214 protein-coding genes, 1 tRNA gene and 1 riboswitch (2 of these 216 cut by a window edge) are annotated in these 221995 nt (G+C 67.9%); of the genes, 90 read left to right on the forward strand and 125 right to left on the reverse strand.

Going from position 1 to position 221995, the window contains the following annotated elements; all coding sequences use genetic code 11:
- From IWH25_RS16225 to IWH25_RS16235, 3 genes are all read right to left on the reverse strand, one after another.
- On the reverse strand, positions 1 to 1063 hold the 5' end (the start) of the coding sequence (locus IWH25_RS16225; RefSeq protein WP_203386801.1) for a CoA-binding protein. 1643 nt of this gene lie to the left of the window's left edge; only the first 1063 of its 2706 coding nucleotides appear in the window; the start codon lies at positions 1061 to 1063; the stop codon falls past the left edge of the window.
- Between the two features lie 19 nt (positions 1064 to 1082).
- A complete protein-coding gene (locus IWH25_RS16230; protein ID WP_203386802.1) occupies positions 1083 to 2363 on the reverse strand; it encodes an ATP citrate lyase citrate-binding domain-containing protein in 1281 nt (426 codons plus the stop codon).
- Positions 2364 to 2445: 82 nt separating this feature from the next.
- The gene (locus IWH25_RS16235) at positions 2446 to 4104 is read right to left on the reverse strand and encodes a methyl-accepting chemotaxis protein (protein ID WP_203386803.1); all 1659 of its coding nucleotides are present in this window, start codon (positions 4102 to 4104) and stop codon (positions 2446 to 2448) included.
- A gap of 344 nt (positions 4105 to 4448) precedes the next feature.
- Between IWH25_RS16235 and IWH25_RS16240 the strand changes: the two genes are divergently transcribed.
- The 4 genes from IWH25_RS16240 (at position 4449) to IWH25_RS16255 (ending at position 8296) form a co-directional block, all read left to right on the forward strand.
- On the forward strand, positions 4449 to 5420 hold the full coding sequence (locus IWH25_RS16240; RefSeq protein ID WP_203386804.1) for a Bug family tripartite tricarboxylate transporter substrate binding protein: 972 nt from the start codon (positions 4449 to 4451) through the stop codon (positions 5418 to 5420).
- An 80-nt stretch (positions 5421 to 5500) separates the two neighbouring features.
- Complete coding sequence (locus IWH25_RS16245; protein WP_238999087.1) at positions 5501 to 5947, forward strand: tripartite tricarboxylate transporter TctB family protein; 447 nt, start codon at positions 5501 to 5503, stop codon at positions 5945 to 5947.
- 3 nt (positions 5948 to 5950) lie between these two features.
- Entirely contained in the window at positions 5951 to 7492 is a 1542-nt protein-coding gene (locus IWH25_RS16250) for a tripartite tricarboxylate transporter permease (RefSeq protein WP_203386806.1), read from the forward strand.
- Between the two features lie 72 nt (positions 7493 to 7564).
- A complete protein-coding gene (locus IWH25_RS16255; RefSeq protein ID WP_238998933.1) occupies positions 7565 to 8296 on the forward strand; it encodes a TerC family protein in 732 nt (243 codons plus the stop codon).
- Positions 8297 to 8365: 69 nt separating this feature from the next.
- Here the strand turns inward: IWH25_RS16255 and IWH25_RS16260 are convergent, their stop codons facing one another.
- Together IWH25_RS16260 and IWH25_RS16265 are read right to left on the reverse strand one after the other, a co-directional pair.
- Positions 8366 to 9796, reverse strand: coding sequence for a sensor histidine kinase (locus IWH25_RS16260; RefSeq protein WP_238998934.1), 1431 nt, complete (start codon positions 9794 to 9796; stop codon positions 8366 to 8368).
- On the reverse strand, positions 9786 to 10466 hold the full coding sequence (locus tag IWH25_RS16265) for a response regulator (RefSeq protein WP_203386807.1): 681 nt from the start codon (positions 10464 to 10466) through the stop codon (positions 9786 to 9788). Before IWH25_RS16265 ends, IWH25_RS16260 begins: the two co-directional genes overlap by 11 nt.
- A gap of 98 nt (positions 10467 to 10564) precedes the next feature.
- Between IWH25_RS16265 and IWH25_RS16270 the strand changes: the two genes are divergently transcribed.
- Genes IWH25_RS16270 through IWH25_RS16280 form a run of 3 tightly spaced genes read left to right on the forward strand, consistent with a single transcriptional unit; the run spans position 10565 to position 12996 of the window.
- Complete coding sequence (locus IWH25_RS16270; protein WP_203386808.1) at positions 10565 to 11638, forward strand: ABC transporter substrate-binding protein; 1074 nt, start codon at positions 10565 to 10567, stop codon at positions 11636 to 11638.
- Between the two features lie 48 nt (positions 11639 to 11686).
- Positions 11687 to 12775 carry an AbrB family transcriptional regulator gene (locus IWH25_RS16275; protein ID WP_203386809.1) on the forward strand — a complete coding sequence of 363 codons (1089 nt, stop codon included), beginning with the start codon at positions 11687 to 11689 and terminating at the stop codon, positions 12773 to 12775.
- A gap of 38 nt (positions 12776 to 12813) precedes the next feature.
- Positions 12814 to 12996, forward strand: a complete 183-nt coding sequence (locus IWH25_RS16280) for a hypothetical protein (protein WP_203386810.1) — start codon at positions 12814 to 12816, stop codon at positions 12994 to 12996.
- 1 nt (position 12997) lies between these two features.
- Here IWH25_RS16280 and IWH25_RS16285 read toward each other — a convergent pair whose 3' ends face one another.
- Entirely contained in the window at positions 12998 to 14227 is a 1230-nt protein-coding gene (locus tag IWH25_RS16285) for a glycerate kinase type-2 family protein (RefSeq protein ID WP_203389288.1), read from the reverse strand.
- A 52-nt stretch (positions 14228 to 14279) separates the two neighbouring features.
- Entirely contained in the window at positions 14280 to 15800 is a 1521-nt protein-coding gene (locus IWH25_RS16290; protein ID WP_203386811.1) for a CoA-acylating methylmalonate-semialdehyde dehydrogenase, read from the reverse strand.
- 164 nt (positions 15801 to 15964) lie between these two features.
- Here IWH25_RS16290 and IWH25_RS16295 point away from each other — a divergent pair, with 164 nt between their 5' ends.
- From IWH25_RS16295 to IWH25_RS16330, 8 genes are all read left to right on the forward strand, one after another.
- A complete protein-coding gene (locus IWH25_RS16295) occupies positions 15965 to 16750 on the forward strand; it encodes an IclR family transcriptional regulator (protein ID WP_203386812.1) in 786 nt (261 codons plus the stop codon).
- Between the two features lie 162 nt (positions 16751 to 16912).
- Complete coding sequence (locus IWH25_RS16300; RefSeq protein ID WP_203386813.1) at positions 16913 to 18028, forward strand: TRAP transporter substrate-binding protein; 1116 nt, start codon at positions 16913 to 16915, stop codon at positions 18026 to 18028.
- 103 nt (positions 18029 to 18131) lie between these two features.
- Complete coding sequence (locus IWH25_RS16305; RefSeq protein ID WP_203386814.1) at positions 18132 to 18758, forward strand: TRAP transporter small permease subunit; 627 nt, start codon at positions 18132 to 18134, stop codon at positions 18756 to 18758.
- Positions 18755 to 20722 carry a TRAP transporter large permease gene (locus IWH25_RS16310; RefSeq protein ID WP_203386815.1) on the forward strand — a complete coding sequence of 656 codons (1968 nt, stop codon included), beginning with the start codon at positions 18755 to 18757 and terminating at the stop codon, positions 20720 to 20722. The genes IWH25_RS16305 and IWH25_RS16310 overlap by 4 nt, the downstream gene beginning before the upstream one ends.
- A gap of 16 nt (positions 20723 to 20738) precedes the next feature.
- Positions 20739 to 21917: a YjbE family putative metal transport protein gene (locus tag IWH25_RS16315; protein WP_203386816.1), complete on the forward strand. Its 1179-nt coding sequence runs from the start codon at positions 20739 to 20741 to the stop codon at positions 21915 to 21917.
- Positions 21918 to 21935: 18 nt separating this feature from the next.
- The gene (locus IWH25_RS16320) at positions 21936 to 22916 is read left to right on the forward strand and encodes a 2-hydroxyacid dehydrogenase (RefSeq protein ID WP_203386817.1); all 981 of its coding nucleotides are present in this window, start codon (positions 21936 to 21938) and stop codon (positions 22914 to 22916) included.
- Positions 22917 to 22943: 27 nt separating this feature from the next.
- Positions 22944 to 23819 carry an NAD(P)-dependent oxidoreductase gene (locus tag IWH25_RS16325; RefSeq protein ID WP_203386818.1) on the forward strand — a complete coding sequence of 292 codons (876 nt, stop codon included), beginning with the start codon at positions 22944 to 22946 and terminating at the stop codon, positions 23817 to 23819.
- Positions 23820 to 23842: 23 nt separating this feature from the next.
- Positions 23843 to 24244, forward strand: coding sequence for a GlcG/HbpS family heme-binding protein (locus tag IWH25_RS16330; RefSeq protein ID WP_203386819.1), 402 nt, complete (start codon positions 23843 to 23845; stop codon positions 24242 to 24244).
- A 67-nt stretch (positions 24245 to 24311) separates the two neighbouring features.
- Here IWH25_RS16330 and IWH25_RS16335 read toward each other — a convergent pair whose 3' ends face one another.
- From IWH25_RS16335 to IWH25_RS16410, 16 genes are all read right to left on the reverse strand, one after another.
- Positions 24312 to 24614 (reverse strand): helix-turn-helix domain-containing protein, encoded by a 303-nt coding sequence (locus IWH25_RS16335; protein WP_203386820.1) that lies wholly within the window; start codon positions 24612 to 24614, stop codon positions 24312 to 24314.
- Between the two features lie 114 nt (positions 24615 to 24728).
- Positions 24729 to 26093, reverse strand: a complete 1365-nt coding sequence (locus IWH25_RS16340; RefSeq protein ID WP_203386821.1) for an OprD family outer membrane porin — start codon at positions 26091 to 26093, stop codon at positions 24729 to 24731.
- 136 nt (positions 26094 to 26229) lie between these two features.
- Entirely contained in the window at positions 26230 to 27357 is a 1128-nt protein-coding gene (locus IWH25_RS16345) for a 4-oxalomesaconate tautomerase (protein ID WP_203386822.1), read from the reverse strand.
- A gap of 108 nt (positions 27358 to 27465) precedes the next feature.
- Entirely contained in the window at positions 27466 to 28443 is a 978-nt protein-coding gene (locus IWH25_RS16350; RefSeq protein ID WP_203386823.1) for a D-2-hydroxyacid dehydrogenase family protein, read from the reverse strand.
- Complete coding sequence (locus tag IWH25_RS16355; protein WP_203386824.1) at positions 28440 to 29765, reverse strand: MFS transporter; 1326 nt, start codon at positions 29763 to 29765, stop codon at positions 28440 to 28442. The genes IWH25_RS16350 and IWH25_RS16355 overlap by 4 nt, the downstream gene beginning before the upstream one ends.
- A 20-nt stretch (positions 29766 to 29785) precedes the next feature.
- Entirely contained in the window at positions 29786 to 30946 is a 1161-nt protein-coding gene (gene tcuB, locus IWH25_RS16360; RefSeq protein WP_203386825.1) for a tricarballylate utilization 4Fe-4S protein TcuB, read from the reverse strand.
- A complete protein-coding gene (tcuA, locus tag IWH25_RS16365) occupies positions 30933 to 32360 on the reverse strand; it encodes an FAD-dependent tricarballylate dehydrogenase TcuA (RefSeq protein ID WP_203386826.1) in 1428 nt (475 codons plus the stop codon). The genes tcuB and tcuA overlap by 14 nt, the downstream gene beginning before the upstream one ends.
- An 88-nt stretch (positions 32361 to 32448) precedes the next feature.
- Positions 32449 to 33384 carry a LysR family transcriptional regulator gene (locus tag IWH25_RS16370; protein ID WP_203386827.1) on the reverse strand — a complete coding sequence of 312 codons (936 nt, stop codon included), beginning with the start codon at positions 33382 to 33384 and terminating at the stop codon, positions 32449 to 32451.
- A 9-nt stretch (positions 33385 to 33393) separates the two neighbouring features.
- Positions 33394 to 34749, reverse strand: a complete 1356-nt coding sequence (locus IWH25_RS16375; RefSeq protein WP_203386828.1) for a class-II fumarase/aspartase family protein — start codon at positions 34747 to 34749, stop codon at positions 33394 to 33396.
- Positions 34750 to 34799: 50 nt separating this feature from the next.
- Positions 34800 to 35621 carry an HpcH/HpaI aldolase/citrate lyase family protein gene (locus IWH25_RS16380; RefSeq protein ID WP_238998935.1) on the reverse strand — a complete coding sequence of 274 codons (822 nt, stop codon included), beginning with the start codon at positions 35619 to 35621 and terminating at the stop codon, positions 34800 to 34802.
- Positions 35621 to 36802 (reverse strand): CaiB/BaiF CoA transferase family protein, encoded by a 1182-nt coding sequence (locus tag IWH25_RS16385; protein WP_203386829.1) that lies wholly within the window; start codon positions 36800 to 36802, stop codon positions 35621 to 35623. The genes IWH25_RS16380 and IWH25_RS16385 overlap by 1 nt, the downstream gene beginning before the upstream one ends.
- Positions 36803 to 36812: 10 nt before the next feature.
- On the reverse strand, positions 36813 to 37658 hold the full coding sequence (locus tag IWH25_RS16390) for an HTD2 family dehydratase (RefSeq protein ID WP_203386830.1): 846 nt from the start codon (positions 37656 to 37658) through the stop codon (positions 36813 to 36815).
- 86 nt (positions 37659 to 37744) lie between these two features.
- Complete coding sequence (locus IWH25_RS16395) at positions 37745 to 39028, reverse strand: TRAP transporter large permease (protein ID WP_203386831.1); 1284 nt, start codon at positions 39026 to 39028, stop codon at positions 37745 to 37747.
- Positions 39025 to 39732 (reverse strand): TRAP transporter small permease, encoded by a 708-nt coding sequence (locus IWH25_RS16400; protein ID WP_203386832.1) that lies wholly within the window; start codon positions 39730 to 39732, stop codon positions 39025 to 39027. The genes IWH25_RS16395 and IWH25_RS16400 overlap by 4 nt, the downstream gene beginning before the upstream one ends.
- 64 nt (positions 39733 to 39796) lie before the next feature.
- A complete protein-coding gene (locus IWH25_RS16405; protein ID WP_203386833.1) occupies positions 39797 to 40792 on the reverse strand; it encodes a DctP family TRAP transporter solute-binding subunit in 996 nt (331 codons plus the stop codon).
- An 87-nt stretch (positions 40793 to 40879) separates the two neighbouring features.
- Positions 40880 to 41974 carry a 4-oxalomesaconate tautomerase gene (locus IWH25_RS16410; RefSeq protein WP_238998936.1) on the reverse strand — a complete coding sequence of 365 codons (1095 nt, stop codon included), beginning with the start codon at positions 41972 to 41974 and terminating at the stop codon, positions 40880 to 40882.
- A 193-nt stretch (positions 41975 to 42167) separates the two neighbouring features.
- On the opposite strand from IWH25_RS16410, the gene IWH25_RS16415 reads away from it, so the two are divergent.
- The gene (locus tag IWH25_RS16415; protein ID WP_203386834.1) at positions 42168 to 43067 is read left to right on the forward strand and encodes a LysR family transcriptional regulator; all 900 of its coding nucleotides are present in this window, start codon (positions 42168 to 42170) and stop codon (positions 43065 to 43067) included.
- Positions 43068 to 43186: 119 nt separating this feature from the next.
- Here IWH25_RS16415 and IWH25_RS16420 read toward each other — a convergent pair whose 3' ends face one another.
- The 3 genes from IWH25_RS16420 to IWH25_RS16430 form a co-directional block, all read right to left on the reverse strand.
- Positions 43187 to 43777, reverse strand: a complete 591-nt coding sequence (locus IWH25_RS16420; RefSeq protein WP_203386835.1) for an O-methyltransferase — start codon at positions 43775 to 43777, stop codon at positions 43187 to 43189.
- Positions 43778 to 43790: 13 nt separating this feature from the next.
- Positions 43791 to 46487: an ATP-binding protein gene (locus IWH25_RS16425; protein ID WP_203386836.1), complete on the reverse strand. Its 2697-nt coding sequence runs from the start codon at positions 46485 to 46487 to the stop codon at positions 43791 to 43793.
- A gap of 99 nt (positions 46488 to 46586) precedes the next feature.
- A complete protein-coding gene (locus IWH25_RS16430) occupies positions 46587 to 46895 on the reverse strand; it encodes a hypothetical protein (protein ID WP_203386837.1) in 309 nt (102 codons plus the stop codon).
- Positions 46896 to 47195: 300 nt separating this feature from the next.
- On the opposite strand from IWH25_RS16430, the gene IWH25_RS16435 reads away from it, so the two are divergent.
- A complete protein-coding gene (locus IWH25_RS16435) occupies positions 47196 to 48017 on the forward strand; it encodes a 2-keto-4-pentenoate hydratase (protein WP_203386838.1) in 822 nt (273 codons plus the stop codon).
- Between the two features lie 60 nt (positions 48018 to 48077).
- On the opposite strand, the gene IWH25_RS16440 is transcribed toward IWH25_RS16435, so the two are convergent.
- The 6 genes from IWH25_RS16440 to IWH25_RS16465 all read right to left on the reverse strand — a co-directional run bounded on the left by IWH25_RS16440 (position 48078) and on the right by IWH25_RS16465 (position 54247).
- Positions 48078 to 49265 (reverse strand): phospholipase A, encoded by a 1188-nt coding sequence (locus IWH25_RS16440; protein WP_203386839.1) that lies wholly within the window; start codon positions 49263 to 49265, stop codon positions 48078 to 48080.
- A 133-nt stretch (positions 49266 to 49398) separates the two neighbouring features.
- On the reverse strand, positions 49399 to 49629 hold the full coding sequence (locus IWH25_RS16445; protein ID WP_203386840.1) for a DUF2789 domain-containing protein: 231 nt from the start codon (positions 49627 to 49629) through the stop codon (positions 49399 to 49401).
- An 80-nt stretch (positions 49630 to 49709) separates the two neighbouring features.
- The gene (locus IWH25_RS16450; RefSeq protein ID WP_203386841.1) at positions 49710 to 50267 is read right to left on the reverse strand and encodes a nucleotidyltransferase family protein; all 558 of its coding nucleotides are present in this window, start codon (positions 50265 to 50267) and stop codon (positions 49710 to 49712) included.
- Between the two features lie 177 nt (positions 50268 to 50444).
- A complete protein-coding gene (locus tag IWH25_RS16455) occupies positions 50445 to 51428 on the reverse strand; it encodes an XdhC family protein (protein WP_203386842.1) in 984 nt (327 codons plus the stop codon).
- A 114-nt stretch (positions 51429 to 51542) separates the two neighbouring features.
- Positions 51543 to 53777 carry a xanthine dehydrogenase family protein molybdopterin-binding subunit gene (locus tag IWH25_RS16460; RefSeq protein ID WP_203386843.1) on the reverse strand — a complete coding sequence of 745 codons (2235 nt, stop codon included), beginning with the start codon at positions 53775 to 53777 and terminating at the stop codon, positions 51543 to 51545.
- An 11-nt stretch (positions 53778 to 53788) separates the two neighbouring features.
- Positions 53789 to 54247 (reverse strand): (2Fe-2S)-binding protein, encoded by a 459-nt coding sequence (locus IWH25_RS16465; protein WP_203386844.1) that lies wholly within the window; start codon positions 54245 to 54247, stop codon positions 53789 to 53791.
- Between the two features lie 227 nt (positions 54248 to 54474).
- Here IWH25_RS16465 and IWH25_RS16470 point away from each other — a divergent pair, with 227 nt between their 5' ends.
- The 5 genes from IWH25_RS16470 (at position 54475) to IWH25_RS16490 (ending at position 60134) form a co-directional block, all read left to right on the forward strand.
- Complete coding sequence (locus IWH25_RS16470; protein WP_238998937.1) at positions 54475 to 55386, forward strand: AraC family transcriptional regulator; 912 nt, start codon at positions 54475 to 54477, stop codon at positions 55384 to 55386.
- Positions 55387 to 55534: 148 nt separating this feature from the next.
- On the forward strand, positions 55535 to 56164 hold the full coding sequence (locus IWH25_RS16475) for an acyl carrier protein phosphodiesterase (RefSeq protein ID WP_203386846.1): 630 nt from the start codon (positions 55535 to 55537) through the stop codon (positions 56162 to 56164).
- Positions 56165 to 56488: 324 nt separating this feature from the next.
- The gene (locus IWH25_RS16480) at positions 56489 to 57688 is read left to right on the forward strand and encodes an ABC-three component system protein (RefSeq protein WP_203386847.1); all 1200 of its coding nucleotides are present in this window, start codon (positions 56489 to 56491) and stop codon (positions 57686 to 57688) included.
- Entirely contained in the window at positions 57685 to 58182 is a 498-nt protein-coding gene (locus tag IWH25_RS16485; protein ID WP_203386848.1) for a three component ABC system middle component, read from the forward strand. Before IWH25_RS16480 ends, IWH25_RS16485 begins: the two co-directional genes overlap by 4 nt.
- The gene (locus tag IWH25_RS16490) at positions 58179 to 60134 is read left to right on the forward strand and encodes a DUF3732 domain-containing protein (RefSeq protein ID WP_203386849.1); all 1956 of its coding nucleotides are present in this window, start codon (positions 58179 to 58181) and stop codon (positions 60132 to 60134) included. Before IWH25_RS16485 ends, IWH25_RS16490 begins: the two co-directional genes overlap by 4 nt.
- A gap of 280 nt (positions 60135 to 60414) precedes the next feature.
- Here IWH25_RS16490 and IWH25_RS16495 read toward each other — a convergent pair whose 3' ends face one another.
- Positions 60415 to 60852, reverse strand: coding sequence for a CBS domain-containing protein (locus tag IWH25_RS16495; protein WP_203386850.1), 438 nt, complete (start codon positions 60850 to 60852; stop codon positions 60415 to 60417).
- Between the two features lie 504 nt (positions 60853 to 61356).
- Between IWH25_RS16495 and IWH25_RS16500 the strand changes: the two genes are divergently transcribed.
- Positions 61357 to 61803 carry a hypothetical protein gene (locus IWH25_RS16500; RefSeq protein WP_203386851.1) on the forward strand — a complete coding sequence of 149 codons (447 nt, stop codon included), beginning with the start codon at positions 61357 to 61359 and terminating at the stop codon, positions 61801 to 61803.
- Positions 61804 to 61878: 75 nt separating this feature from the next.
- Here IWH25_RS16500 and IWH25_RS16505 read toward each other — a convergent pair whose 3' ends face one another.
- Positions 61879 to 62310 (reverse strand): helix-turn-helix domain-containing protein, encoded by a 432-nt coding sequence (locus tag IWH25_RS16505; protein ID WP_203386852.1) that lies wholly within the window; start codon positions 62308 to 62310, stop codon positions 61879 to 61881.
- An 82-nt stretch (positions 62311 to 62392) separates the two neighbouring features.
- On the opposite strand from IWH25_RS16505, the gene IWH25_RS16510 reads away from it, so the two are divergent.
- The 6 genes from IWH25_RS16510 to IWH25_RS19245 all read left to right on the forward strand — a co-directional run bounded on the left by IWH25_RS16510 (position 62393) and on the right by IWH25_RS19245 (position 65792).
- Positions 62393 to 62887, forward strand: a complete 495-nt coding sequence (locus IWH25_RS16510) for a DUF2938 domain-containing protein (protein ID WP_203386853.1) — start codon at positions 62393 to 62395, stop codon at positions 62885 to 62887.
- Between the two features lie 49 nt (positions 62888 to 62936).
- On the forward strand, positions 62937 to 63164 hold the full coding sequence (locus IWH25_RS16515; RefSeq protein WP_203386854.1) for a DUF2798 domain-containing protein: 228 nt from the start codon (positions 62937 to 62939) through the stop codon (positions 63162 to 63164).
- 130 nt (positions 63165 to 63294) lie between these two features.
- On the forward strand, positions 63295 to 63708 hold the full coding sequence (locus IWH25_RS16520; RefSeq protein ID WP_203386855.1) for an OsmC family protein: 414 nt from the start codon (positions 63295 to 63297) through the stop codon (positions 63706 to 63708).
- A 91-nt stretch (positions 63709 to 63799) separates the two neighbouring features.
- A complete protein-coding gene (locus IWH25_RS16525; RefSeq protein WP_203386856.1) occupies positions 63800 to 64291 on the forward strand; it encodes an SRPBCC family protein in 492 nt (163 codons plus the stop codon).
- 155 nt (positions 64292 to 64446) lie between these two features.
- On the forward strand, positions 64447 to 65673 hold the full coding sequence (locus IWH25_RS16530) for an MFS transporter (RefSeq protein WP_238998938.1): 1227 nt from the start codon (positions 64447 to 64449) through the stop codon (positions 65671 to 65673).
- A complete protein-coding gene (locus IWH25_RS19245) occupies positions 65670 to 65792 on the forward strand; it encodes a hypothetical protein (RefSeq protein WP_275403822.1) in 123 nt (40 codons plus the stop codon). The genes IWH25_RS16530 and IWH25_RS19245 overlap by 4 nt, the downstream gene beginning before the upstream one ends.
- Positions 65793 to 65876: 84 nt before the next feature.
- Here the strand turns inward: IWH25_RS19245 and IWH25_RS16535 are convergent, their stop codons facing one another.
- Complete coding sequence (locus IWH25_RS16535; RefSeq protein ID WP_203386857.1) at positions 65877 to 66059, reverse strand: Lar family restriction alleviation protein; 183 nt, start codon at positions 66057 to 66059, stop codon at positions 65877 to 65879.
- A 9-nt stretch (positions 66060 to 66068) separates the two neighbouring features.
- Complete coding sequence (locus IWH25_RS16540) at positions 66069 to 67385, reverse strand: dicarboxylate/amino acid:cation symporter (RefSeq protein ID WP_376990318.1); 1317 nt, start codon at positions 67383 to 67385, stop codon at positions 66069 to 66071.
- 218 nt (positions 67386 to 67603) lie between these two features.
- On the opposite strand from IWH25_RS16540, the gene IWH25_RS16545 reads away from it, so the two are divergent.
- From IWH25_RS16545 to IWH25_RS16560, 4 genes are all read left to right on the forward strand, one after another.
- Positions 67604 to 67900, forward strand: a complete 297-nt coding sequence (locus IWH25_RS16545) for a nucleotidyltransferase family protein (RefSeq protein WP_203386859.1) — start codon at positions 67604 to 67606, stop codon at positions 67898 to 67900.
- Positions 67897 to 68244, forward strand: a complete 348-nt coding sequence (locus IWH25_RS16550; RefSeq protein WP_203386860.1) for a HepT-like ribonuclease domain-containing protein — start codon at positions 67897 to 67899, stop codon at positions 68242 to 68244. Before IWH25_RS16545 ends, IWH25_RS16550 begins: the two co-directional genes overlap by 4 nt.
- Before the next feature lie 84 nt (positions 68245 to 68328).
- A complete protein-coding gene (locus IWH25_RS16555) occupies positions 68329 to 71736 on the forward strand; it encodes a hybrid sensor histidine kinase/response regulator (protein ID WP_203386861.1) in 3408 nt (1135 codons plus the stop codon).
- Positions 71723 to 72676 (forward strand): response regulator transcription factor, encoded by a 954-nt coding sequence (locus tag IWH25_RS16560; RefSeq protein WP_203386862.1) that lies wholly within the window; start codon positions 71723 to 71725, stop codon positions 72674 to 72676. Before IWH25_RS16555 ends, IWH25_RS16560 begins: the two co-directional genes overlap by 14 nt.
- A 166-nt stretch (positions 72677 to 72842) precedes the next feature.
- Here IWH25_RS16560 and IWH25_RS16565 read toward each other — a convergent pair whose 3' ends face one another.
- Positions 72843 to 73073: a hypothetical protein gene (locus IWH25_RS16565; protein WP_203386863.1), complete on the reverse strand. Its 231-nt coding sequence runs from the start codon at positions 73071 to 73073 to the stop codon at positions 72843 to 72845.
- A gap of 274 nt (positions 73074 to 73347) precedes the next feature.
- On the opposite strand from IWH25_RS16565, the gene IWH25_RS16570 reads away from it, so the two are divergent.
- Positions 73348 to 74459 (forward strand): IS3 family transposase gene (locus IWH25_RS16570; protein WP_203386070.1). Its coding sequence is split into 2 segments (ribosomal slippage): positions 73348 to 73606 and positions 73606 to 74459, totalling 1113 coding nucleotides; the frame shifts between segments, so codons are not numbered across the junction.
- Here the strand turns inward: IWH25_RS16570 and IWH25_RS16575 are convergent.
- The 12 genes from IWH25_RS16575 to IWH25_RS16630 all read right to left on the reverse strand — a co-directional run bounded on the left by IWH25_RS16575 (position 74407) and on the right by IWH25_RS16630 (position 84718).
- The gene (locus IWH25_RS16575; protein WP_203386864.1) at positions 74407 to 74964 is read right to left on the reverse strand and encodes a hypothetical protein; all 558 of its coding nucleotides are present in this window, start codon (positions 74962 to 74964) and stop codon (positions 74407 to 74409) included. The two genes, IWH25_RS16570 and IWH25_RS16575, sit on opposite strands and share 53 nt — an antisense overlap.
- 71 nt (positions 74965 to 75035) lie before the next feature.
- Positions 75036 to 75749 carry a hypothetical protein gene (locus IWH25_RS16580; RefSeq protein WP_203386865.1) on the reverse strand — a complete coding sequence of 238 codons (714 nt, stop codon included), beginning with the start codon at positions 75747 to 75749 and terminating at the stop codon, positions 75036 to 75038.
- 108 nt (positions 75750 to 75857) lie between these two features.
- Complete coding sequence (locus IWH25_RS16585) at positions 75858 to 76679, reverse strand: MORN repeat-containing protein (protein ID WP_203386866.1); 822 nt, start codon at positions 76677 to 76679, stop codon at positions 75858 to 75860.
- A gap of 105 nt (positions 76680 to 76784) precedes the next feature.
- Positions 76785 to 77210, reverse strand: coding sequence for a hypothetical protein (locus IWH25_RS16590; RefSeq protein ID WP_203386867.1), 426 nt, complete (start codon positions 77208 to 77210; stop codon positions 76785 to 76787).
- Positions 77211 to 77386: 176 nt separating this feature from the next.
- The gene (locus tag IWH25_RS16595; protein WP_203386868.1) at positions 77387 to 77989 is read right to left on the reverse strand and encodes an integrase core domain-containing protein; all 603 of its coding nucleotides are present in this window, start codon (positions 77987 to 77989) and stop codon (positions 77387 to 77389) included.
- A 326-nt stretch (positions 77990 to 78315) separates the two neighbouring features.
- Positions 78316 to 78759, reverse strand: coding sequence for a cyanase (cynS, locus tag IWH25_RS16600; protein ID WP_203386869.1), 444 nt, complete (start codon positions 78757 to 78759; stop codon positions 78316 to 78318).
- 18 nt (positions 78760 to 78777) lie between these two features.
- A complete protein-coding gene (locus tag IWH25_RS16605) occupies positions 78778 to 79626 on the reverse strand; it encodes an ABC transporter ATP-binding protein (protein ID WP_203386870.1) in 849 nt (282 codons plus the stop codon).
- Between the two features lie 5 nt (positions 79627 to 79631).
- Positions 79632 to 80471 (reverse strand): nitrate ABC transporter permease, encoded by an 840-nt coding sequence (gene ntrB / locus IWH25_RS16610; protein ID WP_203386871.1) that lies wholly within the window; start codon positions 80469 to 80471, stop codon positions 79632 to 79634.
- A 3-nt stretch (positions 80472 to 80474) separates the two neighbouring features.
- Positions 80475 to 81854, reverse strand: coding sequence for a CmpA/NrtA family ABC transporter substrate-binding protein (locus IWH25_RS16615; protein ID WP_203386872.1), 1380 nt, complete (start codon positions 81852 to 81854; stop codon positions 80475 to 80477).
- Positions 81855 to 81890: 36 nt separating this feature from the next.
- Complete coding sequence (locus IWH25_RS16620) at positions 81891 to 82556, reverse strand: DJ-1/PfpI family protein (RefSeq protein WP_203386873.1); 666 nt, start codon at positions 82554 to 82556, stop codon at positions 81891 to 81893.
- 351 nt (positions 82557 to 82907) lie between these two features.
- On the reverse strand, positions 82908 to 83546 hold the full coding sequence (locus tag IWH25_RS16625; protein WP_203386874.1) for a response regulator: 639 nt from the start codon (positions 83544 to 83546) through the stop codon (positions 82908 to 82910).
- Positions 83543 to 84718 (reverse strand): PAS domain-containing sensor histidine kinase, encoded by a 1176-nt coding sequence (locus IWH25_RS16630; protein ID WP_203386875.1) that lies wholly within the window; start codon positions 84716 to 84718, stop codon positions 83543 to 83545. The genes IWH25_RS16625 and IWH25_RS16630 overlap by 4 nt, the downstream gene beginning before the upstream one ends.
- A gap of 389 nt (positions 84719 to 85107) precedes the next feature.
- On the opposite strand from IWH25_RS16630, the gene urtA reads away from it, so the two are divergent.
- The 19 genes from urtA (at position 85108) to ureG (ending at position 101467) form a co-directional block, all read left to right on the forward strand.
- Entirely contained in the window at positions 85108 to 86370 is a 1263-nt protein-coding gene (urtA, locus tag IWH25_RS16635; protein WP_203386876.1) for an urea ABC transporter substrate-binding protein, read from the forward strand.
- Between the two features lie 271 nt (positions 86371 to 86641).
- Positions 86642 to 88234 (forward strand): urea ABC transporter permease subunit UrtB, encoded by a 1593-nt coding sequence (gene urtB, locus IWH25_RS16640; RefSeq protein WP_203386877.1) that lies wholly within the window; start codon positions 86642 to 86644, stop codon positions 88232 to 88234.
- 10 nt (positions 88235 to 88244) lie between these two features.
- Positions 88245 to 89381, forward strand: coding sequence for an urea ABC transporter permease subunit UrtC (gene urtC, locus IWH25_RS16645; RefSeq protein WP_203386878.1), 1137 nt, complete (start codon positions 88245 to 88247; stop codon positions 89379 to 89381).
- Positions 89381 to 90217, forward strand: a complete 837-nt coding sequence (gene urtD, locus IWH25_RS16650; protein WP_203386879.1) for an urea ABC transporter ATP-binding protein UrtD — start codon at positions 89381 to 89383, stop codon at positions 90215 to 90217. Before urtC ends, urtD begins: the two co-directional genes overlap by 1 nt.
- A 3-nt stretch (positions 90218 to 90220) precedes the next feature.
- Positions 90221 to 90913 carry an urea ABC transporter ATP-binding subunit UrtE gene (urtE, locus tag IWH25_RS16655; protein ID WP_203386880.1) on the forward strand — a complete coding sequence of 231 codons (693 nt, stop codon included), beginning with the start codon at positions 90221 to 90223 and terminating at the stop codon, positions 90911 to 90913.
- A gap of 293 nt (positions 90914 to 91206) precedes the next feature.
- A complete protein-coding gene (locus IWH25_RS16660; RefSeq protein WP_203386881.1) occupies positions 91207 to 91884 on the forward strand; it encodes a FadR/GntR family transcriptional regulator in 678 nt (225 codons plus the stop codon).
- A gap of 27 nt (positions 91885 to 91911) precedes the next feature.
- On the forward strand, positions 91912 to 92697 hold the full coding sequence (locus tag IWH25_RS16665; RefSeq protein WP_203386882.1) for a transporter substrate-binding domain-containing protein: 786 nt from the start codon (positions 91912 to 91914) through the stop codon (positions 92695 to 92697).
- A gap of 43 nt (positions 92698 to 92740) precedes the next feature.
- The gene (locus IWH25_RS16670; protein WP_203386883.1) at positions 92741 to 93409 is read left to right on the forward strand and encodes an amino acid ABC transporter permease; all 669 of its coding nucleotides are present in this window, start codon (positions 92741 to 92743) and stop codon (positions 93407 to 93409) included.
- Positions 93406 to 94062 (forward strand): amino acid ABC transporter permease, encoded by a 657-nt coding sequence (locus IWH25_RS16675; RefSeq protein ID WP_203386884.1) that lies wholly within the window; start codon positions 93406 to 93408, stop codon positions 94060 to 94062. Before IWH25_RS16670 ends, IWH25_RS16675 begins: the two co-directional genes overlap by 4 nt.
- Positions 94043 to 94771, forward strand: a complete 729-nt coding sequence (locus IWH25_RS16680; protein ID WP_203386885.1) for an amino acid ABC transporter ATP-binding protein — start codon at positions 94043 to 94045, stop codon at positions 94769 to 94771. The genes IWH25_RS16675 and IWH25_RS16680 overlap by 20 nt, the downstream gene beginning before the upstream one ends.
- An 11-nt stretch (positions 94772 to 94782) precedes the next feature.
- Positions 94783 to 95802: an allantoicase gene (gene alc, locus IWH25_RS16685; protein WP_203386886.1), complete on the forward strand. Its 1020-nt coding sequence runs from the start codon at positions 94783 to 94785 to the stop codon at positions 95800 to 95802.
- The gene (locus IWH25_RS16690) at positions 95799 to 96290 is read left to right on the forward strand and encodes an ureidoglycolate lyase (protein ID WP_203386887.1); all 492 of its coding nucleotides are present in this window, start codon (positions 95799 to 95801) and stop codon (positions 96288 to 96290) included. Before alc ends, IWH25_RS16690 begins: the two co-directional genes overlap by 4 nt.
- A 100-nt stretch (positions 96291 to 96390) precedes the next feature.
- Positions 96391 to 97263 carry an urease accessory protein UreD gene (locus tag IWH25_RS16695; RefSeq protein WP_203386888.1) on the forward strand — a complete coding sequence of 291 codons (873 nt, stop codon included), beginning with the start codon at positions 96391 to 96393 and terminating at the stop codon, positions 97261 to 97263.
- Between the two features lie 9 nt (positions 97264 to 97272).
- Entirely contained in the window at positions 97273 to 97575 is a 303-nt protein-coding gene (ureA, locus tag IWH25_RS16700; protein ID WP_203386889.1) for an urease subunit gamma, read from the forward strand.
- 9 nt (positions 97576 to 97584) lie between these two features.
- On the forward strand, positions 97585 to 97890 hold the full coding sequence (locus IWH25_RS16705) for an urease subunit beta (RefSeq protein ID WP_203386890.1): 306 nt from the start codon (positions 97585 to 97587) through the stop codon (positions 97888 to 97890).
- Positions 97887 to 99593 (forward strand): urease subunit alpha, encoded by a 1707-nt coding sequence (gene ureC, locus IWH25_RS16710; RefSeq protein WP_203386891.1) that lies wholly within the window; start codon positions 97887 to 97889, stop codon positions 99591 to 99593. Before IWH25_RS16705 ends, ureC begins: the two co-directional genes overlap by 4 nt.
- A 2-nt stretch (positions 99594 to 99595) precedes the next feature.
- Positions 99596 to 100138 carry an urease accessory protein UreE gene (ureE, locus tag IWH25_RS16715; RefSeq protein WP_203386892.1) on the forward strand — a complete coding sequence of 181 codons (543 nt, stop codon included), beginning with the start codon at positions 99596 to 99598 and terminating at the stop codon, positions 100136 to 100138.
- Complete coding sequence (locus IWH25_RS16720; RefSeq protein ID WP_376990310.1) at positions 100135 to 100833, forward strand: urease accessory protein UreF; 699 nt, start codon at positions 100135 to 100137, stop codon at positions 100831 to 100833. Before ureE ends, IWH25_RS16720 begins: the two co-directional genes overlap by 4 nt.
- Before the next feature lie 4 nt (positions 100834 to 100837).
- On the forward strand, positions 100838 to 101467 hold the full coding sequence (gene ureG / locus IWH25_RS16725) for an urease accessory protein UreG (RefSeq protein ID WP_203386894.1): 630 nt from the start codon (positions 100838 to 100840) through the stop codon (positions 101465 to 101467).
- Positions 101468 to 101662: 195 nt separating this feature from the next.
- On the opposite strand, the gene IWH25_RS16730 is transcribed toward ureG, so the two are convergent.
- The gene (locus tag IWH25_RS16730) at positions 101663 to 103015 is read right to left on the reverse strand and encodes a DEAD/DEAH box helicase (RefSeq protein ID WP_203386895.1); all 1353 of its coding nucleotides are present in this window, start codon (positions 103013 to 103015) and stop codon (positions 101663 to 101665) included.
- Positions 103016 to 103281: 266 nt separating this feature from the next.
- Here IWH25_RS16730 and IWH25_RS19120 point away from each other — a divergent pair, with 266 nt between their 5' ends.
- Complete coding sequence (locus tag IWH25_RS19120; RefSeq protein WP_238998939.1) at positions 103282 to 103590, forward strand: hypothetical protein; 309 nt, start codon at positions 103282 to 103284, stop codon at positions 103588 to 103590.
- A gap of 39 nt (positions 103591 to 103629) precedes the next feature.
- Here the strand turns inward: IWH25_RS19120 and IWH25_RS16740 are convergent, their stop codons facing one another.
- The 22 genes from IWH25_RS16740 to aroC all read right to left on the reverse strand — a co-directional run bounded on the left by IWH25_RS16740 (position 103630) and on the right by aroC (position 127649).
- Positions 103630 to 105615 carry a methyl-accepting chemotaxis protein gene (locus IWH25_RS16740; protein ID WP_203386896.1) on the reverse strand — a complete coding sequence of 662 codons (1986 nt, stop codon included), beginning with the start codon at positions 105613 to 105615 and terminating at the stop codon, positions 103630 to 103632.
- Positions 105616 to 105889: 274 nt separating this feature from the next.
- Positions 105890 to 107086, reverse strand: a complete 1197-nt coding sequence (locus IWH25_RS16745; protein ID WP_203386897.1) for an O-succinylhomoserine sulfhydrylase — start codon at positions 107084 to 107086, stop codon at positions 105890 to 105892.
- On the reverse strand, positions 107086 to 108615 hold the full coding sequence (gene purF, locus IWH25_RS16750; RefSeq protein WP_203386898.1) for an amidophosphoribosyltransferase: 1530 nt from the start codon (positions 108613 to 108615) through the stop codon (positions 107086 to 107088). The genes IWH25_RS16745 and purF overlap by 1 nt, the downstream gene beginning before the upstream one ends.
- A gap of 12 nt (positions 108616 to 108627) precedes the next feature.
- Positions 108628 to 109116, reverse strand: coding sequence for a CvpA family protein (locus IWH25_RS16755; RefSeq protein WP_203386899.1), 489 nt, complete (start codon positions 109114 to 109116; stop codon positions 108628 to 108630).
- A gap of 13 nt (positions 109117 to 109129) precedes the next feature.
- The gene (locus IWH25_RS16760; RefSeq protein ID WP_203386900.1) at positions 109130 to 109894 is read right to left on the reverse strand and encodes an SPOR domain-containing protein; all 765 of its coding nucleotides are present in this window, start codon (positions 109892 to 109894) and stop codon (positions 109130 to 109132) included.
- Positions 109894 to 111177, reverse strand: a complete 1284-nt coding sequence (folC, locus tag IWH25_RS16765; protein WP_203386901.1) for a bifunctional tetrahydrofolate synthase/dihydrofolate synthase — start codon at positions 111175 to 111177, stop codon at positions 109894 to 109896. The genes IWH25_RS16760 and folC overlap by 1 nt, the downstream gene beginning before the upstream one ends.
- Positions 111178 to 111191: 14 nt before the next feature.
- Positions 111192 to 112064, reverse strand: coding sequence for an acetyl-CoA carboxylase, carboxyltransferase subunit beta (gene accD, locus IWH25_RS16770; RefSeq protein ID WP_203386902.1), 873 nt, complete (start codon positions 112062 to 112064; stop codon positions 111192 to 111194).
- A gap of 29 nt (positions 112065 to 112093) precedes the next feature.
- Positions 112094 to 112894 (reverse strand): tryptophan synthase subunit alpha, encoded by an 801-nt coding sequence (trpA, locus tag IWH25_RS16775; RefSeq protein WP_203386903.1) that lies wholly within the window; start codon positions 112892 to 112894, stop codon positions 112094 to 112096.
- Positions 112895 to 112907: 13 nt separating this feature from the next.
- Positions 112908 to 114107 carry a tryptophan synthase subunit beta gene (gene trpB / locus IWH25_RS16780; protein WP_203386904.1) on the reverse strand — a complete coding sequence of 400 codons (1200 nt, stop codon included), beginning with the start codon at positions 114105 to 114107 and terminating at the stop codon, positions 112908 to 112910.
- Positions 114094 to 114714: a phosphoribosylanthranilate isomerase gene (locus tag IWH25_RS16785; protein WP_203386905.1), complete on the reverse strand. Its 621-nt coding sequence runs from the start codon at positions 114712 to 114714 to the stop codon at positions 114094 to 114096. Before IWH25_RS16785 ends, trpB begins: the two co-directional genes overlap by 14 nt.
- Position 114715: 1 nt before the next feature.
- Positions 114716 to 115498 (reverse strand): tRNA pseudouridine(38-40) synthase TruA, encoded by a 783-nt coding sequence (gene truA, locus IWH25_RS16790; protein WP_203386906.1) that lies wholly within the window; start codon positions 115496 to 115498, stop codon positions 114716 to 114718.
- Positions 115495 to 116097 carry a CbiQ family ECF transporter T component gene (locus IWH25_RS16795; RefSeq protein ID WP_203386907.1) on the reverse strand — a complete coding sequence of 201 codons (603 nt, stop codon included), beginning with the start codon at positions 116095 to 116097 and terminating at the stop codon, positions 115495 to 115497. The genes truA and IWH25_RS16795 overlap by 4 nt, the downstream gene beginning before the upstream one ends.
- Before the next feature lie 156 nt (positions 116098 to 116253).
- Positions 116254 to 119178 (reverse strand): motility hub landmark protein FimV, encoded by a 2925-nt coding sequence (locus IWH25_RS16800; RefSeq protein ID WP_203386908.1) that lies wholly within the window; start codon positions 119176 to 119178, stop codon positions 116254 to 116256.
- 217 nt (positions 119179 to 119395) lie between these two features.
- Positions 119396 to 120529: an aspartate-semialdehyde dehydrogenase gene (asd, locus tag IWH25_RS16805; protein ID WP_203386909.1), complete on the reverse strand. Its 1134-nt coding sequence runs from the start codon at positions 120527 to 120529 to the stop codon at positions 119396 to 119398.
- 73 nt (positions 120530 to 120602) lie between these two features.
- Positions 120603 to 121667 carry a 3-isopropylmalate dehydrogenase gene (gene leuB, locus IWH25_RS16810; RefSeq protein ID WP_203386910.1) on the reverse strand — a complete coding sequence of 355 codons (1065 nt, stop codon included), beginning with the start codon at positions 121665 to 121667 and terminating at the stop codon, positions 120603 to 120605.
- A 22-nt stretch (positions 121668 to 121689) separates the two neighbouring features.
- Complete coding sequence (gene leuD, locus IWH25_RS16815; protein WP_203386911.1) at positions 121690 to 122331, reverse strand: 3-isopropylmalate dehydratase small subunit; 642 nt, start codon at positions 122329 to 122331, stop codon at positions 121690 to 121692.
- Positions 122331 to 122564, reverse strand: a complete 234-nt coding sequence (locus tag IWH25_RS16820) for an entericidin EcnAB (RefSeq protein WP_238998940.1) — start codon at positions 122562 to 122564, stop codon at positions 122331 to 122333. The genes leuD and IWH25_RS16820 overlap by 1 nt, the downstream gene beginning before the upstream one ends.
- Before the next feature lie 8 nt (positions 122565 to 122572).
- Entirely contained in the window at positions 122573 to 123994 is a 1422-nt protein-coding gene (gene leuC, locus IWH25_RS16825; RefSeq protein ID WP_203386912.1) for a 3-isopropylmalate dehydratase large subunit, read from the reverse strand.
- An 82-nt stretch (positions 123995 to 124076) separates the two neighbouring features.
- Positions 124077 to 124901, reverse strand: a complete 825-nt coding sequence (locus IWH25_RS16830; protein WP_238998941.1) for a M48 family metallopeptidase — start codon at positions 124899 to 124901, stop codon at positions 124077 to 124079.
- A gap of 14 nt (positions 124902 to 124915) precedes the next feature.
- Positions 124916 to 126109 carry an MFS transporter gene (locus IWH25_RS16835; RefSeq protein ID WP_203386913.1) on the reverse strand — a complete coding sequence of 398 codons (1194 nt, stop codon included), beginning with the start codon at positions 126107 to 126109 and terminating at the stop codon, positions 124916 to 124918.
- 58 nt (positions 126110 to 126167) lie between these two features.
- Entirely contained in the window at positions 126168 to 126428 is a 261-nt protein-coding gene (locus IWH25_RS16840) for an HP1242/YdcH family protein (RefSeq protein ID WP_203386914.1), read from the reverse strand.
- Between the two features lie 102 nt (positions 126429 to 126530).
- Complete coding sequence (gene aroC, locus IWH25_RS16845) at positions 126531 to 127649, reverse strand: chorismate synthase (RefSeq protein WP_203386915.1); 1119 nt, start codon at positions 127647 to 127649, stop codon at positions 126531 to 126533.
- Positions 127650 to 127823: 174 nt separating this feature from the next.
- On the opposite strand from aroC, the gene IWH25_RS19125 reads away from it, so the two are divergent.
- The 3 genes from IWH25_RS19125 to IWH25_RS16860 all read left to right on the forward strand — a co-directional run bounded on the left by IWH25_RS19125 (position 127824) and on the right by IWH25_RS16860 (position 130250).
- Positions 127824 to 129302 (forward strand): methyl-accepting chemotaxis protein, encoded by a 1479-nt coding sequence (locus tag IWH25_RS19125; protein WP_238998942.1) that lies wholly within the window; start codon positions 127824 to 127826, stop codon positions 129300 to 129302.
- 157 nt (positions 129303 to 129459) lie between these two features.
- Positions 129460 to 129612 (forward strand): hypothetical protein, encoded by a 153-nt coding sequence (locus tag IWH25_RS16855; RefSeq protein ID WP_203386916.1) that lies wholly within the window; start codon positions 129460 to 129462, stop codon positions 129610 to 129612.
- A complete protein-coding gene (locus tag IWH25_RS16860) occupies positions 129609 to 130250 on the forward strand; it encodes a DsbA family oxidoreductase (RefSeq protein WP_203386917.1) in 642 nt (213 codons plus the stop codon). The genes IWH25_RS16855 and IWH25_RS16860 overlap by 4 nt, the downstream gene beginning before the upstream one ends.
- Here IWH25_RS16860 and ilvN (IWH25_RS16865) read toward each other — a convergent pair.
- The 8 genes from ilvN (IWH25_RS16865) to IWH25_RS16900 all read right to left on the reverse strand — a co-directional run bounded on the left by ilvN (IWH25_RS16865) (position 130241) and on the right by IWH25_RS16900 (position 142168).
- Positions 130241 to 130552 (reverse strand): acetolactate synthase small subunit, encoded by a 312-nt coding sequence (gene ilvN, locus IWH25_RS16865; RefSeq protein WP_203386918.1) that lies wholly within the window; start codon positions 130550 to 130552, stop codon positions 130241 to 130243. The genes IWH25_RS16860 and ilvN (IWH25_RS16865) overlap by 10 nt on opposite strands.
- Positions 130553 to 130555: 3 nt before the next feature.
- Positions 130556 to 132295 carry an acetolactate synthase large subunit gene (ilvB, locus tag IWH25_RS16870; protein WP_203386919.1) on the reverse strand — a complete coding sequence of 580 codons (1740 nt, stop codon included), beginning with the start codon at positions 132293 to 132295 and terminating at the stop codon, positions 130556 to 130558.
- A gap of 393 nt (positions 132296 to 132688) precedes the next feature.
- A complete protein-coding gene (gene fadD, locus IWH25_RS16875; protein ID WP_203386920.1) occupies positions 132689 to 134362 on the reverse strand; it encodes a long-chain-fatty-acid--CoA ligase FadD in 1674 nt (557 codons plus the stop codon).
- Positions 134363 to 134445: 83 nt separating this feature from the next.
- Positions 134446 to 134898, reverse strand: coding sequence for a CBS domain-containing protein (locus tag IWH25_RS16880; RefSeq protein WP_203386921.1), 453 nt, complete (start codon positions 134896 to 134898; stop codon positions 134446 to 134448).
- Between the two features lie 110 nt (positions 134899 to 135008).
- Entirely contained in the window at positions 135009 to 138302 is a 3294-nt protein-coding gene (locus IWH25_RS16885; protein WP_203386922.1) for a UvrD-helicase domain-containing protein, read from the reverse strand.
- Positions 138286 to 141033, reverse strand: coding sequence for a PD-(D/E)XK nuclease family protein (locus tag IWH25_RS16890; protein WP_203386923.1), 2748 nt, complete (start codon positions 141031 to 141033; stop codon positions 138286 to 138288). Before IWH25_RS16890 ends, IWH25_RS16885 begins: the two co-directional genes overlap by 17 nt.
- Before the next feature lie 7 nt (positions 141034 to 141040).
- The gene (gene fdxA / locus IWH25_RS16895) at positions 141041 to 141364 is read right to left on the reverse strand and encodes a ferredoxin FdxA (protein WP_203386924.1); all 324 of its coding nucleotides are present in this window, start codon (positions 141362 to 141364) and stop codon (positions 141041 to 141043) included.
- A 96-nt stretch (positions 141365 to 141460) separates the two neighbouring features.
- On the reverse strand, positions 141461 to 142168 hold the full coding sequence (locus tag IWH25_RS16900) for a lytic transglycosylase domain-containing protein (RefSeq protein ID WP_203386925.1): 708 nt from the start codon (positions 142166 to 142168) through the stop codon (positions 141461 to 141463).
- A 444-nt stretch (positions 142169 to 142612) separates the two neighbouring features.
- Between IWH25_RS16900 and trxA the strand changes: the two genes are divergently transcribed.
- The 4 genes from trxA (at position 142613) to IWH25_RS16920 (ending at position 146382) form a co-directional block, all read left to right on the forward strand.
- Positions 142613 to 142939: a thioredoxin TrxA gene (gene trxA, locus IWH25_RS16905; protein WP_203386926.1), complete on the forward strand. Its 327-nt coding sequence runs from the start codon at positions 142613 to 142615 to the stop codon at positions 142937 to 142939.
- Between the two features lie 171 nt (positions 142940 to 143110).
- Complete coding sequence (gene rho / locus IWH25_RS16910) at positions 143111 to 144373, forward strand: transcription termination factor Rho (protein WP_203386927.1); 1263 nt, start codon at positions 143111 to 143113, stop codon at positions 144371 to 144373.
- A 90-nt stretch (positions 144374 to 144463) separates the two neighbouring features.
- Complete coding sequence (rpmE, locus tag IWH25_RS16915; RefSeq protein WP_203386928.1) at positions 144464 to 144679, forward strand: 50S ribosomal protein L31; 216 nt, start codon at positions 144464 to 144466, stop codon at positions 144677 to 144679.
- Positions 144680 to 144738: 59 nt separating this feature from the next.
- Positions 144739 to 146382, forward strand: a complete 1644-nt coding sequence (locus IWH25_RS16920; RefSeq protein WP_203386929.1) for an ArnT family glycosyltransferase — start codon at positions 144739 to 144741, stop codon at positions 146380 to 146382.
- Here IWH25_RS16920 and bfr read toward each other — a convergent pair whose 3' ends face one another.
- A complete protein-coding gene (bfr, locus tag IWH25_RS16925) occupies positions 146383 to 146871 on the reverse strand; it encodes a bacterioferritin (RefSeq protein ID WP_203386930.1) in 489 nt (162 codons plus the stop codon).
- 9 nt (positions 146872 to 146880) lie between these two features.
- The gene (gene orn, locus IWH25_RS16930) at positions 146881 to 147426 is read right to left on the reverse strand and encodes an oligoribonuclease (protein WP_203386931.1); all 546 of its coding nucleotides are present in this window, start codon (positions 147424 to 147426) and stop codon (positions 146881 to 146883) included.
- Positions 147427 to 147470: 44 nt separating this feature from the next.
- On the opposite strand from orn, the gene IWH25_RS16935 reads away from it, so the two are divergent.
- Together IWH25_RS16935 and rsgA are read left to right on the forward strand one after the other, a co-directional pair.
- On the forward strand, positions 147471 to 148727 hold the full coding sequence (locus IWH25_RS16935) for a M48 family metallopeptidase (protein ID WP_203386932.1): 1257 nt from the start codon (positions 147471 to 147473) through the stop codon (positions 148725 to 148727).
- Positions 148724 to 149587 carry a ribosome small subunit-dependent GTPase A gene (gene rsgA, locus IWH25_RS16940; RefSeq protein WP_203386933.1) on the forward strand — a complete coding sequence of 288 codons (864 nt, stop codon included), beginning with the start codon at positions 148724 to 148726 and terminating at the stop codon, positions 149585 to 149587. The genes IWH25_RS16935 and rsgA overlap by 4 nt, the downstream gene beginning before the upstream one ends.
- A gap of 73 nt (positions 149588 to 149660) precedes the next feature.
- On the opposite strand, the gene IWH25_RS16945 is transcribed toward rsgA, so the two are convergent.
- The 10 genes from IWH25_RS16945 to IWH25_RS16990 form a co-directional block, all read right to left on the reverse strand.
- The gene (locus IWH25_RS16945) at positions 149661 to 149795 is read right to left on the reverse strand and encodes a DUF3149 domain-containing protein (RefSeq protein ID WP_203386934.1); all 135 of its coding nucleotides are present in this window, start codon (positions 149793 to 149795) and stop codon (positions 149661 to 149663) included.
- A 16-nt stretch (positions 149796 to 149811) separates the two neighbouring features.
- Positions 149812 to 150336 (reverse strand): FixH family protein, encoded by a 525-nt coding sequence (locus tag IWH25_RS16950; RefSeq protein WP_203386935.1) that lies wholly within the window; start codon positions 150334 to 150336, stop codon positions 149812 to 149814.
- Complete coding sequence (gene ccoG / locus IWH25_RS16955) at positions 150333 to 151748, reverse strand: cytochrome c oxidase accessory protein CcoG (protein ID WP_203386936.1); 1416 nt, start codon at positions 151746 to 151748, stop codon at positions 150333 to 150335. The genes IWH25_RS16950 and ccoG overlap by 4 nt, the downstream gene beginning before the upstream one ends.
- A 139-nt stretch (positions 151749 to 151887) precedes the next feature.
- Positions 151888 to 152805: a cytochrome-c oxidase, cbb3-type subunit III gene (ccoP, locus tag IWH25_RS16960; RefSeq protein WP_203386937.1), complete on the reverse strand. Its 918-nt coding sequence runs from the start codon at positions 152803 to 152805 to the stop codon at positions 151888 to 151890.
- Entirely contained in the window at positions 152802 to 152993 is a 192-nt protein-coding gene (locus tag IWH25_RS16965; RefSeq protein WP_203386938.1) for a cbb3-type cytochrome oxidase subunit 3, read from the reverse strand. Before IWH25_RS16965 ends, ccoP begins: the two co-directional genes overlap by 4 nt.
- A 3-nt stretch (positions 152994 to 152996) precedes the next feature.
- Positions 152997 to 153617 (reverse strand): cytochrome-c oxidase, cbb3-type subunit II, encoded by a 621-nt coding sequence (ccoO, locus tag IWH25_RS16970; protein WP_203386939.1) that lies wholly within the window; start codon positions 153615 to 153617, stop codon positions 152997 to 152999.
- A 19-nt stretch (positions 153618 to 153636) separates the two neighbouring features.
- Positions 153637 to 155067 (reverse strand): cytochrome-c oxidase, cbb3-type subunit I, encoded by a 1431-nt coding sequence (gene ccoN, locus IWH25_RS16975; protein ID WP_203386940.1) that lies wholly within the window; start codon positions 155065 to 155067, stop codon positions 153637 to 153639.
- Between the two features lie 293 nt (positions 155068 to 155360).
- The gene (ccoS, locus tag IWH25_RS16980; protein WP_203386941.1) at positions 155361 to 155564 is read right to left on the reverse strand and encodes a cbb3-type cytochrome oxidase assembly protein CcoS; all 204 of its coding nucleotides are present in this window, start codon (positions 155562 to 155564) and stop codon (positions 155361 to 155363) included.
- Positions 155543 to 158002, reverse strand: coding sequence for a heavy metal translocating P-type ATPase (locus IWH25_RS16985; RefSeq protein ID WP_203386942.1), 2460 nt, complete (start codon positions 158000 to 158002; stop codon positions 155543 to 155545). Before IWH25_RS16985 ends, ccoS begins: the two co-directional genes overlap by 22 nt.
- 78 nt (positions 158003 to 158080) lie before the next feature.
- Positions 158081 to 158848, reverse strand: a complete 768-nt coding sequence (locus tag IWH25_RS16990; RefSeq protein WP_203386943.1) for a 3-hydroxyacyl-CoA dehydrogenase — start codon at positions 158846 to 158848, stop codon at positions 158081 to 158083.
- 244 nt (positions 158849 to 159092) lie between these two features.
- Here IWH25_RS16990 and IWH25_RS16995 point away from each other — a divergent pair, with 244 nt between their 5' ends.
- From IWH25_RS16995 to IWH25_RS17020, 6 genes are read left to right on the forward strand one after another with little or no spacing between them, the layout of a single operon-like run.
- A complete protein-coding gene (locus tag IWH25_RS16995) occupies positions 159093 to 159515 on the forward strand; it encodes a type IV pilin protein (protein ID WP_203386944.1) in 423 nt (140 codons plus the stop codon).
- Positions 159509 to 160030, forward strand: a complete 522-nt coding sequence (locus IWH25_RS17000) for a GspH/FimT family pseudopilin (protein WP_203386945.1) — start codon at positions 159509 to 159511, stop codon at positions 160028 to 160030. The genes IWH25_RS16995 and IWH25_RS17000 overlap by 7 nt, the downstream gene beginning before the upstream one ends.
- Entirely contained in the window at positions 160021 to 160548 is a 528-nt protein-coding gene (locus IWH25_RS17005) for a prepilin-type N-terminal cleavage/methylation domain-containing protein (RefSeq protein WP_203386946.1), read from the forward strand. Before IWH25_RS17000 ends, IWH25_RS17005 begins: the two co-directional genes overlap by 10 nt.
- A gap of 3 nt (positions 160549 to 160551) precedes the next feature.
- Positions 160552 to 161625, forward strand: a complete 1074-nt coding sequence (locus tag IWH25_RS17010) for a PilW family protein (protein ID WP_203386947.1) — start codon at positions 160552 to 160554, stop codon at positions 161623 to 161625.
- Between the two features lie 4 nt (positions 161626 to 161629).
- Positions 161630 to 162304 carry a pilus assembly PilX family protein gene (locus tag IWH25_RS17015; RefSeq protein WP_203386948.1) on the forward strand — a complete coding sequence of 225 codons (675 nt, stop codon included), beginning with the start codon at positions 161630 to 161632 and terminating at the stop codon, positions 162302 to 162304.
- A gap of 34 nt (positions 162305 to 162338) precedes the next feature.
- Positions 162339 to 166826, forward strand: coding sequence for a PilC/PilY family type IV pilus protein (locus tag IWH25_RS17020; RefSeq protein ID WP_203386949.1), 4488 nt, complete (start codon positions 162339 to 162341; stop codon positions 166824 to 166826).
- 162 nt (positions 166827 to 166988) lie between these two features.
- Here IWH25_RS17020 and IWH25_RS17025 read toward each other — a convergent pair.
- The 15 genes from IWH25_RS17025 to tsaE form a co-directional block, all read right to left on the reverse strand.
- A tRNA-Thr gene (locus IWH25_RS17025) sits at positions 166989 to 167064 on the reverse strand.
- 46 nt (positions 167065 to 167110) lie between these two features.
- Positions 167111 to 167737: an energy transducer TonB gene (locus IWH25_RS17030; RefSeq protein WP_203386950.1), complete on the reverse strand. Its 627-nt coding sequence runs from the start codon at positions 167735 to 167737 to the stop codon at positions 167111 to 167113.
- A gap of 67 nt (positions 167738 to 167804) precedes the next feature.
- Positions 167805 to 171743 (reverse strand): pilus assembly protein, encoded by a 3939-nt coding sequence (locus IWH25_RS17035; RefSeq protein ID WP_203386951.1) that lies wholly within the window; start codon positions 171741 to 171743, stop codon positions 167805 to 167807.
- A 14-nt stretch (positions 171744 to 171757) separates the two neighbouring features.
- A complete protein-coding gene (locus IWH25_RS17040; protein ID WP_203386952.1) occupies positions 171758 to 172483 on the reverse strand; it encodes a pilus assembly PilX family protein in 726 nt (241 codons plus the stop codon).
- Positions 172471 to 173649, reverse strand: a complete 1179-nt coding sequence (locus tag IWH25_RS17045; RefSeq protein ID WP_203389294.1) for a PilW family protein — start codon at positions 173647 to 173649, stop codon at positions 172471 to 172473. Before IWH25_RS17045 ends, IWH25_RS17040 begins: the two co-directional genes overlap by 13 nt.
- 9 nt (positions 173650 to 173658) lie before the next feature.
- On the reverse strand, positions 173659 to 174087 hold the full coding sequence (locus tag IWH25_RS17050; protein WP_203386953.1) for a type IV pilus modification PilV family protein: 429 nt from the start codon (positions 174085 to 174087) through the stop codon (positions 173659 to 173661).
- A 10-nt stretch (positions 174088 to 174097) separates the two neighbouring features.
- Positions 174098 to 174715: a GspH/FimT family pseudopilin gene (locus IWH25_RS17055; protein ID WP_203389295.1), complete on the reverse strand. Its 618-nt coding sequence runs from the start codon at positions 174713 to 174715 to the stop codon at positions 174098 to 174100.
- Between the two features lie 12 nt (positions 174716 to 174727).
- Positions 174728 to 175189, reverse strand: a complete 462-nt coding sequence (locus tag IWH25_RS17060) for a type IV pilin protein (protein ID WP_203386954.1) — start codon at positions 175187 to 175189, stop codon at positions 174728 to 174730.
- 285 nt (positions 175190 to 175474) lie between these two features.
- On the reverse strand, positions 175475 to 176392 hold the full coding sequence (gene ispH / locus IWH25_RS17065) for a 4-hydroxy-3-methylbut-2-enyl diphosphate reductase (RefSeq protein ID WP_203386955.1): 918 nt from the start codon (positions 176390 to 176392) through the stop codon (positions 175475 to 175477).
- Between the two features lie 8 nt (positions 176393 to 176400).
- Positions 176401 to 176856: an FKBP-type peptidyl-prolyl cis-trans isomerase gene (locus IWH25_RS17070; protein WP_203386956.1), complete on the reverse strand. Its 456-nt coding sequence runs from the start codon at positions 176854 to 176856 to the stop codon at positions 176401 to 176403.
- A 19-nt stretch (positions 176857 to 176875) separates the two neighbouring features.
- Positions 176876 to 177379, reverse strand: a complete 504-nt coding sequence (lspA, locus tag IWH25_RS17075; protein WP_238998943.1) for a signal peptidase II — start codon at positions 177377 to 177379, stop codon at positions 176876 to 176878.
- Positions 177366 to 180164 (reverse strand): isoleucine--tRNA ligase, encoded by a 2799-nt coding sequence (ileS, locus tag IWH25_RS17080; protein WP_203386958.1) that lies wholly within the window; start codon positions 180162 to 180164, stop codon positions 177366 to 177368. The genes lspA and ileS overlap by 14 nt, the downstream gene beginning before the upstream one ends.
- Before the next feature lie 14 nt (positions 180165 to 180178).
- On the reverse strand, positions 180179 to 181102 hold the full coding sequence (locus tag IWH25_RS17085; protein ID WP_203386959.1) for a bifunctional riboflavin kinase/FAD synthetase: 924 nt from the start codon (positions 181100 to 181102) through the stop codon (positions 180179 to 180181).
- A 172-nt stretch (positions 181103 to 181274) separates the two neighbouring features.
- Positions 181275 to 182561: an N-acetylmuramoyl-L-alanine amidase gene (locus tag IWH25_RS17090; protein WP_203386960.1), complete on the reverse strand. Its 1287-nt coding sequence runs from the start codon at positions 182559 to 182561 to the stop codon at positions 181275 to 181277.
- Positions 182483 to 183022, reverse strand: coding sequence for a tRNA (adenosine(37)-N6)-threonylcarbamoyltransferase complex ATPase subunit type 1 TsaE (tsaE, locus tag IWH25_RS17095; protein ID WP_238998944.1), 540 nt, complete (start codon positions 183020 to 183022; stop codon positions 182483 to 182485). The genes IWH25_RS17090 and tsaE overlap by 79 nt, the downstream gene beginning before the upstream one ends.
- Between tsaE and queG the strand changes: the two genes are divergently transcribed.
- The 6 genes from queG (at position 183017) to IWH25_RS17125 (ending at position 191661) form a co-directional block, all read left to right on the forward strand.
- Positions 183017 to 184087 (forward strand): tRNA epoxyqueuosine(34) reductase QueG, encoded by a 1071-nt coding sequence (gene queG, locus IWH25_RS17100; RefSeq protein ID WP_238998945.1) that lies wholly within the window; start codon positions 183017 to 183019, stop codon positions 184085 to 184087. The genes tsaE and queG overlap by 6 nt on opposite strands.
- Before the next feature lie 113 nt (positions 184088 to 184200).
- A riboswitch (cyclic di-GMP riboswitch) is annotated at positions 184201 to 184292 on the forward strand.
- 205 nt (positions 184293 to 184497) lie between these two features.
- Positions 184498 to 185832 carry a DUF1631 family protein gene (locus tag IWH25_RS17105; protein WP_203386963.1) on the forward strand — a complete coding sequence of 445 codons (1335 nt, stop codon included), beginning with the start codon at positions 184498 to 184500 and terminating at the stop codon, positions 185830 to 185832.
- 8 nt (positions 185833 to 185840) lie between these two features.
- Positions 185841 to 188015 carry a DUF1631 family protein gene (locus IWH25_RS17110; protein ID WP_203386964.1) on the forward strand — a complete coding sequence of 725 codons (2175 nt, stop codon included), beginning with the start codon at positions 185841 to 185843 and terminating at the stop codon, positions 188013 to 188015.
- Positions 188016 to 188153: 138 nt separating this feature from the next.
- The gene (locus tag IWH25_RS17115) at positions 188154 to 190199 is read left to right on the forward strand and encodes an NADPH-dependent 2,4-dienoyl-CoA reductase (RefSeq protein ID WP_203386965.1); all 2046 of its coding nucleotides are present in this window, start codon (positions 188154 to 188156) and stop codon (positions 190197 to 190199) included.
- A gap of 2 nt (positions 190200 to 190201) precedes the next feature.
- Complete coding sequence (locus IWH25_RS17120; protein ID WP_203386966.1) at positions 190202 to 190807, forward strand: TetR/AcrR family transcriptional regulator; 606 nt, start codon at positions 190202 to 190204, stop codon at positions 190805 to 190807.
- Positions 190804 to 191661: an alpha/beta hydrolase family protein gene (locus tag IWH25_RS17125; RefSeq protein ID WP_203386967.1), complete on the forward strand. Its 858-nt coding sequence runs from the start codon at positions 190804 to 190806 to the stop codon at positions 191659 to 191661. The genes IWH25_RS17120 and IWH25_RS17125 overlap by 4 nt, the downstream gene beginning before the upstream one ends.
- Before the next feature lie 46 nt (positions 191662 to 191707).
- On the opposite strand, the gene IWH25_RS17130 is transcribed toward IWH25_RS17125, so the two are convergent.
- From IWH25_RS17130 to IWH25_RS17150, 5 genes are all read right to left on the reverse strand, one after another.
- On the reverse strand, positions 191708 to 192154 hold the full coding sequence (locus IWH25_RS17130) for an anti-virulence regulator CigR family protein (RefSeq protein ID WP_203386968.1): 447 nt from the start codon (positions 192152 to 192154) through the stop codon (positions 191708 to 191710).
- A 91-nt stretch (positions 192155 to 192245) separates the two neighbouring features.
- Entirely contained in the window at positions 192246 to 193082 is an 837-nt protein-coding gene (locus tag IWH25_RS17135) for a sulfurtransferase (protein WP_203386969.1), read from the reverse strand.
- Between the two features lie 51 nt (positions 193083 to 193133).
- The gene (locus tag IWH25_RS17140; protein ID WP_203386970.1) at positions 193134 to 193484 is read right to left on the reverse strand and encodes a SpoIIAA family protein; all 351 of its coding nucleotides are present in this window, start codon (positions 193482 to 193484) and stop codon (positions 193134 to 193136) included.
- 42 nt (positions 193485 to 193526) lie between these two features.
- Positions 193527 to 194381, reverse strand: coding sequence for a DMT family transporter (locus IWH25_RS17145; protein ID WP_203389296.1), 855 nt, complete (start codon positions 194379 to 194381; stop codon positions 193527 to 193529).
- 49 nt (positions 194382 to 194430) lie between these two features.
- On the reverse strand, positions 194431 to 195537 hold the full coding sequence (locus IWH25_RS17150; protein WP_203386971.1) for an aromatic ring-hydroxylating oxygenase subunit alpha: 1107 nt from the start codon (positions 195535 to 195537) through the stop codon (positions 194431 to 194433).
- Positions 195538 to 195683: 146 nt separating this feature from the next.
- Here IWH25_RS17150 and IWH25_RS17155 point away from each other — a divergent pair, with 146 nt between their 5' ends.
- The 4 genes from IWH25_RS17155 to folE2 are packed head-to-tail and all read left to right on the forward strand — an operon-like array spanning position 195684 to position 199589.
- Complete coding sequence (locus tag IWH25_RS17155; RefSeq protein ID WP_203386972.1) at positions 195684 to 195938, forward strand: exodeoxyribonuclease VII small subunit; 255 nt, start codon at positions 195684 to 195686, stop codon at positions 195936 to 195938.
- Positions 195935 to 196837, forward strand: coding sequence for a polyprenyl synthetase family protein (locus IWH25_RS17160; RefSeq protein ID WP_203386973.1), 903 nt, complete (start codon positions 195935 to 195937; stop codon positions 196835 to 196837). The genes IWH25_RS17155 and IWH25_RS17160 overlap by 4 nt, the downstream gene beginning before the upstream one ends.
- A 51-nt stretch (positions 196838 to 196888) precedes the next feature.
- Complete coding sequence (dxs, locus tag IWH25_RS17165; protein ID WP_203389297.1) at positions 196889 to 198745, forward strand: 1-deoxy-D-xylulose-5-phosphate synthase; 1857 nt, start codon at positions 196889 to 196891, stop codon at positions 198743 to 198745.
- Between the two features lie 37 nt (positions 198746 to 198782).
- Positions 198783 to 199589 carry a GTP cyclohydrolase FolE2 gene (folE2, locus tag IWH25_RS17170; RefSeq protein ID WP_203386974.1) on the forward strand — a complete coding sequence of 269 codons (807 nt, stop codon included), beginning with the start codon at positions 198783 to 198785 and terminating at the stop codon, positions 199587 to 199589.
- 95 nt (positions 199590 to 199684) lie between these two features.
- Here folE2 and rplS read toward each other — a convergent pair whose 3' ends face one another.
- The 4 genes from rplS to rpsP all read right to left on the reverse strand — a co-directional run bounded on the left by rplS (position 199685) and on the right by rpsP (position 201646).
- On the reverse strand, positions 199685 to 200065 hold the full coding sequence (rplS, locus tag IWH25_RS17175; protein WP_203386975.1) for a 50S ribosomal protein L19: 381 nt from the start codon (positions 200063 to 200065) through the stop codon (positions 199685 to 199687).
- Between the two features lies 1 nt (position 200066).
- A complete protein-coding gene (gene trmD / locus IWH25_RS17180; protein WP_275403824.1) occupies positions 200067 to 200855 on the reverse strand; it encodes a tRNA (guanosine(37)-N1)-methyltransferase TrmD in 789 nt (262 codons plus the stop codon).
- Positions 200852 to 201310 (reverse strand): ribosome maturation factor RimM, encoded by a 459-nt coding sequence (rimM, locus tag IWH25_RS17185; RefSeq protein WP_238998946.1) that lies wholly within the window; start codon positions 201308 to 201310, stop codon positions 200852 to 200854. Before rimM ends, trmD begins: the two co-directional genes overlap by 4 nt.
- A gap of 84 nt (positions 201311 to 201394) precedes the next feature.
- Complete coding sequence (gene rpsP / locus IWH25_RS17190; RefSeq protein ID WP_203386976.1) at positions 201395 to 201646, reverse strand: 30S ribosomal protein S16; 252 nt, start codon at positions 201644 to 201646, stop codon at positions 201395 to 201397.
- 188 nt (positions 201647 to 201834) lie between these two features.
- Here rpsP and IWH25_RS17195 point away from each other — a divergent pair, with 188 nt between their 5' ends.
- Positions 201835 to 203337, forward strand: a complete 1503-nt coding sequence (locus tag IWH25_RS17195; protein ID WP_203386977.1) for a hypothetical protein — start codon at positions 201835 to 201837, stop codon at positions 203335 to 203337.
- Between the two features lie 6 nt (positions 203338 to 203343).
- On the opposite strand, the gene IWH25_RS17200 is transcribed toward IWH25_RS17195, so the two are convergent.
- A complete protein-coding gene (locus IWH25_RS17200; RefSeq protein ID WP_203386978.1) occupies positions 203344 to 204195 on the reverse strand; it encodes a YihY family inner membrane protein in 852 nt (283 codons plus the stop codon).
- 97 nt (positions 204196 to 204292) lie between these two features.
- Between IWH25_RS17200 and IWH25_RS17205 the strand changes: the two genes are divergently transcribed.
- Complete coding sequence (locus tag IWH25_RS17205) at positions 204293 to 204631, forward strand: DUF2069 domain-containing protein (protein ID WP_203386979.1); 339 nt, start codon at positions 204293 to 204295, stop codon at positions 204629 to 204631.
- A 49-nt stretch (positions 204632 to 204680) separates the two neighbouring features.
- Here IWH25_RS17205 and IWH25_RS17210 read toward each other — a convergent pair whose 3' ends face one another.
- The 5 genes from IWH25_RS17210 to ilvB (IWH25_RS17230) form a co-directional block, all read right to left on the reverse strand.
- A complete protein-coding gene (locus tag IWH25_RS17210) occupies positions 204681 to 206222 on the reverse strand; it encodes a 2-isopropylmalate synthase (RefSeq protein WP_203386980.1) in 1542 nt (513 codons plus the stop codon).
- Positions 206223 to 206427: 205 nt separating this feature from the next.
- Positions 206428 to 207192 carry a CDP-diacylglycerol--serine O-phosphatidyltransferase gene (pssA, locus tag IWH25_RS17215; RefSeq protein WP_203386981.1) on the reverse strand — a complete coding sequence of 255 codons (765 nt, stop codon included), beginning with the start codon at positions 207190 to 207192 and terminating at the stop codon, positions 206428 to 206430.
- 133 nt (positions 207193 to 207325) lie between these two features.
- Complete coding sequence (ilvC, locus tag IWH25_RS17220; protein WP_203386982.1) at positions 207326 to 208342, reverse strand: ketol-acid reductoisomerase; 1017 nt, start codon at positions 208340 to 208342, stop codon at positions 207326 to 207328.
- Between the two features lie 18 nt (positions 208343 to 208360).
- Positions 208361 to 208852 (reverse strand): acetolactate synthase small subunit, encoded by a 492-nt coding sequence (gene ilvN, locus IWH25_RS17225; RefSeq protein WP_203386983.1) that lies wholly within the window; start codon positions 208850 to 208852, stop codon positions 208361 to 208363.
- Positions 208853 to 208868: 16 nt separating this feature from the next.
- Positions 208869 to 210572, reverse strand: a complete 1704-nt coding sequence (gene ilvB, locus IWH25_RS17230; RefSeq protein ID WP_203386984.1) for a biosynthetic-type acetolactate synthase large subunit — start codon at positions 210570 to 210572, stop codon at positions 208869 to 208871.
- Positions 210573 to 210714: 142 nt separating this feature from the next.
- Between ilvB (IWH25_RS17230) and IWH25_RS17235 the strand changes: the two genes are divergently transcribed.
- From IWH25_RS17235 to IWH25_RS17250, 4 genes are read left to right on the forward strand one after another with little or no spacing between them, the layout of a single operon-like run.
- Entirely contained in the window at positions 210715 to 211260 is a 546-nt protein-coding gene (locus IWH25_RS17235) for an RNA polymerase sigma factor (RefSeq protein WP_238999089.1), read from the forward strand.
- Complete coding sequence (locus IWH25_RS17240; RefSeq protein WP_203386985.1) at positions 211257 to 211634, forward strand: DUF3619 family protein; 378 nt, start codon at positions 211257 to 211259, stop codon at positions 211632 to 211634. Before IWH25_RS17235 ends, IWH25_RS17240 begins: the two co-directional genes overlap by 4 nt.
- Positions 211607 to 212104, forward strand: a complete 498-nt coding sequence (locus IWH25_RS17245) for a DUF3106 domain-containing protein (protein ID WP_203386986.1) — start codon at positions 211607 to 211609, stop codon at positions 212102 to 212104. Before IWH25_RS17240 ends, IWH25_RS17245 begins: the two co-directional genes overlap by 28 nt.
- A complete protein-coding gene (locus IWH25_RS17250; RefSeq protein ID WP_203386987.1) occupies positions 212104 to 212529 on the forward strand; it encodes an RDD family protein in 426 nt (141 codons plus the stop codon). The genes IWH25_RS17245 and IWH25_RS17250 overlap by 1 nt, the downstream gene beginning before the upstream one ends.
- An 84-nt stretch (positions 212530 to 212613) precedes the next feature.
- Here IWH25_RS17250 and lptG read toward each other — a convergent pair whose 3' ends face one another.
- Both lptG and lptF read right to left on the reverse strand, forming a co-directional pair.
- The gene (gene lptG, locus IWH25_RS17255; RefSeq protein WP_203386988.1) at positions 212614 to 213687 is read right to left on the reverse strand and encodes an LPS export ABC transporter permease LptG; all 1074 of its coding nucleotides are present in this window, start codon (positions 213685 to 213687) and stop codon (positions 212614 to 212616) included.
- The gene (gene lptF, locus IWH25_RS17260; RefSeq protein WP_203386989.1) at positions 213684 to 214763 is read right to left on the reverse strand and encodes an LPS export ABC transporter permease LptF; all 1080 of its coding nucleotides are present in this window, start codon (positions 214761 to 214763) and stop codon (positions 213684 to 213686) included. The genes lptG and lptF overlap by 4 nt, the downstream gene beginning before the upstream one ends.
- 70 nt (positions 214764 to 214833) lie before the next feature.
- Here lptF and IWH25_RS17265 point away from each other — a divergent pair, with 70 nt between their 5' ends.
- The 5 genes from IWH25_RS17265 to IWH25_RS17285 all read left to right on the forward strand — a co-directional run bounded on the left by IWH25_RS17265 (position 214834) and on the right by IWH25_RS17285 (position 220593).
- Complete coding sequence (locus IWH25_RS17265; protein ID WP_203386990.1) at positions 214834 to 216330, forward strand: leucyl aminopeptidase; 1497 nt, start codon at positions 214834 to 214836, stop codon at positions 216328 to 216330.
- The gene (locus IWH25_RS17270) at positions 216327 to 216752 is read left to right on the forward strand and encodes a DNA polymerase III subunit chi (protein WP_203386991.1); all 426 of its coding nucleotides are present in this window, start codon (positions 216327 to 216329) and stop codon (positions 216750 to 216752) included. Before IWH25_RS17265 ends, IWH25_RS17270 begins: the two co-directional genes overlap by 4 nt.
- Positions 216752 to 217186, forward strand: a complete 435-nt coding sequence (locus IWH25_RS17275; RefSeq protein ID WP_203386992.1) for a hypothetical protein — start codon at positions 216752 to 216754, stop codon at positions 217184 to 217186. The genes IWH25_RS17270 and IWH25_RS17275 overlap by 1 nt, the downstream gene beginning before the upstream one ends.
- 68 nt (positions 217187 to 217254) lie before the next feature.
- Positions 217255 to 220098, forward strand: coding sequence for a valine--tRNA ligase (locus IWH25_RS17280; protein ID WP_203386993.1), 2844 nt, complete (start codon positions 217255 to 217257; stop codon positions 220096 to 220098).
- Positions 220099 to 220107: 9 nt separating this feature from the next.
- On the forward strand, positions 220108 to 220593 hold the full coding sequence (locus IWH25_RS17285) for a hypothetical protein (protein WP_203386994.1): 486 nt from the start codon (positions 220108 to 220110) through the stop codon (positions 220591 to 220593).
- A 20-nt stretch (positions 220594 to 220613) separates the two neighbouring features.
- Here the strand turns inward: IWH25_RS17285 and pabB are convergent, their stop codons facing one another.
- Positions 220614 to 221995 carry the 3' portion of an aminodeoxychorismate synthase component I gene (gene pabB, locus IWH25_RS17290; RefSeq protein WP_203386995.1) on the reverse strand. 376 nt of this gene lie beyond the right edge of the window, so 1382 of the gene's 1758 nt are visible here — the last part of the coding sequence; its start codon lies off the right edge, out of view; the stop codon is at positions 220614 to 220616.

Consider the following 221995-nt stretch of genomic DNA (forward strand, 5'->3'; position numbering starts at 1 on the left):
CGGCGTTGGCGCCGAACCACGGCTTCAACTCCATCGAGCCCTCCGGCGCGAAGTCCGGCAGCGTGGCGTTGGCGCGCATGACGGCGGTGAGCGCGGCCGGGATGTGGGCGATGTTGGTGACGACGGCGCCCTTCGCCGAGAACACCGGAGTGTCCGGCGTGAAGATGCCGTCGACGCCGAACTTGTCCATGAACCAGGCCTCCTTGGCGGCGGCGTCGTCGTGGCCGCCGGCCATCGCCCCGGCATGGCCCACCGCCCGCGTCAGGCGGGCCTTCCAGCGGCCGACGACGCAGGCGACGACGGGCTTGGTGAAATGCGCCTCGCGCTCGTAGAAGCCGCCCGGCTCGCAGTACAGCACCGCCGCCCGGCTGCGCGCGTCGTTGGCCAGCGCGAAGGCGAACTCGGGCGCGGCGTAGTGGATATAGACGTCCTTGCCGCTGGAGACCAGCGTCGTCGTGCCCCAGCCGGCCATGCGCAGGTACTGGGCGATGGTGGTGGTGAAGCCGCCGGAGTTCGACAGGATGGCGATCGATCCCGGCTTCAGCGTGTCGCCGGGGCTGTCGCCGCCGAGCGCGCCGCCGATGCGCACGCGGTTCCACGAGTCGGCGACGCCGAGGCAGTTGGCGCCGAAGATGTCGATGCCGTTGGCCTGGCCCATGGCGCGGATCTCGCGCGCGTCGTGCACGGCGATCTTCTCGGTGATGATGAACACCTTGCGCAGGCCGGGATTGACCCGGATCAGCTCGGCGACGCCGTCGCGGGCGGCCGCGGGCGGCAGGTAGACGACGCCGCAGTTGAACGCATGGCCGTCGTCGAGGCCCTCGCGCACGCTGTTGTAGACCGGGATGTTGCCGGCCGGCGTGGCCAGCACCTGGCCGCGGCGCCCGGGCGAAGTGCCGAAGACGACGTTGCCGCCCGACCAGGCGTGGCCGACCGGCGTCACCTCGCTCGATTCGCCGCCGAGGATGTTGAGGACGCAGACGCGGTCCTCGCGCGTCGCCACCTGCGCCAGCGAGCTGATGCCGACGAAATACTTGAATTCACCGATGCCTTGCTTGTACATGCCGTTCTCCTCGGGTTGATCAGGCGGCCGCGGCGACGCCGAGGCGTTCGGCGAGCAGCCGCCGGCCTTCGCCCTGCATCCACCGGTTGGCCTCGCGCGCGTAGTCGACCACTTCGCTCATCGCCGAGTCGAAGCCGAACAGGCGGTAGGGCAGGCCGAGCGCCTCGCAGGTGTCGCGCAGCACGCCCATGCCACGCACCAGGTTCGGCCCGCCGCGGCCGGCGACGACGTAGAGCGGCGTCGGGCCGTGCTGGCTGAAGTGCTCGCGCAGCGCGTCGGCCATCGCGCGGAAGGTCTCGAAGATGTCGGTGTTGTTCGACTTGCCGCCGATGATGAAGAGCACGTTCGACTGCCGGAGCCAGTGCTTGAAGCAGATCGCGGCGACCGCCTTCATCTTCTCGTAGGGCGGGTTGCCGCCGAAGTCGGAGGAGATGATCGCGTCGTCGCCGAGCATCTCGGTCACCAGCGAATTGGCGCCGCCGCCGAAGGTCGGCGCGAGGATGCTGCCGCGCTCGTTGATCACATAGACGTCGCTCTGCCCCTGGTGGGTGCGCAGCTGGTTGATCTCCTGCTCGAAATCCGAGTAGTCGGCGGCGAACAGGTGGGCCGGCAGCTTCAGGCGGTGCCAGCGCGGATCGTCGCGGTCGAAGCCGCACTTGAAGTCGCAGGCCACCGGCGTCAGCCGCCCGCGGCGGTCGGCGCGCATGCGGATCGGGTTGAGTTCGAGCGTGGTCATGCCGAAGTCGTGGAACAGCTCCCACAGCCGCGGCAGGTGCTGCACCAGCGGCGAGATGATCTGCTTCGGGGCGCCGATGTCGGCAAGCGCGTTGGCGACGACGAAGGCCTTGAGGCCGGTCAGCGAGTCGAAGGGCACCTGCGCCACCTGTGCCTTGTCCAGCTCCTCGATGTCCATGCCGCCGCGATGGGTCAGCGTCATCGTCGGCGCGCGGAAATGCGTGGAGTCGGAAATCGAGAAGTAGATCTCGTGCTCGGCCGGGACGGCGCCCTCGAAGGTGACGCCGTTGGCCTTGGCCACCTGGTGGCCGTGGCGGTGCTCGACGAAGTAGAGGCGCTCCTTCTCGGCCAGCGCCGTCTTCAGGTCGGCGGCGCGGCCGACCAGCCCGGCCTTGCCCTTCTTGCCGACGCCGCCCTTGAACACCGGCTTGACGAAGACCGAGCCGTGGCGCTCGATCAGGCCCTTGATCTCTTCTTCGGAGGCATCGGGACCGAGTACCTCGGCGCAGGGAAAATCGGCGAACTGCAGCAGGCGCGCGCCGTACAACATGCCGGTGATCTGCATGGCATTGCTCTCCTAGTCGGGACGTGGGGAAGGCGGATGGTAGGGCGGGCGGGCTTTCGAACGCCTTTCGAGCGCCGCCGCGCTACACCCGGAACTGGCCGACGGTGTCGCGCAGCGAACGGGCGAGCGCATCGAGCTCGCGCGAGGTGGCGGCGGCCTGGCCGGCGGCGGTGGCGCTGTCGGCGGCCATGCGCGTGACGCGGTGCGCCTCGGCGGCGATGCTGCCGGCGCGTTCCTCCTGCGCCTGCAAGCCCTGGCTGACGTCGCGCACCGCCTGGGCGGCGGCCTCGGCGCCATGGCGGATGTCGTCCATGCAGGCGCCAGTCTGCTCGGCCAGGCCGCGCCCGCTGTCCACCTCGTGCACCACTTCGGCCATGCTGCCGGTGGCGGCGCCCGAGCCGGCCTGGATCTCGGCGATGGTGGCCTGGATTTCGGCGGTCGAGCGCGTGGTGCGCTCGGCCAGCTTCCTGACCTCGTCGGCGACCACCGCGAAGCCGCGGCCCTGCTCGCCGGCGCGCGCCGCCTCGATGGCGGCGTTCAGCGCCAGCAGGTTGGTCTGGTCGGCGATCTCGCGGATCGCGGCGACCACCGACGACACCCGCTCCGACTGGCCGTCCAGGCCGACCACGGCGGTGCTGGCGCGGCCGACGGCGGCGGCGATGCGGCGCACGCCGGCGGTGCTCTCGCCGATCATCCGGCAGCCCTCGCCGGCGCGCTCGCCGGAGCCTTCGGCCCGGGCCAGCGCCTGCCGCGAATGGCCGGCCAGTTCCTCGATGCTGGCGCTCATGCCGGCGATGGCCTCGACCATGCGGCCGCTGGCCGTGCTCTGCTCGCGGCTGGCGTCGGCGACGCGGGCGGCGGCGCCGGACACCGCCGCCGAGGCCTGGCCGAGGCGGTCGGCATCGTCGAGCACGGTGCGCAGCGAGGCCTGGATGGCGGCGATCAGGCCGTTCAGCGCGGCCAGCGTGTCGCCGATCTCGTCCTCGCGGGTAGGCATCGCCCGCACCGTGAAGTCCCGCTCGCGGGCGATGCGCCCGATCAGGTCGCGCATGCCGCGCAGCGGCCGCAGGATCGAGCGGCCGAGCGCCACGGTCATCGCCGCCAGCACGGCGCTCAGCGCCAGCAGGACGCCGACGGTGAGGCCGCGGGCGCTGTCGAAGGAAGCCATGGTCTCGCTTTCGGCCTGCGCGATGCGGCGCTGCCTTTCCTCGACCGCGGCGTCGAGGGCGCCCATCAGCGCCTGCTGCGGCTCGGCCTGGGCCGCCAGCGGCGCCTTGAATTCGAGGCTCAGCATGGCGCGGCTGCCCTCGTCGGCCCCGGCCGCGGCGGCAACCAGCTCGAGCAGCTGCTGCTCGGCGCGTTCCCAGGCGCCCCATTGCTCGGACAGGCGCTGCCACAGCGCCTGCTCGCGCTCCGACTTGGCCAGCGCGGCGTAGACGCCGAGCGAACGCCGCGCCTCGGCGAGCAGCGCCTCCTTGTCGGCGGCGGCGCGGGCGAAGCGTGCCGCGGCGTCGTTGGCGAAGGCCCAGCTCTCCATTTCGAGGCTCAGCGCGCGCGTGCGCAGGCTGGCGTGGCGCCACGACTCCAGCGCGCGCAGCGCCGGCACGTGCTGGCCGCTGAGGTCGCTGACCACCTGCCGGATATGGGCGATGCCGAACAGGCCGACGCCGCCCTCGGCGAGCAGGCCGCCGATGCAGAGCAGGGTCATCAGGACGAGCTTGGTGTGGATGCTGGCTTTCATGCCGCAAGGTCTCCGGTAAAAAAAGCCCGGCCGTGGCGGCCGGGCGGGAAAGGCTGGCGGCGCGGGAGGAAATGACCGCCAGCCGGGCAGGTCGCCCGCAGCGGAGGCGGCGACGGGCAGGTCGTCCGCGTTCCGGGGGACGGGAACGAACCGGCACGCTACGGGGGAAAGCTTTCGATTTGCCTTCAGCCGCAAACCGGCCCGCCACGGCCGTCCACGGGGCTTTCGCCGGCGGCGGCGGTGAAAGCAATTCGAAAGCCCCCCTGCGTATCGTCCGGGCCAAGCGCCATGGAACGGACCAGTGCCCGGCGCCCACCACCCATCACGACACGCGAGGAGACTTCATGAAAAGCAAACAGATTCTGGCGACCCTGGTCGCCACCCTGGTCATCGGCAGCGCCCAGGCCGCGCCCGACAAGCCGGAATGCATCGCCCCCGCCAAGCCCGGCGGCGGCTTCGACCTCACCTGCAAGCTGGTGCAGAGCGCACTGGCCAACGGCGGCCAGCTGTCGGCGCCGATGCGCATCACCTACATGCCGGGCGGCATCGGCGCCGTCGCCTACAACACCGTCGTCGCCCAGCGCCCGGACGAGCCCGGCACCATCGTCGCCTTCTCCGGCGGCTCGGTGCTCAACCTGGCGATCGGCAAGTTCGGCAAGTACAGCGAGGCCGACGTCAAGTGGCTGGCCGCGGTCGGCGCCGACTACGGCGCGATCATCGTGCGCGCGGATTCGCCCTACAAGACCCTGAAGGATCTCGTCGACGCCACCCGCGCCGACCCGGCCAAGGTGGTGTATGGCGCCGGCGGCACGGTCGGCAGCCAGGACTGGATGAAGTCGGCGCTGATCGCCAAGCAGGCCGGCGTCAATTACAAGAACATGCGCTACGTCGCCTTCGAGGGCGGCGGCGAGGCGCTGACCGCGCTGATGGGTGGCCACGTCCAGGCCTATTCGGGCGACGCCTCCGAAATCGCCGCCCACCTGAAGGGCGGCAAGGTGCGCGTGCTCGCCGTCCTCGCCGAGCAGCGCCTGCCCGGCGAACTGGCCAACATCCCGACCGCCAAGGAACAGGGCTACCCGGTCGACTGGACCATCGTGCGCGGCTACTACATGGGGCCCAAGGTGTCGGACGCCGACTACAAGTGGTGGGTCGGCGCCTTCGACAAGCTGCTGGCCTCGGGCGAGTTCGCCAAGCTGCGCGAAGAGCGCGGTCTCTTTCCGTTCAACCTGACCGGCGACAAGCTGACCGAGTTCATCAAGAAAGACGTCAAGCGCTACGCCGAGCTGGCCAGGGAATTCGGCCTCGGCACCCAGTAAGAAGCTTCGCCGCGCCTTCCGGTGCGGCGTTTTCGCGGCCGGGCCGGCGCGGCCCGGCCGCCAACTCGCGAATGGAGAACATGGTGAGCGAGAGAATTTTTGGCTTTGCCCTGCTGCTGCTGTCGGTGGCGGGCATCTTGATCGGCTGGGACCTGCGCGCCCCGGTCGAATACGAACCGGTGGGACCGCGGGCCTTTCCGCTGCTGCTGCTGACGCTGCTGGGGGTGACCGCCGTCGTCATGATCGTCAGCCGTCCGGCGCCGACCAAGTGGGCGCCGCCGCCGGTGCTGCGGCACGTCGCCGCCCTCTTCGTCGTCATGCTGGTCTATGCCTGGCTGTTCGACAAGCTCGGCTTCATCGTGGCCACCGCGCTGATGACCGTGCCGGTCGCCCGCTACTTCGGCGGCACCTGGCGCCAGTGCGTGCTCGGCGGCATCGGCCTCGGGGTCGGGCAGTTCTTCCTGTTCGACAAGATTCTCGACGTCGCCCTGCCCACCGGGCTATGGCTCAAACCGTTCCTGGGGTAAAGCATGGAAACCTTCAACCATCTCTTCCAGGGCTTCGCCGTCGCCGGCACGCCCACCAACCTGATGATCGCGCTCGCCGGCTGCTTCCTCGGCACCGTCATCGGCCTCTTGCCCGGCCTCGGGCCGATCAACGGCGTCGCCATCCTGCTGCCGATCGCCTTCGCCATGAACCTGCCGCCGGAGTCGGCGCTGATCCTGCTCTGCGCCGTCTATGCCGGCTGCGAGTACGGCGGCCGCATCTCGGCCATCCTCATCAACGTGCCCGGCGACGCCGGCGCGGTGATGACCACCATGGACGGTTTCCCGATGGCCAGGAAGGGCCTGGCCGGCCCGGCGCTGTCGATTTCCGCCTGGTCGTCCTTCGTCGGTTCGATGCTGGCCACCATCGGCATCGTCTTCTTCGCGCCGATCCTGTCCGAGTGGGCGATCGCCTTCGGGCCGGCGGAATATTTCGCGCTGATGGTGCTGGCGCTGTCCTGCCTCGGCGGCCTGGTCGGCGATTCGCTGCCCAAGGCCGCGGTCGCCTGCCTGCTCGGCCTGCTGATGTCCTGCGTCGGCATCGATTCGAACAGCGGCGTCTATCGCTTCACCTTCGATATCCTGCACCTGTCCGACGGCATCCCCTTCGTCGTCATCGTCATCGGCCTGTTCGCGGTCAGCGAGCTGATGCTGATGCTGGAGAGCCACCAGGCCGGCGCCAAGCCGATCGCGCTGACCGGCCGCATGATGTTCAACTTCCGCGAGTGGCGGCTGCAGAACTGGGCGACCTTCCGTTCCTCGGTCGTCGGCTTCTTCATCGGCGTGCTGCCGGGGGCCGGCGCCACCGTCGCCTCGGCGATGACCTACTCGATGGAAAGGCGCATGGCCGGCAAGGACCACTGCTTCGGCGACGGCGACGTGCGCGGCGTGGCGGCCCCGGAAGCGGCCAACAACGCCTCCGCCTACGGCTCGCTGATCCCGATGCTGACCCTCGGCGTTCCCGGTTCCGGCACCACCGCCGTCATGATCGGCGCGCTGACGCTGTACAACATCAACCCCGGGCCGACCCTGTTCCAGGACCAGCCGCTGATCGTCTGGGGTCTGATCGCCTCGCTGTTCATCGCCAACATCATGCTGCTGGTGATGAACATCCCGATGATCCGGCTCTTCGTGAAGTTCCTCGACATGCCCAACTGGCTGCTGGTGCCGCTGGTCGCCGCCGTTTCGCTGGTCGGCGTGTACTCGGTCCACAGCACCTCCTTCGACCTCGTCTTCGGCGTGCTGCTGGGCGGCATCGGCTACCTGCTGCGGGTGATGAACTTCCCGATCTCGCCGCTGATCCTCGGCTTCGTGCTCGGCGACATGATGGAGCAGAACCTGCGCCGCGCCCTGTCGATCAGCAACGGCGAACTGTCGGTGCTGTTCGCCAGCCCGATCTCGATCGTGCTGTGGGTAGGGGCGGCGGCGATGCTGATCGGCCCCCGCGTCTTCCGCGCCCTCGAGGAGCGCAAGCTGCGCAACCTGGGCCTGCTCGCCGCCGAGGACGCCCACGTCGAGGCCGGCTGACGGCGCACCCGGGGCCGCTGCCGGCAAGGTCGGCGGCCCCGCATCGATCGAAACGAACAAGGGAGCAGCAGCGTGCTGGAAACTCTGATGCAGGCCGGCTTCTGGCTGGCGGTACTGCAAATCATCGCCATCGACATCCTGCTCGGCGGCGACAACGCCGTGGTCATCGCCCTGGCCTGCCGGCGCCTGCCGGAGAAGCAGCGCCGCCAGGGCATTTTCTGGGGCGTCGCCGGCGCCATCGCCGTGCGCGTGGTGCTGATCTTCTTCGCCCTGCAACTGCTGGCGCTGCCGTTCCTGAAGCTGCTCGGGGCGCTGTTGCTGGTGTGGATCGGCATCGGCCTGCTGCGCGCCGAAGACGACGACGCGCACGGCGACATCGAGGCCCGCCCCAGCCTGCTCGGCGCCATCCGCACGGTGGTCGTCGCCGATGTGGTGATGAGCCTGGACAACGTCGTCGCCGTCGCCGGCGCCGCCAAGGGCGACATCGTGCTGGTGGCGTTCGGCATCCTGATCAGCATCCCGATCATCGTCTGGGGCAGCCGCTTCGTGCTCGCGCTGATGGATCGCTTCCCCGCCGTCATCACGCTGGGCGCCGCGCTGCTGGGCTGGATCGCCGGCGAGATGGCGCTCTCGGACGTCGTGGTGGCGCCGCTGCTCGCCGGCGCCCCGGGCTGGATTCAGCATCTCGCCGGCGCCACCGGCGCCTTGCTGGTGCTCGCGCTGAGCCGCATCCTCGGGCGCCGCGGCGGCGACGCGGCGACGGCACTCCCGGACGACGCGGCGGCGGTCGGCGAGGAGCCCTGACAATTTCTCCTCTGTAGTCCTTGGGGGCCCTGCGGGGCCCTGTTTTTTTGCCGGCGACGGCCGGCGAAGTCACGCCGCCGGCGGCGCGTCCTCGCGCGGGAACTCGATCTCGACGCAGAGCCCGCGCCCGTCCTCGCCGTCCTGCAGCGCGACGGTCCCGCCGTGGGCCCAGACGATCTCGCGCACGATGGCGAGCCCGAGGCCGCTGCCTTCGCTGTCGCCCTGGCCGAGGATGCGGTAGAAGCGGTGGAAGACCCTCTCGCGCTCCGCCACCGGGATGCCCGGCCCGTCGTCGCAGACGCGCAGCGCCACCCACTGGCGCCAGGCGCCGACCGCCGCGGTGACGTGGCCGCCGGCCGGGGTGTAGCGGATCGCGTTGTCGATCAGGTTGGCCAGCATCTCGCGCAGCATCGCCGCGTTGCCGTCGATTTCCAGCGGCGCGTCGGGACCTTCGAAGGCCAGCTCGATGCGCTTGGCCAGCGCCAGCGGGGCGAGCTCGAGCGCCACCTCGCGGGCCAGGGCGCAGAGATCGACGCGGCTCTTTTCCTGGATCAGGCCGTTGGCCGCCTCGGCGTGCGACAGCGCCAGCATCTGGTTGGTCATGCGGCGCGCGCCGCGGATGCTGCCGAGCAGGCTGGCGAAGGTGCGCCGCATCTCCTCCGGGTCGTTCTGGCGCAGGCCGTATTCGGCCTGCGTGGTGAGCACGGCGAGCGGCGTGCGCAGCTGGTGCGCGGCGTCGGCGAGGAAGCGGCGGCGCGCCTGCAGCATCGCCGACAGCCGCTCCATGTGATGGTTGATGGCGTCGATCAGCGGCGAGATTTCGCTCGGCACGTCGTCGTCCGGCACCGGCGTCAGATCCTCCTCGTCGCGCCGGCGCACCCGTTCGCGCAGCGCCAGCAGCGGACGGAAGGCGGTGCCCAGCGCGAGGATCACCAGCAGCGCCCCGACGCCGACCAGCAACAGCTGGCGCCGCATGCTGTCGAGGAAGAGTTCGCGCGCCAGCCCCAGGCGCCCCTCGGTGGTCTCGGCGAAGAGGATGGTGACGCGGTCGCCGCCGGGCAGCGCCGGGTCGTACAGGCGCTTGCTCATGATTCCCAGGCGCACCGGCTCGCCCCGATAGACGGTATCGACGATGCTCACCGTACCGTCGTCGCCCGGCGGCGGCGGCGACGGCAGGTCCGGATAGCCGGTGATCAGCCCGCCGTCCGGCCCGATGACGGCGTAGGAGATGCGCTCCTGCACGCCGCTCTCGACCACGTCGAAGGCCGAATACGGGATATCCACCGAGACGACGCCTTCCAGCGAATGGGTGCTTTCGGCAATGGACTTGAGCGAGGCGGTCAGCGAGCGGTCGTAGGCGCGGTTCACCGCCAGCAGCGCGCCCTGGTAGGCGAGGCCGGCATTGACCGCGAGCAGGATGACGAGCGGCGGCAGCAGCCACCACATCACCCGCCGGCGCAGGCTGGGATGCCGGCGGCGGGAGTCGGAGCTAATGCTCAACGGGGGCTTCGCCGAGCAGGTAGCCGAGGCCGCGCAGGGTGCTCACCGTCGCCCCGGAGCCCTCGATCTTCTTGCGCAGGCGATGGACGTAGATCTCGATGGCCTCGACCCGCGCCTCCTCGTCGAAGCGGAAGACCTTCTCGAACAGCAGCTCGCGCGCCACCGGCCGGCCGAGGCGGGAGATCAGCACCTCGAGCACCGCGAGCTCGCGCGGCGTCAGCGACAGCGGCTTGCCGTCGAGGCTGGCGAGGCGGGTGGTGGTGTCGAATTCGAGGCGGCCGATGCGCACCGTCGGCAGCAGGTTGCCGCTGCGCCGCAGCAGCGCCTTGATGCGGGCTTCCAGCTCGGACAGCTCGAAGGGCTTGGGCAGGTAGTCGTCGGCGCCGAGGTTCAGGCCCTTGACCCGGTCCTCGGTGGCACCGCGGGCGGTCAGCACCAGCACCGGCGTCGGGCTGCCGCGCTCGCGGCTGCGCAGGCGGTGCAGCACCTCCAGGCCGTCCAGTCCGGGCAGCGAGAGGTCGAGGATGACCAGGTCGTAGGGCTGGGTCAGCAGCGCGTGGTCGGCGTGGTCGCCGCGGGCCAGCACATCGACCGCGTAGCCGGCCTGGGAGAGGGCCCGCGACACCCATTCGGCGAGTTCGGAATGGTCTTCGACCAGGAGCAGACGCATGCGATTGAAAGTGGAATGAAAGCTGGCAGGGGGATTATGCTGCCGCAAAAGGAGGGTCGGGTAAAGCCGGCCCCGCGGACGAAAACAGGAGACATGCAGTGAGCAAGATCATCGCGTTGGCGCTGGCCTGGGTGTGCGGACTGGCGGCGGCGCAGGAACTGCCGGGCGACGCGGGAACCCCGGACGCGGTCGCCGCGCACGAGGGCCGGCTGGTGATCTACGCCGCCACCGACGAGCGCCTGGTGGCGCCGCTGATCCGCGACTTCCAGACGCTCTACCCGGACCTGCAGGTGGACTACCTCGACATGAATTCGGCCGAGCTCTACCGGCGCTTCCTGGCCGAGACGGCGACCGGCGGCAACGCCGACGTGACCTGGAGCTCGGCCATGGACCTGCAGGTCAAGCTGGTCAACGACGGCCACGCGCAGCCCCACCGCTCGGCCGAGACCGCCGCGCTGCCGGCCTGGGCGTCGTGGAAGGACGAGGCCTTCGGCACCACCTACGAACCGATCGCCATCGCCTACAACAAGCGCCTGCTGCGCAAGGACGAGGTTCCCGCCACCCATGCCGAGCTCATCCGGCTGCTGAAGGAGCAGCCCGAGCGCTTCCGCGGCCGCCTGACCACCTACGACCCGGTCCGCTCCGGCCTCGGCTTCATGCTGCACACGCAGGACCAGCAGGCCAACCCGGTGGTCTTCTGGAACCTGGTCGGAGCGATGGGGACGGCGGGCCTGCACGGCCGCGCCAGCACCTCGGCGATGCTCGACCGCATCGCCGCCGGCGACGCCCTGCTCGGCTACAACGTCCTCGGCTCCTACGCCCTCGAACGCGCGCGCAACGACCCGGCGCTGGGCGTCGTGCTGCCGCAGGACTACACGCTGGTGATGAGCCGGGTCATGTTCATCGCCCGCCAGGCCAGGCACCCCCACGCCGCCCGGCTGTGGGTCGACTACGTCCTGTCGCAACGGGGGCAGGCGGTGCTGGCCAACCGCGCCGGACTGTTCTCGATCCGCGACGACGTCGCCGGGGAAACCACCGCCGCCCGCCTCAAGGGGCAGCTCGGCGGCGCGCTGCGGCCGATCCCGATCGGCACCGGCCTGCTCACCTACCTGGACCAGATGAAGCGCCGCGATTTCCTGCGCAAGTGGGATGCCGCCGTGCAGCCCCGCTGAGCGTCCGCCTCCTGCCTCCGGCCGGAACCTCCCGGCCGCCCCACGACCATGATCGTCAAAGCCCTGGCCGCGCTGTCGGCCGCCCTGCGCATCGCCGCCACCCTCCTCCTGGCGGGGCTGGCCGGCTGGCTGGCGAGCGCCGCCGGCAGCCCGCTGCCATGGATGCTCGGCCCCCTCTTCGCCGTCGCCGCGGCCAGCCTCGCCGGCGCCCGGCCGCGGGTGCTGCCCGGCGGACGCGCACTCGGCCAGTGGGCGATCGGCTGCGCCCTCGGCCTGCACTTCTCGCCGGCGGTCGTCGCGCTGCTGGCGCAGCAGGCGCTGCCGATCGCGCTGCTGGCGCTGCTGTCGGTGGCGATCGGCGTGGTCGGCGCGCTGCTGCTGCTGCGCTGGACCGACGCCACGCCGGCGACCGCCTTCTTCGCCGCGCTGCCCGGCGGCGCCTCGGAGATGGTGGTGCTCGCCGAGCACCGCGGCGGCGCCGTCGAACGCGTCGCCGCGGCGCAGGCGCTGCGCGTGGTGGTGGTCGTGCTGGTCGTTCCCTTCGCGCTGCTGCACTGGACGGGCAACGGCGTCGACCTGCCGCCGCCGGCGCGCCCGGCGGGAACGCCGGCGCTCTTCGCGGCGCTCGTCGCCGCCTCGCTCGGCGCACTCGCGCTGCTGCACCGGCTGCGCATCGCCAACGCCTGGCTGCTCGGCCCGCTCGCCGGCGTCGGCCTGCTCGCCGCGCTCGGCGCGCCGCTGCCGGCGCTCCCCGCGTGGCTGGTCGACGGCGGACAGCTGCTGCTCGGCAGCGCGCTCGGCAGCCGCTTCGGGCCGTCGTTCTTCCGCGCCGCGCCGCGCTTCCTCGGCGTCGCCGCGCTCGCCATCGGCCTGGCGCTGCTGCTCAGCGCCGCCGGCGCGCTGCTGCTGGCGCGCGGCGTCGCGCTGCCGGCGCCGGCGCTGCTGCTCGCCGCCGCCCCCGGCGGCATCGCCGAGATGAGCGTCACCGCGGCGGTAATGCACTGGAGCGTGCCGCTGGTGATCGCCGCCCACCTCGCGCGGCTGGTGCTGCTGACCGCCTGCGGCGCGGCGATCTACCGGCTCTTCCTGGCGCTGCCGGTCGTTCGCGCAATCGGCGAGCGACGGCGCCGGGACTGACGCCGATCCCGCTTCCCGCCAACCCAAGGAGACCCCCGATGAATGCACCCGAAGCAGCGAGCGCACGGCTGATCGCAGACTTGATCGTGCAGTCGAGAACGGCCGCCGACGCGGCCGGCAAGCGCCGCCCGGAAGAGCCGATCGTGGCCGCCGGGCCGGCGCCGACGCAAGCGGCCGCTGCCGGCGACATCGCCGGCGTCGCCGTGCTCGGCTACAACTGAGCTACAGCACGAGGATCGCGCGGAAGTCGTTCACGTTGGTGCGCGTCGGGCCGGTCACCACCGCGTCGCCGAGCGCGCCGAAGAAGCCGTGGCCGTCGTTGTCGGCGAGCGCGTCGGCCGCACGCCGGCCCTGCGCATACGCGCGCGCCAGCGAGTCCGGCGCGAGCACGGCGCCGGCGATCTCCTCCAGCCCGTCGACGCCGTCGGTGTCGCCGGCCAGCGCGTGGATGCGCGGGTGGCCCTGCAAGGCCACCGCCAGCGCCAGCAGGAACTCGACGTTGCGCCCGCCGCGGCCGTGGCCGCGCACGGTCACCGTCGTCTCGCCGCCGGACAGCAGCACGCAGGGCGGCGCGAACGGCTGGCCGCGCTCCGCCACCTGGCGGGCGATGCCGGCCATGACGCGGCCGACGTCGCGCGCCTCGCCCTCGATCGCGTCGCCGAGAATGTAGGCGGGCAGGCCGTGCGCGGCGGCGACCTGCGCCGCCGCCTCCAGCGCCTGTTGCGGCGCGGCGACGATGTGCGTGGACACGCCGGCGAGCCGCGGGTCGTCCGGCTTGACCGACTCGCCGCGACCGGAATGCAGCAGGTCGAGCACCGCCGGTGGCAGGTCCAGCCCGTAGCGGCGGACGATGGCGAGCGCGTCGGCACAAGTGGTCGGGTCGCCGACGGTCGGCCCGGAGGCGATGTCGATCGGGTTGTCGCCGGGGACGTCGGAGATCAGGAGGTTCACCACCCGCGCCGGATGGCAGGCGGCGGCCAGCCGGCCGCCCTTGATCGCCGACAGGTGGCGGCGCACGCAGTTCATCTCGGTGATGCTGGCGCCGGAGCGCAACAGCGCGCGGTTGACCTGCTGCTTGTCTTCCAGCGTCAGCCCGGGCAGCGGCAGCGGCAGCAGCGCCGAGCCGCCGCCCGAGATCAGGCACAGCACCAGGTCGTCGGCGGCGAGTCCCTGCACCCGTTCCAGCATCCGCCCGGCGGCGGCCAGCCCGGCCGCGTCCGGCACCGGGTGCGCGGCCTCGACGATCTCGATGCGCGAACACGGCGCGCCGTAGCCGTAGCGCGTCACCACCAGTCCGGAGAGTTCGCCCGGCCAGTGCTCCTCGACCGCCTTCGCCATCTCGGCCGAGGCCTTGCCGGCGCCGATCACGAGCAGCCGGCCGGCCGGCGGCGGCGGCAGGAAGGCGGGGATGCGCAGCGCCGGCTGGGCGCTGGCGATGGCGGCCTCGAACATGGCGCGCAAGAGCGCGGCGGGGGCGATGTCGGACACGGGCAGCCTCGCGGGATCAGTGGGTCGGCATCGTGAAGTGTGCCATGCCGGCGGCGTCCTGCGGCCAGCGGCCGGTGACCGTCTTCAGCCGGGTATAGAAGCGCACGCCCTCGGGACCGTGCATCGCGTGGTCGCCGAACAGCGAGCGCTTCCAGCCGCCGAAGCTGTGGAAGGCCATCGGCACCGGGATCGGCACGTTCACGCCGACCATGCCCACTTCGATGCGGCGCGCGAACTCGCGCGCGACGTTGCCGCTGCGCGTGAACACCGCGGTGCCGTTGGCGAATTCGTGCGCGTTGATCAGGCGTACGGCGGCCTCGAAATCCGGCACGCGGACGACGCACAGCACCGGCCCGAAGATCTCCTCGCGGTAGATGCGCATGTCGGCGGTAACGCCGTCGAACAGGCAGCCGCCGAGGAAGAAGCCGTCGGCGTGGCCGGCGAGCGCGAAGCCGCGACCATCGACCACCAGCCGCGCGCCCTCGGCGACGCCGAGGTCGACGTAGCCGCGCACCTTGTCGAGATGCTGGCGCGTCACCAGCGGCCCCATTTCGACGCCCGGCGACATGCCCGGGCCGATCTTCAGCGTGCGCACGCGCGCCGCCAGCCGCTCGACCAGTTCGTCGGCGACCTCGCCGACGGCGACGGCGACCGAGATCGCCATGCAGCGCTCGCCGGCGGAGCCGTAGGCGGCGCCGATCAGCGCATCCACCGCCTGGCCGAGATCGGCATCGGGCATCACCACCAGGTGGTTCTTGGCGCCGCCGAGCGCCTGCACGCGCTTGCCGTGCGCGCAACCCGCGGTGTAGATGTGCTCGGCGATCGGCGTCGAGCCGACGAAGCTGACCGCCGCCACGCGCGGGTCGGCGAGCAGCGCGTCGACCGCCTCGCGGTCGCCGTGCACGACGTTGAACACGCCCGGCGGCAGCCCGGCCTCGGCGAGCAGCCCGGCGACGAACAGGCTGGCCGACGGGTCGCGCTCGGAGGGCTTCAGCACGAAGGTATTGCCGCAGGCGATCGCCACCGGCCACATCCACATCGGCACCATCACCGGGAAGTTGAACGGGGTGATGCCGGCGCAGACGCCGACCGGCTGGCGCATCGACCAGCTGTCGACGCCGCCGCCGATCTGCTCCGAGTGCTCGCCCTTCAGCAACTGCGGAATGCCGCAGGCGAACTCCACCACCTCCATGCCGCGGATGATCTCGCCGCGCGCATCGTCGAACACCTTGCCGTGCTCGCCGGTGACGATCGCCGCCAGCTCGTCCAGGTGCCGCTCGAGCAGCTCGCGGAAGCGGAACAGGATGCGCGCACGGCGCAGCGGCGGCAGCTCCGACCATCCCGGCAGCGCGGCCCGGGCGGCGGCGACGGCTTCGCCGACCGTCGCCGCCGAAGCGAGCGGCACGCGGGCGCGGACGCTGCCGGTCGCCGGGTCGAAGACCTCGCCCCGGCGATCGCCGGCCACCGCGACCCGGCGGCCGTTGATGAAATGATCGAGATCGGCCACGGAGGTGGCGGACGTTGCGCTTGCAGACATGAATTTTCTCCAGACAAGGCGAACGACACCTGCCGGCGGGTGGCAGCCATCGTTCATGTATATGAATGTTGTGCTTTAATTTGAACTTGATCTAATATAGGTTCAGACTTTCGCCACTGTCAAACCAGCGCTGCGGCCACCACCGCGAGAAAGGACCCGAACCCGTGCGTTCAGAAGCAAAGGACCTGCCGAAGGCGGTCGTCCCCTCCGTGCTCAAGGCGGCGCGCCTGCTCGACGTGCTCGCCGCCTCGCGCGAACCGGTCACCCTCGCCGATCTGGCGTCCCGGCTCGAGCTGGCGAAGAGCTCGACGCTGAGCCTGTGCACCAGCCTGACGCTGTCCGGCCTGCTGCGCCGCTTCGACGACGGCACCTACCACCTCGGCAGCCATCTCGTCGACCTCGCCCACGCCTACCTCGCGCGCACCGACGTCACCAAGGAGTTCGACCAGGCGCTGAACGCGCTCAAGGTGCTCGACGAGGAAGGTGCGGTGCTCGCCATCCGCGACGGCACCGATGTCGTCTACATCGCCTGCCGCAACGGCACGCTGCCGATCGGCGTCAGCTACCGCATCGGCATGCGCCTGCCGGTGAGCTGTACCGCCACCGGCAAGGCGCTGATCAGCACGCTGGCCGACGGCGAGGTCCGCCAGCTCTTCCGCGGCCGGCGACTGCCGCGGCTGACAAAGAACAGTTGCGGCAGCGTCGGCGCCTTGCTAGAACAGTTGCATGGGGTACGGGAGCAGGGCTTCGCCCGCGACGACGAGGAAACGCACGAAGGCATGTACTGCGTCGGCGTGCCGATCCACGACCCGGACGGCGGGCCGGTGCTGGCGGCGGTCGCGGTAAGCATGTTCAAGGGACGGAACAGCAAACAAAAACAGGAACAGACGGTCCAAACCCTCAAGCAGCTGGCGCAGATGCTGCAGAACCCGTTGAAGCTGCTGCGCTAGCCGACAGCGCGAACACCAATAACAAGAACGGCAGGATCAAAAGGACGCCCCAGCCGGGGACGCCCGATTGAAGGCAAAGGTAGCAATACCTGGCATGACACCCACTGGAGGAGACACACCATGAAAGAGGAAGCGAAACCCGAAGTCAAAGCAGCGGAAGCAATGAGCGACACGAAGGCGGCACGGCGCAGGTTCCTGACCTCCGCGGCCGTCGGCGGCACGGCGATCGCCGGATTCCCGATGATCGCCGTCGCCCAGTCGCCGATCACCATGCGCTGGCAGTCGACCTGGCCGGCGAAGGACATCTTCCACGAGTACGCGCTCGACTTCGCGAAGAAGGTGAACGAGATGTCCGGCGGCAAGCTGAAGATCGAGGTGCTGCCCGCCGGCGCCGTGGTCAAGGCCTTCGACCTGCTCGACGCGGTCAGCAAGGGCACGCTGGACGGCGGTCACGGCGTGGTCGCCTACTGGTACGGCAAGAACACCGCGGTGGCGCTGTGGGGCTCGGGCCCGGCCTTCGGCATGGACCCGAACATGGTGCTGGCGTGGCACAACTACGGCGGCGGCAAGGAGTTGCTCGACGAGATCTACAAGAACCTCAACCTCGACGTGAAGTCCTTCCTCTACGGCCCGATGCCGACGCAACCCTTCGGCTGGTTCAAGAAGCCGGTGACCAAGGCGGCCGACATGCAGGGCGTCAAGTTCCGCACCGTCGGGCTGGCCGTCGACATCTACAAGGAGCTGGGCGCGGCGGTGAATCCGCTGCCCGGCGCCGAGATCGTGCCGGCGCTCGACCGCGGCCTGCTCGACGCGGCCGAGTTCAACAACGCCTCCAGCGACCGCCTGCTCGGCTTCCCCGACGTCGCCAAGAACTGCATGCTGCAGAGCTTCCACCAGAGCTCGGAGCAGTTCGAGATCCTCTTCAACAAGAAGCGCTACGACGCGCTGCCGGCCGAACTCAAGTCGATCATCGACTACGCCGTGCAGGCGGCGTCGGCCGACATGAGCTGGAAGGCGATCGACCGCTACTCGACCGACTACGTCGAGATGCAGAAGGCCGGCGTCAAGTTCTGGAAGACCCCGGACGCGATCCTCAAGGCGCAGCTCGACGCCTGGGACAAGGTGGTTGCCGCCAAGGAAGCGGAGAACCCGTCATTCAAGAAAGTGAACGACTCGATGCGCACCTTCGCGCAGCGGGCCGGCCGCTGGCAGAACGACACGCTGGTCGACTACAAGATGGCCTACAACCACTTCTTCGCGCCGAAGAAGAAGGGCTGAGCGGCGCAGCTGACTGGGCGCCGCCCGGGCGCCCCGCGCGCCCGGGCGGCTGTTTTCACCGTTGTCGTTCTGTGGGGCCGTACCGACAATGCAGAAGGGACTGTTGTTCATCGACAAGCTGTCGACCCTGGCCGGGCAGATCTGCGCCTGGACCATCGTGGCGCTCACCGCGCTGATTTCCTGGGAGGTGTTCTCCCGCTATGCGCTCAACACGCCGCACGCCTGGGTGCTCGACGCGCAGATCATGCTCTACGGCGTGCTGTTCATGATGGCCGGCGCCTACACGCTGTCCAAGCAGGGCCACGTCCGCGGCGACGTGCTCTACGGCTTCTTCGAGCCGCGCACGCAGGCGATCATCGACCTGATCCTCTACCTCTTCTTCTTCATCCCCGGCATCTTCGCGCTGTCCTGGGCCGGGCTCACCTTCGCCGAGGAATCCTACGTCATCAGCGAGAAGACCTTCTCGCCGGAACCGCTGCCGCTGTGGCCGTTCAAGTTCTTCATCCCCGCCGCCGGCTTCGGCCTGCTGCTGCAGGGCATCGTCGAGATCATCCGTTGCCTGATCTGCATCCGCGACGGCGAATGGCCCTCGCGCGAGCAGGACGTCGAGGAGGTCGACGTCGACAAGCTGAAGGCAATGGTGCAGGTCACCGACCAGGACATCGCCGCCCTCGACACCTACGTCGTCGGCGACAAGAACAGCGCTACCGAGGGAGAGCACAAGCAATGAAAATCAAGCGCGAACTCTGGTTCGGCCTGTCGCTGATGGTGGCGATTCTCACCGTGACCGCGATCTTCATGCCCTGGTCGAACATGAGCAACGGCCACCTCGGCCTGCTCATGCTGTCGCTGGTGGTGGTCGCGATCATGCTCGGCTTCCCCACCGCCTTCACGCTGATGGGCATGGGCGTGCTCTTCGCCTGGCTCGCCTACCGCAGCGGCAACCCGGACATCGCCGTGCGCCAGACGCTGGACCTGATGGTGCAGCGCGCCTACTCGGTGATGACCAACGACGTGCTGATCTCGATCCCGCTGTTCGTCTTCATGGGCTACCTGGTCGAACGCGCCAACCTGATCTCGAAGCTGTTCCGCTCGCTCGAGCTGGCGCTCGCGCGCCTGCCCGGCGCGCTGGCGGTGGCGACGCTGGTCACCTGCGCGATCTTCGCCACCGCCACCGGCATCGTCGGCGCCGTGGTGACGCTGATGGGCCTGCTCGCCTTCCCGGCGATGCTGCGCTCCGGCTACGACATCCGCCTGTCGGCGGGCGCCATCACCGCCGGCGGCTGCCTCGGCATCCTGATCCCGCCGTCGGTGATGCTGATCGTCTATGGCGCCACCGCCGGCGTCTCGGTCGTCCAGCTCTACGCCGGCGCCTTCTTCCCCGGGATCATGCTGGCCGGCCTCTACATCGTCTACGTGATCGTGCTCGCCAAGCTGAAGCCGCACCTGGCGCCGCCGCTGCCGATGGAGGAGCGGCACATCGACCTGCCGCCGACGGCCGCGATCCTGCGCGACAAGGTCAGCCACCGCGTGCTGCCCGGCCTGATCGGCGGCCTCAAGGGCCGGCGCAACCTCGGCATTCCGGCCGGCGAGATCGTCCGCCAGGGCACCGTCGCACTGCTGCCGGCGATCGCGCTGGCGCTGTTCCTCGGCCTGACCTGGCACCTCGCGACCAAGCCGGTGCCGATCGACGAGACCACCGGCCTGGTCGAGATGGGCCAGGGCGGCGGCGCGACGGAAAGCGCCGACGCGGGCGGGCTGGCCGAGCCGCCGGCCGACGAGGAGTCCGCCGGCGGCGTGCAGGAGCCGAAAAGCAATGGCGTGCAGGAGCCGCCCGCCGGCGACGTCAAGGAACCGCCGGGCGCGGCGAAGGCCGCGCCGCCGGCGGCGGCCGACGCCCCCGCACAGCCGCCGGCGACGGATGCCGATGGCGAGCGGCGGCCGACGCCGACCTGGTACTGGATCATCCTCGGGGTTTCGGCCGTGACCGCGGTCGGCTTCTACGCGATCTTCACCTTCGTCCGCCTCGAAGTGTTCAAGATGCTGCTCGCCTCGTTCTTCCCGCTGGCGATCATGATCCTCGCGGTGCTCGGCAGCATCGTCTTCGGCCTGGCGACGCCGACCGAGGCGGCCGCGGTCGGCGCCCTCGGCGGCTTCGTGCTCGCCGCCGCCTACCGCCAGCTCAACTTCACCGTGGTCAAGGAATCGGTGTTCCTCACCGCCAAGACCTCGGCGATGGTGTGCTGGCTGTTCGTCGGCTCGTCGATCTTCTCCGCCGCCTTCGCGCTGCTCGGCGGCCAGGAGCTGGTCGAGAAGTGGGTGCTGTCGATGGAGCTGACGCCGTTGCAGTTCATGCTGCTGTCGCAGTTCATCATCTTCATCCTCGGCTGGCCGCTGGAGTGGACCGAGATCATCGTCATCTTCATGCCGATCTTCATCCCGCTGCTCGCGCACTTCCACATCGACCCGCTGTTCTTCGGCCTGCTCGTCGCGCTCAACCTGCAGACCGCCTTCCTCTCGCCGCCGGTGGCGATGGCGGCGTTCTACCTGAAGGGCGTCTCGCCGCCGCACGTCACGCTCAACCAGATCTTCGCCGGCATGCTGCCGTTCATGGGCATCCAGGTGATCGCGCTGGCGCTGCTCTACATCTTCCCGCAGATCGGGCTGTGGCTGCCCGAAGTGCTGTACAAGTGAGGAAGGGCGAAGACGCATGATCGAATTCGGAACCCCGGCGTTCTGGGTCGCGCTGATCCAGATCATCGGTGCGGACATCGTCCTCTCCGGCGACAACGCCGTCGTCATCGCGCTCGCCACCCGCTCGCTGCCGCCGCAGCAGCAGCGGCTGGCGATCTTCTGGGGCACCTTCGCCGCGGTGGCGATGCGGGTGACGCTGACCGTGGTGGCCGTCGCACTGCTCAAGCTGCCGGTGCTGAAGCTGGTCGGCGCGCTGCTGCTGTTGTGGATCGCCGTGCAGCTGCTGCTGCCCGAGGAGGAAAGCGAGGGCGGCAGCGCGGTCGGCGGCAGCCTCGCCGCGGCGATCCGCACGATCCTGATGGCCGACCTGGTGATGAGCGTGGACAACGTGATCGCCATCGCCGCCGCCGCCAAGGGCAACTTCGTGCTGTTGATGATCGGCCTGGCGGTGAGCATCCCGCTGGTCATCTTCACCAGCACCTTCCTGCTCAAGCTGATGGAACGCTACCCGGTGATCATCACCGTCGGCGCCGCACTGCTCGGCTGGGTCGCCGGCGAGATGGCGGTCACCGACCCGCTGGTCGCCGATGCGGTCAAGGCCAACGCCTCCTGGCTGCACACCGCGGCGCCGGCTGCCGGCGCGCTGCTCGTCGTCGCCGTCGGCAAGTGGCTCGCCGCGCGTGCCGTGACGACCGAGGAAGCCCGTCCGCTCGCCGAGATCGGCGCCGCCGCGGACACCGCCCCCGCCCCGCCCAAGGAGTCCGCCATGCACAAGATCCTGCTACCGGTCGACGGTTCGCCGGCGTCGCTGCGCGCCGTCGATGCGGCGATCGCGATGCGCGACTGGTTCCGCACCCCGATCGAGGTGCACCTGCTCAACGTGCAGCACGTGCTGCACCAGGACGTCGGCCAGTTCGTCGCCGCCGAGGACGTGCACGGCTACCAGCAGGAACAGGGCGAGCGCGAGCTGGCCGAGGCGAAGGACCGCCTCGACGCGGCCGGCGTCAGCTACCGTCCGCACGTCGTCACCGGCGACCTGCCGGCCGAGGTCATCGCCCACTTCGCGCGCGAGCACGGCATCGCGCAGATACTGATGAGCACGCACGGCCGCTCGGCGCTCGCCGACGCGCTGCTCGGCTCGGTCGCGCACGGCGTGCTGCAGCGCGCGGCGGTGCCGCTGACGCTGATCCGCTAAGGGTACAAAGGAGCCGAGATGAAGCCGAAAATCCTGGTCAGCCGGGAAGTCTTCCCGGAAGTGATCGAGCACCTCGCCGGGCACTTCGAGATCGACTACCACGCCGAGGATGCGGCGCTGCCACCGGCCGAGCTGGCGGCACGACTGGCCGGCAAGGCCGGCGCCATCACCATGCTCACCGACCGCATCGACGACAGCGCGCTGGCCGGCGCCGGCGGACTGAAGGCGGTGTGCAACGTCGCCGTCGGCTACAACAACTTCGACCTCGCCGCGCTCTCCCGCGCCGGCGTGCTGGCGACCAACACCCCGGGCGTGCTCGACGACACCACCGCCGACACCGTCTGGGCGCTGCTGATGGCCTCGGCGCGCCGCGTCGTCGCCGCCGACCGCTGGGTGCGTGCCGGTCGCTGGCAGCGCTGGAAATTCAACGACGACTGGCTCGGCCAGGACGTGCACCACGCGACGCTGGGCATCCTCGGCATGGGCCGCATCGGCCAGGCGGTGGCGAAGCGCGCCGCCGGCTTCGCGATGCGCGTCATCTACCACAACCGGCAGACGCTGCCGGGCGAGGTCGAGCGCGCCTGCAACGCGCGCTGGGTGAGCAAGGAGGCGCTGCTGCACGAGGCCGATTTCGTCGTGCTGATGCTGCCCTACTCGCCGGCCGTGCACCACCTCGTCGGCGCCGTCGAGCTGGCGGCGATGAAGCCCACCGCGCACCTGATCAACGTCGCCCGCGGCGGCATCGTCGACGACGACGCGCTGATCGCCGCGCTGCGCGAGCGGCGCATCGCCGGCGCCGGCCTCGACGTGTTCGAGAACGAGCCGGCGCTCGATGCGCGCTTCTTCGAGCTCGACAACGTCACGCTGACGCCGCACATCGGCTCGTCGTCGCGCGCGACCCGGCTGGCGATGGCGATGTGCGCCGCCGACAACCTGATCGCCGCGCTGCACGGGCGGCGCCCGCCCAACCTGCTCAACCCGGAAGTCTTCGGCGGCTGACGCCGCCCATCCCCCAGGAGAACACACATGAACGTCGGATTCATCGGACTCGGCCTGATGGGCCGCCCGCTCGCGCTGCACCTCGCCGCCGCCGGCCACACGCTGCACCTGTGGGCGCGCCGGCCGGCGTCGCTGGAACCGTTCAAGGACGTCGCCGCGCACGCGCACACCTCGGCCGCCGAAGTCGCCCGCCACAGCGAGGTGGTGATCACGATGGTCGCCGACGCGCCCGACGTACGCGACGTCACGCTCGGCGACGACGGCATCGCCGCCGGCGCGAAGAAGGGGCTGATCGTCGTCGACATGAGCACGATCAACCCCAACGCCGCGCGCGAGATCGGCGCCGCGCTCGCCGCGAAGGGCATCGAGTTCCTCGATGCGCCGGTCTCCGGCGGCCAGGTCGGCGCGATCAACGCGACGCTGACGATCATGGTCGGCGGCAAGCCCGAGGTGTTCGAGAAAGTGAAGCCGCTGTTCGAGAAGATGGGCAAGTCGATCACGCTGATCGGCGGCAGCGGCGCCGGCCAGGTGGCCAAGGCCTGCAACCAGATCCTCACCGGCGTCGGCATCCTCGCCGTCGCCGAGGCCTTCGCGCTGGCCGAGAAGAGCGGCGTCGACCCGGCGCGCGTGCGCGAGGCGCTGCTCGGCGGCTTCGCCTATTCGCGCATCCTCGAGAACCACGGCCAGCGCATGCTCGACCGCAACTTCAAGCCCGGCTTCAAGGCCTGGATGCACCAGAAGGACCTGCGCATCGTGATGGAGGAAGCGCACCGCATGGGCCTGATGCTGCCCTCCTCGGCGGCCACCGCGCAGCTGTTCAACGCGCTGGTCGGCAGCGGCCTCGGCGAGGACGACTCGATCGCCTCGCTGAAGCTGCTGGAGAAGCTCGGCGGCATCGAATAAGCGCAACACGAAAGGAGCGCGCGATGAACCAGAAACCCTGCCTGACCCGCGACGACGCCGTGCGCATCATCGCCGCCGCGCGCGCCGAGGCCGAGGCCAACGGCTGGCCGGTGACCATCGCCGTCGCCGACGACGGCGGCCACCTGATCGCCCTCGAACGCCTCGACGGCTGCCCGGCGGCGAGCGCCTACATCGCCCCCGAGAAGGCGCGCGCCGCCGCGCTCGGCCGGCGCGAAACCAAGCTCTACGAGGAGATGATCAACGCCGGCCGCGTCTCCTTCCTGTCGGTACCGGTGCTGCAGGGCATGCTCGAGGGCGGCGTGCCGGTCTGGGTCGACGGCCAGCTCGCCGGCGCCGTCGGCGTCTCCGGCGTCAAGGCGCCGCAGGACGGGCAGATCGCCCAAGCCGGGATCGACGCGCTGTAGCGGGCGGATTCGTGCTGCTGCGGTCGTCGACGAAGATGGCGGCGACCGCCCCCGCCCTCGTTTCAGGTCAGGTCGAGCGACGTCGGTTTTCTTGAGCGGAAGGCGTCTCGAGCATCGCCAATTCCGCCTGCATTTTCGCCAACTGGTGAAATATCTTGCGCGCGTGGCAAACGACCTGGGCACCAGCCACCGTCGGTGACAAACCGCGGGCACGGCGGTCGAACAACCGCAAATTCAGTGCCGCTTCGAGACGAGCCAAGCGGGCGCTCGCCGACGATGGCGCCAAGCCGACACGGGCGGCCGCAGCAGTCAGGCTGCCGCTCTCGGCGATTTCGAGCACCAGCGCGAGATCGGCCAGGTCATAGCTCACGGAACGCTCCGCGCCCGCCACCGCCCAGAAAAATGCCTCCCCGGTTTCCCGGGAAGGCAAAGGTGCACGCTCGGCGGAGGACGAAGCGCTGCACAGGGGAGAGTTCTCGATGCATCAGAACTGGTAGGAGTAATCGACGTAGAAGCGGTGCTGTTCCCAATCCTGGCGGGGCATGCCCTTGATCGTCGCCGAGGTCGAACCGTTTTCGACGTGCGAATCGTAGTTCATGTAGACGTAGCGAGCACTCAGGTTCTTCACGAACGGGAGCGCATACGCGACGGTAAACTCTCGATAGTGTTCGCGGCCTTCCGCCGAATTGTTCAGGTTACTGCTCTTGGCGCCGCTTCCGCGCGAATACTTGAAGCCGGTCGTCAGTCCGGGAACGAAGTTTTTCCAGTCGTAGGCGAGACGAACCGAGCCGACGATCTCGTCCCGGTTGCTCAGGTCAGGACCGAGGCCGGCAGCGGTCGGGAAGGGGTTGGTGCCGTGATCCTGGGTCAGGCTGCCCGTCTTCGTGGCATCTACCGCAAAATTGTCTTCGATCCAGAAGCCGTCGAATTTCGCGACGGCGGCACCGACCGTGAAGTTGCTCACTTTCCACTCGGCGTCCAGATAAACGCCCTTGCCGTCATTGTCGAGACGGGACGTTCCGGTGCAGTCGAGCTCCTTCTCGGCGGAACAGACGAACAGCGAGCCAGCATCGCGCGACGTGAACAGGCCGGCGGAGAGCTTGAGCGAATTCTTGTCCAGCGGAATGGTATAGGCGCCGACCAGGCCGAATTTCGACAGGTAATCCTTGGAATTCAGGTACTCGGCGGTCACCGACACCGGCCCCTTGGCATAGCTAGCGCCAAGAATGCCGACATAGTCGATTTCCTTGCGCAGCTTGGCAGCAGTCGCCTCGGTCCTGAATTTCTCGAAGTGGCCAGTGCTGCGCGAGCGCCACTCGTCGTAGACCGCGCCATAGATCGTCAACCCGGCGAGCGGCTTGAGCGATGCACTGGCACCGGAATAGGTATCCGGTACGGCGCGGGTATTCGTACTCTTCAGCAGCAGGCTGTTCTGCAATTGGCGGCCGAACTTCGCCTGTGCGAAATCCTGGTACTTGAGCTTGACCAGCGCCTGGCCGGCCGTCAGGTAGGAATCGCGAAGCTGGCCATTGTTGCCGACGTCGACGAGATTGCTCGTCGGCGTGCCGCTGTCCCCCAGGCGGGCGACGCCGTAGGCGGAGATGTCGGTGCCGATGATGCCGCCCCAGTAGGGCGACTGGTAGTTGAGTTGAAGCCCCAGCGCACTCTGCTGGTAGTCAGTCGCTTTGGGATTCTTGTTGGTCTTGGTCGGGTAAACGAGGCTTTCGTCATCCCAATAAACCCCGCGTGCCTTCAGTTCGAAGTTGTGTTCTCCGTCAGCAGCCATAAGCGCCTGCGGCAGACCGCCAATCAGCGCCGCCAGCATTCCCGCCTTGATTCTCCTATCCATTCGATTCCTCCGTAAATTCACATTCCCTGCCCTGCTCGGGCCCCCGGTACGTCCATGCCTTGAAAACCGGACCGTGAATTACAGTCTAAGAAATCGATTAAATTGCGTGAAATGCATATTTGTATTTTATTAATGCCTACTCGGCATCAATAAAACGAGCGAGCCCGACATCTGCCGCAGCAGCGCTCTCGAGCGGCAGCAGGACATTCCCCTGGAACAGCTTGCGGGCGGTCCGGATCAGGCCAGCCGAGACGATGCTCGGTTCGTCGGCAGCGAGATCGCCAGCGATCTGCAGGCGAATGTCGAGGGTGCCGGCCGGCTGCTCGATGGTGACGAGACATGGGTCGTGCTCGTCAAGCCGAGCCAGATCGTTCACCACCGTTCCCGGAATGACGCTGGTTGCCGACAGGCAGAGCGCACCGGTGACGGCATAGGCCGAATGGCAGCTCCAAGGCGTGAAATAGCGCGAGGCGATCACCCCCGTGGCCGCGGGCCTTGCCACCAGCGCGATCTTCGGCAGCACCTTGTCGTGCACATCGCCGAGCCCGGCCTTTTCGGCGATCTGCAGGCGGATCGACTCGAGGCGGGCTTTCAGCGAGGCATCGGCATCCAGCGCCTGTTTGCTCTCATGCCCCGTCTTGCCCAGGGCGACCGCGGGAACAAACACCAGCGGCGTCGCAAAATCGATCAGCGACACGGTGACGCCGTCGACCACGTCGGTCCGGCTGCCGGTAGGAAACAGGCGTCCCGTTTTGGCGCCGGTGGCGTTCAGGAAATTCAGCTGGATCGGCGCGCCCGTGCCGGGAACCCCGTCAATTCGCGCGTCGCCCTCATAGCTCACCTTCCCCCCCGGGGTCTGAACGACCGCCTCGACCACCTTGTTGGTATTGACGTTGAAAATGCGCAGGGTGGTAACGGGGTCGGCCGCCACCACCAAGCCATTCTCGATCGCGAACGGACCGACCCCGGCCAGCATGTTGCCGCAGTTCGGGGTCGTATCCACGGTCGCCGTTTCGATCGAGACCTGGGCGAACAGGTAGTCAATATCGACCCCCGGGCGTTGGGACGGACTGACGATGACGACCTTGCTGGTCAGCGTGTCGCCGCCGCCGATGCCGTCGATCTGACGGACATGGGGCGAGCCCATAGCCAGCAGCAGAAGCCGGTCGCGCGCCTCGGCGTCCTGCGGCAGGTCACGCGCGTGGAAGTAAGGCCCTTTCGATGTCCCCCCGCGCATAAAGGTGCAGGGAATGCTGAACAGCATGGCGAACTCCTTTGGATAGGTTTACGGGGCACATTCTTGGCTCCCGACGAGCAAACGTAAAATGAATTAATGCGAATTTTTGTTGCTTAAACCGCAACAACAACCGGCTTAAATGGCGGAGCCGCCCCCGGCATCGCGAATGAAGTCGCGCACATGCGTGAACGCTTCGCGGAAATAGGCCTCGTAGGTGTCCTGCTCAACAAAGCCGAGATGCGGGGTGCACAGGATGCACGGATGGTCGAGATAGTCACCGACACCGTCCGGTTCGCACTCGAAGACATCGATGGCCGCGGCACCCGGGCGGCCATCGCCGAGGGCGTCAAGCAGGGCGCGGGGCGCAAGCAGCTCGGCGCGGCTGGTGTTGACCAGCAGCGCATCCGGCCGCATCGCGGCCAGGTCGTCGCGACGGATCAAGTGGCGCGTCTCGGCGCAGAGCCGCAAGTGCAGGCTAAGCACATCGACCTGTGCCAGGAAATCGCGCCGATCAGCGAGGTAGGCGACGCCATCGGCCTCTGCCGCCTGCTGCGACTGCTCACGGCCGTGCGCAACAACGCGCATGCCGAAAGCGTCCCCGACCGCCGCCACCCGTCGTCCGATCCTGCCGTACCCCCAAATACCCAGCGTGCGCCCGCAGAGCGCACGCCCGAGCTGTTCATCAGCGAGTTCCGGCGTGCTGCGTTGCCATCGCCCGCGTGCCAGTTGCCCGGCATAGCCCACCAGGCGACGGGAGGCAGCGAGGATCAGCGCCCAGGTCAACTCGGCCGGAGCGATCGGATTACCGCTGCCGTCGCGCACGGCAACACCATGTCGCGCGCAGGCCGCGAGGTCGATGCAGTCGCTCAGACGGCCGGTCTGCACGATCAAGCGCAGGCGCGGCAATGCCGCGATCAGCCGCGACGAAATACGGGTCCGCTCGCGGATCAGAACGAGGGTATCGGTATCCCGCAACACCCGGAGCAATTCGTTCTCGTCGCTGATCCGGCGGGTCAGCACATCGAGTTCGACGGCCAGCCCGTCGAGCACACGCACCGAGTCGAGGCGGGCGACGACGCCCTGGTAGTCATCCAGCACGGTGATCCGGTTCATGAACTCCCCCCCTCCTTCGACTCGGGCCGGGAAATGCCGAGCTGTGCATAGATCGGCCGCAGGTGCATGCGAAATTCCTCCAGGCGCAAGCGAAAGTAGAACGAAGTCATGATCAGCATGCCACCGAGGAAGACCAGGGTATTGCGAGGTCCGGCGAGATCGGCCAGCGCACCGCTGCACAGTCCGCCCAGGGCAGCGGCACCGAGGTTGGCCGCAGCATAGACGGCGAGCACACGTCCGCGCAGGCGCTCCGGCAAGATCGTCTGCAGGATGGTGTTGCTCGATGCGTTGCCGTTGATCAGACCAAAGCCAAGCAGGAACAGCATGGCGCAGGCCAGCCACGCGTCCGGCGCGATGGCGAAGGCCAGCAGCGCACATCCCGTGAGCAGATTGCCCGATGCGATCGAACCGCTCAGGCCGCGCACCGTCGGCCGCGCAACCAGCGCCAGCGCGGCCAGCAGCGCCCCAGCGCCGGCACTGCCGAGCAGGATGCCGAGCATTTCCGGACCGCCGCGAAAAACGTCACGTACGAAAGCCGGCATCAGCGGTACGTAGTTGGCCGCCAGGAAGTTGAGCAGCGCCACCTGCAGCAATAGCCGGCGCACTGCAAAGTTGCGCCGGATGTAACTGCCCCCCTCCGCCATCGCGGCCCGGAAGCCCGCCGAGCAGTGCGCCGGCGAGCGCGTTTTCAGACCGGCGAGAACACCGATGATGGCCAGGAAGGAGAGCCCGTTGAGCGCGAAGCAGACCGCCTCCGAAGCCAGCGTCAGCACCGCGCCGGCAAGCGGCGGGCCGACGAAGCGGGCGGTGTTGAAGAACAGCGAATTGAGGGCCACCGCATTCGGCAGATCACCGCGGTCGGCCACCAGCTGGCTGGTGTAGGCATGCCGCAGAGGGACGTCGAAACTGTTGAGGACGCCGAAGACCGCGGCCGCGAACAGGATGTGCCAGGTTTCCACCCCTCCCTGCCAGGTGACGAGTGCCAGCAGCAGCGCCTGTATGGCCATCCCGGACTGCACCGCCAGCATCAGGCGCCGGATGTCCGAGCGGTCAATGATGATGCCGGCCAGCGGCGCCACGAAGAGCTGCGGAATCTGCGAAAGGAAGGCGACGCTGCCGAGCAGCGTCGCCGAACCGGTCGTCCGATAGGCCAGCCAGCCGAGCGCCACCTGTTGCAGCCAGCTGCCGAGAATGGAAACCGACTGACCAGCGAAGTAGAGGCGGTAGCTCCGATGGCGCAAGGCGCGCCAGGAGCGGGCCCACTGCTGCGCGAAAGAAGACCGGATGGCAGGCCATCCGGTCAGCGCACGGGGAAAACGCATGCGGGAAATGTTCGCGGCCGTTAATCGGAAGCCAACTGCAGCCGGTTCGGCAGGCGCTTCTCGATCGACCATTTCAGCAGCGCCGCCGAACGGAACACGCCGTGCGCGAACTTGCCGTACGGAAGGGTCAGGAACAAGGCCATCACCACGCCCAGATGCAGGGCGAGCAGCAGCCCCATGGCGGCAGTGTCGCGCAGGCCGAGCAGCAGCAGACCGGTGCTGCTGGTCAGCAGCAGCAGCACGATGAAACCGATGTCCATCGGCTTCTGTGCGGCGTCGCCGTGCAAGGGATGCCGGCGCAGGTTGAGCCACAGCAACCCGGCCGGGCCGATCAGCAAGCCAATACCGCCGGCGACGCCGAGCAGGACCGGCACGCTGTTTAGCGCATACGGCGCATGCCAGCCGAACAGGTAGTGGTAGAGCGTAGCGACGGCGGTCGCGGCGAAGCAGAGCATGAAACCGTAGAAGGTGAAATGGTGGAAGCGGCGGCGCTGCAGCGAGAAGGTGTCATCTTCGTTGTTGCAGCCCTCGCCGTGGCCGCCATCCAGATATTTCAGCGCAAGGACATGGCCCGCCGCCTCGGCCGCCGCTCCGCTGCCGAGCGCACCGGGCGCAACGTCGCGCCAGAAGCGGCGTACGCCCAGGCCAAGGGCAAGGACGGCAAAGCCAAAGACCGTGCCGAACATCAACACCAGCGTGTTATGCGGAAAGACCGCGTAGAAATTTCCGGCCAGCGGCCGATGGAGAAGACCGCCGGCAGCCATCATCGCCAGCATCAGAAACAGCGCCAGCGCGCCTGCGAGCGCCAGCGCGACGGTCAGGCCGTTACGCTTGTAGAGACTGCCGAGCGCCGCCGGCCACGCGTAGCTGGAGTAGGTCTCGCCACGCACCCTGGCCATCGCCTGCGGCACATTCACCGCAAATTCGTGCGGCGGCGCGTACTGGCAGGCATGCAGACAAGCGCCGCAGTTGTGGCAGAGGTTCGCCAGGTAGTGAACGTCAGCCTTGTCGAATTCCAGGCGACGCGTCATCGCCGGGAAGACGGCGCAGAAGCCCTCGCAATAGCGGCAGGCGTTGCAAATCTTCATGATGCGGCCGACCTCGACCTCTTTGTCCGTCAGCGGAATCGCGCCGGCGGCGAGGTCCCGCGCCTCGGCGACGAGTCGTTCAAGCTGCTGCATGATCGGCTCCCTGCTTACAGGCCGCTGCGGCAGCCCGCGCCCCGGCGATACGGCCAAAAACCGTACCGATGGTCATGCCGACCCCGGCGGTATAGCCTTGGCCGAGGATGTTCCCTGCCATCATCTCGCCGGCAACGAAGAGGTTCGGGCTGGGCCGGCCGGCGAAGTGGGCGGCAGCGGCCTCGTCGACCTTGAGCCCGAGGTAGGTGAAGGTGATCCCGGGCTTCAGCGGATAGCCGTAGTAGGGCGGCGTATCCAGCGGCAACGCCCAGTGCGTCTTGGCCGGCGCCAGGCCCTCGGTGTGGCAGTCGTCGAGCACGGTGTGGTCGAAGCTGCCGACCCGGCAGGCGGCGTTGTATTCCCGTACGGTACGCACGAAGGATTGCGGTTCCAAAGCGAGCTGGCCGGCCAATTCCTCCAGCGTAGCGGCCTGCGCTCCCGGAAAGACGGGAGGCATGAAGCGGCCGACGGCCTTGGCGTCGATGATCGAGTAGCCCACCTGCCCCGGCTGCTGGGCAACGAGGCGGCCCCAGATGGCGTAGCGCTTGGGCCAGAAGTCCTCGCCCTCGTCGTAGAAGCGCTGGCCGAACTTGTTGACCACGATGCCGAGCGAGACACAGTCGATCCGCGTGCAAATTCCTCCATCGTAGAGCGGTGCCCGCGCATCGACAGCTACGCAGTGGGATTGCGAGGGGTCACCGATGAAGTCGGCGCCGGCATTCATCATGGCCTTGAGCAGCACGCCCTGATTGAAGCGGGTGCCGCGAATCGCGAAGTTGTCTGCCGGCCACTCGCCATCGGCATTCTGCCCCCAGGCCTCGCGCAGCCATTCGCGGTTGGACTCGAAGCCGCCGGCGGCCAGCACGCAGGCGCGGGCGGTGATTCGCTCGTCGCCGACCCAGGCCGCACGGAAACGGCCATCACTGATCTCCAGCCGGTCCACCGGCGCCGCGTAGCGGATCTGCACGCCCAAGCACTCGGCGCTCCGGTAGTAGGCATTGACCAGGGCCTTGCCGCCGCCCATGAAGAAGGCGTTGGTCCGCGACAACTGCAGCGTGCCCGACAGCGAAGGCTGGAAATGAACGCCGTGCCTGCGCATCCAGCCCCGACACCGGGACGATTCGCGGATGGCCAGGCGGGCCAGCTGTTCGTCGGTGTTGCCGCCGGTCACCTTGAGCAAATCCTGCCAGAACTCCTCTTCCGGATAGGCCCCGGTCAGCACGTCCTGAGGGGCGTCGTGCATGCAGCGCAGGTTGCGGGTGTGCCCGGAATTTCCGCCGCGGCAGTCGCGCGGCGCGGCCTCCAGCAGCAGCACCGAAGCGCCGGCCTCGCGGGCCATCAGCGCCGCGCACAGCGCCGCGTTGCCGCCGCCAATGACCAGAACATCGACGGTTGGGGGATTCTGATCGCTCATCATTTGCTCCGCTTGCGCCTTTGTAAATTTCGACGCTGTCACTATGGCGCATCGGCAAGGCCATGCCCTAAGCCGCCCCGATATGCCCCTATCTCGATTCGAGATACCCCTTGGTGACACCCTGCCAGCGCCCGTCCTCGACCAGTTGCCCAACCACTTGGCGGAGAACGCCCCGGGTAGCCCGCGCCGCGGGCGACAACTCGTCGTCGGACAGGCTGCACAGCAGGTTGCGCCTCGCGGTCCCGGCGTCGGCGATTTCCGACCAGCGCAGCCGGCCGCCGGCTGCCGGCAGGCGCGCCAGGGCCGACCAGGGTTGCAGGCTGGCGGCCATGCCGGCCGCGACCATGTCCATCAGCACGGTCAGCGAATCGACTTCGGCGACGATATTGGGCTGGCGGTTCAAGGCGGCAAAAGCTGTATCGATGACCCGGCGCAAGCCGTGGCGATGGGTCGGCAAGACCAGCGGCCGGTCGCCGATCGCGACCAGCGTCGTCGGCAGTTCGTCCTGCCCGGCTTCGGCACCGCAGACGAAGAACAGCTGCTCGTCGAGCAGATGCTGAACGCTCCAGCGCCGCGCCTGCTCGGCGCCGAACAGGATGGCGAGATCGAGTTCACGGGCATTGAGCATCTGCCCGAGATGCCCGGACATGCCTTCGACCAGATGGATGCGGATATCGGGATACTGCTTTTGCATCGCCTGCAGCAGCGGCACGCCGAGCACGCCGGCGGTCGTCGCCGCCAGCCCCAGGCTGACGACGCCGGACAGCCGCGACTGCCGGGCCGCCAGCATCGCCTCGTCGGCGTGGCGCAGGGCCAATTGCGCATGCGCCAAAAAGGCGAGGCCGGCATCGGTCGGCACCACCCCGCTTGGTGTACGTTGCAGCAGGCGGGTGGCCAGCTCCCCTTCCAGACGCTGGATCTGCAGGCTGACGGCGGACTGCGCGACGCCCAGATCGAGCGCCGCCTGGCTGATGCTGCCCAGTTCGATGGTCCGGACCAGGTAACGCAGTTGCCGCAGTTCCATGCTATCTCCTCATCGGGATTCGGCGGCCCGCTTGAGCACCTGGTCCACCATCACCCCGGCCTGGCCGAGGTAGTTGGCCGGATCGCACAGCTTGGCCAACGCCGCCCGGTCGAGGTGGGGCTTGATTTCCGGATGTTCGGCCAGCAGGTCGAGCAGCGGACGGTCGCTCTTGATCGCGGCCCGGCACAGGTCATAGACCAGGTCGTGGGCATATTCGCGGCCGATATAGGGCCCCAGGCCCATCATCACCGCTTCCGACATCACCAGGCCGTTGGTCAATTCGATGTTGGCGATCATCGCCGCCGGATCGACTTCCAGGCCTTCGAGCACAAAGCGCGTCTGCTTCAGGGCGCCGGCGATCAGGCAGAAGGCTTCCGGCAGGGCGATCCATTCGATTTCCCATGGCCCGGTCGAGCGCTCGTGGTCGGCGATCATCGCGTCCATCAGCGCCGCGGCGTGCTGACGCACAACCGAGACGGCGGCGTGGATGTAGCAACTGGAGATCGGGTTGCGCTTCTGCGGCATCGTGCTGCTGGAACCGCGACCCGGCGCAAAGGGTTCGAAAACCTCGGCGACTTCGTGCTGCATCATCAGCTTGACGTCCATCGCGATCTTGCCGAGCGAGCCGCCGACGAGGCCGAGGAAGGCCCCCACTTCGGCGATGGTGTCGCGCACGGTATGCCAGGCGATGTCCGGCTGGGCCAGGCCCAGCTCCTCCATCAGGCCGGACTGGGTTTCCATCGCCCCCTTCTCGATCGAAGCCAGCGTGCCGCAGGCACCGCCGAATTCGCCCATCAGCACGCGCGGGCGCAGTTGCCGCAGGCGTTCGCGGTGGCGCTCCATGCCGGCGAGGATGGCCGCCGTCTTGAAGCCGAAGGTCACCGGAATCGCCTGCTGCAGGTTGCTGCGGCCGATCACCGGTGTATCGCGGTAGCGGCGCGACAGCTCGGCCAGCGCGGCACAGATCGCGTTCAGCTCGGTTTCGACCAGATCGAGCGCCTCCCGGATCTGCAGCACCGTCGCGGTATCGGTGATGTCCTGCGTCGTCGCACCCCAGTGGCAATATTCGCCGAGGCGGTCGCGGCACAGCGCGTTGAGCTGCGAGACGACGCCGAGCACCGGATAGCCGATGCGTTCGGTCTGCGCGCGCAGCTTGTCCATGTCGATCTTGTCGATGTCGCAGTTCCTGACGATCTCGGCGGCCGCCTCCTGCGGGATGATGCCCAGCCGCCCCTGGACGACGGCCAGCGCCCGCTCGATATCGAGATATTTTTCCGTGCGGTTACGGTCGGACCAGACCCGGCGCATCGCGTCGGTGCTGAAGATGTTGCCGAAGATACTGGAGTCGATGATGCTCGCGCCCATGGTTGGGTCTCCTGATTCAGTGTTGGGGGTTCTGTCTGCGATATGTCGTTTCAATTGCGGTGCGATGCCTGGCTGCGCGCGAGGATGGACTCGGCCTTGAGCAGCACCGGCCGGTCGACCATCTTGCCGTCGACCTGCACCGCGCCGGCCGAATTGCCGGCGGCGGCGAGCACCTTCCGCGCCCACAGCACCTCGCTTTCGGTCGGCATGGCGAGGCGCTCGACGACCTCCACCTGCTTCGGATGGATGCACATCTTGGCGGCGAACCCGAAGCTTCGGGCAAAGGCGAAGTCGGCCTCGGTACGCGCCAGATCATCGATGCTCGGCGTGACGCCGGCGATCGGCGCCGCCAACTCCGCCGAGCGCGAGGCGATGGCGATCCGGCTGTAGGGATAAATGAGCCCACGCTCGTCGCCCGACAGGTTCAGGTCGACGGCGTAATCGAGGGTGCCGAAGGCGATCCGCTGCACACCGTCGGACAAGGCGATCTGCTCTACATTGCCGATGCCGCGGGCCGTCTCGACCAGCGGCAGGACGACTCCGTTGCCGCCGATCGCGGCCAGCGTCGCCGCCACCTGCCCGGCGAATTCCGCCTTCGGCAGCATCACCTGCGTAATGCCTGCATCGCGGACCAGGGCCAAGTCGTCGGCGTACCACGGCGACAGTGCGTCGTTGACGCGCACGACCAGGCGTTCCCGCGCAACGGCAGCGCCCGCCACCCAGGCCGCGATGGCACTGCGTGCCGCATCCTTGTCAGCCGGGGCCACCGCGTCTTCGAGGTCGAGGATGATGGCGCCCGCCCCGGCAGCGAGTGCCTTGTCAAAGCGCTCCGGGCGATTGCCGGGAACGAACAGGTAGCTGACGGGCAGCATCAGATCGCGCCCGCCGCGCGCAGCTCGGCGATGCTCGCCGGCGAGTAGCCGAGCCCGGCGAGGATGACATCGGTGTGCTGACCGAGGGCCGGCACGGCGTCCATGCGCGGCTCGCACTCTTCCCAGGAGCCGGGCGGCAGCAGCGCCGGCACTTTGCCGACAGCCGTATCCACCTCGCGCCAGCGCTTGCGCCCCTGCAGCTGCGGATGCGCCCAGACGTCGTGCATGGTGTTGAGGTGGGCATTGGCGATCTGCGCCGCATCCAGCCGCGCGATCACCTGCTCCGCGGTGAGCGGCGCGAAGGTGTCGACGATGACCTGGCGAAGCTCGTCGCGCGCAGCGCTGCGCCTGGAGTTCGACGAGAAGCGCTCCTCCTTCGCCAGCTCGGGGCGCAGCAGCACCTTTTCGCAGAAGGCCGTCCATTCACGCTCATTCTGCAGGCCGAGCATGACGTTCTTGCCGTCACCGGCCGGGAAGGGCCCGTAAGGATAGATCGTGGCGTGGCTGGCGCCGGTGCGGCGCGGCGGCGAAGCGCCGTCGATCGCGTAATAGAGCGGGTAGTTCATCCACTCGACCAGGCTCTCCAGCATCGAGATATCGAGATGCTGGCCACGCCCGGTGATCTGCCGCTGCAGCAGCGCGGCCAGGATGTTGCTGTAGGCATACATCCCGGCCGAGATATCGGCGATGGACGGGCCGGCCTTCGACGGCTCGTCCTCTGTGCCGGTCACCGAGACGAAGCCGGATTCGCTCTGGATCAGCAGGTCATAGGCCTTCTTGTCGCGATAGGGACCGTCGCTGCCATAGCCGGAGATGTCGCAGACGATGATCTCCGGCTTGATCTTCGACAGCTCCTCGTACGACAGGCCGAGTCGCGCGGCGGCCCCCGGCGCCAGGTTCTGCACCAGGATGTCGGCCTCCTCGGCAACCAGGCGCTTGAGGATCTGCTGCGCCTCGGGATGTTTCACGTCCAGCGTCAGGCTTTCCTTGGAACGGTTGGTCCACACGAAGTGCGAGGCCAGGCCATGCACGCGCTCGTCGTAGCCGCGGGCGAAGTCACCGACGCCGGGACGCTCGACCTTGATCACGCGCGCCCCCAGGTCGGCCAACTGGCGCGTCGCGAACGGGCCGGCGATGGCGTGTTCCAGGGTGATGACGGTAATGCCTTGCAGCGGTCTCATTCCTCGCTCCTCATTTCAGGACGGCGGTGGCGTCCATGGTCAGCCAGCCCTCGTGGTCTTCACCCCAGAGATGGATGGTCTTGCCGTCGGCTCCGGGTGTGCCGTTGACGAAGAAATGGTTGATGTCGAAGGTCGGCCGCAGCGCGCGGAACTCGAACTTCGCCACCTCGGCCTCCGGCATCCGGTGGCGGAGGAGGTCGAGCAGCAGCGTGGCGATCAGCGGCCCGTGCACGATCAGGCCGGGGTAGCCCTCGACCTCGGTGACGTAGCGGCGGTCGTAGTGGATGCGATGGCCGTTGAAGGTCAGCGCCGAGTAGCGGAACAGCAGCACATCGTCAGGCACCCACTTCGTGCGCCACACGGGGTCCGGATAGGCTGCCTTCGGCGGCGGCGGCACATCGTCGGGACGGGCCGCCTCGCGATAGACGATGTCGTGGAATTCGGTCAGCGCGACCTCGTTCTCGCCGCTCCGGCGCAGCTCGTGGCGAACCTTGACGAAGACCAGCGGGCCGCTGCGGCCGCTCTTCTCCGTCACGTCCTGGATGGTTGAGGTGCGGGTCACGGTGTCGCCGATCCGGAGCGGCTGGTGGAACTCGAACTGGCTGCCCGCCCACATGCGGCGCGGCAGCGGCACCGGCGGCAGGAAGCCGCCGCGTTTGGCGTGCCCGTCGGCACCGATTTCCGACTGCCGGTGCAGCGGCAGGAAATACAGCCAGTGCCACAGCGGCGGCAGCGGCGTGCCGTCAGCCGGCCGCAGCGCCGGGCGATCGAGGGTCGCCGACAGGGCGGCGTACGGTGTGGCCGTGAACCGATCGGTGACTTCTTCCGAGCGGCCAATCCAGTCGTTGAGGTTCATGGGGTTGCTACTCCTTGCAGCTGACGGTCGTTGCGATGTTCGGTGAATGCGGGGGCAGCTCCCGGGAGGCGGGAGCTGCCCGCGGATCAGATCATTCCCAGGGTTCTCGGCAGCCAGGTGGACATGGCTGGCCAGTAGGTGACGAGGACGAGGAAGCCGAGCATCGACAGCAGCCACGGCCAGACGGCGATCGTCAGCTCGGTGATGCCCATCTTGGTGATGCCGGAGGCGACGTAGAGGTTGAGGCCGACCGGCGGGTGGCACATGCCGACTTCCATGTTCACCACCATGATGATGCCGAAATGGATCGGGTCGATGCCCAGCTTGACCGCCACCGGGAACAGGATCGGCGCGAAGATCAGCACGATCGACGACGGCTCCATGAAGTTGCCGGCGAGCAGCAGGATGATGTTCACCGCCAGCAGGAAGGTGATCACCCCCAGGCCGTGGCCCAGCATCCAGTCGGCCAGTGCCTGCGGAATGCTCTCGTTGGTCATGATGAACGAGAAGAGCACGGCGTTGGTGATGATGTAGAGCAGCATCGCCGACATGTTGGCCGAGTTCAGCAGCACCTTCGGCACGTCCTTCAGGCCCATGTCCTTGTAGATGAACACGGCGACGACGAAGGCATAGACGGCGCTCATCGCGGCGGCCTCGGTCGGCGTGAAGATGCCGGTGTAGATGCCGCCCATCACCACGACGATCAGGAACAGGCCCCAGGCCGACTTGCGGAAGGCGTCCAGACGCTCCTTCCACGACGCCTTCGGCTGGCGCGGGTAGTTGAACTTCCTGGCGCGATACCAGGTGACGCCGCCCAGCGTCGCCGCCAGCAGCAGGCCGGGGATGACGCCGGCCATGAACAGCGCACCGACCGAGGTGTTGGTCGCCACCGAGTACATGACCATGCAGATGGAAGGCGGAATCAGGATACCCAGCGCGCCCGAGGTCGAGATGACGCCGGCGCCGAAGCGATTCGGGAAGCCGGCCTTGACCATCGCCGGCAGCAGGATCGAGCCGATCGCGACGACGGTCGCCGGCGACGAGCCGGAGACCGCGGCGAACAGCGCGCAGGCCAGCACGCCGGCGAGGCCGAGGCCGCCGTACCAGTGCCCCACCATCGAGGTGGCGAAATTGATCATCCGCTTCGCCACGCCGCCGTGGGTCAGGAAGTTGCCGGCGAGGATGAAGAACGGGATGGCCATGATCTCGAACTTCTCGATGCCGGTGAACAGCTTCAGCGCGACCGATTCGAGCGGCACCTGCGTCATCGTGAACAGGAAGGTGAGCACGGTCAGGCCGAGCGAAATCGAGATCGGCATGCCGGTCAGCATGAGCACGGCGAGCAATCCGAAGATAATCAGGGCGTTCATTGCTGGCCTCCTTGTTGGCGCTTGCCGGAATCGCTGCTGCCGATCATTTTGTTCTTCAGGTCGTGCGGATGAAGGTTGTCGTCGAGGTCGAACTCGTTCACCTCGACGACGCCAGTCTCCTCATCAATGCCGTCGACATGGCCGTGGTCGTGGTGCGGCAATTCGCCGGTGCGGACGAAGCTGAAGCAGACCTGCAGGAAGCGGAAACTCATCAGCGACGAGCCCAGCGGAATTGCGCTGTAGACGATCCAGGTCGGCCATTCGAGGTCAGGGGTCGTCGGGCCTTCGAGGACGTCGGACAGGTCGAGTCCGAACAGCTTGTAGAGCGCGTAATGGGCACCGTTCTCCCACACGAAGTGAGCGCCCATATAGGCGACGATGCCTGTAAACATCGCGCCGGCAAGCAGACCGAAGACGATGAACTTGCCGCGCATCTTGTCGTCGAGGCGATTGATCAGCACGTCGACGCCGACGTGGATGCCGGTGCGCACGCCGTAGGCGGCGCCGAACTTGGCCATCCAGACGAAGAGGATGATGGTGAGCTCCTGCGCCCAGCTCAGGTTGACCGACAGCAGCCAGTCCTGCAGAACCGGAATGGCGTAGCCGGACAGGTAGCGATGGACCACCGCGATGAAGGTAATGAGCGTCGCCACGCCGATCAGCAACGTAACGAGCCACTCTTCCAATCTATCGAGAAATTTCATGGTTTCCCCAGTGAGAAAATCGGGCCGGCGCCGCACGATCGCCTTGCCGGCCGACGATGCCGCGTTACTTGGCCTGGCCCGTTTCCTTGCGGATCGCGTCGACCAGCTCCTTGCCGATGCGGGGGGCAAGCTCATCCTGGACGGGCTGCAGGGCTTTTACCCAGCGCGCTTTCTCTTCCGGACTCGGCACATGGATCGTGCTCTTGCCGGAGGCTTTGATCGCCGCGATGGCCTTGGCTTCATCCTCCTCGGCAATCTTGTCGTTGTAGTCGGTTGACTCCTTGATCGCCGCGGCCACCTCGGTCCTGAGGTCGGCCGGAAGCTTTTCCCAGAACGCCTTGTTGACCACGACGACGTAGCCGCTGTAGGTGTGGCGGGTCAGCGTAATGTGCTTCTGCACCTCGTACTGTTTCTGGGTATAGAGGTTGGAGAGGTTGCCGTCGGCGCCATCGACGACGCCGGTCTGCAGTGCCTGGTACACCTCGGAGAAGGCCATGGTTTGCGGCAACCCGCCGATTGCTTTGACGATGGCCTGGTTCACCTTCGAGGAATTGATCCGGATCTTCTGGCCCCGGGCCTCATCCGGCGTGCGGATCGGTTTGTTCGAACTCAGCACCCGGAAACCGGCGTCCCAATAGGTAAGGCCGACCATGCCGCGGGCCTCCAGCTTCTTCAGCAGTGAGGCGCCGATCGGACCACGCGTCACGCGATGCAGGGCTTCCTCATCCGGGAAGATATAGGGAAGGTCGAATACTTCGAACTCCTTGGCGCCGGCCGGCCCGAACTTGCCGGCCACCGGCGCGAGCATCTGCACGCTGCCCATCTGCAGGGCTTCCAGCTCTTCCTTGTCCTTGTACAGAGTGGAGTTGGCGAACACTTCCACCTTGACGCGGCCCTTGGTCCGTTTTTCCACTTCCTTCTTGAAATGCTCGGCGGCCATGCCTTTCGGCGTGTCGGCGGCAGCCACGTGCGAGAACTTGATCAGGATGGGCTCCTGGGCATACGCGATGCCCGAGAAAGCCAGCCCGAGCACGTTGCCCAGCTTGATGATCGATTTCATGTGTTGTCTCCTCTATTGATGAATTTCGTACCTGAAAACGTACGGCGGATGTGCTTGCTAAAAAATCGAGTGGGGTAGCGGCCCTCGTTACTTCGGGTTGTTTTTCAGGCAGTGGTCCGCCACGAACACGTCGCCGGCCAGCAGGGGACGCGCGGAGGTCAGCAGCGCCGCGCCAACCAGCTTGGGAATCCCGGTCCACGGATCGGCGCTGGCTACGACATTGCAGCTCATCCTGCCGCTCGGATGCTCGATCAGGATTCGGTGCGGCTCGTTCTGGTCGAGCACGGCCAGTTCCTCGGCCACCGTGTCCGGCGTGTGGCACGCCGCAGCGAGCGCCATCGCCCCGGTGGCGGCAAAGACCGGATGGCAGTTCGAGGACACGAAATAGCGCGAAGCGATGGCGCCCCCCTCCCGCGGCGGGGCGATGATGGCGATCTTCGGAATGCCGAGGTCGGGGGCGTCGGAGAGCCCCATCATCTGCGCCGCCGCCGCGCGGACCTGCTCCAGGCGCTGCAGGAAGGCGGAATCGCCGTCGAGTTCCCGCTTGCTTTCGTAGCCGGTCTTCCCCAACGACGAGGCCTTGATGAACACGATCGGAATGGAGAAGTCGATGCAGGTGACCGGCATGCCGAATATCCGGTCCTGAGCAGAGCCGGTGGGCAGCAGACGCCCCGTCCGCGTGCCGGTCGGGTCGAAAAACTGCAGCGCGATCGGGGACGATTTTCCGGGCACGCCGTCGAGCGCGAAGTCGCCTTCGTAGGCGACCTTGCCGCCCGGCGTATGCACCGTGGCCTCGACCACCTTCTGGCTGTTGGTATTGAGGATGCGGACCTTGGTCACCGGGCTGGCGGCCTTCACCAGTCCGGATTCGATCGCGAACGGCGCCACCCCCGCCAACATGTTGCCGCTGTTGGGCAGGACATCGACGAGATCGCGCGCCACGGAGACCTGCGCGAACAGGTACTCGACGTCCGCATCCGGCTGCGAGGAAGGAGCGACGATCACCACCTTGCTGCAGTGGTCGTTGCCGCCGCCCATCCCGTCGATCTGCCGCGCATCGGGCGAGCCCATCGCCGCCAGCAGCATCCGGTCGCGCGCCGCCGGGTCGGCGGGCAGATCCTTCGCGAAGAAGAACAGGCCCTTCGACGAACCGCCTCGCATCAGAACGCAGGGAATGCGCAATTGTGTCTCCTCGATGAGTACCGCTTTGTTGGATTGAATAGTAGGGAAAGCATTGCCCAAATTGAAATGCAATAAATTTCTACTTTATTGCGATTCGTGCATATATTTGCGCAGTAGAATCGGCACCGAAGCAACCTCGCCAGACAGCGAAAACGGCTTCTGCCGATGGATGGCCGAGCAATGGAGACAAAACATGAAAATCGATTTCGACGGCGTCCAGGCATTCGTGGTGATCGCCGAGCTGGGCGGCTTCAACAAGGCGGCCGAGCATCTGCATGTAACGCAGACGGCGCTGACCCGCAGGGTCCAGAAACTGGAGTCCTACCTTGGCTTGAAGCTGCTCGACCGCACCACCCGTTACGTGGCGCTGACTGCCGTGGGGCGCGAGTTCCTGCCACAGGCGCGCGCCATCGTCAGTGAGATGACGACGGCAGTCGACCGTCTCAAGGACATGTCCAAGAATGCCCGCGGCAATTTCACGCTGGCCTGCGTGCCAACGATGGCCGCCCACATCCTGCCGAAGCTGATCCACGAGTACGCGACGGTCTGCCCCCGCAACCGCATCCGCCTGCTCGACGCGACCTCGTACGAAGTGCGCGATGCGGTGCTGAGCGGCCAGGCTGAGTTGGGCATCGGCATCCACGGCGAACGGCACCCGGATCTACTCGAAACGCCGCTCTTCGATGACCCGCTGATGTTCTTCTGTCGGGAGTCCAATCCGTTGAGCGACCGAAAATCGGTGAGCTGGTCCGACATGAGCGGAGCCGACCTGATCGTCGTCAGCAACCTCACCGCCACGCGCGTATTCATGGACTACCAGCTCGCCAAACGCGGTATCAGCCTGAGCGGCGCCTACGAGGTCCAGCACCATGCCACGGCTATCAGCCTGGTCGCCGCCGGGGTCGGCTGCGCAATCCTGCCGGCATCGACGTTCCACGAAGGAGACCGGCCGGGGATTCGCCGAATTCCCCTGGTCAGCCCGATCGTCAAGCGCAAGGTCATCCTCGTCAGGCGCAAGAACTGCAGCTTGTCACCGGCAGCCGAGGCATTCCACGAACTGGTGCGCAAGACCCACTGCGCGAACGGCGTCTAGCGCTCTGCTGCGTAACTGGCGAGGCGCACGACGAAAGCGCTGGAACGTGAATTGCGAAGCAGCTGGTTACGCCGGACGCAATCCAGCAGATCAAAAGGAAGTTCAGCGTCGCGGCAAAATCAGCCCCCCGCCCGCGTCGCCAGGAATTCGCCGTTGCCGACCGGCACCGTGCAGCAGGTGAACTCCGGGTCGGCGGCGACCAGTGCGATGAACGGCGCCATCTCCGCCGCGTGCGACAGCGCGTTGTCGACCACCAGCAGCCCGCCGCGGCGCAGCAGGCGACGGAGATTGGGCCACCAGCCCGGATACTCGGCCCGCTCGGAGTCGAGAAAGACCAGATCGAAGCTCGCCGCGGGCATGCTGTCGAGCAGCTGCCCGGCGTCGCCCGGCACCTGCGTGATGTAGTCGGCGATGCCGGCGCGCGCGAAGTTCTGCGCCGCCAGCGTCAGCTTGTAGTCGGACATCTCGACGGTGCTCACGTGCCCGTCGAGCGCGCGCGCGGCCGCCGCGAGCCACAGCGTCGAATAGCCGTTCGAGGTGCCGATCTCCAGGATGCGCCGGGCGCCGGTCGCCCGCACCAGCACCGCCAGCAGCTCGCCGGTATCGCGGGTGATGTTGAGCATGCGGCGCGCCCGCTCGGCGTTCGCCGCGTCGTTGGCGGCGCCGAATTGTTCGAGTTCCGCGAGCAGATCCTGAAGCGTTTTGTTCACATGGTTCTCCTGGTCAAGAAAGTCTGGCCGGCGGCGACTCCGAACCCGCCGCCGGGGGCTGCAGCGGCAGCGTCAGCGTGAAGCAGCTGCCTTCGCCGACGGTGCTGCTGACGTCGATCCGGCCGCCGAGGACGGCCGTCACCTGGTTGTACGCGATGTTCAGGCCGAGACCGCTGTCGCCGACACCGAGCTTGGTGGTGAAGAAGGGGTCGAAGATGCGCGGCAGGATTTCCGGCGCGATCCCCCGGCCGTCGTCGGTGACCGACAGCACGAGCGCCGGACGCGCGGCCTCGGCATCGACCTGGGCGCGGATCCAGATCCAGCCCTGGTCGCGGCCTTCGAAGCCGTGCGTGATCGCGTTGCCGATCAGGCTGATCAGCACCTGCTCCAGCTCGCCGGGATAGCTTTCCAGTTCGAGCTCGTCCGGGATGTCCTGGATGATCGTGATGCGGCCGTTGCCGCGACCGGAGACGGCGACGGCGACGACCCCGGCGACCAGTTCGGCGAGCCGAAAGCGGCGGCGCTCCGACTCGCTCTGGTGCACCGCCAGCCGCTTGAAGCTGCTGACCAGCTGCGCCGTTCGCGTCAGGCTGTCGATCAGCAGGCGGCCGCCGTCGACGCAGCTGGCGACGAAGCGTTCGAGCGCCGAACGGCGCACCCCGTCGCGCATCTCCGCCTGGAACTCCTGGCTGCTTTCGTAGAGCGTGCTGGCCAGCATCAGGCCGTTGCCGATCGGCGTGTTCAGCTCGTGCGCGACGCCGGCCACCATCTGCCCCAGCGCGGCGAGCTTCTCGTGCCGGATCAGCTCCTCCTGGGTGTCGGTCAATCGGCGCATCGCCGCGGCGAGATCCGCATACGCCGCCTGCAGGGCCTCGCTGCGGTCGGCCAGCAGGCGCTCGGCGGTCTTCTGCGCGCTGACGTCGATGACCGTTTCGATGGCGCCGACGATACGGCCGTCGCCGTCGCGCAGCGGCGCCGCCATGAAGTGCAGCCAGCGGCCGGCGGCGCCCATCTGCGGGAAAAAGCCCTCGGCGGCGACCGCCCCGGCAATCAGCGGCGAATGGATGAAGCCGTCGCCGTAGTAGCGCGAGATTTCCGCCTCCGACGCGCCATCGACGATCAGGTCGGCCATCATCGGCCGTGCCTCGCCATAGAAACCACGCCAGGCATCGCGGCTGCCGATCGCGTCGGCGGCGGCGACGCCGGTGAGATGCTCGCAGGCGGCGTTCCAGTGGCTGATGCGATGCTGCCCGTCGATCACGAAGATCGCGATCGGGCTGCCGCCGAGAATCTGCGCCAGCTTGCGCTCGCTCTCCAGGAGCAGGCGCTCGACGCGGCGCTGCTCGCTGACGTCCTCGGCGATCCAGATGGTCCCCGCCGCCGGCGCCGCCGGATCGACCGCCTTGGCCTTGACGCGGGCGAGGAAGGTGCTGCCGTCGCGGCGCCGCATCGGCCGCTCGTCCTCGTAGACGCCGCCGGCGGCGAGCGCCGGCCGCGCGCGGCGGCCGATTTCGTCGTAGTCCGCGTCGCTCGGCCAGAACGCCCGCCCGGGCAGGCCCAGCATCGCCGCCGGTGACGGCCAGTCGAACAGCTCGGCCGATTTCGGGTTGCAGTGCTGCACCCGGCGCTCGCTGGTGAACAGGATGCCGACCGAGGCGTTCTCGAGGATCGCGCGCTGGCGCTGCTCGCTGCCGCGCAGGGCGACGGTCATCCGCTCGGCGAGGCGCGTCGCGCGCCGCTGCATGACCAGCAGCGAATAGCTGAGCAGCGCCGCCAGCGCGCTGGCGAGCAGGCCGGCGGCGAGCGTCGCCGGCGGCGGGATCTGCCCCAGCCGTTCCCAGAACGCCGGCTGTGCGGCAACGACGAAGTGCCACGCGCGGCCGCCGAACTGCTGGTCGAATTCGCGCCGCAGCGGCGCCGCGGCTTGCGCCTCGCCGGCGGCGCGCGGCGCGCTGTCGAAGAGCAGGGACTCGCTGTCGTCGCTGTCGCGGTCGACCAGCTTCAGGTGCAGCGTCTCGTCGGCGATGCCGCGCATCAGGCGCTCGCCGGAGAGGTGGATGAACAGCCAGCCGACCGTCTCCTCGTGGCGCGCCATGCTGCTGCCGGGCGCGACGCCGTGGCGATAGACCGGCAGCAGGAAGAAGAAGCCCGGCGTCGCGCTCGCCGGCGTGTAGATCGGCGGCGACAGCACCGCCTCGTTGCGCCAGGTGGCGCGCATGCCCGCCTCGCGCACCAGCGCCAGCGAGGCGAGGTCGGTGCCGGGTTCCATCTCGCCCGAGGCCTCGGCGACGATGAAGCGGTCGCCGTTGTTCACATTGACCGTGCGCAGCGGCGTCGCGCGGCCGCGCTTGCGGCCGAGGCGGTCGAGGAAGGCCGCGGTCTGCGCCTGGCCGACGCGCTCGGCGTAGCCGACCGCCAGCGCCCCCGGGTGCTGCCGCATCAGATCGACGACGCGCTCGTAGGCACGGAAGCGTTCGGCGCGCACGCCCTCGCCCGCCAGCGCGCCGCGCAGCCCCTGCAGCGTATGGCTGAAGCTGTTGATGCGCAGGCGCAGATCCTCGGCCAGCGCACCGCCGGCCAGCGCCAGCTGCTGCCCGGCGATGGCCTCGTTCTGCCGGGCGTGCCAGGCAGCGAGCGCCAGCGACAGCAGCAGCCCGATGGCGAACACGCCGCCGGCGACCAGCGGCGGCACCCAGCGCTGCCGGATCACGGCAGCGCCCGCCGGCCGGGGAGGGAAACGGCCATTTCAGCAGCCCTGTCCGGCACCGCCGTTGCCGCACGCCCCGCCGCGATCGATTCGCCCCGCATGTCAGCGACCTTCCGGGCCGTCTCCACAACCGCCCGCCGCCGCGCCGAGGGCGGCGCCGACCGCGGCGTCCGCTTCCAGTTCGAGACGCCGGGACCAGTACTTGAGTTCGGCGATGCGCTCGCCGAGCAGGGCGTTCAGCTCGCCGAGCACGCGGCCGGGCGTCACCTGCACCGCGCGCAGGCTGTCGATCTCCGCCTGCAGCGCCGTCAGGTCGGCCCGCGGCCCGGCGTCCGCGCCCATCGTCTCGATCGCGGCACCGAGCAGCCGGGCGCGACGGCGGAGGAAGTCGCCGTAGTCGTCGTCACTCATCGCCCGACGGCACGCGTACGCGTGGCGGGCTTCACTTCCACTTGCATGCTGGCTCCGGTTACGTTTTGGTGTTGTCGTTATGAACTGGTGAATTTACCTCGGGCGGCACCGCTCGGCCATGTCGGATATCCACAATGCCGCGGCAGAATTCGATGCGCCCCGTGCGCTGCATGCGCTGGCGTCAGCTGGCGCACCGGATCGGCGGCACTGTGGATGTCCGCAATACATCTCCTCGCCCCCCACTTGCTAGATTACGCATTGCACGACGGATTCACCGCTTCATAACAAAAGGAAAGAACGATGCTCGCAGCGTCCGAACTTCAAGGTATCGCCTCGCAGATCCGGGCCGCGCAGGCCGAAGCGCGGCAGATCGCGCCGATCACGTCGCGTCTTCCGACCTTCGACCTGCCCTCGGCCTACGCCGTGGCCCAACTCATCCACGACGATCGCGTTGCGCGGGGAGCGATTGCCGTGGGCAGGAAAATCGGCTTCACGAACGCCGACATGTGGGAGGCCTACGGCGTGCGCGAGCCGATCTGGGCGCACATTTACGACCGCACGCTGGCACGCCTGCCGGCGACCGGCGGCACGTGCAGCCTCGGCGGGTTCGTCGAACCGATGATCGAACCCGAGATCGCCTTCCACTTCCACGCGGCACCGCCCGTCGGGGCCGACCTCCGCCGCCTGCTCGCATGCATCGACTGGGTCGCGCTTTCCTTCGAGATCGTCCACTGCCATTTCCCCGGCTGGAAATTCCAGGCGGCCGATGCCGTCGCCGATGGTTCGCTGCACGGCGCCCTTTTGCTCGGCGAACCGGTCGCCATCGGGCAACTTGCGCCCGATCCGATCGCCGCGCTCGAAGCGTTTTCCGTCGAGCTCTGCCGCGACGGCGAACGGGTGGCGGTCGGACGGGGCGGCAACGTGCTGGGCAATCCGCTGAGCGCGCTGGCGCACCTGATCGCGGTCCTGTCGAAGCAGCCGCAGGGCTTGCAGCTGCAGGCCAACGAGATCGTCACGACCGGCACGATCACACCGGCAAAATCCGTACAGCCCGGCGAGACGTGGCAGGCGAAACTGCGCGGCATCGGGCTGCCCGACCTCGCCGTCGCGTTTGTCGCCTGAACGACCCGCAACGGCGATCACCCTGCCCGTACGCACGCTGCCGGGCGACGATGCCGCCGCTCAGCGCACGATCGAGAAGCCGATGCGCAGCTGCGGATCGCGCTTCACGTTGTAGTCGAGCAGCGTCTCGCCGTAGCCGGAGAACAGCTGCACGTGGAAGAAGCCGCCGACGCGCGAGAAGAGCGGGTCGCGCAGCGGATGCGAGAGGTCGAGCTGGGCGCTGCCGTGGCCGCTGCTGCCGCGGCGCAGGCGCGCCGCCAGCACCCAGCCGGCCTCGTCGCCGTAGCGCAGCAGCCAGTCGGCGTAGCCGCGGTAGCGGCCGATGTCCGGGTTGTCGTCGCGCTCCACGTAGGCGTAGAACTTGGGCGCGAAGAGCAGCGTGCGGCCGTCGGCGAAGTCCTTGCGCCAGGCCGGCTGCAGGAAGAGCGTGTCGATGCTGCGCGAGCGCGCGCCGTCGCGGCCGTTCGACTCGTGCTCGTAGCCGCCGCGCAGGAAGGACGGCGCGATCCCGTTGCCGTCGCCGACCCGCCCCTGCCAGAACAGGCTGGGGCGGTAGCTGGTGTCGCGGAACGGCTTCGAATCGCCATGCAGGTCCCACAGCGAGGTCTGCGTGTAGCCGACGTGCAGGTGGCCGAGCGCCGGCGCCAGCCGCGCCGGCAGGCTGCGCGCGTCGAACAGACGGTACTTGAAGCTCAACTGGAAGCGCGCGTCGAGTCCGTCGCGGGCGCCGGCGACGATGTACATCGGCTCGTTCGCCGACAGCGCCGGCTCCTCCTCCGGCAGCGGGTCGAAGCGCGGCGGCGGCAGCGGCGCCGCCGTCGCGCCGGCGCTGTCGGCCGGCGCCGACATGCGCGCGATCGCGTCGGCGCTCGCCGGCGCGGCGACGATCAGCGCCAGCCGGTTCGACGGCAGCTCGGCGAGCTCGGCGCGCAGCACGCCGACCGCCAGCGCCGGCAGGCGCCCGCCGTAGCTGCGCCGCAGCGCCGCCGCCGGCGCCTCGGCGCCGTACAGCACGACCAGCTCCTCGCCGCCGTCGGCGCGCAGCAGGCGGACGCGCAGCGTCTCCGGCCACGGCGTCGCGGCGTCCGGGCGGACCGCTTCGAGTTCGAGCGCCTCGCCGCCGCGCACGGCCTCGCTCGGCGCCGCGATCAGCCAGGGCGGCGCCGCCGGCGCGGCCGCGGCAAGCGACAGGGAAAGGATGGCGAAGGCGGCGAGCGCGGTGCGCACGGCGCGGAGCGGGCGGTTCATCTCGGGAAACCTCCGGTAGCCGAGGCGCACGGCAGCCCCGCGCGCATCGGCGTCGATTGCAGGCCGGGGCCGCCGCGGACAACGCGGCACCCGGAACGGCGGGGCGCGGCCGGACACGTCCGCGCCCACCCGGCTACGATAACCGGGAATTCAATTCGTCGATCACCGACGCCCAGTCGGCGTCCTCGATGATCTCCTCCTTCAGGAAGGCGCGCTGCGCCGGCGACCAGAACGGCGCACGGTAGAGCGCGACGCCGTTGCCGAGCGGGCGATGGGCGGCGATGAAGCGCTCGATGTCGGCGTCGTCCGCCGGCAGCCCGAGCTGGGCGAACAGGTTGTTCATCGTGTGCAGGTGGGCGTCCATGGCAACTCCTCGTCGGAAGGACACGGCCGGTCGGCCATATCCGGTTCGATGGGCAGCGCCGGCAACAGTTCCGCGGCGCGTCAGCCCGGCCGGTCGATGTCGTGCAGCACGCCGGGGTCGTCCACGGCGATCAGCCGCAGCGCCGCCGGCTCGCCGACGATGATCGCCTTGCCCCCTTCGTCGCCGGACAGCGCCAGCAGGTCCGGCCGGTAAACGGCGGCGAAGCCGACCGGATGCCCGGGCCGGCCGTCGAACAGCGGCCGCGCGATGCGCGCGCCGCCGGCCAGCGCGGCGAGCACCGCCGCGTAGCTCGTGTCCTTGATGAACGGCATGTCAGCCAGCGCCACCAGCCAGCCGGACCCTTCCGCCGTCGCCGCGACGCCGGCGGCGAGGCTGTGGCCCATGCCCTCCTCGGCCTGTGCGGCGACCACGCAGCGCAAGCCTTCCGCCGTCAGCAGGGCGGCCAGTTCGGTGTCGTCGGCGCGGACGACGGCGACGCTGTCCGGGCAGGCGGCGAGCAGGCGCCGCGCCGACGCGAGCGCCATCGGCGTGCCGTCGTCGAGCGGGTGCCAGCGCTTGTCGGCGCCGAAGCGGCGGCTGGCGCCGGCGGCTAGGAGGAGGCCGGTGACGGGGGTCATTTAATGTTTGAGGCTGGCCCTTCGATACGCCTGTCCTGAGCACGCTCGAAGGGCCCACTGCGTGGGCTACTCAGGGCGAACGGAGAGGGGGAACGACCACCGTCCGCAGCTCCGTTCGTGGTGAGTAGCCTCGCACAGCAAGGCGTACCGAACCATGAGCGGCGCGCCACCCCCAACTCAAACCACACATCCCACCCCATAAACCCCGGCCCCGACCGCCACCCCATTCTTCACCGCCGTCATCTCCGCCAGGATCGCCACAGCGATCTCCGGCGGCGTGCGGCTGCCGATGGCGAGGCCGACCGGCCCGTGCAGGCGGTCGATCTCCTGCTGCGTCAGATCGAAATACTGCCGCAGCCGCTCGCGCCGCTTGGCGTTGTTCGCCCGCGAACCGAGCGCGCCGACGTAGAACGCCGGCGACTTCAGCGCTTCGAGCAGCGCCATGTCGTCGAGCTTGGGGTCGTGCGTCAGCGCGACGACGGCGCTGCGCGGGTCGAGCGCGAGTTCGGTGACCGCGTCGTCGGGCATCGCCAGCACGCGCTCGGTGCCCGGCACGTCCCAGCCGTCGGCGTATTCGCTGCGCGGGTCGCAGATGAAGACGCGGTAGCCAAGCGCCTGCGCCATCGTCGCCAGGTAGTGCGATATCTGCCCGGCGCCGATGATCAACAGCCGCCAGGCCGGGCCGTGCACGGTGACGAGCGTCTCGCCGTCCCACTGCTGCGCATCGCCCGCCGTGCCGTCCTCGACGGCGACCTCGCCGCTGGCCAGCGACACCCGCCGCCGCGCCAGCTGGCCACGGCCGATGCGGGCCGCCAGCGTCGCCAGCAGGGCGGCATCCGGCACCGGCTCAAGCACCAGTTCGAGCGTGCCGCCGCAGGGCAGGCCGAAGCGGTGCGCCTCGTCGGCGGTGACGCCGTAGCGCAGCACGCGCGGCTCGCCGCTCGAAAACTCGCCGTCGAGCGCGCGGCGGATCAGGTCGTCCTCGATGCAGCCGCCGGAGACCGAGCCGACCACCTGCCCGTCGTCGCGCAGCACCATCCACGCGCCGGGCGGGCGCGGCGCCGAGCCCCAGGTGCGGGCGACGGTGACCAGCGCGAAGCGGTGGCCCTCGGCCGCCCAGCGGCGGGCGGCGTCTAGGACTTGGGTGTCGAGACTATCCATTTCAGTTCACTCCAAATCAACCCCGTCATTCCGGCGAAAGCCGGAATCCAGAAATGGCCCACGAACTGGATTCCGGCTTTCGCCGGAATGACGGGTGTTTTGGCATCGTCTCCATTACGCCGCCAGTTCGCGCGTATCGAACGGCAGCCGGTGCAGCCGCTTGCCCGTCGCCGCGGCGATCGCATTCGCCACCGCCGGCGCCACCGGCGGCACGCCGGGTTCGCCGATGCCGGTCGGCGCCGCGCCGGAGGGCACGATGTGCACCTCGACCCTGGGCATCTCGTTGATGCGCAGGATAGTGAAGCCGTCGAAGTTACCCTGCTCGACGCGGCCGGCCTTGAGCGTGATCGCCTCGTTCAGCGAACTCAACGCGAAGCCGATGCCGCCCTCGACCTGCGAGCGCACGTTGTCCGGGTTGATCGCCGTGCCGCAGTCGACGCCGCTGACGACGCGGTCGACTGTGAACGAGCCGTCGGCCTTCACCGTGACTTCGGCGACGTGCGCGACGTAGGAGTTGAACGACTCGTGCACCGCGATGCCGCGGCCGCGCCGCTCGCCGGGGGCGGCCTTCAGCGGCGTGCCCCAGCCCGCCTTCTCCGCCGCCAATTTGAGGGCCGCGGCGTGGCGCGGGTGGGCGGCGAGCAGTTCGAGGCGCAGCGCCAGCGGGTCCTTGTTCATCGCCGCCGCCACCTCGTCGAGGAAGGCCTCGGTCGAGAAGGCGGTGTGCGAGGAGCCGACCGAGCGCCACCACAGCACCGGCACGCCGATGTCGCGCGGCGTGTGCAGGTCCACGGTCAGGTTCGGGATCGCGTACGGCAGGTTCGACGCGCCCTCGACCGAGACCGCGTCGATGCCATCCTTGACCATCATCGACTCGAACGGCGAGCCGATCAGGATCGACTGCCCGACCAGCCGGTGGCGCCAGCCGGCGAGCTTGCCGTCCTGGTCGATCGCCGCCTCCAGCGCGTGGTGGAAGAGCGGCCGGTAGTAGCCGCCGCGCATGTCGTCCTCGCGCAGCCAGACCAGCTTCACCGGGGCGTGGCCGTCGCGTTTGCCAGCCCTCGCCTTGACGATCTGCGCCGCCTCCAGCACGTAGTCCGAATCCTTGTTGGCGCGGCGGCCGAAGCTGCCGCCGGCGTAGAGCATGTTGATCTTCACCTGCTCCGGCGGCAGGCCGAAGAGCTGCGCCAGCGCGTGCTGGTCGCCGGTGTGCAGCTGCTCGCCGTTCCACACCTCGCAGCCGCCGGCCGACAGCTGGATCACGCAGTTCAGCGGCTCCATCGCCGCGTGCGCGAGGTACGGGAAGTCGTAGGCCGCGCGCACCACCTTCGCCGCGCCAGCGAAAGCCTTCGCGCTGTCACCGGTCTGCTTGGCCACCAGCCCCGGCGTCTTCGCCAGCTCCTTGTAGCGGGCGAGGATCTCGTCGCTGCCGAGCTTGAACGCGGCGCTCTCGTCCCACTCCACCGTGAGCGCGTCGCGGCCCTTCTTGGCGCTCCAGGTGTCCTTGGCCAGCACGGCGACGCCCTGCGGAATCTGCACGACGTCGACGACGCCCTTCACCGCCTTCGTCTTGCTCGCGTCGAACGACTTCACCTTGGCCCCGAACAGCGGCGGGTGCGCGACGACGGCGACCAGCATGCCGGGCAGGAACACGTCCTGCGTGAACTTCGCGGTGCCGTTGGTCTTCGCCGCCGAATCCTTGCGCTTGGCCTGCTTGCCGATCAGCCGGAAATCCTTCGGGTCCTTCAGCTTCACCTCGGCCGGCACCGGCGACTTCGCCGCCTCCGCCGCCAGTTGCCCGAAGCTCGCCTTGCGGCCGCTGGCCGGGTGACTGACCACGCCGTTGCTGACGACGATGTCGGCTTCACTCACCTGCCACTTGCGCGCCGCCGCCGCGACCAGCATCGCCCGCCCAGCGGCGCCGGCTTTGCGCAGCTGCTCCCACGAGTTGGCCATCGCCGTGCTGCCGCCGGTGCCCTGCGCCGGGCCCCAGAACAGGTTGTTGTAGCGCTTGGCGTCGGCCGGCGCGCCCTCGACGCGCACCTGGCTCCAGTCCGCATCCAGCTCCTCGGCGAGGATCGTGGCCAGGCCGGTGTAGGTGCCCTGCCCCATTTCGAGGTGCTTGGAGATCACCGTCACGCTGTTGTCGGTGCCGATGCGCAGGAAGGCGTTCGGCTCAAAGTTCACCGGCGCCGCCAGCCCGGCACCCGCCTTGCCTGGCCCGGCGGCGGGCAGCTTCTCGGCGGCGAAAGTAGGCAGGCAGAAGCCCAGCGTCAGGCCGGCGCCGCCCTGCAGGAAGCGGCGGCGGCTGAGGTTCAGGAATTCGGAATTTTCGGTATGCGTGTTCATCGCCGCCCTCCTCACGCCAATGCCTTGGCGGCTTCGTGGATCGCCGCGCGGATGCGCACGTAGGTCGCGCAGCGGCACAGGTTGCCGCCCATCGCGTTGTCGATGTCGGCGTCGGTCGGCTTGCGGTTCTCGGAGAGCAGCGCCACCGCGCTCATGATCTGGCCGGACTGGCAGTAGCCGCACTGCACGACGTCGAGCTTGCGCCAGGCCTCCTGCACCGCCTTGCCTACTTTTCCGGAATCGACCGCCTCGACCGTAGTGATTTTCTTCCCGGCCACCGCCGACACCGGCGTCACGCAGGAACGGATCGGCGCGCCGTCCAGATGCACCGTGCACGCGCCGCACAGCGCCTGGCCGCAGCCGTATTTGGTGCCGGTGAGCTGCAGCGTATCGCGCAAGGCCCACAGCAGCGGCGTATCCGGCGCCACGTCGAGCGCCACCGCCTTGCCGTTCACGTTCAATCGGATCATCTCTGCCTCCTTCGGGGGTTGGAGTGACGACGCCGGACGGCGCCGTGAAATGCCTGCAGTGTGCGCGCGGCGCGGCCGCCGCCGATAACCCAAAACTACGAACTTATTGCCTGATCCTCCGGAAATCGGCCGGAAATCATCACTACGCCTCGCCGCCGGCAAGCAAAAGGACTACGCTTGCCGCCATGGACAATCCCGTTCTGACCCACCCCCGCGAAAATGATTCCGTGGCCGCGCATCTGGCTGAAACGATGGCCCGCCAGCGCGCCGAGCTGGCGGCGATCATCGGCCGCCACTGCCGTGCCGACGGCCCCTGCGAAACGCCGATCCCGGGCCTTGCGCTGTTCCGCGGCTCGAATACCGCGACGCCGACCTGCACCGTCGTCCCCTCGGTGTTCGCGATCATGGCCCAGGGCGCCAAGCGCCTGCAGGTCGGCGACGATGTCTACGAGTACGACGCGCGGCACTACATGATCTCGTCGGTCGACCTGCCGATGTCCTCGCGCATCACCTGCGCCTCGGCCGCCGAGCCCTACCTCGGCTTCGCCCTCATGCTCGATTCGCGCACGCTCGCCGAACTCACCGCGTCGCTGCCGCCCGACCGCGGCACGCTGCCGGTCGACCGCGGCATCGCCATCGGCGAACTCAGCGCCGACATCCAGAACGCCGCGCTGCGCCTCGCGCGCCTGCTCGACGCGCCGCAGGACATCCCGGTGCTGGCCCCGATCATCACGAAGGAACTGCTCTACCGCCTGCTCACCGGCCCGCTCGGCGCCCGCCTGCGCCAGGCGGTGATCGCCGGCAGCCACAGCCAGCAGATCGCGCGCGCCATCGACTGGCTGCGCAGCAACCTCGACCAGAGCGCGAGCATCGACCAGCTGGCCGAGCTCGCCAACATGAGCCGCTCGTCGCTGCACCACCACTTCAAGGCGCTGACCGCGATGACCCCGGTGCAATACCAGAAGCAGCTGCGCCTGCAGGAAGCGCGCCGGCTGATGCTGGCCGAAGACCACGACGCCGCCACCGCCGCCCACCGCGTCGGCTACGAAAGCGCCTCCCAGTTCAGCCGCGAATACCGCCGCCAGTTCGGCCGCCCGCCGGCCAGCGACGTCGCCGAACTGCGGCGGAACGGCGGCTGAGCGGCGTTGTCTCTCCAGCGTAGTGCTTTACACAGCCCCTCCCCCTTCGCCCCGAAGGAAGTCCCCCTGGGGGACAAGGGGGAGGCCGGGAGGGGGATGGGGTCAAACCAGCATTCCCCCGCATAGAGCCGGCACCCACACGCCAACCATGAACTTCCTAGCCCACGCCTACCTCGCCGGCAACGACCCCGCCCTGATCGTCGGCGGCGTCGTCGGCGACTGGATCAAGGGCCCACTCCCCGGCACGCTGCCCGCCGACCTCGCCCGCGGCGTCGCGCTGCACCGCGCCATCGACAGCCACGCCGAAACCCACCCGGCCTTCTGCCGCAGCCGCAACCGCATGTCGCCCGCCCGGCGCCGCTACGCCGGCGTGCTCGTCGACATCTTCTACGACCACCTGCTCGCCCGCGACTGGGCGCAGCACCACGACGCCGCGCTCGCCGACTACTGCGCAGAGGTCTACCGCCTGATCGACGAACGCCTGATCGACCTGCCCGAACCCGCGCGCCACGTGCTGCGGCTGATGGCAAGCGAGGATTGGCTGCAGAGCTATGCGGAAATCGACAGCATCGCCGACGTGCTACGCCGCATGTCGCGGCGTGCGCGGCAGCCGAATCCACTGGTGGGGGGTGAGGAGGAATTCGTCGCGGACGCGGGGGGGTTCGAAGAGGATTTCAGGGTATGGCTGGAAGATGCACGGGGCTTGTGGCGGGGTGGCGAGAAGCACGCGCTTGTTGATAAAGATGGGCAGAATTTAAATTTAAAGCCCAACCAGTAGGCCATTTGTTGGCTCAAGCAGTCATTGGGTTTACGTACCACCAACGGCCACAATGAATAGGTCAATGGTCGCCGGTTAGGAAATTGGGGCGAACAACCATGTGGTTCTTAATGCCATTGTCCGGCTCTGACCCAGTGCTCCCATTCTCTTCATCCAAAACGGCACTACAGGTACCGAAGTGCAACCGACGCTTCCGGCGATCTGCCCCCTCATCAGGGACACCGCTGTTACTTTCATAGCCTTTTGCACTTTACATGCATCGTGATCTTGGTAGCATGCGCGTGGCATTACTGTTCGGCTGAGAAATACCGAGGAGAGGGAAGAATGACAACATTTTCGGCAGCGCCTCAAGCACTAGGTTACCTTTATCAGGCACGTGTTGCCCTTGCACTACTGCTCGAATCACCTGACGAAGCTTACCTGAGGGTTGAAGCACTCGATGACATCGATATATCCAATGCGGTAATAGCCGGTTCGCTTTCCCTGATACAGCTAAAGCATCACACTGGTGAGGCCACCCTGACCGATGCAAGCACAGACCTGTGGAAAAGCTTGCGTGTTTGGTCCGAGCAAGCAAAGGCTGCAAAATTTTCCCTTGATAATGCAAAAATAATTCTCTTTACTACCGCAAAAATAGGGGCCGGAAGCATAGCTTCGCTGTTAGGTGATTCGAAACGCGACCTTAACAAGGCCGAGACAAAGCTCTTAAACGTTGCTTCCACCTCCGGAAATAAATCTCTAAAAGAAGCTTTTGATGCGTTCAAAGAATTGACTGAGGCTCAAAGGAAAGCCCTCTTGGCGGCAATCCATATCGTTGGGGGGCATCCTGATATCGCAGGAGTAAAAAAGAAGATTGATCAACAACTTCGCCTTGCGGTTCGTGCCAAGTACTTGGCGCCATTCTCAGAGAGAGTAGAGGGTTGGTGGACCGATAAGGTCATCCTTCATCTGCTCGCAAAAACGCCTTCTTACGCAAATGGCATTTCTGGTTTCGAATTGCATGAGTACGTTGCGTCAGTGGCTGAAACCTTTCATGACGAAAGTCTGCCAATTGATTACGACAGTCTGGGGATGACGGATGATGAGGTCGATGCGAGCCGGAATCGACAATATGTTAAGCAGCTAGAAGCCATTCAAGCGGGTACTAGGACGATTAGAAAAGCCATCTTTGACTATCATCGGGCCTATAACCAGCGGCATAGATGGCTTAGAGACAGCCTTGTATTTCCCCGGGAATTAGAAAAATATGAAGAGCGGTTGAGCGACGAATGGGAGCGCTATTTTGACCATAACTTCTCTGATACCGATGCCTCGGATCCGCAGGCATTGATAGCGGCGGGGAAGGCAGTTCTTAAATGGGCGGAAATGGAGTGCACGCTCCGAATTAGGCCGCGAGTCGAGGCCGACTTCGTAAGACGAGGCAGTTTCCATATTCTTGCTGACAAAGAGCCTCCTGGCATCTATTGGCATCCTAAATTCCAAGAGCTAATGACCCAGACGATGTCGGCGGCGGCGACAGCATGATGATGGGCAAGATATGGGGCCGGCGACCTCCTGATGTTGCCAATCTGTTTAATCCAGCGTTTTGCGCCACGCTGCTGAACCGGGTGGCATCTGGCTACCATGGGGATATCGAACGGGGGCTGGCTTATCCTCTTTCTTTCGTGGCGTTGCCGCTGATCTTGCATCCCACCTCTGCTGATCTGTTACCCCCAACATCTCGCACCAAATTTCACAATTGGCTTCTAGAAAACCCAGAAGTGTTGTTCGGATTTTCGGAGCGTGCAAGGGAGATGGCCCCGATAGTTCGTGAGGCGATTTCATTTGGTCTGCGTTATGACATTCTACGTTTGGACGCGGAGAAGGCTCTTATTCCAATGACTTCGCGCGAATTGAAGCAGTGGGAAAAAATGCCCTACAACAAAAATTTTTCTAAAAACGCGCAGATTTTGGGCAAGTTGCTTACACAAGTTAAGGACGTGCCGACAACTTTCGCCCTCTTTGGAGTTCGTCCATGACGATGCAAATAAGATCAATCATCCTGTATCACAAAGACGGAAGAACGAGGGTGCTTCCATTTCGCCTTGGAAAGTTAAACGTAATAACAGGGCAATCTAGGACAGGAAAGTCGGCAATTATAGATATCGTCGACTATTGCCTAGGTAGGAGCACCTTTAATATTTTCGAGGGGGTTAACCGCGACATTATCGGCTGGTACGCGGTGATGCTTCGCGTGAACGAGAGCGATGTTTTCTGTGCCAAACCTGCCCCTCGAGGAAATGCGGCGACTCAGTCTGGCGCGTTTTTCAAGATTGGGTCCGTACTGGAGCCGCCGGGTTTCCAAGAGTTAGAGGTAAATACAAATGACGAAGGCCTGACGCGGCAGCTCTCGGCGATGTTGGGTGTTTCGCCAAATCTCAGCACCCCCGGCGAGAATCACACTCGTTCGCCCCTTGAAGCGACGATTGCCCATACGAAGTACTACCTGTTTCAGGAGCAAGGGGAAATTGCAAACAGGGCGTTCTTGTTCCACCGGCAGGGCGAGCAGTTCATGCCGCAAGCAATCAAGGACACGCTCCCTTACTTGCTCGGCGCGGTACCGGAGGATCGGTTGGCGCTTATGCAGGAAGAGCGAAATTTGCGGAGACAACTAAAGCTATTTGAAAGACGTGAACGCGAGGCGTCTTTTGTGGGCTCTAGCGAGCTCAGTCAAAGCCTCCAACTTATAGATGAAGCCAAGGTCGTTGGGCTCCTGCCTTCCGATCTTGATGCTTCATCTCCGTCAAAGGCAAGACAGCACCTGGAGTCTGCTCAACACTGGACCCCTTCCACACCAGATTTTCCGCCGGGGGAGAAATCTCAGCTTGAGCTCAATATGGAGCTTGATCGAGCAAGGCTTGAGTACAACGAGCTTTACGACGCGTTGGTGCAAGCACGCCACTTTCAACTCGAAGGAGAGGGATTTGCGGAAGCAGTAGGAGAACAAGCAGAGCGGCTAAAGGCGATCGGTATCATTCCCCACAGCGCCAACAGATCTTCCACGTGCCCTCTCTGCGGGAGTGACCAATTGAGTCCATCCGCAGAAGAGCTTCGGACAAGTCTCGATGGTTTGCAGCGAGACCTAGAGAATATTGAGGAGCAACGTCCCAGGCTTCTGGGGAAGCTAACGAATCTTGAAGAGCGAGTCGGCCAGGCCCGCCAGAAGGTGCAGACTCTTCAACGCCAGCTGAGGTTGGCTGTTGGTTCTGAGGACGATGCTCTCGCTCAACGAGATGTTCAAGCCCAGATTGCTCGCACTGTCGGCAGGATCAGTCTTTACCTGGAAAGCGTACAAGAGGTAGCACCAGATTCGAGCTTGCGGAACGAGATTGCTGCATTGAGAGCTCGAATCGAAGCGATTTCGGAGCAAGTCGACGAGGACTCAGTAGAGGCTGCAATGGCTTCACTCCTGAATCGCATTGGCCGTACGATGACAAAATTGGCTGATCGCCTAGAGTTGGAGTTTCGAGGCTGCCCTTACCGACTAGACGTTACCGGTCTTACCGTAATTGCGGATGCCGATAAACCAATCCCTATGCATAGAATGGGTAGCGGTGAGAACTGGCTTGGATGTCACCTCATCGCGCTGCTCGCTCTCCACAAGCATTTCGTCGAGAACAAGCGCCCTGTCCCAAGCTTCATGATCATCGACCAGCCATCGCAAGTCTACTTTCCCTCGACGGCTGCTTACAAGCAGCTGGATGGAACAAAGGAAGGGCTTGGAAACCTGCAACCGAACGATGCTGACATCAGTGCAGTCGGACGGATGTTCAAGACGCTGTACGATTTGGTCGATGAGCTTTCGCCCAGGTTCCAGATCATCGTCACTGAACACGCCAACCTTCCTGAAAGCTGGTATCAGGAGTCACTTGTCGAGCCGCCTTGGAGAGACGGTAGAGCGCTCATTCCTAAAGAGTGGTTGAAGCAGTGAATTGCCGCTACACCCACGACAGTATCGACGGACCGGCCATCCACTGAAAGACATCCGCTGGCAGCAAGCGAGCGCCGACGCCGGCGGAGGATGAAGCCGATCAATCGCCAGCGCCTTACGACTCTAACCACACACGAAAAAAGACCCGCTACGTAAGCGGGTCAAATCTCTCGCCTTCAGGAGGAGGGGAAAAGAAAAGGCGAGAAGGAGGTAGCAGTATCCTCACGCGCCAGCTGCCGCGCTGCGCGGCACCGGGCGGTCGACGACGCCAGCCCGATCGCTAGAGCAGCACCGTGATCTCTTCGCGACGCACCAGGTCTTTCTCGAGTTGCAGCCCGTCCATCGCCAGTGCATCGTGCGCGGCGAGGAGCCCGACGGGCTTACCGCTGTCGTCGACGACCGGCATGTGCCGGAAGCCGCCTTCGTACATCAGATGCAGGGCGTGGCCGAACGGCTTGTCGATGTGCATGACCCGCGGGTCACGGGTCATGACTGTCGACACCGCCATCGTGTCGAGCGGGGCGCTCAGGGCGACGCAACGGAAGACGATGTCGCGCTCGGTGAGGATGCCGAGGAGTCGGTCGCGCCCGTCAACGACGAGGACGGCGGACGATTTCCATTCCTTCATGATGAAGGCACATTCGCGGATGGTGTTGGAGGGCAAGGCAACGGGGAACGGACGATTGCCTATCACTTCGCGTATCGGTCGGTAAGGCATGGCATCTCCTTTCGCTAAAGCAAAGCAGATGAGTCCAGTTGGGCCTTGCGCACCATTGGCCGTAGGCCAAGGGCATCAGTACCGAAGGTCGTGGCGCAAGGTCTGCGAGAGACTGACTGCTTCACGCCGGAAATACTCGCAACATTCGCGCCAATCCGACCGAAAATCAAAAACCCAATGAATACAGGCGGGTATCTTTTTCACGCAAATTTCCTTGCGGGAAAAACGCACCCGACTGGGTTCAGGCAGCGATCGTTCCAACCAAAGTGGTGCGCACCGGCCTGGCCATGACTATCGATTCCGGGCCTGCGCCAGACCTGCGCATAGGCATGGGAAACCGGCAAGGTAGCGGTGCCCGTGCGGCTGGCAACAGCCCGCCGCATTGCACCCCGGCCAAGCGCCCGGACGCATTCACGGACGGCATGCGTGACATGCACGACTTTCGTTTGAGCGCCCTCCGCTTCCTACCATGCCTATCAGCGACACTCCCGACAGGCACCCGGCATGGACCAGCGCGTTTCCACCGCACAAGCGATCACCTTCCCCGCCGCCGACGGCTACCCGCTGAAGGGCTTCCGCTGGCAGCACGCGAACGTCGACGTCGCGCGACCGGTGGTCGTCATCAACGCGGCGACTTCGGTGCGCTGCCGCTATTACGCGCGCTTCGCGGCGATGCACGCGCCGACGCTGGCGATGAGCCTCTCCGACGACGAGTTCGGTACGGTCGCGGCGATCCGCCGCCTGCTCGGCTATTACCGCAACAGCGCGCGCACGCACCTGCACCTGCGCCCCGAGGCGATCGGCGAAAAGCAGGTCGGCCACTTCGCGTTCTTCAACAGCCGCTACGAGCAGACGCTGTGGCGGATTCCGCTGGAATGGCTGCGCCACGGCCGCCTGCCGGCGCAGCCGCAGGGCGAGGTGCAGACGCTGCGGGCGCAAGCGCGCGCCTGAAGCGGCAGGCGCCACGACGCAGCACGCGTCGCCCACGGCGCGAACGATTGCCCCGGCGAAGCGCTGCCGCCGGCGCTACCCGTGCGCAGGTTGAAGCCTCGTCTTGCCCCACCGCTTCTCCAGCGCGCCGGACGCGGCCGCCTTCAGGAGTTTCTGGAAGCTCGGGCATTCCGCATGGCTCGGCGCCGGGCAGGCGGCGGCGTGGCGCAGGCCGTTGCTCACGGCGCGCAGGCGCTTGATCAGCGCGTCGATTTCGACCGCCTTGGCCAGCAGCAGCTGCCGGTCGATGTTCGGCGGGCCGTACGGCGAGAGCATCGAGCGGATTTCGTCGAGCGACAGCCCCGCCGCCTGGCCGAGCGCGATCAGCGCCAGCTGGTCGAGCACGCCCGGCGCATAGCTGCGGCGGGCACCCTTCTCGCGCACCGAAGCGATCAGCCCCTTCTGCTCGTAGTAGCGCAGCGCCGACGACGGGATGCCGGTGCGCTTGCTGACTTCCGAAATATCCATCGCACAGCCCTTGACTTGAAGTTGACTTCAACTTCTACAGTGCATTCCACGAGCTTGGTCGTCAACCGCGAAGGAGTGCGTCATGGCATCGCTGCAGGAAATTTCGAGGGTCGTTCTCATCGGGTGCGGCGCCACGCTGCTCATGGACCTCTGGCTGATGGCGCTGAAGCGGGCCGGCGTGCCGACGCTGAACTTCGCCTTCATCGGCCGCTGGGTCGGGCACCTGTGCCGCGGCCGCGTGGCGCACGCCGCGATCGGCGCCGCGCCGCCGGTACGGCACGAGGTCGGGCTGGGCTGGCTGACGCACTACGCGGTCGGCGTCGCGTTCGCGCTGCTGCTGGTCGGCGTGTTCGGGCGCGACTGGATTTCGGCGCCGACGCTGGCGCCGGCCGTCGCGGTCGGCGTCGGCACGGTGGTCTTCCCGTTGTTCGTCATGCAGCCGGCGATGGGCCTGGGGATTGCGGCGTCGAGGACCGCCACCCCGTTCCGGAACGCCCTCCGGAGCCTGATCAACCACCTCGTCTTCGGCCTCGGCCTGTTCCTCTCCGCGCGCTTCATCGAATGGGTTTCGCGATGAAGGCGCCGTTCCCCGCAAAGAAACCCCTATCCCAGCAAGAGGTGTTTTCATGATTCCCAAAAAGTACGGTCCCATGCTGTTCAGCCTGATTCTCTCCGGGCTGATGTCGCTGCTGGTGTCGGGAATTGCCACGTTCCGCGCCACCGGCCCGGCCGACGGCGTCGTCGGCCTGTGGCTTTCCGCCTGGCTGACGGCCTGGCTGGTGGCGTTTCCGGCGGTGATGCTGGTAGCGCCGCTGGCGCAGCGGGTTGTGCGCGCGCTGGTCGTCGAGCGCTGACGGCGGCCGCCTGCGCCGGACGCACGCGGGCACGCACGCAACTTCATGGCCGGGTCGGCGGTCGAATCTGCCGACCCGGGCCGGGAGCGCCCGGGCGCCATCCGACGAACCCGCCCCGCAAGGAACCGCCATGTCCGCCGCCACCCCCACCGTCAAGGCCGTGCTCGAAGACACGCCGTATCTCGTTTCCTTCACCGACGACCTCGGCCACGCGTGGTGCGCCGACGAGCCGGCCGAACTCGGCGGCGGCAACGCCGGGCCGACGCCGGAGCGGCTGGTGCTGTCCAGCCTCGGCGCGTGCACGGCGATCACGCTGCAGATGGTCGCCGCGCGCCGGCAGCTGCCGCTGACCGGCATCGAGGTGGTGCTGCAGCTGACCCCGGGCGGCAAGCCGGAAGCGGGCAACGACATCGTGCGCCGGATCGCGCTGCACGGCGAACTGAACGAGGAGCAGCGGGCGCAGCTGCTGAAGGCGGCGAACGCCTGCCCGATGCACAAGCTGCTGACCGGCGAGATCCGCATCGATACCGCGCTGACGGGCTGACGGCGGCGACCGCCCCGCGCCTCCCGCGCGCGGGAACCCGCCGTCGATTCCGGCGTCACTCCCGATACCCCCCCACCGACGAGGCCCGCCGATGAACACCCCCGACCACAACCCCGCCCTCGACCTCGCCTTCGAACGCTACGTCGAGCTCCCCGCCGAGAAACTGTGGGCCGCGTGGACCACGCCCGAACTGCTGCTGCCGTGGTTCTGCCCGCGGCCGTGGACGACCATCGCCTGCGAGATCGACCTGCGTCCCGGCGGCATCTTCAGCACGGTGATGCGCTCGCCCGAGGGGCAGGAATTCCCGGGCATCGGCTGCTATCTCGAGCTGCTGCCGAACCGGCGGCTGGTATGGACCAACGCGCTCGGCCCGGGCTTCCGGCCGGTGCCGGCGAAGGAGGTCGAGGACTTCTTCTTTTTCACCGGCATCGTCAGCTTCACGCCGCAGGGCAGCGGCACGCGGTACGGCGCGCGCGTCGTGCACGGCACGGCGGAGGATTGCCGGAAGCACGCGGCGCTGGGCTTCGAGCAGGGCTGGGGGATCGCGCTCGACCAGCTGGTCGAGTTCATGAAGACGCGCTAGCGCGCCACGCGCCGACCGCCGGCGGCAGCCATTCCTTTTTTGCATGCATCGACCGCAAATATTTCGTTTGAGCGGCCGGCCCGCCGCGCGTTAAATCGAAGCCGCGGGCGGACACGCCGGCACCTTCATTCGCGCAGGAAACACGAGGTCGGATCATGGAAAGAGAAGAGGACAACAGCCGCGGCGGGCGCGGCGACTTCTGGCTGCTGGTGCTGGCCGGCGGCGCGATCATCGGCATGGCGATGGGCATCCGCCACGCGCAGGGCATCTTCCTGCTGCCGATCACGCTCGACCGCGACTGGTCGCGCGAGGCCTTCGGTTTCGCCATCGCCGTGCAGAACCTGGTCTGGGGCCTCGCCCAGCCGCTCACCGGGATGATCGCCGACCGCTTCGGCGCGCGCCGCGTGCTGGTCGGCGGGCTGCTGCTCTACGCCGGCGGGCTGCTGCTGATGTCGCAGGCGCAGACGCCGACGGCGTTCACGCTGACCGCCGGGCTGTGCCTCGGCGTCGCGCTGTCCGGTTCGGCCTTCGCCGTGGTCTATGGCGCGATCAGCCGGCTGGTGCCGGCGGCGCAGCGCAGCCGTGCGCTCGGCGCCACCGGCGCCATCGGCGGCCTCGGGCTGTTCTTCATGGTGCCGCTGTCGCAGGGGCTGATCGGCATGCTCGGCTGGGCCGGCGCGCTGGTCGCGCTGGGCATCGCCTGCGCGCTGCTGCTGCCGGCGACGCTGCCGCTGAACGACCGCCCGGCGGCCTCCGCCGCGCATCGGCAGAGCCTGTCGGCGGCGCTGCGCGAGGCCTTCGCGCACAAGGGTTTCTGGCTGCTCAATCTGGGCTTCCTCGCCTGCGGCTTCCAGCTCGCGTTCATCGCCACGCACCTGCCGGCCTACCTCGCCGACCGCGGGCTGTCGGCCAACCACGCGGCGGCCGGGCTGGCCATCATCGCGCTCGCCAACGTCGCCGGCACCTACGTCTGCGGCTGGCTCGGCGGACTGCACCGGCGCAAGCACCTGCTCGCCTACATCTACCTGCTGCGCGCGGCGGCGATGGCGGCCTTCGTGCTGCTGCCGCTGAGCCCGTGGAGCCTGTACGTCTTCTGCGCGGTGATGGGCTTCATCTGGCTGGGCACGGTGCCGCTGACCAGCGGCCTGCTGTCGCAGGTGTTCGGCGTGCAGTACATCACGACGCTGTTCGGCCTGGTGTTCTTCGGCCACCAGCTCGGCTCCTTCCTCGGCGTCTGGCTCGGCGGCTACCTGTTCGACGCGACCGCGTCCTACGACCTGGTGTGGCTGATCGGCATCGGCCTCGGCGTGATCGCCGCGCTGCTGCACTGGCCGATCGACGACCGCGAGATCGTGCGCGGCCCGGCGGCGGCGCCGGCATGAAGCCGCTGCGCGTGCTGGCGGCGGCGGCGCTGTGCGGCGCCGTGGCCCTCGCCTTCGCCGGCTGGCTGGCGCCGGACAACGCGTTCGCGCTGGCGTCGGCGCTGGCCTTCTGCCAGTAAAAAAGCCCGACCGGAGTCGGGCTTTCATCTGCCGTCGGGCGACGGGGGAGGCGTCCTGCGCGCCCCTGCGGCGCGGGTGCCGGCCTAAGCTGGCGGGCGGCGGTTCCACAGCTCCGCCGCGCGGCGCTCGTCGCCGGCGAGCGGGCCGATGGACTGGCAGTGGTTGCACACCACCGCCCACATCGCCAGGTCGACCTCGATGGCGCTCGCCGGCGCCGTGCCGCAGAACGGGCACGGCTGCAGGTAGTCGGCAGCGGCGGCAGTCATCGCGGCCGCTCAGTGGTGCTCGACCGCCGGGCGCGGCACGCTCGGCAGTTCCGGCGTCGGCGCGTCGTCGAGGACCAGCTCGGGGCGGTTCGCCTCGTCGGCGGTCTCGTTGTTGAGCACGGCGGCGAGCTTGTCGCTGTCGAGCGCGTTGCACCACTTGGCGACGACCAGCGTGGCGACGCTGTTGCCGACGAAGTTGGTCAGCGCGCGCGCTTCCGACATGAAGCGGTCGATGCCGAGGATCAGCGCGAGGCCGGCGACCGGCACGGAGCCGACCGCCGACAGCGTCGCGGCGAGCACGATGAAGCCGGAGCCGGTGACGCCGGCGGCGCCCTTCGAGGTGAGCAGCAGGATCAGCAGCAGCGTGATCTGCTGCGACAGGTCCATCGGCGTGTTGGTCGCCTGGGCGATGAAGACCGCGGCCATGGTCAGGTAGATCGAGGTGCCGTCGAGGTTGAACGAGTAGCCGGTGGGCACCACCAGGCCGACCACCGACTTCTCGGCGCCGGCGTTCTCCATCTTCGCCATCAGGCGCGGCAGCGCCGATTCCGACGACGAGGTGCCGAGCACCAGGAACAGCTCTTCCTTGATGTACTTGATCAGCTTCCACACCGAGAAGCCGTGCATCGCGGCGATCGAGCCGAGCACGCCGAAGACGAAGACGACGCAGGTGACGTAGAAGGCGCCCATCAGGCTGGCGAGCTGCGCCAGGCTGCCGACGCCGTGCTTGCCGATGGTGTAGGCCATCGCGCCGAAGGCGCCGATCGGGGCCACCTTCATGATCACGCCGACGATGCCGAAGAGCACGTGCGAGAGCTTCTCGATCAGGTCGAACACCGGGCGGCCGCGGTCGCCGAAGGCGTGCAGCGCGTAGCCGAAGAGGATCGAGAAGAACAGCACCTGCAGCATGTCGCCCTTGGCAAAGGCATCGACGACGCTGGTCGGGATGATGTTCATCAGGAAGTCGGTGGTCGACTGCATCTTGCCCGGCTCGGCGTACTTGGCGAGGCCCTTGGCGTCGATCGTCGACACGTCGACGTTCATGCCGGCGCCCGGCGCCCAGACGTTGACGACGACGAGGCCGATGATCAGCGCGACGGTGCTCACCACCTCGAAGTAGAGCACGGCGTAGCCGCCGGTCTTGCCGACCTTCTTCATGTCCTTCATGCCGGCGATGCCGACGACGATGGTGCAGAAGATGATCGGCGCGATGATCATCTTGATCAGCTTGATGAAGCCGTCGCCGAGCGGCTTCATCGCCGCGCCGGCATCCGGATAGAAATGGCCGAGCGCGACGCCGATGGCGATGGCGATCAGCACCTGCACGTAGAGACTCCTGAAAACCCCTTTTTTCACAGCGCAACCCCAAGTGTAGTTATCGAGTGGGGCGGAGTATGGCGACCGCGGTCGGCGGCATCCATTGTGGGTATCCGAATTGTGGATAGCCACAATAGGCTTCGCCGATGGTTCGCGAACGGGGCTCGGTTTCGTCGGCGCTCTTTGGTACCATCTGCCGCATGGGCATGGCGCACAAGGGAAAAGGCATGAGCCTCAGGCCGTCGCAGGCGTTGAGCGAGAATCGGGAACTGATCCGGCAGATCGTCAGCCGTCACCGCTCGAGCAATCCGCGCGTCTTCGGTTCGGTGTTGCAAGGCACCGATACCGAGGCGAGCGACCTGGACCTGCTGATCGACCCGCTGCCCGGCGCGACCCTGTTCGACCTCGGCGCCATCCAGATCGAGCTGGAAGCGTCGCTCGGTGTCCCGGTCGACGTGCTGACGCCGAAGGACCTGCCGCAACAATTCCGCGACCGCATCATCGGCGAGGCCGCGCCGGTATGACGCCGCCGGACCGGCAAGCCGACTATGTCCGGCTGATGCAAAACGCCGCCATCCAGATCATCGACTACACCGCCGGCATGGACCGAGAGGGGTTTCTCGCCGACGCCAAGACCCAGGACGCGGTGATCATGAAACTGCTGGTGATCGGCGAGCTCGCGGCAAAGCTGATCGACGGGCACTCGGCCCTGATCGCCGCGCATCCGGAAATCCCGTGGCACCAGATGAAAGGCATGCGCAATCGCATGGCGCACGGCTACTTCGAACTCGACCTCGACGTCGTCTGGGAAACCGTCCGGCAAGCGATTCCCGACCTGGCGAAGCATCTGCGGGCGCTGGCGCACTGAGCGCCGCACAGTCTTTCGCTCCCGCCCTCGGGGATGCCGCCGCCTCGCCGCGGCCGCCCGGCCGCCTCGTGGTTTAATCTCGCCATGGAACCCAGCCTGCCCCCCTCCCCGCCCCAGCAGCGCACGCAGCGCATCATCCCGATCCGCCGGCGCTACAACAAATGGGTCGCCGACGAGACGCTCGAGGATTACGCGCTGCGCTTCACGCCGCGCAGCTTCCGCAAGTGGTCGGAGATGCGCGTGGCGAACACCGCCTTCGGCGCGTCGTCGTTCCTGGTGCTGGAGGCGGTCGGCGCGACCATGCTGGTGCAGGCCGGTTTCCTCAACGCCTTCTGGGCGATCCTCGCCACCGGGCTGATCATCTTCCTGCTCGGCCTGCCGGTCAGCATCGTCGCCGCCCGCCACGGGCTGGACATGGACCTGCTGACGCGCGGCGCCGGCTTCGGCTACATCGGCTCGACCATCACCTCGCTGATCTACGCCTCCTTCACCTTCATCTTCTTCGCGCTGGAAGCGGCCATCATGGCCTACGCGCTGGAGCTCGCCTTCGGCATCCCGCCCGCGTGGGGCTACCTGATCTGCGCGCTGGTCGTCATTCCGCTGGTCACCTACGGGGTGACGGCGATCAGCCGCCTGCAGGCGTGGACGCAGCCGCTCTGGCTGGTGCTGCTGATCCTGCCCTATGCCTTCGTCCTCTCCGAGGACCCCGCCGCGTTCTCCGGCCTGTGGACCTGGGGCGGCCAGCGCGGCGGCGACGGCAGCTTCGACCCGCAGCTGTTCGGCGCCGCACTCACCGTCGGCATCGCCCTCGTCACGCAGATGGGCGAACAGGTCGACTACCTCCGCTTCATGCCCGAGAAGACCCCCGCCAACCGCTTCCGCTGGTGGGCGGGCGTCACCCTCGGCGGACCGGGCTGGATCGTCCCCGGCATCCTCAAGATGCTCGGCGGCACGCTGCTGGCGTGGCTCGCGCTGCGCAACGCGGTGCCGGTGGACAAGGCCGTCGATCCGAACCAGATGTACCTGATCGGCTTCTCGCACGTCTTCGACAGCACGACGCTGGCGATCGCCGCCACCGCGCTGTTCGTCGTCGTTTCGCAGCTGAAGATCAACGTCACCAACGCCTACGCCGGCTCGCTGGCGTGGTCCAACTTCTTCTCCCGCCTCGCGCACAGCCACCCCGGCCGCGTCGTCTGGGTCGTCTTCAACACGGCCATCGCGCTGATGCTGATGGAGCTGGACGTCTTCGCCGCGCTCGGCCAGGTGCTCGGCCTCTACTCCAACATCGCCATCTCGTGGATGGCGGCGGTGGTCGCCGACCTCGTCATCAACAAGCCGCTCGGCCTCTCGCCGCGCGGCATGGAGTTCAAGCGCGGCCACCTCTACGACATCAACCCGGTCGGCGTCGGCGCGATGGGCATCGCCTCGCTGCTCGCCGTCGCCACCTTCACCGGCACCTTCGGCGCCGCGCTGCAGCCCTACGCCCCCTTCGTCGCGCTCGGCGCCGCCTTCGTCCTCGCGCCGCTGATCGCCTTCCTCACCCGGGGCCGCTACTACCTGGCGCGGGACCCCCGCGCCAACGTCGTCGACGGCGGCCGCTGCGCGATCTGCGAGCGCGACTACGAGGCCGAGGACCTGACCCACTGCCCGGCCTACCAGGGCAACATCTGCTCGCTGTGCTGCTCGCTCGATGCCCGCTGCCACGACCAGTGCAAGCCCGAGGCGACCCTCTCGGCGCAGTGGCACGCGGTGCTGCGCCGCCTGCTGCCGCGCGCCGTGCAGCCCTACCTCGACACCGGCCTCGGCCACTACCTGCTGCTCATGCTCGGCATCACCAGCGTCCTCGCGCTGGTGCTCGCCATCCTGTACACGCACGAACTGCTCAGCCTCGCCGAGCCGAACGCCCAGGTCGTCGCCCGCCTGCAGGACAGCTTCATCAAGATCTTCGCCGCGCTGGTGCTGCTGGCCGGCGTGATCGCCTGGTGGATGGTGCTGACGCAGCAGAGCCGCCATGTCGCGCAGGAAGAATCGAACCGGCAGACCGAGCTGCTGCTGCAGGAAATCGAATCGCACCAGCGCACCGACGCCGCGCTGCAGCAGGCGAAGGCCGCGGCCGACCAGGCCAACCAGGCGAAGAGCCGCTACATCACCGCCATCAGCCACGAGCTGCGCACCCCGCTCAACAGCATCCTCGGCTACGCGCAGATCCTCGCCGCCGACGAGGACATCCCCGAGAACCGCCGGCAGGCCGTCAACGTCATCCGCAAGTCCGGCGACCACCTGCTCTCGGTGATCGAGGGCACGCTCGACATCGCCCGCATCGAGGGCGGCAAGCTCAAGCTCGACGTGCGCGCCCTCGACTTCCCCGAGCTGCTGCAGCAGATCGTCGGCATGTTCGAGCTGCAGGCGCGCAACAAGGGGCTCGCGTTCGACTACCGGCCGGCGGACACGATTCCCGCCGTGGTGCGCGCCGACGAGCGCCGGCTGCGCCAGATCCTGATCAACGTGCTCGGCAATGCGGTCAAGTTCACGGCGCGCGGCAGCGTCGCCCTCACCGTCGACTGGCGGCGCGACATGGCCACCTTCGAGATCCGCGACACCGGCCCCGGCATCGCCGCCGCGGACCTGGCGCGGATCTTCGAGCCCTTCGAGCGCGGCAGCTCGGTGCAGGCCGGCGGCAGCGGCGTCGGCCTGACCATCGCGCGCATGCTCACCGACCTGATGGGCGGCGAGCTGCAGGTCGCCAGCACGCCCGGCGAAGGCTCGCTCTTCCGCATCCGCCTCTTCCTGCCGCAGGTGCATTCCGCGCAGGCCGGCGCCGAGCTGCCGAAACGCAACCGCATCGGCTACGCCGGCCCGCGCCGGCGCATCCTCGTCGTCGACAACGAAAAGGACGACCGCGACCTGCTGCAGAACGTGCTGGAGCGGCTCGGCTTCATCGTCGAGCAGGCGGCCGACGGCTACGAATGCCTCGCCGCCGTGCCGCGCTTCATGCCGCACCTGGTCTTCATGGACCTCGGCATGCCCGGCATCGACGGCTACGAGACGATCCGCCGCCTGCACCGGATGGGCATTCCCGGCGTCGAAGTCGCCATCCTCTCGGCCAACGCCTTCGACAAGGGGCTCGACAACGACGCGGGCATCGCCGCCGACGACTTCATCGTCAAGCCGCTGCAGGTGAACGCGCTGCTCGACTGGCTGGGCCGGAAGCTCGACCTCGAATGGATCGCCGCCGGCGCGCCGCCGCCCACCGCGGCGCCGGAACCGGCCGTGCCGCCGCCGCTGGTGCCGCCGGACACCGGCCACCTCGCCGCGCTCGACGAACTGATCAACCTCGGCTACCTGCGCGGCATCCTCGCCAAGCTGGCCGAGATCGAGGCGCTCGACGCCCGCCACGCCGAGTTCGTGCGCGTGCTGCGCGAGCTTGCGCGACAATTCCAGTTCGACGCGATGACGGAAATCCTGAACCAGACGCGCCATGCAACCCGCTGAACGACGCCCCAACGAACTGCCGGCCGGCGACGGCGCCGCCGGCATCGTCCTGATCGTGGACGACGTGCCGGAAAACCTCGCGCTGCTGCACGACGCGCTCGACGACGCCGGCTACACCGTGCTCGTCGCCACCCGCGGCGAAGCCGCGCTGCAGCGCGCCCGCCAGGCCCTGCCCGACGTCATCCTGCTCGACGCGCTGATGCCCGGCATCGACGGCTTCGAGGTCGCCCGGCGGCTGAAGGCCGACTTCGCGACGCAGGGCATCCCCATCGTCTTCATGACCGGCCTGACCGAAACGGAGCACGTCGTCGCCGCCTTCGCCTCCGGCGGCGCCGACTACGTCACCAAGCCGATCCGCCCCGCCGAAGTGCTCGCCCGCATCGCCGCGCACATGACCAGCGCGCGCCAGATGCGCCAGGCGCGCAGCGCGCTCGACGCCTTCGGGCAGGCCACCGTCGCCGTGCGCGCCGCCGACGGCCGCATCGTCTGGCAGACGCCGCTGGCGCGCGGGCTGCTCAAGGCCGCCTTCGACAACCCGGAACACGTCGCCCCGCCGGAACTGCTCGACTGGATCGCCGCCGCGCTGCGCGCCCGCGGCGCCGCGCAGCCGATCCCGCCACTGCTGCACGGCAGCGGCAGCCGGCGCCTGCTCGCCTCCTTCCACGACCAGACCGCCGACGACGAATGGCTGGTCGTGCTGCGCGAGGAGAACGACGCCTCCGCCATCGACTCGCTGATCGCCGCCTTCCGCCTCACGCGCCGCGAGGCCGAGGTGCTCTACTGGGTCGTGCAGGGGAAGACCAGCAAGGACATCGGCGACATCCTCGGCAGCAGCCCGCGCACCGTGAACAAGCACCTGGAGCACGTCTTCGAGAAGCTCGGCGTCGAGACGCGGACGGCGGCGGCGAATCTGGCGATCGGCAGGATGCGGGGGGCGTAGCGGGCGGGATGCTTCGTGGCCTTTGCTGCTGTTGATTGGCAGCCAGTCTGACGATGGCAAACGACCCAACTCAGACGTTCGACTCGCCTGGGCCGGCTCTCAGATCACCGATGACAAGGGGGGGCTCAACGAGCAAAGTCATTGGACGGATTGTCAGAAGACAACGTCATTCATGCGCTTGTTTTTTGGTTGAGCTTGCTTTGGAATTCGCGCGATGGCTTAACCGGGCAAACATCCCGAGCGCCAACGCGCCAAGCACACCACCCAAGAGGAATTTGCCGAATGCCACGACAACTGCCGCCCCAGATAACAAGCCGTATCCAACTGCGCCATCGAGGAGATTTAAGCCCCCTTCTATGGTCTTGCCAGTACGAGATTTCGACCAGAACCAAGACATGACTCTAACGTCCTGATCGGCGGCGGCCGCGCCAAGAAGCAGCGCAGCCCCCCCTGCACCGCGGGGTTAGGGGCCACAAGGGCTCACGGTAAGCCACAACTGTCCTCGATTAGCGCAAACCCCAACGGCATGCCCTTAGACGGACTTGGGCCGAGAGTAAGCGAAAGGCGTTGAGCAAGAATGTCTCGACTTTTTGCGTCGATGACCTGACCTGCCCGGCGATTTTCGGACCAGCTGAAACTTGAGAAGATGGCTTCCTTGAAGAAAGGGAGTCATGAGAAAGAGCCGATTTACGGAAGCGCAGACCGTCGCGATCCTGCGTGAAGCGGACAAGAGTTCGGTTGCCGAAGTAGCGAAGAAACACGGCATCAGCGAACAAACGATCTACAGCTGGCGGCAGCGCTTCGGTTCGATGAATGCCGATGAAGTGAAACGGCTGCGGCAGCTTGAGCAGGAAAATGCCCGGCTGAAGAAGCTGCTGGCCGAACGTGATCTCGAAGTCGAGATCATGAAGGAGATCAACGCAAAAAAATGGTGAGCGCACCCGCCCGGCGCCGGCAGGCAGAGTACGCCAAGGGGCGTGGCCTGTCGGAGCGGAAAGCGTGTGCGCTGACCCGTACGGCGAGATCGGCGCTCCGTTACGAATCACGCATGCAGAAGAAGGACGCACCGGCACTGGCGGCCATGCGCATCCTATCGGCACAGTACCCACGATACGGCTACCGGCGCATTCAGGTCTTTCTCGAACGCCAGGGGCAGCGGATGAGTACTGACCGGGCTTGGCGCCTGTGGCGCAAGGCAGGGTTGCAGGTGCCGCGGAAGCGGCCAAGAAAGCGGATTGCGCTGTCTCGCCCCCGGCCGCAAGCGCCGCTTGCAGCCGGGCAGGTATGGGCTTACGACTTCGTATTCGACGCCTGCGCCAACGGTCAGCAGCTGAAGTGTCTGACAGTCGTCGATGAATACACGCGAGAGAGCCTGGCGATCGATGTCGCCGGTTCGATTCGTTCCGGGAGAGTGATCGAGGTGCTGTCACAACTCATCAGCACGCACGGTGCGCCCAAGATTCTGCGCTCGGACAACGGCCCCGAATTCGTTTCCCGGGCGCTGCTGCGCTGGGCGGCCAACGAGAATCTCGACATGGCACTGATCGACCCCGGCAAGCCGTGGCAGAACGGTATGGCAGAAAGCTTCAACGGCAAGTTCCGGGATGAATGCCTGTCGATGGAGTGGTTCAGGAACCGAACGGAAGCCAAGGTCGTAATCGATCAATGGCGTCAGCATTACAATGAAATCCGTCCGCATTCGAGCCTGGGCAACCAGACTCCGGCGGCATTCAAGAAGCAGTGTCTTTCAACCACCAAACCGGGAGCCATTTTCCAGGAATGAGTGGCCCGAAGAATTCAGGCAGGTCAAATGCACCACCTTTCACCGCAGTGGTATTTCCTATGTCGGCTATCGGGCTACCTGAGAAAGGGAAACATACTTGCGCATCCACCTTGGTGACTAATCCAGCCACCAAAATTTCGGCTTGCCACGCCGAAGGGTCACCAAACAGTGCGTAGGGGTCACCGACTATTTGGTAGTTCCGGCTTTGGAGTTCATTTCGGAATGTCTCGGTCAGCTCTTCATCGGTGATGTTTAGCCTGCCACCTCGCCAACCAATATCTGCACCAGGAAAACACCCCCAGCCGTGGCGAATTTTTCCGATTTGTTCGCCAAGAGGAATCTTCGCTAGAACCTTCCGAAACTCAATTGGCTTGGTCTGATGGCCGGATGGAACTTCGAGGGGAGCCCGAACTTCGGCTTTTTGCACAGGATTAACCGTGCAAGCGCTCAAAATTCCTGCGGCTAGCACAGATAGGAATGAAGGGGTAAGAGACCAACGATTCATTGGGTAGCACCTACGTCAAAGGTGAGGAGCGTGCCGCCGACAGGGGAAGCGTTCCCTCGACTGCTCACGGTTCATTTCGGCTCAGGCATCTTCTCTTCGAGAGCTCTTATGAACTGCGGGGGAAATTGAGCGCCACGCGAGCGGGCAGCATTCACCTTTTGCCACGCTTCAGCAAAGCGGCCTTCGAAATACAGAGACCGTGCCCAACTGCGCCAAGTATTCGGATACGTCGGGTCAAGCTTGGTACTTTCCTCAAAAAACCGATTCGCCAACGAAAAGTACTTCGTGCGCTCACTGGAGCCGTTCGCACTGTTGTTTGCCTTCACTGAATAAACCGAGGCTGTGTCTGTGAGCAGGGCAACCTTTTGATACTCATCGTCAACGAGTTGGTTGGCTTTCTCAAGCTGCTTAATGGACTCTTCAAGTTGCCCTTGCTCAACTAAGACACGCCCAAAGCCCCAATAGGGACGGAAGCTGTTTGGGTTTAGTAACCACGATTGGTTGTACCTGCGCATGGCGTAGTCAAGGTTGCCTTCTCTCATGTATTTATCGCCTTCCATCCACCAAGCCACACTTGCTTTTTCTCGGCCTCCGAGACCTTCCGATGCCTGCTTAATAAATTCCTCGTCGGCGCGTTTCAGTACTTCGGGACGTTCAAGCACCGGCTGCCCATACATTGGGACATTGTCTATGCGTGTGCCGCCTGTCGTTACGCACCCAGACAGAAAACCGACAGCAGAGACAACGGCAGCAATAAGAAATTGGGAATGGAGTGATTTGGACATGGCGTGGAAATTCCTCAAGAGCGCCAACGAGTGGAGCTAATCAGTACCGGAGCGCGAAGCGCGGAGGGAACCCAACAGCGCAGCCGTTGGGCGTCAGGTTGAGCAGGGTTAGGCATTTCGGGAGTGGCAGACGGTGTTCAGACGATGCGAATGAATGGGCGGCGCAAGTTCTCGCTGAGGCGTTGGAACAAACTTTAGGAAAAAGCCACGATCAAAAGTGCATGTTCCGATTGCCCCCTCTATGCTGCAGATGCCATCGCCATTCACCGCTCCCGCGGCAAAGGGACCTTCGAACCAGTCGCCATTCACCCAAGTGATGCGACCGACGCCGTGGTATTCGCCGTTCTTGAACTCGCCCTCATAGGTCTCGAGGCTTGGCCGCACAAGTTTCCCTAGTCCATTCCATGAGCCATTTTGAAAATGGCCGTCGTACATTCGGCCATCTTCGAAGAAGAACTTTCCTTGGCCGTTGTAACGGCCGTTTGCAAGATAACCTTCGTACTTACCAACGTCTTTGATTATGAATATGCCATAACCATGCGGCAGATCTTTTTGATACTCGCCTTCGAAGACGTCACCATTTGCACCACGATATGTACCTTTTCCATGCCTTTGGCCATCCTTAAATGCGCCACGATATTCACCGCCGTCGCGGGATGTAAGTACTCCTTCTCCGTTGTAGAGCCCATTTTGGAACGAGCCGGTATAGCGATCCCCATCCTTCCAAAGGATTTTTCCTTCTCCGTGAAATAGCCCTTCGCGAAAATGGCCTTCATAGAGACCGTTATCGGGCAGGGTGGCAGTACCGTACCCATTCATTCCAGGATAGTAGGAAGACCTGCAGTCTCGCTCTTCCGCATTAACACCTGAAGCAATAAATGCGGTCACCGCAAAGGCCAGCGCAAAGGCAGTTGGTAGTTTCGGGAGCATAAAATTCCTAGCAGTGCTGATATGTTCAACGTGCTACCCAACGTGTAGCCAACCGGCGCCGAGCACGCGTAGCTTGCTTGGCGTCCGGGTAAGCAATGTTAGGAATCATTGCGTGAGACGCCGAAGCGGGCCCATGCAAGCGTAAAACGACGGCTCTTGGCACATGACCATTTCGCTCATCGTGGGGTGGAAAAAAATAAAGATGGTCACCGTGTTACCAACGGGCGTTCCACCGGGTTTGCCATCACAGCCAGTGCGACCATTGCTCTTGGTCACCACATCCGTCATACGATAGAACCCATTCAGATCGGGTTTGTCGCTAATAGTAAATCGGCTCTCGCCTATCTCTTCGCCGCTGGTCACTACGGACGTATTATCCGGGCGGTAGTCGTACACCTCTGAACAGTTGTTCTTTGCATACGTCCATGCCCATTTCCCATACAACGGATGTTGCGCCGATGAATAACCGACGTTTGCAACGGCTGAGGTTGCTAGAAAACAGATGAAAAGCGCTGCAGCGGTTGTCTTCATGATGTGATGAGTCCCAGGGTGTGTTCACAGCAACCAGATATAGACACATGCGAGATGCAAGAAGGCGTTGAAGCGATGGGCGAGCTTGTCATATCTATTCTGATTGAGTATTTGCCCGACAGTCGGGTCTTCCAGCGGCGGATAGTCTAGGCGGTTTCTGTGACGTTGGCATCACCCTATTCGGTTGGGTTTTCGATAGCGGCCGGGTTGTCGAAGCGAAGATTGGGCAGTGCCTCCATGCCGAGCGCCTCGCGCAGCGCCGGCGTCCGGCCACCGAGGCGGTAGCCCTGATGGGTCCGGTCGAGGTTGTAGTAGCCCATGAACTCGTCGAGGTCGCGCTGAATCTCGTCGATCGACAGGTAGAAGGTTTCCCGCCCCTTCACGCGGAAGCATTCGCCGAGCAGCCTCCGGTTCATGCGCTCGACTAAGCCGTTAGTACGCGGGCTCCTGACCTTGGTGTTGCGGTGTTCGATGTCTTCGATGGCGAGCAGCAGCTCGTAGGGATGGGACTCCGGCTTGCCGCAGAACTCGCGGCCGTTGTCGGTCAGGATCGCCTGCACCGGCACGCCGGCGCGTCGTAGAACGGCGGCACGCGCTCGTAAAGGAGATCGCAGGCGGTGACCGGCATCTTCGAGCTGTTGTACTTGGCGAAGGCGAGCGAGCAGAAGGTGTCGCGGTGATAGCCAATGATCTTGCATGGCACGGGCGACGTTGCCGAGTTCATCGGCCAACTGCAGCAGCGAAAGCTTGCGTTTAATACTCTGAGAAAGTGCGGTCACGGTGATCTCCTATGCAAATCGGGTGTGTGGAAACTCCAATTTGTCAGAAGACCCGGCGACCGCTCACCCGCTTATGTGGGGGCGGGAGAGCAGACCTCGCTCGGGGGCGAGTGTCGGAAAATAACCAAACCAGTTCAGCCGCCCGGCCGCTGTTCAGCCCTTGGCGGACACTGGCAGCTGGTCAACCTGAATCCGGTCGATGTAACCCACCGTCATTCCGGGCTTGACCCGGAATCCAGTGGGGCCCTTCTGGATTCCGGCGTTCGCCGGAATGACGAACGCATTGGTCAGTTTCAATATGACTGGCTACCAGGCCGCGCCGCCGGTCAGTACGTCTTGTACGGCAAGAACTTTCCGCTCATGACGATCCTGACCCGATCCCCCTTGGGGTCGGGCTCGCGCGTGAGGTCCATGTTGAAATCGATGGCGCTCATGATGCCGTCGCCGAACTCCTCATGGATCAGCGCCTTGAAGGTGGTGCCGTACACGCTCACCAGCTCGTAGAAGCGGTAGATCAGCGGATCGGTCGGCACGGCGCTCGGCAGCGAGCCCTTGTAGGGGACGACCTGCAACTGCTCGACGGCTTCGTCCGGCAGGTCGAGCGCGGCGCCGACGGCCTTGGCCTGCGCTTCGCTCAGGGTCATCTGGCCGAGCAGCGCCGCGGTGCTCCATTCCTTGCTGTGGCCGACGATTTCGGCCAGATTGGCCCAGCTCAGCTTCTTCTTCGCTTTCCGGATGACGATCAGATCGGTGACATCTTCGCGGTTCATGGTGCTCTCCTTACAAGATTAAGCGGCAAGTGATGGGGTAAGCGATTCGTCTTCGCCGGGGCGGACGACCGGGGGAGGGGTCTGGCCGGCCGGCTGGGCGTCTTTCGACCGGCTGACGAGGAAATCGACCAGATGGTTGCGGATGCGGTAGAAGCGCGGGTCGTGGTGCAGGTCGTGGCGCGTCCGGCTGCGCGGCAGCGTCACTTCGACAATCTCGGCGATGCGGGCGCGCGGCCCGTTGCTCATCAGCAGGATGCGGTCGGACAGCAGGATCGCCTCGTCCACGTCGTGGGTGATCATGAACACGGTCTGCGCGGTGGCCTGCACGATCCTGAGCAGCTCGTCCTGGATCGTGCCGCGCGTCAGCGCGTCGAGCGCGCCGAAGGGCTCGTCGAGCAGCAGCATCTTGGGCTGGATGGCGAAGGCGCGGGCGATGCCGACGCGCTGCTTCATGCCGCCGGAGAGCATGCTCGGCCGCTTGTGCAGCGCCTGGCCGAGCCCGACCATCGCCAGGTACCTGGCCGCCTGCTCCTCGACCTGCGCCCTGGTCCATTCCGGCCAGCGCGAGCGGACGCCGAACTTGACGTTGTCGATCACGCTCAACCACGGCATCAGCGCGTGGCTCTGGAAGACGACGCCGCGGTCCAGCCCCGGCCCGGCCACCTCGCGGCCGTCCATCGCGATGTCGCCGGCGCTGGCCGTCTCCAGCCCGGCCAGCGCATTCAGGATGGTCGTCTTGCCGCAGCCGGAATGGCCGATGATGCAGACGAACTCGCCCTTCTCGATGCAGAAGTTGACGTTCTCGAAGACCGGCGCGTCGCTGCCCGGGTAGGCCTTGGCGAGGTTTTTGACTTGCAGGAAGGCCATGGCGCTTACTCCGTATAGCTGACCAGTTTTTGCAGGCCGGCGAAACAGCGGTCGAGGACCATGCCGACGACGCCGATGACGAGAATGGCGAAGATCACGTTGGGCAGCGCCAGGTTGTTCCACTCGTTCCACACGAAGTAGCCGACCCCGGTGCCGCCGACCAGCATTTCGGCGGCGACGATGACCAGCCAGGCGATCCCCATCGAGATGCGCATGCCGGTCAGGATAGTCGGCGCCGCCGCGGGAAGGATCACCGTCAGCGCCTTGCGCAGCGGCCGCACTTCCAGCGTGCGGGCAACGTTGAGCCAGTCGCGGCGGACGTTGGCGACACCGAAGGCGGTGTTGATCAGCATCGGCCACAGCGAGCAGATGAAGATCACGAAAATGCCCGAGAGGTCGGAATCCTTGATCGTGTAGAGCGCGAGCGGCATCCAGGCGAGCGGCGAAATCGGCTTCAGCACCTGGATGAAGGGGTCGAGCGCCCGGTGGAGCAGCGGCGACATGCCGACGGCGAAGCCGAGCGGCAGCGCGACCAGGATCGCGAGCAGGAAGCCGGCGCCGACGCGGGCCAGCGAGTGGCCGAGCTGGATGGCGATGCCCTTGTCGTTCGGGCCGTTGTCCTTGAACGGCGCGGCGAGATGGGCGGCGATCGCCTTGCCGACTTCCTGCGGCGGCGGGAAGCCGCCGGACCTGGCGGCCCCCTTGCCCATCAGCGCCGCGTATTCGTCCTGCGCCGCGGCCTGCTGGGCGCTTTCCTTCGGCTGCGTGGCGACGAACCACGCGCCGACGAGGAAGACCAGCAGCAGCACCGACAGCAGCAGACTTTTCCAGTGTTCGCGTTTCATTGCTCAGGCCCGCTTCAGCGCGAAGGAATTGACGTAGGCGTCGGCCTGCATCGGGTCGAACTCCTTGCCCATGACCTTGAACCTGGCGTAGCCCTCCTTCGGCGCCGGCATGCCGATCTCGGCCATGCGCTTGCGCGCATCGGTCAGCAGGTAGACGCGCTCGGCGATCTCCCGGTAATTGACGTCGCCCTTGAGGTAGCCCCAGCGCTTCATCTGGCTGAGGATCCACACCGCCATCGAGTACCACGGGAAGGGGTCGAAGTCGGCGCGGGTCGGCGCGTTCTGCACGCTGCCCAGGCCGTCGGCGAACTTGCCGGTGAGCACCTGTTCGAGCACCGTCTTCGGCTGGTTCAGGTAGCCCGCGGGCGACAGCACCTCGGCCATGATCGGGCGGTTCTTCGGGTCGCGGGCCATCTTGGCGGCGGTCAGGATGGCCCGGTAGAGCGCGGCGAAGGTGTTCGGGTTCTGCTTGACGAAGTCGGCCGGCACGCCGAAGGAGCAGCAGGGGTGGCCGTCCCAGATTTCCTTGGAGAGGATGTGGATGAAGCCGACTTCGTCGAACACGGCGCGCTGGTTGAAGGGGTCGGGGCCGAGGTAGCCGTCGAGGTTGCCGGCGCGCAGGTTGGCGACCATCTCCGGCGGCGGCACGACGCGGATCTGGATGTCCCGGTCCGGGTCCAGCCCGTGCTCGGCCACGTAGTAGCGCAGCAGGAAGTTGTGCATCGAATACTCGAAGGGCACGGCGAACTTGAATCCCTTCCACTGCCGGGGATCGCGCTTGTCCTTGTGCTTGACGTGCAGCGTGATCGCCTGGCCGTTGGTGTTCTGGATGGTGGCGACGTTGAGCGGCATCGGGTTGGAGCCGATGCCCATGCTCATCGCGATCGGCATCGGGGCGAGCATGTGCGAGGCGTCGTATTCGCGGTTGAGCACCTTGTCGCGGATCAACGCCCAGCCGGCGGTCTTGATCATCTGCACGTTGAGGCCCTGCTGCCGGTAGAAGCCGAGCGGGTCGGCCATCAGCAGCGGGCTCGCGCAGGTGATGGGAATGAAGCCGATCTTCAGGTCCTTCTTTTCCAGCGGGCCTTTTTCCTGCGCCATGGCTTCCAGCGCCCCGATCGGGAACAAGCTGGAGAGCGCCGCCAGCGCCGTCGAACGGCCGACGGCGCGCAGGAAGCGGCGGCGCTCGCCGTCGTCCGGGAAGACGGCACGCACGATGGCCGATTCGATGGTGCGGCGGTGCAGCGACTCCTCGCCGGCCGCGACCGGCAGGTCGGCAGCCGCGGCCAGCGCCGCGTCATGCGCGGCCGGCGAGGAATGCTTGCCGCAGGGGCAGCTGCCCAGACGGGTGCCGTCGTGGAAGGGGTCCTGGAAAGCGGACATGGCGATCTCCTTCTGGAAATGGCGTCAAAGAGGACGTCAAAGGGCGGGGTCGTGAAATTCGATGTCGTGCCGGTAGAGCTCATAGGCACGGTGGTATTCCATGACGCGGGCGACGTCGTCGATGAAGTCCTCGTCGTAGCCGGCGCGGCGCAGCAGGTGGAAGCCCAGCTCCATGCCCGAGGCGATGCCGCCGGCAGTCACGATGCGCCCGGCATCGACCACGCGGGCGCGGCTGACGCGGCAGGCCGGCGCCATCTCGGCCAGCCGGTCGATCGGCGTCTTGCCCAGGTGCGAAGCCTCCAGCCGGTCCGGCTCCTTGCGGTTGGTGGCCGGCAGGCCGTCGAGCAGGCCCATGCGGGCATAGATCCACGACCCGGTGCACACGCTGGTCAGGAGGCATTCCGGCGGCAGCGCCCGGATGTAGCGGTGCAGGTTGGCGTTGTGCGTCTCCTGCCGCGTGCCGAAGCCGCCGGGAATCAGGAAGGCGTCCATCGCCGGCCGGTCGGCAAAGCTGTAGCCGGGAACGACGGTCAACCCGGCCTGCGTCTGCACCGGCCGCATCGATTCCGCCACCAGGAAGGTGTCGAGCTCGGGGTCGAGCCTCCGCGCCACCGAAAACACGCCGGCCGGGGCCGCGTAATCGACGATCTCGGCATCCTTGAAGACGTAGATGCCCAGCCTGAAACCTGCTTTGCGTGCCATGCGACGATCTCCCGAAAATGGCCTTGGCGCCTTCGCTCCAGGCGAAGACTGGCCGACGGGAGCCATTCTGGCGACGCGGGGAAGGCCCCGGTATCGCGACAAGCGTGATTCGCGTGTAGTGCGATCACTACAAGCTCGGTCGCGGCAAGCCGCGCCGGGCGATCCGGGGGGACGGCCGGAATCGGCGCCTAGTCAGTCATGTTGCAACGGATGGATAAGGTCGTCATTCCGGCGAAAGCGCCCCGCAGGAAGTGCCCTTGGGGTGCCGGAATCCAGAAATACCCAACTGGATTCCGGGTCAAGCCCGGAATGACGGCGAGTTACATCAACCGGATTCAGGTTGACCAACTACTAGTTCGTCAGCCCGTGCCGCGCGGCGTAGGCGAAGAGGTCGGCCGGGTTGCGCAGGCCGAGCTTGTCGAAGATGCGCGTCCGGTAGGTGGAGATGGTGTTGGCGGAGAGCGTGAGTTGCTGGGCGATCCGGGTCACGCTGCAGCCCTGGGCGAGCAGTTGCAGGACCTGGAATTCGCGGTTGGAAAGCGCCTCGTGCGGCGGCTTTTCGCTGCCGGCGTCGCCGCGCACGTCGTGGGCGAGCAGTTCGGCGACGGCGGGGGTGACGTAGAGGCCGCCGCTCGCCACCTTGGCGATGGCCGCGTAGAGGATGTCCGGGCTGCAGCCCTTGTTCAGGTAGGCATGGGCGCCGCTGCGGATGGCGCGCAGCGCGAACTGGTTTTCCGGATACACCGAGAGCATGACGACGCCCAGGCGGGGGAATTCGGCGTGCACGGTCTTCAGCACGTCCAGCCCGTCGCGCTCGCCGAGGGCGATGTCGAGCAGCACGACGTCGATGGGCGTGGTGCGCAGCGAGCGCAGCGCCGACGGCCCGTCTTCGGCTTCGGCGATGTCGCCGATGGCCGGGTTTTCGGACAGGATCTGCCGCAGGCCGCGGCGGATGATCATGTGGTCGTCGACGATCAGGATGCGCGTCATGCGGTCTCTCCGGCGAGCACGCCCGGCAGGCGCAGCACGACGGCGGTGCCGTCGCCGGGGGCGCTGACGATGTCCAGCGTGCCGCCCAGCGCCAGCGCGCGCTCGCGCATGCCGAGCAGGCCGAAGGAAGTGGGCTGCGGCGGCACGCGCATGCCCTGGCCGTCGTCGGCGATGCGCAGCACGAGGTCGCGGCCTTCGGCGGCGGCGTCGAGCTGCACGCCGGTGGCGCGGGCGTGGCGGGAGACGTTGGTCAGCACTTCCTGGACGATGCGGTAGAGGGCGATTTCGGCGTCGCGCCCGAGGCGGCAGCCTTCGATGGCGGGCGGGCAGACCAGGCGGCAGGCGAGGCCGCTGCGCCGCTGGAACTCCTGCAGCAGGGTTTCCAGCGCCGGCCACAGACCGAGGTGGTCGAGGACGCCGGGCCGCAGGTCGTTGAGGATGCGGCGCAGCGACTGCATCGCCTGGCCGCCGATGTCGAGCATGCCGTCGAGCTTCCCGGCCAGCGTTTCGTCGCCGGCCAGGCGCCGGCGGAGCCAGTTCATGTCGAGCTGCAGCGCGGTCAGCGCGGCGCCGAGATCGTCATGGACGTCGCGGGCGATGTGGCGGCGCTCCTCTTCGCGCACGGTGTTGAGGTGGGCGGAGAGCCGGCGCAGCGCTTCGTGCGACTGGCGCAGGTGGTCGTGGGCGGCGGTGAGTTCGGCAGTGCGCTCGCGCACGCGGCGTTCGAGCGTGTCGTGCGCCTCGCGCAGCAGGGCCTCGGTGCGCTTGCGCCCGGTGATGTCGTTGAAGGTGACCACCGCGCCGACCACCGCCTCGCCGTCACGGATCGGGTAGGAGGCGTATTCGGCGGGGAAGCTGGAGCCGTCGCGCCGCCACAGCACTTCGTCGTCCACGCGCACGCCCCGGCCTTCGACAAAGGCCCTGTAGATGCGGCATTCGTGCACCGGCATCAGGGTCGCGTCGGCGTGCGAGTGGTGGATCAGGTAGTGCATCGAGCGGCCGAGCACTTCGTCCGGCGTGTAGCCGAGCATCGCCGCGCCGGCCTCGTTGATGAAGATGCAGCGCCCCTTGAGATCGACACCGTAGATGCCCTCGCCGGTGGATTCGAGGATCATCTCCAGCTGCCGGCGCCAGGCAGCGTGGTGCGACAGATTGTGCAGGTTGGCGAACATGGCAGCGGAAACGGGGGACGACAACAGCAAGCAACCGCAATGCCATGGATCCCCGCAGCGTCGTTCCCGGCTTCTCCCGCCTTGCCGCGACAGGCCCTTGCCCCGAAAGCGCGCCGCAAGCGGCCGGCACCGCGCTGGTGCATCGCGGGACGCGACGAACGATAGTGGGGCGACGAGAAACGGTAATGCGCTCCCGGATATCCGCCCGCAGCCGGCACCAGGCGTTTTCCGGAAGCGGGAGCGAGAACGCCGCGCCGCCTCGGCGATTCCCCCGGCGCGCCCGCTCCCCGTCCTACGCAATCTGACGTATTTCTCCCACCCCGCCCGCTCCTTAATCTGGCACCGCACTGCACAAGGCAGACCGGACCACCCAACCCCAAGGAGCTTCCATGAGCACACGTCGCACCTTCATCAAGGCCACCGTAGTCTCCGCCGCGCTCGCCGCCATCGGCCTGCCGGCCATGGCCGCCGACACCATCAAGGTCGGCATCCTGCACTCCCTCTCCGGCACGATGGCGATCTCCGAGACGGCGCTGAAGGAAACGGCGCTGATGGCGATCGAGGAGATCAACAAGTCCGGCGGCGTGCTCGGCAAGAAGCTGGAGCCGGTCGTCGTCGACCCGGCCTCGAACTGGCCGCTGTTCGCCGAGAAGGCCCGCCAGCTGCTGACCAAGGACAAGGTCGCCGTCACCTTCGGCTGCTGGACCTCGGTCTCGCGCAAGTCGGTGCTGCCGGTCTACAAGGAGCTGAACGGCCTGCTCTTCTACCCGGTGCAGTACGAGGGCGAGGAGCTGGAGAAGAACGTGTTCTACACCGGCGCCGCACCCAACCAACAGGCGATCCCGGCCGTCGAATACCTGATGTCGAAGGACGGCGGCGAGGCCAGGCGCTTCGTGCTGCTCGGCACCGACTACGTCTATCCGCGCACGACCAACAAGATCCTGCGCGCCTTCCTCAAGTCGAAGGGCGTCGCCGAGGCCGACATCCTGGAGGAATACACGCCGTTCGGTCACAGCGACTACCAGACCATCATCGCCAAGATCAAGAAGTTCGCGTCCGAGGGCAAGAAGACCGCCGTCGTCTCGACCATCAACGGTGACTCGAACGTGCCGTTCTACAAGGAACTGGGCAACGCCGGCCTGAAGGCCACCGACGTGCCGGTCGTCGCCTTCTCGGTCGGCGAGGAGGAGCTGCGCGGCGTCGACACCAAGCCGCTGGTCGGCCACCTGGCTTCGTGGAACTACTTCATGTCGCTGAAGAACCCCGAGAACGACAAGTTCGTGAAGCTGTACAAGGACTGGGCGAAGAAGAGCAAGCTGCCGAACGCCGACAAGGTCGTGACCAACGACCCGATGGAAGCCACCTACGTCGGCATCCACATGTGGAAGCAGGCGGTCGAGAAGGCGAAGAGCACGGACGTCGACAAGGTCATCGCGGCGATGGGCGGCCAGACCTTCAAGGCGCCGTCGGGCTTCACGGTGAAGATGGACGAGAAGAACCACCACCTGCACAAGCCGGTGTTCATCGGCGAGGTGAAGGCGGACGGCCAGTTCAACGTGGTGTGGAAGACCCCCGGCCCGGTCAAGGCCGCGCCGTGGAGCCCGTACATCGCCGGCAACGACAAGAAGAAGGACGAGCCGGAAGGCAAGTAAGCCGCGCCGGCAGCACGCGGACGGACGGGGCTGCGGCCCCGTTTTTCTTGCCTCGTCATTCCGGCGAAAGCCGGAATCCAGAAGTACGCCACTGGATTCCGGGTCAAGCCCGGAATGACGGGGGGTTACATCAAGCGGATTCAGGTTGACTCACTACTACGCAATTCAGCGTATTGGTCGCCCGCCGCGGCCTCCGTATTCTGGATTCTGAATTCTGAGGTCTGAATTCCCGACCTGCCGCCCCCGAACCCGGACCGACGCCCCCGACGCCATGACCCGACGATTCCGTTCCCTGCTGACCGCGCTGGCCCTCGCTGCCGGCAGCGCGCTCGCCGCCCCCGACCCCGCCGTGGTCAAGCAGCTCGCCGACGACGACAACACGCGCAAGATCGAGGCGATCCGCCAGCTGACGCAGAGCGCCGAACCGGCGGCCCGGCGCCTGCTGCAGGCGATGGCCGAGGACCGCCTGGTGCTGGCCGGCGGCCGGCTGCTGATCGTCGACGACGGGCAGGCGAGCGACGCCGCCAGCGGCGCGCCGGCCGCGCTGCCAAACACTCCGGCCAGCCCGGAACCGATCACCATCAACAACCGCGTGCGCGGCGAGCTGGCCTCGGCCATCGCCGCGCTCGACCTCTTCGCCGCCGAGCGCAGCGTGCGCCTGGAGGCCGCGCGCAGGCTGCAGAGCAAGGCCGGCGCGGAGCTGGCGCCGCTGCTGACGCGGGCGCTGGCCGGCGAGCTGGACGCGGAAATCCGTGCGCTGCTGTCCGTCGCCAAGGCCCAGGCCGACCTCGCCAGCCGGGATCCGGCGGTGCGCCGCGGCGCCGTGCTGCTGCTCGGCGACACCGCGTCGCCGGCGGCGCGGGCGCTGCTGCTGCCGCTCACCGAGCAGGCCAACGAGCCGGACAACCGCGTGCGCTACGCGGCGATCAGCGCGGTGAAGGCGATCGACAAGCGCCTCGCGAACGCCGAGAACCTCGGCCGCATCTTCACCGGGCTGTCGCTCGGCAGCATCCTGCTGCTGGCCGCGCTCGGGCTGGCCATCACCTACGGCGTGATGGGCGTGATCAACATGGCGCACGGCGAGCTGCTGATGGTCGGCGCCTATTCGGCCTACGCCGTGCAGTCGCTGTTCCGCAGCCACCTGCCGGACTACATCGACTGGTACCTGCCGGCGGCGATCCCGCTCGCCTTCTTCGCCGCCGCCGCCGTCGGCGTGCTGATGGAGCGCACGGTGATCCGCTGGCTCTACGGGCGCACGCTGGAGACGCTGCTCGCCACCTGGGGCCTGTCGCTGATCCTGATCCAGGCGGCGCGCGTGCTCTTCGGCGCGCAGAACGTCGAGCTCGCGAACCCGAGCTGGATGTCCGGCGGCGTCGAGCTGATGCCGAACCTGGTGCTGCCGTGGAACCGCATCGTCATCATCGGCTTCGCGCTGTTCGTGCTCTTCCTCGTCTGGGTGCTGATGAACCGCACGCGGCTCGGCATGTTCGTCCGCGCGGTGACGCAGAACCGCGCGATGGCCGGCTGCGTCGGCGTGCCCACGGCGCGCATCGACACGCTGGCCTTCGCGCTCGGCGCCGGCATCGCCGGGCTGGGCGGCGTGGCGCTGTCGCAGATCTCGAACGTCGGGCCGGACATGGGCCAGGGCTACATCGTCGATTCGTTCATGGTGGTCGTCGTCGGCGGCGTCGGCCAGCTCGCCGGCGCCGTGTGGGCGGCGCTCGGGCTGGGCATCTTCTCCAAGCTGCTCGAAGGCTGGGCGGGCGCGGTGGTCGCCAAGATCGCCATCCTCGTCTGCATCATCATCTTCATCCAGAAGCGTCCGCAGGGCATCTTCGCCCTGAAGGGCCGCTTCGTCGACTGAGGCTTGCACCATGCAATCCGCACGCATCGAACGCACTCCGCACACGCTCCGCCTGCTCGCCGCGCTGGACGGCCGGCAGGCCGGCGGCCTCGCCGCCTTCCTCGCGCTGGCGCTGGTCGTCGTGCCGCTGCTCAACCTGGCGGTGCCGCCGGACAGCGCCTTCCACGTCTCGGCCTACGCCATCACGCTGATCGGCAAGATCATGTGCTACGCGATGGTGGCCGTGGCGATGGACCTGATCTGGGGCTACGGCGGCATCCTCTCGCTCGGCCACGGCCTCTTCTTCGCGCTCGGCGGCTACGCCTTCGGCATGTACCTGATGCGCCAGATCGGCCGCGACGGCAGCTACCGGAGCGAGCTGCCGGACTTCATGGTGTTCCTCGACTGGAAGGAGCTGCCCTGGTACTGGACGGGCAGCGACAGCTTCCTGTGGGCGGCGCTGCTGGTGGTGGCGGTGCCGGCGATCGTCGCCTTCGTCTTCGGCTACTTCGCCTTCCGCTCGCGCATCAAGGGCGTCTATTTCTCGATCATCACCCAGGCGCTCACCTACGCGGCGATGCTGCTGTTCTTCCGCAACGAGACCGGCTTCGGCGGCAACAACGGTTTCACCGACTTCAAGCGCGTGCTCGGCTACAGCATCACCGCGCCGGAAACGCGGCTGGTGCTGTTCGGCCTGACCGCGCTGGCGCTGGCCGGCACGCTGCTCTTCGCCCGCTGGCTGACCACCTCGAAGTTCGGCCGCGTGCTCACCGCGATCCGCGATGCCGAGAGCCGCGTCATGTTCATCGGCTACGACCCGCTCTGGTACAAGCTGGCGATCTGGACGGTCTCCGCCGTGCTGTGCGGCATCGCCGGCGCGCTCTACGTGCCGCAGGTGGGCATCATCAACCCCTCGGAGATGTCGCCCGGCAACTCGATCGAGATCGCCATCTGGGTGGCGGTGGGCGGGCGCGGCACGCTGATCGGCCCGGTGATCGGCGCCTTCGTGGTGAACCTCGCGAAGAGCTGGTTCACGGTGAGCTTCCCCGAGTACTGGCTGTTCTTCCTCGGCCTCCTGTTCATCGTCGTCACGCTGCTGCTGCCGAAGGGGCTGCTGGGATTGTGGCAGACCCTGCGCGCCGGGAAGTCCGCACGAGGAGCAAGGTAATGGGCACCCGCGACGTCCTCCGCAAGATCATCGGCATCGACCCGAACGAGCCGGACCGCTTCGGCCATGCGAGCAAGCAGCGCGTGCTCGACATCTCGCACAACGTCATCCTCTATCTCGACGACATCACCGTCAGCTTCGACGGCTTCAAGGCGCTGAACCGGCTGAGCCTCGCCATCGACGCCGGCGAGCTGCGCTGCATCATCGGCCCGAACGGCGCCGGCAAGACGACGATGATGGACGTGATCACCGGCAAGACGCGCCCGGACAAGGGCAGCGCGTTCTTCGGCCAGACCATCGACCTGACCCGGCTCTCCGAGCCGGAGATCGCGCACGCCGGCATCGGCCGCAAGTTCCAGAAACCGACGATCTTCGAGCAGCACAGCGCGTTCGAGAACCTCGAACTGGCGATGAAGACCGACAAGCGCGTGCGCCGCAGCCTCGTCGCCACGCTCGACGACGCCGACCGCGACCGCATCGCCGGGACGCTGCGTCTGATCCGCCTCGACCAGGACGCCGACCGCCCGGCCGGCCTGCTCTCGCACGGCCAGAAGCAGTGGCTGGAGATCGGCATGCTGCTGATGCAGGAGCCGAAGCTGCTGCTGCTCGACGAGCCGGTCGCCGGCATGACCGACGACGAGACGATGCGCACCGCCGAGCTGTTCGTGTCGCTCGCCGGCACGCATTCGCTGGTCGTCGTCGAGCACGACATGGCCTTCGTCGAGAAGCTGGGCGGCCGGGTCACCGTGCTGCACGAGGGCAGCGTGCTCGCCGAGGGCGACCTGGCGGCGGTGCAGAACGATCAACGGGTCATCGAAGTCTATCTGGGGCGCTGAACCATGCTGAAAGTCGACTCCCTGCACCAGGCCTACGGCGGCAGCCACATCCTGCGCGGCCTGTCCTTCACGGTCGAGACCGGCAAGGTCACCACCCTGCTCGGCCGCAACGGCGTCGGCAAGACGACGCTGCTGAAATCGCTGATGGGCCTCGTCAGGACGCGTGAAGGCAGCATCACCTTCGACGGCCGCGACATCACCCACCTGCCGCCGCACGCGCGCGTGCAGGCCGGCATCGGCTACGTGCCGCAGGGCCGCGAGATCTTCCCGCGCCTCACCGTCGCCGAGAACCTGCTGATGGGCCTCGCCACGAAGCCCGGCGGCACGAGGATTCCGGAGCGCATCTTCGACATGTTCCCGGTGCTCAAGCAGATGATGCACCGCCGCGGCGGCGACCTCTCCGGCGGCCAGCAGCAGCAGCTCGCGATCGGCCGCGCGCTGGCGATGGGACCGAAGCTCTTGATCCTCGACGAGCCGACCGAGGGCATCCAGCCCTCGATCATCAAGGACATCGAACGCGCCATCCGCACGCTGGCGGCGACCGGCGAAATGGCGATCCTGCTCGTCGAGCAGTACTACGACTTCGCCGAATCGCTGGCCGACCAGTACCTGCTGATGGAGCGCGGCGAGTTCATCATGCGCGGCCGGGGCGAGACGATGCAGCAGGACGGCGTGCGCGAAGCGCTGGCGGTGTAGGCCGCCTCTTTCAACGTACTGAGTAAATTTACTCAGTACGTAAAGCAAGGCTCACCGCCAAGGCAATCCCGATCGGAAGAGATGGGCTGCATCCATGCACCATCTCCGGGGGCGCAGCAGCGAAGAATCCCCAAAACAGTGCCTTGCCGGGCGCTCGATCACGCGCGTGTCGAAAGGCGCAAAGGCAACTCAATCAATTACTTACCTTAGCTTCTCGGCCACCTTTCCCGGCTGGCACAAAACACGCTTTAACTGGCCTAACCGGTCAGACCGGTATGAACGGATAAACCACCATGCCCAGCGTATCCAGCATCGCCGCCCAAACCCTGCAACGCCGCATCCTCGACGGCCAGTATCCCGCCGGCAGTGCGCTGCCCGGCCAGCGGGAGTTGTCCGAAAGCCTCGGCATCAGCCGCGCCTCGCTGCGCGAGGCCATTTCCATGCTGGAGGCGCTCGGCCTGCTGCGGTCCTTCGCCGGCAAGGGCGTTTTCGTCACCGCCGGCACGCCGACCGACGCCGCCGACTTGCCCAGCGGCCCCAACGCCATGCCGCCGGACGCCATCTTCCAGATGCGCTTCGTCATCGAGCCGGCCAATGCGGCGCTCGCCGCGCGCCGTCGCGACGACGACGGCCTGAGCGCGCTGCGCGAATGCATGGCGGAAATGCAGCAGGCGCTGTCGGCCAGCGACCTGGTCAGCGCCGCCGAATGCGACCTGCGCTTCCATCTGGCACTGGCCGAACTGTCCGGCAACCCGGCGCTCGCCGCCATCACCCAGCAATTCCATGCGCAGCTTGCCCACAGCCTGCGCCTGCCCTTTGCCGACCGCAGCCAGATCTGGCAGCCGGCCGACGAACACAACGCCATCCTCGCCGCGGTGGCCGCCGGCAACGCCGGCGCCGCCCGCAAGGCCATGCAGCAGCACCTGCTGTCGGCCGCCGGCCGGGTCGGCATCCGTTTCATCCAACCCTGATCCCCCACCCCTCCAGGAGCCCTCGCCATGCACAAACGCCTTTTCCTGAAAACCCTCGTCGCCACCTCGCTGCTCGCCGGCGGCATCGGTCTGGCCCAGGCCGACGCGCTGGCCAGCGCCGAGAAGAGCGGCACCCTGCGCGTCGCCGTGCCGCAGGATTTCCCGCCGTTCGGCACCGTCGGCCCCGACCTCAAGCCGCGCGGCTACGACATCGACGTCGCCAACCTGATCGGCCGCGAACTGAAGCTGAAGGTCGAACTGATCCCGGTGACCAGCACCAACCGCATTCCCTACCTGACCACCGGCAAGGCCGATCTGGTCATTTCCAGCCTGGGCAAGAACCCGGACCGGGAAAAGGTCATCGACTTCTCGGTCGCCTACGCGCCGTTCTTCAACGGCGTCTTCGGGCCGGGCGATGCCGCGGTGAAGAGCGCCGCCGACACCGCCGGCAAGGTCGTCGGCGTCACCCGCGGCTCGGTCGAGGATCTGGAATTCAGCAAGATTGCGCCGGCGAGCGCCACCATCAAGCGTTTCGAGGACAACAACGCGACCATCTCGGCCTACCTGTCCGGCCAGGTGCAGCTGGTCGCCACCGGCAACGTCGTCGCCGCCGCGGTCAACGAGCGCACGAAGATCCGCCGCCTCGACACCAAGTTCCTGATCAAGAACTCGCCGTGCTACGTCGGCATCAACAAGGGCGAAGCCGCGCTGCTGACGAAGGTGAACGCCGTCATCGCCAAGCTGAAGGCCAACGGCGAGCTGAACCAGGTGGCCCAGCGCTGGCTGCAGGCGCCGCTGCCCGCCGATCTCTGACCGACGCCGAGAGCGCCGCCTGCGGGCGGCGCCGGAGAATCCCATGGCCTACGCATTCGATTTTTCCGCCGTGCTGGAGCACCGCGACGCGCTGCTCGCCGGCACCGGCCGCACGCTGCTGCTGACCGGCATCGGCGCCGTCGCCGGGCTGGCGCTCGGCATCGCCGGGGCGGCCTGCCGCGCCTGGCGGCTGGCGCCCTTCGACCGCATCTTCGCGGTCTATGTCGAGCTGATCCGCAACACGCCCTTCCTCGTCCAGCTCTTCTTCATCTTCTTCGGCCTGCCGGCGCTCGGCGCCCGGCTCGACGAATGGCAGGCGGCGATCCTCGCCGTCGTCATCAACCTCGGCGCCTACAGCACCGAGATCATCCGCGCCGGCATCGAGGCGACGCCGCGCGGGCAGATCGAGGCGGCGCAGTCGCTGGCGATGACGCGGCCGCAGATGTTCCGCCACGTCGTGCTGCCGCCCGCGCTGGCCAGGGTCTGGCCGGCGGTGTGCAGCCAGGTGGTGATCGTCATGCTCGGCACCTCGGTCTGCTCGCAGATCGCCGCCGAGGAACTGACCTTCGCCGCCAACTTCATCCAGTCGCGCAACTTCCGCGCCTTCGAGACCTATTTCACGGTCACCGCGATCTATTTCCTGCTCGCGCTCGCCGTCCGCCAGGCGCTGATTCTTGCCGGGCCACAGCAGCGCGGCCGGAGACCGAAATGAACGACATCGCCCTCGCCGACATCGCCCGCAACCTGCTCGACGGCGCCCTATGGACCCTCGGCCTGTCGCTGACTTCCTTCGCCCTCGGCGGTCTCGCCGGACTCGCCGTGCTCTTCGCCCGCATCGCCCGGCACCCGCTGCCGCGCCGGCTGGCCCAGGGCTATATCGAGGTCTTCCAGGGCACGCCGCTGCTCATGCAGCTGTTCATCATCTTCTTCGGCGGCGGCCTGATCGGCCTGGAAATTCAGCCGTGGCTGGCCGCCGCCCTCGGCCTGACGCTGTTCACCAGCGCCTACCTCGGCGAAATCTGGCGCGGCTGCGTCGAGGCGATCCCGAAGGGGCAGTGGGAGGCCTCGGCGAGCCTGGCGATGACGCCGCTCGAGCAGATGCGCCACGTGATCCTGCCGCAGGCGCTGCGCATCGCCATCGCGCCGACCGTCGGCTTCTCGGTGCAGGTGGTCAAGGGGACGGCCGTCACCTCGATCATCGGTTTCGTCGAACTGACCAAGACCGGCTCCATGCTCGCCAACGCCACCTTCCAGCCCTTCCTCGTCTTCGGCCTCGTCGCGCTCGGCTATTTCGCCCTGTGCTACCCGTTGTCCGCCTATTCCCGCATTCTCGAAAGGAAAATCCATGGCGCTCGTGCGCATTGACGCCCTGCACAAGCATTTCGGCAGCAACCACGTGCTGCGCGGCATCGACCTCGACATCGAGGAAGGCCAGGTCGTCGCGCTGATCGGCCGCAGCGGCTCCGGCAAGAGCACGCTGCTGCGCACGATCAACGGGCTGGAGAGCTTCGACGACGGCTGCATCGAGGTCGACGGCGAACGCATCCACCCGCACAAGACCGACCTGCGCGCGCTGCGCATGAAGGTCGGCATGGTCTTCCAGCAGTTCAACCTGTTCCCGCACCTCTCCGCCGGCGGGAACGTCATGCTCGCCACCCGCATCGTCCGCAAGATGGGCGACGAGGAAGCGCGCGACCTGGCCAAGGCGATGCTGCTCAAGGTCGGCCTGCAGGACAAGTTCGACGCCTACCCCGACCAGCTGTCCGGCGGCCAGCAGCAGCGCGTGGCGATCGCCCGCGCGCTGGCCATGCAGCCGCGCGTGCTGCTCTGCGACGAGATCACCTCGGCGCTCGACCCGGAGCTGGTCAACGAGGTGCTGGCGGTGGTCAAGGATCTGGCCGCCGAGGGCATGACGCTGGTCATGGTCACGCACGAAATGCGCTTCGCCCGCGAAGTCGGCGACAAGCTGGTGTTCATGCACCAGGGCCGCATCCACGAAAGCGGCGACCCGCAGACCCTGTTCGCCGATCCGCAGACGCCGGAACTCGCCAGCTTCATCGGCTCGATCAACTGACCCGCACAACCATGGACAACACTTCCTTCCTCACCGCCCCGGCCGCCGAACTCCCGGCCTGGACGCAGCAGCAGATCAACCTCGCCGACGCCCGCCTGGGCGCCGAGGCCGTCGCCTGTTCCGACGATTTCTTCGCGCCGATGTCGCGCCTGCTGCAGGCGCCGGCCGCGATCTTCGTCCCCGGCAAGTACGATGCCCACGGCAAGTGGATGGACGGCTGGGAATCGCGGCGCAAGCGCGGCCCCGGCCACGACTGGTGCGTCGTCCGCCTGGCCCGTCCGGGCCGGCTGGCCGGCGTCGACATCGACACCAGCTTCTTCACCGGCAACTATCCGCCCGCCGCCTCGCTCGACGGCTGCCGCGCCGGCCGCGACCCGCAGGACGCCGCCAGCTGGGAGCCGGTGCTGGCGCCGACGCCGCTGGGCGGCAACCGCCATCACCTGATCGAAATCGCCAGCGGCGACGCCGTGTTCAGCCACCTGCGCCTCAACATCCTGCCCGACGGCGGCGTCGCCCGCCTGCGCGTCTACGGCCGCCCGGCCGGCGAGCCGGAAGTCGCCGCCGACGGCCTCGTCGACCTCGCCGCGGCGCTCAACGGCGCCTGGCCGGTGTCCTGGAACGACCAGCATTTCGGCGTCGTCGGCAACCTGCTGCTGCCGGGACGCGGCATCGACATGGGCGACGGCTGGGAAACCCGCCGCCGGCGCGAACCCGGCTTCGACTGGTGCATCGTCGCCCTCGGCCGGCCCGGCACCATCCGCCGCATCGAGCTCGACACCGCCCATTTCAAGGGCAACTTCCCCGACCGCTGCTCGCTGCAGGCCGTCCACGCCCCAGGCATGAGCCGCGAGGCGCTGGTCACGCAGTCCCAGTTCTGGCCGACGCTGCTGCCGGAAACGCCGATGCGCGCCGACCACCTGCACCTCCTCACCGACGCGGTGGCGGCGCTCGGCGCGGTCAGCCACGTCCGTCTCAACCTGCACCCGGACGGCGGCGTCTCCCGGCTGCGCCTGTGGGGCGAGCCGGCATGAGTCCGCTCGTCGACGCGCTGCGGGCCGAGGCGCTGACGGCCGCCGCCTTCGCCCCCTACGGCCAGGTCATCGAGTGCGCCGGCCACGCCAGCTACGCGATCAACGCCGGCAGCAGCCAGCGCTTCAGCGACCTCGCCCAGCTCGAAAGCGACGCCGCCGGCCGGCTGGCGCTGTCCATCTTCCGGGCCGCCGCGCAGGCGCTGCCCTGCCGCCTGCACACGCTGGAACGCCACCCCCTCGGTTCGCAGGCCTTCGTGCCGCTGGCCGGCCAGCGTTTCGTCGTGGTCGTCGCCGAGACCGCCGACCCCGGCACGCTGCGCGCCTTCGTCAGCGACGGCCGCCAGGGCGTCAACTTCCGCCCGGCGACCTGGCATCACCCGTTGCTGGCCATCGATGCCGGCGAGTTCCTCGTCGCCGACCGCATCGGCCCCGGCGACAACTGCGAGGTGATCGATCTCGCCGGCCGCGGGCTGAGCGTCCGTTGCTGAGTGCGGCCGATGCCGCGCCGCGATCCCGGCCCCTGCTCCCGGCGCGGCTGCGCATTCTTGCGTATGGCCCGCGCGGGCGCCAATTCCGGATAATCGCCGTATGAACTCCCGCCTGCCCGTTACGCCGCCGCCCGCCAACGCGTGGCTGGCCGAGCTGCAGCTCGGCTTCGCCGCGCGCGACGGCCGCACGCTGCTGCGCGAGAACCGCCACTGCGGCCCGCTGCGCGTGCAGAAGGCGCTCTACCCGGAAGGCGACGCGGTCTGCCAGGCGATCGTGCTGCATCCGCCGTCCGGCGTCGCCGGCGGCGACCGGCTGGCCATCGCGATCGCGGTCGGCCGCGACGCGCACGCGCAGATCACCACGCCGGGGGCCGGCAAGTGGTATCGCAGCGGCGGCGCCGACGCGGCGCAAACGGTCGCGCTCGACGTCGGCGCAGGCGCGACGCTGGAATGGCTGCCGCAGGAAAGCATCGTCTTCGACGGCGCCCGCGCGCGCATGGAAACCCGCATCGACCTCGCCGCCGACGCCCGGCTGATCGCCTGGGACATCCTCTGCCTCGGCCGTACCGCCTCCGGCGAGCGCTTCCGCCGCGGGCGCGTCGACCTCGCGCTGCGCATCGACCGCGGCGGCATCCCGGTGTGGCGCGAGCGCGGCGGCTTCGCCGGCGACGACGCGCTGCTCGACAGCCCGGCCGGGTGGGCCGGCGCCACCGTCTGCGGCACCTTGCTGGCGACCTTTCCCGGCCTGCCGCAGCAGGCGCCGGCGCTGCTCGAACGCTGCCGGGCGATCCCGCCCGCCGACGGCGCCCGGCATGCGCTGTCGGCGCTGCCGAACGGCGGCGGCCTCGTCGTCGCGCGCTACCTCGGCGACAGCAGCGAGGCCGCGCGCCACTGGTTCGCCGCGCTCTGGCACGAGCTCCGGCCCGCCTGCTGCGGGCGGCCGGCGCAGATTCCCCGCATCTGGAACACCTGAGGAGACCCCATGGAGCTGACCCCACGAGAGAAAGACAAGCTGCTGATCTTCACCGCCGGCCTGCTCGCCGAACGGCGCCAGGCCCGGGGCCTGAAGCTCAACTATCCGGAGGCGGTGGCGCTGATCACCTGCGCCATCCTCGAAGGTGCGCGCGAGGGCAAGACCGTCGCCGCGCTGATGCACGAGGGCACCCAGGTGCTGGCGCGCACCGACGTGATGGACGGGGTCGCCGAGATGATCCCGGAGATCCAGGTCGAGGCGACCTTCCCGGACGGGACGAAGCTGGTCACCGTGCACAACCCCATCGTCTGAGGAGCCGAGATGATCCCCGGAGAACTGCTCGCCGAACCCGGCGAACTCGAACTGAACGCCGGCCGGCCGACGATCGTGCTGACGGTGGCGAACACCGGCGACCGGCCGATCCAGGTCGGCTCGCACTACCATTTCCACGAAACCAACGCCGCGCTGGCCTTCGACCGCGAAGCGGCGCGCGGCTACCGCCTCGACATCGCCGCCGGCACCGCCGTCCGCTTCGAGCCGGGGCAGACGCGCACGGTGCAGCTGGTCGCGCTGGCCGGCGAGCGCAGGGTCTATGGTTTCCGCGGCATGATCCAGGGGGCGCTATGAGCACGAGGATTTCGCGGCAGGCGTATGCCGAGATGTTCGGCCCGACGACCGGCGACCGCATCCGGCTCGCCGACACCGAACTGATCATCGAGGTCGAGCAGGACTGCACGATCTACGGCGAGGAGGTGAAGTTCGGCGGCGGCAAGGTGATCCGCGACGGCATGGGCCAGAGCCAGCGCGTCGCCGCCGAGGTGGTCGACACGGTGATCACCAACGCGCTGATCGTCGATGCCGTCACCGGCATCGTCAAGGCCGACATCGGCGTGAAGAACGGCCGCATCGCGGCGATCGGCAAGGCCGGCAACCCGGACATCCAGCCCGGGGTGACGATCGTCGTCGGCCCGGGCACCGAGGTCATCGCCGGCGAGGGCATGATCGTCACCGCCGGCGGCATCGATACGCACATCCACTTCATCTGCCCGCAGCAGATCGAGGAGGCGCTGACGTCCGGCGTCACCACCATGATCGGCGGCGGCACCGGCCCGGCCACCGGCACCTTCGCCACGACCTGCACGCCGGGGCCGTGGCACATCCATGCGATGCTGTCGGCCGCCGAGGCCTTCCCGATGAACCTCGGCTTCCTCGGCAAGGGCAACGCCAGCCTGCCGGCGGCGCTGCGCGAGCAGGTCGAGGCCGGCGTCATCGGGCTCAAGCTGCACGAGGACTGGGGCACGACGCCGGCCGCGATCGACTGCTGCCTGGCCGTCGCCGACGAGATGGACGTGCAGGTGGCGATCCACACCGACACGCTGAACGAGTCGGGCTTCGTCGAGGCCACCCTCGCCGCCTTCAAGGGCCGCACCATCCACACCTTCCACACCGAGGGGGCGGGCGGCGGCCACGCGCCGGACATCATCAAGGCGGCGGGGCTGCCCAACGTGCTGCCGAGTTCGACCAACCCGACCATGCCCTACACCGTGAACACCATCGACGAGCACCTCGACATGCTGATGGTGTGCCACCACCTCGATCCGGCGATCGCCGAGGACGTGGCCTTCGCCGAATCGCGCATCCGCCGCGAGACCATCGCCGCCGAGGACATCCTGCACGACCTGGGCGTGTTCTCGATGATGAGCTCGGATTCGCAGGCGATGGGCCGCGTCGGCGAGGTGATCATCCGCACCTGGCAGGCCGCGCACAAGATGAAGATGCAGCGCGGCACCTTGCCGGAGGACAGCGCGCGCAACGACAACTTCCGCGTCAAGCGCTACATCGCCAAGTACACGATCAATCCCGCGCTGACGCACGGCATCGCGCACACCGTGGGTTCCGTGGAAGTCGGCAAGCTCGCCGACCTGGTGCTGTGGAAGCCCGCGTTCTTCGGCGTGAAGCCCACGCTGATCGTCAAGGGCGGCATGATCGCGGCGGCCGCGATGGGCGATCCCAACGCCTCGATCCCGACGCCGCAGCCGGTGCATTACCGCCCGATGTTCGGCGCTTACGGACGCGCGCTGAAGACCGCGGTGACCTTCGTCTCGCAGGCGGCGCTGCAGAACCCGGCCGTCGCCGCGCTGGGGCTGCAGAAGCCGCTGGTCGCCGTCGCCGGCACGCGTACGCTGCAGAAGTCGGACATGGTGCACAACGGCGCGACGCCGGAGATCACCGTCGATCCCGAGACCTACGTCGTCAAGGCCGACGGCGTACATCTGGTCTGCGAGCCGGCGACGACGCTGCCGCTGGCGCAACGCTACTTCCTGTTCTGACCATGCTGATCCTGAACCGACGCACCGACGCCGCGGCCACCGACACCGTGGCGCTGGCCTACGACGAGCGCAAGCGCAGCCGCCTCAAGGTGACGCTCGCCTCCGGCCGCGAGGCCGGCATCTTCCTCGAACGCGGCGACCACCTGCACGGCGGCGACCGGCTCGCCGCCGAGGACGGCAGCGCCGTCGTCGAGATCGTCGCCGCCCCGGAGCGGCTGATCGAGGCGAGCGCCGACAGCCCGCTGCTGTTCGCCCGCGCCGCCTACCATCTCGGCAACCGCCACGTGCCGGTGCAGCTCCTGCCGACGGCGCAGGGCGGCCGGCTGCGCTTCCAGACCGACCACGTGCTGGCCGAGATGGTGCGCGGGCTGGGCTGCGCGGTCGCCGAAACGGAGGCGCCCTTCCAGCCGGAATCCGGCGCCTACGGGGCGCACGGCGGGCATCACCGGCACGGCGGCGAGGGCGACGAGGGCAACGACTTGCACGACCCCGGCCACGGCCCGCACCGCTCGCTGCCGAAGATCCACCAGTTCAAGCCGCGCTGACCGTGCCGCACGCCGCCGCCCTGCCGCTCGCCCGCCTGCTCCAGCTCGCCAGCCCGGCCCTGCCGGTCGGCGCCTACACCTATTCGCAGGGGCTGGAATGGGCGGTCGAATGCGGCGTCGTCCGCGACGAGGCGACCGCCGGCCGCTGGATCGGCGACCTGCTCGCGCACGGCATCGGGCGCTACGAGGCGCCGCTCGTCGCGGCGCTGATGGCGGCCTGGTCGCACGGCGACCGGCGGGAGATCGCCCGCCTCAACGCGGAGTTCATCGCCAGCCGCGAAGCCGCCGAGCTGCGCGCGGAAACCGTGCAGATGGGCTTCTCGATGCGCCGCCTGCTCGCCGACCTGCGCGACGACGCGCTCGCGCCGCACGGCGAGGCGCTCGCCGCGCTCGACGAGGTCGCCTTCCCCACGGCCTGGGCCGGCATCGCCGCGGCCTGGGGTATCGCGGTCGACGCCGCAGTGACCGCCTACCTCTGGTCGTGGGCGGAGAACCAGGCGATGGCGGCGCTGAAGGCCGTGCCGCTCGGGCAGGCCGCCGGCCAACGCCTGCTCGCCGCGCTCGGCGCCGAGCTGCCGCGCATCGCCGCCGCGGCGATCGCGCTGCCCGAGGCGCGCTGGAGCAACTTCGCGCCGGCGTTCGCGATCGCCTGCGCCCGCCACGAAACGCAATATTCACGTCTCTTCAGGTCCTGACCCCATGAACAAGCAAGCCTCGAAATCCCGCCCCGCCGCACTGCGCGTCGGCATCGGCGGTCCCGTCGGTTCCGGCAAGACCGCGCTGACGCTGGCCCTGTGCCAGGCCCTGCGCGACCGGATCGACATGGCCGTGGTGACGAACGACATCTACACCGCGGAGGATGCGAAATTCCTCGTCAATCATTCGGCGCTCGCGCCGGAGCGCATCATCGGCGTCGAGACCGGCGGCTGCCCGCACACGGCGATCCGCGAGGACGCCTCGATCAACCTCGAGGCCGTCGACCGCCTGCAGCGTGCCTTTCCCGGCGTCGAGCTGATCCTCGTCGAATCGGGCGGCGACAATCTCGCCGCGACCTTCTCGCCGGAACTCTCCGACCTCACCCTCTACGTGATCGACGTCGCCGCCGGCGAGAAGATCCCGCGCAAGGGCGGACCCGGCATCACCAAGTCGGACCTGCTGGTCATCAACAAGATCGACCTGGCGCCGCTGGTCGGCGCCTCGCTGGAGGTGATGGCGCAGGATGCGAAGGCCCAGCGCGGCGAACGCCCTTTCGTGTTCACCAACCTGAAGACCGGCGAGGGGCTGCCGACCGTGATCGACTTCATCCTCGACCGCGGCATGCTGCGCTGAGGCGGCGCGGATTCAGTCCGTCACCCCGGCGCAGGCGCCCGCAGGCGAAGGGGCCGATGGCTCAAGTGCCCTCGGGATGCCGGGGTCCGGTTCGTTGAGTTTCCTGGATTCCGGCGCGGGCGTAGCCCGGCCTGCCCTGAGTTTGCCGAAGGGCCGGAATGACGGCTGGTGACTTGATCGGCGGTTCGCTGACGCTCAGTGATGCCGCTGCCCGCTGCGGTGTCCCGGGTTGCCGCCCGGGGCGCCACCCTGCGGCTTGCCGCCGCCGCCCCCACGCCGGCGGCGGCCGGCGTTCTGCCCGGGCTGGCCGCCGGCGGGCTTCTGGCCGTTGCCGGCGGGCTTGCCGGCCTGCGACTTCGGCGGCTGCCCCTGGCGCTGGCCGTTGCCCTTCGTCGCCGGCGCCGACACGGTGGGCACCGCGCTCGGCTCGAAGCCGGGCAGCGTCAGCTTCTCCAGGTCGCGCTTGATCAGCTTTTCGATGTCGCGCAGGTAGGCGCGCTCGTCGGCGCAGACCAGCGACAGCGCCTCGCCTTCCATGCCGGCGCGGCCGGTGCGGCCGATGCGGTGCACGTAGTCCTCGGAGATGTTCGGCAGCTCGAAGTTGATGACGTGCGGCAGCGCGTCGATGTCGATGCCGCGCGCGGCGATGTCGGTGGCGACCAGCGCCACCAGCTTGCCGTCCTTGAATTCGTTGAGTGCGCGCACGCGGGCGCCCTGCGACTTGTTGCCGTGCAGCGCCGCCGAGCGGATGCCGGCCTTCTCCAGCTTGCGCGACAGCGCGTCGGCGCCGTGCTTGGTGCGCGTAAACACCAGCACCTGGTGCCAGCCGTGCGTCTCGAAGAGATGGATCAGCAGCGGCGCCTTGTTCTCGCGGTCGACGTGGATGACGCGCTGCGCGACCGATTCGGCGGCGGTGTTGCGGCGCGCGACCTCGACGCTGGCCGGGTCGTTGAGGAAGGTCTGCGCCAGCTCGCGGATCTCGTCGGAGAAGGTCGCCGAGAAGAGCAGGCTCTGCTTCTGCTTCGGCATCGTCGCCAGGATCTTGCGGATGTCGCGGATGAAGCCCATGTCGAGCATGCGGTCGGCCTCGTCGAGGACGAGGATCTCGACCTTCGACAGGTCGACGGTCTTCTGCTGCATGTGGTCGAGCAGGCGGCCGGGCGTCGCCACGAGGATGTCGATGCCGCGCGCCAGCGCCTGGATCTGCGGGTTCATGCCGACGCCGCCGAAGACGGCGAGCGAGGAGAGCGGCAGGTGCGTGCCGTAGGTGCGCACGCTCTCCTCGACCTGCATCGCCAGCTCGCGCGTCGGGGTGAGCACCAGCGCGCGCGGCTGCTTCGGCCGGGCACGGCCGTTGGACAGCAGCTGCAGGATCGGCAGCGTGAAGCCGGCGGTCTTGCCGGTACCGGTCTGCGCGCAGGCCATCAGGTCGCGGCCGGCGAGGACGACGGGGATCGCCTGCTGCTGGATCGGGGTCGGGGTGTCGTAGCCCTGCGCGGCAACGGCGCGCAGGATCCCGGCCGAGAGGCCGAGGTCGGTGAATTTCATTGGTTTTCGCTCCGAAAATCAGGCCCCGCGCTCGTTCGCGCATCAGTCGGGACCATCGGAATCTGGTGGGGGGACCGGTGTGGTCGGAGATGCCGCCGCGCGACTGACCGGCGCAGCGACGAAGGCGCGCAGTCTAACACGGGCGACGGCGCAGCAGGCGGTTTTCGGCGGCGGCGCCCGCGGGAACGTTTCGCCGCCCCGCCCCTCCAACCGCAGGAACGTTCCGTGCAGTGGGCAGCATTCCAACCGAAGAGGAGGCAGCAAGGATGAAGATGATCATCTGGGTTCTGTGGCCGTCGTTCGCCGCCGCGGGCATCGCGGAAGTGGTGTTCTTCACGCTGATCGACCCGCAGCAGCTGTACCTGCTCGGCCAGCCGATCAACGTGTCGCCGATGACCACCTACTCGATCGGTTTCCTGCTCTTCTGGCTGGTCTGTGCCGGCGCCAGCCTGATGACCTACTTCATGCTGCCGGCCGATGCGAAGAAGCTGCTCGGCCAGCACGCCGCCGAGCATCCCGACCTGACCGAGCCCCGCCGTGCCGAGCGCATGCGGACGAAGCTCAGTCACCACTGACCCGACGCTCCCCGGCGGCCCGCCCGGGCCGCCTGCCGCCTAGACGCGGAAGCGCGCGACCAGCCCGCGCAGCTCCTGCGACAGGTGCTCCAGCCGCTCCGCCTCCTGCTCGGCGCGGCCGACGACGGCGTCGTTCTGGCTGGCCATGTCGGCGATGCGCACGACGAAGTCGCGGATCGCCTGCACCGACTCGGCCTGCGAGCGCATCGCGCCGGTGATCACGTCGACGCCTTCCGAGGTCTTCGCCACCGATTCGCTGGCCGACGACAGGCGGCCGGAAACGTCCTGCAGGAAGCCCTCGCTCGCCGACAGCGAGTCCTTGCCGCGGGTGATGGCGCCGGTGACGCCGTCGGAGCGGGCGTTGATCTCCTGCGTCAGGCGGTCGATCTCGTTGGCCGACTTGGCCGACTTCTCGGCGAGCTTCCTGACCTCGTCGGCGACCACCGCGAAGCCGCGGCCGTGCTCGCCGGCGCGCGCCGCCTCGATCGCCGCGTTCAGCGCGAGCAGGTTGGTCTGCTCGGCGATGTCGCGCACCTGGCCGGTCATGCCGTGGATGTCCATCGTCGCCTGCACGAATTCGGCGACGGTGACGGCGATCTGCTCGACCGCCTCGCGCACGACGCGGATCTCGTCGAGCATGCGCATCAGGTTCTTGTAGCCGTCGTCGGTCTGCTGCCGGCTGTCGCGGGCGATGTGGTCGACCTCGCCGGCGTTGGTGGCGACGCTGCGGATGCTGTCGGCCATGGCGTCGGCCGACGACGCGGTCTCCTGCGTCAGCCGGCTCTGCTCGGAGGAGCTGGCGGCGAGCTGGTGGGTCGCGTCGTTCATCGTGTGCGCGGCGTCGAGCAGCGCGCCGGCGCTGGTCTGCAGCGTGTTGATCACCCCCCGGAAGGCGTCGGCCATGCGGTTGAAGCTCTCGGCGATGTCGGCGAATTCGTCGCGCGTGCCGACCGCGATGCGGTAGCCGAGTTCGCCGTCGGCCAGCCGCTTGCCGCCCTCCATCAGGCAGCGCGTGCCGGCCTGCATGCTCAGGTAGGAGCCGACCGACAGGTAGCCGGCGACGAGCATGCCGGCGAGCACCGCGAACAGGTTGAGGTTGCGCTTGCGTTCGAGCTCGCCGAGCCGCGCCTCCAGCCGCCCCTGCAGCGATTTCGCGACCAGCCCTTCCAGCTGCTGTGTCGCGAGCCGGGCCGGGTCGGTCTTTTCCAGCGCTTCCGGCACCGGGATGTTGATGTCGCCGGCGCTGACCAGGCGGCCGTCGATCAGCCGCCGGGTGAGGTCGATGCCTTTCTGCACCTCGGCCAGCCCCTTGTCGAAGCCGGCCTTCAGCTCGGGCGCGGCGCGGCCGACCTTGTCGAGGTTCTCCTTGACGCGGCCGAGCTGGCTGACCGCGTCGCCGGTCAGGCGGTCGAGGCGGCCGACGTCGGTGGCGTCGATCATCTGCACGCTGGCGATGTTGGCGACGCGCAGGCGGATCTGGCCGACCGTCTCCAGCAGTTGCGGCAGGCGGTTGACCAGCGTGTCGTAGAGATAGTTGGCATCCACTTCCGGATCCAGCGTCAGCCCGGCCTCGTCGGCGGTGAGGCGGGCGAGCGCGGCGAGGCGGTCGGCGAAACGCTGGTGCAGCTCGCGGATTTCGGGCGCCGAGGAGTTGGCGATCACCTGGTTGAACAGCTGCCATTCCTTGTCGAGCGCCTTCCACGCGTCGTCGAGCACGGCGCTGCCCTGCGCCTGCTTGCCGGCGGCGGACAGCGCGGCGCCGATCTGCTGGCGCAGCCCGGCGGCGTCCTTCTCGGAGGCCGAACTGTCGCCGAAGGCGACCAGCGACGAGGCGAGCAGGTGGCGGTCGACCAGCTGGCTGACGCCGCGCAGCGCGACCACGCGGGCCACGCCGTCGACCTCGTCGCGCGTCTTCGACAGCCGCTCATTGACTGCGACCAGGAACTGCGCGAGCAGCGCGGCGACGAGCAGACCACCGGCGGCGCCGATGATGATGAAGCGCACCGCGAAGCGCATGCGGTTCATCAACCCTACTGCGGGGGCAAAGAAAAACGACATCGGTCTCCTCCATGATTCTTATGTGATTGGTCGTGCCGGGCCGGGGAGAGCCGACACGATCCCGCCACAGTATTTCGCAGGCGGTCGGTCGGCCCAATTGTGGAAATCCACAGACCGGACACGTTTTTGTGGAGATTCTGCGCCGCTTCCGGCGGCAAGAAAGTCAGCGCGACGACAAAGTGCGCAACTTCGCCGGCGGGGAGGAGGAAGAACAGCCGGCGACGGGCGTCGCCGGCGGCAGTCAGAGGCGGGAGAGGCCGCGCTCGAGGTCGGCCTGCAGGTCGACCAGCGCCTCCAGGCCGACGGCGACGCGCAGCAGGCCTTCGCCGATGCCGGCGGCGGCGCGCGCCTCCGGCGAGATGCGGCCGTGCGTGGTCGATGCCGGATGCGTCAGCGTCGTCTTGGTGTCGCCGAGGTTGGCGGTGATCGACAGCAGCGCGCACGAATCGACGACGCGCCAGGCTTCGCTGCGGCCGCCCTTCACTTCGAACGAGACGATGGCGCCGCCGCCCTTCTGCTGGCGCATCGCCAGCGCGTGCTGCGGGTGCGAGGCGAGGCCGGGGTAGAACACGCGCGCGACCTTGGGATGCGCCTCCAGCCACTGCGCGAGCTGCAGCGCGCGGGTGGACTGCGCCTCCATCCGGATCTGCAGCGTCTCCATGCCTTTCAGCAGCACCCAGGCGTTGAACGCCGACAGCGTCGGCCCGGCGGTGCGCAGGAAGGCGAGCACCGGGTCGGTGAATTGCCTGGCGCCGACGACGGCGCCGCCGAGCACGCGGCCCTGGCCGTCGAGGTACTTGGTCGCCGAATGCACGACGAGGTCGGCCCCGAGGTCGAGCGGGCGCTGCAGGATCGGCGTGCAGAAGCAGTTGTCGACGGCGACGAGGATGCCCTTCGCGTGCGCCACCGCGCTGAGCGCCTGGATGTCGGCGATCTCGGTGAGCGGGTTCGACGGCGTCTCGAGGAAGAACAGTTTCGTGTTCGGGCGGATCGCCGCCTCCCACGCGCCGACGTCGGTCTGCGCCACGGTGGTGGTCTCGACGCCGAAGCGCGCGAGGATGTTGTTGAACAGCTGCAGCGTCGCACCGAACAGGCTGTTGGAGGCGACGATGTGGTCGCCGGCCGACAGGTGCGCCATGATCAGCGCCAGGATCGACGACATGCCGCTGGCGGTGGCCACCGCCGCCTCGCCGCCTTCGAGCGCGGCCAGCCGCTCCTGGAAGGCGGCGACGGTCGGATTGGTGAAGCGCGAGTAGACGTTGCCCGGCTCGTCGCCGGAGAAGCGCGCGGCCGCCTGCGCGGCGCTGTCGAAGACGAAGCTGGAGGTCAGGTACATCGCCTCCGAGTGCTCGTTGAACTGGCTGCGCGCGGTGCCGGCGCGCACCGCCAGCGTCTCCGGCTGGTAGCCGGCCTGCGGGTCGCGGTTCTGCTCGGCCATCAGGCTTGCTCCGACATCAGGTTGAGGTGCATCTGCTGCGACGCGCCGCCGTCCTCGGAATCCTTCTTCGGCGTGCCGTTGCGCGCGGCCTCGATCTCGTCGAGGTATTCCGGGCTGATGTCGCCGGTGACGTAGCAGCCGTCGAAGCACGAGGCGTCGAACGACGAGATGCGGTCGGAGAGCTCGCGCACCGAGGTCTTCAGCGAATCGATGTCCTGGTAGACGAGGCCGTCGGCGCCGATCTCGCGGGCGATCTCCTCGTCGCTGCGGCCGGTGGCGATCAGCTCGCCGCGCGTCGGCATGTCGATGCCATAGACGTTCGGGAAGCGCACCGGCGGCGCCGCCGACGCGAAATAGACCTTGAGCGCGCCGGCGGCGCGCGCCATCTCGACGATCTCGCGACTGGTCGTGCCGCGCACGATCGAATCGTCGACCAGCAGCACGCGCTTGCCGCGGAATTCCTCGCGCACGGTGTTGAGCTTCTGGCGCACCGACTTCTTGCGCGTCGACTGTCCCGGCATGATGAAGGTGCGGCCGATGTAGCGGTTCTTGACGAAGCCCTCGCGGTACGGGATGCCCAGCGTCTGCGCCAGCTCCATCGCGGAGGGCCGCGACGAGTCGGGAATCGGGATGACGACGTCGATCTCGTCGACCGGCAGGTTCAGCTTCACCTTGTCGGCGAGGTGCTGGCCCATGCGCAGGCGGGTCTCGTAGACCGAGACGCCGTCGATCACCGAGTCCGGGCGCGCGAGGTAGACGTACTCGAAGATGCACGGCGAGTAGACCGGCTGCTGCGCGCACTGGCGCGTGTGCAGCTGGTGGTTGAAGTCGATGAAGATCGCCTCGCCCGGCTCGACGTCGCGCACGACCGAGAAGCCGAGCGTGTCGAGCGCGACCGACTCGGAGGCGACCAGGTATTCGGTGCCCTCCGGCGTCTCGTTGGTGCCGTAGACCAGCGGCCGGATGCCGTGCGGGTCGCGGAAGGCGAGCAGTCCGTAGCCGGCGATGATGACGACCACCGCGTAGGCGCCGCGGCAGCGGCGATGGACGCCGGCGACGGCCTGGAAGATGCTGTCGACGTCGAGGTCGAAGCCGTGCGCGCAGGCCTGCAGCTCATGCGCCAGCACGTTGAGCAGCACTTCCGAATCGGAGTTGGTGTTGATGTGCCGGCGGTCGAGCCGGAACATCTCTTCCTGCAGCTGCTGCGTGTTGGTCAGGTTGCCGTTGTGGCCGAGCACGATGCCGAACGGCGAATTGACGTAGAACGGCTGCGCCTCGGCGAAGTTGTACGCCGAGCCGGCGGTCGGGTAGCGCACGTGGCCGATGCCGATGTTGCCCGGCAGCGCGCGCATGTTGCGCGTGCGGAAGACGTCGCGGACCAGACCCGGCCCCTTGTGCATGTGGAAGGTGTTGCCTTCCGCGGTGGCGATCCCCGCCGCGTCCTGGCCGCGGTGCTGCAGCACCATCAGGCCGTCGTAGAGCAGCTGGTTGACCGGGGTGGTTGCGACAACGCCGAGAATTCCGCACATCTTTGAGGTTTCCTACCTGAATCGAATCCGTTTTGCCGCTTCCGGCGGCAGCCAGGGCTTGCTCGCCAGCACGGCGGTTTCCAGCGGCGGCGCCAGCCGCGCCTCCGCCCACCAGGACTGCTTCGGCGCCGAGGTCATGCCGCCGATCGCGACCAGCACCAGCACGATCAAGAGCCCGCGCGCGACGCCGAAGAACACGCCGAGCACGCGGTCCACCGCGCTCAGCCCGAGCGCCTTCAACAGTCCGCGGATCGCCAGCCGCACCAGGCCGAGCACGATCAGCACGCCGACGAAGACCAGCGCATAACCGGCCAGCACGCGCATTCCCGGATCGGCGACGGCGGTGATCAGGCCGCCGACCTCCGCGCCGAACTGCCACGCCGCGAGCACCGCCAGCACCCACGCGAGCAGCGCCAGCACCTCGCCGATCAGGCCGCGCCACATGCCCAGCGCCAGCGACGCGAGCAGGATGACGATCACCCCGTAATCGAAAGCCGTCATCGACCGCCGCTGCTCACTGCTTGACGGCGACGACGCCGTTCACCCCGATCCGCTTCATCCGCTCGAGCGCCTTGTCGGCCGCGTCGCGGCTGGCGAAGGGACCGGCGCGCACGCGCGTCTTCTTGCCCTGCGGCGAGTCCAACGCTTCGGTATAGACCTTGATGCCCAGTTCGCCCAGCTTCGTCTGCAACTGCTTGACGTTGGCCTGATTGGCGAAGGCGCCGATCAGGATCACGTGCTGTTCCGCCGCCGCGGCAGGCGGCGCGTCCGGCGTCTTGCCGGCGAGGATCGCCGCCGCCCGGCGGGAATCGTCGCCGCCGGCCTTCGCCTTGTCCGCGGCGGACTTGTCGGCCGGCTTCTCCGCCGCCTTGTCGACCGCTTTCTCGGCCGGCTTCTCCGGCGCCCTGGCCGGGGCCGCCGGTTTGTCCGCCGGCTTCTCGGCCACCTTGGCGGTGGCCTTGTCCGCGGGTTTCTCGGCCGCTTTGTCGGCGACCTTCTCCGCTACCGCTTCCGCCGGCTTGTCGACCGCCTTCTCCGGCGCCGCCTTCGCCGCCGGCGCCTCGGCCGGCTTCGCGGCGAGCGCCTTCGGATTGAACGCCGGCGCCTGGTCCTGGCCGGGGATGCGGATCTCGACGTCGGCGACCGGCGCCTGCGGCGTCGGGTCCATCACCATCGGCAGCACGACCGCGGCGAAGACCGCCATCGCGACGGCGCCGACCAGGCGGCGACGGGCGCGCTTCTTCAGCGGCAACTGGGCGTCGGCTTCCGGCATCGACATCAGGGACGTTCCTTGAGGGCGCGCATGACGGCCGCCACGGTGTAGAAGGATCCAAAGGCGAGAATTCTATCATCTTCGCCGGCCGCCTTCCGGGCCGCGGCGAAGGCGGCGGCCGGGTCGGCGTGGAGGTCCACGCTGCCGCCCAGGTTCTGCCCGGCGATCGCCTGCGCCAGCGTTTCGGCGGTCGCGCCGCGCGGCACGGCCAGCGTCGCCAGGTGCCAGTGGTCGACCTTGCCGGCGAGCGCGGCGAGCGCGCCGCCGACGTCCTTGTCGGCGAGCATGCCGACGACCGCGTGCGTCTTCGCGTAGAAGCCCATGTCGCCGAGGTTGGCGGCGAGCACGCCGACCGCCTGCGGGTTGTGGGCAACGTCGAGGACCACCGCCGGCTTGCCGGGAACGAGCTGGAAGCGGCCGGCGAGCTCGATCTCGATCAGCCCGCGGCGCACCGACTGCATGTCGACCGGCAGCTTCGCCTTCACCGCGTCGAGCGCGGCCAAGGCCGCCGAGGCGTTGGCCAGCTGCTGCGAACCGCGGATGCCGGGGTTGGCCAGCCCGCCGCGGCGCAGGTTGTTGCGCCCCCACCAGGTCCATTGCGTCTTGTCGCCGAAGTAGCCGAAGTCGCGGCCGATCAGCTGCAGGTCGGCGCCGATCGCCGTTGCATGGTCGACGAGCGATTGCGGCGGCTGCGGGTCGGCGCAGATCGCCGGCCGGCCGGCGCGGAAGATGCCGGCCTTCTCGCGGCCGATGCTCTCGCGGTCGGGGCCGAGCCAGTCGGTGTGGTCGAGCGCGATGCCGGTGACCACCGACACGTCGGGCTCATAGACGTTCACCGCGTCGAGCCGGCCGCCGAGGCCGACTTCGAGGATGGCGACATCGACGTTCGCGGCGGCGAACACTTCCCACGCGGCGAGCGTGCCGAATTCGAAGTAGGTCAGCGCGACGTCGCCGGCGGCGACGCGCGCCGCCTCGACGCGCGCGAAGGCGTCGCACAGTGGCGCGTCGGCGACCGGTTCGCGGTCGAGGCGCACGCGCTCGTTGTAGGCCAGCAGGTGCGGCGACGCGTAGCAGCCGGTGCGGTAGCCCGAGTACGACAGGATGTGGTCGAGGTAGGCGCAGGTCGAGCCCTTGCCGTTGGTGCCGCCGACGATGATCACCGGGCAGCTTTCGCGCTGGCCGAGCTGGGCCTTGACGCGCGCGACACGCTCGAGCCCCAGCTCGATCCCGGCCTGCCCTTTCGGGTGCAGGGATTCGAGGTGGGCCAGCCAGTCTGCGAGGGTTCTCAAGCGCGAATCTGGCCTTAGGCGGCAGCGGGGAGTTTCTGCAGCAGCGCCAGCAGCTGGGCCAGCGTCGCCTTCATCTCGCGGCGGTCGACGATCATGTCGATGGCGCCCTTCTCGAGCAGGAACTCGGAACGCTGGAAGCCTTCCGGCAGCTTCTCGCGCACCGTCTGCTCGATCACGCGCGGGCCGGCGAAGCCGATCAGCGCGTTCGGCTCGGCGATGACGATGTCGCCGACGAAGGCGAACGACGCCGAGACGCCGCCCATGGTCGGGTCGGTGAGGATCGAGATGAACGGCAGCTGCCTCTCGGAGAGCTTGGTCAGCGCGGCCGTGGTCTTGGCCATCTGCATCAGCGAGAAGAGGCCTTCCTGCATGCGCGCGCCGCCCGAGGCGGTGACGCAGATGAAGGGCAGGTCGTTCTCGACCGCGACGCGGACGCCGCGCACGAAGCGCTCGCCGAGCACCGAGCCCATCGAGCCGCCCATGAAGTCGAACTCGAAGGCCGAGACGACCACCGGGATGGTGTTGATCGCGCCCTGCATGACCACCAGCGAATCGGTCTCGCCGCTGGTTTCGCAGGCGTCGGCGAGGCGCTCGGGATAGCGGCGGCTGTCCTTGAACTTCAGCGTGTCGACCGGCAGCACTTCATCGCCGATCTCGTAGCGGCCTTCCTCGTCGAGCAGCAGGTCGAGGCGTGCGCGCGCCTTGACGCGGTTGTGGTGGCCGCACTTCGGGCAGACGTTGAGGTTGTTCTCGAGGTCGGTCGCGTAGAGCACCGCCTCGCACGACGGGCACTTGCTCCACAGGCCCTCGGGCAGCGACGACTTGCGCGCGGCGCCCGGTTCGTTGCGCTTGATCTTCGGCGGCAGCAGTTTGTTCAGCCAGCTCATCTTGTTCTTCCTTGTGCGGGACGCGCGCCTTAGGCGGCGTCCATCCCCTGACGGATGCCGGAGACCAGCGCCTTGACCTTGGCGCAGGCGGTTTCCGGCGTCGATTTTTCGATTTCCTCGATGATCCGGCTGCCGACGACGACGGCATCGGCGATGCGCGCGATGCGCGCGGCGGTCTCGGCGTCGCGGATACCGAAGCCGACGCCGACCGGCAGGCCAGTCTGCTCGCGGATCGCCGGCAGGCGCGCGGCGACGGCGTCGACGTCGAGCGCCGCCGAACCGGTGACGCCCTTCAGCGAGACGTAATAGACGTAGCCGCTGGCGACCTTCGCGGTGCCGGCGATGCGTTCCTCGGTCGAGGTCGGCGCCAGCAGGAAGATCGGATCGAGCCCGCAGTGCTTCATCGCCGCGGAGAACTCGGCGCTCTCCTCGGGCGGATAGTCGACGACCAGCACGCCGTCGACGCCAGCCTCACGTGCGGCGACGGCGAAGGCGTCGACGCCCATCGCCTCGACCGGGTTGGCATAGCCCATCAGCACCACCGGCGTGTCGGCGTTGGTCTTGCGGAACTCGGCGACGACGGCGAGCACCTTCTTCATGCTCATGCCCTTCGCCAGCGCGCGCTCGGAGGCGCGCTGGATGGTCGGGCCGTCGGCCATCGGGTCGGAGAACGGCACGCCGAGCTCGATGATGTCGGCGCCGGCCTCGACCAGCGCGTGCATCAGCGGCACGGTCAGCGCGGCATCGGGATCGCCGGCGGTGATGAACGGGATCAGCGCCTTGCGGCCCTGCGCCTTGAGGCGCTCGAAACTGGCTTGGATGCGGGACATTCTGGGCGTCCTGTCAGAACTTGATGCCGGATTTTTCGGCGACGGTGTGCATGTCCTTGTCGCCGCGGCCGGAGAGGTTGACCAGCAGGATCTTGTCCTTCGGCAAAGTCGGCGCCAGCTTGGCGGCGTAGGCCAGCGCATGCGAGGACTCCAGCGCCGGGATGATGCCCTCGAAGCGGCACAGGTCGTGGAAGGCCTGCAGCGCCTCGGCGTCGGTGATGCCGACGTATTCGGCGCGGCCGGAATCCTTGAGGTAGGCGTGCTCGGGGCCGACGCCCGGGTAGTCGAGGCCGGCCGAGATCGAGTGCGTCTCGATGATCTGCCCGTCCTCGTCCTGCAGCAGGTAGGTGCGGTTGCCGTGCAGCACGCCGGGGCGGCCGCGCTCGAGCGAGGCCGCGTGGTGGCCGCTGTCCAGGCCTTCGCCCGCCGCCTCGACGCCGACGAGTTTCACGCCCTCGACCGGGATGTACGGGTGGAACAGGCCCATCGCGTTCGAGCCGCCGCCGACGGCGGCGATCGCATAGTCCGGCTGGCGGCCAATCATGTCCTGCATCTGCACGATGCATTCCTTGCCGATCACCGCCTGGAAGTCGCGCACCATCATCGGGTAGGGGTGCGGGCCGGCGACGGTGCCGATGATGTAGAAGGTGTTGTGGACGTTGGTCACCCAGTCGCGCATCGCCTCGTTCAGCGCGTCCTTCAGCGTCTTCGAGCCGGACTCGACCGGCACGACGGTGGCGCCCAGCAGCTTCATGCGATAGACGTTGGCAGCCTGGCGCTTGACGTCCTCGGAGCCCATGTAGACGACGCATTCCATGCCGTAGCGCGCAGCGACGGTGGCCGTGGCGACGCCGTGCTGGCCGGCGCCGGTCTCGGCGATGACGCGCGGCTTGCCCATGCGCTTGGCCAGCATCGCCTGGCCGATGCAGTTGTTCACCTTGTGCGCGCCGGTGTGGTTCAGGTCCTCGCGCTTGAGGTAGATCTGCGCGCCGCCGAGCAGCTCGGACCAGCGCTTGGCGTGGTAGATCGGGCTCGGGCGGCCGACGTAGTGCTTCAGCTCGTATTCGAATTCGGCGACGAACTGCGGATCCTGCTGCGCGGCGGCATAGGCGTCCTTCAGCTCGGTCAGCGCCGGGATCAGCGTCTCGGCGACAAAGAGGCCGCCGTAGGGCCCAAAGTGGCCCCGGCTGTCCGGCAGGTCATACATCTGCATTGCGAACTCCAGCAATAAAGGCGGCAATCTTGGCGTGATCCTTCACACCCTTCGAAACCTCGACCCCGGACGACACGTCGACGGCGGCGGGCCGCACGCGGCGCACGGCCTCGCCGACGTTATCCACCGCAAGACCGCCGGAGAGCACGATCGGCCGCGGCAGCCCGCTCGGGATCAGGCTCCAGTCGAAGGTATGGCCGGCGCCGCCGTAGCCGTCGACGAAGGCGTCGAGCAGCAGGGCCTGGGCCGACGGAAACGAAGCCGCGTATTGTACCAAATCGAACCCCGGCCTCATCCGCGCCGCCTTCAGGTAGGGCCGGTCGAACTGGCGGCAATAGGCTTCGTCCTCGTCGCCGTGGAACTGCAGCAGGCTGAGCGGCACTGCCGCCAGCGTCGCGCGCACGGTCGCCGCGTCGGCATTGACGAAGAGGCCGACGATGTCGAGGAAGGGCGGCATCGCCCGGGCGATTTCGGCGGCGTGCCCGAGATCGACGAAGCGCGGGCTCCGCGGGTAGAAGACGAGGCCAATCGCGTCGGCGCCGGCGTCTGCCGCGGCGAGGCCGTCAGTGATGCTGGTGATGCCGCAGATCTTGATCCGGACAGGCATGTCATATCCCCGTGAGCACCGGCGCCGGCAGTTCCGGCAAGCCCCAGTGCGCTTCGTAGCTGATGCCGGACAGGTAGAGCCCGTCCGGCGAGAAGGTCGGCGCCGCCCGCTTGCGGTCGCGGCATTCGAGCAGTTCGTCGATCCACGCCGGCGAATGCTTGCCCTTGCCGATATAGACCAGCGTGCCGACCAGGTTGCGCACCATGTGGTGCAGGAAGGCGGACGCCTCGAAGTCGAAGACGACATGGTCGCCGGCCTGCCATACCCAGGCCTCGCGCAGTTCCTTGACCGGCGACTTGGCCTGGCACTCGGCGGCGCGGAAGGCCGAGAAGTCGTGCTCGCCGAGCAGCCGCGCGGCGGCGGCCTGCATCGCGGCGAGGTCGAGCGGCTGGTGGAACCAGCCGACGCGGCCGTGCGTCAGCCCCGGGCGCTGCGGCCGGTTGAGCAGCAGGTAGCGGTAGCGGCGGCCGCGCGCCGAGAAGCGGGCGTGGAAGTCGTCCGCCACCGGCTGCGCCCAGCGCACGGCGACGGCGTCCGGCAGCAGCGTGTTGGTGCCGCGCACCCAGGCCGACAGCGGCCGCTCGGCGAGGCACTCGAAATGCACGACCTGGCAGCTGGCATGCACGCCGGCGTCGGTGCGTCCGGCGCAGACGACCGCGATCGGCTCGCCGGCGATTTCGGAAAGGGCCTTCTCCAGCGCGTCCTGCACGGTGTTGCCGGAGGGCTGCGTCTGCCAGCCGTGGAAGGCGCGGCCGTCGTATTCGAGGCAGAGCGCGATCTTCATGCGACCAGCACCACGGCCGTCGCCACCAGCGCGGCGGCGAGCGCCGTCCAGTCGGCGACCGTCGCCGGCGGCAGTGCCAGCGTCACCTCCGCCGGCGCCTCGCCGTTCGGATCGGGATCGAGCAGGTGCTTCCAGCCCCCCTTCGGCATCCGCGCGGCGTAATGCAGCGCCAGCGAGAGGCGCACCACCGCGCGGTCGACATCGAGGCGGAACGCCGCCAGCGGGCGCAGCAGCACGTGGCAGCCGGCCATCAGCCGCTCGACCGGAGTCGTTTCCAGCAGCAGCGCGACCGCGGCGAGCACCAGCAGCAGCCGGCCGAGCTGCGTCAGCCCTTCGCCCAGGCCCTCCCAGGTCGGTACCCAGGCGCCGCCATCGGCGCGCACCGGCTCACCGGCGACGCCCCAGGCGAGCACCGCGAGCAGCGACAGCAGCAGCCAGCGCGCACGCCAGGCCAGCCGCGCCCAGCGCGCGACGACGGCGCGGCCGGCAAGCGGCACGAGCCCGAAGGCGAGCGCCAGCGGCAGGCCGGACAGCGACTGCACCGCGATCACGGCGAGCAGCCAGCAGCAGAGGCGGTGCGCGGGATGAAGTTGCGCCATCGGCAATCGGGGCAATGAAAAATCGACGAGAAGGGCCACGCGAAAAAGAAAAGGCCGCGCTCCCGAAGGAGCACGGCCCGCCATTTTACCCCGCGGCCTGCCGCCGCGTCAGGCGCACCCCGAGGGCACCTGTTCGTGATGCGCAAAGCGCATCACTCAGGCGCCGATCCGCGCCAGGATCGCGCGCGCGGCGTCCTGCTGCTCGGCGTTGCCTTCCTGCACGACTTCCTGCAGCAGTTCGCGGGCGCCTTCCATGTCGCCCATCTCCTCGTAGGCCTTGGCCAGGTCGAGCTTGGTCGCCACCTCTTCGCTGCCGCCGATCGCGGGCAGTTCGACGGCGGGCTCGAGCGCGCCACCAAAGGCCGGCGCGACGACCGTTTCCAGCTGGCCGGTCTCGAAGCTCGGCAGTTCCTCGGCGGCGGCCTTCGGTTCGGCCAGGTCGAGGTTGATCGAGGTCATGTCGAAGGACGGCGTCGCCATCGGCTCGCCGAGCACGGTCGATTCGGTCAGCTTGACGTCGAATTCCAGCCCGCCGTGCTCGATCTCGCCCGCGTCCGCGGCGGGCTCCGCTGCGACGGCCGGCGCCGGCGCCGCGGTGTCCAGGCCGAGGTCGAAGTCGAGCGCCGACGGTTCGTCGGCCGCCGGCGCCGCGGACGGCGCCGGTTCGGCTTCGATCCTGATTTCCGGCAGGTCGAAGTCAAGCGCCGCCGGTTCCTCCGGCTCCGGTGCCTTGGCCGCCGGCATCACCGCGACGATCGACGACGTGGTGCCGAGATCGAAATCGAGGCCGGTACCGGCCTCGGCCTCCGACGCCACGGCCTGCGGTAGCGTGACGGTCGATTCGAGGTCGCTCTTCACCGCCGGTTTCGCCGGCGTTGCCGGGCCGAGGTCGAAGTCGAGGCTGACCGGCTCGGTGCTGGCCACCGGCGCTTCCTCGGCGGCCACGGCAGCGGCCGCCGGTGCCGCCGCAGCGGCTGCAGCGGCCATCTGCGACAGCTGGCCGGGCATCGCCATCGTCTCCTTCATCGCCTGCGGCGAGACGATCACCGTCGCGTCGCTGTCGAACGCGGGGGTCGGCGCCGGCGCGCGGGAGCCGCTGTAGAGCGGATTCTGCGGATCGAGCTTGAGGCCCATCGCCGCCGCCTTCTCCCAGTCGGCACCGACGCCACCGGTGTCGCCGTAGAGTTCGGTCGCCAGCGACTCGAACTGCTTCAGGCTCTGCCGGTTGGCGTAGATCTCGAGCAGCTTGAGGTGGATCGCGTAGCGCTTGGGATCCTTGGTCTTCGCCTCGAGCAGGATTTCCTCGGCCTGCGCGTCGCGGCCGTAGGCCATGTAGACGTCGGCTTCGGCGACCGGATCGACCTCGTCGGTGTCGATCGTGCCCGGCCCGGCCTGGCTGAAATCGGTCTGCGGCGGCGTATGCGAAGTGTCGACGCTCTGGCCGCCGGTCGTGCGGAACACCGAATTCTCGCTGAGGCTGGTCTGCGACAGGCCGGCGGTCGAGGTCGCCAGCGGCGTCTCGGCCGCGGCCGCGGCGGTGCGGCGCCGCTTGTAGGCGACGTAGCCGAGCAGCAGCGCGACGATGCCACCACCGCCGGCGAGCAGCATCGGGTTGTCCAGCAATTCGTCGACGAAGCTCGGCTCCTCGGGCAGCGGCGGCGGCACCACGACCTTCGGCTTCGGCTGCGGCGCCGGTTCGGGCTTCTGCTCCGCAACCGCGGGTGCCGGGGCCGGCTTGGCCTCCTCGGGCTTCTTCTCTTCGGCCTTCGGCGGCTCGGCCGGCGGCGTCACCGCCTCCGGCTTCTTCTCCTCGACCTTCGGCGGCTCCGCCGGCTTGGGCGGCTCCGCCGGCTTGGGCGGTTCTGCCGGCTTGGCGGCCGCGGCCGGCTTCGGCATCTCCGGCTGCTTCGCTTCGGCGGGCTTGGCCGCCTGCTTCTGCAGCTCGGCGAGATTCTGGTTCTTCAGCTCGACCAGCTTCTGCAGCTCATTGACGTTCTTTTCCAGCGCCGCGAGCCGCTCGTTGGCTTCCTTCAGCGCCTTTTCCTTGGCCAGCAGCTCGTCCTCGCCGACGCGGGCGGCGGGCTTGCCCTTGCCGGCCTCGGTCCGCGAGACGCGCACCTGATCCTTGGCTTCCGCCGCCGGGGCGACCTTCTCCTCGACGCGCGGCGTGATCTTGCCGGCGGCCTCCTGCTTGCCGGCCTCGTCGGCCGCCGGCGCCTGGCCGGCCGCAGCGGCGAGCTTGCGGCGGTAGGCGTTCCAGTCGGCGGCCTGCACCGCGACTTCCTTGCGCGCCTCGGTTTCGGATACCGCCTCGACCTCGGCCTTGTCCGGCACGGTCAGGATGCGGCCCGACTTCAGGCGGTTCATGTTGCCGCCGTCGAACGCCTCCTTGTTGCTGCGATAGAAACCGACCAGCATCTGGTCGAGCGAAACGCCCTCGTGCTGGTGCGCCGTGGCGATCTTGCGCAGCGTGTCGCCGGCCTTGACCTGGTAGCTGTCGCCGGCGGCCGCCTTCGGCTCCGCCGCTTCGGCGACCTTCGGCATCGGGGCTGCTGCGGGTGTCGCGGACGGCCGGCGGACGGCCGGCGCGCTCGGCGCCGGCGCCGGCAGCGGCCGCACTTCCGGCGCGGCGACCGGTGCCGCCGCCTTGGCGGCGACTTCCGGCGGATCGAGCAGGAAGGTGTATTCGCGGACCAGGCGTCCGGACGCCCAGTTGAGTTCCAGCAGCATGTCGACGAAGGGCTCGTTGAGCGGCCGGTCGGAACTCAGCTTGATGATCGGCTGACCGTTCGCGCGCTTGTCGATGGTGAAGCGGATCGACTGCAGCGGCGAGGCGTAATCGAGCCCGGCCGCCTTGAAGGCTTCGGCGGAAGCCAGGCCGGCTTTCATGCTCGACAGCTCTTCGCGCGTCGCCGACAGCTCGACCTCGGCGCGCAGCGGCTGGCCCAGCGCGGAGAAGACGGTGACCTTGCCGAGCCCCGCGGCCTGGGCCGCCAGTGGCAGCCCGGCGAGGGCAAAACCGGCGGCAATGACCAGTGTCGAGGCACGAAGCTTGAGCGTGGATTGTGGTTTATTTGTCACCGCGCCACCCTTAGAGAGCGTCTATTTGGAATATTTAAAATAACATCATGAAGTTAGCGATGCAAGCTCAACTTCCTTCTAATATCGGCCGTTCCCGTGGCTTTTTTACCACAGGCGATAAAAAAAGCCGGGGCCCGTCTGGGCACCCGGCTTTTCTTGCGGTGCTTGCCGATCAGGCTCGCCCCAAGCGCGCTTCCTCGCGATGCTCGCGCAGCACTCAGGCTTCGAGCAGGATGCGCAGCATGCGGCGCAGCGGCTCGGCGGCGCCCCACAGCAGCTGGTCGCCGCAGGTAAAGGCGGCGAGGTACTCGGGCCCCATCGCCATCTTGTGCAGGCGGCCGACCGGAACGGTCAGCGTGCCGGTGACGGCGGCCGGGGTGAGTTCGCGCTCACTGATCTCGCGCTCGTTGGGGACGACCTTCACCCAGTCGTTGGCGGTGCCGATGATCTGGGTCAGCTCGTCGAGCGGGACGTCCTTCTTCAGCTTGATCGTCAGCGCCTGCGAGTGGCAGCGCATGGCGCCGATGCGCACGCACAGGCCGTCGATCGGGATCGAGCCGGCGGTCTTGAAGGCCGGCTTGCCGAGGATCTTGTTGCACTCGGCGCCGCCCTTCCACTCTTCCTTCGACTGGCCGCCGTCGACCGGGACGTCGATCCACGGGATCAGCGAGCCGGCGAGCGGGGTGTTGCGGAAGTTCTTCTTCGGGAAGCTGTCCGAACGGATGGTCTCGGCGACCTTGCGGTCGATGTCGAGGATCGCCGAGGCCGGATCGGCGAGCAGGTCCTTCACTGAATCGTGGATGACGCCCATCTGCGAGATCAGCTCGCGCATGTTCTGCGCGCCGGCGCCGGAGGCGGCCTGGTAGGTCATCGAGGTCGCCCATTCGACGAGGTCGTTCTGGAACAGGCCGCCGAGGCCCATCAGCATCAGCGAGACGGTGCAGTTGCCGCCGATCCAGTTCCTGCCGCCCCTGGCCAGCGAGTCCTTGATCACGTTCATGTTGACCGGGTCGAGGATGATGACGGCGTCGTCGGCCATGCGCAGTGCGCTGGCGGCGTCGATCCAGTGGCCGTTCCAGCCGGCGGCGCGCAGCTTGGGGAAGACTTCCTTGGTGTAGTCGCCGCCCTGGCAGGTAATGACGATGTCGCAGGACTTCAGCGCGTCGATGTTCGACGCGTCCTGCAGCGGCGCGGCCGCTTCCTTGCCGCCGAAGACCGGGGCCTTGCCGCCGGCGTTCGAGGTCGAGAAATACACCGGCTCGATATGGGCGAAATCGCCCTCTTCCACCATGCGCTGCATGAGGACCGAACCGACCATGCCGCGCCAACCCACCAGACCAACTCGCTTCATCACTGCTTCCTCGGCAAAAAGCTCAACAAAAATGTAACGTTACCACAGATGCTGCGGCGCACCACGACGCAGATCAAAGCGCCGCGAGCACCGCGTCGCCCATCTCCTTCGTGCCGACCTTCTTCGTTCCCGGCTCGTAGATGTCGCCGGTGCGGAAGCCCTGTGCCAGCACCTTCTTGACCGCCCCCTCGACGCGCTGCGCGGCTTCCTCCAAGTTGAAGGTATAGCGCAGCATCATCGCCGCCGACAGGATGGTCGCCAGCGGGTTGGCCACGCCCTTGCCGGCGATGTCCGGGGCCGAGCCGTGCGACGGCTCGTAGAGGCCCTTGTTGTTGGCGTCGAGCGAGGCCGACGGCAGCATGCCGATCGAGCCGGTCAGCATCGACGCCTCATCCGACAGGATGTCGCCGAACATGTTGCCGGTGACCATCACGTCGAACTGCTTCGGCGCCTTCACCAGCTGCATCGCGGCGTTGTCGACCAGCATGTGCGTCAGCTCGACGTCCGGGTATTCCGGCGCCAGCTCGTTCATCACGTCGCGCCACAGCTGCGTCGTTTCCAGCACGTTCATCTTGTCAACCGAGCACACCTTGCGGTTGCGCTTCCTCGCCGCCTCGAAGGCGACGCGACCGATGCGGCGGACCTCGCTCTCGGTGTAGTGCATGGTGTTGAAGCCGAAGCGCTGGCTCTTGCCGTCGACGTCGCGCACCTCGATGCCGCGCGGCTGGCCGAAGTAGATGTCGCCGGTCAGTTCGCGGACGATCAGGATGTCGAGGCCGGCGACGACTTCCGGCTTCAAGGTCGACGCATTGGCCAGTTCCGGGTAGAGGATCGCCGGGCGCAGGTTGGCAAACAGGCCGAGTTGCTTGCGGATGCCCAACAGGCCGCGCTCGGGCCGTTGCTCGCGCGGCAGCGCGTCCCACTGCGGGCCGCCGACGGCGCCGAGCAGCACGGCGTCGGCCGCCTGCGCGAGCTTCTGCGTCGCTTCCGGATACGGGGTGCCGGTCGCATCCACCGCGCAGCCGCCGAGCAGCGCCTCTTCCATTTCGAAACCGAGGCCCAGCGCGTTCAGCACGCGCACGGCTTCCGCCATGATCTCGGGACCGATGCCGTCGCCCGGCAGCACGCAAATCTTCATCGTTCTTTCCTGTGTCGTGGGGTTATTGCGCGAACAGCCAGGGCTGCTCGGCACGGCGCTTCTCTTCGAAGGCGCGGATCTTGTCGGCGTGGCGCAGCGTCAGGCCGATGTCGTCCCAGCCGTTGAGCAGGCATTCCTTGCGGAAGGCGTCGACCGCGAACGGGATCGCCTTGCCGTCGGGACGGACCACCGCCAGCGCCGGCAGGTCGATCGTCAGCTTGTAGCCCGGCGTCGCCTCGACCTGCGCGAACAGCGCGTCGACCTCGGCGGCCGGCAGCACGATCGGCAGGATGCCGTTCTTGAAGCAGTTGTTGAAGAAGATGTCGGCGAAGGACTCGGCGATGATCGCGCGGAAGCCGTAGTCGAGCAGCGCCCACGGTGCATGCTCGCGCGAACTGCCGCAGCCGAAGTTCTGCCGCGTCAGCAGCACCTGCGCGCCCTGGTAGCGCGGCTGGTTGAGCACGAAATCCGGGTTCTTCGGCCGCTGCGAGCAGTCCTGCCCGGGCTGGCCGACGTCCGTGTAGCGCCACTCGTCGAAGGCGTTGGGGCCGAAGCCCGAGCGCTTGATCGACTTCAGGAACTGCTTCGGGATGATCGCGTCGGTATCGACGTTGTTGCGGTCGAGCGGCGCCACCAGCCCTTCGAGTTTCACGAATTTTTCCATTACTCCGTCACCTTCTGGACAGCCTCGCCGCCCTTCTTCATTCCTTCGCCGACCACTTCGCCGGCCTTGTGCATCGCCTTCTCGACCGCCTCGCCGCCCTTCTGGATGGCTTCGCCGGCGACCTCGCCGCCGCGCTGGACGTCCTTCTTCACGCCCTGCGCGGTATTGCAGCCGGCGAGCGCGGCGCCGACCAGCAGCGCGCCGAGCGCGCAACGCATGCGTTTCACTGCCATGACCTCGCTCAGAGGATTTCGCGGACGTCGGCGAAATGCCCGGCGATGGCCGCCGCGGCGGCCATCTGCGGGCTGAGCAGATGCGTGCGGCCGCCCGGTCCCTGCCGCCCCTCGAAGTTGCGGTTCGAGGTCGAGGCGCAGCGCTCGCCCGGCTCGAGGCGGTCGGCGTTCATCGCCAGGCACATCGAGCAGCCCGGCTCGCGCCATTCGAAACCGGCGGCGACGAAGATCCTGTCCAGCCCCTCCTCTTCGGCCTGCCGCTTGACCAGCCCGGAGCCCGGCACCGCCAGCGCCAGCTTGACGTTGGCGGCGACGTGCCGGCCCTTGAGCACGGCGGCGGCGGCGCGCAGGTCCTCGATGCGCGAGTTGGTGCAGGAGCCGATGAACACCTTGTCGATGGCGATGGCCGAGATCGGCGTGTTCGCTTCCAGCCCCATGTACTGCAGCGCACGCTCCATGCCTTCGCGCTTGACCGGATCGCTTTCCTTGGCCGGATCGGGCACCTTGTCGGTGACCGGCACCACCATCTCCGGCGAGGTTCCCCAGGTGACCTGCGGCGCGATGTCAGCCGCCGGCAGCTCGACGACGCGGTCGAAGGCCGCGCCATCGTCCGACTTCAGCGTGCGCCAGTAGGCAACCGCCTTGTCCCAGACCTCGCCGGTGGGGGAGAACTGGCGGCCGCGCAGGTAGTCGATGGTGGTGTCGTCGACGGCGACGAAGCCCATCCGGGCGCCGGCCTCGATCGCCATGTTGCACAGGGTCATGCGCCCTTCCATCGACAGTCCGCGGATCGCGCTGCCGGCGAATTCGATCGCGTAGCCGGTGCCGCCGGCGGTGCCGATGCGGCCGATGATCGCCAGCGCCACGTCCTTGGCGGTGACGCCGGGGCCGAGCTCGCCCTCGACGCGGATCTGCATCGACTTCGACTTCTTCTGCACCAGGCACTGCGTCGCCAGCACGTGCTCGACCTCGGAGGTGCCGATGCCGTGCGCCATGCAGGCGAAGGCGCCGTGCGTCGAGGTGTGCGAGTCCCCGCAGACGACGGTCATGCCGGGCAGCGTTGCCCCGTTCTCCGGGCCGACGACGTGCACGATGCCCTGGCGCTGGTCCTTGAACGGGAAGTAGGCGAGCGCGCCGACGCTGCGGATGTTGCTGTCGAGCGTATCGACCTGCAGGCGGGCGACCGGGTCGTCGATCGCGGCGGTGCCTTCGGCCTTGTCCCAATGGTCGGTCGGCGTGTTGTGGTCGGCGGTGGCGACGATCGACGACACGCGCCAGGGCTTGCGCCCGGCCAGCTTGAGGCCCTCGAAGGCCTGCGGGCTGGTCACTTCGTGCACCAGATGCCGATCGATGTAGATCAGGGCCGTGCCGTCGTCCTCCTGATGGACCACGTGGCTCTGCCAAAGCTTGTCGTAGAGGGTCTGCGCCATGTTCTGTCTGCTGCCGATGTCGGGGCGGGGAAAGAGGGGAATTATGTCACAGCGTCAGTGACTTGCGCCACCAGCAAAGCCGCTATCTGCGCGGCATGCCGGGGCGATAGAGCGGATCGACGCGGTCGGCGTGCACCTTGAGGTCGGCGATCCGCGTCTCGTGCGACGGATGGGTGGACAGCCACTGCGGCGGCGCCCCGTCGGACACGCGCCGCATCTTCTCCCAGAGCGAGATCGCCGCGTGCGGATCGTAGCCGGCGCGCGCCGCCAGCTCGACGCCGATGCGGTCCGCCTCCTGCTCCATCTCGCGCGAATTCGGACGCATGAAGGCGAGGTCGCCGGCCTTGCCGAGCACGCTCTGCCCGAGGCCGGGATCGATGCCCAGCGTCGAGCCGAGGAGCACGCCGCCGATCGCCGCGGCGACGCCGACGCCCATCGCCTGCCCGGATTTCTCGCGGCCGTGCTCGCGCAGCGCATGCGCGATCTCGTGGCCGATCACCGCCGCCAGCTCGTCGTCGGTCGGCTGCACCTTGTCGAGCAGGCCGGTATAGACCGCGATCTTGCCGCCGGGCATGCACCAGGCATTGACCTCGTCGCCTTCGAGCACGTTCACCTCCCAGCGCCAACCCGGCGCGTCAGGCCGGAAGGCGCCGGTCGCGGCGATCAGCCGAGCGGCGATCGCGCGCACCTGCGCCAGCTCCTCGGCGTCCGGATTCAACCGCCCCTTCGCCTGCGCCTGCTTCAGCGTCTGCCGGTAGGCGCCCTCGGCCTGCCGGTTCACCGCCGCCGCCGAGGCGAGCATCGTCTGCTCGCGCCCGACGCCGACGACGCCGGGGCGAGTCGTCTGCACCGTCGCGCACGCCGACAGCGCGATGACCGATATCACGAAGACCTTGCACCAGGACACGACCACCCTCCCGTTCAAGCTTCGCCGTCAACGCGCGAGCCCGGCGCCCGGCCGACATCGCCGTCGCGCACCCAGCCCCAGACCAGCCCGAAACCCGCCAGCGCGAAGGCGGCGCTGGCGCCGTAGGTGATCGCCGAGCCGAGGGCGTCCCAGCTCCAGCCGCTGAACAGGCCGCCGAGCAAGCCACCGGCGCCGAACGACAGGCTGGAATAGAGCGCCTGCCCGCGCGCCTGGCAGCGCCCCGGGAACCAGCGGTTGATCGCGGCGATCGCCGCCGCGTGGTAGGCACCAAAGGTCAGCCCGTGCAGCAGCTGCGCGACGAAGATGATCGCCGGCGAGTCGACGCCCCAGCCGATCATCGCGAAGCGGACGACCGCCGCGGCGAAGCTGGCGAGCAGGATCGCGCGCAGGCTGAAGCGCCGCAGCAGCCGCGACATGCCGATGAAGACGCCGATCTCGGCAAGCACGCCGAGCGACCACAGGGCGCCGATCGCCGTCTTGCCGTAGCCGTGCTCGGCGAGGTGGATCGAATAGAAGATGTAGAGCGCGCCGTGCGCCGCCGACATCGCAAAGCACGCGGCGAGCAGCGCGGCGACGCGCGGCTGGCGGACGATCTCGCCGACCGGCAGCGCCGTCCCCGCGGCGCAGTGCACCGGCGCCTCCGGCAGCAGCGCCGCGCAGGCGAGGATGCCGGCGAGGATCGCCAGGCACACCCACAGGATGGCGGAGAGCGGCACGAAGTCGAGCAGCGCGCCGGCCCCCATCACCGCGACGACGAAGCCGATCGACCCCCACAGCCGGATGCGGCTGTAGCGCGACGCCTCGTCGCGCAGGTGGTCGAAGGTGATCGTCTCGACCAGCGGCAGCGCCGCGCTCCAGAAGAAGGCCATGACCGCCATCGCCACCAGCAGTGCGGCGAAGTCGCTGGCGAGGAAGAAGGCGGCGAAGCCGAGCAGGCTCGCCGCCGCCGCCAGACGCACGATCGGCACGCGACGGGCCAGCCGGTCGGCGAGCGAACCCCAGACGTAGGGACCGAACAGGCGCATCAGCTGCATCTGCGACATCAGCAGGCCGATGTCCCAGGCCGAGAACGCCAGCGATTGCAGGTACAGCCCGAAGTAGGGCGAGAAGGCGCCGATGAAGGCGAAGTAGAAGAAGTAGTAGCCGGAAAGGCGCCAGTACGGCAGGCGGAGGGAAGAGGCGGGCATCCGGCAATTCTACCGGATGCGCCGGACGCGGCCGCGGCGCGGCGGCCGCCGGCAACGCTCAGGAAAGGGGCTTGCCGGACTGGTAGCCGACCAGGAGCCGGTACAGCTCGTCCTTCAGCTTGACGCGCTTCTTCTTCATGTCCTCGAAGGTCAGGTCGCCGACCGGAACGTCGGCCTCCTCCAGGCGCTCGACCTCCTGCGTGACCAGATGGTACTCGTCGCAGAGGCGGGCGAATTGGTCGTGGCTCGCCTGCAGCGCCTGAATCGCCGCGCGGTGCTCGGGAAACTCCTCGTGCAGGATGTGGTGCTCGACTTGCATGATCAGGCCCCTCCGTTATCCACACGCCGGCCACCCCGGCCGGAACGCTTGCTGCCAGTATATGCCCAAGCCATGGCCGGGCTCAAACCGGCGGTGGCACGCTCAGACCGACGGGCCGGAGCCGGGCGCGGCGGCGGGAATGCGCGGCGTCGCGCAGGAGACGTCGGCGCACTGCGCGCGGTGGCGCAGCGCGTGGTCGATCAGCACCAGCGCCAGCATCGCCTCGGCGATCGGCGTCGCGCGGATGCCGACGCAGGGGTCGTGGCGGCCGTGCGTCTCCACCGTCGCCGGGTTGCCGGCGCGGTCGATCGTCTGCCGCGGCAGGCGGATGCTGGAGGTCGGCTTGATCGCGATGTTCACGACGATGTCCTGGCCGGTCGAGATGCCGCCGAGGATGCCGCCGGCGTTGTTCGAGCGGAAGCCCTGCGGCGTCATCTCGTCGCCGTGCTCGCTGCCCTTCTGCGCCACCGACGCGAAACCGGCGCCGATCTCGACTCCCTTCACCGCGTTGATGCCCATCATCGCGTAGGCGATCTCGGCATCGAGCCGGTCGTACACCGGCTCGCCCCAGCCCGGCGGCACGCCGGCGGCGGCGACGGTGATCTGCGCGCCGACCGAGTCGCCGGACTTGCGCAATTCGTCCATGTACTGCTCGAGCTGCGGCACGATCGCCACGTTCGGCGCGAAGAACGGGTTGTTGCCGATCTCGGCGGCGCTCGCAAACGGGATTTCGATCGGCCCCAACCGGCTCATCCAGCCCTGGATCGTCACGCCATAGCGCTGCTGCAGCCACTTCCGGGCGATCGCGCCGGCGGCGACGCGCACCGCTGTCTCGCGGGCCGACGAACGGCCGCCGCCGCGGTAGTCGCGGAAGCCGTACTTCTGCGTGTAGACGTAGTCGGCGTGGCCCGGGCGGAAGGTCTCGGCAATGTTGCCGTAGTCCTTGCTGCGCTGGTCCTGGTTGCGGATCAGCAGGCCGATCGGCGTGCCGGTGGTCTTCCCCTCGAAAACGCCGGAGAGAATTTCGACGGTATCCGGCTCGCGGCGCTGCGTGACGTGGCGCGAGGTGCCCGGCTTCCTGCGGTCGAGCTCGGCCTGGATGTCCGCTTCGCTGATTTCCAGCCCCGGCGGGCAGCCGTCGACAATGCAGCCGATCGCCGGGCCGTGGGATTCGCCGAAGGAGGTGACGGTAAACAGGGTGCCGAGGGTATTGCCGGACATGGGGAAAGGCGCACGAATTGGGGATCGGCAAGTTTAGCACAGGGGGTCGGCGCGGCCTGCCGGCGGGGTCCGCATGCGGCCGGGCGGCACCGCCCACAGCGGCGCCGAGCAGTGGCATAATTCAAACGTTCGTTTCATTCGAACGCAAAACATAAAAGATTCAGGAGACAGTTCATGGCCTTAAACCGCTTCACCACCTGGTGGCTGCCCGCGGCCGCCCACCGCTCGCCCGCCCTCCTCGTCCGCGCCCGCACCGTGGTCAGCGTCGCCCTGCTCGCCGGGCTGGTGGCGCCGCTGTTCGCGGTGTCCTACTTCCGCATCGGCCATCCGGCGATGGGCATCGGCATCCTGATCGGCAGCGCCGGCATCCTGCTCGGCCCGGTGCTGCTGAAAGCCACCGGCAGCCTGCGGCTGGCCGCCGAATTCGTCGCCGCATCGATGTTCGGCATGGTGGTGTGGATGGTCTATGTGAACGGCGGCATCCTGTCGACCAGCATCGTCTGGTTCGCCAGCGTGCCGCTCGCCGCCACCTTCATCAGCGGCGGCGTCTCCGGCGGCTTCTGGTCGGCGGCGACGCTCGCCGCCTGCGCCGGCTTCCTGCTTGCCGAGAAGTGGGGCATCGCGCTGCCGCCGAGCCCGATCCCGGCGGCCGAGCACGCCGGGCTGCAGGCCAAGTCGCTGGCCGGGCTGACCGTCGTCGTCACCGCACTGGCGCTGGCCTTCGAGCGTGGCAAGAACCACGGCTTCGTGCGCCTCGAGGAGGCCCGCCAGGAAGCCGAAACCGCGTCGCGCGCGGTGGCCGACATGCTCAAGCAGGTGTCGGCGTCGATCGCCGCCACCGCCAGCGAGAGCACCGGCATCACGCAGAGCGCGGCATTGATCGCCGACACCATGCAGCGCCAGCGCGACCGCGCGACGGCGATGGCCGACAGCGCACGCGACATGATCGACGAGGCCGAGCGCTACGCCGCCGAGTCGCTGCATGCCGCCGACGTCGCCAAGGCAGCCGGCGCGCAGGCGGCAAGCGGTGGCACGGTGATGGACCAGGCGGTGGCCCGCCTCGACGAAGCCGACGGCGTCATCCAGAACGCCGCCGGCCGCCTCGCGGAGCTGGGCAAGCGCAGCGCCGAGGTGACCTCGATTGTGCAGCTGATCCGCGAGATCGCCGACCAGACCAACCTGCTCGCGCTCAATGCGGCTATCGAGGCGGCGCGCGCCGGCGAGCAGGGTCGCGGCTTCGCGGTCGTCGCCGACGAGGTCAGGAAGCTCGCCGAGCGCACGCAGAACTCGACCCAGGACATCGAGGCCAAGATCCGCCTGATCGTCGAAGGCACCGGCGCCGCCATCGAGGCGATGAGCGAGGGCAGCACGCACATGCAGGCCGGCCGCGCCGGTGCCGGCGAGGCGCAGCAGCGGATGAGCGGCATCATCGACGAGGCGCACCGGCTGGCCGGCCTGCTGCAGTCGGTGTCCAGCGCCGGACAGGCGCAACGCGCCGGTTTCGCCGCGCTGGCGAGCGACATGACCGAGCTGGGCGACAGCACGCGCAGCCTGTCCGCCGAGACCGACACCATCGCCGGCGCCATCCGCCGCCTCGACGCACTGATGATCAACCTCGGACAGGCGGCGCAACGCTGCGAAAGCGCCGCCTGAGGAAATACCCCGAGCTCGGTGCCCGGCACCTCGCAAAGCGCAGGGGCCAATGGCTCAAGTCGCCCTGGGGCACGCGTGGGCAGTGGTGAGGACGGACCCCGGATTCTCGGCAGCCGCCGTGCTAGAGTGAATCCATCCCCTTCACCGCGCCACCGCGATGGGCCACAAACCGAAACCACCGGCACCGCCGAAGCCGGCGAAACAGCCGCCGCCGCAAGACCTCAATCCGCGCCCGTCGGAAGACCAGCGCTGGCAGCGCACGGTGCGCTTCAACTGGGACAAGGGCGGCAGCCAGGGCGGGCGGCGATGAGCGGCGCCGTCCGCGTCGACGTCGTGTCCGACGTCGTCTGCCCGTGGTGCTTCATCGGCCGGCGCCACCTGCAGGCCGCCGTCGCCGAGTTCGCGCAGCCGGTCGCGGTGCGCTGGCTGCCGTTCTTTCTCAACCCGGACACGCCGCCCGCTGGCGAGCCCTACCGCCCCTTCCTCGAACGCAAGTTCGGCGGCGCCGATGCGCTGGAGAAAATCTGGGCGCGCGTGCGCGATGCCGGCCGCCAGGCCGGCATCGACTTCGCGTTCGAGAAGATCGCGCTGCGCGCCAACACGCTCGCCGCGCACCGCCTGATCCACCGCGTGCAGACGCGGGGAGGAAACGCCGATGCGCTGGTCGAGCGCATCTTCGCCGCCGGCTTCTGCGAGGGCCGCTTCGTCGGCGACCCGGCGGTGCTGGCCGATCTCGCCGCCGACTGTGGCGAGGATCGCGACGACACGCTCGCCTGGCTGCGCGGCGACGACGAGGCCGCCGCCGTGCAGGCCCAGGCCGCGCAACTCCGCCGGCTCGGCATCGACGGCGTCCCCTGCTTCATCTTCGACGGCCGGCTGGCCGTCTCCGGCGCGCAGCCGCCGGCGGTACTGCTCGACGCGCTGCGCCGGTCGGCCGTTCAGGCCTGAAAAAACTCCTCGAGCCGTTCGAAGACCGCATGGTCGGCGCCGTGGCGGCGCACCGCGAGCACGTCCTCGAGCTTCTCGACCTGCTTGATCATCTGCGGCAGACGGGTGTCCTCGTTGACCAGCAGCCAGATGCGGCTCTTCTCGCCGCTGCCGACCGGCATCACGAGGATGCCCTCTACGTTGTAGGCGCGGCGCGAGAAGAGGCCGACGACGTGGCTCATGACGCCGGCGTGGTTATTCACGTCCAGTTCGAGCACGGCGCGCGCCAGCGCATTGCGTTCGTTCGGGGAAATCGCGTTCATCGTTCAGCCTCCGATCATGTCTTTGTTGGCAGCGCCCGGGGGCACCATCGGATACACCTTCTCGTTACGGTCGATGCTGGCATGGATCAGGCACGGTCCCGGCGCATTCAGCGCCTCGGCCAGCGCGACGCGCGGGTGCGCCGCCTGGTCGAGGTCGACGGCGCGGATGCCGAAGCCTTCGGCGACCTTGATGAAGTCCGGCACCGCCTGGAACTTCGAGGCGTAGATGCGCTCGCCGTAGAACAGCGTCTGCTGCTGGTACACGAGGCCCAGCGAGGCGTTGTTCATGAGCACGATCTTGACGTTGGCGCCCTCCTCGGCCGCCGTCACCAGTTCCTGGATGTTCATCAGGATCGAGCCGTCGCCGGTGAAGCAGACGACGGTGCGCTGCGGTTCGGCGAGCGCGGCGCCGATCGCCGCCGGCACGCCGAAGCCCATCGTGCCGAGGCCGCCCGAGGTCAGCCACTGGCGCGGACGGCGCAGCGGGTAGGCCTGCGCCACCCACATCTGGTGCTGGCCGACGTCGGTGGCCACCGCCGCCTCGTCGTCGAGCGCGGCGGCGACCGCCGAGATCAGGCCGTAGTGCGTGCGCGGATCGTCGATGCCCGGCGTCTGCAGCGGATGCGCCGCCTTCAGGCCGGCCACATGCGACAGCCAGCGCTTCCTGAGCGTCGGTTGCACCTTCGGCAGCAGCGCCTGCAGCACCTCGCCGACGTCGCCGGTGATGCCGACGTGCGCGGTCTTGATCTTGTCGAGTTCGGACGGGTCGATGTCGATGTGGATGATCTTCGCCCCCGGGCAGAAGGCGGCGACCTTGCCGGTGGCGCGGTCGTCGAAGCGGGCACCGATGGCGACCAGCAGGTCGCATTCGTCGAGCGCGAGGTTCGTGCAGCGCGCGCCGTGCATGCCGAGCATGCCCAGCGACAGCGGATGGTCAACCGGCATCGCGCCGAGCGCCATCAGCGTCATCACCGTCGGCAGCGAGGCCTTCTCGGCGAGCGCGACGGCCAGCGGCGCGGCGCCGGAATGGACGACGCCGCCGCCGAGGTAGAGGATCGGCCGCTCGGCCTGCGCGATCATCTCGACCGCCTTCAGGATCGCCGCCGCGTCGGCGGCCGGCGCCGGCAGCGCGCGGCCGGGCGCCGGCCAGTCGCGCACTTCGATGCGCTGGCTCTGCACGTCCTTCGGGATATCGACCAGCACCGGGCCGGGACGGCCGGAGGCGGCGATGGTGAAGGCGCGCGGGATGACCTCGAGCAGCTCCTCGGCCGACGAGACGAGGAAGTTGTGCTTGGTGATCGGGATGGTCAGGCCGTAGGTATCGACTTCCTGGAAGGCGTCGGTGCCGATCATCGCCTGCGGCACCTGGCCGGTGATCGCGACCAGCGGGATCGAGTCGAGCTTGGCGTCGGCGATCGCGGTAAGCAGGTTGGTCGCGCCAGGGCCCGACGAGGCGAGGCAGACCGCCGGCTTGCCGGTGGCGCGCGCCATGCCCTGCGCCATGAAACCGGCGCCCTGCTCGTGGCGGGCGAGCACGTGGTGGATCTGGCCGCTTTCCGACAGCGCGTCGTAGAACGGCAGGATGGCACCGCCGGGAATGCCGGCGACGGTGGTGATGCCTTGCCGTTCGAGCAGGCGGACGACGATCTGCGCGCCGCTCAGGGTCTCCGCGCGCGGCGGTGTGGCAGGCTGGGCGGCGGCTTCTGCGGCCGCGTTCGGGGCTGCGGTCGGGGTCGATGACATCTGGCGCTCCTTTCGGTGGTTGCCTTCCGGGTTCGCCGAGGAGGGCCAGAAACGAAAACCCCCGCTCGGTTGGCACCGGCGGGGGTTTCTGGAAACTGGTCTGTGCTGCCTGCTGCTATACCCGCGACGGTGCGTGCGTTACGACGCCTACGACTACGCGTACTACCGGTACCGAAACGGCGAGCGCTGCCACGGTGGCGGCAGTGCGGGCGATGTCGGGGCGGCGGTTCATGGCGTCGGTCGTCGGTGGCGGGTTTTCGGAAAACGAGCGTCGATTATGGCGGCAGGCGCGGGCGTCATGCAAGCACTTTTTTGCCGGCGCCGCCTCCGCCCGCCGGCGGGACGAAAAAAGGCCGGGACAGAGCCCGGCCGGTACGCTGGCAGACAGCCGGATCAGGCCGCCTTCGCCTCGTCCTTCAGCGCGCGGCGCAGGATCTTGCCGACGTTGGTCTTCGGCAGCTCGTCGCGGAACTCGACGTGGTGCGGCACCTTGTAGCCGGTGAGGTGCTCGCGGCAGTGGGCGATCAGCGCCTCGGCGGTGAGGGCGGGATCCTTCCTGACGACGAAGATCTTCACCGCCTCGCCGGAACGCTCGTCGGGCACGCCGACCGCAGCCACCTCGACGACGCCCGGATGCATCGCGACGACGTCCTCGACCTCGTTCGGATAGACGTTGAAGCCGGACACCAGGATCATGTCCTTCTTGCGGTCGACGATGCGCAGGAAGCCGTTGTCGTCCATCACCGCGACGTCGCCGGTGCGCAGGAAGCCATCGTCCATGATCACCTTGGCCGTTTCCTCGGGGCGGTTGTAGTAGCCCTTCATCACCTGCGGGCCGCGCACGCACAGCTCGCCCGGCTGGCCGTGCGGCACGTCGAGGCCGTTGTCGTCGCGGATGGCGACCTCGGTCGAGGAGATCGGCAGGCCGATCGAGCCGTTGTATTCCTTCAGCGTCATCGGGTTGATGGTCACCGCCGGCGAGGTCTCGGTCAGGCCGTAGGCTTCGAGCAGGGGTTTGCCGGTGACCTGCTTCCACTTCTCGGCGACCGCCTTCTGCACCGCCATGCCACCGCCCAGCGTCACCTTCAGGTTGGAGAAATCGAGCGCGCAAAAGGCCTCGTTGCGCAAGAGCGCGTTGAACAGCGTGTTCACGCCGGTGATCACGGTGAACTTGTGCTTGGCGAGTTCCTTGGCGAAGCCGGGGATGTCGCGCGGGTTGGCGATCAGCACGTTCCTGGCGCCGATCTGGAAGAAGGTGAAGCAGTTCGCGGTCAGCGCGAAGATATGGTAGAGCGGCAGCGCGGTGATGATGCACTCCTCGCCTTCCTTGATCGCCGGCTTGATCCACGCATAGGCCTGCAGCACGTTGCCGACGATGTTGCGGTGGACCAGCATGGCCCCCTTGGAAACGCCGGTGGTACCGCCGGTGTATTGCAGGAAGGCGACGTCGTCGTGGCCGATCTCGACCTTCTGCAGCCCGGCGCCGGCGCCCTTGGCCAGCACCGATTTCAGCGACACCGCGCGCGGCAGGCGGTAGGCCGGCACCAGCTTCTTCACGTGCTTGACGACGAAATTGACGATGGCGCCCTTGAGGCCGCCAAGCATGTCGCCCATCCTGGTCAGCACGACGTGCTTGACCGGCGTCCGCTCGAGCACCTCGGCCAGCGTCGCCGCGAAGTTATCCATGATGACGATCACGTCGGCGCCGGAATCCTTGAGCTGGTGCTCCAGCTCGCGCGGCGTGTACAGCGGGTTGCAGTTGACCACCACGTAGCCGGCGCGCAGCGCACCGAACATGCATACCGGATACTGCAGCGTGTTCGGCATCATCAGCGCGACGCGCGCGCCCTTGGGCAGCTTCAGCACCGACTGCAGCCAGGCGGCGAAGTCGCGCGACAGACGGTCGACGTCGCCGTAGGTCAGCTCGACGCCCATGCTGATGTAGGCGACCTTGTCGCGATACTTGGCGACGCCCTGCTCGAAGAGGTCGGCGACCGACTTGTAGGTGTTGATGTCGATCTCGGCGGGAATGCCGTCCGGATAGCTCTTCAGCCAAATCTTTTCCATCTGTCCTCCAGGTGTTTTTCAGGTTTGTTCGAATTTATGATGGGCCGCCCGGCAGGGCGGCCCCGGGGTCCTGTTCCCCGCAATCAGCCTTGGGCCTGCTCGCCCTCCGGCCAGTTGCGGATGTAGTTCTTCAGCATCTTGTTCTCGAAGCTCTGCTCTTCGAGCACGGCCTTGGCGACGTCGAGGAAGGAGATCACGCCCTGCAGCACGCCGCCGTCCATCACCGGCAGGTAGCGGGAATGCTTGTCGATCATCAGCCGGCGCAGCTCGTCGACCGGCATCGACGGCGGCACGGTGACCGGATCGCGGACCATCACGTCGCCGACGGTGATGCCCTCCAGCCGCCCCTTCTCGCGATTGACCGCCTGCAGCACCTCGCGGAAGGTGAGCATGCCGACCATGGCGCCGCCGTCCATGACCACCAGCGAGCCGACGTCGTGGTCCGCCATCGCGCTGATCGCCTCGGCCAGCAGCTCGTTCGGCGTCGCCGTGAACAGCGTCGCCCCCTTGAGGCGAAGAATTTCCCGCACTTGCATTTTGTAATCCCCTGTTACCGGTGTTATTCGAACGGCGTCTCAAACGACCGTTTGCCCTGCGATCCTATCCCAAGTCACTGCTTTGCGGAAGGACTTGCCGCGCCGTCCCGTCAATTGATTTCGAGCAGCGTCGCGTCGGCGAAGATCAGCGCGCCGCGCACCGGCTTGCCGGCGAAGATCGCCGCCAGCGCGCGGCAGTAGGCGGCAACCTGCGCGCGGTAGTCGTCGAGACGTGGCGTGTCCGGCCCGGAGCTCTTGTAGTCGAGCACCCAGAAGGCCTCGTCGTCCTCGACCAGGCGGTCGATGCGGCCGACCGTGCCGTCCTCGCCGGCGATCTCCATCTCGTTCCAGGCGCGCCGGTAGCAGGCGGGGTCGAAGAAGCGGCGCAGCGCCGGCGCCGCCAGCAGGCGTTCGGCGACGACGCCGGCGCGCCTCGCCTCGACGTCGGCGTAGCCGAGCGCGCGCCACCAGCCCTCGTCGGCGCGCGCCTCGGTACGCCGCTCGAGGATCGCGTGCACCAGGATGCCGAAGCGCGCCGCCGCATCCGGCGCCTCGCGCCGTTCGCCGACGGCCGGCAGCGCCGGCGACGGCGCCGGTGCGGCCGCCGGGCCGACGGCCAGCGCCGGCAGCACCGCCGCCGACGCCAGTTCGTCGCCGTACGCCGACTCTGCGCCGAGCCGCGCCAGCGCCGCCTGCAGCCGGTCGTAGGCGCTCGCCGCGTCGCCCTTGCGCGCGTTGGCGACGCCGCTGGCGATGAATATCTGCTTGGCGCGGGTGATCGCCACGTAGAGCAGGTTCAGCTCCTCGCGCGCGGCGGCCGCGGCCTCGGCCTCGAACAGCGCCTGGCGCGAGGCGCCGCGCTCCTCGCGGCGGCCGACGAAGGAGAAATGCGTCGGCCGCGGCGCCTCCGGCGGCCACGCGACGAGCACCTCCCAAGCCTTGTCCGACGGCGGCGGCGCGTTCGCGTCGAGCAGCCAGACCAGCGGCGCCTCCAGCCCCTTGGCGCCGTGGATGGTCATGATGCGCACGCGGCCGTCGGCGGCGACCGCCTCGTCGGCGGCGAGCTCGCCCTCGTCCGGCGCATCGTCGCCGGCGGCGCGGACGAGCGCGCGCAGCTCGTCGATGAAGCGCGGCAGGCTCGGGTAGCGGCCGCCGTCGAGGTCGAGCGCGAGCAGCAGCAGCGCCTCCAGGTTGGCCAGCGCCGCCCCGCGCCGCGCCTCGGGCACGGCCAGGCGGTAGCGCGCGAGCACCTCGCCCTCGGCGTAGATGCGGTCGAGCAGATCGTGCGCCGGCAACCGCGCGGCGGCCGGCAGCCAGGCCTCGATCAGGCGCGCCGCGCGGCGCAGCGCGGCGCTGCCGCCGCCCTCGCCGGCGAGGGCGACGAGCCGCGCGCGCCAGCCGGCCTCGGCGCGCGCCGCGAGCCGCAGCAGGTCGTCGTCGCTGCAGGCGAACAGCGGCGACTTCAGCGCGTGCGCGAGCTGCAGGTCGGCCGCCGGCGTCACCAGGAATTCGAGCAGCGCGACCAGGTCACGCACTTCCAGCGCGTCGAGCAGGCCGCCGCGCGACGCCGCGGCGAAGGGGATGCCGGCGGCGGCGAGCGCCTTCTCGACCGGCTTGATGCGGGCGCGCGTGCGCACCAGCAGCAGCACGTCGCCCGGGCGCAGCGACCGCTCGGCCGCCCCGTCGCGCACCAGCGTGCGGCCGAGCATGCCAGCGAGGCGCTCGGCAAGCTGGCCGGCCTCGCGCTCGCGGCGGCGGTCGGCGGCGTCGGCCGCCGGCTCGCGCAGCGGGTCGCGTAGCGCCGCCGGCGTCGCCGCCGCGCCGGCGGCGTCGCCGGCCGGCACGTCCTCGTCCGTGCACAAGGGCAGCAGTTCGACGCGCCCGGGCAGGCCGGCGGCCAGCGAATGCTGCGGCCGGAACGGCCGGAAGCCGGGCTCGGCGCCGAACAGCGCGTTGACCACGTCGACGATCGCCGGCGCGTTGCGCCGCGTCGCGTCCTGCGTCAGGCGCGCGGCGGCGAAGTGCGCGGCGAGGAACTCGGTGGCGCAGGCGAACAGGCGCGGCTCGGCGCGGCGGAAGCGGTAGATCGACTGCTTCGGGTCGCCGACCAGGAACACCGACGGCCGCGCGGCATCGCTGTAGGCCGCCAGCCAGGCCTGCAGGATCTGCCATTGCAGCGGGTTGGTGTCCTGGAACTCGTCGAGCAGCACGTGCCGGTAGCGCGCGTCGAGCCGGGCCTGGACGAAGGCGGCGCTGGCCTCGTCGTTGAGCATCCCCAGCACGCGCCATTCGGCGTCGACGAAGTCGATCTGCCGGCGCTCGGCCTTGAAGGCGTCGAGGTGCGCGAGGAAGGCGTTGTGCACGGTCAGCGCGTCGCGGTTGAAGGCAAGGTTTTTCTCCTCCTGCTGCTGCGCGAGACAGTCGAGCAGGCGCGCGCCGAGCGCCGCGTGCAGGTCGAGGAAGCGCGCCGCAGCGTCGGCGCCGAAGCGCTTGTCGAGCGTCTTCGACGGCTTGCGCGAACGCAGCGTGCCGGTGCCGGTGAGGAGGACGCCGGCGACGGCGGCGAAGCGCTCGTCCAACGCCTGTTCGCCCGCCAGCGCCGCCGCCAGTTGCGCGCCGAGGCGACGATCGCTGTCCAGTTCGCTCATTTCGAGGAAGCCGAGGTAGGCGTGGAATTCCGCATCCCAGCCCGGCGCGAAGAAAGCGGCCAGCGCCGCGCCATCGCCGGCGACGCCGAACAGTTCGCCCAGCCCGCCGACCACCGCCGCCACCGGCTCGGCCTCGCCGCCGACATGCGCCAGCCACTCGGCGCGGCGCGCCATGCCGCGCGCCAGCAGCGTGCGCGTGCTGGCCAGGCCGACCGTGGCGAGCAGGCGGACGAAGGCCTGCGCCGCGGCACCCGCCGGGTCGCGCTGCAGGCGGCGGGCAAAGCTCTGCCAGAGCTCCTCGAAGCGCCGCTCGCCGTCGTCGGCCAGCGTCGTTCCGGCGAGGTTGGCCGACAGCGGCGCCACCGCGACCAGCTGCAGGAACCAGCCGTGGAAGGTGTTCACCGCGAGCCCCGGCGGCGCGCCGGTGACCCGCTCGTAGAGGCCGCGCGCGCGGCGCAGCGTCGCCGCGTCGTCGCCGGCGCCGCGTTCGGCGAGGAAGCGCCGGGCCTCGTCGTCGGCCGCGGTGGCGAGCAGGCGCAGCCAGTCGACGACGCGTTCCTCGATCTCGGCGGCGGCCTTGCGCGTGAAGGTGATCGCCAGGATCTCGGCCGGCTGCGCGCCGGCGAGCAGCAGGCGGACGATGCGCGACGCCAGCAGCCAGGTCTTGCCGCTGCCGGCGCAGGCCTCGACGACGGCGCTGCGCGCCGGGTCGAGCGCGGCGGAGAAATCCGGCGCCGGCTCAGGCGTCGACGACATGGTCCCTCCGGCACAATCCGCGCGCCTCGCACCAGGCGCAGACGCGGTCGACGCCATGCGCCGGCAAGGCGGCGCCGGCACGCATCGAGCCGATCGCCGCGACCAGCCGCGCGCCCTGCGCCGCGGCTGCGGCGGCGAGGTCGCCGGCGCAGCGGACGACGTCGATGCGCTCGTCGTCGAGGGCGACGTAGGCGGCCTCGGCCGCACCGTCGTGCAGCAGCGCGTAGGCCGGCAGCTGCAGGTCGTCGGCTAGCCCCTTCCTCAGGTCGACGAGCTTCTTCGCCTTGTAGTCGAGCAGGCCGGCGCCGTCCGGGCCGCCGTCGATGCGGTCGATGCGCCCGTAGAGCTCGACCGCGGTGCCGTCGGCGAGCGGCAGCGACTTCGCCGCGCGCACTTCGGCGGCCTGCCAGCGCCAGCCGGCGGCCTCGCGTTCGCGCTGCCAAGCCAGATAGGCCGGCAGCCGCTGCTGCCAGCGCAGCCGCCAGCCGAGCGCCAGCCAGTTGTCGGCCTCGGCGGCGGCGAAGACGTCCTCGACGGCAGCGGCAAGCGCCGCCAGCGCGGCTGCGTCGTCGACTTCGGCGAGGCTGGGATGCGCCTGGTGGAAACGCTCCAGCGAGCGGTGCACGAGCTGGCCGTAGTCGCTCTTCTCCAGCTCCTCGGCGACCTCGTCGAGCTCGTTCAGGTGCAGCACGTGGCGGGCGAAGAACTGGTAGGGGCAGGCCACCAGCGAGGCCAGCCCGCTGACCGAAACGCGCGCCGGCACCTGCGCCGCCGGCACCGTCGGCCGCGCCCGCCGCGGCAGCGCCGGCGCCGTCGCCGGATCGACTGGCGCCGCTGCCGCCGGCGGCAGCGGCGGCCGCCTGAGGTCATCGTCCCAGGCCAGCCGGTGCAGCGTGGACAGCAAGTCGAACTCCGGCGCCAGCAGCCGGGCCTCGCCGGCTTCCTCGCGCCGCCAGGTGACGACGACGCGCGGCACCGTCGCCAGCAGCAATTCGAGGTCGCGACGCAGCGCGCGCTCGGCGTCCTCGCGCGTCGGCAGGCCGAGGTCGCGGCGCACCGCCTGGTTGAAGAAGCTCCCGCCGGCCGCCGCCGACAGCTGCTCGGCGTCGGCACCGAGCACCAGCGCCGCCTCGAAGCGGCGCAGGCGGACGTCGTGGCGCGGCAGCATGACGACCGGGCTGGCGATGCCGCGGTCGCGGAAGGCGCCGGCCTCGAACTCGCGGTCGAGCCAGTCGCGCCAGGCGGCGAAGGCGAACGCCGCCTCGCTGCCGGCAAGCTCGGCCTGGCGCTGCGCGAGCAGTTCGAGCAGTTCGCCGCCGGCAGCGTCGGCGGCGAGCGCGGCATCGGCGCCGACCGCCTGCAGCGCGCGCGTCAGCCGGTCGAGCCAGCGTGGCAGCGGCACCGGCTTGCCGCCGAGGATGCGCAGCGCGACCTCGAGCCGGTCGAGCAGGGCCGCGGCGAGGGTGCGCGCCGCGCCGGCCTGCGCATCGTCGTCGCGGCAATCGGCCAGCGCGCCGCGGAAGGCGGCGATCCCGCCGCGCGCGCCGGCGGCGCGGATCGCCCGCTCCAGCAGCAGCACCGCCGCCGCGCGCGCAGGGCCGGGGACATCGGCGAACAGGTGCGGCGACTTGCAGAGGTCGAGCAGGTCGAGGTGGTAGGCGCCACCGGCAGCGGTTTCCAGCAGCGCGTCGATGGTCGCGGCGGCGCGCGTGGTGGACAGTTTCCAGCCGGTCTCGTCGGCCGCCAGCACGCCGCGCCGCTCGAGCAACGCACGCAGCCGGCGCGCACTCAGCCGGTCCTCGGCGACCAGCGCGATGCGCCGCAAGCCCGCGCCGAGCCAGGCGCAGACCTGCGCCGCGGCAGCTTCCGCCTCCTGCTCGCGGCCGCCGACGGCGACCAGTTGCAGCCGCGCCGCCAGCGGCGAGGCGGGCTGCGCCCCGGCCAGCCGCAACGCGCGTTCGCGCAGCGGCGGCGCCTCGGCGGCGGCCTCCGGCCACGCGGCGGCGAGCACCGCGGCGAGCGGCGTCGCCGCCGCGTCGCGCGTCGCCGGTGCGCACAGCACGACCGGCTGCCGTGCCGCGTAGCGGTCGACGAATTCCAGTTCCGCCGGCGTCAGCCGCTCCGCCGGCGGACCGTCGAGCAGCAGGAACAGCGGCCGCGCCGCCGCCTCGGCCAGCCGCGCGAGGCGCAGGCGATAGACCGACGGGGCATCGGGGCGGCCGCTGGCGGCGAGCGCGCGCCACATCTCATGCACCACCCGCGCCTCGAAATTGAGCGGCGCCGAGGCGCGCAGCGCGTAGGCCCGCTCCAGCTGCGCGCACAGTGCCGCCTCGTCGTCGGGCAGGCGCACGGCGGCCGCCGACAGCTCGTCGGACAGCGCCGCCAGCTCGCCGGCGATGCCCCACAGCGCGCTGTCGTCGAACCAGCCGCGGGCAGCCAGCGCCGCGTGCAGCAGCACCAGCCGCTCGCTCTCCGGCAGCGGCGACGGGATGTCCGGCAGCGGCGCGCCGTTCGCCCAGCGGCGCAGCGTGTCGAACTGCGGCAGCAGCAGCGCCCGGCCGGCGGCGCGCGCCAGCGCCGCGCGCAGCTCGGCGGCGAGCGGCAGCGAGGAAACGAGGACGAGGTGGCGGGAAAGGTCGGGCAGGTCGCCGGCGCCGGCCTGCAGCAGCAGGCCGGCGGCGTGGTCGAGACAGGCCTCGTCCGGCGGCAGGGCGTGCGCCGAGACGGTCATCGGGACATCAGCGCAGCAGGTCCTTCAGCTTGTCGGGAACGCCGTTCTGGTCGTCGGCGTCGGGCAGCGCCGGCTTGCGCTCGGTGAGGGCCGGCCAGGTCTTGGCCAGTTCGGCGTTGAGCGCGATGAAGGCCTTTTGTGTGTCGGGCACGTCATCCTCGGCGAAGATCGCCTCGGCCGGGCATTCCGGCACGCACAGCGTGCAGTCGATGCACTCCGCAGGGTCGATCACCAGCATGTTCGGCCCTTCGCGGAAACAATCGACCGGACAGACATCGACGCAGTCGGTGTATTTGCACTTGATGCAGTTTTCGGTGACGACGTAGGTCATAAGGGCACTCTCCGGCTGGGACGCCAACTATAGCGCATCCACCGCCGGCGCCGCGAGCCAGCGGCCCGGCGCCGGCGTCGCCGACACCCGGCAGGATCAGGCGCTGCGGGCGCGCAGGCGGGCCGCGACCGACTCCAGGCGCGCCTTCTCGGCGAGCACCTTGCCGGCGTAGCGCTGCTCGGCGTCGTCGGCGGCGCCGGCGAACTGCTGCAGGCCCGGGATCAGGCCGCCGTTGCGCTGGATCGACTCCTTGAGCACGCGCGCGCCGACCCGGACATTCACCACCGGATCGAAGAAGGACAGCTCGTCGGCGCCCTTCGGCAGCTTGTCCTGATGGAAGCGCGGCATGACCTGCATCAGGCCCTGCGCGCCGACGACGCTTTCCGAGAACGGGTTGAAGCGGGACTCGACCGCGATCACCGCGACGATCAGCAGCGGATCGAGGCGCAGGTCGCGGCCGGCGATCTCGGCGGCGCCGAAGATCGGCTCGAGCGCATCCATCGACACGCGGTAGCGGCGAGCCACCGACTCCAGCGCCGCCCGCATGCGCGGCGTCAGCGGGTCGGCGGCCGGCGCCTCGGACACCGGCACGGCCTCCGGCGCCGCTGCCGGCAGCGCGGCGGCGGCCGTTTCCTGCGGCAGCAGCACGCGCAGATGCTCGAGCGCGCGGCTGTCGCCGCGATAGAGACCGAGCAGGGCGACGATGAAAAAGACGCCGGCGGCCATCAGGATGACTTGGAAAACGCCGGCGACCACGGTCGTGGCACGCAGCATCGAGGGCTTCAGATCGATCGTTGCAGACATGCTTTTCTCCTTCACTGTGTCGTCGCACGAGCACTTCCGTGCGGCTAACGGTTATGGGGTGGCGCAGCAGGGGGGTTGAAGAGAACGGCGGGGATGCCGGGATGCCCTTGGGGCGGGCAATCCGGCACGATCGAAGGCGCCGGATAGGTGTGCTGCGCCGCAGCAACAAACGCATTCTATTGATTTTACTGGCTATTGTCAATCCGACCGCAGCCCATACCAGTAGCATCACCGCATCGCAGCATCGGCGCGGGTTGGCCGGATATGCGCTCCGGCCGGCAGCGGCGGCCGCCGCCGTTGACGCGACCGACGGTGCCCGCGGTCGGCGCCGCCTTGCTTCCCATGCCGGAGGTTTTTCGCTACGATGCCGCTGTCGGACAAATTCCTTCCCGGAACTTCCACTCCGTTCAAAACTTTCCCCAAGCATTCAACGAGGCTTTTTCGATGAGCGAGCATATCCACTACGTCACCGACGACAACTTCGCGACCGAGGTGCTGCAGTCGCCGCAGCCGGTGCTGGTCGACTACTGGGCCGAATGGTGCGGCCCGTGCAAGATGATCGCGCCGATCCTCGACGAAGTGGCCAAGGAATACGCCGGCAAGCTGAAGGTGGCCAAGCTCAACATCGATGACAACCAGAAGACGCCGGCGCAGTACGGCATCCGCGGCATCCCGACGCTGATGCTGTTCAAGGGCGGCAACATCGAGGCGACCAAGGTCGGCGCGCTGTCCAAGGGTCAGCTCACCGCCTTCATTGACAGCAACCTCTAATCCCGCTAGTCTCCCCCCTGAAAGCCCCGCACGGCGCGGGAAAAGAAGAAAACGCCCCGCCCGCCCCGGGCTTTCAGGTGCAGTTTCCGTAGTCGCAACTCCAATCCCTACCGTTCCGATCCTTCCCGGCAGCCGTTCGCGCTGCGCCATCGCCACACATCCATCCGCCCTATGCGCCTTTCCGAACTCAAGAACTATCACGTCAGCCAGCTGCTCGAAATGGCCACGGCCAACGGCATCGAGAACGCCAACCGCCTGCGCAAGCAGGAACTGATCTTCGCGCTGCTGAAGAACCAGGCGAAGAAGGGCGAGAGCATCTTCGGCGACGGCACGCTGGAAGTCCTGCCGGACGGTTTCGGCTTCCTGCGCTCGCCGGACATCTCGTACCTCGCCGGCACCGACGACATCTACGTCAGCCCGTCGCAGATCCGTCGCTTCAACCTGCATACCGGCGACACCATCGAAGGCGAGATCCGCACGCCGAAGGATGGCGAGCGCTACTTCGCGCTGGTCAAGGTCGACCGCATCAACTACGCGCCGCCGGAAGCGACCAAGAACAAGATCCTGTTCGAGAACCTGACGCCGCTGCATCCGACGCGCCATCTGCAGCTCGAGCGCGACATGCGCGGCGAGGAGAACAAGACCAGCCGCATCATCGACATGATCGCCCCGATCGGCGCCGGCCAGCGCGGCCTCTTGGTGGCCCCGCCGAAGTCGGGCAAGACGGTGATGCTGCAGCATATCGCCCACGCCATCTCGGAGAATCACCCGGAAGCCGTGCTCATCGTGCTGCTGATCGACGAACGCCCCGAGGAAGTGACGGAAATGTCGCGCACCGTGAAGGGCGAGGTGGTCGCCTCGACCTTCGACGAGCCGGCGACCCGTCACGTCCAGGTCGCCGAGATGGTGATCGAGAAGGCCAAGCGCATGGTCGAGATGAAGAAGGATGTGGTCATCCTGCTCGACTCGATCACCCGTCTGGCGCGCGCCTACAACACCGTGCAGCCGGCCTCCGGCAAGGTACTCACCGGCGGCGTCGACGCCAACGCGCTGCAGAAGCCGAAGCGTTTCTTCGGCGCCGCGCGCAACATCGAGGAAGGCGGCTCGCTGACGATCATCGCCACCGCGCTGATCGACACCGGCAGCCGCATGGACGACGTGATCTACGAGGAATTCAAGGGCACCGGCAACATGGAGATCCACCTCGACCGGCGCATGGCCGAGAAGCGGATCTACCCGGCGATCAACGTCAACCGCTCCGGCACGCGCCGCGAGGAACTGCTGCTCAAGCCCGACGTGCTGCAGAAGATGTGGATCCTCAGGAAGCTGCTGTACAACATGGACGATCTGGAAGCGATGGATTTCCTGCTCGACAAGGTCAAGGCGACGAAGAACAACAACGAGTTCTTCGACGCGATGCGCGGCGGTCGCTAGGGCTGGACTTTCCTCGAATATTCGAGGATAATCGCGCGTTTTGCTGGGGCCGGTCACATCCGCCGGCCGATAGAACCGAAAGGAAACCCCATGAAAACCGGTACCCATCCCGATTACGAAGAGATCCAGGTGACTTGTTCCTGCGGCAACGTCTTCAAGACCAAGTCGACCATGAAGAAGCCGCTGCACATCGAAGTGTGCTCGGCCTGCCACCCGTTCTACACCGGCAAGCAGAAGATCGTCGACACCGCCGGCCGCGTCGAGAAGTTCAACCAGAAGTTCGGCAACCTGCGCAAGTCCGCCTGATCGCGACCTGCGCCGGCAGAAAGGCAGCCACCGGCTGCCTTTTTCATTTGCCCTGAACGATGATCGAACCGATCAAGAGCGGATTTCCCCTGCCGCCCCGGGGCTGGCCCCTGGTGGCGCTGCTCGCGGTTTTCATCCTCGCCGGGCTGATCGGGCACGATCCCTGGAAGAGCGACGACGCGATCACCATCGGCGTCGTCGCCGACATGCTGCAGCGCGGCCACTGGCTGGCGCCCTATCTCGCCGACCGCCCCTATCCGGACGTACCGCTCTATTACTGGACGGCGGCGCTGACCGGCGCCCTCTTCTCCTGGCTGCTGCCGCTGCACGACGCGATCCGCCTGGCCAGCGGCTTCTGGGTCGCGCTGACGCTGTTCCTGCTCTACCGCGCCGGCCGCGAGTGGCATCACGACGAACCGGCGCCGCACGAGTTCGCCATCGCCAGCGTGCTGGCGATGGCCGGCTGCCTCGGCTTCCTCGTCCATGCGCACGAGGCGCAGCCGATGCTGGTCGCGCTGGCCGGCCATGCCGCCGCCTACTGGGCGCTGGCGCTGATTCCGCGCAAGCCGCAACGCGCAGCGATCATCTTTGGCCTGGCACTCGGCCTCGGCTTCCTCGGCAACGGCTTCGCGCCGATGCTGGCGCTACTGCCGGTGGCGCTCGCCGCCTTCTGGCTGGCACCGGACCGGGCCACCGCCAGCAAGGCCCTGCTCGGCGGCGCCTGCCTCGGCGCCGCGATCGCGACGCCGTGGCCGATCATCCTCGCCGCGCTGCAGCCGGGCTATTTCGCGCAATGGCTGCACGGCGAACTGGCGCAGATCGGCAAGCCGGCGAGCATGGCCGCCACCGCCGGCAACTACCTGGCGATGCTGCCCTGGTTCGCCTGGCCGGCGCTGCCGCTGGCGCTGTGGACGCTGCGCTCGAAGCGCCGCCTGCTGCACGCGCCCTGCTACCGGCTGCCGCTGCTGGCGACCGCCGCGGTCTGGCTGACGCTGTCGGTCACCTTCGAGGCACGCAGCAGTTCGGCATTGCTGCTGCTGCCGCCGCTGGCACTGCTTGCCGCCCCCGGCGTCGCGACGCTGCGCCGCGGCGCGGCGAATGCCTTCGACTGGTTCGGCGTGATGACCTTCAGCTTCTTCTGCGTCCTCGCCTGGATCGGCTGGAGCGCGATGGTCGCCGGCTGGCCGGAGCGCCTCGCCGAGCGCGTCGTCAAACTGGCCCCCGGCTTCGTCGGCGAATTCCGTTGGCTGCCGTTCGCACTCGCCGTCGTCGTTACGCTGGCCTGGGGCTGGATGCTGACCACCGGCCAGCGCCAGCGTTCCCCCTGGCGCGGACTGGTGCACTGGCTGGGCGGGCTGACCGCGCTGTGGCTGCTGCTGATGACGCTGTGGCTGCCGTGGATCGAGTACGGCAAGAGCTACCGCTCGATCGGCACCGCGCTCAAGGCCGCGCTGCCGGCGAAGTACGGCTGCGTCATCGGGCGCAACATGTCGGATGCGAACCGGGCGCTGCTCGACTATTTCGCGGGCGTTCCGCTGCGCGCGGAAAAGGCGACCGCCAGCGGCCGCTGCAACTGGATGCTGGTGCTGCGGGATGCCAGCCAGGGCCGCAATCTCGAGATCGCCGGCTGGGAGGTGGCGGCGGAAATGCGCCGGCCGAGCGAGCGCAGCGAGCGCTTCGTCCTCTACCGGCGCGGCAGCTGATCAGCTGCCGGCGCCGCCCTCGCCGATCTGCGACTGCAGGTAGTTCTTCAGGCCGACCATGCCGATCAGTCCGAGCTGCTGCTCGAGCCAGTGGGCGTGGTCCTCCTCGGTGTCGTCGAGCATCTTCTCCAGCCCTTCGCGCGTGACGTAGTCGCCGAGCGCCTCGCAGCGCGCGATGACGGCCTTCAGGTCGGCGACGACCTGATGCTCGACGGCGAGATCGTTCTTCAGCATCTCCGGCACGTCGCGGCCGATCTTCAGCGGCGACGCCGGCGTCATCTGCGGCGTGCCTTCGAGGAACAGGATGCGGCGGATCAGCCAGTCGGCATGCTCGGTCTCGTCGTGCATCTCGTGCCAGATGCGCTCGAACAGCCGCCGGTAGCCCCAGTTTTCGTACATCCGGGCGTGGATGAAATACTGGTCGCGGGCGGCGAGCTCGCCGGCGAGCAGCCGGTTCAGCTCGGCGATGATTTCCTTGTGGCCCTTCATCTTCGCTCCTTATAGCTTGAGGAAGTTGTCGCGGTAGTAGCGCAGCTCGGCGATCGACTCGCGGATGTCGGCCATCGCCGTGTGGTCGGCCTTCTTCACGAAACCCTTGGCGACTTCCGGCTTCCAGCGCCGGCACAGTTCCTTCAGCGTCGACACGTCAAGGTTGCGGTAGTGGAAATACGCCTCCAGCGTCGGCATGTGGCGCGCCATGAAGCGGCGGTCCTGGCAGATCGAATTGCCGCACATCGGCGACACGCGCTGGCCGACCCACTCGGCCATGAAGGCCTGCGCCTCGGCGGCGACCGCCGCTTCATCCTTTGTAGACGCCCGCACGCGCTCGATCAAGCCGGAGCGGCCGTGCGTCGCCTTGTTCCAGTCGTCCATCGCGTCGAGCACCACATCGGGCTGGTGCACGACCCACACCGGCGATTCGGCCAGCGTTTCCAGGTTGGCGTCGGTGACGATCATCGCCAGTTCGATGATGCGGTCGCGATCGGGGTCGAGACCGGTCATTTCCATGTCCAGCCAGACCAGGTTGTTTGCGTCTTGTGCCATATAATCCGTTTGAACTCGTAAAGACGACATTCTGTCACAACGGCATGGCCGACACGCTCACCAATCTCTTCCTCGCCGCCCTCGCGCTTTCCGTCACCGTCCGCATCTGGCTCGCCCGCCGGCACATCGGGCACATCCGCGCGCACCGCGCGGCGGTGCCCGCCGGCTTCGCCGGCCGGATACCGCTCGCCGCCCACCAGAAGGCTGCCGACTACGCGGTCGCGCGCACCCGCTTCGGTTTCGCCGGGCTCGCCGTCGACACCGCGCTGCTGCTCGCCTTCACGCTCGGCGGCGGGCTCGCCGCGCTGAGCGCCTTCTGGTCGGCGCACGCAGACGGCATCTGGCACGGGCTGGCGCTGATCCTGTCGGTGATGGCGATTTCCGGCGCCGCCGACATCCCGCTCGCCGCCTGGCGGCAGTTCGTGATCGAGGAACGCTTCGGCTTCAACCGCATGACGCCGGCGCTGTTCGTCAGCGACCTGGTGAAGGGAGCGCTGCTCGGCGCCGCCATCGGCACACCGCTGGTGCTCGCCGTGCTCTGGCTGATGGCGGCAATGGGCGAGCGCTGGTGGCTCTACGTCTGGGCCGTCTGGTGCGCGTTCAACCTGGCGATCCTGTTCGTCTATCCGGCCTGGATCGCGCCGCTGTTCAACAAGTTCACACCGCTCGCCGAAGGCGACACCAAGGCCCGCATCGAAGCCCTGCTCGCGCGCTGCGGCTTCCGCTCGGGCGGGCTCTTCGTGATGGACGGTTCGAAGCGCTCGGCGCACGGCAACGCCTACTTCACCGGCTTCGGCAAGACCAAGCGCATCGTCTTCTTCGACACGCTGCTGGAGCGCCTGCAGCCAGCCGAGATCGAGGCGGTGCTGGCGCACGAGCTGGGCCATTTCCGCCATCGCCACGTGCAGCAGCGGATCGCGCTGATGTTCGCCGTCTCGCTCGCCTTCCTGGCGCTGCTCGGGCAGCTGATCGACGCGCCCTGGTTCTTCGCCGGCCTCGGCGTCGAGTCCGCGGCGGCGCACGGGCAGGCGATGGCGCTGGTGCTCTTCGCGCTGGCGGTGCCGGTGTTCGCCTTCCCGCTGACGCCGCTGGGCAGCCTGCTGTCGCGGCGCAACGAGTTCGAGGCGGACCGCTACGCCGCGGCGCATGCGAGCAGCGACGACCTGGTGCGCGCACTGGTCAAGCTCTACGAAGACAACGCGGCGACGCTGACGCCGGACCCGCTGCATTCGCTGTTCTACGACTCGCACCCGCCCGCGGCGATCCGCATCGCCCGCCTGCAGCAGGCCGCCACGCAATGAGCCGCGGCCTGGTCGTCGCCGCCCACGGCCGCCAGTACGTGGTCGAATGCGCCGACGGCGCGACCCGGCTGTGCTTCCCGCGCGGCAAGAAGAGCGAGCTGGCCTGCGGCGACCGCGTCGAGATCGCCGCCACCGGTGACGGCCAGGGGGTCGTCGAGAAGATCGCCGAGCGCACGAGCCTGCTCTACCGCTCCAACGAATTCCGGCAGAAGCTGATCGCCGCGAACGTGACGCAGATCGTCGTCGTCGTCGCCACCGAGCCCTCGTTCTCCGACGAGCTGGTGACGCGCTGCCTGGTCGCTGCCGCCAGCCAGGACATCCGGCCGCTGATCGTGCTCAACAAGTGCGACCTCGAGGAGCGCCTGCCGGCCGCACGCGAAGCCCTGGCGATCTACCGCCGCCTGGGCTACCCGATCGTCGAGCTGTCCGCGCGCGAATGCGGCAAGGCCTTGCTGCCGTGGTTGCACGGCCATACCAGCGTCCTCGTCGGCCAGTCGGGAATGGGCAAGTCGACGCTGCTGAACGCGCTGGTTCCCGGCGCCAATGCGGCAACGCGGGAGATTTCGGCGGCGCTCGATTCGGGCAAGCACACCACCACGCATGCCCGCCTCTACCACCTGGACGAGTCCTCTGACCTGATCGACTCGCCGGGGCTGCAGGAATTCGGCCTGCACCACCTCGACCTCGGTACGCTGGAGGCGGCGTTTCCCGAATTCCAGCCGCTGCTCGGGCACTGCCGCTTCCGCGATTGCCGCCACGACCGCGAGCCGGACTGCGCGCTGCGCGCCGCGCTCGAACGCGGCGAGATCGAACCCCGCCGCTTCGCCTGCTACCGCACGCTGCACGCCGAAGTCGCCTAGGGTAACGGCCAATGAAAAGCCCCCGGCCGGCGCAACAGTCCGGGCGGGGGCAATCGGTGACGGCGAGCGCCGCTCAGTCGGCCTGCGGCTGCTCGGCCATCTTCTTCTTGAAGAAGCGGGCGTAGTAGACCGACATGCCGATCGTGAACACGATCACGAACAGGCTGAACAGACCGATATCGCTACCAAACAGCAATTCCCAAGCCATGATGTAACCTCCCGTACTAGTTGGAAACCGAAACTGCCGCCTTCAGGCTCGCCGCGGCCTGGCCGTCGGCGTTCCAGTCGCCGGCGATGCGCCAGCTGCGCCCCTCGTCCTCCAGCAGCACATGCCAGCGCCCCTTCAGCGGGACCGTCAGACGGCCGATGTAGAAGCCTGCCGCGTCCTTCTTCAGCACCACGCTCTGGTCGGCGCCGGCGCGGGTCGGATGAACCACCTTCAGCAGCAGCGTTTCCGGCAACGCGGCCCCGTCGTTCGCCGCCAGGAAAAGGCGTAGGTCGAGGCCGTTGCTGCCGGCGATCAGTTCAGCCGCCAGGCCGCGCCCGGCCGCCGCCTGGTCGCGCGCCTGGCGCTGGTTCACCGCCAGCCCCTGCTTGTAGTAGTCGTCCTCGACCAGGCCGTCGTTGCTGCGCACCGCCAGCCAGGCGGTGACGAAGCCGGCGACGACGACGATCGCCGGTCCGGCCATCAGGATCCACGGCCAGGGTTCGCGGTACCAGGGCTTGCTGTCTTTGCTGAGCGTGTTCATGGCAGGAGGAAGGTGGCTTTCTCGCTGACGGCGATCTTTTCGTGGTTCTGCGCAGCGACTTCGAAACGGATCGGGTTGGAACCCTTCTTGCCGGCATCGGCTTCGACGCGGACGGCGACGCTGACCGACTTCAGGCTGGCGGCGGGCACCTCGACGAGGCGCTCGCCGGCGATGTCGATGCCTTCGAGGCCGCTGACGCCGAGCACGAAACGGTGCGCCGTCTCGCCGGTGTTCATGATGTGCAGCGTATAGAGGTTCTCGATGCGGCCGTCGTCGGCTTCGCGGCTGAGCACGCCGCGGTCGCGGATGACGTCGACCTTGAGCGGCACGCGCGTCGCCATCGACCAGCCGGTGGCGATGCAGATCGCCGCCAGGATGCCGCCGTAGAGCAGCGTGCGCGGCCGCATCAGGTGGGCGAGGATGTCCTGCTTGGTGTAGTGCTTCTCGAGCGCGGCCTCGGTCGAATAGCGGATCAGGCCACGCGGGTAGCCGACCTTGTCCATCACCTGGTCGCAGACGTCGATGCACGCGGCGCAGGCGATGCATTCCATCTGCAGGCCGTCGCGGATGTCGATGCCGGTCGGACAGACCTGCACGCACTGGCCGCAGTCGATGCAGTCGCCGAGCCCCATCGCTTTGTAGTCGGTGCCCTTCTTGCGCGGCGCGCGCGGCTCGCCGCGCTCCGGATCGTAGGAGATGATCAGTGTGTCCGGATCGAACATCACCCCCTGGAAGCGGGCGTACGGACACATGTACTTGCACACCTGCTCGCGCAGGAAGCCGGCCTGCATGTAGAGGAAGGCGGCGTAGAAGAGGATCCAGAACCACTCCCACGGCCCGAAGGACAGCGTCGTCGCGGCTGCGGTCAGCTCGCGGATCGGCGTGAAGTAGCCAACGAAGGTGAAGCCGGTCCACAGCGCGACCAGCAGCCACAGCGCATGCTTGACCGTTTTCAGCCGCCACCAGCGGGCGTCGCGCGGGCCCTTGTCGAGCTTCATCCGCGCCGGCCGCTCGCCCTCGATCCTGGCCTCGATCCACAGCAGGATTTCCGTGTAGACCGTCTGCGGGCAGACGTAGCCGCAGAACAGCCGGCCGCCGACGGCGGTGACGAGGAACAGCGCCAGGGCGCCGATGATCAGCGCGAAGGCCAGATAGAGCACGTCCTGCGGCCAGAGGACCAGGCCGAACAGGTAGAACTTGCGTTCGACGACGTGGAACAGCACCGCCTGGCGACCGTTCCACTCGAGCCAGCACATGCCGTAGAAGATGAGCTGGGTGAACCAGACCATGCCCCAGCGCCAGTTGGCAAAGAGGCCGGTCACGCTGCGCGGATAGACCTTCTTGTGCTTCTCGTAAAGGCTTTGCGTGTTGACGACGGCAACCTGGACGCCGGAGTCTTGCGGCTGATTCATGAGGGAATTCCTGATCTTCTTCAGAATTACACGAGTTACTAATATTCCGCGATGCGGATCATGCAATTTTGACGGATATCGGGAGCGGAGTCTTGTCGAAAAAAAGTGCGGACCCTCGCGGGTCCGCACCGTTGCAGCTTTACTTCTTGTCGCCGCCAGCCGACAGGCTGTAGACGTAGGCGGCCAGCACGTGCACCTTGCCGTCGCCGAGGAATTCCTTCCACGCCGGCATCTTGTTCTGGCGTCCCTTGGTGATGGTCTCGACGATCGTCGCCTCGCTACCGCCGTAGAGCCAGACCTTGTCGGTCAGGTTGGGGGCGCCCATCGCCTGCATGCCCTTGCCGTCCGGACCGTGGCAGGCGGCACAGGCGGCCGCGAACTTCTCCTTGCCCTTCGCCGCAAGCAGCGAATCGTTGGCCAGGCCGGAGAGCGAGCGGACGTAATGCGCCACTTCCTTGGCACCGGCAGCGCCGCCGACCGCATCCGGGTTGCCGCCGTAGGCCGGCATCATGCCCATGCGGCCATTGCCGATGGTTTCGACCAGCTGCTCCGGCTCGCCACCGTACAGCCAGTCGCCGTCGGCCAGGTTGGGAAAGCCCTTCGAACCCTTGGCATCCGAGCCATGACACTGCAAGCAGTAGGTCAGGTACAGGCGCTTGCCCATCTCCATCGCTTCCTTGTCGGCGGCGACGGCCTTCAGGTCCATCTTCAGGTACTTGTCGAACAGCGGCTTGATCGCGGCATCCACCTTCTCGACTTCGGCCTTGTGCTGTCCGGCCGAGGTCCAGCCGAAGGCTCCCGGGTAGCTGCCGAGGCCGGGATAGAGCGCCAGGTAGCCGAGCGAGAAGACGACGGTGATGACGAACAGCCAGCTCCACCATTTCGGCATCGGGTTGTTGTATTCCTCGAGGGTCTCGTCCCAGACGTGGCCGGTGGTCTTGCCCATCGTGATGGGAGCCTTGTTCTGCACGAACAGCAGCACCCAGCAGCCGACGATGCCGACCAGGACCGTCAGAATGACGAACCAGTTCCAGAACTCATTCACAAAATCGCTCATGATGTCTTCCTTTGTTCGAGGCGAGCCGGCCCGGCGTGGACGCGGTCGCCATCATCCTCTGCGAACGGCAGGTTGGCGGCTTCCTCGAAGCGCGCCTTCCTGTTCCCGCCGTAAGCCCACCAGACGATGCCGATGAATACCGCAAACGACAGCACCGTGACGATGGAACGCAGATCGTTGATGTCCATGATTTACTTGGTGTCCTTGAGCGCCGTGCCGAGGCCCTGCAGGTAGGCGATCAGGACGTCCATTTCGGTCTTGTCGCCGATGGCCGCCTTGGCGCCCTTCTTGTCTTCCTCGGTATAGGGCACGCCGACCTTCGACAGCGCGCTCATCTTGGCCTCGATGTCGGCACCGACGGTCTCCTTGGCCGCGCGCTTGGCGAGCCACGGATAGGCCGGCATGTTCGACTCCGGAACCACGTCGCGCGGGTTCATCAGGTGGGCGACGTGCCACTCGTCGGAGTAGCGGCCGCCGACGCGATGCAGGTCGGGACCGGTGCGCTTGGAACCCCACTGGAAGGGATGGTCATAAACGAACTCCCCCGCCACCGAGTAGCGGCCGTAGCGCTCCGTCTCGGCGCGGAAGGGGCGGATCATCTGCGAGTGGCAGTTGTAGCAGCCTTCGCGGATGTAGACATCACGACCGGCCAGCTGCACGGCGTCGTACGGCTTCAGGCCCGGCACCGGCTGCGTCGTGGACTTCTGGAAGAACAGCGGGACGATCTCGACCAGGCCGCCGACGCTGACCACGAGCAGGGTCAGGACGATCATCAGGCCGAGGTTACGTTCGATCTTGTCGTGCGTAAGCATTTTGTTTTATCTCCCTGAATCAGGCGTGATGGCCCGCCGGCGCGAGCACCGGGGCATCCGCGGTATTGCCGCCGGCCATGGTCTTGAACATGTTGTAGGCCATGATCACCATGCCGGAGAGGAAGAGCAGGCCGCCGACGAAGCGGATCGTCCAGAACGGATAGCTGCCCTTGACCGCCTCGACGAAGCTGTAGGTCAGCGTGCCGTCCGGGTTGACCGCACGCCACATCAGGCCCTGCATCACGCCGGCGATCCACATCGAGGCGATGTAGAGCACGACGCCGATGGTCGCCACCCAGAAATGCACCGTGATCAGCTTGACGCTGAACATCTCCTGCTTGCCGAAGAGCTTCGGCAGCAGGTAGTAGATCGAGCCGATCGAGACCATCGCCACCCAGCCGAGCGCGCCGGAGTGCACGTGGCCGACGGTCCAGTCGGTGTAGTGCGACAGCGCGTTCACCGTCTTGATCGCCATCATCGGGCCTTCGAAGGTCGACATGCCGTAGAACGACAGCGAGGTGATCAGGAACTTCAGGATCGGGTCGTCGCGCAGCTTGTGCCAGGCGCCCTGCAGGGTCATGATGCCGTTGATCATGCCGCCCCAGGACGGCGCCAGCAGGATCAGCGAGAACAGCATGCCGACCGACTGCGTCCAGTCCGGCAGCGCGGTGTAGTGCAGGTGGTGCGGGCCGGCCCACATATAGGTGAAGATCAGCGCCCAGAAGTGCACCACCGACAGGCGGTAGGAATACACCGGGCGACCGGCCTGCTTCGGCACGAAGTAGTACATCATGCCGAGGAAGCCGGCGGTCAGGAAGAAGCCGACCGCGTTGTGGCCGTACCACCACTGCACCATCGCGTCCTGGGCACCGGCGTAGCAGGAGTAGGACTTGAACAGGCTGACCGGGATCTCGCAGCTATTGACCACGTGCAGCAGCGCGACGGCGAGGATGAAGCCGCCGAAGAACCAGTTGGCCACGTAGATGTGGCTGACCGTGCGCTTGGCTATGGTGCCGAAGAAGACGACCGCATAGGAGACCCAGACCGCGGTGATCAGCAGGTCGATCGGCCATTCCAGCTCGGCGTACTCCTTGCCGGAGGTCATGCCCATCGGCAGCGTGATCGCCGCCAGCAGGATCACCACCTGCCAGCCCCAGAAGGTGAAGGCAGCGAGCGGGCCGCAGAAGAGCCGGGCGTGGCAGGTGCGCTGGACGCACCAGTAGGAGGTTGCAAAGAGCGCACAGCCACCGAACGCAAAGATGACCGCGTTGGTGTGGAGCGGACGCAGGCGCCCATAGGACAGGAACTCGATACCGTAGGTCAGGTCGGGCCAGACGAGCTGGGCAGCGATGAAGACGCCCATCGCCATGCCGACGATGCCCCAAATGACGGTCATGACAGCAAATTGCCGCACTACCTTATAGTTGTAGTTAGATTGCGTTTCCGACATGGAACCACCTCTTTATTGATAAAAAGGAAAGCTACACATGCTACCCCCCTGATATTTCTAGGTAGCGCGATGAGGATGGTATTTTAACCCATCTCAAGACGATTTGATTCATATCAAGTTGCGGCGCACAAAATCAAAAAGTCCCGATTTGGGCAAAAAAAAGGGTGCGTCGCAACGCACCCCAACCCCAACAGAGAAACGAACCGGTCTGCTCCGCCCGACAAAAACCGGGCAACCGCAAACCAACTGAGGCGGATTTTGCGCTCCGCCCCGGGCGCCGTCTTTGATTCAGATCAAGCATTTCCCTCACGACCGGAAGGGGTATCCTGCTGCGACGCAGCAGCCTCCGTCGGCGGTCGGTCGTCGTCCATCAGGATGCGGTAGGCCGGCCCTTCCATGTCGTCGAACTGGCCGCTCCTGACCGACCACCAGAACGCGACGCCAATCAGGAAGACAAGCACGACCGACAACGGGATCAGCAGGTAGAGACTTTCCATCGGGCCTCCGCGCGCTGCAGGCGCAGCGAGTTCAACACCACCAGCAGCGAACTGCCGGACATGCCGATGCCGGCCATCCACGGCGTGATGAAGCCGAACATGGCGAGCGGCAGGGCCACGAAATTATAGACAAAGGACCAGACCAGGTTCTGGCGCACGATGCGCAGCGTGCGCCGGGCGATCTGCAGGCCTTCGCGCAGGTGGTCGAGGTTCTCCGAGAGCAGCACGAAATCGGCCTGCGTCCGCGCCAGCGCGGCGCCGCCGCCCATCGCCACCGAGACGTGCGCCTGCGCCAGCACCGGCGCATCGTTCACGCCGTCGCCGACCATCGCCACCGTCCGGCCCAGACCCTGCAGGTGACGCACGAACTCGTGCTTGCCCTGCGGCGAGACGCCGGCGCGGACGTCGTCGATCCCCAGCTGCGCCGCCACCCGCTGCGCCACCGGCGGCGCGTCGCCGGTCAGCAGCGACACTGCGCAGCCAGCGGCCTTCAGCTCGGCGACCAGATCGGCGGCTTCCGGCCGCAGCTCGTCGCCGATGCGGAACACCGCCAGCCAGCCGCTCTCGTCGGCGAGCGCGATCGCCGTATCGTTCTGCTGCAGCAGCTCCACGCCGGCCGGCAGCATCGGCTCGCTGTGCACCGCCGCGACCCACTCGGGGCGGCCGATGCGCAGTTCGCGCCCCTGCCATTCGCCGACGACGCCGCTGCCGGGCACGTTGCGGTCGACGACGACGGCCGCCTGCGGCGCACCGGCAGCCTCGACCAGCGCCCGCGCCAGCGGGTGCTCGGACGAGCGCTCGAGCGCGGCGGCAAGCGCCAGGCACTGTACTTCGCTCAGCGCGCCGAGCGCCCGCGTTTCGAGCAGACGCATGCGTCCACTGGTCAGCGTCCCGGTCTTGTCGAACACGAAATGGTCGGCCCGCGCCAGCCCTTCGATGCCGTGGCCGCGCGTCACCAGCAGACCGGCGCGCGCCAGCGCGCCGCTGGCCACCGTCAGCGTCACCGGCGTCGCCAGCGACAGCGCGCAGGGGCAGGTGACGACCAGCACCGAGACGGTGATCCACAGTGCCTTGTCCGGGTCGATCGACCACCAGACCACCGCCACGGCGCCGGCGACGACCAGCAGCGCGGCGACGAAGCGGGCGGCGATCTTGTCCGCGAGCTCGACGATGCGCGGCTTCTCGGTCGCCGCCCGCTCCATCAGGCGGACGATCGCCGACAGCCGCGTCTCCTCGCCGACCTGCTCGACGCACATCAGCAGCGGACTCTCGCTGTTGACCGCGCCACCGGTCAGGCGGTCGCCGGGACGCTTCGGCACCGGCAGGCTCTCGCCGGTGAGCAGCGCCTCGTCGGCACTGCTCGCCCCCTCGAGGACGACGCCGTCGGCCGGAATCGACTCGCCGGGCTTGACCAGCACGACGTCGCCCGGACGCAGGTCGGCCGCCACCACCTGCATCGCGTCACGGCTCGCCGGATAGCCCGGCAGCCGCGTCGCCAGCGCCGGCAGCAGCTTGGCCAGCGCTTCGGTGACGCTGACCGCCTTCTGTCGCGCCACCATCTCCATGTAGCGCCCGCCGAGCAGGAAAAAGACGAACATCGTGACCGAATCGAAATAGACCTCGCCGGCCGCGGTGAGCGTCGCCCAGACGCTGGCGGCAAAGGCGGCGCCGACGCCGAGCGCGACCGGCACGTCCATGCCGACGCGGAACAGGCGCAGGTCGCGCCAGGCGTTGCGGAAGAACGGCGCCGCCGAATAGAAGACCACCGGCACGGTGAGCACGAAACTCGCCCAGCGCATTAGCTGCTCGATGTCGGCGGTCATGTCGCCGTCCTCGGCCAGATAGACCGGGATCGCGTACATCATCACCTGCATCATCCCGAAGCCGGCGACGAACACGCGCCACAGCGCGCTGCGCCGCTCCTTCCTCGCCAGCGCCTCGTTGCGCGCGGCATCGTAGGGATAGGCGCGATAGCCGATCGCGGCGACCGCGGCGAGGATTTCAGAGAGCTTCAGGCGGGACTCGTCCCAGCGCACGCGGGCGCGCCGGGTCGCGTAGTTGATGTCGACGCCGGTCACCCCCGGCAGCCGGGAGAGGTGTTGCTCGTTCAACCAGATGCAGGCGGCGCAGGTGATGCCTTCGAGGATCAGCGAGGCCTCGCGCTCGTGCTCGCCGAGCGCGCGCACGAAGCTCTTCTGGAACTCGGCGTGGTCGTAGAGCAGCAGGTTGCCCAGTTCCTCGGGCATCGCCTCGCGCGGCGAGCCGGGCAGCGCGTCGCGGTTGCGGTAGTAGTCGGCGAGACCGCTGTCGACGATCGAGTGGGCGACGGCCTGGCAGCCGAGGCAGCACATCGCGCGCGGCGAGCCGTCGATGGAAACGTTGAGGTCGGTGCCGTCGGGGATTCCCTGCCCGCAGTGGTAACAACTATTGCCGCTCATCGCCGAAACATCCGCCCGCCCATGAAAAAAGGCGGGAGGCAGCCTGCCTCCCGCCCTTCGAACCGGCGACAGTATAAATTATTTGGCGGCCATCCGGATTGCGCCGTCCAGGCGGATCACCTCGCCGTTCAGCATCACGTTCTCCAGGATGTGGCGCACCAGCGCCGCGTACTCGGCCGGCTTGCCCAGGCGCGACGGGAACGGCACCATCTTGCCGAGCGCATCCTGCACCTCGGGCGGCATGCCGAGCAGCATCGGTGTCTCGAAGATGCCGGGGGCGATGGTCATCACGCGGATGCCGGAGCGCGCCAGTTCGCGCGCGATCGGCAGCGTCATCGCCACGACGCCGCCCTTCGATGCGGCGTAGGCGGCCTGCCCGATCTGGCCGTCGAAAGCGGCGACCGAGGCGGTGTTGACGATCACGCCGCGTTCGCCGGCGGCGTTCGGCTCGGCCTTGCTCATCGCCTCGGCGGCCAGCCGGATCATGTTGAAGCTGCCGACCAAGTTCACGTTGATCACCTTCTGGAAGCTCGCCAGGCGGTGCGCCCCTTCCTTGCCGACCACCTTCTCGGCCGGCGCGACGCCGGCGCAGTTCACGAGGCCGTGCAGGCCGCCGAAACCGGATACGGCGGCAGCAATCGCAGCCTTGGCACTTTCCTCGCTGGAAACGTCGGTTTCCACGAAACGGGCCGCGGCCCCCAGCTCGCGCGCCAGCGCCTCGCCGGCCTCCTTCTGCAGGTCGGCCAGCACCACCCGGCCGCCGTTCTCCACCAGCATGCGGGCGGTACCGGCACCAAGACCGGACGCGCCGCCGGTCACCACGAATACGCTGTCTTGAATCTGCATCGCTGCTTCTCCTTGGTCATTCGAACCGGAAAATAGTAGCACGACCAGACGGTACCGTATGGAAATCGGATTCGAAACGCCGAGAAGTCGTGTGGCGGCCCAAAAAAATGCGCGGCAGTACCACGCCCTCAACACGAGCAGGAAGGCATCGACCGCCGATGCTGCGGAAACAGCCGTTCGTCGCCGACCGGATGCAAGTTGCCGGTGCCGGAAATACGATGCAGAGGGGAAAAGAGGAGTTGACGTGAAGAAAAACGGATTCTCAGTGGTGGAATTGCTGGTCGTCGTCGGAATCATCGGCATTCTGCTGGCGATAGCACTGCCGTCGTATCGGCAGTACGTGGTTTACGCCAACCGGGCCGCAGCGAAAGCCTTCCTGCTTGAGATATTCAGCCGGCAGGAGGTACGCATCGGACAAACGGGAGGCTACGCGGCAACCATCACCGAACTCGGCCTGACGACCCCGCCCGACGTCCAGGCCGCAGGCTATGCGATCACGATCACGCCGCAGACGCTGACCCTGCAGGCAGCAGCAGGTCTTGAACCGGCCGTCACGATGGCCGGATTCGAAGCCAAGGCGACCCCGGCCGCCGGCTCGGCCCAGGCAGCAGATGGGGAGCTGTCGATCAACCAGTTCGGACTCAAACTTCCGGTGGCCAAATGGTGACCCGCACCTGTTTCACAGCGCATCGTCCTCGCCGCGAGCGCGGCTTTACGCTTTCGGAGCTGATGGTCGTGTTGGCGCTGATGGCCATCGTCATGGGTTTCGCGATCCCCGGGCTGCGAGACCTGCTCGGGGGGCAGAAGGTCAAGTCGGCCGCCTTCGATCTGGTCAGCAGCGTCATGTACGCCCGCAGCGAAGCCGGCAAGCGCAGCGCATCGATCTCCCTCAAGGCGGCCTCCGGCAACGACCTGGCGTCGGGCTGGTGCGTGGTCTTCGGGACGGCGGCAAGCTGCAGCGTCACCGCTCCGGCGGCAGAAACGATGCGCGTCCACCAGCCCTACCCGACGGTCAGCTTCACCTGGAAAACGACGGCGGGACCGATCGTTTTCGGGCAGACCGGGCGAATCACTTCGCTGGTGTCGATCGAGGTTGCCGACCTCTCCAACGCGGCCTTCAAACGCTGCATCACCATCGACGTTACCGGCGTCCCCACCAGCAGGAGCGGCGCATGTTCATGACCCCCCCGAAACCGAATTCCGCCGAGCGGGGCTTCTCGCTGATCGAGGTAATGATCACCATCCTCATTATTGCAATCGGCTTGCTGGGACTGGCCGGCCTCCACGCGCGCGCACTCAACGCCGAGACGGAATCCTTCGCCAAGGGGCAGGCACTGGGACTGCTCCAGGATATCGCGCAGCGCTTCGAAGCGAACCAGCCCGGTGCGAAAGATGCGATCGCGGCCGGGATCAACGTCACCAATATCGGCACCAGCGGTTATGTCTGCGCCGCCGGCGCCCGCCTCGACACCGACCTGTGCGAATGGGATGCCGCGCTCAAGGCGACGACTGCCCTTCCCGGAGCAGTCGGCTGCGTGCAGGCCATCGCTGCGAGCTCGGAAATCCTTTTCTCGATCGCCTGGCGCGGGCGCGATACGGGATTTTCCCCGTCCGCAGCACAAGGCTGCGGCTCGGCAACGATCACCTCGGCGCGGCGCGTGGTATCCACAAGAATCCGTATTCCGAATCTGGGGAGTTGATTCATGATCCGACCATTCCGCCCGCAGGGCGGCGTCACGCTGATCGAGTTGCTGGTCGTCCTCGCCATCGGCGCCATCATCGCCGCGGCGATGGCCAGCCTGTTCGCGCAATCATCGACCACCCGAGAACAGGTCAACCGCACCAGCCAGCGCATCGAGAACGGCCGTTTCGCACTCGATGCGATCGCCGAGGACATCCGCCTCGCCGGCTATTACGGCGACCTCTGGCCGGTCGGCAACCTGGGCTACAACACTGACATCACCGGCAACGCCAACCCCTGCGCATCGACCCTCGCAGACATCCAGGCCCAGTGGGCCTGGAGCGTCGGCCCGCCGTCGTCGGCGACGGTGCCGGTTCCCGTAATCGGCCTGGAAGGCCATGGCGCCACTATCACGCTCCCCACCGGCTGCAGCGCCATCCTGCCCAATCTGAAGACGGGCACCGATCTCATCGCGCTGCGGCGCGCCTCGACGCTTGCCGTCGCCCCGTCGAGCCTGAGCGGCACGGGCGCGGTCGCGCTGCAGGTATCGACGCAGACCAATCTGTGCCCGGCGGAGCCCTCCGGCTTGATGGTGCACAGCAATCCGGCCAACCTCACCCTGCACCGCGCCGATCCGTCCTGCGGACAGACCGCGCTTGCCCGCCCGCTGGTCACCCACATCTACTACGTCGCCACCTGCAACAACTGCTCCGGCGGCGGCGACGGCATTCCTACGCTGAAGCTCGCCGAGATGGTCAACGGCGCATTCGCCGTCCGCTCGATCGCGCCCGGCATCGACCACCTGCACCTTGAATACGGCGTGGATACCGACGGCGACGGCGCAGTGGACGAATATCGGGTTCCGACCAACCACAACACGAAGCTGGACGACGTCGCCGGCCGCGAATGGTTCGACGTCGTCTCGGTCAAGGCCTACGTTCTCGCGCGCGACCTGGAAAGCACCACCGGCTTCACCGACAGCCAGAACCATACGCTCGGCACCAAGACCGTGGCAGCGTACGGCGACAGCATCAAGCGCAGCGTGTCGACGACCACGGTCCGCCTAGTCAATATGGCCGGACGCCGGGAGAGCTGACACCATGAAAGCATATATCCCCCTCGCCCATCCGCGCCAGCGCGGCTCGGTGCTGATCATCAGCCTGATCATGCTGGTCGTCCTGACACTGATCGGCATCTCGATGATCCGGATGACCACAACCAACCTGCAACTGGTCAACAACATGCAGGGACGGCACCAGGCGCTGGCCGCCGCCAATGACATCGTCAACCAGGTTCTGAGCAGCAGTTTCATCAACCCGTCGGACATCAACGGCACGCTCAACGCCGTCGCTGCCGCGTCCTACACCTATTCGCCGGAAGGCGAGGATGCGTCGAAGAAAACCTACACGGTGACGGTATCGAAACCCTGCCTGAAGTCGCTGACCTTCGCCACCGACAAGATCACCAGGATCATCCAGCCGCAAATTCGCGCCCGGATTGCTGCAATCAATACACTACTCGCAGCCAACCCCCCAGATGATGTCAGGGCCGAACTTGAAGCCGAACGCACGCTACTCGTGCAGCGTCACCAGCAATATCAAACTTGCGTGGACGACAAGGCCCCTTGCTACCTGACCCTTTGGCAATTCACCGCCACCGTCAGCACCGGTTTTCTCGGTGCGAAAACCAGCCTTTCCGCCGGCACGGACGTCGTCCTGAACAGCGAGACCGGGATTCAGGTCCGCAACGATTCCGCCCTTTACTGCACGAGCTGACGCCGTCGTGCGATCGACGAGGAGCATCGCCATCATGAGCATGAAAACCATTTCCCGAGCCGTAGTCGGCGCGTTGCTTGCGGCCGCGACCGTCTCGTTCGCCGATGACATCGACCTCTACGTCGGCGGCGAACAAGTCACCGGCGCTGAAACCAACGTCGTGATCTTCCTCGACAACAGCGCGAACTGGTCCAACGCCTCCGGCTGGCCGGCGACGCAGGGCGAGGCCGAACTCGATGCGCTGAAGGCAGTCATCGACACGCTCAACGACAGCATCAACGTCGGCGTCATGATGCATACGCGCACGGGAACCACCTCAGGCGCCTATGTCCGCTTCGCGGTGCGCCCGATGAACGCGACCAACCGGGCGAAACTGAAGGAAGTCTTCGACGACATCAAGAGCACGGCGCCGAACGCGCCGCAGGACAAGGTAGCCCAATCGGCCGACGGCGATCACGCGATCGAGGAGGTGTTCCGCTACTTCAACAGCAAGGCGCTGGGATTCACTGCCGCCCGCGACACGAAGGAAGACTACACGAACAACACGGCCTACTACGATGTCGGCGGCGGCGTTTCCGCCGCCCTCGACACGAAGGCCAACCCGGCCAGCGCACTTGGAACCCACGCCTACGCTACATCGGCAGCCACGACCTACAGCGGTCCGGCATCCTCAAACGCCGGCTGCGCCAAGAACTACCTGGTCTGGATCGGCAATACCTCGCTCGACGGCTCGACCGATACGTCCCGCCTGACCGCCGCCGCAGCACTGATCGGCGAGACGGCGAGCACGACGCAGATCTCGGTCAGCGGCAACAGCCAGCCAGGCAGCGTGATGATCGACGAATGGGCGCGCTTCATGTACCAGTATGGCGTGCCGACGACGATCGACGACCCGGCGCGCCCCGGCCACAAGAAGATGAACAAGATCATCACCTATGCCGTCGACACCTTCCCGGCCGACCCTGCCCCCACCGCCTGCATCGGCGACACCACCGGTGGTGCGCAACAGATCGGCCAGCACTACGTGATGCAATCGGTCGCGACCGCCGGCGGCGGCAAGTGCTATCCGGCGGCGAATACCTCGCAGTTGTCAGTCGCGCTGGCCAAGATCTTTTCCGAAATCCAGGCGGTCAACAGCGTCTTCGCCTCGGCCTCGCTGCCGGTCAGCGTGAACACCCAGGGCACCTTCGAGAACCAGATTTACATCGGCATGTTCCGCCCCGACAGCAGCGCACGCCCGCGCTGGCTCGGCAACCTCAAGGAATACAAGTTCGCCCGCTACTGCGACGAGAACAGCAACGACAAGGTCGACAGCGGCGAAGCGATCGCCGACAACGTCACCAATCCGACCTGCTCGTCAACCGACAAGCTGAAACTGTTCCTCGCCGACCGCAACAACAACCCGGCGGTCGATCAGCGAACGACGGCCGAAGGCGGCACCGGCTTCCTCGACCTGAACGCCGTCAGCCACTGGACGACCGAACAGTCGCCGGGGTTCTGGAGCTTCTTCCCCGACCCGGTCGCCGGTACCGACGACAGCCCTGATGGCCCGCTGGTCGAACGCGGCGGCGCCGCGTTCAAGCTGCGCAACCAGTTCGCGTCGGGTCGCAACCTCTACACCTGTCTCGGCACCTGCCTGTCGGGCGCGGCGGGCACCTCGCTGAACACGCAGACCTTCACCACCTCGAACACGACGATCACCGGCATGCTCAACCCGGGCGGCAAGAGCGTGACGCTGGCTCGCAGCGGCAACACCGTCACCGCGACCGCCAGTGCCGCCCATGGTTTCGCGGTGGGCGACACGGTGACCATCACCGGCGCTACGACGCCGGCGGAATACCTCGGTGCGAAGACGATCGTCTCGGTCCCGACGTCCACCACGTTCACCTTCGGCGTCACCGAGATGCCGCTCGACGACACCGGAAACGCGAAGGTCAGCGTTGCGCAAGGAAGCTTCGCGCTCGCCGACATCGACGTCACGGTCAGCGACTGGACCACCGGCGCCGCCACGGCGACCAGCCAGACCAATCCGGGCGGCTACGTGGTCGGCGATACGCTGCTGATCACCGGCGGTTCGCAGTCCTACGTCAACAGCGCCGCCGGCGGCGCGACCGTCAACGCAGCGGGCGGCGGCACGTTCAGTTATGCGCTGACGGTCCCGGTCCCGGTCTCGCCGGCGACCACCGCGGGCGTCAACTCGATCGGCGGCACCGATCGCAACAGCGCCAGCGTCCAGCGCCAGGAAAATCTGGTGGTCGTCGATGCCGGCTCCCGCGTAGACAACGTGATCACCCCCGGATTGACGACGGTCACGCTGAAGAATGTCGTGCCGACCGAATACAACGTGGTCGGGCGCACCATCGAACAGGAAGGAACCGACTGCAACAACCTCGTCGCCGGCTGGGCGCCGGTGCCAACGACCGGCAGCGACAGGCAGCGCTACTTCTGCTTCCGCCTGTTTACGCTGACCAACAGTACCGCGACCGCACAAAAGATCCTCGATCCGCAGCCGGTGAACATCACGCGATCGGTCGGCAGCCAGGTCGCGACGGCGACGCTGAAGAACGCCGCATCGCCCAACCTGAGCGGTTCGACGCTGACGATCAGCGGTTCGGTCGGCTACGACGGCGCCTGGGCGCTCGGCGGGGCCTACCCGGGCGGAGACCCGGCCGGCGCCGGCACCTTCGCCATCGCCGCGGATGGACGCTCCTTCACCTTCGGGCCGATCACGCTGAGCCCGGGCGCCCCGTCCGGCACCTACACCGCGACCCCCGGACTGGCGACCACGACGGTGGCGGCCGCCAACCTGATCAACTGGGTACGGGGTATGGACGTCGTCAACGACGAGAACCAGAACAACTCCTTCACCGACGTCCGCGCCAGCATCCACGCCGACGTGCTGCATTCGCGCCCGCTGATGTTCAACTACGGCGGCAGCACTGGCGTCGTCGGCTATTACGGGTCGAACGACGGCCTGCTGCACGCGATCAAAGGGGGTACCACCGATTCGGACGGCAATGAGTTGTGGGCCTTCATCCCGGAAGAATTCGTCAGCTACAGCAAGCTGTCCCGCCTGTACCTGAACGAACCGCAGGTCCGCTTCCCCAACCTGCTGTGCGGCATCACCCCGGCGCCGACCCAGCGCGACTACTTCTGGGACGGCGTGATGAGCGGCTACCAGACACCGGACGGCACGGCCAGCACCGCACCGTCGAAATCGCTGCTCTTCGCGGCGATGCGCCGCGGCGGACGGGCGGTGTATGCGCTCAACGTCACCGACCCGGCCAATCCCAAGTTCCAGTGGCGGATTACCAATGCCTCGACCGGCTACTCGGACCTCGGCCAGACCTGGTCGGAAGTGAAGCCGATCCGCTTGAAGGGGGTCGAAAGCGGTAGTGGCGTCACGAAGCAGGCCGTCGTCTTCGGCGCCGGCTATGACCCGACCGAGGAAGACAAGCCATCCGGGAGCCTCCGCAGCCCGACGATGGGACGCGGCGTCTATGTCGCCGACATGGATACCGGTGCCCTGCTCGCCTTCCTCCAACCGCCGGCCAGCGTCAAGAAGTACAGTTTCACCGCCGATGTGACGCCGGTAGATGTCGACGGCGACGGCAACGTCGACCGCATCTACGCGGTGGATACCGGCGGCAACCTGTTCCGCTTCGATGCCGACCAGACGGCAGCGCCGGGAACGACCTGGACGACCTACCATCTTGCCAAGCTGGGCGACGTCGATGACAACGGCGGCACCGATGCGCGCAAGTTCCTGTTCGCCCCGGCGGTTGCGCCGACGCTGGACATCGCCACCGGCCAGGCCGCGTATTTCGTGGCGATGGGCAGCGGCGACCGGGAGAAACCGCTGAAGCATCCGGTGACGGTCACCTGTCCGGCCTACTACGGCGGCAGCGGCACCTTCGGCGCGGCCGTGCAGGACCGCTTCTACAGCATCCTCGACAAAGTCCAGATTGGCAGCGACCCGACGACGATCAACGCCAGCCCGATCGTCGAGAGCAATCTCATCGAGGTGAATGCAAACCCCAACTCGCTCACCGCGTTCGATATGGGATCGACGGCCAAGGGTTGGTACATCTCGCTGAAGAACGAAACCGACGCGACGACGACGCTCGACGAGGAGAAGACGGTCAATTCGCCGCAGGTGGTCGGCGGCGTGATGTTCTTCGCCACCAATACGCCGCAGAGACCCGACACCTCGCTGGGCATCTGCAGCAATCTCGGGCAAGCGCTGGGCTACGCGGTCGACCCCTATACCGGCCTGCCGGCCTTCAACCGCGATAACACCTCGGGAACGACCAAGGCGGTCAACTACGCGGCCACACTGACCGGCGGCGGCCTGTCGCCGACCGTCACCTCGGGCGTCGTGATGATTGGCGGGAAGCCCTACTACGGGATCATCGGCGGCGGCGGCGGCGGAGTGGAAGGAGGCGTTATCCGTTCCGACAAGGTCAACCAGAACCCGCCGGGAATGCGCAAGAAGGTTTACTGGTTCTATCGCGCCGACTGACCTTCCGCCCCGCCCGCCATAAGCAACGGCTGCCCCGCTCCCGGGGCAGCCGTTTTTTTTGCCCAACTATCGCCACGGCAGGAGCATCCAGGTTTAGAGCCCGGCCTTCGCAACAGCGAAAAGCAAAAGGGCCCCCGAACAACCGGGAGCCCTTGCAGATTCTGGTGCTGCTGAGAGGAGTCGAACCTCCGACCTACTGATTACGAATCAGTTGCTCTACCAACTGAGCTACAGCAGCAGCGGACGCGGATTATAGCAGCTTTCCGGCGAAGAGAAGAACGGGATCAGCGCACCTCGAACTCGACGAGGACTTTCATGCGTGCCTTCACCGGCCGCTCGTCCTTGATCCCCGGGCGCATCTTCGCGTTGCGGAAAATTTCCGCCAGCGACTCCGCGATATCGGCCGGCACGTCGGCCGCATCGACATCGACGTGATCCACCGCGCCGGTGGCGCCGACATAAATGACCAGCACCACCTGCCCCTTGTCCCTGCGCATTCCTTGCGGGTCGTCTAGGCCGATGACGATCGGCTGCTCGGGGCTGGGCCGGACGTCAAGCCGATCCCCCGCGAGGTAGGCGCCCCGGTCGAACCCGCGCGGCAACGAGGCCGGCAAGAACGGCAGCGGCGCGGCTGACGACGGCTCATCGCCGGCGGAACCCTTGTGCTCACCGGCATCCGGAGCCGGCTCCGCCTCACGTCCCTCCGAGTCGCCGGCGACCCGCCCATTCGCCGCAAGTTGTTCGGCGGTCGACTCGAGCGCGATGGCCGGCGATGCTTCGAGCAGGCGCAGCCGCAACTCGATCCGCCCGCGCGCCGCCCCCCCGGACGACGGCGCGAACCCCGGCAGCCACAACAGCAGCAGGTGGAATGCGACAGACAGCAGCAGACAACAGCCCAGGCGTTTCGTCATCGTCAAAAGAAAACGACCTCCCGTCACCGACGTGAGGCCGTCGCGGCGTCAGCGCCTCAGGTCCGGCTCAGTCGGGAATTTCCCGCCACGAGGTCCGCCACGCCTTGAGCGAGGAGCTCGGCTGACCGCCATCGTCGATATGAACCTGCCCCGACGAATCGGTAACGATGGTCACCAGCTTGCCGTTCAGGAGGCGGACCGTCTTGATCCCGACCACCAGTGCGTTGCCACTGAGGCGGACGGCAACGGCACCGTCCGTCGCGGTATTCAAGGCGAGGCCGGTACTCAGGTCGATAGAATACTGGAAAGCATAGCCGCCCGCATTGCAGACATTGGCGTCGGGCACGTTGGCCGGCACCTTCCACAGGTTGAACGCCACCTGCGTATTGACGTTCACCCGCTCACCCGGGGAGGCATTGCCCGGATTGAGATCCATGTACCAGCCGTCCTTGGTCGACCAGTCCATCGCCGCACCGCTCACCGTACGGATCGTTTGGCCGCCGGCATTGGTCGACTGCGCCAGCGAGCGCTCCACCATCGTCGCCCCGCGAACGTCGCCAATGGTCGTCGCCGACAGCGTGTCCTTCAGCGCGTAGATCGTGTTCTGCGCGGTATCGGCGGAATCGCTGGTGCCGAGGTAGCGCCCGGTGGCGACCAGCACCGCGTTGTAGTTGGCATTGGACACCCGCACCGTGTTCAGCTCGGGCCGGATCGTGATCGGCTGCGGAATGCCGGTGCTCGTCTTCAGCTGCGCGAGCAGGGTCGCCTCCTTGCCGGCGGGGGCGATGTTGTCGTCGAAGTCGATCCGCCAGACGTTGCCGAGCAAGTCGCCGCCGTAGGCACGGCCGGCGACGGCGAGGCTGCCGTTCTCGAGATGGAAGTTCAACTGACCGAGACCGCTCGGCGTCGCCGCCGTGCCGGCGGGCGTCGTGCCGTTGATGAAGGTCGAGATCCGGTCGAGCAGCGTGCCGTCCATCGCGTCGAGAACGAAGACGTGGCCGTTGCCGTCGCTGGCGGCGGTCGACGACGGACAACCGCCCGCGGGGATGTTGTTGTAGCCGGAGGAGAACATCACCACCCAGCGGCCGTCCTTGCGGCGCAGGATCTGCGGCACGCTGTAGCTGAATCCCAGCTGTTCGTGGCTGAACTCCCACAGCCCTTTCGGGTTGGCCGGGTCGGTGACGTCGAGCGCGTAGTAGCCGCAGCCGCCCTTGTTCAGTCCACCGACGAGGATCGTTCGCCAGCTGTCGGCATCGGCACAGCCCGATGCCGTCGGCAGGATGCAGACGTCGGCGACCGCCGGCGGGCCGTCGACGAAGTACTGGTGATTGTTCGCGTAGCTGCGGTCGGCCAGCTTCCACAGATTGGGCATGACCTGGGACGGGACGAAGGCCCAGCGCTCGGCGCCGCTGTCGGCGTTGAAGGCGTGCAGCATGCCGTCGTTGGCGGCGACGTAGAGCGTTGCCGCGCGGTTCGCCTGCGCAGTCTTGAACTCGCCGTAGGTCGTGTCGTAGTCGTCGTAGGTATGCTTCGGTTCCTTCTGAAAGACCGGCACGGCATTGACGATGTCGCCGAGCACGTGCTCGCGCCCGCGGAAATAGGGATTGGCGTTCGCGTTCTCCTCCTCGTAGGTCGCCTGCCCGCGCAGATACTTGACGAGGTTGTCGCCGGCGCTGGCGTTCGTCTTCTGCGTGGCATTGAGGTCGTTGCCATCGACGCCGCACTGGTCCGGCTCAGGGGTCTTCGTGCAGAAGCCGTCGAAGTGCCCGCTCTTGCCGTCCGCCGCCAGGTTCGCATACGTGAACTCGCGCAGCTTGTTCGTTGCGCCCGCGCTGAAATACTTGATCGCCCGCCCGTCCTGGCCGGCCCCGGCGGCGGCGATGCGCGTATCGAGCTGGTCACGGGCCTGCCAGTCGGGACTGCCGGAGAGTGCGCCGGTGTTCGGATCGATGCGCAGCTTCTTCACTTCGCCATCCCAGGCGACGGTACGGTAGAGGGCGACGAAGACGCCGTTGTCGGTCGCGGTCGGCTGCAGCGTCGAGGTCGCGGCCGCCGAGGACGAGCCGGTGCGGGCCGAGATGCCGGCCAGCGCGGAACGGATGCCGTCGGCGAGGCTCTCGGCATTGGCCGCGCTGTAGTAGGTGCCGCGGCCGTTCACCGCCGCGTGCCAGAGGTCGTCGATGCGTTCTTCGCCGCTGTTGTTGATCGGGTCCGGCCAGGTCGGCGCCCCGTTCTTGATGTCGTAGTACTGGACCGTGGCGGCATCGGCGTCCTTGGCAGCCGTTTCGTAGTCGCGCTCGTAGAGGATCGTGCCGTTGGCGCCGAGGCCGATCGTGAACGTGGTCATGTGCTGCTGCTGGTTGACGTCCTTGCCGGCGCCGAGCACGTTGTTGTCGCACAGGTTGCCGTAGCTCGTCGAAGCGATCGTGTTGCTGCAGTTACCGAGCGCCGCGCTGCGCAGGTCGGTCATGTAGTAGTAGTAGGCGATGTCGCCGAGGGTGTTGGCGACGTTGTTGCCGTCGCGGTACGGCAGCGTCGCCGACGCCGCCGACCCGGCGACGTAGCCGGCGAAGGCGGTCGCGGCAAAGGTACGGGACTTGGTGCCGCTGTCCTTGACGACGTTGTAGACCGGCGTCACCGTCAGTCCGCCGGCCGCCGCCGGCGCCACGATCGTCAGCCGGTTCGGGCCGCCGTCGAAGGTCGCCGAGAAGCCGGTGGTACCGGTACGGTTGTTGATGCTGGTCGCCGCCGCGTTGCCGATCGTGTCGCCGTTGGTGCTGCACGACGCCGGCACCGACGCCGCATCGAGCAGTTCGACCGGGCCGCTGCCGGTGTTCACCGTGATGCTGGTGAAGCGATAGCAGGCATTGCTGCCGCTGCCGCTCTGGCCGCTCCAGCTGATCGTCGCCGACGCCGGCACGGCGGCAACGGGGCCGCCGTCGGTGTTGCCGACTTCGGTCGTGCCGTCGATCCGGTACGGGCCGTAGGTACTGGTCTCGTAATTGGTATTCCAGTAGCCGTCGGTCGACAGGATCGCGAAGTTCTGCTGACAGGAATACTGCACCGGATCCCAGCCGGCGATCTGGCCCGCATACATGCGCCCGGCGCGTGCCAGCGCCGCGCGCAGCGGCGTCCACCCGGCCGAACGGTTCTCCAGCAGGCGGGTAAAGAAATTCGTGCGATGCGTGCCGGTGAAGTCGTCGACTTTCAGATCGCTGTTCGGCATCGAGGCGCCGCCCGCGGAACCGCTCTCCTTGCTGGAAATGAAGAAGAGGCCGACGCGGTACTTGTCGGAAAGATCGGCGAAGGCTTCGGCCGTCGCCGCCTTCATCATGTAGGCGCGCTTGCGGTAGTAGCTGTACCAGTTCGCGTAGTTCGTCTTCGCCGCCTCGCTGCCGTTGGCGCCGGTCGGCGCTGCGATGTCGGCGGCGTTGGTCACGGCGCCGTACTTCGCATCCGCCAGGCAGCTCGTCTTGTTCAGGTCGCCGGCGGCAACGGGGGTCGTGTAGTAGTACTTCGGGCTTGCCGTCGTGCGCAGGTTGGCGGTATTGGACAGATCCCGCGTGGCGTTCGAGGTACTGTCGCCGCCGTAGGTGTAGCCCGGCACCGGGAAGTAGCCATCCAGCCGGGCCGCGGTGAAGCTGGCGTCGGGATAGCGCTTGACGCCGTCCGCATAGACCGCGCCGTCCGGCTTGTAGGGCGGCTTGTAGGTCACCGTCGGGTTGTAGGCGAGCGTGTTGTACCGGTACCAGCCCCAGCACCGGTCGTCACGGTGGGTACCATTGCTGTCGGGCATGTTCTCGTCGTCCATCGAGCCCGAATCGTCGACGATGAACGCCAGGTTCGGCTTGACGGTCGTCGCTGCGCTCAGCCCGTTGGCCAGCGGACCGTCGGCGAGGTCGGTCGGCGCGGCGGCGGCGGGCACGATGCTGCACAGTCCGGCAGCGGCGACGGCGACGACGATGACCCGACCCGACCGGAAGACGAAGGCTGCGCGCGGTTCCATGGAGCGCTCCATTTCTACGACGACTCGGCGACGCTGAGATAGGTTTCGGTATAGCTGACCGTATTGCGCGGCCCGCGCGAACGGACAACGATGCGGAACATCAGTGCGGAGAGGCCGCTGCCGCCGCCCCCCGCCGCGGAGAGGACCGTATGCCGCCCGTAATCGAGGCCGCCCTTGTTGATCTGCCGCGTCGTCAGCATCATGTTCGTCGGACGCGCGCAATTGTTGCCGACGGCATTGGCGTCGCCGACCGTCTTGCACATCCGGGTGATGACGTAGCTGGTCGTGTAGCCGTTCGCCGAAACCGCCGGCGACGCCTTGAGGCAGGCTGCGAAAGAACCGCTGGCGGCATAGGCGCAGTTGTCGTTGTCCCAGTCGACGAGGATGCGCGTGGCCGCCTTCGCGTGGCCGGCGATATCCAGCCCGTCCAGGCTGGTGGCGTAATAGGCGCCGGTCGGATCCTGCGCCGAGCAGCCGCTGGCGCAGCGGCTGTCGTGGAGGTCGGCCGGCGCCGTGCTCAGGCGGGCCATCAGCCAGGCCGAAGCGTTTTCGAGGGCGTTGTCGGCGGCGGCGGTGGTGCCCTGCTTGAAGCCGAGGTTGCCGAGGACCAGCGTGCCGGTATCGACCGAGCGGACCAGCGCCACGGTGGCGAGCGAGATCGACACCAGCGCGATCAGCACGATCATCAGCGTCAGGCCGCGCTGCCGATGCGCGCGCCGGCCCAGGGTCAGAGCGCGCATGCCGGATTCCCCGTTTTCTGCAGCCAGACGAGATTGCGGACCGGGATCGTGCTCTCGAACACCCGATAGCGATAGCGCTGCCAGTCGGCGCCGGTGGTATCCAGCTTGATCGCGACGCCGCTGGTGGCGACGCCGGGGTTGGGCCGCCAGCAGACCACCGCCGGATTCGGCGTCGCCGTGTTGCACTTGCCGGCGGCGGCGAGATCGGCCTCGTTCAGCGTGACGACGTCCTTCTCCGGAACCAGGCTGCGCGCGACCAAGGCGATGCGCAGCGCGCGCAACTGCTGCCACTGGGCGATGGTCGTCGGCTGCGTCGCCTCCCAGGTATCGACCACGCAGTCGCCATCGGCGTCCTTGCCGTACACCGCCTGCAGCTGGACGATCTGCGAGAACAGGTCCTGCGCGGGGGCCGCGCCCGTCGCCGAATCGAACCGGGTCAGACGCAGGTTGCTCCCCGCAATGTCGTAGGTGTGGTCGAGGAAACGGCCGAGGTTGACCAGATAGGAATTGGTCGGATAGCCGGACGACGGGAAAATGGTCTGTCCCCCCGGATGGTTCCATTCGCTCTGCCCCGGACTGTGCAGGACCTGGTTCTGCCCCTGCCCGCCGCCGCCACCTCCGCCGCCACCGCCGTCCTTGGTCACCTCGAACAGCGAGCACCAGTTGGTTGCCGACGGAGTCTCCGGCACCGCCACCATCAGGTCGTTTTCCTGGATGCCGACGTCGGACTCGACGAAGAAATTGGCCGCCTCGGCCGCATGATCGACGGTGACGCGCGTCGGCAGCGAAATGCCGACCTTGTCGCTGGCCAACGTCCGGATCGCATCCGGCGCGCCGTCGACGCCATCGATGATCGAGATCGGCGACATGGTCAGGGTCTTCGTCGGGCCGCCGCCGTACTTCATGCGGATCTCGCAGCCGAGCGCGCTGAGCACCGTGGTCAGCCCGTAGCCGGCGCTTTTCACGTCGCGTTCGACCGTGTACAGCGCGAGCGCACCGTTGAGCGTGGTGTCCGCGCCGCTCGTGATCGCGCGCTTGCGCTCTTCCGCAACCGCCATCACCTGGCCGATCACGACCACGGTAATGAGGCCGATGACCATCGCCACCAGCAACTCCACCAGGGTGAAGCCAGCCGCCGTCCGTCGCTGTTTCGATTCTCTGCGCATCGCCGTCCCCTAGCTGAGCACGTTCGCCGACAGGACGTAGTTGTGCGGAACGCCGACGCCCGGCGTCTGCCAGGTGACGGTGATGGTCACCGCCGTGCCGTTCAGGACCACGCTGGCGCTGCCTCCCGGCAGGTCGCGGCCGACCTTGGTCAGCCAGTCGCTGCACTGCGCATAGGTCTGCGTGCAGCTGCCGCCGCTGATTGCGTAATTGACCAGGTTGCCCTGGTCGATCCACATCTGACCGAGCAGCTGGTTGGCGAGGAAGGACGCTTCGGCCCGGTACTTGGCGTCGGTCAGGTTGGCCCCCATCGACCCCTGCAACGCGATCAGGCCGAGAATGCCGAGCGACAGCAGCACCACCGAGATGAGCGCCTCGATCAGCGCGATGCCCGCTTGTCGGAGCGGGGCGCGGGAAGAGGGGGGCGGCCTCGTTGTCATCGTGCGCCGCTCAGCATTTGCGGGGGTCGGAGGCGGCGCTGACCGCCGGATCGCACATGCGGATCAGGCCGCCGGCCGAGACGCGAACTTCGAGATTGCGGACGTTCGCGTCGGCCTGTGCCGAGGCGAAGACGACGCGTGCCAGCGGCTGGCTGGCCGCGGCATCGGCGCAGGCCGTCTCGATGCGGCCGAAGCCGTTGAAGGTGATGCACGAGGTCGCCGCACCGCCGGCATCGGCGGCACCGACGGTGACATCGGGCGAGCCCTCGCCGCCCGCCTTCTTCTGGATGATGCGCGGGACGACCGTCTCCGAGACCTCGGCCGCGCAGGCCGATGCTGGGTTGTCGCGGCTGACCACCCAGGAAACGCCGTCGGCACTGCGCAGGCAGCCGTCATCGAGGATCCTCGGGTTGGTCGACGAGACCATCCAGAAACTGACCCGTTCGTTGCGGCGCAGCGCCTCCATGCGGGCGAACTGGAGCCCGTTCTGCAGCGACTCGGCGGCGTTGCGGATCTGCACGTTGCGCAGCCAGGTCTGGAAGCTGGGGAAGCCGATCGCCATGAGCAGGCCGATGATCGCCACCACGACCGACAGTTCGACGAGGGAGAAGCCGCGGTCGCCGTGCATCGTCCGCCCCGCTCAGCACTCGCCGCCCGACACCAGCCAGCAGGACTTGGCGACGACGGCGCTCTTGAACAGGGTCGTTGCCTTGCCGTTGGCGTTGTTCAGCGTGAACGTGTGGCCGGCAGCGGCACCGCCGCTGCCGGTCGCCGTCAGCAGATAGGCCTGGTTCTGGCTGCCGGCGGCGCCGGTCAGCGCGCAGGTGTAGGTGAACTTCGTGTTCGCCAGCGCGAAGTTGATCCGGTTCGCCGTCCCGTCATGGCCGCACGGGGTGGCCTCGCCGACGCTGCCGTAGGCCCGGTTGTCCTGATAGAACTGCTCGAGCTTGACCCGGAAATCGGCCAGATTGGCAAACGCCTCCTGCAACGCCGCCCGGCGGACATAGTCGTCGTATTGGGGTATGGCGATCGCGGCGAGGATGCCGATAATCGCAACAACGATTATTAGTTCGATGAGCGAGAAGCCTCTCGCCCTTGTCATGACTCCGACCATGCCAGCCTCACGAATCCGCTTGTTTTTGTCGATGAATTAAGTATTTACGGCAAGCCGAAAAGCACCGGCGCCTGACGACGAACGGCAGAATACCATCCACCGGAGGGAATGGATACACCCAAGAATAGTGAAAACAAGCAGAAACCAGCCGCGGCGGCTGGTTGCTCAACAGGCAAAAAGCGAAGCAGTCAGCAGAACAACGCCGACAAACAAAGAATAATGATTGTGTTTCCCGATTTCCGGAATGGCGCCGGCGCCCCCGGCGGCGGACGGCTACAGCCCCGCCGGCAACGGGAAGGTCGTCGTCTCCTCGACCCCGCGCAGGTGGCCGACCTCGGCCGCCCCGAGTTCGCGCAGGCGCTGCACGACCGATTCGACCAGCGCCTCGGGTGCCGAGGCGCCGGCGGTCAGGCCGACGCGGCGGACGCCGGCGACCCAGTCGGCGCGGATTTCGCCGGCGTGGTCGACCATGTAGGCGCGGACGCCGTTCTTTTCCGCCACTTCGCGCAGGCGGTTGGAATTGGAGCTGTTCGGGCTGCCGACGACGATCACCACCTCGCATTCGCCGGACAGCGCCTTCACCGCGTCCTGGCGGTTCTGCGTGGCGTAGCAGATGTCGTCCTTCTTCGGGCCGACGATCGCCGGGAAGCGCGCGCGCAGCGCATCGACGATCACCCGCGCATCGTCCACGGACAGCGTCGTCTGCGTCACGTACGAGAGCTGCCCGGGGTTGCGCACCGCCAGCGCCGCGACATCGGCGACGGTCTCGACCAGGTACATGCCGCCGGAGGCCTGCCCCATCGTCCCCTCGACCTCGGGGTGCCCCTTGTGGCCGATCATGATCACCTCGCGCTCGTCGCGGCGCATCTTGCCGACCTCGACGTGCACCTTGGTCACCAGCGGGCAGGTCGCATCGAACACCTTCAACCCGCGCTGTTCCGCCTCTTCGCGCACCGCCCTGGAGACGCCGTGGGCGCTGAAGATCACCGTCGCCCCGGCCGGCACGTCGGCGAGGTCCTCGATGAACACCGCCCCCTTGGCGCGCAGGTCGTCGCAGACGAACTTGTTGTGCACGACTTCGTGGCGCACGTAGATCGGTGCGCCGAACTTCGCCAGCGCGCGTTCGACGATGGTGATCGCGCGCTCGACGCCGGCGCAGAAGCCGCGGGGATTGGCGAGGATGACTTCCATGGCTGTCCTTACAGAATGCCGATGATCTTGACTTCGAAGCGCACCGGCTGGCCGGCGAGCGGATGGTTGAAGTCGAACACGGCGGTGGTGTCGTTGAGTTCGCGCAGCAGGCCGGCGACGCCACCCGCGGTGCCGGGCAGGCCGCCATCCGGGGCGCTGAATTCGATCAGCGAATTGACCTTGAGTTCCATCTCCGGCGGCAGCGCGCTGCGCGCGATGCGCTCGACGAGGCGCGGATTGTGCTGGCCGAAGGCCTCGTCGGCCTCCAGCTGGAAGACGTGGTGCTCGCCGACGCCGACGCCGAGCAGGCAGGCCTCCAGCGTCGCCGCGAGCTGGCCGGCGCCCATCTGCAGCGTCGCTGGGCTCATGTCGAAGGTGCTGACGTGCTCGGTGCCGTCAAGGCCGCTCAAGCGGTAATGCAGCGTCAGGAAGCTGTCCGGCTGGACGGTCACGGGTTGGTTCATCAATCCTACTCCAGGGGGTTCAGGCGGCGCCCTTGCCGTCGCGCGCGCCGGAACCGAAAAACTGGTCCCAGACCATCAGCACCGCGCCGACGGTGATCGCCGCGTCGGCGACGTTGAACGCCGGCCAGTAGAAGCCGGCGGCGTGCCACTGCACGAAATCGACGACGGCGCCGAAGCGGAGGCGGTCGATCACGTTGCCGAGCGCACCGCCCATGATCAGCGTGAGCGACAGCGACAGCAGCTTCTGCGCCGCATGGCCGCGCAGCATGACGACGATCCACGCCGACACACCGACGGCCAGCGCGGTGAAGAACCAGCGCTGCCAGCCGTCCTCGCTCGCCAGGAAACTGAACGCGGCGCCGCGGTTGAAGGTGAGCACCCAGTTCCAGAACGGCGCGACGTAGATCGTCTCGCCGTAGGCGATGTTGGCGAGCACGACCTGCTTGCTGATCTGGTCGAGCACGATCACCAGCACCGCCAGCGCGTACCAGCGCGCCGGCGAGGCGCGCTCAGGCACAGGCACGCGGGTCGCCCTCGCCGAACAGGTTGCTGACGCAGCGGCCGCACAGGTCGGCATGCGCCGCGTCGGCCCCGACGTCGGCGCGCACGTGCCAGCAGCGCTCGCACTTGGCGTGCGCGAGCGGCGTCGCCGACACCGTTTCCTCGGCCGACTGGACGACCTTCGCCGCGGAAACGATGAACACGTACTTCAGGTCGTCGCCGAGCGAGGCGAGCGCGGCGTACTTGTCGCCGTCGGCGGCGAGCGTCACTTCCGCCTGCAGCGGTGCACCGATCCGGCCCTCGATGCGCAGATCCTCGAGCGCCTTGGTCACCTCGCCGCGGACACCGCGGATCAGCGCCCACTTGGCGAGCAGTTCGGCCTCGCCGTCCTGCGCCGGCAGCGCGTGCCAGGTCTGCAGCATGACCGAGTCGTCAGCCTCGCCGGACACTACCTGCCAGACCTCTTCGGCGGTGAACGACAGGATCGGCGCCATCAGCTTCACGAAGCTCTGCGTGATGTGCCACAGCGCGCTCTGCGCCGACCGCCGCGCGCGCGAGCCGACCTGCGTCGTATACAGGCGGTCCTTCAGGATGTCGAGGTAGAAGCCGCCGAGGTCCTCCGAGCAGAAGGTCTGCAGCGCCTGGACGACGCGGTGGAACTCGTAGCGCGCGTAGTCGGCCTCGGCATCGGCCTGCATCTGGCGCGTCATCGCCAGCGCGTAGCGGTCGATTTCCAGCCACTCGGCGACCGGCAGCATGTCCTTCGCCGCATCGAAGTCGGCCGTGTTGGCGAGCAGGAAACGCAGCGTGTTGCGGATGCGGCGGTAGGCCTCGACGACACGCTTGAGGATTTCGTCCGAGATCGACAGCTCGCCCGAGTAGTCGGTGGCCGCGACCCACAGGCGCAGGATGTCGGCGCCGAGCGTGTCGGACACCTTCTGCGGCGCGATCACGTTGCCCTTCGACTTCGACATCTTCATGCCCTTGCCGTCGACGACGAAGCCGTGCGTCAACAGCGCCTGGTACGGCGCGCGGCCGTCGATCGCGCAGGCGGTCAGCAGCGAGCTCTGGAACCAGCCGCGGTGCTGGTCCGAGCCTTCGAGGTAGAGGTCGGCCGGGAACGCGCTCTGCTCGGCGTGCGAGCCGCGCATCACCGACAGGTGCGTCGTGCCGGAATCGAACCAGACGTCGAGCGTGTCGCTCATCTTGCGGTACTGGTCAACCTCGGCGCCGAGCAGTTCCTTCGCGTCGAGCGAGAACCAGGCCTCGATGCCGGCCTGTTCGACGCGCTTGGCGACCGCCTCGATCAACTCCGGCGTACGCGGATGCAGCGCACCGGTCTCCCGGTGCAGGAAGAACGGGATCGGCACCCCCCAGTTGCGCTGGCGCGAGACGCACCAGTCCGGGCGCGTCTTCATCATCGCCTCCAGCCGCGCGCGGCCCCAGGCCGGGAAGAACTGCGTCTCGTCGACGGCGCGCTCGGCGACCCAGCGCAGCGTCGGCGCGTTCTCGTCGGCCTTGTGCTCCATGCCGATGAACCACTGCGTCGTCGCGCGGAAGATGATCGGCGTCTTGTGCCGCCAGCAGTGCGGGTAGCTGTGGCGAATCTTTTCCTGCCTGAGCAGCAGCCCCTTCGCTTCGAGCTCCTGCAGCACCAGCGGGTTGGCGTCCCACACCGTCTTGCCGGCGAGTTCGCCGACGGCGAGCGCCGGCGTGTTGCCGAGGAACCGGCCGTCGTCGCCGACCGGGTTGTTCACCGGCAGGCCGTAGCGCTTGCCGACCACGTAGTCGTCGACGCCGTGTGCCGGCGCGGTGTGCACCTGGCCGGTACCGGCATCGATGGTGACATGCGTGCCGCAGATGATCGCCACGTCGCGCGCCTGGAACGGGTGGCGCAGCAGGATCTGGTCGAGCGCAACGCCCTTGGCAGAACCGACCACCGTGCCTTCCAGTTCGTAGCGCTTCAAGCACGACTCGACCAGCTCGTGCGCCAGGATCAGCGCGCCCTTGGGGGTTTCGACCAGGTCGTAGTCGAATTCCGGATGCACGCTGACCGCCTCGTTCGCCGGCAGCGTCCACGGCGTCGTCGTCCAGATCACCGCGAAGGCCGGGCCGCGCAGGTGCGTCAGGCCGAAGGCGTTGGCCAGCTTGCCGGCATGGTTGTCATGCACCGGGAAGGCGACATCGATCGCCGGCGAGGTCTTGTCCTCGTACTCGACCTCGGCCTCGGCCAGCGCCGAGCCGCAGTCGAGACACCAGTTCACCGGCTTCAGCCCCTGGTACAGGTAGCCCTTCTCCAGGATGCGACCGACCGCGCGGATCTCGTCGGCCTCGGTCCTGAAGGCCATCGTCAGGTAAGGGTTGTCCCACTCGCCGAGCACGCCGAGGCGGATGAAGTCCTTCTTCTGCCGCTCGACCTGCTCGCCGGCATAGGCGCGGCACAGCTCGCGCACCTTGTCGCCGGGGATGTGCTTGCCGTGCAGCTTCTCGATCTGGTGCTCGATCGGCAGGCCGTGGCAGTCCCAGCCCGGCACGTAGGGCGCGTCGAAGCCGGCCAGCGTCTTCGAGCGGACGATGATGTCCTTCAGGATCTTGTTCACCGCGTGGCCGATGTGGATGTCGCCGTTGGCGTACGGCGGACCGTCGTGCAGCACGAAGCGCGGCCGGCCCTTGGCCGCCTTGCGGATCTTCTCGTACAGCTTCTTCTCCTGCCAATCCTTGACCCAGGCCGGTTCGCGCTTGGCGAGGTCGCCGCGCATCGGGAAGGGCGTGTCGGGCAGGTTCAGGGTGTGCTTGTAGTCAGCCATGTTGGTTACTCGAATCAAAGCTTGAAATACTGGCGGGCGGTGTCGACGTCGCGCGCGATCTGCGCCTTCAAGGCGTCGAAGCCGGGGAATTTCATCTCGTCGCGGATCTTGTGCAGGAAGCGGACGGTCAGGTGCGCGCCGTAGATGTCGGCGGCGAAATCGAACAGGTGCACTTCCAGGATGGGCCGCAGCACGGCGTTCGCCGTCGGCCGGTAGCCGAGGTTGGCGACGCCGGGCAGCGGCCTGCCGCCGAGCCCGGTGACCTCGACCGCGAAGACGCCGAGCAGCGGCGGCCGGTCGTGCTTCATGCGGATGTTGGCGGTGGCGTAGCCGAGCTGGCGACCGACCTTGTCGCCATGCACGACGCGACCGTCGATCACGTACGGACGGCCGAGCAGTTCGGCGGCGCGCTCGAGCTCGCCGGTCCACAACGCATCGCGTACCGCCGAGCTGGACACGCGGACGCCGCCCTCGACCACCGAGGCCATCGCCTCGACGCGGAAGCCGAACGATTCGCCGGCCCGCTGCAGCAGCGCGAAGTCGCCGGCGCGCCGGGCGCCGAAGCGGAAGTCGTCGCCGATGATCAGGTGCCGCACGCGCAGCGTCTTCACCAGCACGTCCTCGATGAACTGATCGGCGGAGAGACTGGCGAAAGCCCGGTTGAAGCGGCAGACGAACGCCAGTTCGATGCCGTCCTCGGCGATCAGTTCGAGCTTCTCGCGCAAGGTCGACAGCCGCGTCGGCGCCGACTCCGGTGCGAAGAACTCGCGCGGATGCGGCTCGAAGGTGAGCACCGCCGGCGGCAGGCCGCTCTCGCCGGCGACCGCGCACAGGCGCGCGAGCAGCGCGCGATGACCGAGGTGCACGCCATCGAAGTTGCCGATGGTGAGCACGGTCGCGCTGGGCGCGGGTTGCGAGGTGCCGCGGAAGACGAGCATCAGGAAAGCCGGAGGTCGACGAAAAAGGCTGAATTATAAAGGTTTACGGGCGGCCTTGCGGCGCCGCGAGCGGCGCTCGGTCACCCGCCAAGCGGACGTCCTCACGATACACGTCGTGCATCGCTCGGGCGCACCCGCGGGCACTGCTTTGCGACGTGCTCGCGCACATCATTCAGTCGAGCCTGGCGAGCTTCGACTTGGCGAGCGGCGGATTGAGCTTGAAGTACTTGCGGATGCCGGAGAGCACCGCTTCGGCGAGCCGGTCCTGGTAGACCTCGTCGTTCAGCCGGCGCTCCTCCTCGGGATTCGAGATGAACGCCGTCTCGACCAGGATCGACGGGATGTCCGGCGCCTTCAGCACGGCGAAGCCGGCCTGCTCGACGTGCGGCTTGTGCAGGTCGCCGACGCGGTCGAGCTCGCCGAGCACCGCCTTGCCCAGCTTCAGGCTGTCGTTGATCGTCGCCGTCTGCGACAGGTCGAGCAGCGTGCGGGCCAGCACCGGGTCCTTGGTATTGAAGTTCACGCCGCCGATCAGGTCGGCCGCGTTCTCCTTGTTCGCCAGCCAGCGCGCCGCCGAGCTCGTGGCGCCGTTCTCCGACAGCACGAACACCGACGCGCCGCGCGCATCCGGGCGGATGAAGGCGTCGGCGTGGATCGACACGAAGAGGTCGGACTGCACGCGCCGCGCCTTCTGCACGCGCATCTGCAAGGGCACGAAGAAATCGGAATCGCGCGTCAGCACCGCGCGCATGTTCGGCTCGGCGTCGATCTTCGCCTTCAGCCGCTTCGCCACGGCCAGCGTCACCGCCTTCTCGTGCGTGCCGCGACGGCCGACGGCGCCGGGATCCTCGCCGCCATGGCCGGGATCGAGGGTGATCGTCACCAGCCGGTCCACCACCGGCTTGCCCGGGCGCCGCGGCTCGGCCGCGGCCGGCGGCTGCGCCTCCGGCTTGTCCTCGAGCGGCAGCGGCTGCAGTTCCTTCTTGTCGAGCAGCGCCAGCAGCGGGTCCGGCGCGTTCGCCGGATAGACGTCGAGCACCAGCCGGTGGCCGTATTCGCCGACCGGCGCCAGCACGAAGACCTGCGGCGCCACCTCGGTCTTCAGTTCCATCACCAGGCGCACAACGCCTGGCTTGAAGCGGCCGGCGCGCAGCAGCTTGATGTACGGATCGTCGGCGGCGATCTTGCCGGACAGCCCGTCGAGCACGCCGTTGAATTCGACCCCTTCGAGGTCGACCACCAGCCGCTCCGGATTCTTCACGGTGAAGTGCGAGAACTTCACCGAGGCGTCGGTCTCCAGCGTCACGCGGGTGTAGTCGGCCGCCGGCCAGACGCGCACGGCGACCACGCTCGGGCCGCGCGCCGCCCGCGCCAGCGGCGTTACGAGGAGGACGAGGGAGGCGCCGCCGGCGAAGCGCAGCAGCTGGCGGCGGCGGCCGTCGGGAAGTCGCTCAGACATTGCCGGCCCTCCGGCGAACGGGGCGAGAGCACGGCGCGGCGGCCGTTCCCGGCGAAGGCGAGGGCGACGACGAGGTCCGGCGGCGGCACATAGCCGGCCGCCTTGTCGGGCCATTCGACCAGACAGACCGAATCGCTGCGGAAGTACTCGCCCAGACCTGCATCGACAAACTCTTCCGGATGGTTGAAACGATAAAAATCAAAGTGATACCAGTATAAGCTCGAAATTACGTAAACTTCAACCAGCGTATAGGTCGGGCTCTTCACCGGCCCGGCATGGCCGAGGGCGCGCAGCATCGCGCGCACCAGCGTCGTCTTGCCGGCGCCGAGGTCGCCGTCGAGGTACACCACCATCCCCGGCCGCAGGCGCGGCGCCAGCCGTTCCGCGAACGCGACGCTCGCCGCCTCGTCCGGCAGGGACACGGAAAGATCCGCAGAAATGGTAGGCTCGGGGCTATGCAAGAAAAAGACTCCGCAGTGGACTGGGCCGCACTGGCGGCACGCATCAAGGACTGGGGGCGCGAGCTCGGCTTCGCCGAAGTCGGCATTGCCCGCGCCGACCCGTCGGAGGCCGTCCCCGGCCTCATGCGCTGGCTCGAACAGGGCCGCCACGGGGTCATGGATTATATGGCCAAACACGCGCCGCTGCGTGCCGACCCGGCCGCGCTGCACCCCGGCACGACGACCGTCGTCACCGCCCGCCTGCCCTACTGGCCGGACGCCGCCGACGCCGCGTCGGTGCTCGCCGACGGCGCGCTCGCCTATGTCTCGCGCTACGCGCTCGGCCGCGATTATCACAAGACGATCCGCAGCCGCCTGCAGAAGCTGGCCGACCGTATCCGCGGCGAACTGCCGGAAGGGACCGACTTCAACTACCGCGCCTTCTCCGACTCGGCACCGGTGATGGAGGTCGAGTTCGCCCGCCTGGCCGGCACCGCCTGGCGCGGCAAGCACACGCTGTCGCTGACCCGCGGTGGCTCCTACCATTTCCTCGGCGAGCTCTACACCGACCTGCCGCTGCCGCCGGACGCACCTATTGCCGAGCACTGCGGCAGCTGCCGCGCCTGTCTCGACATCTGCCCGACGCAGGCGATCGTCGCGCCCTACGAGGTCGACGCGCGGCGCTGCATCTCCTACCTGACGATCGAACTCGACGGCGCGATCCCCGAGGCGCTGCGGCCGCTGCTCGGCAACCGCATCTACGGCTGCGACGACTGCCAGCTCGTCTGCCCATGGAACCGCTTCGCGACCGTCGGCGACCCCGACTTCGCCCCCCGCCATGGCCTCGACGCGGCCACGCTCGCCGAGCTCTTCGCCTGGAGCGAGGCCGAATTCGAGCAGCGCCTGCAGGGCAGCCCGATCCGCCGCATCGGCCACGAACGCTGGCTGCGCAACCTCGCCGTCGCCCTCGGCAACGCGCCGGCCACAGCGGCGACCGTCGCCGCGCTCGAAGCCCGCGACGACCACCCCTCGCCGCTGGTGCGCGAGCACGTCGCCTGGGCGCTCGCCCGCCAGCGGGGGAAATAAATCTTGCAATCCGGGAGCCCCGGGCTATAAAGTTCACTGCCTACGTCCCGATAATGGACATAGGCAGACCATGGTCGGTTTGCGCATCGCCTGCAACAGGTGGCGCGCCGATCTCTGAAACAGGGCAAACCCATCGAAAGATGGCGACGCAAAGTCACCGGCCTAAAGCGAACCTGCGGTTCGCTACGGTAGCGGGACCACCAGATAAACGAGGTTGATGTGGGCAACGACTACTCCTCCCGGCATGCACCGCACGATGTTTCGACATCGCGCCGTGGCTCGTCCTCGCCGCCGATGACGCCCGCCCTCCCCTGCGCTTCTCCTCTGGTACGCCACGCCACTGCCGCCGGCGCCCTGTGCACGACCACGCCACGCCCCGCTGCCACGGGCCGGCGCGAGGAGAATCCGTCATGGGTACCCAGGACAGCAAAGGCAAGGTAATCCCCTTCACCCCGCCGCCGGCCGCCGGTCGCGCGCGCAGCGAGACGCCGGACCCGGCGCAGCTGCTCGGCACGATGCGCGACCTGGCGCTGGCCAGGCGCCGCGGCTTCGACACCGTCGAGCACGTGGTGCCGCCCAGGCATGCCGCAGCACCGACGGTGCCCGGCAGCGCGGCAGCACAGCCGTCGGGAGAGCTCGACGCCCCGCGGCTGAGCGCGCTGTTCATCGCTTCGCTCGACGACCTCATCTGCCAGCGTACGGCATCGTCCGTTGCCGGCGACTGGCCGCGGCAGGGCAATCGCCAGCTCGACAAGGTCGCCGCCGACATCGTCGACATGCTCTTCGGCTTCGTTCTCGACGACCCGCAGATTCCGCACGCCGCCAGCGAGTCGCTGCTCGCCGCGCAGCTGCCGATGCTGCAGATGGCGATGCGCGAGCCTGCCTTCTTCGCCGACTGGCAGCATCCGGCGCGGCAGCTCCTCAACGACATCGCCCCGCTGTTCAAGGAACACGGCGAACGCGGCGGCGACGCGACGGTATTCGCGACCTTCTTCGCCAGCGGCATGGCACGCGTACTCGACGAACTGGCCCCCAACGGCACAGCCTTCGCGATCCTGCACCATTCGCTGCGCGAATTCGTCCGCGACACCGGCAGCCGCACGCCCGATGCCGACGCCTGGCAGCGTGCCGAAGCCGCGGCCCGCAACTTCCTCGAGCGCCCGCTGCCGCCGCTGGTCCGCGATTTCGTCGCCGACCACTGGATCGACGTCCTCGAACGCACCGCCGAACATCACGCCGAGAACTCGCCGCAGTGGCTGGACGCACTCGCGGTCGTCGACGACCTGGCATGGAGCCTGACGGCGAAGACCGGCGAGGACGAGCGCTTCCGCCTGATCGCGCTGATCCCGGCGCTGCTTGCGCGCCTGAACCGCGGCCTCGACCTGATCGACGTCGGGCGCGAGGACCGGCGTCCCTTCTTCGACGCGCTGATCGACATCCACTCGCGCGTGCTGCGCATCGAGACGGCACCGGCGAAGACGCCGCCGCGTGCGGAAAGCGCCGACGAACAGGTCGCCCGCCTGCGACGCGGCGACTGGGTCGAGCTTCGTCACGACGACGGCGGCGTCACGCGCGAACGCCTGACCTGGATCAGCCCGCAGCGCGGCATTCTGGTCTTCTCCAACCACCATGGGCAGGGCGCCATCCAGATCGCGCCGGAAGACCTGGTCGACCGGGTGAAGACTGGCCGGGCGACGCTCATCTTCGACCAGCCAACGGACGCATCGGACAAGAACAGCGCCTAGGGGGAGGCATGAGCACTTCATCCGCGACCAAGATCGTTTCGATCAACGCCGGCGGGCGCGAGCGCAGCCCCGGGCCGCGCCTCGTCGCCGAATGCGGCGAGCAGCTCGGCGATGGCCTGTGCAACTGGCTCGCCGGAATCCGGACGGAGATCGTCGAAGAGTTGTTCGTCCTCGCCGACGGCACCCGCGACCGCCACCTGCAAACCCGCTACCTCGACCTGCGCCACGACCTCGAACGCGACTGGACGCGCTTCATCGAGGCGTTTCGCCACGCCCTCGCCGAGCAGGACGGCAACGCGGCCGGCGGCGCGGCCGGCGCGCTCGAGGTGCCGGACTTCGACGGCTTGCAACTGATCGAGGACGACGAGTTGGCGGAACGCATCGTGCTGCGCGAATTCGCCGCACAGCTGACAGAAACCTGCGATGCCGAACTGTACCCGCTCGAGCGGAGGATAGCCGCCCTGCTCGGGCACGACGAGCCGCGCGACGGCGACAATCCGCTCGCGCCGCAGCCGATCTGCCAGGCGCTGCTCGACGCCGGCGCCGCGCTCGGACTCGATGCCAGGGACCGCCTGCTGCTCGCCCGCCGCGTCGAGCGCCACCTGCACCAGGCACTGCCCGGCATCTATCGCGGCATCAACGACTACCTCGCCGAGCGCAACATCCTCCCCGACCTGAAGCGCAGCTATCGGCGCCGCCCGCCGGCAACGGCGGCAAAGTCAGCGGCGGCCGAACTGCCCGAGGGCGCCGGCGACATCCTCGGCGCGCTGCAACGGCTGGCCGCCGTCCGCGGCGGGCCCGGCCTGCTGCGCGCACTGCCGGTCGCCGACGCGGCGGCGCTGCCTGCTAGCAGCGTCGCCGCCAGCCCGGCGAGCATCAGCCACGCCTTTCTCGCCTCGCTCAACGAGGCGCAGCACGTCGATTGGCAGCCGACCGCCGGCATCGCGATGAATCAGGTCCGCGCGCTCCGCGATTCGGCGGCGGCGCAACAGGTCAGTCCGCTGGAGTCGGTGACGATCGACATCGTCGCCATGCTCTTCGACTTCATCTTCAACGACGCCGACCTGCCGGACACGGTGAAGATGCTCGTCGGCCAGCTGCAGATCCCGGTGCTCAAGGTGGCGATGCTGGACCATAGCTTCTTCGCCAACCGCCAGCATCCGGCGCGCCGCTTCCTCGACGGCATCACCGGCGTCGCGCTGCACTGGGGGTCGGGCGCCGGCGCCGACGATCCCTTCCAGGTCCGCCTCGCCGAGCTGGTCGGCCGCATCCAGCGGGAGTTCGAAACCAACGTCGAAATCTTCAGCGCGGCGATCGGCGAACTCGAAGCCTTCGTTACCGCCCGCGAGGAAAAGGAAGCCGAGACGCTGTCCGTCGCCGCCGAGGCCGCGGCGCGACGCGAAGCCGAAGAGGCCGCCGGCGAACGGGCGCGGCAGGCCTTGCAGCCGATCCTCGAGCGGCCGCAGCCGGACGTCGTGCGCGACTTCCTTGCGACGCACTGGGCGGCGGTGCTGCGCCAGAAGGCGCTGCTCCACCCGGCGGACGCGGCGCCGTGGCAGGAAAGCGTCGAGGTGGCCGAGCAGCTGGTGTGGAGCGTCGCCGCGAAGGCGGCGAGCGACGAACGCATGCGCCTGATCAGCGGACTGCCGATGCTGCTGGCGCGGATCAAGGCCGGCCTCAGCGCCGCCGGCATCGACGGCGAGGCGCGCGCCGCCTTCTTCGACGCGCTGGTCGAACTGCACGCTGCAGCGCTAAAGGGCGCACCGGCCGACGGCGACAGCCAGGCCGGAGCCGGGACGACGCCGGCAGCGGGCGAAGGCGACCTGCTGGTCACCCGTCACGTCGAGGACGGCGTCACGATCGAGGATGTGATCCTGGTCGGTGCCGCACCGATGCGCCGCGTGCGCGACCGCGAGGCGCTCGCGCAGGTGCGCGCGCTGAAACGCGGCGACTGGGTCGACTTCATCGACAGCGACGGCAGGATCGCCCGCGAGCGGCTGAACTGGGTCAGCCCGCACAAGGGCATCCTGGTCTTCTCGAACCATCGCGCCGCCCGGGCGATCTCGATCTCGCCCGAGGCCCTCGCCCGCCAGCTGCGCGACGGCGCTGCCCGCGTCGTCACCGAGGAATCCGTCTTCGGCAGGGCCATCGACGGCGTCATGCAGTCCCTGGGCGCAGCCTAGATCTTTTTGCATCGGGTGCTCTTCGGCACTCTCGGCAAGCCATCGTGACGGAAGGGCTTGCCGTTTTTTTTGCCCGGGAACATAATAACCAAGCGCTTGCTTGCTTAATAATTAATCAATCACTCCGGAGACCAGCCGATGACGACCCAGAACCCAACGCCCTACCCGCACCTGCTCGCCCCGCTCGACCTCGGCTTCACGACGCTGAAAAACCGCACGCTGATGGGCTCGATGCACACCGGGCTGGAGGAGGAGAAGAACGGCTTCGAGCGCATGGCGGCGTTCTACGCCGAGCGCGCCCGCGGCGGCGCCGGGCTGATCGTCACCGGCGGCTACTCGCCGAACCTCTCCGGCCGCGCCTACCCGCACGCCTCGCAGTTCTCGTTCCCGTGGCAGGTCGCCAGGCACCGCATCGTCACCGACGCCGTGCACAAGGAAGGCGGCAAGATCGCGCTGCAGATCCTGCACACCGGCCGCTACGGCTACCACCCGCTGTGCGTCTCGGCGTCGAAATTGCGCGCGCCGATCAACCGCTTCACGCCGCGCGCGCTGTCGAACTGGGGCATCAGGAAGACCATCGCCGACTACGCGCGCTGCGCGCGGCTGGCGCAGAAGGCCGGCTACGACGGCGTCGAGATCATGGGCTCCGAGGGCTACCTGATCAACCAGTTCATCGCGCCGCAGACCAACCAGCGCACCGACCAGTGGGGCGGTTCGTTCGCGAACCGCATCCGCTTCGCGGTGGAGACGGTGAAGGCGACGCGCGAGAAGGTCGGGCCGAACTTCATCATCATCTTCCGCCTGTCGATGCTCGACCTGGTCGAGGGCGGCAGCAGCTGGGAGGAAGTGGTCGAGCTGGCCAAGGCGATCGAGGCCGCCGGCGCCACCATCATCAACACCGGTATCGGCTGGCACGAGGCGCGCATCCCGACGATCGCCACGATGGTGCCGCGCGCCGCCTTCACCTGGGTCACCAAGCGCCTGAAGGGCGCGGTGAAGATCCCGCTGATCACGACCAACCGCATCAACACCCCGGAAGTCGCCGAGGACGTGCTCGCCTCGGGCTGCGCCGACATGGTGTCGATGGCCCGCCCCTTCCTCGCCGACCCCGACTTCGTGAACAAGGCCGCGGCCAACCGGGCGGACGAGATCAACACCTGCATCGCCTGCAACCAGGCCTGCCTCGACCACATCTTCAAGGGCAAGCTGACCTCCTGCCTGGTCAACCCGCGCGCCTGCCACGAGACGGTGCTGAAGATCGCCAAGGCCGAGTTCCCGAAGAAGGTCGCCGTCGTCGGCGCCGGCCCGGCCGGCATGGCCTGCGCGACGACCGCCGCCGAGCGCGGCCACGCGGTGACGCTGTTCGACGCCGCCGACCGCATCGGCGGCCAGTTCAACATCGCCAAGAAGATTCCTGGCAAGGAGGACTTCAACGAGACGCTACGCTACTTCGGCAAGCGCATCGAAACCAGCGGCGTCGAGCTGCGGCTGAACACCAAAGTCGACGGCGAACTGCTCACGGCCGGCGGCTTCGACCACGTCGTGCTGGCCACCGGCATCACGCCGAGGAAGCCGGCGATTCCGGGCATCGACGACGAGGCGATGAAGGAGCGGGTGGCGACCTACCTCGACATCGTCGAGGGCCGCAAGGTCGCCGGCAAGGCGGTGGCGATCATCGGCGCCGGCGGCATCGGCTTCGACGTCGGCGAGTTCCTGACGCACGCGCACGACGAGAAGAGCGAGATGGACCGCTTCAACGACGAATGGGGCATCGACCCGACCTACGCGCACCGTGGCGGCCTCAAGCAGCCGGTCGACGAGACCGCGCCGCGCCGGGTCTGGCTGCTGCAGCGCAAGGCGTCGAAGGTCGGCGACGGGCTGGCCAAGACCACCGGCTGGATCCGCCGCACGCTGCTGAAGAAGCGCGGCGTGCAGATGATCGCCGGCGTCAACTACGAGCGTATCGACGAGGCCGGCCTGCACATCACGGTAAACGGCGAAGCGAAGACGCTGCCGGTGGACACCATCGTCGTCTGCGCCGGCCAGGAACCGCGCCGCGAACTGCAGGCGCCGCTGCAGGCCGCCGGCATCCCGGTGACGCTGATCGGCGGCGCCGACGTCGCCGCCGAGCTCGACGCCAAGCGCGCGATCGCGCAGGGCACGCACGTCGCGGCAATCCTCTGACCATGCCGCGCCGCAAAAGCGAACCCGGACTGGAGCCGAACCGCCGCGCCGAGCTGCTGCGCGCGGCGGCGAAGCTGTTCGTCGACAAGGGCTTCGCCGCGACGACCACGCGCGACATCGCCGAGGCCGTCGGCATGCGCTCGGGCAGCCCGTTCTACCACTTCCGCAGCAAGCAAGAGCTGCTCAAGGCGGCGATGATCGAGGGCCTCGACGCCGGCCGCGAACGCCTGCTCGCCGCGATCGACGGCGTCGCCGACCCGGAGCAGCGCCTGCGCGTGCTGGTCCGCACCCATCTCGGCACGCTGCTCGAGGGCGACTGCCGCTCGCCGCTCCTGGTCAGCGAAACGCGTGCGCTCGACGACAAGGCGCGCGGCGAGATCGCCGCCGCCTTCGACCGTTACCAGGTACCCTGGCAGCAGGCGCTCGACGAACTGGCCGCGGCCGGCAAGCTGGCCAGCGCCGCGCCGCCGGTGCGCCTGCTGCTGTTCGGCATGCTCAACTGGTCCAGCCACTGGTACCGGCCGGACGGCACGCTGTCGGTCGACGAACTCGCCGAAGCCGCCGTCGCCCTGCTGCTGCGCCAGCCGCCGCAAGGAACAAAGCGATGAGCAGGCATCCGAAACCGGACACGATTGCGGCCGCCGACGGACAGCCGCTTGCCGCCCGCTTCTTCGCCCCCGCCGGAGCGGCGCGCGGCGCCGTGATCATCGCGCCGGCAATGGGCGTCGGCCAGGAGTACTACGCCGACTTCGCCCACTGGCTGGCACAGCAGGGCTACGCGGCGATCACCTTCGACTACCGCGGCATGGGCCATTCGCGCCGCGGCAGCCTGCGCGGCTTCAAGGCCGACATCTTCGACTGGGCGAGGCTCGACTGCGGCGCCGCCGCCGAGGCGCTGACGCAGCGATTTCCCGGCGTGCCGCTGACCTGGATCGGCCACAGCCTGGGCGGCCAGATCCTCGCCTTCTTTCCGCAGCACGCGCGCCTCGCCAAGGCGATCACCGTCGGCACCGGCAGCGGTTACTGGCGCGAGAACGTGTGGACGCTGAAGAGCTATGTCTGGTGGCTGTGGTACGTGATCGTGCCGCTGACGCTGCCGCTGTTCGACTACTTCCCGGGGCGCCGGCTGAAGAAGGTCGGCGACCTGCCGCGCGGCGTCATGGCCCAGTGGCGCCGCTGGTGCCTGCACCGCGACTACGCGGTCGGCGTCGAGGGCGAGCCGGTGCGCCGGCAGTACGCGGCGGTGACGACGCCGATCGTCTCGCTGTCCTTCACCGATGACGAGTTCATGTCGGCGAAGAACACCGCCTCGCTGCACGGCTTCTATACCGGCGCAGCGAAGACGATGAAGCGCATCGCGCCGCGGGACGTCGGCGCCAGGCGCATCGGCCATTTCGGCTTCTTCCGCCGGCGCTTCGCGGAAACGCTGTGGGCACGCCACCTGCTGCCCGAACTCGCGTAAGGGCCACGCCCCGGCCGGACGGCGGCGACCCCGGCAACGCCGCAGCTCAGCGGAAGACGTCGCGCAGTACGTCGGCGACGATCGCGGTGCCGATCTGCACCAGCACCAGGTCGGTGCCGGCCATCTGCCATTCGTAGCCGGGATGCCGGGGCAGCCGGCCGAGCATCGCCGACGGCGCGGCTTTCTTTGCGATTCCCGGCGGCAACGGCTTGCCGCGCGCGAGGTTCTTGCGGATCCCCGGCGGCAGCGGCTTGTGGCCGCCCATGCGCACGCCGGAATCGAGCGCGTACTGGTGCGCGATCGCCGCCGTGATGCCGGCGGTGATCAGCGCGCCGGCGGACACGCCGGCGTCGCCGTGCTCTTCCTTCTGCTGCTTGTGCTTGTTGCGTCCCTTGCCCTCGGGCGGCTCGGCGAACACCTGGGCGCTGGCGACGCCCAGCCCGAGCGCGACGACGAGGACACGAGCGGCGACGGAACGACGGGATGCGGACATGGCGGGAAACTCCGGTGGACTCGGGGAACGACCACGCTAGCAGCGACCGCCGGGCCGCGTCAATCCGCGGCGCCGGACGCGCGCGCCGGGGTCAGGCCACCGGCCGCGCCGGGTCGCTGCACCACTCGCTCCACGAACCGGGATAGAGCTTTGCGCCGTGCAGGCCGGCGATTTCCATCGCCAGCAGGTTGAGGCAGGCGGAGACGCCGGAGCCGCACTGCATGACCACCTGGTCCGGCGCGTTGCCGGCGAGCAGCGCGAGGTACTCCGAGCGCAGCAGCGCCGCCGGCTTGAAGCGGCCGTCGGCCTCGAGGTTGTCCTTGAAGAAGCGGTTGCGCGCGCCGGGGATATGGCCGCCGACCGGATCGATCGTTTCGTTCTCGCCGCGGAAGCGGTCCGGCCCGCGCGCGTCGATCAGGCACAGGTCCGGCGCACCGAGGTGCGCCAGCAGCCAGTCGGCATCGACGGTGCCGCCCTGCACGCGGCCGCTGAAAACGGCCGGCGGCCGCGCCGGCGCCTCCGCCGTCAACGGCCGCCCTTCCGCCTGCCACAGCGCGAAGCCGCCGTCGAGGAAGGCGACCCGGTCGTGGCCGAGCCAGCGCAGCAGCCACCACAGGCGGCCGGCGATCATGCCCTGCGCGTCGTCGTAGACCACGACCTGCGTGTCGTTGCCGATGCCGAGCTCGCCGAGGCGGGCGATCAGGCGCTGCGGATCGGGCAGTGGATGGCGGCCGTTCTTCCCGGTCAGCGGACCGGAGAGGTCGCGGTCGAGGTGCAGGAAGACGGCGCCGGGCAGGTGCGCCGCGGCATAGGCGCGCTCGCCGTAGCCGGGGTCGGCCAGCTGGTGGCGCAGGTCGACGACGCACCAGCCGGGGTCGCCGAGGTAGCGCTGCAGCGTCGCGCCATCGACGAGGGTCGTGTACGTCATCGATCAGGCGCCCCCCAAAAGGACTTCTTCGCGATGCGAATTACGCATCGCTCAAGCGGCGGCGCCGAGCCAGCCGGCGGCTTCGTCGGCGTCGCTGAAGATCTGCATCTCGGCGTTGACGAAGATCTGCGACAGCCAGGCCGCCCAGGTCAGCCACTGGCTGTCGGTGACGACGGCGATGCGGTTGAAGTCGTTGGCGTGCGTGCGCGAGAACTTGAGCTCCTCCCACGCGACGTCGAGCGTGAAGTCGGCCATCTCGCGCAGGTCGAAGAGCAGGTCGACCGGCCCCTCGAACTTGACCTTGAAATTGACCAGTTCCTCGAACTCCTTGTAGTCGGCAAGCGTGAACTCGCCATAGACGGCGACGCTGACGCGGTGCGGCTGGTGATCGGTGACGATCATGATCGGACTCCGTAGCGTTGTTGTTGTGCCTGTGCGTCCAGTTTAATCCTGTTCGGCGGGATTGGCGCGCGAAACGCGCGTCGCCGCGATGCCGCTGGCGACGATCAGCGCGATGCCCAGCCAGGCGTCGGCCGACATCGTATCGCCCCAGATCGCCATGCCGAACAGGCTAGCGAAGACGATCGCGCTGTAGGCCAGGCTGGCGGCGACGATCGGCTTGCCGCGCTTGTAGGCCCGCGTCATGCACAGCTGCGCGAGCGTCGCGAAGCCGCCGACGCCCAAGAGCAGCAGCCCGCCGCGCAGGTCGACCGGATGGAACTCGTAGGCCAGCATCCACAGCGCGCTGCAGACGGTGGCGAACAGCGAGAAGTAGAACACCGTGCGCGCCTCCGGCTCGCCGCGCGCACCGAGTTCGCGCACGTTGAAGTAGGCGAGCCCGGAGATGACCCCGGAGCCGAGCGCGATCAGGCCGCCGACGAACTGGTCGGCGGCGAGCGTCGGCTTCAGCAGCAGGACGACGCCGACGAAGCCGATCGCCAGCGCGACGACCATCCCCGAGCGCAGGCGCATGCCGGCGAAGGCGGCGAAGTAGACGGCGAGGAACAGCGGCGAGGTGTAGTTCAGCGTCACCGCGGTCGCCAGCGGCAGCATCGCGATCGCATAGAAGTACATCAGCAGAGAGACGAAGCCGCTGGCGCCGCGAAAAAGCTGCAACCGCCAGTACGGCGTGGCGAAGGCGATGCCGCGCGCGCGCACCAGCGCGGTCATCAGCACGAGCGAGATGGTGCTGCGGTAGAAGACGATCTCCGCCGCCGAAAAGTTGTCGGCGGCGAGCTTCACGCACACCCCCATGGCGGCGAAGAGCAGGCTGGCGACGACCATCCACAGGGCTTGCATGGCGTTCAATGAAGAACGCCGGCGGCTGCCGGCGTTCCCGCGGCCCCCTTCAGCGCAAGCTGTCGCCCATGATGCGGCGATAGAACTCGTGGAAATGCCGCATCCCGTCCTCCATCGGCGACTGGTAGGGGCCGGCCTCGCTGCGGCCTTCCTTCATCAGCGCGCGCCGGCCGCGGTCCATGCGCTCGCCGATGTCGTCGTCCTCGATCGCCGTTTCCATGTAGGCGGCCTGCTCGGCCTCGACGAACTCGCGCTCGAACAGCGCGATGTCCTCGGGGTAGTAGAACTCGACGACGTTGGTCGTCCGGTCGACGTCGCGCGGAATCAGCGTCGATACGACGAGCACGTGCGGATACCACTCGACCATGATGTTCGGGTAGTAGGTGAGCCACACCGCGCCCTGCTTCGGCTTGTCCTCGCCGTAGTAATCGCGCACCGCCTGCTGCCAGCGCGCGTAGGTCGGCGAGCCGGATTTCTGCAGGGTAGTGATGCCGACCCTCTGCACCGAGTACCAGTCACCGAACTGCCAGGTCAGGTCGTCGCAGGTGACGAAGTTGCCGAGCCCCGGATGGAAGGGAACGACATGGTAGTCCTCCAGATAGACCTCGATGAAGGTCTTCCAGTTGTAGTTGCACTCGTGTATCTCGACCTTGTCGAGCTTGTAGCCGGAGAAGTCGAAGTCGCCGGCGATGTTCATGCCGCCGAGATCGGCGTTGGCCGAGCGCGGGCCGGCGAAGAGCAGGCCGTTCCAGCGCTCCAGCCGTTGCTTGTCGAGGTGCAGGCAGGGGTTCTGCGGGAAGTGCGGCGCCCCCAGCAACTCGCCCTGGCGGTCGTAGGTCCAGCGATGGATCGGGCAGACGATGGTCTTGTCGATGCTGCCGCTGCCCTGCAGCATGATCGCCTGGCGGTGACGGCAGATGTTCGACATCCGCCACACCGCGTCGTCGTTCCTGACCAGCATCCTCGCGTGGTCCAGCCACTCCAGCGTGCGGTAGTTGCCGAGTTCCGGCACCATCAGTTCGTGGCCGACGTAGCCCGGGCCGGCATCGAAGATGAGTTTCTTCTCCAGTTCGAAGATCCTCTCGTCGAAATACCAGTCCACCGGCAGCTGGGCGGCCGCCGGCGCGAGTTTTACTGCGGAAGCGATGTCGGACATTCCAAAACCTCCAGGGGAAACCCCGGATCAAAGCCTGTAAAGAAAGGATTGTACCGCGCCGTCCAATTTGACCAAAAGCCCGTATTTACGGTATTTTTCGGGGTTTTCTTCGATCATCGGGCGCACTCGCCGCCCATCTCCTCACCATGGCAAAAACCACCCCGTCGGCCGACGCCGGCGTCGCCGGACTCAAGTTCGAAGCCGCGCTGGCCGAGTTGGAAACGCTCGTCGCCGCGATGGAGGCCGGCCAGCTGCCGCTGGAAGAGTCGCTGACCGCCTACCGGCGCGGCGTCGCGCTGCTGCAACACTGCCAGCGCCAGCTCGCCGACGCCGAGGAAAAGGTGCGCGTGCTCGACAACGGCGCGCTGCGCCCGCTCGACGGCGAGGGGGAACCGGCATGAGCATCGCCGCCGGCCAAGCGTTTGCCGAGTGGATGGCCGCCGTCCAGGCGCGCACCGAAACCTCGCTGTCCCGCCTGCTGCCGTCCGCCGAATCGATCCCGGCGCGCCTGCACCAGGCGATGCGCTACAGCACGCTCGGCGGCGGCAAACGCGTGCGCCCGTTGCTCGCCTTCGCCGCCGGCGAAATCACCGCGGCCGCACCGGAGGCGATCGACTTCGCCGCCTGCGCGGTCGAATGCATCCACGTCTATTCGCTGGTGCACGACGACCTGCCGAGCATGGACGACGACGTGCTGCGCCGCGGCCGCCCGACCTGCCACGTCGAGTACGACGAACCGACCGCGCTGCTGGTCGGCGACAGCCTGCAGTCGCTGGCCTTCGAGCTGCTAGCGCGGACACCGCAGACCGACGCCGACCGCCGCGTCGAGATGGTGCGCCTGCTCGCCGCCGCCGCCGGCTCCTGCGGCATGGCCGGCGGCCAGGCGATCGACCTCGAATCGGTCGGCAAGGCACTGACGCAGCCCGAGCTCGAACTGATGCACGCGCTGAAGACCGGCGCGCTGATCCGCGCCGCGGTACTGCTTGGCGCCTTGTGCGGGGCGCCGCTGGCGGACGCCGAGCGCGATGCGCTGGACCGCTTCGCGAAGCGCGCCGGACTGCTCTTCCAGGTCGTCGACGACATCCTCGACTGCACTGCGAGCACCGCGACGCTGGGCAAGACGGCAGGCAAGGACGCCGCCGCCGACAAACCGACCTACGTCAGCCTGATGGGCCTCGACGGCGCGCGCCGCTTCGCCGCCGAGCTCGAGGCCGATGCCCTGGCCTGTCTCGCCGTCTTCGGCGAGCGCAGCCGCCGCCTTGCCGAACTCGCCACCTTCATAGCGCGGCGGGAGTTCTGACCCCGGCCGCCCCCGCCGCCACACGACGCAGACACGATGAACGCTGAAGCGATGACCGATTTCACGCTGCTTTCCACGATCGCCTCGCCCGCCGACCTGCGCCGCCTCGACCGACGCGACCTGCCGCAGCTCACCGACGAGCTGCGCAGCTTCCTCGTCGACTCGGTGGCGAAGACCGGCGGCCACTTCTCGTCGAACCTCGGCACTGTCGAGCTGACGGTGGCGCTGCACTACGTCTTCGACACGCCTGAGGACCGGCTGGTGTGGGACGTCGGCCACCAGTGCTACGCGCACAAGGTACTCACCGGGCGGCGTGCGCAGATGGCGACGCTGCGCATGCACGACGGCCTCTCCGGCTTCCCCAAGCGCAGCGAGAGCGAATACGACACCTTCGGCGTCGGCCACTCGTCGACCTCGATCTCGGCGGCGCTGGGCATGGCGCTGGCCGCCAAGCAGAAGGGCGAGCAGCGCAAGGTCGTCGCGGTGATCGGCGACGGCGCGATGTCCGCCGGCATGGCCTTCGAGGCGCTGAACAACGCCGGCGTCGCCGACGCCGACCTGCTCGTCATCCTCAACGACAACGACATGTCGATCTCGCCGCCGGTCGGCGCGCTGAACAAGTACCTGGCGCGGCTGTTCTCCGGCCGCACCTTCAACGCCGCGCGCCGCGCCGGCGAGAAGGTGCTCGGCGTCGCGCCGCCGCTGCTGGAGTTCGCCAAGCGCGCCGAGGAGCACATGAAGGGCATGCTGACGCCGGGCACGCTGTTCGAGGAGTTCGGCTTCAACTACATCGGTCCGATCGACGGCCACGACCTCGACTCGCTGATCCCGACGCTGCAGAACCTGCGCGACCTGAAGGGGCCGCAGTTCCTGCACGTGATCACCAAGAAGGGCCAGGGCTACAAGCTGGCCGAGGCCGATCCGATCCTCTACCACGGCGTCGGCAAGTTCGCGCCCGACGTAGGCATCCAGCCGCCGGCGGCGGCGCCGAAGCTGACCTACACGCAGGTCTTCGGCGACTGGCTTTGCGACATGGCGGCGGCCGAGCCGCGGCTGGTCGGCATCACGCCGGCGATGCGCGAGGGCTCGGGCATGGTCCGCTTCGCCGAGCAGTTCCCCGACCGCTACTACGACGTCGGCATCGCCGAGCAGCACGCCGTCACCTTCGCCGCCGGGCTGGCCTGCGAGGGCCTGAAGCCGGTCGTCGCGATCTACTCGACCTTCCTGCAGCGCGCCTACGACCAGCTGGTACACGACGTCGCGCTGCAGAACCTGCCGGTGCTCTTCGCCATCGACCGCGGCGGCCTGGTCGGCGCCGACGGCCCGACGCACCACGGCACCTTCGACCTCTCCTACCTGACCTGCATCCCGAACATGGTGGTGATGGCGCCGGCCGACGAGGCCGAATGCCGCCGCCTGCTGTCCACCGCGCTGGCGCTCGACGGCCCGAGCGCAGTGCGCTATCCGCGCGGCGCCGGCATGGGCACGGTGCCCGACACCGACCTCGCACCGCTGCCTGTCGGCCGGGGGGAAATCCGCCGCCAGGGCCAGGGCGTCGCGCTGCTCGCCTTCGGCAGCATGCTGGCGCCGGCGCTCGCCGCCGGCGAGGCGCTCGAGGCGACGGTGGCCAACATGCGCTTCGTCAAGCCGATCGACCGCGACCTCGTCGCGCGGCTGGCGCGGGAACATTCCCTGCTCGTCAGCGTCGAAGAAAATGCCTTGATCGGTGGCGCCGGTTCGGAAATCGCGCGCGTCCTGGAGGAAGTCGGCAGTGGCACGCCGCTCCTGCGCCTCGGGCTCCCCGACCGCTTCATCGATCACGGCGACCATGCCCGCCTGCTGGCGGAACTCGGCCTCGACGGCGACGGCATCGTCCGCGCAGTGCGGGCAAGAACGCAGCAGCCCTGAGGCCCCAACGACAAATCGCCCCGAGCAGAGAACCGCAATGAACGCACCGCAAACCCCCGCCGCCATGGAAGATGTCCAGGGCTCGGCCGACACCCGCCAGCTCGCCATCAACAAGGTCGGCATCAAGGCGATCCGCCATCCGGTCAAGGTCCAGGACCGTACCGGCGGCGTCCAGCACACGATCGCCGTGTTCAACATGTACGTCAGCCTGCCGCACAACTTCAAGGGCACGCACATGTCGCGCTTCGTCGAGATTCTCAACAGCCACGAGCGCGAGATCTCGGTCGAGAACTTCCCGGCAATGCTCGCCTCGATGGTCGAACGGCTGGAAGCCGAGAGCGGCCATATCGAGATGAACTTCCCGTATTTCGTGAACAAGACGGCACCGGTATCGGGCGTGCAGAGCCTGATGGACTACGACGTCACCTTCATCGGCGAGATCTGCAGCGGCGAGGTCGTCTCCATGGTCAAGGTGGTGGTGCCGGTGACCAGCCTGTGCCCGTGCTCGAAGAAGATTTCCGAATACGGCGCGCACAACCAGCGCTCGCACGTCACCGTCACCGCCCGCCTCGACGAGCACATGTGGCTGGAGGAGATCATCGAGCTGGTCGAGGCCGAAGCTTCCTGCGAACTGTTCGGCCTGCTCAAGCGCCCGGACGAGAAGTTCGTCACCGAACGCGCCTACGACAATCCGAAGTTCGTCGAGGACATGGTGCGCGACGTCGCCGCGCGGCTGAACGCGGAGAAGCGCATCTCGGCCTACGTGATCGAGTCGGAAAACTTCGAATCGATCCACAACCACTCGGCCTACGCGCTGATCGAGCGCGACAAGACGCAGGGCTGATCCCGCGATCCCGCGCCCCTCCCCACCCTTGCCGGACCCGGCAAGGGCAACAAAAAAGGCGCCTCGCGGCGCCTTTTTCGCTGGTGACGGGAGGCTTACGCCTGCGCGTCGCCCTTGTTGCGGCTGACCAGCTTCTCCTTGATGCGCGCCGACTTGCCGGAACGCTCGCGGAGGTAGTACAGCTTGGCGCGACGCACGTCGCCGCGGCGCTTGACCTCGATCGAGGCGACCAGCGGCGAGTAGGTCTGGAAGGTACGCTCGACGCCTTCACCGGACGAGATCTTGCGCACGGTGAAGCCGGAGTTCAGGCCACGGTTGCGCTTGGCGATGACGACGCCTTCGTAGGCCTGCAGACGCTCGCGGTTGCCTTCCTTGACCTTGACCTGGACGACGACGGTGTCGCCCGGGGCGAAATCGGGAACGTTCTTGCCGAGGCGGGCGATTTCTTCCTGCTCGAGTTGCTGAATCAGATTCATTTTAAGCTCCTAAGTTTTCCTGACCGCATTGCTCCAGTTCGGCTTTGTATTCCGCCAGGAGTTGCGTTTCCTCTTTCGACAGCTGGCGTCCGGCCAACAACTCCGGCCGCCGCTGCCAGGTCCGCCCCAGCGACTGTTTCAGCCGCCAGCGACGAATCTTCTCGTGGTGACCGGACAACAGCACTTCCGGCACCCGCAAGCCCTCGTATTCCTCGGGCCGCGTATAGTGCGGGCAATCCAGCAGGCCCGACACGAACGAATCCTCTACCGCCGACTGCGCATCGTTGAGCACACCCGGCAACTGCCTGACGACGGCGTCGATCAGCGCCATCGCCGGAATCTCGCCTCCGGAGAGCACGAAATCCCCGATCGAGATTTCCTCGTCGACGCAACGCTCGATCAGTCGCTCGTCGATTCCTTCGTAGCGCCCACAGAGGAGGATCAATCCTTCCTCGGCCTGCGCCAGCCGCATCACGCGCTCGTGCGTCAGCGGCTTGCCCTGCGGCGACAGGTAGACGACGCGGCTCACCGCCACGCCGCGCTCGCGCTGCCGCGCCTTCGCCGCAGCGATCGCCTTCGCCAGCGGCTCGGGCAGCATCACCATGCCGGGGCCGCCGCCGTAGGGCCGGTCGTCCACCGTCCGGTAGTTGTTCTCGACGAAGTCGCGCGGGTTCACGAACCCGACCGACCAGACGCCGTCCTCCAGCGCCCGCCGCGTCACTCCGCAGTCGGTCACGGCGGCGAACATCTCGGGAAAGATGGTCACCGCATCGACGACGAAGGGCTTCACCAGTCGGCTTCCCAGTCGACGCGGATGCGCTTCTGCGCCAGATCCACGTCGAGCACCACGGTACCGACGAAGGGCAGCAGCAGTTCCCTGCCGTCGCCCGCGCGGACGCACAACACATCGTTGGCGCCGGTCTCGATCAGGCTGTCCACCTCGCCGAGCCGCTCGCCGCGGACGTTCACCACTTCCAGGCCGATCAGGTCGTCCCAGTAATACTCGTCTTTCCCGGCCGGCGGCAGCGCTTCGCGCGGCACACCGACCAGCGTTCCCTTCAGCGCCTCGGCGGCGTCGCGGTCGGCGACACCGGCCAGCTGCGCCACCAGCGCGCCGAGATGCACCCGGCTGCGCAGCACCGCCGTCTCACGCCAGTCCGCCGACGGGGCATTCTCCTGCCCCAACCACCACGCCGGAAGCTTGCTCCAGGCGTGCGGGTCGTCGGCGAAGGGATGCACCCTCACCCACCCCTGCACTCCATAGGCCCCGACGATCTTGCCGAGGACGACGAAAGGCCGGGCGGACGAGGCAGCCAGAATCTACCCCGGTTAGGCGGCGGCCTTGGCCGACTGCTTGACCAGGCGGGCAACGGTCGGCGACAGCTGGGCGCCGTTCTGCTGCCAGTAGGTCAGGCGATCGGTCGCGATGCGCAGCGACTGTTCGGCGCCGGACGCCACCGGGTTGTAGAAGCCGATGCGCTCGATGAAGCGGCCGTCGCGACGGTTGCGCGAGTCGGCAGCGACGATGTTGTAGAAGGGGCGCTTCTTGGCGCCACCACGGGCAAGGCGAATCACAACCATTGTGTTCTCTTCCGGATTCAGAAAAAGGGGGAGATTATAGCAAGAAAGCAAGACAAAACAATCCCCTAGTCAGCCCCGCAAAATCCCGCCGCCGCCGGCCGGAAAAAATCCCGGCGCCGACTGCGTTTCCGGGCGGCGAAGCGCCCAAGCTCTCCTATAATCACAGCGCCTTCCGACAACAGCACAAAATGAACGATTTTCGCATCGACGACGGCGACGCCCTCAGCCTGATCGACCTGCGCGCGATCCTCGACTGGCTGGCGACGCCGCCGGCGGACCAGGCCGAGGACGAACTGGCGCCCCTGCACACGCACCTGACCGCCCTGCGCGACACGCGCACGGCGGCGCATCAGCGACACCAGGTGCTCGACCTGCTCTACGACCGTGCCCACCGCACTGTCGGGCGGCTGCTGCCGGATCTGGTCGGCGTCGCGCTGCCGCTGTCGCGACGGGTGCGGCACACCGTGCGCGGACTGCAGGGGGTGCTGCTGAAGGTGGCCGAAGACTATCTGGCAACGCTCGACGAGCTCGACGAACGCCTCGTCAAGGGCTTGCGGCGACCGCCGGAACTGACGCTGTGGCGCGCCATCGATGCGCTGGCGACGCACCAGCTGATCAGCAACTACGCCGCTTCGCCTTACGGCGCCGACGTCTGGAAGCTGGCCAACCGGGCTTATCGCATCGCCGTCGAGGCGCAGTGCACGGACACCCACATCCGCGATGTCGAGGACACCATCGGTGACGCCTATCTGCGCGCCTGCCTGCTCGCCTGCGCGCAGCCGGCATCGTTCACCTCGCGCGAGATCGGTCTCGTCGTCGACTACATCCGGCGCTTCGCCAGCCGCGCGACGCCACTGCCGCAGCCGCAGGCAGCCGGCGCGGAAGGCGTCTTCTGGATCGATCTCGGCCGCGATGCGCCGCCGACCGCCGCCGGCAGGCGGCCGCCGCCGGACGACGCCTGGTGCTTCGCCTGCGAGCAACTGGCGCAACTCGCCGAAGAACAGGCCGAGGCGCTGGACGCCGGCGCGCGCGTTGCCGATCTCGACCTGCCGGCGGAGGCCGCCACCCCGGCCGGCCGCGGCGTCCTCCGCCGCCTCGCGCATCACTGGGGACACCCGGGCAAACGCCGCTTCCCGCGGCGGCGCCAGAACTACCGCGCCATGCTCTGCGTCGGCCTGCCCGCGCTGTGGCAACTATTCCGCGAACAGCAGGCGCCGGCCGGCGAGCCCACCCGCTGGATGGTCACCAACGAAAGCCCGGACGGCTACGCGGTCATGCACGTTTCCGGCAAGACCAGCCGCCTCGCCGCCGGCGACGTGGTCGCCCTGCGCACCGAGAACATCGACGACTGGCAGGTCTGCCTCGTGCGCTGGGCGCTCTCCGAAAATCCGGAACATCTCGAGCTCGGGCTGCAGATTCTCGCCACGCGCGCGACCCCCGCCCTGCTCGCCAACCCGGCGCGCGGCGTCGAGGCGGGGCAGCAGCCGGTACTGCTGCTGCCCGCGCTGCCGCCGCTGCGCCCGAGCGAGACGATGATCGCACCGGTCGGCGCGACGCTGCCGCCGCCGCAGCGGATGCTGCTGGTGATCGAGCGCGACAACCTCGAGATCCGTCAGGTGCAGGCGCCGCGGATGGAAGAGCGGACCGCCAGCGTCGAGGTCGTGGCGATCGAGGCCGACACCGCTCCCTGATCCCGTTCAGCGCACACGGCGGCGGCGATGCCGCGGCGGCGACGGCGCGAACTCGGGCAGGGTCGCGGCAACCAGCCCGCCGACGAGCACCACCGCCCAGGACAGGTACACCCAGAGCAGGAAGATCGGAACCGCGGCGAAGGCGCCGTAGATCGCCTTGTACGACGGGAAATAGCCGAGATAGAGCTCGAAGGCCTTCTGCAGCAGCAGGAAGCCGAGCGCGGCGAAGCCGCCGGCGGTGAAGGCATGCCGCCAGCGCACCGGCGCGTTCGGCACCGCGTGGTAGAGAAAGGCGAAGAAGAGGATCAGCACCGCCAGCGACAGCAGCTTGAACAACGGCGCCCGCATCCAGCGCAACTCGCCGAGCAGGCCGAACGAGGCGGTCAGCGCCGACGACGTCGCCGCCAGCAGGGCGCCGATGAACACCGGCCAGACAACGACGACAATGGCATAGAGCGCGAGACGATGCCACAGCGGCCGCGGCGCCCGCACCCGCCAGACGTGGTTGAAGGCGCGCTCGACGGTATTCATCAGCAGGAAGGCGGTGACGACGAGAACGGCGACGCCGAAGGCGCTGACCTCGGCGGCGCGCTTCGAGAACTGCAGCAGCTTGCCCGAAATCAGCCCGGCAGATCCGGCCGGCAGCAGGTGCGCGACCAGCAGCTTGTCGACATGGTCGACGAAGCTGGCGAAGGCCGGCACCGCCGAGACCATCGCCAGGATCAGCGCCGCCAGCGGCACCAGCGAGATCAGCGTGGTGAACGCCAGGCTGGCGCTGATCTGGTCGAAGTCCTCCTCGCCGAAGCGGCGGCAGATGCGGACCAGGAAGGGAAACAGGAACGATCGGGAAGCAGCCATAGGGTCGCTATAATAGCCGGATGTCGACGCCAGCCGACTGCCCCCGGCGCCACGCCGGCCTCGAACCGCCCGCCACCGTTTTCCTGATCGAACCCCGATGAGTCGTACCGCCTATCTCGCCGCCTGCATCAGCCTGGTCGCACTGATCTTCCTCGGCCTCGCCTGGGAATTGCGCCTCGCCCCGCTCCACCCCGGCGGCTCGGCGCTGGTCTTCAAGGTGCTGCCGCTGCTACTGCCGCTGTTCGGCATCCTGCACGGCAAGCGCTATACGTACAAATGGTCGTCGCTGCTGATCCTGTTCTACTTCGCCGAAGGCGTCGTGCGCACCACCACCGAGGCGCCGCCGGCGCGCTGGCTGGCGCTCGCCGAGATCGCGCTGGCCGCGATCTTCTTCGCCGCGGCAGTGAGCTACGTGCGGCAGACGCGCCGCCAATGAAAAACGCCGGGCATGCCCGGCGTTTCCCGTCGGCCGCGCGCAGCGCGCCTCAGACGTCGCCCTGCGGGTTCAGTTTCTCGCCCGACGAATACAGCTTGTTCAGTGCATTCAGGTAGGCCTTGGCGGACGCGATGACGATGTCGGTGTCGGCGCCGTTGCCGTTCACGATACGGCCGCCGCGCGACAGGCGCACGGTCACCTCGCCCTGGGCATCGGTGCCGGTGGTGATCGCGTTGACCGAGTAGAGCAGCAGTTCGCTGCCGCTCGCCGCGACCGACTCGATCGCCTGGAAGGTGGCGTCCACCGGCCCGCTGCCGCGCGCGCTGGCCTTCCGCTCGGCGCCGCCGACGGTCAGCGTCACCGCCGCCTGCGGCGTCTCGCCGGTCTCCGAGCAGACGCGCGAATAGACCAGCTTGTAGTGCTCGTCCTCGGGCGTCACCGTCTCGTCGGAAACGAGCGCCTGCAGGTCCTCGTCGAAGATCTCGTGCTTCTTGTCGGCGAGTTCCTTGAAGCGGGCGAAGGCGGCATTCAGCGCCTCGTCGCCGGCGAGCTCGATGCCGAGCTCGGCCAACCGGGTCTTGAACGCGTTGCGCCCGGAATGCTTGCCGAGCACCAGCTTGTTCTGCGTCCAGCCGACATCCTCGGCGCGCATGATCTCGTAGGTCTCGCGGTGCTTCAGCACGCCGTCCTGGTGAATGCCCGACTCGTGCGCGAAGGCGTTGGCGCCGACCACCGCCTTGTTCGGCTGCACCGGGTAGCCGGTGATCTGCGAAACGAGCTTCGAGGCCGGGACGATCTGCGTCGTGTCGATGCCGGTCTCGACCGGGAAGATGTCGGCGCGCGTCTTCACCGCCATCACCACCTCCTCGAGCGAGGCATTGCCGGCCCGCTCGCCGAGGCCGTTGATCGTGCACTCGACCTGGCGCGCGCCGACCAGCACCGCGGCCAGCGAGTTGGCGACCGCGAGGCCGAGGTCGTTGTGGCAATGCACCGACCACACCACCTTGTCGGCGCCCGGCACGCGCGCAACCAGCTGCCGGATCGTCTCGGCGAACTGGCCGGGCAGGTTGTAGCCGACGGTGTCCGGCACGTTGATCGTGGTCGCGCCGGCCTTGATCACCGCCTCGAAGATGCGGCACAGGAAATCGAGTTCGGAACGGCCGGCGTCCTCGGCCGAGAATTCGACGTCGTCGGTATATTCGCGCGCCCAGCCGATCGCCTTCACCGCCTGCTCGACGACCTGGTCCGGCGTCATGCGCAGCTTCTTCTCCATGTGGATCGGGCTGGTGGCGATGAAGGTGTGGATGCGGCCCTTGGCTGCCGGCCTGATCGCCTCGCCGGCGCGGCGGATGTCGTTCTCGTTGGCGCGCGCCAGCGAGCAGACGGTGGATTCCTTGATCGTCTCGGCGATCGCGTGGATCGCGTCGAAGTCGCCGGGCGACGCGGCGGCGAAGCCGGCCTCGATCACGTCGACCTTCATCCGCTCCAGCTGGCGGGCGACGCGGATCTTCTCTTCCTTGGTCATCGACGCGCCCGGGCTCTGCTCGCCGTCGCGCAAGGTGGTGTCGAAAATTACCAGACGTTCTTTCATGACTGACTCCAGCTATGGATATCCATCAGCGGCGCCGCTTCCGCGGGGCCGACCAGAAACTGCGCAAATTGGGGGGGAAGGATTTAGCGCGCGAGGCGCAGCAGCGGCCGCGCGAGCAGCAGGACGCGCAGGGAGAGGAAGCCGGAGAGCACGAATTTGGGCATGCGCCGACTATAAACACTGCCCGACGCCGCTGTCAATGCACTCAGGCGCCGTTGCCGACCCGGCGGCGCAGCAGCCGCCAGGCGGCCAGCGCGTAGCCGGACAGCGCATAGACGACGAAGAAGCCGAACAGCGTCACCTCCGGCTTCAGCGCCATCAGCGCGAAGACCAGCGCGATCGCCGCCACCGCCATGAACGGCACGCTCTTCCTGAGGTTGATGTCCTTGAAGCTGTAGTAGCGGACGTTGGTGATCATCGTCACGCCGGCGAACACCGTCGTTGCCGCGGCGAGCAGCGGGAAATCGGCGCCGGCGAAGCCGCTGTCGATCGCCACCCAGATGAAGCCGGCGACCAGGGCCGCCGCCGCCGGGCTGGGCAGCCCCTGGAAGTAGCGCTTGTCCATCACTTCCAGCGTGGTGTTGAAGCGCGCCAGCCGCAGCGCGGCGCCGGCGCAGTAGATGAAGGCGGCGATCCAGCCCAGCCGCCCGAGGTCCTTCAGCGCCCATTCGTACATCACCAGCGACGGGGCGGCGCCGAACGACACCATGTCGGAGAGCGAGTCGTACTCGGCGCCGAAGGCCGACTGCGTGCGCGTCAGCCGCGCCACGCGGCCGTCGAGGCCGTCGAGCACCATGGCGACGAAGATCGCCACCGCCGCCTTCTCGAAACTGCCCTGCATCGCCATGACGATGGCGAAGAAGCCGGAGAACAGCGCCGCCGTGGTGAACAGGTTGGGCAGGATGTAGATGCCCTTGCGGCGCAGTTCCGGGTTGAAGAGGGCCTTGCGGGGAAGCTTTGGATCCGCCATAAGTCGTCTGGTCGGGCGCCCAGCGGCGCCGGTTCGGCAAAAGAGTGGCGAAAGGATACCTTTTCGCGGGGCTGAAAGAAACTCGCCCGGCACGGGTCCGGGCGAGTTCGTCAGAAACAGCGGGCGACGGAGATCAGTTCTTCGACTGGTCGACCAGCTTGTTCTTCTTGATCCACGGCATCATGTCGCGCAGCTTCTCGCCGACCTGCTCGATCGGGTGGGCAGCAGTCAGACGGCGACGCGCGGTCATCGACGGATAGTTGGTACGGCCTTCCTGGATGAACATCTTGGCGTATTCGCCGGTCTGGATGCGCTTCAGCGCGTTGCGCATCGCATAGCGCGATTCCTCGTTGATGACTTCCGGACCGGTCACGTACTCGCCGTACTCGGCGTTGTTCGAGATCGAGTAGTTCATGTTGGCGATGCCGCCCTCGTACATCAGGTCGACGATCAGCTTCAGCTCGTGCAGGCACTCGAAGTAGGCCATCTCGGGCGCGTAGCCGGCTTCGACCAGGGTCTCGAAGCCCATCTTCACCAGCTCGACGGCGCCGCCGCAGAGCACGGCCTGCTCGCCGAAGAGGTCGGTCTCGGTCTCTTCGCGGAAGTTGGTCTCGATGACGCCGCCCTTGGTGCCGCCGTTGGCCGCGGCGTACGACAGCGCAATGTCCTTGGCCTTCTTCGACACGTCCTGATGCACGGCGATCAGCGACGGCACGCCGCCGCCCTTCAGGTACTCGGAGCGCACGGTGTGGCCCGGGCCCTTCGGCGCGACCATGATCACGTCGAGGTCGGCACGCGGCACGACCTGGTTGTAGTGCACGTTGAAGCCGTGCGCGAAGGCCAGCGCGGCGCCCTTCTTGATGTTCGGCTCAACGTCGTTGTAGTAGACGGCCGGGATGTTCTCGTCCGGCAGCAGGATCATGACGACGTCGGCGCCCTTGACCGCCTTGGCCACTTCCTCGACCTTGAGGCCGGCCTTCTCGGCCTTCGACCACGAGGCACCGCCCTTGCGCAGGCCGACCGTGACCTTGACGCCGGAGTCCTTCAGGTTCTGGGCATGAGCGTGGCCCTGCGAGCCGTAGCCAACGATGGTGACCTTCTTGCCCTTGATCAGCGAGAGGTCGGCGTCCTTGTCGTAATAGACTTTCATGGGAGTCCTTTCTGTGGGTCAAACTTTGAGGATGCGGTCGCCGCGGCCGATGCCGCTGACGCCGGTACGAACGGTTTCGAGGATCAGGCCGGTGTCGATGGCGCTGATGAACGAGTCGAGCTTGCTGCTGGAGCCGGTCAGCTCGATCACGTAGGTCGAGTCGGTGACGTCGATGATGCGGCCGCGGAAGATGTCGGCCATGCGCTTCATCTCCTCGCGGTCCTTGCCGGTGGCGCGGACCTTGATCAGCATCAGCTCGCGCTCGATGTGCGCGGCCTCCGACAGGTCGACGACCTTGACCACATCGACCAGCTTGTTCAGCTGCTTGGTGATCTGCTCCAGCACCTCGTCGGAGCCGGTGGTGACGATCGTCATCCGCGACAGCGAGGCGTCCTCGGTCGGCGCCACGGTCAGCGTCTCGATGTTGTAGCCGCGGGCGGAAAAGAGGCCGGAGACGCGCGACAGGGCGCCGGCTTCGTTCTCGATCAGGATGGAAATGATGTGACGCATTTTTCTTTTTCCCCGCTTAGAGATCTTCGGCCAGGATCATGTCGGTCAGGCCCTTGCCGGCCGCCACCATCGGGAAGACGTTGGCTTCGCGGTTGGTCATGAAGTCCATGAAGACGAGGTCGTTCTTGTGTTCGGTGAAGGCCTTCTTCAGCGCCGGCTCGACGTCCTCGGGACGCTCGATGCGCATGCCGACGTGGCCGTAGGACTCCGCCAGCTTGACGAAGTCCGGCAGCGAATCCATGTACGACTCGGAATAGCGGCTGCCGTAGAACATCTCCTGCCACTGGCGGACCATGCCCAGGTAGCGGTTGTTGAGGTTGATGATCTTGATCGGCAGGCGGAACTGCTTGGCCGTCGACAGCTCCTGGATGCACATCTGGATCGACGCCTCGCCGGTGACACAGGCGACCGTCGCGCCGGGGTTGGCGAAGGCGGCGCCCATCGCGTACGGCAGGCCGACGCCCATCGTGCCGAGGCCGCCGGAGTTGAGCCAGCGGCGCGGCTTGTCGAACGGGTAGTACTGCGCCGCCCACATCTGGTGCTGGCCGACATCCGACGTGACGATGGCGTCGCCCCTGGTCACTTCGTAGAGCTTCTGCACCACGTACTGCGGCATGATCAGCTCGCCGTTCTGCTTGTAGCCGAGGCAGTTCTTGCCGCGCCATTCCTCGATGCGCGCCCACCAGTCGGCGGTCTGCGCGGCGTTCGGCCTGCTGCCCTCGATCAGCTTGAGCATCTCGTCGAGCACGTCAGGGACGTTGCCGACGATCGGCACGTCGACCTTGACGCGCTTCGAGATCGACGACGGGTCGATGTCGATGTGGATGATCTTGCGCGGCTCCTCGGCGAAGTTCGCCGGGTTGCCGATGACGCGGTCGTCGAAGCGGGCGCCGACGGCGAGCACGACGTCGGCGTAGTGCATCGCCATGTTCGCCTCGACCGTGCCGTGCATGCCGAGCATGCCGAGGTTCTGCCGGTCGGTAGCCGGGAAGGCGCCGAGGCCCATCAGCGTGTTGGTGACCGGGTAGCCGAGATGGTGCGCCAGCCGCGTCAGCTTCTCCGACGCATCGGAGAGGATCGCCCCGCCGCCGACGTAGATGATCGGACGCTTGGCCTCGGCGAGCAGCTGCACTGCCTTCTTGATCTGGCCGAGATGGCCCTTCACCACCGGGTTGTACGAGCGCATCTGCACCGTCTGCGGGTACTCGAACTCGCACTGCTGGGCGGTCACGTCCTTCGGGATGTCGACCACCACCGGGCCGGGACGGCCGGTCTTGGCGATGTGGAAGGCCTTCTTCATCGTGTCGGCGAGATCGCGCACGTCCTTCACCAGGAAGTTGTGCTTCACGCACGGCCGCGTGATGCCGACCATGTCGACTTCCTGGAAAGCATCCAGCCCGATCGCCGGCGTCGGCACCTGGCCGGAGATGACGACGATGGGCACCGAGTCCATGTAGGCGGTGGCGATGCCGGTGACGGCGTTGGTCGCCCCCGGGCCGGAGGTCACCAGCGCGACGCCGACCTTCTGCGAAGAGCGGGAATAGCCGTCGGCGGCATGCACGGCGGCCTGCTCGTGGCGGACCAGGATGTGCTTGATCTGGTCCTGCTTGAACAGCTCGTCATAAATGTGCAGCACAGCCCCGCCGGGATAGCCGAACATGTATTCGACCTTTTCTTCCTGCAGGCACCTGATTAAAATCTCCGCACCGGTCATCTTCATCTGGTTCCGCCTTACAAACCTGGTTCTCGAAAAACGTGTAACCTTATCGGTTAGGCCCCGTTTGGTCAAGGAAAAGGGCCGCATCCCGGGCCGCTAGCCCCCTGATTTCCTGAAGGAACCCTCTCTGGCAACACAACGGGAACTGTCGGACTTCCTCGCCTCGGTCGAGCGCCGCGCCTTTCGCCAGGCAACCTACGCGATCCGCGACGAGGAAGGGGCGCTGGACATCGTCCAGGATTCGATGATGAAGCTCGCCGAGAAGTACGGCGACCGGCCGGCGGAGGAGTTCCCGATGCTCTTCCAGCGCATCCTGCAGAACGGCATCCGCGACCATCACCGGCGGCACAAGGTACGCTCGCTGTGGACCACGCTGTTTTCGGCGCTGTCGCCGAAGGACGAGGAGGATTTCGACCTGCTCGAATCGCTGGCGGTCGAAAACACGTCGAAGCTGGCCGGCACGCCGGACGGCCGCCTGGAACAGGCGCAGGTGCTGGCGCTGATCGAGAGCGAGATCCGCAAGCTGCCGCCGCGTCAACGCGAAGCCTTCCTGATGCGTTACTGGGAGGAAATGGACGTCGCCGAAACCGCACTCGCCATGGGCTGCTCGGAAGGCAGCGTGAAGACACACTGCTCGCGCGCAACGCACGCGCTGGCAACGGCCCTGAAAGCCAAGGGGGTAAGTTTATGAACGAACTTCATTTCGCCTTTCGGCTCCGGCAGCACCTCAACCGAGGACTGCAGGAGATCGACGGCGACAAGGCCGAGCGCTTGCGGCGCACCCGCGAGCGCGCGCTGGCCGTGCAGAAGCAGCCGTCGCCCCACCCCGTACTGGCGGGAGCCGGTCATTTTCTCCGTTTCCACAGCGAAAACCTGCGGCCGCGACACCTGATCGCCGCGCTGCTGCTGGCGCTGGCCTGCGCCCTCGCGCTGCAGTGGCACATCGAGGCGCAGATCGCCGAAATGAGCGACCTGGACAGCGCGCTGCTGGCTGACGACCTGCCGGTCGAGGCACTGATCGACGAAGACTTCGACTCATGGCTAAAGAGCTCGCAGGAGCGCTGATCCTCGCGCTGATCCTCGCGCTGGGCCTCGGCGCGCCCGCGTGGGCAGCACCGCCCAGCCCGGCAGTGGTGGTGACGCCGCCGCAGCCGGCGTGGAACGGGCTCAGCAAGGAACAGCAGGCGGTACTGGCGCCGCTGGCCGGCGAATGGGACCGCATGGAGAACTATCGCCGCAAGAAGTGGCTCGGCATCGCGCAGCGCTACCGGACGATGGCACCGGAGGAACAGCAGCGCCTGCAGCAGAAGATGCACGAGTGGGCCCGGCTGACGCCGGAGCAGCGCCTAGCCGCGCGCGAGAAGTACAAGGGACTCAACCAGCTGCCCCCGGAAGAACGGGCGGCCAGAAAGCAGAAGTGGCAGGAATACAGCCAGCTGCCCGCGGACGAGCGCCGCCGCCCGCGCCCCGCCGACACATCGACGGCGCCCCCCGCTCCCGCCGCACCGCCCCTACCCGCCACCGAGCAACGCTGATGACCGAAAGCGCAACCCTTTCCACGCCCGGCATCGTCCGGCGCCTTGCCGCGATGCTGTACGAACTGCTGCTCGTCAGCGCGGTACTCGCCGTCGCACTGGTGCTGCCGCACATGCTGCTCGGCGCCTTTGCCAAGGTGCAGGCCTCGCACCTGGCGGTGAAGATCCACTTCTTCGTGGTGCTGCTCGTCTATTTCACCTGGTTCTGGCTGCACGGCGGGCAGACGCTGGCGATGAAGACCTGGAAGATTCGCGTCGTCGACGTCGGCGGCGGCCGCCTGCGGCCGGCGCAGGCGGTCCTGCGCTACCTGGCCGCCTGGGTCAGCCTGGGTCTGGGCGGCATCGGCATCGTCTGGGCGCTGTTCGACCGCGACGGCCAGTTCCTGCACGACCGCATCGCCGATACGCGGCTGGTCGCCGCCTGAGTAATGCGCTTCGCGCATTTCGAGAAAGCCCCCTTCGGGCGCGCCTGAGCGGCGACTTCGAGCTGCGGCAGACGCAAGCGCCTGCTAGCGGCGCTCCACCCACCACAGCATGCCGGCGGCGGCGGCCATGAAGATCAGCGACGGCGCCGCGGCGCTGGTGAACGCCGGCCAGCTGTTGATCGCGCCGAGGTTGGAGAAGAGGCCGTTCAGCATGTGGAAGAAGATACCGATCATCACCCCGGCGAAGATCTTCAGGCTGACGCCGGCGACCCGGTTGTGCGTGTAGCCGAACGGCAGCGCCAGTGCGATCATCACCAGCACCGCGAGCGGATAGACCAGCTTCTTCCACAGCGCGATCTCGTAGCGCTGCGTCTTCTGCTTGTTGTCGCGCAGGTGCTTCAGGTAGGACGTCAGGTGCAGCAGCGACATGCTCTCCGGCCGCACCAGCAGCACCGACAGGATGTCCGGATTGAGCGCCGACTTCCAGAGCATTTCCGGCTGCGTACTGACCCGCCCCTTGCTGCCGTCGAGTTCGGTGCGGACGACGTTCCGCAGCCGCCAGCTGGCCGGCGGCACGTATTCGCCTTCGCCGGCCTCGCTCACCGACACCAGCTGCGCCTTGGCATCGAATTCGTAGATGCGGACGCTGCGCAGCTGCGCGTCGGGCGTCACCGCCCGCACGTTGACGAAGGTCATGTCGTCCTTGACCCAGAGGCCGGTACGGAACTCCGCCGCGACCAGCTTGCCGACCGCGGACAGGCGCAGCTGCTTGGCGGCGCGCTCGGCCGGCGGCACCACGGCTTCGCCGACCAGCAGCGTGACCGCGCCGAACACCGCCGCCACCTGCAGCAAGGTCCCGAGCAGGCGGCCGGTCGACAGGCCGGAGGCGCGCAGGACGGTGATCTCGGAGTGGCGGGCCAGCGTCGACAGCGCATAGAGCGCGCCGATCAGCACCGCGATCGGCATCAGCTCGTAGACCCGCCCCGGCAGCTTCAGCGCGAGGAAGGCCAAGGCGTGGTGCAGCTGGTAGCCGCCCTTGCCGACGTCGCGCATCTCGCCAATCAGGTCGAAGAAGCTGAACAGCGCGAGGAACGCGACCAGCACGAGCAGGACCGCGGCGGAGACTTCCCGGGCCAGGTAGCGCTTGAAGAGCTTCATCGCTGCAACCGCAGGAAGGAGAAGACGAGGATGCGCCGCGCGAAAAGCAGCGGCAGCGCGAGCACCATGACCAGATGCACCGAGACCAGGCCGAGTGCGAACGAAATCTTGCCCTGCGCGACCCAGGCCTGGGTCAGCGACAGCAGGTTGCTGTAGATCGTATAGACCAGCAGCGCCAGGATCAGGTTGGCCGAACGGCCAGCGCGCGGATTGACGAAGGACAGCGGAATCGCCAGCAGCGCGAGCACGACCGCCGACACCGGCACGTTGATCCGCCACAGCAGTTCGGCGCGGGCGCGCCGGTCGTCCGACCGCATCAGCTCACCGGTCGTCTCGGCGGCGATCGTGCGCTCGATGCCGCGCGCTTCCCGGGTCTCGACGCGCAAGGCGTAGCGGTCGAACTCCATGATGCGGAATTCCGGCGTGCCCGGCGCCACCTCGTAGCGGCGCCCCTTCTCCAGCACCATGAAGCGGTCACCGTTCTCGGCCGTCTCCTGGTAGCCCTTGCTGGCCATCGTCACGCCGAGCTTGCCGTTCTGCACCGAGCTGATGAAGACGTTCTTGACGAAGCTCTCATCCTCGCCGAGGGTCTCGACGAAGACGACGCGGTCGGTCGACGACGCCTCCTTGAAGCTGCCCGGCGCCACCTGCGACGCGTCGCTGCGCACCGTCATCTTCTGCTTGAAGTCGGCGCTCATCTCGTTCGCCCACGGCGACAGCAGCAGCGTCAGCAACGCGATGGCGAGCACCAGTGGCGCCGCGAACACCAGCACCGGCCGCACCCAGGCGGTCAGCGACATCCCCGAGGAGAACCAGACGACCATTTCCGAATCCCGGTAGCTGCGCGACAAAGACAGCAAAACGGCGACGAACAGCGTCAGCGAGAGCAAATAGGCCGAATAGTTCAAGGCAGCGAAGCCGAGCAGGGCCGCCACCGCCTCCGATGCGACCTTGCCGGCCGCCGCGTCGCCGAGCAGCCGGATGCCCTGGATGGCGACCATGATCGCGAACAGCGCGACGAAGACGCCGGCGGCGGATTGGGCGAACTCGCGCCGGACGGCGCGCTGGAAGACCATGCTTTGACTTATGAGAAAAGCTGCGGTGATAATCAGGTTTCAGTGCAAAACCTGCATTCAGGAGTGTCGAGTGGAATTTAGCATAAAAAGCGGCAGCCCGGAAAAACAGCGCAGCGCCTGCGTCGTCGTCGGCGTCTTCGAACCCCGCAAACTGACCCTTCCCGGCGAATTGCTCGACAACGCTTCGCGCAATTATCTTTCCGACATCATTCGCCGCGGCGACATGGAAGGGAAGCTCGGCTCCACGCTGCTGCTGCACAACGTGCCGGGCACGCTGTGCGACCGCGTGCTGCTGGTCGGCCTGGGCAAGGAAAAGGAATTCCGCGAGAAGGAATACTGCCAGGCGATCCGCGTCGCCGCGAAGACGCTGAACGAAACCGGCTCCTTCGACGGCACCGTCTTCCTCACCGAGATTCCGGTCAGGAAGCGCAGCGTCGGCTGGCGCGTCCGCCAGGCGGCGCTGGTCGCACAGGAGACGACCTACCGCTTCGACCAGTTCAAGAGCAAGAAGGACGACGTCCGCCGCCCGCTCCGGAAGCTGACCTTCGCCGTCGAACGCCGCAATGAGCTGGCGCCGGCCGAGGAGGCACTGGCGCAGGGCCTGGCGCTGGCCGAGGGCATGGCGCTGGCGAAGAACCTCGGCAACCTGCCGGGCAACGTGTGCACGCCGACCCACCTCGCCGAAACCGCGCAGCAGCTGGCGCAGGAGCACGGCCTCGACTGCCAGGTGCTGGAACGCGCCGACATGGAAGCGCTGGGCATGGGCTCGCTGCTCTCGGTGGCCAGGGGCTCGCACCAGCCGCCGAAACTGATCGTGCTGCAGCACAAGGGCGGCAAGCCAGGCGACAAGCCGGTGGTGCTGGTCGGCAAGGGCATCACCTTCGACTCCGGCGGCATCTCGCTGAAGCCGGGCGAAGGCATGGACGAAATGAAGTTCGACATGTGCGGCGCGGCGAGCGTGCTCGGCACGATCAAGGCCGCAGCGCTGATGAAACTTCCGCTGAACCTGACCGTCGTCGTGCCGACCGCCGAGAACATGCCCGGCGGCGGCGCCAGCAAGCCGGGCGACATCGTCACCTCGATGTCCGGGCAGACGATCGAGATCCTCAACACCGATGCCGAGGGCCGGCTGATCCTGTGCGACGCGCTGACCTACGTCGAGCGCTTCGATCCGGAAACCGTCGTCGACGTGGCGACGCTGACCGGCGCCTGCGTGATCGCGCTCGGCCACGTCGCCAGCGGCGTCTTCGCCAACAAGGACGGCCTCGCGCGCGACCTGCTCGACGCCGGAGAGGAAGCCAACGACCGCGCCTGGCACCTGCCACTGTGGGACGACTACCAGGAGCAGCTGAAGAGCAACTTCGCCGACATGGCCAATATCGGCGGCCGCCCCGCCGGCTCGGTCACCGCCGCCTGTTTCCTGTCGCGCTTCACCAAGAAGTACGACTGGGCGCACCTCGACATCGCCGGCACCGCCTGGAAATCGGGCGGCGACAAGGGCGCCACCGGCCGCCCGGTGCCGCTGCTGACGCACTTCCTGCTCGCCCGCGCCGGAAAGCTCAATTGACGCAGATCTTCTTCTACCACGGCGCCGCCGACCGCATCGCAGCGGCCGCCGGCCTGATCGCCAAGGCCTGGGCGCAGCGCAAGCCACTCGTCGTCTACGCCCCCGACCCGGCCGTCGCCGGTGCGCTCGACCGAGCGCTGTGGACGCGCAACCCGCTCGACTTCGTGCCACACGTGAACGCCGGCTCGCCGCTCGCCGGCGAGACGCCGGTGATCATCGCCGACCGCCTCGACGAGCTGCCGCAGGATGAGCGGCTGATGAACCTCTCCGGCGAGGTGCCGCCCGGCTTCTCGCGTTTCACCAGCGTCATCGAGGTGGTCAGCGAGGAGCCCGAGGTTCGCCAGCCGGCGCGCGAACGCTTCAAGTTCTACAAGGACCGCGGCTACGAGGTCCAGGCCCTCGACCTAGCGGGCAAGGCCTGATGGGCAAGGAGGACCTCGTCTCGCGCGCGGATTCGCTGATGCGGCGGCGGCGTAGCTTCGTCGCCGGCCCGACGTCGCCGGCAGCGCCCGACGTGCCGCCCGACACCGCGACGGCGGCGGCCGAAGCGGACGAGGACATCCCGGTCCTGACCGAGGAAGTGCTGCCGGAAACGCCGGTCGGCGTTGCGCCGCGCGACCGCTTCGACGAAACGCTGGCCGCGCGGCTGGCCTCCGAGTTCGCGCACACGCTCGAGCGGCGGCTGGCCGCGGAACTGCCCAGCCTGGTCGAAGCCAGCCTGGCCGTGCTCGAAGCCGACCTGCGGCGCGGCATCCTCGACACCGCCGACGGCGCGATCAAGGACTTCCTCGCCCGCCGCGAGCAGCTGCGGCTGCCGCTCGACGACCCCGACGACCAGGCCGGCCGCGACGCCTGAAAGCCGGCCGGTGGCCGCCGTCGATCCGGTATAATCGCCGGTTTTCCAAGCATTCCCTCCTTTTTCCTATGGAACTGGCCAAGAGTTTTGAGCCGGCGGACATCGAGCGCCGCTGGTACCCGCAATGGGAAGAGAACGGCTACTTCAAGGCCGGCCTCGACACCGCCAACACGAACGCCTTCTGCATCCTGCTGCCGCCGCCGAACGTCACCGGCACGCTGCACATGGGCCACGGTTTCAACCAGGCGATCATGGACGCGCTCACCCGGCACTACCGGATGCTCGGCCACAACACGCTGTGGCAGCCGGGCACCGACCACGCCGGCATCGCCACGCAGATCGTCGTCGAGCGCCAGCTCGACGCGCAGGGCATTTCGCGCCACGACCTCGGCCGCGAGAAGTTCCTGGAAAAGGTCTGGGAGTGGAAGGAATACTCGGGCAACACGATCACCAAGCAGATGCGCCGGCTGGGCACCTCGCCGGACTGGGAGCGCGAGCGCTTCACGATGGACGCCGGCCTCTCGAAAATCGTCACCGAGACCTTCGTCCGCCTCTACAACGAAGGCCTGATCTACCGCGGCAAACGCCTCGTCAACTGGGACCCGAAGCTGCACACCGCCGTCTCCGACCTGGAAGTGGTCAGCGAGGAGGAAGACGGATTCCTGTGGCACATCCGCTACCCGCTCGCCGATGGCTCGGGCAGCTTGACGGTCGCCACCACGCGTCCGGAAACGATGCTCGGCGACACCGCGGTGATGGTGCACCCCGAGGACGAGCGCTACAGGCACCTGATCGGCAAGACGGTGAAGCTGCCGCTCTGTGACCGCGAGATCCCGATCATCGCCGACAGCTACGTCGACCTCGAGTTCGGCACCGGCTGCGTCAAGGTCACGCCGGCGCACGACTTCAACGACTACGCGGTCGGCCAGCGCCATAACCTGCCGATCATCGCTATCCTGACGCTGGACGCGAAGATCAACGACAACGCGCCGGCGAAGTACCGCGGCCTGGACCGCTTCGACGCCAGGAAGGCCGTCGTCGCCGACCTCGAAGCGCTCGGCGTGCTGGAGAAGACCGACAAGCACAAGCTCAAGGTGCCGCGCGGCGACCGCACCGGCGTCGTCATCGAGCCGATGCTGACCGACCAGTGGTTCGTCGCCATGTCGAAGCCCGGCGCCGACGGCAAGAGCATCACCGAGAAGGCGCTCGACTGCGTCGCCTCGGGCGAGATCAAGTTCGTCCCGGAGAACTGGGTCAACACCTACAACCAGTGGCTGAACAACATCCAGGACTGGTGCATCTCGCGCCAGCTGTGGTGGGGCCACCAGATCCCGGCCTGGTACGGCGTCAATGGCGAGGTCTTCGTCGCGCACGACGAAGCCGAAGCCCGCGCGCAGGCCGACAAGGCCGGCTACGCCGGCGCGCTGACCCGCGACCCGGACGTGCTCGACACCTGGTATTCGTCGGCGCTGTGGCCGTTCTCGACGCTCGACTGGACGCCGGAGTGGCCGCAGAAGTCGAACCCGGCGCTCGACCTCTACCTGCCGTCGACGGTGCTGGTCACCGGCTTCGACATCATCTTCTTCTGGGTCGCGCGCATGGTCATGATGACCAAGCACATCACCGGCAAGATCCCGTTCAAGCACGTCTACGTGCACGGCCTGATCCGCGACGCGGAAGGCCAGAAGATGAGCAAGTCCAAGGGCAACGTCCTCGACCCGATCGACCTGATCGACGGCATCGGCGTCGAGGAGCTGGTGAAGAAGCGCACCACCGGCCTGATGAACCCGAAGCAGGCCGAGCAGATCGAGAAGCGGACGCGCAAGGAGTTCCCGAACGGCATCCCGGCCTTCGGCACCGACGCGCTGCGCTTCACCTTCCTGTCGCTGGCCAGCCCCGGCCGCGACATCAAGTTCGACCTCGGCCGCTGCGAGGGCTACCGCAACTTCTGCAACAAGCTGTGGAACGCGACCCGCTTCGTGCTGATGAACGTCGAAGGCCAGGACCTCGCGCTGTCGCACGAACAGGGCGCCGGCGGCGCCTGCAAGGTGCCCGAGGGCGGCGAGGCCAGGCTCGACTTCGGCTTCGCCGACCGCTGGATCGTCAGCCGCCTGCAGCGCACCGAAGCCGAGGTCGCCAAGCACTTCGCCGACTACCGCTTCGACCTGCTCGCGCGCGAGATCTACGAATTCGTCTGGGACGAGTTCTGCGACTGGTACCTCGAACTGGCCAAGGTGCGCATGCAATCCGGCAGCCCGGCCGAGGCGCGCGGCACGCGGCGGACGCTGGTGCGCGTGCTGGAGACCGTGCTGCGCCTCGCCCACCCGCTGATCCCGTTCATCACCGAGGAACTGTGGCAGGTCGTCGCGCCGATCGCCGGCCGCAAGTCGCACGACTCGATCATGCAGGCGCCCTACCCGGTCGCCCAGCCGGAGCGCATCGACGAAGCGAGCGAAGCCAGGGTCAAGCTCTTGAAGGACCTGATCTACGCCTGCCGCAACCTGCGCGGCGAGATGGGCATCTCGCCGGCGCAGAAGCTGCCGCTGATCGCCGCCGGCGACGCCGCGACGCTGACGGCCTACGCGCCGTACATCGCCGGCCTGGCCAAGCTCTCCGAGGTGCAGATCGTCGCCGACATCCCGGCCGACGAGGCGGCGCCGGTCGCCGTCGTCGGCGACTTCCGGCTGATGCTGAAGGTCGAGATCGACGTCGCTGCCGAGCGCGAGCGCCTGACCAAGGAGATCGCCCGCCTCGAAGGCGAGATCGCCAAGGCCCATGCCAAGCTCGCCAACGAAAGCTTCGTCGCCCGCGCGCCGGCCGCCGTCGTCGAGCAGGAGAAGAGGCGGGTGGCCGATTTCGGCGACACGCTGGCCAAACTGAAACCGCAGCTGGCGAAACTCGCCGGCAAATAAGGAAGCCCGATGTCCCAAGACAACAAGCCCTTCGTCGCCCGCCTGTTCCCGGCGCTGATGCTGTTCTGCCTGCTCACCGGCGCCTGGTCCTACGCGATCATCCAGGCCTGGCCGTGGGACAAGGACACGACCTGGAAGCCGGGCGTGCGCCTGCCGGTGATCTGCGCCAACGGCGAGGTCTGCTCGAAGCAGTATGCCGACATCGCCAAGGCGGTCGAGGACAAGCAGGTCATCGCGCTGCTGCCGAAGGAGCCGAACGGCGAGCTCAACGACGGCGAAGTCTGGCTGCGCTGGACGACCGTTTCCGGCAAGGACTGGGAGATGGAGGCGGCGATGTCCTCGTGGTACTTCGAGACCGCCGTCCGCTACTCGCTCAAGGACGGCAAGCTGGTCGCCGTCCAGTACCGCCACTACGACGCCAAGCTGTTCTTCTACGCGATGGGCGCCGCGCTGTTCACGCTCGCCGGCATCTACCTGCGCAGGTTGCGGCAGTAAGCCGCGGCAGCGGGCGCCGCCTACGCCCGCAGTTCCACCCGCACCAGTCCGCGCAGCGCGTTACCGAGGCAGAGCTCGGCGGCGCCGCGCAGGTCCGCCTCGAACAGCACGGCCTCCACGGCCTCCCCGCTGTCCAGCAACTGCCGGCGCAACACCCCCGGCAACAGGCCGCAGGCCAGCGGCGGCGTCAGCAGCGGCCCGCCGCGCGCGCGCCGCACGAAGACGTTGCTGCGCGCGCCCTCGCAAACCTCCCCCCGCTCGTTCAGGAAGATCGCGTCGAACAGCGACGGATCGGCGCCGACGCGCGCCAGCTCCCGGTCGAAGAGATCGCGCACGGTCGTCTTGTGGCGCAGCCAGCCGTTGCGCGAATCGAGGCGCAGCGGCGAGAGCGTGGCTGCCATCGTCGCCGGGGTCGCCGCCAGCGGCGCCGAGCCGAGGTCGAAATCGCCGCCGCGACCGAGCGTCAGGCGCACGCGGAAGACGCCGGCCGGCTGCCGCGCCGCCAGCGCACGCAGCGCGCCGGCAACGGCCTCGCGGTCGCAGGCGAAGGCGAGCGTCGCCGCCGACGCCTGCAGGCGATCGAGATGCAGCGCCAGCCGCGGGTAGGCGCCGTCCTCCAGCCGCAAGGTCTCGATCAGCCGGAAGCCGGGGTCGGCACGGGTGACGAAACTGGCTTTCAGCAGGCACTCGGCGTACTCGGCGGCAGGCTCGGAATCCCAGACGATGCCGCTGCCGACGCCGTAGCGCAGGCTGCCGTCGGCGGCGACCTGCAGCGTGCGGATGACGACGCTGAAGCGGAAGTCGCCGCCGGCGCCGACCCAGCCGAGCGCGCCGGTATAGGGCCCGCGCGGCGTCGCCTCCAGTTCGCGGATGATCTGCATCGCGCGCACCTTCGGCGCACCGGTGATCGAGCCGCAGGGGAACAGCGCGGCGAGCACCGCCGCCAGGTCGGCGTCGCAGTCGGCGGCGACGGCCGAGGTCATCTGGTGCACGCTGGGATAGGTCTCGACCGCGCACAGCGCCTCGACGCGCACACTGCCCGGCCGGGCGACGCGACCGAGGTCGTTGCGGATCAGGTCGACGATCATCACGTTCTCCGCCCGGTCCTTGGCCGACGCCGCCAGCGCCGCGCGCGCCGCGGCATCGGCTGCCGGATCGGCGCCGCGCGCGGCGGTCCCCTTCATCGGCCGCGAACGGATGACGCCGCCGGTGCGCTCGACGAACAGCTCCGGCGAGAACGACAGCAGGCAGGCTTCCGGCGTCATCAGCAGGCCGCCGTGCGCGACCGGCTGCGCTGCACGCAGGCGGGCGTAAAGCGCCAGCGGATCGCCGAGGCAAGTGCCGGCAAAGGGAAAGGTCAGGTTGACCTGGTAGCAGTCGCCGGCGGCGATGTAGTCGCGGA

The sequence above is a fragment of the Azospira restricta genome (assembly GCF_016858125.1).
Lineage (GTDB): Bacteria > Pseudomonadota > Gammaproteobacteria > Burkholderiales > Rhodocyclaceae > Proximibacter > Proximibacter restrictus.

What these genes read in the sequence shown, in the direction of transcription:
- fdxA (WP_203386924.1), bottom strand. Translation starts at nt 141,364, where the DNA reads ATGACCTACGTCGTCACCGAAAACTGCATCAAGTGCAAATACACCGAC.
- IWH25_RS16675 (WP_203386884.1), top strand. Translation starts at nt 93,406, where the DNA reads ATGAACGACATCGCCCTCGCCGACATCGCCCGCAACCTGCTCGACGGC.
- IWH25_RS17070 (WP_203386956.1), bottom strand. Translation starts at nt 176,856, where the DNA reads ATGAACCAACCCGTGACCGTCCAGCCGGACAGCTTCCTGACGCTGCAT.
- ureG (WP_203386894.1), top strand. Translation starts at nt 100,838, where the DNA reads ATGAACAAGCAAGCCTCGAAATCCCGCCCCGCCGCACTGCGCGTCGGC.
- IWH25_RS17285 (WP_203386994.1), top strand. Translation starts at nt 220,108, where the DNA reads ATGTCCCAAGACAACAAGCCCTTCGTCGCCCGCCTGTTCCCGGCGCTG.
- ureA (WP_203386889.1), top strand. Translation starts at nt 97,273, where the DNA reads ATGGAGCTGACCCCACGAGAGAAAGACAAGCTGCTGATCTTCACCGCC.
- IWH25_RS16380 (WP_238998935.1), bottom strand. Translation starts at nt 35,621, where the DNA reads ATGCTGCCCGTCAGCTACCTGTTCGTTCCCGGCAATCGCCCGGAGCGC.
- IWH25_RS16445 (WP_203386840.1), bottom strand. Translation starts at nt 49,629, where the DNA reads ATGGACGCCCACCTGCACACGATGAACAACCTGTTCGCCCAGCTCGGG.
- IWH25_RS16590 (WP_203386867.1), bottom strand. Translation starts at nt 77,210, where the DNA reads ATGAAGACAACCGCTGCAGCGCTTTTCATCTGTTTTCTAGCAACCTCA.
- IWH25_RS16820 (WP_238998940.1), bottom strand. Translation starts at nt 122,564, where the DNA reads ATGGCAGTGAAACGCATGCGTTGCGCGCTCGGCGCGCTGCTGGTCGGC.
- IWH25_RS16440 (WP_203386839.1), bottom strand. Translation starts at nt 49,265, where the DNA reads ATGAACCGCCCGCTCCGCGCCGTGCGCACCGCGCTCGCCGCCTTCGCC.
- IWH25_RS16475 (WP_203386846.1), top strand. Translation starts at nt 55,535, where the DNA reads ATGAACTTCCTAGCCCACGCCTACCTCGCCGGCAACGACCCCGCCCTG.
- IWH25_RS16730 (WP_203386895.1), bottom strand. Translation starts at nt 103,015, where the DNA reads ATGAAATTCACCGACCTCGGCCTCTCGGCCGGGATCCTGCGCGCCGTT.
- IWH25_RS16510 (WP_203386853.1), top strand. Translation starts at nt 62,393, where the DNA reads ATGGCATCGCTGCAGGAAATTTCGAGGGTCGTTCTCATCGGGTGCGGC.
- IWH25_RS17020 (WP_203386949.1), top strand. Translation starts at nt 162,339, where the DNA reads ATGAGCATGAAAACCATTTCCCGAGCCGTAGTCGGCGCGTTGCTTGCG.
- IWH25_RS16555 (WP_203386861.1), top strand. Translation starts at nt 68,329, where the DNA reads ATGGAACCCAGCCTGCCCCCCTCCCCGCCCCAGCAGCGCACGCAGCGC.
- IWH25_RS16890 (WP_203386923.1), bottom strand. Translation starts at nt 141,033, where the DNA reads ATGACCGTCTCGGCGCACGCCCTGCCGCCGGACGAGGCCTGTCTCGAC.
- IWH25_RS16920 (WP_203386929.1), top strand. Translation starts at nt 144,739, where the DNA reads ATGATCGAACCGATCAAGAGCGGATTTCCCCTGCCGCCCCGGGGCTGG.
- IWH25_RS17150 (WP_203386971.1), bottom strand. Translation starts at nt 195,537, where the DNA reads ATGTCCGACATCGCTTCCGCAGTAAAACTCGCGCCGGCGGCCGCCCAG.
- IWH25_RS17055 (WP_203389295.1), bottom strand. Translation starts at nt 174,715, where the DNA reads ATGCACGGCGACCGCGGCTTCTCCCTCGTCGAACTGTCGGTCGTGGTG.
- IWH25_RS17125 (WP_203386967.1), top strand. Translation starts at nt 190,804, where the DNA reads ATGAGCAGGCATCCGAAACCGGACACGATTGCGGCCGCCGACGGACAG.
- IWH25_RS16320 (WP_203386817.1), top strand. Translation starts at nt 21,936, where the DNA reads ATGAAGCCGAAAATCCTGGTCAGCCGGGAAGTCTTCCCGGAAGTGATC.
- IWH25_RS17060 (WP_203386954.1), bottom strand. Translation starts at nt 175,189, where the DNA reads ATGACAAGGGCGAGAGGCTTCTCGCTCATCGAACTAATAATCGTTGTT.
- IWH25_RS17160 (WP_203386973.1), top strand. Translation starts at nt 195,935, where the DNA reads ATGAGCATCGCCGCCGGCCAAGCGTTTGCCGAGTGGATGGCCGCCGTC.
- ureC (WP_203386891.1), top strand. Translation starts at nt 97,887, where the DNA reads ATGAGCACGAGGATTTCGCGGCAGGCGTATGCCGAGATGTTCGGCCCG.
- IWH25_RS16450 (WP_203386841.1), bottom strand. Translation starts at nt 50,267, where the DNA reads ATGACCCCCGTCACCGGCCTCCTCCTAGCCGCCGGCGCCAGCCGCCGC.
- IWH25_RS17195 (WP_203386977.1), top strand. Translation starts at nt 201,835, where the DNA reads ATGAACGATTTTCGCATCGACGACGGCGACGCCCTCAGCCTGATCGAC.
- ccoP (WP_203386937.1), bottom strand. Translation starts at nt 152,805, where the DNA reads ATGAGCGATTTTGTGAATGAGTTCTGGAACTGGTTCGTCATTCTGACG.
- IWH25_RS16325 (WP_203386818.1), top strand. Translation starts at nt 22,944, where the DNA reads ATGAACGTCGGATTCATCGGACTCGGCCTGATGGGCCGCCCGCTCGCG.
- IWH25_RS16390 (WP_203386830.1), bottom strand. Translation starts at nt 37,658, where the DNA reads ATGAACCTCAACGACTGGATTGGCCGCTCGGAAGAAGTCACCGATCGG.
- asd (WP_203386909.1), bottom strand. Translation starts at nt 120,529, where the DNA reads ATGAAGCGAGTTGGTCTGGTGGGTTGGCGCGGCATGGTCGGTTCGGTC.
- IWH25_RS16495 (WP_203386850.1), bottom strand. Translation starts at nt 60,852, where the DNA reads ATGCCTTACCGACCGATACGCGAAGTGATAGGCAATCGTCCGTTCCCC.
- tcuB (WP_203386825.1), bottom strand. Translation starts at nt 30,946, where the DNA reads ATGCAGCAGCTTGAACGACTCGTCGCCGAGGCGCGGGACCTCGCCGCC.
- IWH25_RS16385 (WP_203386829.1), bottom strand. Translation starts at nt 36,802, where the DNA reads ATGAGACCGCTGCAAGGCATTACCGTCATCACCCTGGAACACGCCATC.
- leuB (WP_203386910.1), bottom strand. Translation starts at nt 121,667, where the DNA reads ATGAAGATTTGCGTGCTGCCGGGCGACGGCATCGGTCCCGAGATCATG.
- IWH25_RS16705 (WP_203386890.1), top strand. Translation starts at nt 97,585, where the DNA reads ATGATCCCCGGAGAACTGCTCGCCGAACCCGGCGAACTCGAACTGAAC.
- IWH25_RS16785 (WP_203386905.1), bottom strand. Translation starts at nt 114,714, where the DNA reads ATGCCTGTCCGGATCAAGATCTGCGGCATCACCAGCATCACTGACGGC.
- fadD (WP_203386920.1), bottom strand. Translation starts at nt 134,362, where the DNA reads ATGGAAAAGATTTGGCTGAAGAGCTATCCGGACGGCATTCCCGCCGAG.
- IWH25_RS16330 (WP_203386819.1), top strand. Translation starts at nt 23,843, where the DNA reads ATGAACCAGAAACCCTGCCTGACCCGCGACGACGCCGTGCGCATCATC.
- IWH25_RS16480 (WP_203386847.1), top strand. Translation starts at nt 56,489, where the DNA reads ATGACAACATTTTCGGCAGCGCCTCAAGCACTAGGTTACCTTTATCAG.
- IWH25_RS16985 (WP_203386942.1), bottom strand. Translation starts at nt 158,002, where the DNA reads ATGAGCGGCAATAGTTGTTACCACTGCGGGCAGGGAATCCCCGACGGC.
- rsgA (WP_203386933.1), top strand. Translation starts at nt 148,724, where the DNA reads ATGAGCCGCGGCCTGGTCGTCGCCGCCCACGGCCGCCAGTACGTGGTC.
- IWH25_RS16690 (WP_203386887.1), top strand. Translation starts at nt 95,799, where the DNA reads ATGAGTCCGCTCGTCGACGCGCTGCGGGCCGAGGCGCTGACGGCCGCC.
- purF (WP_203386898.1), bottom strand. Translation starts at nt 108,615, where the DNA reads ATGTGCGGAATTCTCGGCGTTGTCGCAACCACCCCGGTCAACCAGCTG.
- IWH25_RS17205 (WP_203386979.1), top strand. Translation starts at nt 204,293, where the DNA reads ATGAGTCGTACCGCCTATCTCGCCGCCTGCATCAGCCTGGTCGCACTG.
- urtA (WP_203386876.1), top strand. Translation starts at nt 85,108, where the DNA reads ATGAGCACACGTCGCACCTTCATCAAGGCCACCGTAGTCTCCGCCGCG.
- IWH25_RS17250 (WP_203386987.1), top strand. Translation starts at nt 212,104, where the DNA reads ATGACCGAAAGCGCAACCCTTTCCACGCCCGGCATCGTCCGGCGCCTT.
- IWH25_RS16525 (WP_203386856.1), top strand. Translation starts at nt 63,800, where the DNA reads ATGAACACCCCCGACCACAACCCCGCCCTCGACCTCGCCTTCGAACGC.
- IWH25_RS17115 (WP_203386965.1), top strand. Translation starts at nt 188,154, where the DNA reads ATGACGACCCAGAACCCAACGCCCTACCCGCACCTGCTCGCCCCGCTC.
- IWH25_RS17280 (WP_203386993.1), top strand. Translation starts at nt 217,255, where the DNA reads ATGGAACTGGCCAAGAGTTTTGAGCCGGCGGACATCGAGCGCCGCTGG.
- IWH25_RS16395 (WP_203386831.1), bottom strand. Translation starts at nt 39,028, where the DNA reads ATGAACGCCCTGATTATCTTCGGATTGCTCGCCGTGCTCATGCTGACC.
- IWH25_RS17110 (WP_203386964.1), top strand. Translation starts at nt 185,841, where the DNA reads ATGAGCACTTCATCCGCGACCAAGATCGTTTCGATCAACGCCGGCGGG.
- aroC (WP_203386915.1), bottom strand. Translation starts at nt 127,649, where the DNA reads ATGTCCGGCAATACCCTCGGCACCCTGTTTACCGTCACCTCCTTCGGC.
- lptG (WP_203386988.1), bottom strand. Translation starts at nt 213,687, where the DNA reads ATGAAGCTCTTCAAGCGCTACCTGGCCCGGGAAGTCTCCGCCGCGGTC.
- IWH25_RS16370 (WP_203386827.1), bottom strand. Translation starts at nt 33,384, where the DNA reads ATGGAACTGCGGCAACTGCGTTACCTGGTCCGGACCATCGAACTGGGC.
- IWH25_RS17040 (WP_203386952.1), bottom strand. Translation starts at nt 172,483, where the DNA reads ATGCGCGCTCTGACCCTGGGCCGGCGCGCGCATCGGCAGCGCGGCCTG.
- IWH25_RS16520 (WP_203386855.1), top strand. Translation starts at nt 63,295, where the DNA reads ATGTCCGCCGCCACCCCCACCGTCAAGGCCGTGCTCGAAGACACGCCG.
- ileS (WP_203386958.1), bottom strand. Translation starts at nt 180,164, where the DNA reads ATGGCTGACTACAAGCACACCCTGAACCTGCCCGACACGCCCTTCCCG.
- queG (WP_238998945.1), top strand. Translation starts at nt 183,017, where the DNA reads ATGCAAGAAAAAGACTCCGCAGTGGACTGGGCCGCACTGGCGGCACGC.
- IWH25_RS16265 (WP_203386807.1), bottom strand. Translation starts at nt 10,466, where the DNA reads ATGCGTCTGCTCCTGGTCGAAGACCATTCCGAACTCGCCGAATGGGTG.
- IWH25_RS17245 (WP_203386986.1), top strand. Translation starts at nt 211,607, where the DNA reads ATGGCTAAAGAGCTCGCAGGAGCGCTGATCCTCGCGCTGATCCTCGCG.
- IWH25_RS16275 (WP_203386809.1), top strand. Translation starts at nt 11,687, where the DNA reads ATGATCGTCAAAGCCCTGGCCGCGCTGTCGGCCGCCCTGCGCATCGCC.
- IWH25_RS16755 (WP_203386899.1), bottom strand. Translation starts at nt 109,116, where the DNA reads ATGACGGCTTTCGATTACGGGGTGATCGTCATCCTGCTCGCGTCGCTG.
- IWH25_RS16535 (WP_203386857.1), bottom strand. Translation starts at nt 66,059, where the DNA reads ATGACTGCCGCCGCTGCCGACTACCTGCAGCCGTGCCCGTTCTGCGGC.
- IWH25_RS16950 (WP_203386935.1), bottom strand. Translation starts at nt 150,336, where the DNA reads ATGAACACGCTCAGCAAAGACAGCAAGCCCTGGTACCGCGAACCCTGG.
- IWH25_RS17140 (WP_203386970.1), bottom strand. Translation starts at nt 193,484, where the DNA reads ATGATCGTCACCGATCACCAGCCGCACCGCGTCAGCGTCGCCGTCTAT.
- IWH25_RS16625 (WP_203386874.1), bottom strand. Translation starts at nt 83,546, where the DNA reads ATGACGCGCATCCTGATCGTCGACGACCACATGATCATCCGCCGCGGC.
- ccoS (WP_203386941.1), bottom strand. Translation starts at nt 155,564, where the DNA reads ATGGAAAGTCTCTACCTGCTGATCCCGTTGTCGGTCGTGCTTGTCTTC.
- ntrB (WP_203386871.1), bottom strand. Translation starts at nt 80,471, where the DNA reads ATGAAACGCGAACACTGGAAAAGTCTGCTGCTGTCGGTGCTGCTGCTG.
- IWH25_RS16835 (WP_203386913.1), bottom strand. Translation starts at nt 126,109, where the DNA reads ATGCCCGCCTCTTCCCTCCGCCTGCCGTACTGGCGCCTTTCCGGCTAC.
- urtE (WP_203386880.1), top strand. Translation starts at nt 90,221, where the DNA reads ATGCTGAAAGTCGACTCCCTGCACCAGGCCTACGGCGGCAGCCACATC.
- IWH25_RS16545 (WP_203386859.1), top strand. Translation starts at nt 67,604, where the DNA reads ATGAGCCTCAGGCCGTCGCAGGCGTTGAGCGAGAATCGGGAACTGATC.
- IWH25_RS16310 (WP_203386815.1), top strand. Translation starts at nt 18,755, where the DNA reads ATGAAAATCAAGCGCGAACTCTGGTTCGGCCTGTCGCTGATGGTGGCG.
- IWH25_RS19125 (WP_238998942.1), top strand. Translation starts at nt 127,824, where the DNA reads ATGGCCTTAAACCGCTTCACCACCTGGTGGCTGCCCGCGGCCGCCCAC.
- ccoG (WP_203386936.1), bottom strand. Translation starts at nt 151,748, where the DNA reads ATGAATCAGCCGCAAGACTCCGGCGTCCAGGTTGCCGTCGTCAACACG.
- IWH25_RS17035 (WP_203386951.1), bottom strand. Translation starts at nt 171,743, where the DNA reads ATGGAACCGCGCGCAGCCTTCGTCTTCCGGTCGGGTCGGGTCATCGTC.
- IWH25_RS16580 (WP_203386865.1), bottom strand. Translation starts at nt 75,749, where the DNA reads ATGTCCAAATCACTCCATTCCCAATTTCTTATTGCTGCCGTTGTCTCT.
- IWH25_RS16415 (WP_203386834.1), top strand. Translation starts at nt 42,168, where the DNA reads ATGAAAATCGATTTCGACGGCGTCCAGGCATTCGTGGTGATCGCCGAG.
- IWH25_RS16630 (WP_203386875.1), bottom strand. Translation starts at nt 84,718, where the DNA reads ATGTTCGCCAACCTGCACAATCTGTCGCACCACGCTGCCTGGCGCCGG.
- IWH25_RS17155 (WP_203386972.1), top strand. Translation starts at nt 195,684, where the DNA reads ATGGCAAAAACCACCCCGTCGGCCGACGCCGGCGTCGCCGGACTCAAG.
- IWH25_RS17105 (WP_203386963.1), top strand. Translation starts at nt 184,498, where the DNA reads ATGGGTACCCAGGACAGCAAAGGCAAGGTAATCCCCTTCACCCCGCCG.
- IWH25_RS16280 (WP_203386810.1), top strand. Translation starts at nt 12,814, where the DNA reads ATGAATGCACCCGAAGCAGCGAGCGCACGGCTGATCGCAGACTTGATC.
- IWH25_RS16340 (WP_203386821.1), bottom strand. Translation starts at nt 26,093, where the DNA reads ATGGATAGGAGAATCAAGGCGGGAATGCTGGCGGCGCTGATTGGCGGT.
- IWH25_RS16300 (WP_203386813.1), top strand. Translation starts at nt 16,913, where the DNA reads ATGAGCGACACGAAGGCGGCACGGCGCAGGTTCCTGACCTCCGCGGCC.
- IWH25_RS16515 (WP_203386854.1), top strand. Translation starts at nt 62,937, where the DNA reads ATGATTCCCAAAAAGTACGGTCCCATGCTGTTCAGCCTGATTCTCTCC.
- IWH25_RS16615 (WP_203386872.1), bottom strand. Translation starts at nt 81,854, where the DNA reads ATGTCCGCTTTCCAGGACCCCTTCCACGACGGCACCCGTCTGGGCAGC.
- IWH25_RS16240 (WP_203386804.1), top strand. Translation starts at nt 4,449, where the DNA reads ATGAAAAGCAAACAGATTCTGGCGACCCTGGTCGCCACCCTGGTCATC.
- rho (WP_203386927.1), top strand. Translation starts at nt 143,111, where the DNA reads ATGCGCCTTTCCGAACTCAAGAACTATCACGTCAGCCAGCTGCTCGAA.
- IWH25_RS16965 (WP_203386938.1), bottom strand. Translation starts at nt 152,993, where the DNA reads ATGGACATCAACGATCTGCGTTCCATCGTCACGGTGCTGTCGTTTGCG.
- IWH25_RS16235 (WP_203386803.1), bottom strand. Translation starts at nt 4,104, where the DNA reads ATGAAAGCCAGCATCCACACCAAGCTCGTCCTGATGACCCTGCTCTGC.
- IWH25_RS17010 (WP_203386947.1), top strand. Translation starts at nt 160,552, where the DNA reads ATGATCCGACCATTCCGCCCGCAGGGCGGCGTCACGCTGATCGAGTTG.
- IWH25_RS17240 (WP_203386985.1), top strand. Translation starts at nt 211,257, where the DNA reads ATGAACGAACTTCATTTCGCCTTTCGGCTCCGGCAGCACCTCAACCGA.
- leuC (WP_203386912.1), bottom strand. Translation starts at nt 123,994, where the DNA reads ATGGCGCAGACCCTCTACGACAAGCTTTGGCAGAGCCACGTGGTCCAT.
- urtD (WP_203386879.1), top strand. Translation starts at nt 89,381, where the DNA reads ATGGGCACCCGCGACGTCCTCCGCAAGATCATCGGCATCGACCCGAAC.
- IWH25_RS17135 (WP_203386969.1), bottom strand. Translation starts at nt 193,082, where the DNA reads ATGACGTACACGACCCTCGTCGATGGCGCGACGCTGCAGCGCTACCTC.
- IWH25_RS16375 (WP_203386828.1), bottom strand. Translation starts at nt 34,749, where the DNA reads ATGGGCGCGAGCATCATCGACTCCAGTATCTTCGGCAACATCTTCAGC.
- IWH25_RS16505 (WP_203386852.1), bottom strand. Translation starts at nt 62,310, where the DNA reads ATGGATATTTCGGAAGTCAGCAAGCGCACCGGCATCCCGTCGTCGGCG.
- rpmE (WP_203386928.1), top strand. Translation starts at nt 144,464, where the DNA reads ATGAAAACCGGTACCCATCCCGATTACGAAGAGATCCAGGTGACTTGT.
- IWH25_RS17000 (WP_203386945.1), top strand. Translation starts at nt 159,509, where the DNA reads ATGGTGACCCGCACCTGTTTCACAGCGCATCGTCCTCGCCGCGAGCGC.
- leuD (WP_203386911.1), bottom strand. Translation starts at nt 122,331, where the DNA reads ATGGAAAAATTCGTGAAACTCGAAGGGCTGGTGGCGCCGCTCGACCGC.
- alc (WP_203386886.1), top strand. Translation starts at nt 94,783, where the DNA reads ATGGACAACACTTCCTTCCTCACCGCCCCGGCCGCCGAACTCCCGGCC.
- folE2 (WP_203386974.1), top strand. Translation starts at nt 198,783, where the DNA reads ATGAACGCACCGCAAACCCCCGCCGCCATGGAAGATGTCCAGGGCTCG.
- IWH25_RS16485 (WP_203386848.1), top strand. Translation starts at nt 57,685, where the DNA reads ATGATGATGGGCAAGATATGGGGCCGGCGACCTCCTGATGTTGCCAAT.
- pssA (WP_203386981.1), bottom strand. Translation starts at nt 207,192, where the DNA reads ATGGCGGATCCAAAGCTTCCCCGCAAGGCCCTCTTCAACCCGGAACTG.
- tcuA (WP_203386826.1), bottom strand. Translation starts at nt 32,360, where the DNA reads ATGAGCGATCAGAATCCCCCAACCGTCGATGTTCTGGTCATTGGCGGC.
- ureE (WP_203386892.1), top strand. Translation starts at nt 99,596, where the DNA reads ATGCTGATCCTGAACCGACGCACCGACGCCGCGGCCACCGACACCGTG.
- IWH25_RS17275 (WP_203386992.1), top strand. Translation starts at nt 216,752, where the DNA reads ATGGGCAAGGAGGACCTCGTCTCGCGCGCGGATTCGCTGATGCGGCGG.
- orn (WP_203386931.1), bottom strand. Translation starts at nt 147,426, where the DNA reads ATGGCACAAGACGCAAACAACCTGGTCTGGCTGGACATGGAAATGACC.
- IWH25_RS16500 (WP_203386851.1), top strand. Translation starts at nt 61,357, where the DNA reads ATGGACCAGCGCGTTTCCACCGCACAAGCGATCACCTTCCCCGCCGCC.
- rplS (WP_203386975.1), bottom strand. Translation starts at nt 200,065, where the DNA reads ATGAATCTGATTCAGCAACTCGAGCAGGAAGAAATCGCCCGCCTCGGC.
- IWH25_RS16670 (WP_203386883.1), top strand. Translation starts at nt 92,741, where the DNA reads ATGGCCTACGCATTCGATTTTTCCGCCGTGCTGGAGCACCGCGACGCG.
- ilvC (WP_203386982.1), bottom strand. Translation starts at nt 208,342, where the DNA reads ATGAAAGTCTATTACGACAAGGACGCCGACCTCTCGCTGATCAAGGGC.
- IWH25_RS16250 (WP_203386806.1), top strand. Translation starts at nt 5,951, where the DNA reads ATGGAAACCTTCAACCATCTCTTCCAGGGCTTCGCCGTCGCCGGCACG.
- IWH25_RS16665 (WP_203386882.1), top strand. Translation starts at nt 91,912, where the DNA reads ATGCACAAACGCCTTTTCCTGAAAACCCTCGTCGCCACCTCGCTGCTC.
- ccoO (WP_203386939.1), bottom strand. Translation starts at nt 153,617, where the DNA reads ATGCTTACGCACGACAAGATCGAACGTAACCTCGGCCTGATGATCGTC.
- IWH25_RS16760 (WP_203386900.1), bottom strand. Translation starts at nt 109,894, where the DNA reads ATGTCGATGCCGGAAGCCGACGCCCAGTTGCCGCTGAAGAAGCGCGCC.
- IWH25_RS16560 (WP_203386862.1), top strand. Translation starts at nt 71,723, where the DNA reads ATGCAACCCGCTGAACGACGCCCCAACGAACTGCCGGCCGGCGACGGC.
- IWH25_RS16945 (WP_203386934.1), bottom strand. Translation starts at nt 149,795, where the DNA reads ATGGCTTGGGAATTGCTGTTTGGTAGCGATATCGGTCTGTTCAGCCTG.
- IWH25_RS16530 (WP_238998938.1), top strand. Translation starts at nt 64,447, where the DNA reads ATGGAAAGAGAAGAGGACAACAGCCGCGGCGGGCGCGGCGACTTCTGG.
- IWH25_RS19245 (WP_275403822.1), top strand. Translation starts at nt 65,670, where the DNA reads ATGAAGCCGCTGCGCGTGCTGGCGGCGGCGGCGCTGTGCGGCGCCGTG.
- trxA (WP_203386926.1), top strand. Translation starts at nt 142,613, where the DNA reads ATGAGCGAGCATATCCACTACGTCACCGACGACAACTTCGCGACCGAG.
- cynS (WP_203386869.1), bottom strand. Translation starts at nt 78,759, where the DNA reads ATGAACCGCGAAGATGTCACCGATCTGATCGTCATCCGGAAAGCGAAG.
- IWH25_RS16740 (WP_203386896.1), bottom strand. Translation starts at nt 105,615, where the DNA reads ATGAACCGCATGCGCTTCGCGGTGCGCTTCATCATCATCGGCGCCGCC.
- accD (WP_203386902.1), bottom strand. Translation starts at nt 112,064, where the DNA reads ATGAGCTGGCTGAACAAACTGCTGCCGCCGAAGATCAAGCGCAACGAA.
- urtB (WP_203386877.1), top strand. Translation starts at nt 86,642, where the DNA reads ATGACCCGACGATTCCGTTCCCTGCTGACCGCGCTGGCCCTCGCTGCC.
- IWH25_RS16355 (WP_203386824.1), bottom strand. Translation starts at nt 29,765, where the DNA reads ATGCGTTTTCCCCGTGCGCTGACCGGATGGCCTGCCATCCGGTCTTCT.
- IWH25_RS16885 (WP_203386922.1), bottom strand. Translation starts at nt 138,302, where the DNA reads ATGTCGTCGACGCCTGAGCCGGCGCCGGATTTCTCCGCCGCGCTCGAC.
- IWH25_RS17030 (WP_203386950.1), bottom strand. Translation starts at nt 167,737, where the DNA reads ATGACGAAACGCCTGGGCTGTTGTCTGCTGCTGTCTGTCGCATTCCAC.
- IWH25_RS16585 (WP_203386866.1), bottom strand. Translation starts at nt 76,679, where the DNA reads ATGCTCCCGAAACTACCAACTGCCTTTGCGCTGGCCTTTGCGGTGACC.
- IWH25_RS16695 (WP_203386888.1), top strand. Translation starts at nt 96,391, where the DNA reads ATGAACTCCCGCCTGCCCGTTACGCCGCCGCCCGCCAACGCGTGGCTG.
- IWH25_RS16550 (WP_203386860.1), top strand. Translation starts at nt 67,897, where the DNA reads ATGACGCCGCCGGACCGGCAAGCCGACTATGTCCGGCTGATGCAAAAC.
- bfr (WP_203386930.1), bottom strand. Translation starts at nt 146,871, where the DNA reads ATGAAGGGCCACAAGGAAATCATCGCCGAGCTGAACCGGCTGCTCGCC.
- dxs (WP_203389297.1), top strand. Translation starts at nt 196,889, where the DNA reads ATGACCGATTTCACGCTGCTTTCCACGATCGCCTCGCCCGCCGACCTG.
- IWH25_RS16745 (WP_203386897.1), bottom strand. Translation starts at nt 107,086, where the DNA reads ATGGCCGAGCAGAACCGCGACCCGCAGGCCGGCTACCAGCCGGAGACG.
- trpB (WP_203386904.1), bottom strand. Translation starts at nt 114,107, where the DNA reads ATGCAGATGTATGACCTGCCGGACAGCCGGGGCCACTTTGGGCCCTAC.
- IWH25_RS17005 (WP_203386946.1), top strand. Translation starts at nt 160,021, where the DNA reads ATGTTCATGACCCCCCCGAAACCGAATTCCGCCGAGCGGGGCTTCTCG.
- IWH25_RS16565 (WP_203386863.1), bottom strand. Translation starts at nt 73,073, where the DNA reads ATGTCTTGGTTCTGGTCGAAATCTCGTACTGGCAAGACCATAGAAGGG.
- IWH25_RS19120 (WP_238998939.1), top strand. Translation starts at nt 103,282, where the DNA reads ATGAAGATGATCATCTGGGTTCTGTGGCCGTCGTTCGCCGCCGCGGGC.
- IWH25_RS16795 (WP_203386907.1), bottom strand. Translation starts at nt 116,097, where the DNA reads ATGGCGCAACTTCATCCCGCGCACCGCCTCTGCTGCTGGCTGCTCGCC.
- IWH25_RS17145 (WP_203389296.1), bottom strand. Translation starts at nt 194,381, where the DNA reads ATGCAAGCCCTGTGGATGGTCGTCGCCAGCCTGCTCTTCGCCGCCATG.
- IWH25_RS17050 (WP_203386953.1), bottom strand. Translation starts at nt 174,087, where the DNA reads ATGACAACGAGGCCGCCCCCCTCTTCCCGCGCCCCGCTCCGACAAGCG.
- IWH25_RS17200 (WP_203386978.1), bottom strand. Translation starts at nt 204,195, where the DNA reads ATGGCTGCTTCCCGATCGTTCCTGTTTCCCTTCCTGGTCCGCATCTGC.
- IWH25_RS16455 (WP_203386842.1), bottom strand. Translation starts at nt 51,428, where the DNA reads ATGGATAGTCTCGACACCCAAGTCCTAGACGCCGCCCGCCGCTGGGCG.
- IWH25_RS16405 (WP_203386833.1), bottom strand. Translation starts at nt 40,792, where the DNA reads ATGAAATCGATCATCAAGCTGGGCAACGTGCTCGGGCTGGCTTTCTCG.
- ccoN (WP_203386940.1), bottom strand. Translation starts at nt 155,067, where the DNA reads ATGTCGGAAACGCAATCTAACTACAACTATAAGGTAGTGCGGCAATTT.
- IWH25_RS16855 (WP_203386916.1), top strand. Translation starts at nt 129,460, where the DNA reads ATGGGCCACAAACCGAAACCACCGGCACCGCCGAAGCCGGCGAAACAG.
- ilvN (WP_203386983.1), bottom strand. Translation starts at nt 208,852, where the DNA reads ATGCGTCACATCATTTCCATCCTGATCGAGAACGAAGCCGGCGCCCTG.
- IWH25_RS16315 (WP_203386816.1), top strand. Translation starts at nt 20,739, where the DNA reads ATGATCGAATTCGGAACCCCGGCGTTCTGGGTCGCGCTGATCCAGATC.
- IWH25_RS17015 (WP_203386948.1), top strand. Translation starts at nt 161,630, where the DNA reads ATGAAAGCATATATCCCCCTCGCCCATCCGCGCCAGCGCGGCTCGGTG.
- ispH (WP_203386955.1), bottom strand. Translation starts at nt 176,392, where the DNA reads ATGGAAGTCATCCTCGCCAATCCCCGCGGCTTCTGCGCCGGCGTCGAG.
- lptF (WP_203386989.1), bottom strand. Translation starts at nt 214,763, where the DNA reads ATGGTCTTCCAGCGCGCCGTCCGGCGCGAGTTCGCCCAATCCGCCGCC.
- IWH25_RS17085 (WP_203386959.1), bottom strand. Translation starts at nt 181,102, where the DNA reads ATGCTCGTCTTCCGCGGCACCTCGCAACCCGCGCCCAGCGCGACCGTG.
- IWH25_RS16490 (WP_203386849.1), top strand. Translation starts at nt 58,179, where the DNA reads ATGACGATGCAAATAAGATCAATCATCCTGTATCACAAAGACGGAAGA.
- IWH25_RS17120 (WP_203386966.1), top strand. Translation starts at nt 190,202, where the DNA reads ATGCCGCGCCGCAAAAGCGAACCCGGACTGGAGCCGAACCGCCGCGCC.
- IWH25_RS16345 (WP_203386822.1), bottom strand. Translation starts at nt 27,357, where the DNA reads ATGCTGTTCAGCATTCCCTGCACCTTTATGCGCGGGGGGACATCGAAA.
- truA (WP_203386906.1), bottom strand. Translation starts at nt 115,498, where the DNA reads ATGAAGATCGCGCTCTGCCTCGAATACGACGGCCGCGCCTTCCACGGC.
- IWH25_RS16285 (WP_203389288.1), bottom strand. Translation starts at nt 14,227, where the DNA reads ATGTTCGAGGCCGCCATCGCCAGCGCCCAGCCGGCGCTGCGCATCCCC.
- IWH25_RS16880 (WP_203386921.1), bottom strand. Translation starts at nt 134,898, where the DNA reads ATGCAAGTGCGGGAAATTCTTCGCCTCAAGGGGGCGACGCTGTTCACG.
- IWH25_RS17090 (WP_203386960.1), bottom strand. Translation starts at nt 182,561, where the DNA reads ATGTCTGAGCGACTTCCCGACGGCCGCCGCCGCCAGCTGCTGCGCTTC.
- IWH25_RS16935 (WP_203386932.1), top strand. Translation starts at nt 147,471, where the DNA reads ATGGCCGACACGCTCACCAATCTCTTCCTCGCCGCCCTCGCGCTTTCC.
- IWH25_RS17210 (WP_203386980.1), bottom strand. Translation starts at nt 206,222, where the DNA reads ATGAAAGAACGTCTGGTAATTTTCGACACCACCTTGCGCGACGGCGAG.
- trpA (WP_203386903.1), bottom strand. Translation starts at nt 112,894, where the DNA reads ATGTCCCGCATCCAAGCCAGTTTCGAGCGCCTCAAGGCGCAGGGCCGC.
- IWH25_RS16400 (WP_203386832.1), bottom strand. Translation starts at nt 39,732, where the DNA reads ATGAAATTTCTCGATAGATTGGAAGAGTGGCTCGTTACGTTGCTGATC.
- IWH25_RS16575 (WP_203386864.1), bottom strand. Translation starts at nt 74,964, where the DNA reads ATGAATCGTTGGTCTCTTACCCCTTCATTCCTATCTGTGCTAGCCGCA.
- IWH25_RS16290 (WP_203386811.1), bottom strand. Translation starts at nt 15,800, where the DNA reads ATGTCTGCAAGCGCAACGTCCGCCACCTCCGTGGCCGATCTCGATCAT.
- IWH25_RS16465 (WP_203386844.1), bottom strand. Translation starts at nt 54,247, where the DNA reads ATGATCCGATTGAACGTGAACGGCAAGGCGGTGGCGCTCGACGTGGCG.
- ilvB (WP_203386919.1), bottom strand. Translation starts at nt 132,295, where the DNA reads ATGTCATCGACCCCGACCGCAGCCCCGAACGCGGCCGCAGAAGCCGCC.
- IWH25_RS17130 (WP_203386968.1), bottom strand. Translation starts at nt 192,154, where the DNA reads ATGTCCGCATCCCGTCGTTCCGTCGCCGCTCGTGTCCTCGTCGTCGCG.
- IWH25_RS16605 (WP_203386870.1), bottom strand. Translation starts at nt 79,626, where the DNA reads ATGGCCTTCCTGCAAGTCAAAAACCTCGCCAAGGCCTACCCGGGCAGC.
- IWH25_RS16435 (WP_203386838.1), top strand. Translation starts at nt 47,196, where the DNA reads ATGCTCGCAGCGTCCGAACTTCAAGGTATCGCCTCGCAGATCCGGGCC.
- IWH25_RS16230 (WP_203386802.1), bottom strand. Translation starts at nt 2,363, where the DNA reads ATGCAGATCACCGGCATGTTGTACGGCGCGCGCCTGCTGCAGTTCGCC.
- urtC (WP_203386878.1), top strand. Translation starts at nt 88,245, where the DNA reads ATGCAATCCGCACGCATCGAACGCACTCCGCACACGCTCCGCCTGCTC.
- IWH25_RS16460 (WP_203386843.1), bottom strand. Translation starts at nt 53,777, where the DNA reads ATGAACACGCATACCGAAAATTCCGAATTCCTGAACCTCAGCCGCCGC.
- IWH25_RS16860 (WP_203386917.1), top strand. Translation starts at nt 129,609, where the DNA reads ATGAGCGGCGCCGTCCGCGTCGACGTCGTGTCCGACGTCGTCTGCCCG.
- IWH25_RS16990 (WP_203386943.1), bottom strand. Translation starts at nt 158,848, where the DNA reads ATGCAGATTCAAGACAGCGTATTCGTGGTGACCGGCGGCGCGTCCGGT.
- IWH25_RS16900 (WP_203386925.1), bottom strand. Translation starts at nt 142,168, where the DNA reads ATGTCTGCAACGATCGATCTGAAGCCCTCGATGCTGCGTGCCACGACC.
- IWH25_RS16620 (WP_203386873.1), bottom strand. Translation starts at nt 82,556, where the DNA reads ATGGCACGCAAAGCAGGTTTCAGGCTGGGCATCTACGTCTTCAAGGAT.
- IWH25_RS16660 (WP_203386881.1), top strand. Translation starts at nt 91,207, where the DNA reads ATGCCCAGCGTATCCAGCATCGCCGCCCAAACCCTGCAACGCCGCATC.
- IWH25_RS16840 (WP_203386914.1), bottom strand. Translation starts at nt 126,428, where the DNA reads ATGCAAGTCGAGCACCACATCCTGCACGAGGAGTTTCCCGAGCACCGC.
- IWH25_RS16245 (WP_238999087.1), top strand. Translation starts at nt 5,501, where the DNA reads ATGGTGAGCGAGAGAATTTTTGGCTTTGCCCTGCTGCTGCTGTCGGTG.
- IWH25_RS16350 (WP_203386823.1), bottom strand. Translation starts at nt 28,443, where the DNA reads ATGAACCGGATCACCGTGCTGGATGACTACCAGGGCGTCGTCGCCCGC.
- rpsP (WP_203386976.1), bottom strand. Translation starts at nt 201,646, where the DNA reads ATGGTTGTGATTCGCCTTGCCCGTGGTGGCGCCAAGAAGCGCCCCTTC.
- IWH25_RS16680 (WP_203386885.1), top strand. Translation starts at nt 94,043, where the DNA reads ATGGCGCTCGTGCGCATTGACGCCCTGCACAAGCATTTCGGCAGCAAC.
- IWH25_RS16430 (WP_203386837.1), bottom strand. Translation starts at nt 46,895, where the DNA reads ATGAGTGACGACGACTACGGCGACTTCCTCCGCCGTCGCGCCCGGCTG.
- ilvN (WP_203386918.1), bottom strand. Translation starts at nt 130,552, where the DNA reads ATGAACGCGATTTCCCCGAACGAACGCAATGCGCTGGCGCGCGCCGTG.
- ilvB (WP_203386984.1), bottom strand. Translation starts at nt 210,572, where the DNA reads ATGAAGATGACCGGTGCGGAGATTTTAATCAGGTGCCTGCAGGAAGAA.
- IWH25_RS17045 (WP_203389294.1), bottom strand. Translation starts at nt 173,649, where the DNA reads ATGCGCAGAGAATCGAAACAGCGACGGACGGCGGCTGGCTTCACCCTG.